This window comes from Pseudomonas sp. LBUM1670 (genome assembly GCF_059695695.1).
Window position 1 is genome coordinate 4,056,654 of record NZ_CP166783.1, and the last position, 230,060, is coordinate 4,286,713.

Genomic DNA, 230,060 nt, shown 5'->3' on the forward strand with positions numbered 1-230,060 from the left:
TCAGGCCGGGATCGACTGCGTGCGCGCCGCCGCTTCGGTGAACTCCTTGAGCCAGCGCAATACATCGACCGCTTCCCAGCGCCCCGGATCATAAATTGCGTACAACAACCCCTGATAGCCCACGACATCCAGCTGCCGGTGATATCCCGCACGCTGGAAGAGTGCTTCGATTTCGGCGAAACAGGTATTGAAATGCAGCTTGTTGAACGGGGTTTTCCCTTCCGTGACCAGGCCGTCCAGACGCAATTCGATAACGGCGTCACGCACTACGTCCACCGACATCCGGTTCACGCTGCTCTTCAATTGTTCGACATTGACCACGACTCACCCCTCTTACGCTCGGCGTGCCCCTATCCGGATAACAGAAAGTGCAGGGGCAGGCTTTTTGAATAACTGTATGCGCATACAGTACCCGAACACGAAGACTTAAGCCAAGGGATCAGTCGTAAAGCTCGACCGTCGGGAAGATTGTCACAAAACCCGATCAGCGAGGAAATCCACCACCTGATCGGCACTGAACGGCCAACCCAGTTCAGCGCCGGTATCGACTCGCCTTAATACCGGAATACGCAGGCTGTAGGCTTCGAACCATGTTTCGTCGTCAGCGATATCTACCAGCTCCACCAGCAGACCGCGTTCGACGAACTCCATCAGCATGGCTTCCGCCACTTCACAGAGGTGGCACCCAAGGGTGCCGAACAGCTGACATTCAGGAAGCATGAGCGCTCAACCGAAAAATTAAGTGATTATTCTAGGCTTGCCCCGAAAAGCCGTCGAGCCATTGAATCGTCGGCTGGAGCATGATCGGAGCGGTTGCGGTAAAACCCTGACGCACATCAGTCGCCCGGAATGTCTTTTACGCGATGCTCACGGCTTTTTTGCCTCTACGCTTGAGTAGCCAGCGCTTGTCATCGGAGTTTTCGTGTTCGCCAACCTGCTGATCATTCTCGCCTCCTCCCTGGTGGTGATTGCATTGTTCCAGCGCCTGCGCCTGCCACCGGTGCTGGGCTACCTGTGCGTGGGGCTGATGATCGGCCCGACGGCATTCAACTGGATCAATGAAAGTGAAGAGTTGCCCGACCTCGCCGAACTCGGGGTGGTGTTCCTGCTGTTCTCCCTCGGGCTCGAATTTTCCCTGTCGAAAATGCTCGCATTGCGCAAAGTGGTGTTCAGGCTCGGCGGCCAGCAAGTGCTGGTCACCACGCTACTGCTGGGCAGTTTGCTGATGCTGTTCGGTATGCCGGTTACGCCCGCGCTGCTGCTTGGAGCCGGTCTGTCGCTGTCTTCCACTGCCATTGTCAGCAAGGAACTGGGCAGCCTCGGCGAGATTTTCAGCAGCCACGGCCAGAATGCCATCGCCGTATTGCTGTTCCAGGACGTCGTGGCTGTGTTGTTGTTAACCCTGGTGCCCGTGTTCGCCGGCAGCAGCGATCAGGCCTGGTATTGGGCACTGCCCGTGACACTGGGCAAGACCGTTGTGCTCTTTGTCGGCCTGCTGATGGCCAGTCGATGGTTGCTGCCACGGCTGTTCCATGAAGTGGCGGCGGCCCGTTCCGCGGAACTGTTTGTACTGTTGGCGCTGGTGATTGTTTTGCTGACGGCCTGGCTCACTCACCTGCTCGGACTCTCCCCTGCCCTGGGTGCCTTTCTCGCCGGCATGTTGTTGGGAGAAAGCCATTATCGACATCAGATCGAAGCCGACATCCGCCCGTTCCGCGACATTCTGCTCGGGGTGTTCTTCGTCAGCATTGGCATGCTCATCGACTTGCAGCTGTTCGTCAGCCACGGCTTGCTGATTTTCGGTCTGACCCTGGGGTTGCTGCTGATCAAGGGGTGCGTGGTCGCGCTGCTGGTCAAATGGCGCGGCAGTGATGTTGAAACTGCCTGGCGCAGCGGTCTGGCACTGGCTCAGGGCGGCGAGTTCTGCTTCGCGCTGATGGCGCTGATGCAACAGAACAAACTGATGCCCGCCGACCTCGGCGGGCTGCTGCTGGCCGCGACCTTCTGCTCGATGCTGCTAACGCCGTTGCTGCTGCGTGCTGCGCCCCGCATCGCAACTCGTCTGCACCGCAAGCCCAACGAAGAAGCCAAGCTCGAGGAAATAAGCGCGCTTAACGCCGGATTGCACAGCCATGTGGTGATCTGTGGCTACGGTCGCGTGGGTCAGTCGATCGGGCGAGCGCTGCGCAATGCGCTGCAGCCCTATATCGCGCTGGACACCGATCCGGTGCGTGTCCAGGAAGCCGCCGTGGGTGAAACCTGTGTGCACTATGGCGACTCACGGCGCGGTGAACTGCTGCTGGCGGTAGGGCTGGCGCGCGCCAGGCTGCTGGTGATTGCCGTGGACCAGGCCGATATCGCGTTACTGATTCTCAAGGAGGCGCGCCGATTAAACTCGACTGTTCCAATCCTGGTACGCACTCGGGACGACAACCAACTGGCCGAGTTGAAAGCCGCCGGCGCCAGCGAAGTCGTGCCCGAATTACTGGAGTCGAGCCTGATGCTCGCCTCCCACGCGTTGATCATGCTGGGTTTACCCGCGCATCAGGTCCAGGAGCGGGCCGACCAGATACGGCGTGACCGCTATCGCCTGCTGCACGGCTTTTATCCCGGCGCCAACGATGAAGAGAACTGACTCAATCCTGGCTCACAGCGCCGATCTTGTGCACCGAGAGGTCTGCGCCGTAATACTCTTCTTCCTGGCTCAGGCGCAGGCCATGAAGCGCCTTGATCACGCCATACACCGCGAAGCCACCGGCCAGCGCCACGACCACTCCCAGCGTGGTCCCGATCAACTGGCTGATCAGGCTCACGCCGCCCAGACCACCCAATGCACTCTGGCCGAAGATGCCGCACGCGACTCCGCCCCAGACACCGCACAGGCCATGCAACGGCCAGACACCCAATACATCATCGATGTGCCATTTGCCTTGGGCAGCGGTAAAGCACCAGACAAACAGCGCCCCGGCGATGGCGCCCGTCACCAGTGCTCCTACCGGGTGCATCAGATCGGAACCGGCGCAGATCGCCACCAGCCCGGCGAGCGGGCCGTTATGCAGAAAGCCCGGGTCATTGCGCCCGACGATCAGCGCCGCCACGGTGCCACCGACCATGGCCATCAACGAATTCACCGCCACCAGCCCGCTGACCCCTTGCAAGGTTTGCGCGCTCATCACGTTGAAGCCAAACCAGCCAACGATCAGGATCCACGACCCCAACGCCAGAAACGGAATGCTCGAAGGAGCGAAAGCCACCAGTTTTCCTTCGCGATAGCGACCTTGTCTTGGCCCGAGCAACAACACCGCCGCCAGTGCCAGCCAGCCGCCCATGGCGTGAACCACCACCGAGCCTGCGAAATCATGGAAACTGGCACCAAAGCGCGCCAGCAACCAGGCTTGCAGGCCAAAGTTGCCGTTCCAGATCATGCCCTCGAAAAACGGATAGATGAACGCGACGATCAACGCTGTCGCACACAACTGCGGTACGAACCGGGCGCGCTCGGCGATGCCCCCGGAAATGATCGCGGGTATCGCTGCCGCGAACGTCAGCAGAAAGAAAAACTTCACCAGGCCATAACCATGATCGGCATTGATCACCGCCGCCGGTTGCAGAAAGGTCACCCCATATGAAATCCAATAGCCTATAAAGAAGTAGGCCAGAGTCGAAATGGCGAAGTCGCTGAGGATCTTCGACAAGGCGTTGACCTGGTTCTTTTGTCGAACCGTACCGACTTCAAGAAAGGCAAAACCGGCGTGCATGGCCAAAACCATGACAGCGCCAGTCAAGATGAACAACGTGTTGGAGCTATGGACCAGACTGTCCACAGCGCTTTGCAGATTTTCCATAAAGTTGGCAGACCTGAAGGCTAAAAAGCACCAAAGCAGTTCGCGCAGACAATTCATGCACCAAGTTACAACCTGTCCGGATCAACACATTGACCCTGATGAGCCGCTTTGGCGCACAAGGCGAGGAACCTTTGCGCGGGTTTTCATTATTTGAGATAAGGTTTTGCTTGTTTCCTGCACAGCAACAGCGCAATCACGCGGGCTGGCGCACCACGACATAGCAAAAGTTGTACCAGTGATTTGTACTGAACCTTCACGCAACGCTCATACTCGAACGCAACAGAAGCCACTTACGGAGATCACCAATGGCCAGCATCAAGGCAAAGACTGCTCAAGAAATTCTGATGAACGATTTTCAGACACTGGTCAGCGACACTGAACGGTTGCTGGAACACACTGCAACATTGGCTGGCGATCAGGCTGATGAGTTGCGTGAGCAAATCCACGACAGTCTGCTGCGTGCACGCGAAACCTTGAAACTGACCGAAGACTCCCTGCGCGAACGTGGGAAAGCCGCCGTTACCGCCACCGAAGACTATGTACAGGCCAACCCATGGCAATCGGTCGGGATCGCGGCCGGTGTGGGTTTCCTGATCGGTCTACTGGCAACCCGGCGCTGATTATGGCGATCGGCGAATCCGGCTCGTCCGCGACGGGCCCAAGCTCCTCACCCCGGCGCATGGGTGCCGCATTTCTTGGATTGCTGCACAGCCATGTCGAACTGTTCGGCATCGAATTGCAGGAACAAAAAGCCCGCACCGTCAGCCTGTTGTTGTTCGCAGGCCTGGCGCTGGTGTTTGCCTTGCTGTTGCTGGTGGGGTTGTCGACGCTGGTGCTGATCCTGTTTTGGGACACCTATCGCCTGCCCGCCATCATCAGTCTCTGCGTGTTCTACACCCTTGCCTGTATCTTCTGCGGGATGCGTTTGAGGGCGGCGATTTTCGATGAATCCTCACCCTTCCATGGCACCCTGGAAGAATTGGCCAATGATCGGGAGCGCCTGCTGCCATGAGCCTTCCTGAACTGCCTAACAACAGCTCGCGCACGGAAATGCGCAAGGCGTTGATTCGCCTGCGCATGGAAATGTATCGCCAGGAAATTCGCCACGAATCCGCTCACCTGCTGCAACCCTTGCAGCGGGTGCGCGGGATGACGCAAAACCTGCAAGACGGTTTTGGCATCAAGCACGCGCCACTCTGGGGCATGGCGGCGGTCACCTTACTGGGCTTTTTGACCGCCAAGGGCGCCAAGAGCGGCGGCGTGAGCAGCCTGACTCGACTGGTACACCTGGGCACCACCCTGGGGCCCTTGATCAAGTTGGTCATGCAAGGCTCTTCGCCTAAACACTAAAGCCACTATCTGGCTGCATTCTTGCAACATCACCGGTATGAACCTCTTTTGGAGAGGTTCATACCTGCGTGCCTTGCCGGCCATCAGGTTTCATCCAAAAAACAAGATCCACCAAGGAGGCCTCGTGATCGACGGGCAACCGCTCGCCTGCTTTCAACCGTTCATCGATACCGCCACCGGTCGTATCGCCGGCGTCGAAGCATTGGGTCGACTGCGCCAGGGCGACGGTCAACTGGCCTCTGTGGGACCGCTGTTTGCCGACCCGCGAACCCCTGCCGTCGCCCTCCGTCGTCTGGATCGCCAGATCCGTGATAACGCCCTGAGCCGTTTGAACGCGGCGCCCGCCGACTGGTTTCTCAGCCTGAACATATCGCCGCGCTGGATCAGTCGCTTGCGCCCGGACCAGGCGCTGCCGAGCCTCAAGCAATTGGACCGGCACGGTGTCGACCCACGGCGAATCGTTTTCGAAATCACCGAACTTGGCGGCAACATCCAGCGCCTGGCAGACGTGGTAGCGCGATACCGGCAAGCAGGTGCACGGATCGCCATCGATGATTTCGGCGCCGGTTACTCACAGCTCGATCGCGTGCTCGCCCTGCAACCGGACATCCTGAAGCTGGATATGCGGCTGTTCCAGGCCGCTGCGTTGGGCGGGCCGAGCAGCGATGTGGTCAAGGCACTCGCGCAAATGGCGGAAAAAACCGGGTGCTGGATCATAGCCGAAGGGGTGGAAACCGAAGCGCAACTGAATTTTGCCCTGGAGTGTGGCTCGCGCTACGTGCAGGGTTTTCTGTTCGCCCGCGCGCAAGTGGACTTCTTTGCCACCGACGCTTTTGTCGAGCGCTTCGCCGAACTGCGTCAGCGCTATGTCCAACAAAAACTGGCTGAACGCGGCCGGCTGATGATCCTGCGTCAGCAACTCGCCGAGCTGATGGCGATCCTGCAAGCCTGGGCCCAGGCTCATGCGCCGCTCAGCGCCTTGCCACAGCTGGACGCCTTTCCCTGGCTGTTGCGCTTCTATCAATGCGACCGCCACGGCACGCAATTGACGCCGAACCTGGAATGGCGCAACAACGGCTGGGAAGCCGATGATCGCTACCTGGGACACAACTGGTCATGGCGTCCGTACTTCTATCATTTGTTGGCAGAGGGTTGGGACGAGCGTCGGCTGACGCTTTCCAATACTTACCGTGATGCCACCAGCAACCAGTACTGCCTCACTGCCGGACAGTTTTTCAACAACGGCGAGCGACTGCTGCTCATCGATATCGACGCCGCCGGGCTGTAGTTCCGCTTGCAGGCACCGTTGCGAAACGGGAAGCTAGGCGCTCAGTCACCTGACGGAGAGAACCAGCCTTGGATTGGCAAACCCTGCTCACCCGCGAACGCCTCGGAAAGCCGCTGCACAGCCCGGAAGAACTCGGCCGCAGCCCTTTCCACAAAGACCACGACCGCATTATTTTCTCCGGAGCCTTTCGCCGCCTCGGGCGCAAGACCCAAGTCCATCCCGTCACTAGCAACGATCACATCCACACGCGCCTGACCCACTCACTGGAAGTCAGTTGCGTCGGCCGTTCGCTGGGTATGCGCGTCGGCGAAACCATCCGCAGCGCCCTGCCTGACTGGTGCGAACCCAGCGACCTGGGCATGGTGGTGCAATCGGCTTGCCTGGCCCACGACATTGGCAACCCGCCTTTCGGTCACTCCGGCGAAGACGCGATCCGTCACTGGTTCCAGCAAGCTGCCGGCCGTGGCTGGCTGGAAGCAATGAGTGAAGTCGAACGCAATGACTTCCTCAATTTCGAAGGCAATGCCCAGGGCTTCCGGGTGCTCACCCAGCTGGAATATCACCAGTTCGATGGCGGCACCCGGCTGACCTACGCCACGCTGGGTACGTATCTGAAATACCCGTGGACGGCCAAGCACGCCGATTCACTGGGTTACAAGAAGCACAAGTTCGGCTGCTATCAGAGTGAACTGCCGCTGCTGGAGCAGATCGCTCATAAACTCGGCCTGCCGCAACTTGAGGAACAGCGCTGGGCACGCCATCCGCTGGTGTATTTGATGGAGGCCGCGGACGACATCTGCTACGCGCTGATCGACCTCGAAGATGGCCTGGAAATGGAGTTGCTGGAGTACGCCGAAGTCGAGTCCCTGTTGCTGGACCTGGTGGGCGACGATCTGCCGGAAACCTTTCGTCAGCTCGGCCCGAAAGATTCGCGTCGGCGCAAACTGGCAATCCTGCGGGGCAAAGCCATCGAGCACCTGACCAACGCCGCAGCCCGTGCCTTTGTCGAGCAACAGAACGCGTTGCTGGCCGGCACGCTGCCTGGAGACCTGGTGGAACACATGCACGGTCCCGCCAAACGCTGCGTCCTGAATGCCAAAGACATGGCGCGCAAAAAGATCTTCCAGGACAAACGCAAGACCCTGCACGAGATCGGCGCCTATACCACGCTGGAAATCCTCCTCAACGCCTTCTGCGGCGCAGCGCTGGAACAGCACAACGGTCGGACGCCGTCCTTCAAGAGCCGTCGCATCCTTGATCTGTTGGGCAACAACGCGCCCGACCCTTATGGTCCGTTACACACTTCGTTCCTGCGCATGATTGATTTCATCGCCGGCATGACCGACAGCTATGCCAGCGAAATGGCCCTGGAGATGACCGGCCGTTCCAGCCACTGACAAAACCCGGCTGATCAGCCATTACGCCATCAGGAATGGCTGATCAGTCCCTGAAAGCCCAAGTGCGTTCAGCATTCGCCGAATTCCCCTACACCTCGCGCCGAGCAAACTGATCGATTGCTCGCCATTCTCGCGAAATAATGACAGGCCCCTCTGTATGAGAGATTAACAGTGAGTAATCCAACGTTCGAAGACGATTTGCGCATCCTGCTGGTGGAAGATCATCCCTTTCAACTAAGGGCGACTCAGTACCTGCTTGAAAGTTACGGTTTCACTCAACTGACGACCTCCGACAGTGCCCAAGGTGCCTTGCAACAAATGCTGGCGGCGGTGCAACCGTTTGACATTCTGTTGTGCGATCAATGTTTGCCCGATCTTCCCGGGCTGGACCTGGTCAAATTCGCCAGTCATCGAGGAATGATCAGACAGGCAATACTATTAAGCAGTCTGACGTGTACAGAACTTGACGGGCTTGAGAAAACCGCGAATGCACATGGTCTGCCTTTACTTGGCTACTTGATAAAACCATTGAAACAATTCGAATTCAGAAAATTATTGAGTTCAATCCATTTATAAAATGAATTTCCATACACCCCACCCAGACATTACTTGAAACTTGTGAAATTAAATTTTAAAACACCGACTAACCTTCAACAACTGCCCGTCCTCATTCAAAACCTAGTTGATTCGTAGCCCCATTCCTTTTCGCTTGTAGGACTATTCCTATATTGCTGCTTGAGGTTCGTCAGTTCATGCGTCCCATCAACTATCTGAGCTAAGGTGCGCGCTTTATTTGAGCTCGCATGGGATTTGATTATGAACTCCGTTTTTATTGTCGACGATCACCCTGTCATCCGCCTTGCCGTCCGAATGCTACTGGAGCATGAAGGTTACAAAGTTGTCGGCGAATCCGATAATGGGGTCGATGCCATGCAGATGGTGCGTGAATGCATGCCTGACCTGGTCATTCTCGATATCAGCATTCCAAAACTGGATGGCCTCGAAGTTCTCGCGCGCTTCAACGCAATGAGTACACCGCTGAAAACACTGGTATTGACTGCGCAGTGCCCGACACTGTTCGGTATCCGCTGTATGCAATCTGGCGCGTCAGGTTATGTCTGCAAACAGGAAGACCTCAGTGAGCTGGTCAGTACCATAAAAGCAGTATTGTCAGGTTACAACTACTTCCCGAGTCAGGCCTTGAATCCAGTCCGTGGTGATGACGTGCGTTGCGCCGAGCTGGAACTGTTCAAGTCAGTCAACGACAGGGAACTGATGGTATTGCAACTTTTTGCACAAGGCCGTACCAACAAGGAAATTGCCAAAGGCATGTTTCTAAGTAACAAGACCGTCAGCACCTATAAAAAACGACTTATGCAAAAACTCAAAGCCAAATCCCTGGTTGAACTCATCGAGATGGCAAAACGTAACGCATTAGTGTGAGATACAGGATGCCCCTTCGTATAAAGGATTGTCTGATTCTCGTGGCCGCAGGTTTATGCCTGAGCACTTCAGTGCCTGCTTCGCAGACCGCCAGCGAACACTTCAGCCTGCTCAGTCGCTCGACAGTCAAGCATCTGGACGTCCAACTGGACCCATCACAACAACAATGGGTAACGAGCAAGCGCGGACTGATCCTGGGCACCTCGGCCCCGGACTATCCTCCTTTCGACCTGACCGTCAGCGGCAAGGACTACGAAGGTTTCACCGCCGATTACGCGGGCATCCTCGGCAAGACCCTCGGTTTGCCGGTCAAGGTCCAGCGCTTTGCGTCCCGCGGGGCTGCCATCAAGGCACTTGAAAAAGGCGAGGTCGATCTGCTCGGCACTGCCAATGGATTTGAAGCTCACAATGCCGATATCGTGCTTTCCACGCCCTACGCCGTGGACCAGCCGGTGCTGGTCACACGGGAAGGAGAAACCCGATCCCTGACCGATGGCCTTGCCGGCTTGCGGCTGAGCATGGTGTATCACTACTTGCCACTGGAGGAAGTCAGGGCCCTGTACCCCAAAGCGACCATTACGTCCTATCCGTCCTACCAGAATGCGATCAATGCAGTGGCCTTTGATCAGGCCGACGTCTTCCTGGGCGACACCATCTCGACCCATTACATGATCAACAAGGGTTACCTGAACAACATCCGCATGGCCAACTTCGGCAAACACGAAGCCCACGGGTTCAGCTTCGCCGTGCACAGGCACAACCCGGAATTGCTCGGGATCATCAATGCCATGCTCATGGCCATCCCTGCTAGCGAACGGCAGAACATCGCCGAGCGCTGGAGTGCCGGCAGTGACATTCTTCTCACCGACCAGAAGTTACAACTCACCGACCTTGAGGAACAGTGGCTGGCGCGACATCCGGTTGTGCGCGTGGTGGTCAATGAGGCCCTTGCACCGTTATCGTTTTTCGACAGCAATGGCAATTTTCGCGGTGCAACCGCCGACCTGCTGGAACTGATCAGATTGCGTACCGGCCTGCGTTTCGACATCCGTCGCAGCCGAAGCGATGACGAGATGATCGAGCAGATCAAGAACAATAAAGCCGACGTGATCGCCGCCCTGCTCCCCAGCGTCGAACGTGACACAGAGCTGAACTTCACCCGTCCCTATCTGCAAAACTCCTTTGTCCTGTTGACTCGCAAAGCCGCCGACAGCCCGGCAAACCTTGAGCAGTTGGCGGGCAAACGCCTGACCATCGCCCAGGGCAACCCACTGGTGGATTACCTGCGCCGCGAGTTCCCGCGGATCAAGTTGATTGAAACACCGGACACGTTCAGCGCCGTGGAGTTGCTCGCCGAAGGCAAGGCAGAAGGTGCGGTGAATTCACTGGTCATCGCCAACTACTTCATTTCATCTAGATTGTTCGAGCACACCCTTCAGATCCGGACCACCATCGGCACCCGGCAGGCCGCGTTTTCCCTGGCGACCGGGCGAGATGCCAAAGAGCTGAACGCCATCCTCAACAAGGCACTCCTGAGCATCGCACCGGAAGAACTGGGCATCATCAACAGCCGCTGGCGTGGCTATTCGGCGTCCTCGCAAAGCACCTGGCGCAACTACCAGCGATTGTTCTATCAGATTGTTATCGGGGCCGGCGTGCTGCTGCTGCTTTCCGCTGTCTGGAACGCTTACATGCGTCGCCAGATCAAACAGCGTCAAGCGGCCGAGCGCGCACTGAACAATCAATTGACTGAGCGGCGCCAACTGTTCGAGGAGCTGCGCTGTGCGAAGGAGCGCGCCGATGAAGCCAACCGCGCGAAAAGCACCTTTCTGGCGACCATGAGCCATGAGATCCGCACGCCGATGAATGCGGTCATCGGCATGCTCGAACTGACGCTGAAGCGCATCGAGAGCAACCATCCAGATCGTCCGGCCATTGACGTGGCCTACAACTCGGCCAAAGACTTGCTGGAACTGATCGGCGACATTCTCGACATTGCACGAATCGAATCCGGGCGTATGAGCCTGAGCCCGGAACGGGTGAATCCGAGTGAAATCGTGGGGTCTGTCGTGCGGATTTTCGAGGGACTGGCTCGTCAGAAAAACCTTGAACTGCTGCTGGAACCCAACCCGGCCAACCCGGCGATCGATGTCCTGCTGGACCCGATGCGTTTCAAACAGGTGCTGTCGAACCTGGTCAGCAACGCCATCAAATTCACGGAACAGGGCCAGGTCAGGATCACCGTCGAGTTGCTTGCGACGGCAGAACCCGAGCAAGTCCTAATGCTGTTGCAGGTTGAGGACAGCGGCATCGGGATCAGCGAACAGGATCAACGACGACTGTTCGAACCTTTCGCCCAGGCCGATGATACAGGGCAGTCCGGTAGAGGCGGCGCGGGCCTGGGTCTGGTGATCAGCCGAAGCCTGTGCGAAATGATGGGCGGCAGCCTGCAATTGGGCAGCCAGCCGGGAGTCGGCACGCAGGTCCAGGTTTCGCTGCTTCTGCCCACCCTGCCAGTCGAGCAGGTGCCGCCAACCACCGAAACGCCGATTCACACGTCCACTGTGGCCTTGAACATTCTGGTGGTCGACGATCACCCGGCCAATCGCTTGCTGATGTGTCAGCAGCTGGAGTTTCTGGGCCATCGGTTCAGCATTGCCGAGGAGGGCCAGGCAGGCTTGGAGGCGTGGAAAATCGAGCCGTTCGATCTGGTGATTGTCGACTGCAACATGCCGGTCATGAATGGATACGAACTCGCTCGCGCGATCCGCGACCATGAACAGCAATCCGATCGTACCCCCTGCACCGTTCTCGGCTTTACCGCCAACGCACAACCGGAAGAACGACAGCGCTGCAAACAAGCCGGGATGGACGACTGCCTGTTCAAGCCGCTGACGCTGACCGCCTTGAGTCAATGGGTGGCAGGCATCGTACCGGTCAACCGCGTTCCCGCCTTCAGCCTGAAAGGGCTGCACCTGTTGACGGGGGGCAACCCGGCATTGGACCTGCGATTGTTGACCGAACTGCTCACCAGCAACCGTCTGGACCGACAGGCGCTGCAAGCGTTATCCCGGTCAAACGACCCGCAGTTGTTTCTCGATATTGCCCATAAAATCAAGGGCGCAGCGCGGATCGTCCAGGCCACCCGTTTGATCGATAGCTGCGAGGCGCTCGAACAGGCTTGCCATCACGTTTTTCAGCATGACGAAGTCGCCGAATGCAGGATGGCCGTAGAACGCGCAATGCTCGAACTGGAGCAGGCATTGCAGCAACAAATTGCTCAAAACGACAAAAGCAGAATGGTGGAGCCTTAACTATGCTTGGTCGCTGAGCAGTGTGTTAACCATCATGGAGCGACCCCGCAATGCCCAGCCCATTGCGCCCGGATCAACGGCGGTTTCCCCTGCACGTGCACATCAGTGTGATGTTTACCCTGCTGTTGCTGCTGACCGGCGTGGTGCTGGGCATTTTCAACTATCGGCAAACCACGCGGATCATTCTTTCCAGCAGTGAAAAACTCTTCGAGCGCATCGAGCAGGACGTCCGGCTGGACCTGCACGCCACCTATGAACCCATCCGTCACCTGTTGAGCCTGCTGGTGTACAACCCGGCGGCGCAGGCTCCCGACCTGGAACAACGCCTGGCGTTGCTCGGCCCCTTCAGCCAGTCGCTCAAGGACAACCCTGACCTGGCCTCGCTGTACCTGGGCTACGACAACGGTGATTTCTTCATGGTTCGCCCTTTGCGAACCGCCGCCCTGAAAACCTTGCTCAAAGCACCGGACGTCGCGGCTTATCAGGTGTGGAGCATCGAGAGAAACAGCAGCGACCAGGTACTTTCCCAATCATTGTTTTTCGATCGAGACCTGAACCCGGTCAGCCGTCAGGACAACCCCGACGACACCTACGATCCGCGAACACGTGCCTGGTTTTCCAGTGCCCACCGCGACAGCGATCAGATCACCACCGAACCCTACCTCTTTTTCTCCACCCACGACGTCGGCACCACCCTGGCCCGCCGTAGCGGTGTGCATGCAGTCATGGGCGCCGACCTGACCCTGGCCGAACTGTCCGCGACCCTGGCCGAACATGTCGTCACCCCCAGTACCGAAATCGTGCTGTTCGATGGCGAAGGCAATGCCATCGCTTACCCCGACAGCAACAAACTGATCGTCGACGACCAGACCGCCCGCCTGAGCAAGGCCGCCGACCTGAGCCCGGGCCTTGGCGCCTTGCTGAACAATCCGCCAACGGGCAACCGGCTGAACGCCGCTGGTCGCCAATGGATCGTTGCCCGCCGCCGCATACAGGAAGGTGGTCCCCAGGGACTGCAACTGGCGCTGCTGGTGCCGGAAGACGAATTACTCGCCGATGCCTACCGCCTGCGCTGGCAAGGTGCGTTGATTACGTTGGCCACGTTGCTGTTGTGCCTGCCGCTGGGCTGGCTGACCTCGAGAATTCTGGTCAAACCCCTGCGCGCACTGGTGCAGGAAGCCGATGCCATCCGCAGTTTCAATTTCCACTTCCCGGTTTCCCGCCGCTCACTGGTGCTCGAAGTCGACCAACTGAGCGTGTCGATGACCCGCATGAAAGATACCCTGGCGAGTTTTTTCCAGATCACCGACAGCCTGAGCGCCGAGACCCGGTTCGCGCCCTTGCTGGAGCGGGTATTGTTCGAAACCGTGAAAATCGGCCAGGCCCAGGCCGGTCTGATCTACCTGCGGGAAAATGACGGCGATCGCATGGAGCCTCACGGTCTGGTCATCGACGACATTTCACAGGCATTGCCAGCGTTCGACATTCGCGGCCACGAACTTCAGGACCCACAAAGCCCCGCATGGCTACTGGAACTGTCGAATGCCGACAATGTGGTGACCAGTCTCGGTTTCGAACAGGCGGGGGATTTGCAGAAAGTGTTGCTGGCGATGAAGTGTCCGCGGGTACATCTGATCGGTATCCGCCTGCACAATCGTCATAACGAAACCGTGGGCCTGCTGATCCTGTTGCTGGAGGACAGCGGCGACCAAAGCGATCTCGAGAAGCTTCGTCCGGACCGCATTGCGTTCCTTCAGGCCGTGTCCGGTGCGGCCGCCGTGAGTATCGAAAGTCAACGTCTGCAAGCCAAACAGAAACAGTTGCTCGACGCTTTCATTCAACTGCTGGCCGGCGCGATTGATGCCAAAAGCCCCTACACCGGCGGTCACTGCCAGCGAGTCCCGGCGCTGACCTTGATGCTCGCCCAGGCTGCCGCGGCCAGTCAGGACCCTGCCTTCAGCGGTTATCAACCCACCGAAGACGAGTGGGAGGCGCTGCACGTCGCTGCGTGGCTGCATGACTGCGGCAAGGTCACGACGCCGGAATACGTCGTCGATAAAGCCACGAAGCTGGAAACCCTGAACGACCGCATTCACGAAATCCGCACCCGTTTCGAAGTGCTCAAGCGTGATGCCTGGATCAGCTACTGGCAGGCTGTCGCCCTGGGCGGCGACGAGCAGCAGCTGGCTGAACTGCGCAATGCCACTCTGGCAGGGCTCGACGATGATTTCGCATTTGTTGCCCGTTGCAATCTGGGTGGCGAGGCAATGGCCGATGCCGATCAGCAACGCCTGCGCAGCCTGGCCCAACGCACCTGGACCCGAACCCTGGACGACCGATTGGGCGTTTCCTGGGAAGAGAACCGGCGCCAGGCGCGAACACCGGCGCCAACCCTGCCGGTCAGCGAGCCGCTGCTGGCGGACAAACCCGAGCACCTGTTCGAACGCGCCGAGGGCGAACTGATTCCGGAAGACAATCCCTGGGGTTTCAAACTCGACGTGCCGCACTACAAGTACAACCGGGGCGAGCTTTACAACCTGAGCATTGCCCGGGGCACATTGACTCGCGAGGAGCGTTACATCATCAACCACCACATGGTGCAGACGATCCTGATGCTCACCCACCTGCCCTTCCCCGGCCACCTCAACAACGTCGCGGAAATTGCCGGCGGCCACCACGAAAAAATGGACGGCACCGGTTATCCCAAACGGTTGAAGCGCGAAGAAATGAGCTTGCCGGCGCGGATGATGGCGATTGCCGATATTTTCGAAGCGCTGACCGCCGCTGATCGCCCTTACAAGAAAGCCAAATCCTTGAGCGAAGCGCTGGGCATCATGGCCACCATGTGCCGTGACGCCCACATCGACCCGGAACTGTTCGGGCTGTTCATCAACGCCGAAATCTACCGGCAGTACGCCGATCGATTCCTTGATCCACAGCAGATCGACGCGGTGGATCCGTCAGGCCTGTTGGTCAAGGCAGGCCTCAAGGCATAATCAGCAATCGGTCAGGCGCAGGAAAATGGCCGCCAGTTTTTCAATGCCGGCCTGATCGTCAGCGGTAAACCGCGCGAGCTTCGGGCTGTCGAGGTCCAGCACGCCAATCAGGCGGCCGTCCTTGACCAGTGGCACGACCAGCTCGCTGTTTGACGCACTGTCGCAGGCGATATGCCCGGGAAAGGCGTGCACGTCTTCGACCAACTGCGTCTGCAACGTCGCCGCCGCCGTGCCGCACACGCCGCGACCGAAGGGGATTCGCACGCAGGCGATTTGCCCCTGGAACGGGCCGAGCACCAGTTCTTCATTACGATTGAGGTAGAAACCGGCCCAGTTCAGGTCATCGAGCTGGTTGTACAGAAACGCGGAAAACTGCGCGGCGTTGGCGATGAAATCCCGCTCGTCCGCCAGCAAGGATTCCAGCTGTGCGTGCAGCATGCCGTAGCCTTCGAGGCCCTGGCCGCTTTGTTGTAAATCGATCATGCCTTGTGCTCCAACAGCTTCAGCCCGACCCAGTAGCGGGCAAATTGATAGGCGCAACGTCCGTTGCGATTGCCCCGGCCGGTGGCCCAGCGCACCGCGAGGATGTCCAGTTCTTCGTCACGCTGCCATTGCAGACCGGCCTTGTCGGCCAACTGACCGATCCAGTGCTCGACCACATTGAGGAAGTGTTCTTGGGTAAACGGATAGAACGACAACCACAGGCCGAAACGGTCCGACAGCGCGATCTTGTCTTCCACTGCCTCGCTGGGATGCAGTTCGCCGTCGACCCGTTTCCAGTTTTCGTTATCGCTTTCCTTTTCCGGCACCAGATGGCGACGGTTGGAAGTGGCGTACAGCAAAACGTTATCCGGCGCCTGTTCAAGGGAACCGTCGAGCACGCTCTTGAGCACGCGGTAGTCGCCTTCTCCCGACTCGAACGACAGGTCATCGCAGAACAGCACGAAACGCTGGGGCAGTTTGGCGATCTGTTCGACCACCCGCGGCAAGTCCGCCAGGTGATCGCGCTCGATTTCGATCAACCGCAGGCCGGCCTTGGCGTGTTCGGCCAGCAACGCGCGCACCAGCGACGATTTACCGGTACCACGCGAGCCCCAGAGCAACGCATGGTTGGCCGGCATGCCGTCGATGAATTGCTGAGTATTGCGCCCCAGTTGCTCCAGTTGCCGATCGACACCGATCAGGTCGGACAGGCGCATGTCGAGGCTGACTTCCAGTGGCAACAGAAAACCGCTGCGCCCCTCGCGCTGCCAGCGTGCGGCCAGGCATTGCGTCCAGTCGATGGCTTGCCGAGGTGCGGGCAGTAGTGGTTCGATACGGGCCAGAACGGCATCGGCGCGTTCAAGAAAAGCATTCAATCGGGAATCCACGTCTTCTCCTCGGGCACGTTCACAGTAATGATGGCGCTACAGCGACGAAACACGGCGTTCGATGCCCGGGGTATTCCCTGTTGCACAAGGGCTCGCGAGAACATCGGTATTTATGCATGATCGACTATGCTTGAGCAGCGAAGGGAAACGGAAGTGGTTCAACACCCTATGGATATCAAGTTCACCCACCGGCTGTCCTATAAGCAAGCCCGGCTTACCGTGCTGGTCGGTTTCATTCTGGGCACGCTGCTCAGCCTGCTGCAAATAGGCATCGATTATGCCAGTGAAGACGCCTCCATCAACCGGGAAATACTGTCTTTGCTGGAAATCAGCCACAACCCCGCCTCACGCATTGCCTACAACATCGACGCCGAACTCGCCCAGGAACTGACACTGGGCTTGCTGCGCTCACCGGCGATCATCGGCGCGCAATTGATCGACAACAACGGTTCGGTGCTGGCCAGCGTCAAGCGCCCCGGCGTACAGAATGGCTATCGGCTGATCAGTGACTTCCTGTTCGGTGCCGAACGTGCGTTCGAAGACCGTCTGTATCTGGATCACTTGCCGAGCGAATCCCTTGGCACGTTGCGTCTGGACGTCGACACCTATTCCTTCGGCAACCGGTTCCTGCGCCGGGCCGAAATCACCCTGCTCAATGGATTCGCCCGCAGCCTGCTCCTGACCGGCATCCTGCTGGCGTTGTTCTACGTAATGCTGACCAAACCGCTGGTGCGAGTCATCCGCGAACTCAGCAGCCGCGATCCGCGCAGCGTCGAACCCACCTGGCTGGAGTATCCGACGGGCCATGAAAACGATGAGATCGGTGTGCTGGTACAGGTTGCAAACCAGCAGTTTGAAAACATCGCCACTGAAATCCAGCAGCGACGCAACGCCGAAAACCGTCTGACCGATTACCTCGGGCAACTGGAAAACATCGTGTCGGCGCGCACCGCAGAGCTCAAGGCGATCAACACCCGGCTCAGCCAGTCCAATCAGGAACTGGAAGTCGCGCGCAGAACGGCCCTGGACATGGCCGAAGCGCGCTCGGCGTTCCTCGCCAACATGAGCCACGAGATCCGCACGCCCCTCAATGGCTTGCTGGGGATGATCGCACTTTCTCTGGACGGCCCGCTGAATGCCGAGCAACAGCAGCAACTGTCCATCGCCCATGACTCAGGCAAAGTGCTGGTGGAATTGCTCAACGATATTCTCGACCTGTCGAAATTCGATGCCGGCCAGCTCGAACTCGAACACATTCCGTTCGACCTCGGCTCGCTGATCGAGGACACCGCCAACCTGCTGTCGCAGAACGCAGCCCCCAGCGTCGAACTGACGTGCATGATCGACCCGGCATTTCCGGCGCTGGTGCTCGGAGACCCGACCCGCGTGCGGCAGATTGTCAGCAACCTCTTGTCCAACGCACTCAAGTTCACCCGATTCGGTCGGGTCGATGTGCGCCTGTCGACATTCGAGGAAGGCGTCAGAATCGAAGTCTGCGACACCGGCATCGGTATCGCCCAGGACGCCCAGGTCAAGATCTTCCAGCCTTTTACCCAGGCCGGTGCCGGCATTACCCGACAATTCGGCGGCACCGGACTGGGGCTGGCGCTGACCTACAACCTCTGCGAAGCCATGCAGGGGCGCCTCACCATCAGCTCGGAAGTGGGTTTCGGCAGCCAGTTCTGCGCCGATCTGCCGCTGCCCTGCCACACCCGCGCCCTGCCACCGGCGACGTTGCGTGGCAAGGTCATCGCGATTACCGCTGCCAGCAGCGGGCTGGCTGAGCTGTTAAAGAGTCTGTTGCCAGGTTGGGGCCTCGATTACCAGCAGCGTTCCATCGATGACTCAATGATTGGTCTGAAGCCCGACATGGTGATCACCGATTGCCCGGAATGCCTGTTTGGTCTGCGCCCCAACTGTGCTGCGCCAATTTTGCTGGTGACCGCTTACGGCAGTTTCATGCCCAGCGAACAAGCCAGCGCCCTGGCGCCTCTGCAACAACAGGCGCGCCCGCTGGCGCGCAATGCGCTGTACCAGACACTGCGGCGAATCCTGCAGCCGGAACTCAATATCCTCAACGATGCCCGACTGGAAGCCCTCTCACCCCAACGACGTGGACGGGTGCTGCTGGTGGAGGACAATCCGGTGAATCAGTTGGTGGCCAAGGGCATGCTGGGAAAACTCGGCTGCGAGGTGATTGTCGCGGCCCACGGCGGTGAAGCGCTGGATCAGCTGGAACACAGTGAGTTCGATCTGGTGCTGATGGACTGCAACATGCCGGTGATGGACGGCTACGAAGCCAGTCGGCAAATCCGTCGCAGCGGACGCTGGCCGCAGTTGCCCATCGTTGCGCTGACCGCCAACGCCATGTCCGAAGAACGGGAACGCTGCCGTGCGGCGGGCATGAGCGATTACCTGGCCAAACCGTTCCGACGGGAAGAACTGGCCGCAGTGCTGGATTTATGGATGCCGACTACGACAGTGATCTGATCTGCCCCAACAGGTGATCGAGGCCATCGCGCAAGTCGTTGAGCCGATCCAGATCGACGCCGCTGTCGCACAACAGACGGGCCTTGAGCGGCCCGACCTGATCACGCAACGCCTTGCCGGTTGGCGACAGGCTCAGATGCACCTCACGCTCATCCCGCGCCGAACGTTGACGCTGAACCAGGTGCAATTGCTCAAGTCGCTTGAGCAGCGGCGTCAACGTGCCGGAGTCCAACGCCAGGCGCTCGCCCAGTGCCTTGACCGTAGGCTGCTCCGGCGCTGCATCCTGCCATTCCCACAACACCAGCATCGCCAGGTACTGCGGATAGGTCAGGCCGAGCTGGTCAAGCATCGGCTTGTAAGCGCGGATCACCGCCCGCGAGGCGGCGTACAGCTTGAAGCAGAGCTGGCTGTCGAGCTTCAGGGAATCGACGGACAAGGTGTTCATTTGAGCAGGGCTTCGATCTCGCGGCTCAGGTCCTGAGGTTTGGTCGCCGGAGCAAAACGCTTGACCAACTGGCCGTCCTTGCCGATCAGGAACTTGGTGAAGTTCCACTTGATGCCTTGGGAACCCAGCACACCCGGCGCACGTTTTTTCAATTGCACGAACAGCGGATGAGCGCCGGTGCCGTTGACGTCGATCTTTTTGAACAGCGGGAAACTGACGCCGTAGTTCAGCTCGCAGAACTCGGAAATCGCCCCTTCGTTACCCGGCTCTTGCTTGCCGAACTGGTTGCAGGGAAAACCGAGCACCACCAACCCCTGGTCCTTGTAGGTCTGCCACAGTTCCTCAAGGCCTTTGTATTGCGGAGTAAAGCCGCATTTGCTTGCGGTGTTGACCACCAGCACGGCTTTGCCGGCGAAATCAGCCAGGGTCTTTTGCTCGCCCTTGATGGTGGTGCACGGGATGCTCAGCAGTTTGTCGCTCATGATGTGCGCTCTAACGTGGAGGAAGATGAGGCCAACATAGCGAGCAATTGAATTGTGTGCAATTTAATTAATCGATCACCTCGCGACTGTAGGAGCGAACTTGCTCGCGAAAAACGTCAACGATTACGCGTGTATCCAGGATAAACGCAGCGTCTTCAAGTTCTTCGCGAGCAAGCTTCGCTCCTACAGGCCTCGACTATTCGCGTGGTACCAGGTCCAGGCACACCGAGTTGATGCAATACCGCAGGCCTGTCGGCGGCGGACCGTCCGGGAACACGTGCCCCAGGTGCGCATCGCATTTGGCGCAGACCACTTCGGTGCGGATCATGCCGTGGCTGACGTCACGGATTTCGACCATGGCGCTGGCGCCGATCGGCGCATAGAAGCTCGGCCAGCCGCAGCCGGAATCGAATTTGGTTTTTGAGTCGAACAGCGGCTCATTGCAGCAGATGCAGTGGTAAACACCGTCGACCTTGCTGTCGTTGTATTTGCCGGAGAACGGGCGTTCGGTGCCCTTGAGGCGGCAAACGTTGTACTGCTCCGGATCGAGCATCGCCCGCCATTCTTCCAGGGTTTTTTCCAACTTTTCCATCATCACACCTCGGCAGCTGAAAAAGCCCGATCTGTACCTTTTCCACGGATCGGGCGGCACGTATGATTGCGCCTCGTCAAACGCCAGTCTGGCAGCCAGACCACGCGCATTCAAACGGATTCATGGGTGCTGCCTCTCAAGGCGTCAGCCTGTGTGAATACGCAGGATTCCCAGTACGGTTGTTCAACCGCCGCCTGGATCGTTCATTTTCGGGAACACATCGCCATGCAGGTCAGCAAATCGAACAAGCTCGCCAACGTCTGCTACGACATTCGCGGCCCGGTGCTCAAGCACGCCAAACGCCTGGAAGAGGAAGGCCATCGCATCCTCAAGCTGAACATCGGCAACCCGGCGCCCTTTGGTTTCGAAGCGCCGGACGAAATTCTCCAGGACGTGATCCGCAACCTGCCGACGGCCCAGGGCTACAGCGACTCCAAGGGCCTGTTCAGTGCGCGTAAAGCTGTCATGCAGTACTACCAGCAGAAGCAGGTAGAAGGCGTCGGCATTGAAGACATTTACCTGGGCAATGGCGTTTCCGAACTGATCGTCATGTCGATGCAGGCCCTGCTCAACAACGGCGACGAAGTGCTGGTGCCGGCTCCCGACTACCCGCTGTGGACTGCAGCCGTGAGCCTGTCGGGCGGCAACCCGGTGCATTACCTGTGCGACGAGCAGGCCAACTGGTGGCCGGACCTGGCTGACATCAAGGCCAAGATCACGCCGAATACCAAGGCGCTGGTGATCATCAACCCGAACAACCCGACCGGCGCGGTGTATTCCAAAGAAGTCCTGCTGGGCATGCTGGAACTGGCCCGTCAGCACAATCTGGTGGTGTTCTCCGATGAGATCTACGACAAGATTCTGTACGACGATGCCGTGCACATCTGCACCGCCTCGCTGGCGCCGGACCTGCTGTGCCTGACCTTCAACGGCCTGTCCAAGTCCTACCGCGTCGCCGGTTTCCGTTCCGGCTGGATCGCCATTTCCGGCCCGAAACATCACGCACAAAGCTACATCGAAGGCATCGACATGCTGGCCAACATGCGCCTGTGTGCCAACGTGCCGAGCCAGCACGCGATCCAGACCGCCCTCGGGGGTTATCAGAGCATCAATGACCTGGTGCTGCCGCAAGGGCGCCTGCTGGAACAGCGCAACCGAACCTGGGAATTGCTCAACGACATTCCCGGCGTGAGCTGCGTGAAGCCGATGGGCGCGCTGTATGCATTCCCGCGCATTGACCCGAAAGTCTGCCCGATCCACAACGACGAAAAGTTCGTGCTCGACCTGCTGCTGTCGGAAAAGCTGCTGGTGGTGCAAGGCACCGCCTTCAACTGGCCATGGCCGGACCACTTCCGCGTCGTGACCCTGCCTCGCGTCGATGACCTGGACATGGCCATCGGACGGATCGGCAATTTCCTCAAGTCCTACCGCCAGTAATTGGCCTGGCCTCGTGCGACTTTTTCACGAAAGTCGCACGAGGATGAATTCAGCAACATATCTTTATCCCTCGCCGGGCATCCCGACTTCAATCGTCGACCGGACTCTCTGTTTCGTGACCGCGTCCAACAATGACGGGGCTTGCGATGCGAATCGGCTGACAATCGCTTCCCGTATCCACGTCGGAAATGCCCTTCAAGCGGCTAGACTCTTGCTGTAGGACACAGTTTGAAATAGTCACCCGGTTGAATAGCCCGGTGCAGCACCTTATATACCCCGCAGTACGCTACATCTTTAGCAAAAGGAGATTTCTACAACCATGATGCGCATCCTGCTGTTTTTGGCCACTAACCTGGCGGTCGTGCTGATTGCCAGCATCACCCTGAGCCTTTTCGGCTTCAACGGGTTCATGGCGGCCAATGGGGTTGATCTCAACCTCAATCAGCTGCTGATTTTCTGTGCGGTCTTTGGTTTCGCCGGTTCCCTGTTCTCGCTGTTCATCTCCAAGTGGATGGCGAAAATGAGCACCAGCACCCAGATCATTACCCAGCCGCGCACACGTCATGAGCAATGGCTACTGCAAACGGTCGAGCAACTGTCCCGCGAAGCCGGGATCAAGATGCCGGAAGTCGGGATTTTCCCGGCCTACGAGGCAAACGCCTTCGCCACTGGCTGGAACAAGAACGACGCACTGGTCGCGGTCAGCCAGGGCCTGCTCGAACGATTCTCGCCGGATGAAGTGAAAGCCGTTCTGGCCCACGAAATCGGCCACGTGGCCAATGGTGACATGGTCACCCTGGCGCTGATCCAGGGCGTGGTGAACACCTTCGTCATGTTCTTCGCACGGATCATCGGTAACTTTGTCGACAAGGTGATCTTCAAGAATGAAGAAGGCCAGGGCATTGCCTACTACGTGGCGACCATCTTCGCCGAACTGGTCCTGGGCATTCTGGCCAGCGCCATCGTCATGTGGTTCTCGCGTAAACGCGAATTCCGCGCCGACGAAGCCGGTGCACGCCTCGCGGGCACCAACGCGATGATCGGCGCCCTGCAACGCCTGCGTGCAGAACAAGGCCTGCCGGTGCACATGCCGGACACCCTGAATGCGTTCGGCATCAACGGTGGCATCAAACAAGGGTTCGCCCGCATGTTCATGAGCCACCCGCCGCTGGAAGAGCGTATCGACGCACTGCGTCGTCGGGGCTGACAGGCTCGGCACCCATAGAAAAGGCCCGCAGTGATGCGGGCCTTTTTTTGTTTGCTTGATTGTTGCGGCGCCCAATCCGGCCCCTTCGCGAGCAAGCCCGCTCCCACATTAGACAGCGTCCGCCTGAGCGACCCGGTCAAATGTGGGAGCGGGCTTGCTCGCGAAGGCGTCAGCAAACTCAATGCACTTTAATGGCTGGAAACCCGATACACCCGCTCCTCAAGCCGCGTCACGCCGCTCTCGATAAACTTCCAGCTCTCACCCAGAACATCCTGGTCTTCCAGAATCTTCAACGACCACACAGCCCCGAACAACCGTTGCACTTCATCATCAAGCACGGCAAACGGCGGTCCGTCCTTTTGCGCCTGGTCGTAATCCAGCGTGATCAAAAGCCCCATCGAATCCTTTGGCAGAATCCGGTTCAAATGAGTCGCGTATTGCTCGCGCATGGTCGGCGGCAGGGCAATCAGTGCGGCGCGGTCGTACAGAGCGGCGCAATCGGCAACATCTCCGGCCGTCAACTCGAAGAAATCACCACACCACAATTCAATCGAACCCGCACGGTAGACCTTGAACGGCCCTTGTTCACTGACGTGCGGATCAAATTGGTGCTCGTCGAAGAAATCCTCAACGGCCTTTTCCGACAGTTCGATCCCCAGGACTTCATGACCCTGGTGCGCCAGCCACAACAAATCCAGACTTTTCCCACACAACGGCACCAGGACGCGCGCGCCCTCCTCCAGACCCAATTGCGGCCAGAAACGCTGCAGATATGGATTCACTTCCGGCAGGTGGAAGCCGATCTGATTCGACTGCCACCGCTTGTGCCAAAACTCCGGCTGCATAAATATCTCCGAAAATTCGATCAAAACACCCTAAAACTTATATTAGATTTAGATCAATGATCTGACTGAAGATGACGCCATCTTAACTCTCAGGAGCTCCTTCATGTTGCCCAGCCTGTACATATCCCATGGCTCACCCATGCTGGCCCTGGAGCCCGGCGCCAGCGGGCCGGCCCTCGCGTGCATTGCCGCCGAATTGCCGAAACCCAGGGCCATCGTGATTGTTTCCGCACACTGGGAAAGCAATGAGCTGCTGGTCAGTGGCAATCCGCAACCTGAAACCTGGCATGACTTCGGCGGCTTCCCCAAAGCGTTGTTCGAGGTGCAATACCCGGCGCCCGGTGATCCACAACTGGCGGCAGAGGTTGTCGAGCTGCTGAATACTGCCGACCTGCCTGCACGCATCGACGCCAAACGGCCCTTCGACCATGGCGTTTGGGTGCCTTTGTCGTTGATGTATCCGCAGGCCGATATCCCGGTGGTGCAAGTCTCGCTGCCTACACGCGGCGGCCCTGCCCTGCAGACCCGTGTCGGGCACGCACTGAGCAGCCTGCGCGAACAGGGCGTTCTGTTGATTGGCTCCGGCAGCATCACCCACAACCTGCGCGAACTGGACTGGCATGCCGGCCCGGAAAGCGTCGAGCCGTGGGCCAGGGTATTCCGCGACTGGATGATCGAAAAACTTCAGGACAACGACGAAGCCGCGCTGCACGACTATCGTCAGCTGGCACCGAACGCCGTGCGCAACCATCCAAGCGATGAACATTTGCTGCCGTTGTACTTTGCGCGCGGTGCCGGCGGTACATTCAGCGTGAGCCACCAGGGATTCACCATGGGCGCCCTGGGCATGGACATTTACCGCTTTGGATAATGAAAGAACCTGCGGCGGCCAGGCTCAGACCACGTCAACGCCGACATGAATCGCATCGTGCCGCCAAAACTCCAGGTCACAATCGATCAGCCGCTCATGCTGGTCGTAATTGACTCGGGCAATGCGCAATCCCGGGCTCCCGACCGACACCCGTAACGCCGCCGCGGCATCCACCGACAGTGCCGTCGGCACGATCTCGAAACGCACACGCCCGTAATGCAAATCGTAATGCCGCGCGTACAGCTCGGTAATCGACTGATTCAAATCAAACGCCAGGATCCCTGGAAAATACTGCGGATTGAGGTAGTGCTCCACGTACAGCACCAGCCGCTCATCAATTCGCCGCGCCCGGCAGACCTGAATCACGCTCGATAACGCCGGCAACTGCAGCCAGGCACAGACCGCTGCCGACGCCGGCTGCAGCCGCGCCGAAATCACTTCGGTGGACGGCACCCGACCCTGAGCGCTGACCATCGCGTGAAAGTGACTACGCTGCATCAGGTTGTAAGCCAGGCGCGGCGGCGACACGAACCAGCCGCGACGCTCCTCGCGATAAATCTGCCCTTGGGCCTCCAACTGCAGCAATGCTTCGCGCACGGTAATACGTGTAGTACCGAACAACTCACTGAGCTTGCGCTCCGCCGGTAACTTGCTGCCCGGCGCCAACAGCCCGTGATCGAGCTGTTCCTGAAGAACCTGCCCGATGGCTGTCACCGCTTTGGTTGTCTCGATGCGCATCAACGTTACCTATCTGGACTAGTCCAGCATTGTTTCCGGGCGAAGCCGTCATTTGAAACAACTCCGTCAACTTCCAGCAAGCCTAGGCACTGCACATGACTGACAGATGACAAAGGTGCTGAACGGTTCAACAAGAAGACTGCAATTTCGCGTCCAAGTCCTTTCATATCAGCTCTTTAACCATGGTCTACGCTTACTCCGAAGCCTGAGCGTTGATCGGCGAGAAATATAGACGGACCGCTGGTCGACATCAAAATGTCATCAGCGGCGCCTAGCTTGGCTCAGGTATTGCTGACCTAGACCAACACCACCGCAATCGCAGCGTTGAAAACGCCCAAAGGAGCTTCGGATGAAAAAGCTTTTCCTGGCATCACTGTTAGGTTCGACCATTGCCATGTGCACTGCCGCCATGGCTGCTGATGATTTGAAAACCCTCGAAGCCGCTGCGAAAGCGGAAGGTGTGGTGAACAGCGTCGGCATGCCCGATGACTGGGCCAACTGGAAAGGCACCTGGGAAGACCTGGCCAGGAACTACGGCCTGAAACACATCGACACCGACATGAGCTCGGCCCAGGAAATCGCCAAGTTCGCCGCTGAAAAAGACAACGCCACCGCCGACATCGGCGACGTCGGCGCAGCGTTCGGTCCGATTGCGGTCAAGCAAGGCGTGGTCCAACCGTACAAGCCAAGCACCTGGGACCAGATCCCGAGCTGGGCGAAGGATAAGGACGGCAACTGGGCACTGGCCTACACCGGCACCATCGCGTTCATCGTTAACAAAAAGCTGCTGCACGGCTCGGACGCACCGACCAAATGGGCTGACCTGAAAAACGGCAAATACAAAGTCTCCATCGGTGACGTGAGTACCGCCGCGCAAGCCGCCAACGGCGTACTGGCTGCTGCCCTTGCCAACGGTGGCGATGAGAAGAACCTTCAGCCTGCGCTGTTGCTGTTCGCCGACATTGCCAAACAAGGCCGCCTGTCCATGGCCAACCCGACGATTGCCACCATGGAAAAGGGTGAAATCGAAGTCGGTGTGGTCTGGGACTTCAACGGTCTGAGTTACAAGGCCAAGATGGCCAATCCGGATGACTACACCGTACTGATTCCATCCGATGGCTCGGTGATTTCCGGTTACACCACCATCATCAACAAGTACGCAAAAAACCCGAACGCCGCCAAGTTGGCCCGCGAATACATATTCAGTGATGCCGGCCAGATCAACCTGGCCAAGGGTAACGCCCGTCCGATCCGTGCCGAGCACCTGACCCTGCCAGCCGATGTCCAGGCCAAGCTGCTGCCGAACGAGCAGTACAAAAAAGTAACGCCGATCAAGGACGCGGATGCGTGGGAGAAGACCTCCAAGGCCCTTCCTCAGAAGTGGAACGAAGAAGTCATCGTCGAGATGAAATAAAGCTGTAGATCCCCTTCGGAATCTGATGAAGATCCAATGTGGGAGCGGGCTTGCTCGCGAAGACGGCAGCACATTCAACAGCAATGTGACTGACAGTCCGCCTTCGCGAGCAAGCCCGCTCCCACAGGGGGAATTGGTTGCGTACTTGACTCATCTGTTTCGCGGAGTTCCGCCCCTATGAAGCACAACGTCATCCTTGTCGTGCTCGACGGCCTCAATTACGAGGTTGCGCGCCACGCCATGGGGCACCTGCAGGCTTACGTTGGCGCAGGACGCGCGGCGCTCTACACACTGGAGTGCGAACTGCCGGCCCTGTCCCGTCCACTGTATGAATGCATCCTGACCGGCGTCACACCGATCGACAGCGGCATCGTCCACAACAACGTCTCGCGCCTGTCCAACCAGCGCAGCATCTATCACTACGCTACTGACGCCGGACTGAAAACCGCCGCCGCGGCCTATCACTGGGTCAGCGAGCTGTATAACCGATCGCCGTTCGTGCCCGCCCGTGACCGTCACACCGACAACCTCGCATTGCCGATTCAGCACGGACATTTCTACTGGAGCGACCATTACCCGGATTCGCACCTGTTCGCCGACGCGGAAAACCTGCGCCTGCGCCATGCACCGAATTTTCTGCTGGTGCACCCCATGAATATCGACGACGCCGGGCACAAGCACGGCCTCGACACCCCGCAATACCGCAACAGCGCCCGTTCGGCGGACATCATCCTCGCCGACTACCTGCAAGGCTGGCTCGACGCCGGTTACCAGGTGCTGGTGACCGCCGACCACGGCATGAACAACGACCGCTCCCACAACGGCCTGCTGCCGGAAGAACGCGAAGTGCCGCTGTTCGTGCTCGGTGACGCCTTCAGCTTCAACGCCAACGCCACACCGAAACAAACCGAGATCTGCGGTACCGTTTGCGAACTGCTGGGCGTGCCCCACGACAAACCCGTGTGCCGGGAGCTGCTCAAGTGAATGCCATGACTCGCGGAAAATGGCTGGCGGCCCTATGCCTGGTGCCCTTCACCCTGTTCTTTATCGTCTTCGAAATCGCCCCGCTCGTCTGGGTGATGATCAACAGCCTGCAATCGGAAGAGTTCGGCTGGGGCCTGGCCAACTTCACCAAGATCTTCAATTCGAAGTTCTATCGGCAGGCGATCCAGTACAGCCTCGAAATCAGTTTCTGGTCCAGTGTGTTCGGGATCATCATCGCCGTACTCGGCGCCTACTCCCTGCGCCGGGTCGACTCGAAGCTGCGCAACTTCGTCAACGCCTTCGCCAACATGACCAGTAACTTCTCCGGCGTCCCCCTGGCTTTCGCGTTCATCATCCTGCTGGGTTTCAACGGCAGCATCACCATCATGCTCAAGCAGGCCGGGATCATTGAGGACTTCAACCTGTACTCGAAAACCGGGCTGATCATTCTCTATACCTACTTCCAGATTCCCTTGGGCGTGCTGCTGCTCTACCCGGCTTTCGACGCTCTGCGCGAAGACTGGCGCGAGTCCGCCGAACTGCTCGGCGCCAACGGCTGGCAATTCTGGCGCCACATCGGTCTGCCGGTGTTGACGCCTGCGCTGCTTGGCACCTTCGTGATCCTGCTGGCCAACGCCCTCGGCGCCTACGCCACGGTGTACGCCCTGACCACCGGCAACTTCAACGTGCTGACGATCCGTATTGCGGCGATGGTCTCCGGCGACATTTCCCTGGACCCGAACCTGGCCAGTGCCCTGGCCGTGGTGCTGGTGGCGTTGATGACCCTGGTGACCGTCGTGCACCAGTTGCTGCTGAAGAGGAGCTACCATGTCTCGCGCTGAATTGGGCCCCGTCGGTGTCTATCACCGCGTCGTGGTGTACCTGCTGTTTGCCATTCTGTTGCTGCCGCTGGTCGGCACCTTTATCTACTCGATTTCCAGCAGTTGGTCGGCAACCATTCTACCCAGCGGTTTCAGCATCAAATGGTACGTGCAGCTGTGGAGCGATCCGCGCTTCTTGAGTGCTTTCGGCCAATCCCTGCTGGTCTGCGTCGGCTCGCTGATCCTGGCGGTGGTGCTGATTCTGCCGCTGCTGTTCGTGGTGCATTACCACTTCCCGAAACTCGACGCGTGGATGAACATCCTGATCCTGCTGCCCTTCGCGGTGCCGCCGGTGGTGTCGTCGGTGGGGTTGTTGCAGCTCTACGGGTCGGGGCCGTTCGCGATGGTCGGCACACCTTGGATTCTGATCGGCTGCTATTTCACTGTGGCGCTGCCGTTCATGTACCGGGCAATCACCAACAACCTGCAAGCCATCAACCTGCACGACCTGATGGACGCCGCTCAACTGCTCGGTGCCAGCACCTGGCAAGCCGCATTCCTGGTTGTACTGCCGAACCTGCGCAAGGGTTTGATGGTGGCGCTGCTGCTGTCGTTCTCGTTCCTGTTCGGTGAGTTCGTGTTCGCCAATATCCTCGTCGGCACCCGCTACGAAACCCTGCAGGTCTACCTCAACAACATGCGTAACAGCAGCGGCCACTTCACCAGTGCGGTGGTGATTTCCTACTTCTTCTTTGTGCTGGTTCTGACCTGGGTGGCCAACATCTTGAACAAGGACAAAAGCGAATGAGCTATGTCAGCGTCCAACACCTACAGAAAAACTACGCGGGCACCACGGTGTTCAGCGACATCAACTGCGAAATCCAGAAGGGCGAATTCGTTACCCTCCTCGGCCCGTCTGGTTGCGGCAAATCCACGCTGCTGCGTTGCATCGCCGGGCTGACCTCGGTAGATGGCGGCAAGATTTTGCTGGATGGTCTCGATATCGTGCCGTTAAGTCCGCAGAAGCGCGGAATTGGCATGGTGTTCCAGAGCTACGCCTTGTTCCCGAACATGACCGTTGAGCAAAACGTTGCTTTTGGTTTGCGCATGCAGAAGGTCAACAGCGACGACAGCCAGAAGCGCGTTGCCGAAGTGTTGAAACTGGTGGAGCTGAACGACTTTGCCGCACGTTATCCGCATCAGTTGTCAGGTGGTCAATGCCAGCGTGTCGCACTCGCGCGCTCGCTGGTGACCCGGCCGCGTTTGTTGTTGCTCGATGAACCGCTGTCTGCACTGGATGCGCGCATTCGCAAGCACTTGCGCGAACAGATCCGTCAGATCCAGCGCGAACTCGGCCTGACCACGATCTTCGTCACACACGATCAGGAAGAAGCGCTGACCATGTCTGACCGGATTTTCCTGATGAATCAGGGAAAGATCGTACAGAGCGGCGACGCAGAAACCCTGTACACCGCGCCGGTGGATGTGTTCGCTGCCGGGTTCATCGGCAACTACAACCTGCTCGATGCCGACAACGCATCGAAATTGCTGCAACGACCGATTACTCATCGCATCGCGATTCGCCCGGAAGCCATCGAACTGAGCCTGAATGGCGAACTCGATGCACAAGTGCGCAGCCACAGTCTGCTGGGCAACGTGATTCGCTACCGGGTCGAGGCCCGGGGTGTGGAACTGGTGGTGGATGTGCTCAACCGCTCGGCAGCCGATTTGCATCCCGACGGTCAGCGTCTGGCGCTTTCCATCGATCCGACGGCCCTGTGTGAGGTAGCCTGATGCCTTTGCTGATGTTGAAGAGAGAACTGCACTGATGGCCCTGGCAATTTTTGATCTGGACGAAACCCTGATCCACGGCGACTGCGCCACCCTCTGGAGCGAACAGATGGGCCGCCTGGGCTGGGTCGATCCCGAGTCGTTCATGCGGCAGAACAACGAATTGATGGACGCTTACAGCCACGGCAAGCTGCGCATGGAGGATTACATGACCTTCAGCCTCGAGCCGATGATCGGCCGCACGCCCGAAGAGGTCGACCATTTGGTAGGGCCGTGGGTGGAAGACTTCATCGAGCCGATCATCTTCAGCGACGCAACCAAAGCCATCGCCGCCCATCGCAAGGCCGGTGACCGGATTCTGGTGATCTCGGCGTCGGGCACGCACCTGGTCAGGCCGATTGCCGATCGCTTGGGCATCGACGAGATTCTCGGCATCGAGCTGGAAGTGCTGCATGGGGTTTATAGCGGCCACACCGTCGGCACGCTGACCTACCGCGAAGGCAAGATCACGCGCTTGCTGGAATGGCTGGATGCGGAAGAGGAAAACCTGGAAGGCGCAAGTTTCTATTCCGACTCACGCAACGATTTGCCGTTGTTGCTGAAGGTTGATTTCCCACACGTGGTAAACCCTGATCCGGTATTGCTCGAGCACGCCGAAAAAGCCGGCTGGCCAATCCACACCTGGAAGTAACCGCGCCCCCCTGTAGGAGCGAGCTTGCTCGCGATGGACGTGAACGATGACGCTTGCTGCCAGGTAAAACGCGTCGCCTTCAAATTCATCGCGAGCAAGCTCGCTCCTACAAGATCAGGTCAGGCTTTCGTCGATCACCAACACCAACTTCCCCGCCACCTTATTGGTCGCCAACTCGGCAAACGCCGCTTCCGCATCCTTGATCGGAAAAGTCTTCGCCAACTGCGAACTCAACCGCCCTTCAGCAAACAGCGGCCAGACATGCTGGCTCAAATCACTGAACAAATCCGCCTTGAACTGATCGTCGCGACTGCGCAAAGTCGAACCCAGCAGCTGCACACGCTTGGTCAGCACCTGCGCCAGATCCAGCTTCGCTTCACGGCCGCCCATCAAGCCGATCAGCACCCAACGGCCATCGCGAGCCAGCAGTTTCAGGTTCAGTGCGGCGTAGTTGCCGCCAACCGGGTCGAGAATCACGTCGAACGGACCCAGGTCGCTCAGACTTTCAAGACCGTCGGTGCGTACCACGCCACCCTGAGCACCCAGCGCTTCGCAGTAAGCCAGCCGCTCGGCAGAACCGACGCTGACCCAGCACGGGTTGCCGAATGCCTTGCACAGCTGAATGGCAGCTGAACCGATTCCACTTGCTCCGGCGTGCAGAAGAACTTTCTCACCCGGTTTGAGCGCGGCCAATTGAAACAAATTCAGCCAAACGGTCGCATAGACTTCGGGTAGCGCTGCCGCCTCGGCCAGAGACAATCCTTCTGGCACCGCCAGCACATGCCGTCCGTCGACAACCACCTCTTCGGCCATCCCACCCCCGGCCAGCAAGGCGCAGACCCGATCACCGATCTGCCACGACGAACCCGGGCCGACTTCGCTGATCACCCCGGAACACTCTAGACCCAGTACCTGACTGGCCCCCGGCGGTGGCGGATAAAGACCTGCCTTCTGTAATAAATCGGCGCGATTGAGGCCCGCTGCCGCCACACGAATGCGAACTTGCCCTACATCACATGTAGGACTGGGCTCTTCAAGCCACTCCACTTGACCTTCCACGCCTTGCAATGCCTTCACAGTGCCTCCATAGTGAGTCTGGACTGAGCCCGAAGCTGTATCGCCGGGCTTTTTGCATTATGCGACCGGCCCTTGTGGTACCGGCGACTTCAAAGACGGCCTAATATGCGTTATCAATTGTCCCCGCGTCGAATCAGCATGAAGCATTTGTTCCCCAGCACCGCCCTCGCCCTATTCATTGGTATCGGCCTGATGCCGATGTCGAGCAATACGTTTGCAGCCAATAGCTGGGACAAGCTTCAGCCTGATCGTGACGAAGTGATCGCCAGCCTGAATGTCGTCGAGTTGCTCAAGCGTCACCACTACAGTAAGCCGCCGCTTGATGACGCGCGCTCCGTGATCATCTACGACAGCTACCTCAAGCTGCTGGATCCGTCGCGCAGCTACTTCATGGCCAGCGACATTGCCGAATTCGACAAGTGGAAAACCCAGTTCGACGACTTCCTTAAAAGCGGCGACCTCAACGCCGGTTTCACCATCTACAAGCGCTATCTGGACCGCGTAAAAGCGCGTCTGGACTTTGCCCTTGCCGAGCTGAACAAGGGCGTCGACAAGATCGACTTCACCGCCAAGGAAACCTTGCTGATCGACCGCAAGGACGCGCCTTGGCTCAAGTCCACCGCAGAGCTCGACGACCTGTGGCGCAAACGCGTCAAGGACGAAGTGCTGCGGATGAAAATTGCCGGCAAGGATTCCAAGCAGATTCAGGAAACCCTGACCAAGCGTTACAAGAATCAGCTTGCGCGTCTGGACCAGACCCGTCCGGAAGACATCTTCCAGGCCTACATCAACACCTTCGCCATGTCCTACGACCCGCACACCAATTATCTGTCGCCGGATAACGCGGAGAACTTCGACATCAACATGAGCCTGTCCCTCGAAGGCATCGGCGCCGTGTTGCAGAGCGATAACGACCAGGTGAAAGTCGTGCGTCTGGTGCCTGCCGGCCCGGCCGACAAGACCAAGCAGGTTGCACCGGCCGACAAGATCATCGGCGTTGCCCAGGGCAACAAAGAGATGGTCGACGTGGTCGGCTGGCGTCTGGACGAAGTGGTCAAGCTGATCCGTGGCCCGAAAGGCACCGTGGTGCGCCTGGAAGTCATCCCGGCCAGCAATGCGCCGAACGACCAGACCACCAAGATCGTGCCGATCACCCGCGAAGCGGTGAAGCTTGAAGACCAGGCGGTGAAAAAGTCGGTCCTCAACCTGAAACAGGATGGCAAGGACTACAAGCTCGGCGTCATCGAGATCCCCGCCTTCTATCTGGACTTCAAGGCTTTCCGTGCCGGTGATCCGGACTACAAGAGCACCACGCGCGACGTCAAGAAACTGCTGACCGAGTTGCAGAAAGACAAAGTCGACGGCGTGGTCATCGACCTGCGCAACAACGGTGGCGGCTCCCTGCAGGAAGCCACCGAGCTGACCAGTCTGTTCATCGACAAAGGTCCGACCGTTCTCGTGCGTAACGCCGATGGCCGCGTCGATGTGCTGGAAGATGAAAACCCGGGCGCGTTCTACAAAGGCCCGATGGCGTTGCTGGTCAACCGCTTGTCCGCCTCGGCTTCGGAGATTTTTGCCGGCGCCATGCAGGACTACCACCGCGCACTGATCATCGGCGGCCAGACCTTCGGCAAAGGCACTGTGCAGACCATTCAGCCGCTGAACCATGGCGAACTGAAACTGACCCTGGCCAAGTTCTACCGGGTTTCCGGCCAGAGCACCCAGCATCAAGGCGTTCTGCCGGACATCGATTACCCGTCGATCATCGACACCAAGGAAATCGGTGAAAGCGCCCTGCCGGAAGCCATGCCGTGGGACACCATCCGCGCGGCGATCAAGCCGGCGACCGATCCGTTCAAACCGTACATCACCCAACTCAAGTCCGAGCATGATGTGCGCTCGGCCAAGGATGCGGAGTTCGTGTTCATTCGCGACAAACTGGCCTTGGCACAGAAACTGATGGCGGAAAAAACCGTCAGCCTCAATGAAGTCGATCGTCGTGCACAACACGCCGATATCGAAGCCAGGCAGCTTGCCATGGAGAATATCCGTCGCAAGGCCAAAGGCGAAGAGCCGCTCAAAGAGCTGAAGAAAGAAGACGAAGACGCCCTCGCGGCCGAGCCGGACAAGACCAAACCAGAAGACGATGCCTACCTGAGCGAGACCGGTCGGATTCTGTTGGACTATCTGAAGCTCAACACCGCGGTGGCCAAGCACTAATTTGTTACCAGCACGATGATGGCAATTTAAGGCTGACGCACCCCGTAGCGTCATCAAACAGTCATCATTCTGTCGTGAAATAAAGGACTGGGAGCACCTCTTTATCCAAGAGTGCTCCCTTTCCTTTTTTTATCGCCAGAGATCGCCATGACCACTACCGAACAGCTGAGTGCGTTGAGTTCAATACTGACTCAAAGCGGTTTGCACAGCCTGTTCCAGCCGATCATTTCCCTCTCTGAACGACGGATTATCGGCTACGAAGCGCTCAGCCGCGGCCCCTCCAACAGCCCACTGCACTCGCCCATCGCGTTATTCGCCGTCGCCCGCCAGGCCGGCCGTTTGAACGAGCTGGAAATTGCCTGCCGTGAGAGCGCTTGCCGGCGCTTCAATGAACAGCAACTGCCGGGCAAACTCTTTCTCAACGTGTCACCGGAATCCCTGCTCGAAGCGGCCCACCAACCGGGTCGCACCCTGCAACTGTTGCAGGATTTCGGCATACCGCCCAGTCAGGTGATCATCGAACTCACTGAACACACCCCGACCGACGATTTCCAGCTGCTGCAAAACGCGCTGCATCACTATCGGGCGATGGGCTTTTCCATTGCACTGGATGATTTGGGAGCCGGTTATTCAAGTTTGCGCCTGTGGTCCGAGCTGCGGCCTGATTATGTGAAGATCGACCGGCACTTCATCGACGGCATTCATCAGGATGCCCTCAAACGTGAATTCGTCGGCTCCATCATGCAAATCGCCAAAGCCTCTCGGGCTCAAGTGATTGCTGAAGGTATCGAACTGCCGGAAGAACTCGCGGTGTTGACCGATATGGGCGTCGATCTGGTCCAGGGTTACTTGCTGTGCCGGCCCCAGGAACATCCGCCAAGGGATGCTCGCAGCCTGATGCCCAAGCAGGACAACTCCGCCGTAGCGTTGAACGACGAAGGCAGCGACCTCAGCGCCCTTTTGAACGATCAGCCAGCGGTCGCGCGCGATACGCCTACTGCGACGGTGCTGGAGGCCTTTCGCCGCCAGGCCAACCTGAACTCGCTGGCGGTGCTCGATGAACACGGCCATCCCTGCGGCATCGTTCACAGGCATTCGCTCTCGGACGCGCTGCTCAAGCCCTTTGCCACCGACCTGTTCGCCCGCAAGCCGATCAGTCGGCTGATGAGTGACGACTTCCTCGCCGTCGAAATGAGCCAGTCGCTGCAACAGGTCAGCCGCCTGATTACCAGCCGCGCCCGACAACGCATTGAAGAAGACTTCATCATCACCCTGAACGGCGTGTATCTGGGGTTGGGCCGGGTGATCGACGTACTGAAGCTGATTACCGAACTGAAGATTCAGCAAGCCCGCTACGCCAACCCGCTAACCCTGCTGCCGGGCAACGTGCCGATCCAGCAATGCCTGACGCGCCTGCTGCAACAGCAGCGCGAGTCGGTGATCTGCTACGTGGACATCGACAGTTTCAAACCTTTCAACGACATCTACGGCTACGGTCGCGGGGATGAAGTCCTGCTGTGCCTCGCGCAATGTCTGAATGACCGCGTCGACCCTTCCCGCGACTTTGTCGGCCATATCGGCGGTGACGATTTCCTGCTGGTGCTCGGGCCGGAAGACTGGCGCAAACGTTTGAACCAGTTGCTCGATGATTTCCAGAGCCAGTGCCGGCGCTTCTACCGCAGCGAGCACCTGGAGGCCGGCTGCTTCATCGCGCCGAACCGCCAGGGTGTGCGGCAGGAATTTCCGCTGCTGTCACTGTCGATTGGCGTGGTGCATTTACATCCACAGGCCTGTGGACAACTCGATGCGAGCCAGTTGGCGGAGATGGCTTCGCAGGCCAAGCATCACGCGAAGAATGTGCCGGGGTATAGCCTGCATGTGATTGACAGTCTTGAGGTGCCCGGGCGAGAGGATGAATTGCTGATGGGGTAGCGGTGATTAGGCGGACGCCTTCGCGGGCAAGCCCGCTCCCACAGGGTTATGTGTCGTTCACAACATTCACGTTCGACACAAAACCTGTGGGAGCGGGCTCGCCCGCGAAGGCGTCAGACCGGCCGACTCAGATCAAAGAGGTTCACCCTGAATCACGAGAGGCCAACTCTTTCAGTTTCATCTCAGCCAACGGATGCCCGGCCTTTGCAGCCATTTCCCAAAACCGAGCCGCTTCAACGGGATCCGGCGCCTTGCTCGCCGTCCCCGCCAGGCTGATCACGCCCACCTGATACGCCGCCTTGCCGTCGCCCGCCAACGCCGCCAGGCGCAACAATCGGACACCTTCCTCACGAGCCCCGAGCCCAACGCCGCGAAAGGTCAGAATGTGGCCATAGAAGCTTTGAGCACCGACGTCACCCAAGTTGGCCATGCGTGCGAACTGGCCTTCGAGCCAGCTCCAGCCACGGGGCTGGTGGACGAACCATGACCAATGAAACAACCTGCGGGCCAACCAGTAACCGGCCCGCGCCTTGAGTCGCAAAAACACTCAGGCCTCGGCCGACTCGGGGTACTCGTACTCGAACACTCGCACCACTTCCGAGGCATGCCAGGACGCAGCAGCGACACCATCGGACGGCCCTGAGAAACGCCCCAGACGCTCGACGCATTCAAAAAACCCGGTGCGCGGCAGGCGACTGGCGCCCTGGCTGATCACCAGCGAACTGCGCAAGGGCTGTTCGGCCCTGGCGTCCAGCGCGGCCAGATGTTCAAGGGCTGCAGTCAAGGTTTGCATGGCCGGCGTCGGGAGTTGCAGACGCTCCAGCAATGCGCGATAAGTCAACAGATGTCGCTGGCGGCGCGCCTGATCCAGCTCGCCCAGCAACCCGTCCCAATGTTGACGACTGATGCGTACGCTCACGATTCATCCCTCCACCCTGGCACCGTCAATTCCCAGGCCAGACTGCGGCGAATCGCAGCGTCGGGTTGACGCTCGCCACTTTCGATCAAGGCCAGATAAGACGGGCTGATGCCTACCGTGCGGGCCAGCGCCTCGATGGCGATGCCCTTCCCTTCGCGCAAACTGCGGAGTTGATCCAGACCCGGAAGAATCGGGTCTGGTGTTGCCGCTTGACGCACTGTCGCCTCGCGCGGCGGTTGCTCATTGATGCCTGCTGCTTTTAGTAGAGCCTGATACTGAGCCCACGGCAGAACCGCATACTCGGGCTCGCCTTCGCGTGTGATTATCTGAATATCCATGACTTCCCCGTAGGACAACGACACTTAGCGAGTCGGCGCTTTTTCCTAGAAGTGTAATCCTAACAGCGGCCAAGGTCGCGGGGCCATGAATATAGGGATGATCCTGAATCGGCTCAGTTTTTTTTCGGCCCCTGAAGCTGAAGTTGCTCCAGGGTATCGGGCAGTCGCTCGACCACCGCGAGCTTCTCCGGCACCTGCCGTTTGCGCCAGGCGCGAAACGCATTGAGTTCATCATCGAGGACTTTCATCAGCCAGGCGAGCACGGCGATGTCATCAAGCATGCCAAACACTGGAATGAAATCCGGAATCGCATCCACCGGACTCAGGAAGTACATCAGGCCCGCCACCACCGAGATCAGCGCTTTCGGACTGATGGCCCGGTATTCGCCACGCCAGTACGCCAGGCACAAAGCCTGCAACAGGCGCAGGTCATCTTTGAGCTTGCCCAAACGGTTGCCCTGGCTCGCGCCTTTGCTGGCCACCGCGAATAACAGCGTTGGCAATCGTCCACGGGCGAGCAGGCGTCCGGCCAATGGCAGGAAATGAGCGAAATTCCAAGGTGCCTTCATTATTCCTCCCGCTGAAATGTTATCCACACAAATTGTGGATAACCTTGTGAACAGAGCTGCATTTCACGGCTGAAAGCCCCGTTTCATAAGGGCTTTGCTCAGATCGGGCGTTTTTTACTCACATAAAAAAACCCAAGATTTCATTGACTTGGCGCTCTGGCGCGGTTAGCGCAGGCGTCCTCAATGGGTATGACTCCAGCCTGCCGCATCCGTTCGCTTTGTTTACCCTCACCCACCGCCAGATGCAACAACGCCCCGCATAAGCGAGGCGTTGTTGTCAGAGCGGACGCTGATTACTTCGCGGCGTCGTCTTGCTTGGATGGATCCTTGATCGCCAGCAGCTCGAGGTCGAATACCAGCACCGAGTTGGCTGGAATCGCCGGGCTTGGGCTTTGGGCGCCGTAAGCCAGTTCGCTAGGGATGTACAGTTTGTACTTCTCGCCAACGTGCATCAGTTGCAGGCCTTCGACCCAACCCGGGATCACACCGCTGACCGGCAGATCGATCGGGCTGCCGCGCTCGACGGAGCTGTCGAAGACGGTGCCGTTGGTCAGGGTGCCGGTGTAGTGAACAGTGACTACGTCAGTCGGCTTTGGCTGCGCGCCGTCGGCTTTCTTGACCACTTCATATTGCAGGCCCGAAGCAGTGCTGGTGACACCGGCTTTCTTGGCGTTGTCTTCGAGGAATTTCTTGCCGGCGGCTGCCGACTCTTCGCTCATTTTGGCCATGCGTTCTTCAGCACGCTTTTGCAGCGCGGCGAAAGCTTCGACCAGTTCTTCGTCCTTCAGCTTCTGTTCTTTCTTGCCGACGGCATCTTCGATGCCCTGGGCTACGGCTTTGGAGTCCAGATCATCCATGCCTTCCTGAGCCAGGCTCTTGCCCATGTTCAGGCCAATCCCGTAGGAAGCTTTTTGCGCCGGGGTTTTCAGCTCTACGCTGGTCTGCGAGTCACAACCCGCGAGTACCAGGCTAACCAGGGCCACCGCCGCCGCCAACCGATGCTGTTTCATGCTATTTCCTTGTTCATGCGCCTAAAGGGCAATCGAATAAAGTCGCGAGCTTATCAGGCGGCCACGACCAATGGCTACCGGCATGAGAGCAGGAAACTTCTGATAAGTTCAGGTGTTTTAACGCATTTCCGGAATCGGAGGATGAAGCTTCTGTCATCTTCGCCTCACAGACACAACTGACCAGTCCCGCAATATCTTGCGTAATGGCCACTTGCCGCACGTCTGCAGCTGAGGCATAAGAGAGCGACAAATCGACAAGGATGTTTATCTTGCGCCTCTTTTATCGCTTACTGGTTCTGATCGTTGCGTTGCTGGGCATGTGCCTGGCCGTGATTCTGTATTACGTCGCCAATCCGAAACTGCCGACCTTGACGCCTGCGCAGCAGGTGCATTACCTGGAGCAGTGGAGCGCGACCGACCGCCAGACCTACTACTTCACGCCTCAGGGCACTCAAGTCAAAGGCTTGCGCTACGACTGGTTCAACGCGCTCGAACTGCCTTTTTCGCAACAGCGATTTGCCGCTCCGGAGTACCTCGCACGCTTCGGTTTTCTGGTCGACCCCGGACAGAAAGCCACGCCGAACAACCCCGGTAACCTGCCCGTGGGCTTTGCCCGTCATCAAAACCCCGGCAACCCGGAACAGTTTCTGGACATCACCTGTGCCGCCTGCCACACCGGCGAATTGCGCTTCAACGGCCATGCCATCCGCATCGATGGCGGTTCGGCGCAGCATGTCTTGCCGTCCAGCGTTCCTACACTGCGCGGTGGCAGTTTCGGACAGGCATTGGTCGCCAGTCTTGCTTCAACTTACTACAACCCATGGAAATTCGAACGTTTCGCTCGCAACGTGCTGGGCCAGGACTACGACGCCCGGCATCAACAACTGCGTAAAGACTTCAAGACCTCTCTCGACACCTTCCTGAAAGTCGCCTGGAACGACACCCACCGAGGGCTCTACCCGACTGAGGAAGGCCCTGGCCGTACCGACGCGTTCGGGCGTATTGCCAACGCCAGTTTCGGTGACGCGATTTCACCTGCCAATTACCGAGTGGCCAACGCGCCGGTCGATTACCCGCAGCTGTGGGACATGTGGACCTTCGACTGGGTGCAGTGGAACGGTTCGGCGCAGCAGCCAATGGCCCGCAATATCGGTGAGGCCCTGGGTGTAGGCGCCACGCTGAACTTCTTCGACAGTAACGGGCAGCCACTCAAGGGCGACGATCGCTATCCGTCCAGCGTCCGGGTGCGCGATTTACACCAGATCGAAGAAACCCTGCAGCGACTCAAACCGCCAGCCTGGCCGGAAGACCTGCTGGGTGCCATCGACAAACCGCTGGCGGCCAAGGGACGTGCGCTGTTTGCCGAAAACTGCGCAGGCTGCCATGTCCCGCGGACGACCCAGGAAGGTGAGCGCTGGGTCCAGCATTTGCACATGCTGTCCGTCGACGTCATCGGCACCGATCCGACGGCGGCGAACAACATCGCCAACCACCGTTTCGATCTGACCGCCCTGCAATGGGATCCGGCGGAGCTTGCGCAGATGGACGTGAAGTTGCACCCCGCACCCAAGGAACCGCTGGACTTGAGCCAACTGTCAGTGGCCAAGGGCCTGGCTTACGTCACTGCATTCGTCGAGAACCGCGCTTACCGCGAGGCCAAAGTCACGGCGGAAGAAAAGCCAAAGCTCGACGGTTTCAGCCTGCCGATCGGTGTTCGTGAAAAAGTGGCCTACAAGGCTCGACCATTGGCGGGGGTATGGGCGACGGCGCCGTTTCTGCACAACGGTTCGGTGCCGAGCATTTATCAACTGCTCTCGCCCCAGGATGAACGCGCGACCACCTTCTACAAAGGCACGTTCGACTACGACCCGCGGCACCTGGGCTATCGCACCGAAGCCTTCACCAACGGTTTCCTGTTCGATACGCACATTACCGGCAACCACAACAGCGGCCATGAATTCCGCGCCGGTGAGCGCGGCAACGGGGTGATCGGCCGGTTGTTGCAACCCGGGGAGCGCTGGGCGCTGCTGGAGTACCTGAAAGTGCTGGGCGGCCCGCTGGAGGCGCAACTGCCATGATCATGTCCCCCTTCAAAAAGGATTTGCCGATGCTCGCCCGGTTCTGGTTGTGGCTGGGTCGCCTGCTCGGCAAAACCCTGCTGATTTTGCTGTGCATCGGCCTGCTTGGTTGGGTGCTGACCACCGTCTGGTATGCCTGGCAGCACCGAGGCCCGGTCTCGGCACTGGAGCAGATTCCGGACGGCGAAGCAGCCATGACCCAGGCTGTGATTCAGACCGCCGTGCGCATTGTCGATCAACACCGTGAAAGCACCCGTTACCTGCGCGATGCCCATGCCAAGGCCCATGGCTGCGTGAAAGCCGAGGTGCAGGTGGTGCCGGAACTGGCGCAGGAGCTGCGCCGCGGTGTCTTCAGCGAACCGGGCAAGCGCTGGCAGGCGACCATGCGCCTGTCCAACGGCAACGCTTATCCGCAGTTCGACAGCATTCGGGATGCCCGGGGCATGGCGATCAAACTATTGGATGTGCCGGGCAAGCCGCTACTCGGCGACCGGCAAGGGCGCCACGAGCAGGACTTTGTCATGTTCAGCCATCCGAACTTCTTTGTCAGCGATGTCGCCGAGTACCATCAGAATATCGCGGCTCAGGCTGACGGAAAAAAGGTCATGGCGTTTTTTCCTGGCTGGGATCCGCGCACCTGGCAGGTCCGTCATTTGTTCATCGCCCTGGCGACGCTGTCCCCGCCGCCGGAAAGCCCGACACGTACCACCTACTTTTCGGTATCGCCGTATAAATTCGGTGAGGCCAATGCCAAGTTCCGGGTGATACCGGATTCGGACAACTGCCCGGCCTACACCTTGCCCAAGCAGAACCAGGATCTGCCGAACTTCCTGCGTAACGCCCTGACCCAACAGTTGTCCACGGATCGGGTGCCGGCCTGCTTTGTATTGCAGATCCAGCGCCAGGATGCGAACAGGTTCATGCCGATTGAAGACACCAGCATCGAGTGGCGCGAGCAGGATGCGCCGTTCGAAACCGTGGCCCAAATCACCCTGCCCCCTCAGGACTTCGACACCCCGGCGCAGAATCTGCAATGCGACAACCTGTCGTTCAACCCGTGGTTCGGTCTGGAGGATCATCGCCCGATTGGCGGTATCAACCGGCTGCGCAAAGCCGTGTACGAAGCGATCAGCGACTACCGGCACAGTCGAAACGCTGAACTGTAGGAGCGAGCTTGCTCGCGAAAAACGCACAGGCAACGCGTTGATCCAGACTGCACGCGTTATCGTTGACGTCCATCGCGAGCAAGCTCGCTCCTACAGGTTTCGCGCATTTGGCCAAACCCCAGACAGCAAAAAGCCCGCATTAAGCGGGCTTTTTCCGTGGTGACCTGGCGTTCAGTGTTCCAGGTTACCGAATATGGCGCAGCGGACGGGACTCGAACCCGCGACCCCCGGCGTGACAGGCCGGTATTCTAACCGACTGAACTACCGCTGCGCGTAGCGTTGAAAGTAAATGGTGGGTGATGACGGGATCGAACCGCCGACATTCTGCTTGTAAGGCAGACGCTCTCCCAGCTGAGCTAATCACCCTTTACCTTCGTTGCGGGGCGCATTGTGCCACAGATTTTCATAAAGTGTTGATTTAATTGATAAATAATTCAAAAAAATCTGAAAACCGGTGAAACGATGCATCCTGCAGGAACTTCAGACAGAAAAAAACCCGCGTTAGCGGGTTTTTCCGTGGTGACCTGGCGTTCAGCGTTCCAGGTTACCGAATATGGCGCAGCGGACGGGACTCGAACCCGCGACCCCCGGCGTGACAGGCCGGTATTCTAACCGACTGAACTACCGCTGCGCGTAACACTTGAAGCGAATGGTGGGTGATGACGGGATCGAACCGCCGACATTCTGCTTGTAAGGCAGACGCTCTCCCAGCTGAGCTAATCACCCTTCACTTTCGGTGTGGCGCGCATTCTACGGAGCGCCCTCACCTCTGGCAAGCACTTTTTTAAATAATTTTTTCAGGCCTTCCAAAGGCTTAGAGAAGGGTTGGCCTATGGCGCCGCGAAGAGAATAATGCCCCACTTTGTATAAAGGAGAGACTCGCCCCATGTGGTTCAAAAACCTGCTTATCTATCGCCTGACCCAAGATCTGCCTTTTGATGCCGAGGCGTTGGAAACTGCACTGGCCACCAAACTGGCGCGTCCCTGTGCAAGCCAGGAGTTGACCACCTACGGTTTCGTCGCGCCATTCGGCAAAGGCGAAGATGCACCCCTGGTGCACGTCAGCGGCGACTTCCTGCTGATTTCCGCGCGTAAAGAAGAACGCATCCTGCCGGGCAGCGTCGTGCGTGACGCGGTGAAGGAAAAGGTCGAAGAGATCGAAGCCGAACAAATGCGCAAGGTCTACAAAAAGGAACGCGACCAGATCAAGGATGAAATCATCCAGGCCTTCCTGCCTCGCGCCTTTATCCGTCGTTCGTCGACCTTCGCAGCGATCGCGCCGAAACAAGGCCTGATTCTGGTCAACTCGGCCAGCCCGAAACGTGCCGAGGACTTGTTGTCTACCCTGCGTGAAGTGATCGGCACGCTGCCGGTGCGTCCGCTGACCGTGAAAATGTCGCCGACCGCCACCATGACTGACTGGGTCACCACCCAGAAAGCCGCGGACGATTTCTTCGTGCTGGACGAGTGCGAACTGCGCGACACCCACGAAGACGGCGGCATCGTGCGCTGCAAGCGTCAGGACCTGACCAGCGAAGAAATCCAGCTGCACCTGAGCACTGGCAAAGTGGTCACTCAGCTGTCGCTGGCGTGGCAAGACAAACTGTCTTTCGTCCTCGACGACAAGATGGTGGTCAAGCGCCTGAAGTTCGAGGATCTGCTGCAGGATCAGGCGGAACAGGACGGTGGCGAAGAGGCCCTCGGCCAGCTGGATGCCAGCTTTACCCTGATGATGCTGACTTTCGGCGACTTCCTACCGTCGATGGTTGAAGCGTTGGGTGGCGAAGAGACTCCGCAAGGCATTTAAAGCCTTGTGATCTCCAATGTGGGAGCGGGCTTGCTCGCGAAAGCGGTTTTACATTCAACACATGTGTTGGATGAAACACCGCTTTCGCGAGCAAGCCCGCTCCCACATTCGTTTTGTGGTGCTAGATAAAAACAAGGATCAGGCCATGCGTGCACTGGTAGAAAGAAGATCGGAAAACGGCGGCTCGGCAAGTGACTGAATAGGCGGCAAACTTGATCCCCCGATTAATGATGGGCACCATACTGCGCAATGCGAGGACGACCTCGCGGCTCGATCGAGTCATTAATCTGGGGACGACCCCGTCAATCGATGGAGGTCTCTCATGTCCTGGATCATTCTGTTTTTCGCCGGCCTGTTCGAAGTAGGCTGGGCTGTCGGCCTGAAATACACCGATGGTTTCAGCCGCCCTCTTCCCACCGCACTGACCATTGCCGCCATGGCCATCAGCCTTGGTCTGCTCGGCCTTGCCATGAAGGAATTGCCACTGGGCACCGCCTATGCAATCTGGACAGGCGTGGGTGCGGTCGGCACGGTCATCGCCGGGATCATTCTGTTTGGTGAATCCATGGCGTTGTTCAGGCTCGCCAGTGTGGCGTTGATCATTGCCGGGCTGATTGGACTGAAAGTCAGCACCTAGCCATTGCCGGTCCATACGAAAAAGCCCGCCCCCCTGGCGATACCGGGGGAGCGGGCTTTTTTTCAATGGAAAGAAAACGAATCAGCTTTCAGCCAGCGCCATGCGCCCACGCGCGACCGGAGCCTTCTCCACATGTTCAAGCTGCATGCAGCGTTCCAGGAACAGGAACATGTAGTCGTAGCTTTTGCACACCGCCTGACGCAACTCCGCCTGCAAGGACTGGCTCGGATTCAACCCCGCCAGCGTGCAGATGATTTCCAGCGCTTCCCACGGATGGGCGTCGTCGTACTGGGCGTGCATCTTCAGCCACTTCATGGCCCGCTTGCGATCTTCCTCGGGGAACGCTGCCGCATAGACACCATTGGAGCAGACCAGCGCCGACCATTCACCTGTCGCGCCTTCAATGGCGTAGTTGGTGGCGGCAATGGCCACGATCAGCGAATCCGCCGAACTGGTGTGCCAGCACCAGTGGCTCAAGGCATGAAGTTCAGGGGCAACCTGTTGCGCCTGCAGATCCTCCAGGCTCACACCGTGAGCGCGGCTCCAGTGCACCCAGTAATCGGCGTGGTTCAATTCCACCCGGATGTTGCGCATCAACCAGCGGCGCGCCATGTCCTCCCCCGGATGGCGGGCAAAACGGGTCTTGGTCAGGTTCTGGGCCATATACAACGCGAACTGTTCAACCACCGGCCAACCACCAATAAGGTAGTGACGCATGGTCCTGGCGCTGAGCTTGTTGTCTCGCATGCGCCGGTACAGTTCGTGTTCGACAACCCGGCGTTTACTCTCGCTGCAATCCTGGATCAGTTGCTGAGCCCAGGCGGGATAACTTGCAGCTTCCATGAGGGGTCCGGTTCTGTTGAAAGTATCGATCACTGTCGTGTTCCTTTTGATTGTGATTGTAAGGATCGGCAGGAGATTTCAACGGAACGTGCCAGGCGCCTTGAATAACAAGGGTTGTGGCCTGGCAGGACGACTTTGCAGACTATCGCAGGTAAACAGATGCGGGCGCTCAATCACATACCCTTGAGCGTAATCCACCCCGATCTCCAGCAATGCCTGCTCGATCTGGGGTGTTTCAACAAACTCGGCAATCGTACGCTTACCCATGACATGACCGATGTGATTGATCACCTCGACCATGGCGCGGTTAATCGGGTCGTCCAGCATATCCTTTACGAAACTCCCGTCGATCTTCAAGAAGTCTACAGGCAAATGTTTCAAGTACGCGAATGAGGACATTCCGGCACAAAAGTCGTCCAGCGAAAAATGGCAGCCTAACCCTTTGAGCTCATTGATAAATCTGATTGCACTGCCAAGATTGGAAATTGCACTGGTTTCAGTGATTTCAAAACAAATCATTTCAGGCGGTACAGAGTAAGCAATGAACTGTTGACGCAGGAAGTCCAGGAACGCCTCATCTCCGATAGTTGTGCCTGACAGATTAATCGCACACATCGCCAATGGACCTTTGCGCTCTTCGGCCATGCCTTGGGCAATGATCTTGAACACGTTCTGCACGACCCAGCGATCAAGGGACGTCATCAGGCCATAACGTTCCGCGGCCGGAATAAAACTGTCGGGCAGAATCATGCGCCCGGCTTCGTCATGCAGGCGCAGCAGGATTTCAATATGCCCGCCGCCCTCTTCAACATGACCCAGAGGCGCAATTTCCTGGGCGTACAGACAGAAACGGTTTTCCTCCAGCGCCATGTGCAAGCGCTGTACCCAGGCCATCTCGCCAAAGCGCAGTGACAACTCCGAGTCGTCGGCGTGATAGACCTGAACCCGGTTCCGGCCCTTTTCCTTGGCCATGTAACAGGCCATATCGGCGGAGAGCAGCGATGTTTCGAGGGTGATCGGGTGCTGGGTGACATGCACCAGCCCGATGCTCACGGTGGTCACGAACGGCCGGCCCTTCCAGACGAAGTGCAGGTTCTGCACGGTCTGGCGCAGGCCCTCGGCGATTTTCTCCGCCGCTTCCGGCGAACAGTTCTCCAGCAGGATGCCAAACTCGTCGCCGCCCAGCCGGGCCAGGGCATCGCCTTCGCGCAAACCCGATTGCAACAGCGCGCAGATATGCCGCAGCAACTCGTCTCCCGCGGCGTGGCCGCAGGTATCGTTGACCAGTTTGAACTGGTCCAGATCGAGGAACATCAGGGCATGTCGCCCCGGCTGCCGTGTCAGGTTGTGCAGCACCTGTTCCAGGCGATACTCGAATTCGCGGCGGTTGGCGAGGCCGGTCAAGGCGTCATGGGTCGCCTGCCAGGACAGATTGGCAATGTATTGCCGCTCCTGGGTCATGTCGTGCAGGACCAGCACGGTGCCGCTGACTTTGCCGGCGTTGCGGATTGGCGCACCGACCAGCGTGACCGACACCGTGCTGCCGTCCAGGCGTTGAATCAGCTTGGAATGTTCGCCGCCGCTGAGTTGACCGCTCAGGATGTGCTCAATCAGCGTAAAGCCGTCGGCCTGAGCGTTTTCGTCCAGCAGATTGAACAGCGCTGCCAGGGGTAAACCTGTCGCCTGCTCGGCTTTCCAGTGGGTCAACGCCTCGGCGGCCGGGTTCATGTAGGCAATTGCGCCTTCGACATTCGTGGTGATCACGCCATCGCCGATCGATTGCAAGGTGATCTGCGCCCGTTCTTTTTCCAACTGCAGGGCGTCGGCAAATGCATGGCGCTGCTTGAGCAATTTGTGAGTGCGCATCAGGGCCAGGACTATCAAGCCCAACGCCGTGGCAAGGTTGGTCACCAGCAGCAGGCGAAGGATGACCCGCGAGCCTTCGCCCAAGGCATCGCTAAAGGCCTTCGCCGCCGGCGTCACATCATCGTTGATGACGAAAATCTGATCCTTCCAGCGTTTGATATCGCTTTCCGAGGCCTGATTGGCGGTGATGCGCTGGTGCATGTCCCGCGCGACGTCATCGAGCTTGACCAGATGCGCGTCACCCACCATCCAGAGGTCGATGGCTTTTTCGAGGTAGGTGAAGTGGCGGAAGTTGAGATACAGCCAGATCAGGCTGGAAGCGTCATCCGGATGGTTGCCACCCTTGATGATCGACGCACGTGCCATCTCGATATTCGGCGGTTCATGATCCAGCGCTACACGCAGGTCGTGGCTACCCAGGGGCACGGCAATGGCATTCTGATATTTAAGAAAAATCGCTTCGTCGCCGCTTTCGGCGTAGAGAGTGAGGTAATAGATTGCGTCTTTCTGGCTCTTGGACCACAGGCTTTCACCGGCAACGTAACCACGGACCGCCGAAAGAACATAAAGGCTGACGCCGCACAGCAAGGCCTGAAACAGCACGACGGCAATAAATGGCCAGACGATGCCCAACAACCGTGGCGTTCCGAGAGTCCGCGTTCGATTCATGAGGTCCCTTGTTTTAGCACTGCCGGATCAGCATCCAAACTGAACGCTACAGGTAGACTAGGGTGCGTTTTCGATCCCGGCAAGCGGGAAGCCCTTTCTACGGGCCATTGCAGGTAAATAACTATTCCAGTGAGATGGCGGCACATACAGAGAGGGACAGTTCCTGTGAAAATGTCCCTGTAAATCGCGCTGGCCCACCGTTTTTTTCCTGAAACCGTACGCGGGCGCCTTGTCCATGGGCGATGCGCAGATCAGTGCTGCTGCAAATGCCCATAAAGCTTGGCGTACAAACCACCCTCGGCAATCAACTGCTGATGGTCGCCATCCTCGGCAATTTGCCCGCCATCGAACACCAGCACCCGGTCGGCCTGCTTCACGGCCGACAATCGGTGCGCAATGATCAGCGTGGTGCGGTGGCTCAGAAACCGCGCCAGCGCCTGATGCAGGTTGTACTCGGTGGCCGCGTCCAGCGCCGAGGTGGCTTCGTCGAGGATCACCACTTTCGGTTCGGCCAGCACCATTCGGGCGATTGCCAGACGTTGGCGCTGACCGCCGGACAAGCGCACGCCGGAACGCCCGACGATACTGTCCAGACCATTGGGCAGGTCTCGAACGGTCTGATGCAATTGCGCGATTTCCAGCGCTTGCCAGCAGGCCTCGTCACTGCGCTCACGGCCCATGGTCAGGTTGGCCCGTACAGTGTCATTGAACAGCGCCGGATGTTGCAGGACCACGGCGACGTTTTCGCGTACGGTTTCCAGACCAATCTCTTGCTGGGTCGAACCGCCGAAGCGAATCGTCCCGGCCAGCGGCGTGTACAAACCCAGCAGCAACTGCACCAACGTACTTTTACCGCCACCGCTGGCGCCGACAATCGCGACCTTTTCACCCGGCGCGATCGACAGGTTCATCTGGTTCAACACCAGCTCGTCGCCGTAACCGAAACTCAAACCCTGGACTTCGATGCCGACGGTATCGCGCCCGTTGAACGGGTCTACACCGCCCGGGTATTCAGGTTCATCGGCCCTGGCCAGCAACTCATTGATCCGGGACAGCGCGCCACCGGCGGCGTAATAGGCGTATTGCAGGTTAAGCAGTTGTTCCACCGGACCGATCATGAACCACAGGTAGCTGAACACCGCGAGCATCTGGCCGATGGACAAGTCGGAGAACAACACCGTGAGCATGGCGGCGGCGCGGAAAATATCGATGCCGAACTGGAACAGCAAACCGCTGGCACGGTTCGAGGCATCGGTTTTCCACTGCGAAGTCACCGCGTAATCGCGCACCTCGCGCGCCCGCTGACCGAGACGCCCGAGGAAAAAACCCTGACGGTTGCCGGCGCGCACTTCCTGGATGGAATCGAGGGTTTCGGTCAACGCTTGAGTGAAGCGCGAGGTGCTGTCGTTCTCGAGTTTCTTCAGGTGTTTGACCCGCTTGCCCAGCAGCACCGTGGCGTAGATCACCAACGGGTTGAACAGCATGATCAGCAGCGCCAGCTTCCAGTGCATCCAGATCAGGATGCTCGCCGTACCGACCAGCGTCAGCATGGCCACGAGGAAACGGCTGAGGGTTTCGCCGACGAATTTGTCCAGCGTATCGAGGTCGGTCACCAGGTGCGTGGTGACCGTGCCGCTGCCCAGGCTTTCGTATTCGCCCAGCGAGATGCGCTTGAGCCGCTCGATCAGCCGTGTGCGAATGCGGTACACGATGTCTTTGGCCAGTGCCGCGAACAACTTTGCCTGCACCACGTTGAATAACAGGGCACCGCAGCGCAGCAACAAGGTCACCAGCAGCATCAGGCCGATGTACCCCGCCGCTTTCTGCCAGCCTTCGGGCAGCGCGTGGTTCATGACCTTCAGCGCGGAGTCGCCATGGCCCAGCAGCACTTCGTCCACCAGTAACGGCAAGAGCAAGGGGATCGGCACGCTGCACAACGTTGCCAGCACGGCCACGCCGTTGGCGATCCACAGGGATTTCTTGTGTTGCAAGGCCAGGCGACGGATTTCCGCCCAGCTCAGACGGTCGACACGTGTAGCGGTTGCGGCGTCGTCAGGCAGGTCATGCACAGGCAGCGCGCTCCAGCCAGCGGCCGAGCAGCGGTGACAGGACACTGAGAGGCTGATAGCCATTGGTCAACAACGCCAATTGACCATCACGCTCAGCCAGCAAGGTGGGGAAACCGGCGATGCCGAGGTCCTGCACCCAAGTGAAATCGGCCGCTGTCGCGGCATGTTGATCAGCGCGGTCGAACGCCGCGGCGAACTCGATGCGCGGCACACCGGCCCGCTCCGCCAGTTCCACCAGCACACTGGCGTGGGTGACGTCGCGGCCCTCTGCGTAAAACGCATGCTGAATCAGACCGAGCAGTTTCCACGCGCAATCCGGCGCCAGGCTGCGCGCCGTCACCAACGCCCGACAGGCGGGCTCTGTGTCGTACACAAAGCCTTCGGGCAACGCACCTTCGATCTTGAACGGCTGGCCAGTGGCCTCGGTGACCGCTTGCCAATGCTCAAGAATGTAGCGCCGGGTGGTCGGCTCCAGCGCCGAACCACTGCCGGTGCGCAAACCGCCCACCACCAGATGCAGCTCCACCCCCGCCGCCTGCGCCTGTTCGACCAGCGCATTGGCCACCGGCGCAAAGCCCCAGCACCAGGAACACATCGGGTCCATCACATAGAGCAGGCGGCGAGCAGACATGGTTCAAGCCTCGGAAGGGGTTTGCTTGTAGTTGTAGCCGATCGGGTGAGGCATGTTCCGTGCCTTGGCCAGTTCGATCTGCTTCTGCCGATCGATGGCACTGCGGCGGGTCTTCTCGCTCAGCTTATCCCAGCAATGCGGGCAGCTGATGCCGGCCACATAGTGCTCGGACGCGCGGTCTTCGACGCTCACCGGTGTACGACAGGCATGACACTGATCGTAGTCGCCTTCGCTGAGGTCGTGACGCACGGTCACGCGGTTGTCGAACACGAAGCAGTCGCCCTGCCACTTGGTTTCTTCCTGCGGCACCTCTTCGAGGTACTTCAGAATGCCGCCCTTGAGGTGATAGACCTCGTCGAAACCCTGGCTGAGCATGTAGCTCGAAGCCTTTTCGCAACGAATGCCGCCGGTGCAGAACATCGCGACTTTCTTGTGCACGGCCGGGTCGAAGTTGGCTTTGATGTAATCGGGGAATTCGCGAAAACTGGTGGTCTTCGGATCGATGGCGCCTTCGAAGGTGCCGATCGAGACTTCGTAGTCGTTGCGCGTGTCGATCAGCAACACTTCCGGATCGCTGATCAGCGCGTTCCAGTTCTCTGGATCAACGTAGGTGCCGACCTTTTTGTTCGGGTCCACGCCTTCGACGCCCAGGGTGACGATTTCTTTCTTGAGTTTGACTTTGGTGCGATAGAACGGCTGCTCGTCGCAGTACGACTCTTTGTGGTCGATGTCGTCCATGCGCGGGTCGTTCTTGAGCCAGGCCATCAGCCCGTCAATGCCTTCGCGGCTGCCGGACACGGTGCCGTTGATGCCTTCTTCGGCGATCAGCAGCGTGCCTTTGATGCCGTTGTCGACCATCGCCTGCAGCAGGGGCTCGCGCAGGTCGACGTAGTTTTCCAGGGTGACGAACTTATACAGTGCCGCCACGACAATCTGTTGTGTCATGGGTGATTCTCCAGGTGGCGACCCTCGTAAGGGGTGAACCGGATTCAAAAAAAACGCGCCGGGTAAGCGGCGCGTTGCGGATTCTAGCAAAAACGGTGTGGTTTTAGGACTGCGTTCTACAGGCTTGGCACAAACCACTGTGGCGAGGGGATTTATCCCCGTTGGGCTGCGAAGCAGTCCTGAATCCTGTGATCACAACAATTCCGGTACACCGCATGCAGTGATCTTGCGACTGCTTCGCAGCCCAACGGGGATAAATCCCGTCGCCACAACAGCCCTCATCCATCACATCAATGCTTGCTGCCGCCAGCGCAGGTCGGCGAGGCCGGGGCCGCGTCGATCTGTGCCCATTCCTGTGGCGTGTAGGTATGCAGCGCCAACGCATGGAACTCGCCCATCAGCTCGCCGAGCGTGCCGTAGACCTTTTGGTGACGCTTGACGCGATTGAGCCCTTCGAACTGCTGGCTGACCACCACGGCTTTGTAATGGGTTTGCAACCCACGACTGTGCATATGGCTTTCATCCAGCACTTGCAGGTGCTCGGGCTGTAACAAACCCAGCGTCGATTCGATGCGTTGTTGCATGGTCATACCCGGCTCCGCTTAAGGCTTTTTCTTGGCGGCTGGAGCCGCGGCGCCGGCTTTAGGATCCAGCTCGTTGGTCATGTCAGCCAACAGCTTGTTGACCACTGGCACAGCGCTTTCGAGCTTGGCCTGGGTCATCTGGGCCGATTGCTGGGTCAGCTGCGGCATTTTTTCCAGGACTTTCTTGCCCAGTGGCGACTGGTAGAACGCGACCAGGTCCTTGAGCTCGGATTCGCTGAAGTTGGTGGTGTACAGCTTGACCATGTCCGGCTTCAGCTTGTTCCAGCCAATGGCTGCGTCCAGAGCGGCGTTGGCCTTGGCCTGGTAGGTTTCCAGCAAGGCTTTTTTCGATTCAGGGGCTTTGGTCTGTTCAAAGCGCTGAGCGAACATTTGCTGCACTTGCATGTACACCGGAGTGCCCAATTTGTCAGCGTGCGCCAGGGTCAGGAAAGCTTCGGCACTGGCGTTGTGGCTGGCGGTATCGGCAAAAACAGGGCCGCTGGCGCAAACCAGTGCAACCGCGGTACAGATGGCACGAAGACGAGTCATCGAGTTTCCTTTTCTAGCAGGCGAGGTCAAACCCCAAGGGCGTCCATTCTGCGCCTAAAAAACTGTGTCACTCAACCCCAAGCCTTGTCGGGCCTGATTTAGAGGGGTTGAATGGTCAAAATGCAGACCGATGGAACCACGGCCGGCGGTCACGGCCTAAACTGCGCTATCAGACTGACAGGAGTGTGCATGATGAGCCGTATCGAAACCGACAGCCTTGGCCAGGTGGAAGTGCCGGATGGGGCCTACTGGGGCGCTCAGACGCAACGCTCGCTGATTAACTTCGCCATCGGCAACGAGCGTATGCCGCTGGCGGTGCTGCACGCGCTGGCGCTGATCAAGAAAGCCGCGGCGCGGGTCAATGACCGCAACGGAGACCTGCCCGCCGACATCGCCCGGCTGATCGAACAGGCCGCCGACGAAGTGCTCGACGGCAACCACGATGACCAGTTCCCGCTGGTGGTCTGGCAGACCGGCAGCGGCACCCAGAGCAACATGAACGTCAACGAAGTGATCGCCGGGCGCGCCAACGAACTGGCCGGCAACCCGCGCGGCGGCAAGTCGCCGGTGCACCCCAACGATCACGTCAACCGCTCCCAGAGCTCCAACGACTGCTTCCCCACCGCGATGCACATCGCCGCCGCGCAGGCGGTGCAGCAACATTTGCTGCCGGCGATCAACGAACTGTCCGGTGGTTTGGCGGAGTTGTCCGCACGGCACATGAAGCTGGTCAAGACCGGTCGCACCCACATGATGGACGCCACGCCGATTACGTTCGGGCAGGAACTCTCGGCGTTCATCGCGCAACTGGACTACGCCGAACGGGCGATCCGCAGCGCCCTGCCGGCCGTGTGTGAACTGGCTCAGGGCGGCACCGCCGTCGGCACCGGGCTGAATTCACCGCACGGTTTTGGCGAAGCCATTGCCTCCGAGCTGGCCGCGCTTTCCGGCCTGCCGTTTGTCACCGCACCCAACAAGTTCGCCGCGCTGGCGGGCCATGAGCCGCTGACCACGTTGTCCGGCGCGCTGAAAACCCTTGCCGTGACCCTGATGAAAATCGCCAACGACCTGCGCCTGCTGGGCTCCGGACCGCGTGCCGGTTTTGCCGAAGTGAAATTGCCGGCCAACGAGCCGGGCAGTTCGATCATGCCGGGCAAGGTCAACCCGACCCAGTGCGAAGCGCTGTCGATGCTGGCGTGTCAGGTACTGGGCAACGACGTTGCCATCGGTTTCGCCGCCAGTCAGGGGCACTTGCAGCTGAACGTGTTCAAACCGGTGATTATCCATAACCTGCTGCAATCGATCCGTTTGCTGGGCGATGGCTGCAGCAACTTCCATCAGCATTGCATCGCCGGCCTGGAGCCGGATGCCGAGAAAATGGCAGAACATCTGGAACGTGGGTTAATGCTGGTGACGGCGCTGAACCCGCATATCGGGTATGACAAGTCGGCGGAGATTGCCAAGAAGGCTTATGCCGAAGGGCTGACGTTGCGAGAGGCGGCGTTGCAGTTGGGGTATCTGACGGATGAACAGTTTGATGAGTGGGTGAGGCCGGAGAATATGCTTGAGGCTGGGGCCAAGGGCTGAGTTTTGTAGCGCCTGAAAGTCAGCCTTCGCGAGCAAGCCGGCTCCCACATTTGACCGAGGTCTCACAGAGGAATGCGGTCGAATGTGGGAGCGGGCTTGCTCGCGAAGAACGATAACGCGGTCTAACTGGCCGCCATCCGCACCTTCCGGGCCTTGAGCCCCGCAATCAACGACGGCCCCAACGCCACCAGCGCCGACCCCAGCACCACCAACACCGCCCCGCCATACCCCAGACCATTGATCGTCTCGGCATGCACATACTCCGGCCACAACCAGGCCGCCATGGCCACCGCCGCAAACGTCACCAACGGCGTGATCGCCAGCGTCGCACTCACCCGCGAGGCTTCCCAGTGCGCCAGCGCTTCGGCAAACGCGCCATACGCAATCAGTGTGTTCATGCAGCACGCCAGCAATAGCCAGCCCTGCAGCGGCGTCAGTTGCAGCGCTTCCAGCGGATGCACCCACGGCGTCAGCAACAGCCCGCAGAACAGATAGATCACCATCATCACCTGCAACGAATTCCACACCGTCAGCAATTGTTTCTGCCCCAGGGCGTAGAAGGTCCAGACCGTGGACGCCAACAACACCAGCAGCACGCCCGCCGTGTAGTCAGTCAACGAGGTGAGCAACTCGGCCAGGCGCTGGTTGAAAAACAGTCCGAAACCAATCAACAACACCAGCAGACCAATCCCCTGCCCCACGCTGAAGCGCTCCTTGAACACAAACAGGCTGGCGATCAGCAGCATGATCGGGCCCATCTGCACCACCAGTTGCGCGGTGCCGGGGCTGAGCAGGTTCAAGCCCATCAAATACAACACGTAGTTGCCCACCAGACCGAGCACCGCCATCAGCACCAGCCAGCCACCGCGCGGCCCGAGCACTTTGCGACTCGGCAGGCGTCTGGTCGCCGCCAGGTAAATGAACAGGCACCCGCCGGACACCATCAGCCGAAACCAGGTCACCGTGACCGGGTCCATCACCAGCAGCACTTGCTTGAGTTTGATCGGCAGGATTCCCCACAACAACGCGGTCAACAAGGCCAGGAACAGGCCGTATACCCAGCGACCGGATGAAATGTGCATGTGTACCCCAAAGCCAGATGGCAAGAATCGTCATTTTAGGGGCAGCGGCACCTGGCACACAGGGACAGTTTGTAAGCGGACGCAAATGAAACTGTGCAAGTCGCAGCAAAAAATTGACGGAATGCCGTCGATCGGATCGCCAGGCACTGTAAGCGGTTCATGCATAAGCTCATTGGATCCCCCACCTTCAGGAGACCGCCATGTATGGCATGCGCGCCCAGGACAACGCCCCCGCCACGCACTTTCGCAGCGACCGGATGTGTCGGGTAAACGGTGAGTTGTATTTCAGCACCCGGGAAAACACGCTGGAGGGGCCGTTTGAAAACCCGGAGGCGGCTTCGCGGGAGATTGAGGCTTACATCGCGCGGATGCAGCTTTTGAGCGCCAGTCGATAGACCGAGGCGCTGCCTTCGCGGGCAAGCCCGCTCCCACAGTGGGGATCTATGTCGCACACTAGATCCCTGTGGGAGCGGGCTTGCTCGCGAAAGCTATCTGACAATCAATACATATCTTAAGGCTTACCGCACCGCCTCAAACAACCCGGTCGCACCCATCCCGCCGCCCACGCACATGGTGACAATGCCGTACCGCAAATCCCGTCGCTGCAACTCCCGCACAAGATGCCCGACCTGACGCGACCCGGTCATGCCGAACGGGTGGCCAATGGAAATCGAGCCGCCATTGACGTTGTACTTCTCGTTATCGATCCCCAGCCGATTGCGGCTGTACAGGCATTGTGAAGCGAACGCTTCGTTGAGTTCCCACAGGTCAATGTCGGCAACCTGCAAACCCTTGGCCTTGAGCAACTTCGGCACCGAGAACACCGGGCCGATGCCCATTTCATCCGGTTCGCAACCTGCCACGGTGAAGCCGCGGAAGAACGCCTTCGGCTTCAACCCCAGTTCCAGCGCCTTTTCCAGGCTCATCACCAGCGTCATCGAAGCACCATCGGACAGCTGCGACGAGTTGCCCGCCGTGACCGAACCGTCTTCGGCAAACACCGGTTTCAACCCCGCCAGACTTTCCAGCGTGGTGTCCGGGCGATTGCAATCGTCGCGATCGACGACACCGTCAAGGATCTGCACTTGCCCGGTGGCCTTGTCTTCAACGCGATACTTCACCGTCATCGGCACGATTTCGTCGTCGAACAGACCGGAGGCCTGCGCCTGAGCGGTACGCTGCTGACTTTGCAACGCGTACAGGTCCTGTTCTTCACGGCTGACGTTGTAACGACGGGCGACGATTTCGGCGGTCTGGCCCATGGGAAAGTAGATGCCCGGCACCTGCTCTTTCAGCAGCGGGTTGATCAGGTTGTCGGTGTTGACGCTTTTCATGGTCAGGCTGATGGACTCGACGCCACCGGCGACGATGATGTCGCTGCAACCCGAAGCAATCTGGTTGGCGGCAATGGCAATCGCCTGCAAGCCCGACGAGCAGAACCGGTTGAGGGTCATGCCGGCGGTGCCGGTGCCCAGGCGTGACAGCACCGCGACGTTGCGACCGATGTTGTAGCCTTGGGCGCCTTCGTTGGAGCCGGCGCCGACGATGCAATCCTCGACAGTGGCCGGGTCGATGCCCGAGCGCGTCAGCAGTGCATTGACGCAGTGAGCCGCCATGTCGTCCGGACGGGTCTGGTTGAACTTGCCGCGAAAGGACTTGGCCAGGCCGGTCCGCACACTGTCGACGATCACCACTTCACGCATGGCATACCTCATTATTGTTGTTGGTTGAGAGTGGACCGAGCATAAGTCCAGCCATTACCGACCGCGACAATCATTCATCCCGCGTATGCGTCACCATCGGTTCACACCTTCAGTTTTTTCTGTTTTTTCTCGTGCTTGTCGGACTTTTCGAACGCTTCTTCCAGCGCCTGATTAAGCGTGCGCAACACCTTGACCCGAGCCCAGCGCTTGTCGTTGGCTTCCACCAGTGTCCAGGGCGAAATTTCGGTACTGGTGCGATCGACCATGTCGCCGACTGCGGCCCGGTAGGCATCCCACTTTTCCCGATTGCGCCAGTCGTCCTCGGTGATCTTGAAGCGTTTAAAGGGGATCTGTGCGCGCTCTTCGAAGCGCTCCATTTGCGTTTCTTTGTCGATAGCCAGCCAGAACTTGACCACAATCACCCCGGCATCGGCGATCTGCTCTTCGAAGTCGTTGATTTCACTGTAGGCGCGTAGCCAATCGGCCGGGCTGCAAAAGCCTTCGATACGCTCCACCAGCACCCGGCCATACCAGGAGCGGTCAAACACGGTGAACTTTCCTCGCGCCGGAATATGTCGCCAGAAACGCCACATGTACGGGTGTGCCCGCTCCTCCTCGGTGGGTGCAGCAATCGGCACGATGCTGTACTGGCGCGGGTCAAGCGCTGCCGCAACCCGCCGGATCGCCCCGCCCTTGCCTGCCGCGTCGTTGCCTTCGAATACCGCGATCAAGGCGTGGCGGCGCATGCGTTTATCGCGCATCAACCCCGAGAACCGTGCTTGCTCGGTGATCAGTTGCTCTTCGTAATCGTCCTTGTCCAGATGCAGGGTCAGGTCGAGGCTGTCGAGCAGGTTGACCTGATCGACGCTGCTGCCCAAGGGCGCGGCGCTGACTTTAACCGGGTGAATCTTCGATCGTTTCAAGGCGCCTTGCAGGCCTTCGAGCAGAATCTTGCCGACCGCCAGGCTCCGATAGCGCGGGTCCAACCCGGCGATCACATGCCACGGTGCGTAGTCGCGGCTGGTGCGGCGCAAAATGCGTTCGCCGTATTTCACGAACTTGTCGTAAGTCTGCGATTGCTGCCAGTCCAGCGGGCTGATGCGCCAGCTGTGCAGCGGGTCGTCGGCCAGCGCCTTGAGGCGCGCCTTCATTTGTTTCTTGGAGAGGTGGAACCAGAACTTGAAGATCAGCGCGCCTTCGTCGCACAACATTTTCTCCAGGCGCTCGGCCGCATTGATGCCCTGATCGAGCCGCGGGTCCTTGAACACACCATGCACCCGGGCCTGCAACATCTGGCTGTACCAGTTACCGAAGAAAATCCCCATGCGGCCCTTGGCCGGGAGCATCCGCCAATAACGCCAGGCCGGTGGCCGCGCCAGTTCTTCGTCGGTCTGCTGATCGAAGGTGCGGACCTCGATCAGCCGCGGGTCCATCCATTCGTTGAGCAGTTTCACCGTCTCGCCCTTGCCGGCGCCTTCGATGCCGTTGATCAAAACGATCACCGGAAAACGCTTTTGCTGCTGAAGTTCGAACTGCGCCTCGAGCAGCGCTTCGCGCAACGCCGGCACTTCGGCTTCATAGGTTTCTTTGTCGATGACGTGACCGATTTCGGCAGATTCGAACATGGAGAGCTCCCTTTCCAGATTGAGCAAGACTAGCGGAAGTTCAAGGCTTGCGGTGTCGCGTAGCAGGCCAAAAGATCGCAGCCTTCGGCAGCTCCTACGGGTGAACGCCGTTCCCGGTAGGAGCTGCCGAAGGCTGCGGTCTTTTGCTCTACCGCAATTTTGCGGCAAGTAGTCCATCCCGCGCCTTGCCATGGATCAAGCACCTCGGCGGCGATCGGCTAGAATGGCCGCCTTGCCGTTGCCGAGCCTGCCATGAAACCTGTATTGCCCCACGCCCAGCTTGACTGGGACGACCAAGGCCTCCCGCGTTCGCGGGTGTTTGATGATGTGTATTTTTCCGACCTGTCCGGGCTGGACGAAACCCGCTACGTCTTCCTTGAACAGAACGCGCTGCGTGAACGTTTTACTGCGTTGCCGGTGGGCGGGCGGCTGGTGATTGGCGAGACCGGTTTCGGCACCGGGCTGAATTTTTTGTGCGCCTGGCAGTTGTTCGAACAACACGCAGTGGCCGGTGCGCGCTTGCACTTTGTCAGTGTCGAAAAGTACCCGCTGAGTGCGCCTGATCTGCAACGGGCGCTGGCGTTATGGCCAGAGCTCAAGCAGTTTGCCGATCAGTTGCTCGCGCAGTACGTGGCGATCCATCAAGGGTTCCAGCGGCTGGTACTGGATAACGGTCGCGTGACGTTGACCCTGTTGATCGGCGATGCGCTGGAGCAGTTGCCGCAACTGGACGGCCAGATCGATGCCTGGTTTCTCGACGGTTTCGCCCCGGCGAAAAACCCCGACATGTGGACCGCCGAACTGTTTGCCGAACTCGCCAGGCTGGCGGCGCCCGGTTCGACCATCAGTACGTTCACCAGCACCGGTTGGGTGCGCCGTTTGCTGAACGCGGCGGGCTTCAAGATGAAGCGCACGCCCGGCATCGGCCACAAATGGGAAATCCTGCGCGGCACGTTCCTCGGCTGGCCTGAAGCAGTGCCAGCACCCGTCGCGGCCAAACCATGGTTTGCGCGCCCGACGCCGCTGACCGGCGAACGTCGGGCACTGGTGATCGGCGCCGGCCTGGCCGGTTGCGCCACGGCCGCCAGCCTCGCGGCGCGCGGTTGGCAAGTCAGTCTGCTGGAGCGTCACGATGCGCTGGCGCAGGAAGCTTCGGGCAATCCTCAGGGCGTGCTTTACCTCAAACTGTCGGCCCACGGCACGGCGTTGTCGCAGTTGATTGTCAGCGGTTTCGGTCACACCCGGCGGTTGCTTGAGCAGTTGCAGCGGGGCGTCGACTGGGACGATTGCGGTGTGCTGCAACTGGCGTTCAATGCCAAGGAAGCCGAGCGACAAGCGCAATTGGCGCAGGCGTTTCCCGATGACTTGCTGCACGCACTCGATAGAGAACAGGCCGAGGCGCGTGCCGGCATCGGCCTGCAATGGGGCGGGCTGTTTTACCCCGAAGGCGGATGGGTGCATCCGCCGGCATTGTGCCAACGGCAAGCAACCCATCCGGACATTCAGATCATGACCCATCACGATGTGGTGGAACTGCGCCGTGCAGAGGGTCAATGGCAAGCCTGGGACGGCGAAACCTTGTTGGCCGCGGCACCGGTCGTGGTATTGGCCGGCGCTGCCGAGATCAAGCGTTTCCCCTACAGCAGTGAGTTGCCGCTCAAACGCATACGCGGACAAATCACTCGCCTGCCACAAACACCGGACAGTCAGACGCTGAGCACCGTGGTCTGCGCCGAAGGTTATGTCGCCCCGGCACGATTGGGTGAACATACGCTGGGCGCCAGTTTTGATTTCAACAATGACGACCTGACACCGACAACGGCCGAGCATGCAGGCAACTTGCAGATGCTCGAAGAAATCTCGCCGGATCTGGTCGCCCGTCTCGGCGCGGATAACCTGCAACCCGATGCACTTGAGGGTCGCGCGGCGTTTCGCTGCACCAGCCCGGATTACCTGCCGATTGTAGGACCACTGGCCGACTCCCCGGCCTTCGCCGAGGCCTACAGCGTATTGAGCAAGGATGCCCGGCAAACTCCGGACATCCCTTGCCCCTGGCTGGATGGCTTGTACGTCAACAGCGGCCATGGGTCGCGAGGCTTGATCACCGCGCCGTTGTCAGGCGAATTGCTGGCTGCGTGGCTCGATAACGAACCGCTGCCACTGCCCAGAGCCGTGGCCGAGGCGTGTCATCCGAACCGCTTTGCCTTGCGCCGACTGATTCGAGGCAAGCCCTGATTGGCTCAATCGATATCGCAGAAGTGCTCAAGACGCTGCCATGCCCGCAGCGATACCTGTCCCGGTGATTTCCTGGATTGAATCCGCGGACGTTCAAGCAACACGCTAATGCGGCGTAGCACTACTCACCACCCACCGATGGTTTTTTTCTGTGCCTGTCTCGAAAACACTGTAGGAGCGAGCTTGCTCCGGGCGGCGTTCCGACGATGGTCGTGAACGATAATGCGTAAAACCAGATGACCCGTGGCGACCTTGGGTTTTTCGCGAGCAAGCTCGCTCCTACAAAATGGAATGCGGGGTAAACCTATTTCGGGACTAGACAGCCAGCCATTCGTCCGTGACCCTCGCTTATAACCGAACGATATAAAACTCCTGAAATCCGAGGGGGTCAGTTTCCGAGTACCCGCCGTTTTGGCCGGGTATCGCTTGACCCTCCCCAACGGAAAAACCGGTAAGGACTTTATGTGCGGATTAGCTGGCGAGTTACGCTTTGATCATCAACCTGCGGACCTCGCAGCCGTTGAACGGATCACCCATCATCTGGCACCACGCGGACCTGACGCGTGGGGCTTTCACAGTCAGGGGCCGATTGCCCTGGGCCATCGTCGCCTGAAAATCATGGACCTGTCGGACGGCTCGGCGCAGCCGATGGTCGACAACCAACTGGGCCTGTCCCTGGCCTTCAATGGCTCGATCTATAACTTCCCGGAACTGCGCACCGAGCTGGAAAGCCTCGGTTATGCCTTCTATTCCGGCGGCGACACCGAAGTGCTGCTCAAGGGTTATCACGCCTGGGGCGAAGCGCTGCTGCCAAAACTCAATGGCATGTTCGCTTTCGCCATTTGGGAGCGTGACGCCAAGCGCCTGTTCATCGCCCGCGACCGCCTCGGCGTGAAGCCGCTGTACCTGTCGCGCACCGGCCAGCGCCTGCGCTTTGCTTCTGCTCTACCGGCGCTGCTGAAGGGTGGTGACATTAATCCGATCCTCGATCCGGTGGCGCTCAATCACTACCTGAATTTCCACGCCGTCGTCCCGGCGCCACGCACCTTGCTGGCCGGCATCGAAAAACTGCCGCCCGCGACCTGGATGCGCATCGAAGCGGACGGCACCACCCAGCAGAAAACCTGGTGGACCCTGCCCTACGGCCCAAATGCCGACGAGATGAATCTGACGCTCGAAGACTGGCGCGATCGCGTACTCGACAGCACCCGTGACGCCGTGGCGATCCGTCAACGGGCGGCGGTGGATGTCGGCGTGCTGCTTTCGGGCGGTGTCGATTCGAGCATGCTGGTCGGGCTGTTGCGCGAAGTCGGCGTGGAAAACCTGTCGACCTTCTCCATCGGTTTCCAGGATGCCGGCGGCGAGCGCGGCGACGAGTTCCAGTATTCGGACCTGATCGCCAGGCATTACGGCACGCAGCATCACCAATTGCGCATCGACGAAAAAGAGATCATCGAGCAACTGCCGGCGGCGTTCCGCGCCATGAGCGAGCCGATGGTCAGTCATGACTGCATCGCTTTCTATCTGTTGTCCCGCGAAGTGGCCAAGCATTGCAAAGTGGTGCAAAGCGGCCAGGGCGCTGACGAGCTGTTCGCCGGTTATCACTGGTATCCGCAGGTCGATGGCGCGGCCGATCCCTACGTGGCCTATCGCGAGGCGTTCTTCGACCGCAGCTACGAGGACTATGCCGCCACCGTGCAGCCGAAATGGCTGACCGCGAATGACGCTGCCGGCGACTTCGTGAAGGAACATTTCGCACAGCCCGGCGCCAATGCGGCAGTGGACAAGGCCTTGCGTCTGGACAGCACGGTGATGCTGGTGGACGACCCGGTGAAACGCGTCGACAACATGACCATGGCCTGGGGCCTGGAAGCGCGGACGCCGTTCCTCGACTATCGCCTGGTGGAACTATCGGCCCGCGTGCCAGGCAAATTCAAACTGCCGGACGGTGGCAAGCAAGTGTTGAAAGAAGCGGCGCGGCTGGTGATTCCGAGCGAAGTCATCGACCGCAAGAAAGGTTACTTCCCGGTGCCGGGTCTCAAGCATTTGCAAGGCGATACGCTGAACTGGGTGCGCGAACTGCTGCTGGATCCGAGTCAGGATCGCGGCCTGTTCAACCCGGCGATGCTCGACCGTCTGCTGACCGATCCACAAGGCCAGTTGACCCCGTTGCGCGGCTCCAAGCTGTGGCAATTGGCGGCCCTGAACCTGTGGCTCAGCGAACAAGGAATCTGACCGATGAAACCTCACGCCACGGCATATAGCCAACGCCTGTTGCGCGGTCAGGCGCCCTCTTACGAACGCTTGCAGGCGCGACTGGCCGAAGACGGCAGCGAACTGGGCACCGCGCCGATTGCCGTGCATTGCGGCTGGGGCCGGCTGCTGATCGGCCATACATTCCCCGATCCGGCGAGCCTCGCCCAGGAGTTGCTCAATGAGCAGCCAGGCGAACGCGACATTGCCCTGTACGTCGCCGCGCCCCAGCAAGTATTGGGGTTGGAGCCCGCGCAGCTGTTTCTCGATCCGTCTGACACCTTGCGCTTGTGGTTCAGCGATTACCGACAGGCGACCCGCGTATTTCGCGGCTTTCGCATTCGTCGCGCGCAAAGCGATGCGGACTGGCAGGCGATCAATCAGCTGTATCAGGCGCGTGGCATGTTGCCGATCGACGCCAGTCTGCTGACCCCGCGTCATCTCGGCGGTCCGGTGTATTGGCTGGCCGAAGACGAGGACAGCGGCGCGATCATCGGCAGCGTCATGGGCCTCAATCATCACAAGGCGTTCAACGATCCGGAAAACGGCAGCAGCCTCTGGTGCCTGGCCGTCGACCCGCATTGTTCGCGCCCCGGCGTCGGCGAAGTGCTGGTGCGGCACTTGATCGAGCACTTCATGAGCCGTGGGCTGAGTTACCTCGATCTGTCAGTGCTGCACGACAATCGCCAGGCGAAAAGCCTTTACGCCAAACTCGGCTTTCGCAACCTGTCGACCTTTGCTATCAAGCGCAAGAACGGAATCAATCAGCCGCTGTTTCTCGGTCCTGGTCCCGAAGCCGAGTTCAATCCGTATGCGCGGATCATCGTGGATGAAGCCCATCGGCGTGGCATCGAAGTACAGGTCGATGATGCTGAAGCGGGCCTGTTCACCCTGATCCATGGCAGTCGCCGGGTTCGTTGCCGTGAGTCACTGAGCGATCTGACCAGTGCCATCAGCATGACGTTGTGTCAGGACAAGAGCCTGACCCACAAGGTCCTGAAAAATGCCGGTCTGAACCTGCCCGCGCAACAGCTTGCGGGGAGTGCCGACGATAATCTGGCCTTTCTCGACGAGCACGAGCGGGTGGTGGTCAAACCGCTGGATGGCGAACAGGGCCAAGGGGTGGCGGTGGATTTGCGGACGATTGAAGAGGTGCAGCAAGCCATCGAATCCGCCCGCCCGTTCGACAGTCGCGTGCTGCTGGAAAGTTTCCACGAAGGCCTCGATCTACGGATTCTGGTCATCGGTTTTGAAGTGGTCGCCGCGGCAATTCGCCGGCCGGCGGAAGTGGTGGGTGATGGTCAGCATTCCATCGGCGCGCTGATCGAGGCCCAGAGTCGGCGACGGCAAGCGGCCACCAGCGGTGAAAGCAAGATCCCGCTGGACTCTGAAACCCAACGCACCTTGCAGGCGGCGGGTTACGACTACAGCAGCATTCTTCCGGCGGGCGAGCATCTGTTCGTACGGCGCACGGCGAATCTTCATACCGGCGGCGTGCTTGAAGATGTCACGGCGATCCTGCATCCGACCCTGGTGGATGCCGCCGTGCGCGCGGCGCGGGCGCTGGACATTCCGATGGTCGGGCTCGACCTGATGGTGCGAGCGGCGGATCAGCCGGAATACGTGTTTATCGAAGCCAATGAACGCGCCGGGCTCGCCAACCACGAGCCGCAGCCGACGGCGGAGCGGTTTTTGGATTTGTTGTTTGCGCATAGTCAGGCGGCGGCCTCATAAAGTTGTGTCGCCTGCACCGACGCCTTCGCGAGCAAGCCCGCTCCCACAGTTGACCGCGTCCCCCTGTGGGAGCGGGCTTGCTCGCGAAGGCGTCAGTTCAGGCGATACAAATCCTTCCCCTCATCGAAACCATCGATGCCCTCAACTCATCAGGAGTTTCCATGACCAGCAAAATCCCCGAACCAGACCTCAACTACCTGCAAAAAGTCCTGCTGGAAATGCTCGCCATTCCCAGCCCGACCGGTTTCACCGACACCATCGTGCGCTATGTCGCCGAACGCCTTGAAGAATTGGGCATTCCGTTCGAGATGACCCGGCGCGGTACGATTCGCGCCACGCTCAAGGGCAAGAAAAACAGCCCGGACCGCGCCGTCTCCGCTCACCTCGACACCATCGGCGCAGCCGTTCGCGCCGTCAAAGACAATGGCCGCCTGACGCTGGCGCCGGTCGGCTGCTGGTCGAGCCGTTTTGCCGAAGGCAGCCGCGTCAGCCTGTTTACCGATAACGGCGTCATCAGGGGCAGTGTGTTACCGCTGATGGCCTCCGGGCACGCGTTCAATACCGCGGTGGATGAAATGCCGATCAGCTGGGATCACGTCGAACTGCGCCTGGACGCCTATTGCGCCACCCGCGCCGATTGCGATTCCCTGGGGATCAGCGTCGGTGACTTCGTGGCCTTCGACCCCTTGCCGGAGTTCACCGAAAGCGGCCACATCAGCGCCCGTCACCTCGACGACAAGGCCGGCGTTGCCGCATTGCTGGCGGCGCTGAAAGCCATCGTCGACAGCGGCGAAGAACTGATGATCGACTGCCATCCGCTGTTCACCATCACCGAAGAAACCGGCAGCGGCGCGGCGGCGGCGCTACCCTGGGACGTGAGCGAATTCGTCGGCATCGACATCGCGCCGGTTGCGCCCGGCCAGCATTCCAGCGAACACGCGGTCAGCGTGGCGATGCAGGATTCCGGCGGGCCTTATGACTATCACTTGTCCCGGCATTTGCTGCGGCTGGCCAGCGACAACGAGTTGCCGGTGCGTCGCGACCTGTTCCGCTACTACTTCAGCGATGCGCATTCGGCGGTCACCGCCGGCCATGACATCCGCACCGCCCTGCTCGCCTTTGGCTGCGACGCAACTCACGGCTATGAGCGCACGCACCTCGACAGCCTTGCCGCCCTTAGCCGTCTGCTCGGCGCCTACATGCTCAGCCCGCCGGTATTCGCCAGCGATGCACAGCCTGCGAAGGGGTCGCTGGACCGGTTCAGTCATCAGATCGAACATGACACGCAGATGGAGAGCGATACGCGAGTGCCGTCGGTGGATAGTCTGGTGGGGCAGCGGTCCGAGAGCTGATCCCGACCATCGCCTGAGAGATCGCCTTCGCGAGCAAGCCCGCTCCCACAGGTTTTGCGTCGATCACAATATCCCGGATCGACATTTACCCTGTGGGAGCGGGCTTGCTCGCGAAGGCGCCAGATCACGCAACACATCATCCGGAAGCTAGCCGCAACCGCCCATTCGCCGTAGCATCGCGCCCATTGTTTACCCGAGGTACCTATGCTGATCCCCCACGACCAACTTGAAGTCGACACCCTGACCCGCCTGATCGAAGATTTCGTGACCCGTGACGGCACGGACAACGGCGATGACACACCGCTGGAAACCCGCGTATTGCGGGTTCGCCAGGCGTTGACCAAAGGCCAGGCGCTGATTGTCTTCGATCCGGAAAGCGAGCAGTGCCAGTTGATGCTCAAACACGATGTGCCCAAGCACCTGTTTGACTGACGCCTTCAACGTGCCTTGGTTTTCGCCAGTTTGACCTGGATGCGCTCGTAGACTTCGGCCCGGTGCACGTTGACGCTCCGCGGCGCTTCGACGCCGAAGCGCACCGTGTTGCCGTTGACGGCCACAACACGCACCGAAATGTCGTCGCCGATGGAAATCATTTCCCCCACTACGCGGCTGAGTACAAGCATGGCATTCGTCCTTCAGGGTTATCGAACCCTGAAGATGCACGGCGCGCGGCTAGCGTTCAATGCGATCAAAGCAAATCAGTCCCGCCCTACAGCCCAGGACGAACGCCTCTTTCGGAAACGTCCGACAAACTCTGAGATTGCTTCAGGAAGCCGAAAAACGCGGACCGAACAGGATGACGCTCGCACCGATCACGCACAGCGCCACGCCGATCCAGTCCGAACCCAGCGGCCGAATCCGTTCGACTACCGCCAGCCAGCCAATCGACGCAATGATGTAGATGCCACCGTAGGCGGCATAGGCGCGCCCGGCGTAGGTCGCCTCGACACGGGTCAGCAACAGCGCGAACAACGTCAGGCTGAGCAGTGCCGGCACAACCCACCAGACGCTTTTGCCCTGGCGCAACCACATCCAGAAGGCAAAGCAGCCGGCGATTTCAAGCAGCGCGGCAAGAAAGAACCACAGGTAATTGAGCATGCAAACGTCTCGCGAGGATGACCGATGGCGGTCACCCTAACGACGGCGTTGCCCACGGGCAAGTTCAGCCGGCGGTCTGTCTGGCTTTGGCGCGCATTTTATCGGCCATGACGGTCATCTCGTCGTAGAGCAATTGCGGGTTTTTCTGCTTGAGCGCCCACGCCATGCGGCCCTGTTCGTGGGGCAGGATCATGAATTCGCCGGCGGCAATTTGCTGATAGATGTAGTCGGCAATGTCGGTCGCAGTGATCGGCGAGCTTTCCAGCAGTTTGCCGACCTGGGCTTTCATCGCCGGCGTCGGACCACGGAAGGAGTCCAGCAGGTTGGTCTGGAAGAATGACGGACACACCACGTGCACGCCGATTTCCTGATGCGCCAGTTCGATCAGCAGGCTTTCGGACAACGCCACCACGCCGGCCTTCGCCACGTTGTAGTTGCTCATGGCCGGGCCTTGCATCAACGCGGCCATCGACGCGATGTTGATGATCTTGCCTTTGCTTTTTTCCAGCAGCGGCAGGAACGCCTTGCAGCCTTTGACCACCCCCATCAGGTTGATCGCGATCTGCCAGTCCCAGTCCTCCAGGGACAGTTCGCTGAAGAACCCGCCCGAGGCGACGCCGGCGTTGTTGACGATGACATCGATGCCGCCGAGTTTCACTTCACAGGCCTGGGCGAAAGCGGTGAGCTGACTGTAATCGCGCACATCACAGCGCTGGATAAAACCATCGCCGCCGGCTTCGCGAACCCGCTTCAAGGTTTCCTGCAGACCGGGCTCGCTGACATCCGACAAGGCCAGCTGCCAGCCTTCACGCGCCCAGCGCAGCGCGATTTCGCGACCCAGGCCCGAGCCCGCGCCAGTGATCATCATGCGATTTTGCATAGCAAACAGCCTTGTTGTTCCGGGGAAGTTGCGCCGAGTGTAGCGAAGGACATCGCCCAACCCACGCTCCATCAGATTGCTGAATGGTCCGAGCAAACCGCGCCAGCGTGCGGATCAACTTCTCCCCTCTAAAAGAAATAAGCCTGTCTTCGAAAAACATTAAAAAAACTTGGAATTTTCTCTCATGTACGACAGTCGGACTTTGTAAGCAGCTTGGGTTTATTGCATTCCAGCTGAACGTTAAACGCCAGGTAATTCCAGAACACTTCCGACAAGGAAATAGACATGGGCACAATTTTAATCATTATTCTGATCCTCCTGCTAATAGGCGGCCTGCCGGTCTTCCCACACTCCAGAAGTTGGGGTTATGGCCCGTCGGGTATCATCGGTGTGGTGTTGGTGGTGCTGTTGATCCTGCTGTTACTCGGCAAGATTTAACAAGTTAACAGGCAAAAAAAAAGAGGCCCTTCAAGGGCCTCTTTTTTATTGCGCCGAAACCTAGTCCGGCTTGCCGTCAACCACACCGGCGGTGTTGTCGATCAGGCTTTTGGTTGCCGTCTGGATGAACGACTCGAGTTTCTCCTTGAGTGCGGCTTCGTCAGCCGACGCCGGGATCACTTCACCTTTCGGATTGGCGCCCAGTTCGTACTGATACAGCTTCGGCGGCATCTCTTTGGGCAGTACCAACACGCGGTCGGCAGTCAGCAACGCTACGGTCTGATCGCTACCCGACGGTTTGATCACGCCGAAACCTTTGTCGCCTTCCGGCAGGTTCAGCAAGTCCCGGCCCCAGCACTGGTGAATCACGTCGCCACCGATGCGGCCCATGATGGTCGGCACGATGTCGATCTGGGTGCCGACGGTGTGGTCGACCTGGCCGAACTTGTCCTGGACGCCCGGCCCGATCAGCAACATCGGAACGTTGAAACGGCCCAGGTCCATTTCAGTGATCTGCTGTTCATTACCGAAACCGTGGTCGCCGACGATCACGAACAGGGTTTCCTTGAAGTAAGGCTCCTTGCGCGCCTTCTCGAAGAACTGACCCAGCGCCCAGTCGGAGTAACGCATGGCGGTCATATGTTCGTTGAGGCTGCCACGGTCGGTCACGCGCTCGACCGGCAACGGTGTCGGCAAAGCGTATGGCGTGTGGTTGGACAAGGTTTGCAGCAAGGCATAGAACGGTTTTTTGTCCTTGCCGTCGCGGGCCTTCAACTCTTCCAGACCCCGGTTGAACATGTCCTGGTCGGACACGCCCCAGGTCGGGTCGGAGAACACCGGGTTAACGAAGTCGTTACGCCCGATGAAGTTGGTCATGCCCTGGTTGCTGAAGAAGCCCGACTGGTTGTCCCAGGCGAAGTCGCCGTTGTAGACATACACGTCGTCGTAGTCGCGGGCGCTGAGCAATTGCGGCAGGCCAGACAGTTTGTGGCTGCCTTCCGGCGTCTGCATCAGGTATTCGAAACCCGGCAGGTTCGGGAAGCAGGCCATGGTGGCGAACATACCCTGGTGAGTGTGTGTGCCGTTGGAGAAGAAACGATCGAACAACAGGCCTTCTTTCGACAGGTTGTCGAAGTATGGCGTGATGTTGCCCGGACGTCCCAGCGCGCCCACCGAGTGACCGGCGAAGCTTTCCAACAGGATCACGACAACGTTCTTGATCGGCAGGGTCTTGTCGGCATTCGGGGTGTAGTTGCGGCGAACAGCGGCCGTTTCAGGATCGACCAGTTTGTCGCTCGGCGTCAGCAGCAGGTCACGCACGGTCTGCTGGGCCAGCGGCTGCTCCACTGTGGCTTTCCAGATGTTGTCGCGATCTTCGGACATCCGGCTCTTCGCCGCCGCGATCAGCGACAGGGTGCCGTTGAGGCCCAATTGGTTGGCGAAGTTCGAGTCGGTGGTGTAGACGTCACCCCAGCGCAGTGGCGGACCTTGGCGCAGGGTGCCGCGGGCCGCAACCACGCAGACCAGCAAACACACCACAAACACTGCGATGCGCGAATACCAAGGGGCGATCTGGCGAGTGCCGATGCTGCCGCCGCTGAACGGACCGCGAGGACGGGTTGCACGGTCGGCGCCCTTGAACGCCAGGGTCAGGATCAAGGTGCCCCCGACCCAGGCCAGCAGGTAGCGAACCACCGGGAAACCGTACCAGAGCATGCTCATCACGGTTTTCGGGTCTTCCTTCACGTACTGGAAGACCAGGCCGTTGAGGCGCTGGTGGAATTCGCGGTAGAAGTCCATCTCCATCAGGCCGAGGAACAACGCGATGCTGGAAGCGATGGTCAACCAGAAACGGAAGAACCCGCGGGCAGCCATCGCCCGGGCGCTGAACAGGGCCAGCAGCAGCGGAATGCTGAGGTAGACCACCAGGCGCAGGTCGAAACGCAAACCGTTGGCGAACGCTTCGAAAAAGGTCGAGGCCGGGGTGTCGAGGATCATCTCGCGGTTGTAGACCAGCAGCGCCACGCGCAGCAGGCTGAACATGACCATCATGACCAGGGCACACAGCAGCGTGTAGGCCAGATGCGATTTGACGGTCGGTTGCAGCAGGCGACTAGAAGCTCGCTGCTGACTCAGGGCGTCCGGGATTGCCATGTCGTTTTAGGACCCTTGGAAGTTGAAGTTTCAAAAATACAGCTGCGCCCTGCCCTCTGTCGGCCAGTTCTCGGCCCCGGGGTTTGCGCGGTGCGCAAATGTTGCACGATCAATCGCGGCATTGCCATTGATTACTGACCTGCACGGCTGGCGCGGGCGAATTGTCTTGGAGGCTTTGTGAAAATTTTGTGCAACGTATATTCGGAAACACAATAAAGTTTCTTGGAGACTTGATTGGGGGCATATCCGTTTCTGCGATAACGGCGGCTGGTGGTTTCCCCCTTACGGCGAGTCACTTTCGAAAAGCGCGAAAGTAACCAAAGCGCTTCTGCCCCTTTCGTTCGGTGCCTCGCTAGTGCTCGGCATGCCCTCGCTCCGGTCCTGCTCCGTGGGCCCGCCGCGATCGGCCATCCATGGCCGGGGGCGGCTAACCCGGCATCCATGCCGGGTTGCCCACTGCACAGAACCTGCACTCGGCCTCTCGAGGGGGCGTGCACCGCAACAGCAAAACGAGGCAGCCTCTGAGCCGACCTGGGCATCAAGCGGGCGCGCTTCGCTGATTTGGCCGTTCGCACACTCTGAATTTGCAATGATGTCCTGTGGGAGCGGGCTTGCTCGCGAAGGCGTCGTGTCAGTCGACATCAATGTTGACTGACACGACGCCTTCGCGAGCAAGCCCGCTCCCACAGTTAGATTTTTGTGGGGGCATAGGATTAGTGTTCGCCGTTCACCGCCGATCACCTGGCCGGACTAAACGTCAGGTCGGCTCTCAGGCCGCCTCGCTTTGCCTGTTGCGGTACACGCCCCCTCGAGAGGCCGCTTGGTTACTTGGCGCTTTTCCAAGTAACCCGCTGCAAGAGCGGAACCATTAGCCGCCGTTACCGCAGCAACAGATATGCCCACCAATCACAAGTAGCCGTCTCGAAGCGATTACTTCTCAGCACGTTCCTTCAGCGCCTTCAAAGTATTGAACGGCGCATCAACCACAAACTTGTTGGCAACCATCGAAGGCACACTACCACCCGGCTCGGTATGAACCTGATAAGTCACTTCGACCTGGTCACCCTTGGGCACAAGCTTCCAGAAACCGTCGACCTTGGTGACCCGCACGAAACCCTTTTCTTCAGGAATGTACTTCGGCACGCCTTCCAGTTTGCGCGTCAGACTACCGTCGGCACCTTCGGTGGTCGTCACGTGCAGCACCGAATCACGCGCAGTCACCGGCCATGGAGTATTGAACTGGGTGTAGGTCCAGCTCTGGTTGCCTTCGTGCTTGAGCAGCTTCTGCATTTTGCACTCGTGAATCCAGGTGCAGGCGCCAGCCACGTCGTCCTGGAGTGCGCGCAGTTTGGCCACGGTGGTCTTCATCAAGGTCACGCCCTGATAAGCCTTGTAGTCAGAGCCGGCCACTTCACTCAAGGACACCTTGATGCCGTCTTCATTCTTGGCCACCTTCCAGTCTTCGGCCTGGGCGGCGGAAGTCGCCAACACAACCGTCAAACCACACAGCACAGCCATACGATGCAGCGAACCCATAGTCTTATTCCTTGTTGTTGAAGTTCCGTTCGTTGAAACCATCACGCAGCCGTCATTTGCTCCCACCAACCCAGCAATCTGATCGCCTCGTCACTGCTGCTTCCGCAGACTTCGACGTCGGCTTCGAACGCCGAACACACAGCAGGACGTTCCGGTTGGCCGAAAATACTGCACAGATTTTCGACAGAGAGTTGCACGCAACGTTCTCCGGCGGCTTTACCGTTGGGCATGCCGGGAATCGGCGAACTGATGGAAGGGGCAATGCAACAGGCGCCACAGCCTTCACGGCATTTCATGACGACGAGCTCCTCGCGAAGGGCGATGTATTAAAGGACGGGGCACAGAGTAACCGCTAAAACAGTTGTTTTAAATTACCGGAGGCCGGGTTTTTACACTTGACCGAACGTGACTGAGCAGTCTCCGACAAAGCGTCTGGCGAACGGGTCACAGAGAGGAAGGCATTATCGCTTGAACTCGAATTCCAGCGCGGCGCCTTCAACGTCGCGGCGCTCTTCGTTACGCAGTTGCAACTTCATTTCGTTGCTGATCAGTCGCCCGTTGAGCTGAAAGGGAGAGCTGCCGGCCTTTTCACCGAACATTTGCGGCAACACGGCGTCGTGCCGGGGCAACGGAACTGTACCGATCGGTTTTAACTCTTCGGCCATCTCCTCGGGCAGACTCAAATCCAGGTCAACCGAAGGCAGTTGGGTTTTCACGACCTCGCTGGCGGCTTTGGACTTTGAGGCAATCGGTGGACGTTTCTTCACCTTGGCCACGTTCTTTTTGGCCGGGGCGGCTTTCTTGACCGTAGCGGGTTTTTTCGAGGCCGGGCTCGCGGCGGTTTTTTCCGGAACGGAAGCCGCCATGATGCTTTCCGCCTGGAAGGTCACCAACAGGCAGATCGACAGCCAGACGGCGGAAAAAATCGGTTTCATGGACCCAACGGAGTAACGGCACTAACGGCGGAGGGGCATATGCTCGCTTGTTGGACGCGACATGACAAGCTCGGGCGGGAATTACCCGCCCGCCCCGTCAAATGCCGCCGGCCATCTCCTGGCAAAGTTGCGTGGCCAGCATGCCCAGAGTCATCAAGGCGCGCTCGGCTTCACGGTTCCAGGGCGTGCCGCAATTGAGCCGGATGCAGTGATTGAACTGCTCGGTGTTACTGAAAATCAGCCCCGGCGCAATGCTGATGCCTTGTTGCAATGCACGCACGTGCAGTTCTTGTGTATTGACCCTACCTGGCAAACTCACCCACAGAATGAAACCGCCGGTCGGCCGGGTCATCTGCGTGCCTTCCGGAAAATACTGCTGCACCGCGAGTTGGAAGGCGCTGAGGTTCTTGCGGTATTCCTGACGGATGTAGCGCAGATGCCGGTCGTAACCGCCATTTTCCAGATAAGCCGCAATGCCCATCTGCGTGACGCTGCAGGCGGAATGCGTACTGAAGGTTTGCAGGCGCTGGATTTCCTGCTGGTACTTGCCCGCGATCATCCAGCCGATTCGCACGCCAGGCGACAGGGTCTTGGAGAAGCTTGAGCAATAAATCACCCGATCCAGGCGGTCGTAGGCCTTGAGTGACTTGGTGCGGCCCTGCTCGAACATCAGTTCGCCGTAGATATCGTCCTCGACCACCTGGATATCGAAATCCGAGGCCAGGCGCAGCAGTTGTTTCTGCCGCTCTTCGGGCATGGTGCCGCCCAGTGGATTGCTCAGGCGCGTGGTCAGCACCAGCGCCTTGATCGACCATTGATTGGCCGCCAGTTGCAGGGCTTCAAGGCTCATGCCGGTGGCCGGATCACTGGGGATCTCGATGACTTTGAGGCCCAACAGGTCCGCCAGTTGCAACAAACCGTAGTAGGTCGGCGATTCGGCGGCGATCAAGTCACCCGGCCGGGTCAGCACGCGCAGGGACATCTGCAAGGCATCGACGCAGCCGTGGGTGATCACCACTTCGGACGGATCGACCACCACGCCGGCATCGCGCATGCGAATCGCCACCTGGCGGCGCAGCGGCTCGAAACCGGGGCTGAACATGTAGCTGAAGGCGCGCGGGCTATGAAAACGGGTGACCTTGGCCAGTTGCTGATGCAGCGCCCGAACCGGCAGGTAATCGACACTCGGCACCGCCGCGCCCAAGGGGAATACGCCCTCGCGGCGGGATTCCACCAACACTTGTTGAATGATGCTGCTGCGGGTGACCAGGCCGGGACGCTCGACCCGGGCGATGTCCGGGGTCGGCGCAGTCAGGGCCGGCGTCTGGTGCACGTAATAACCCGACTGCGGCCGGGCACGGATCAGCCCCTGATCTTCGAGATTGGCGTAGGCCTGCAACACCGTGGCATGGCTGACGTTGAGCTGCGAGCTCATCTTGCGCACCGAAGGCACGCGCTCCCCCGGTTGATAGACACCACGGCGGATGTCTTCGGCCAGTTGCTGAGCAATACGTTGGTAGAGCAGGAGATTGGTCATGACGCAGCACTCGATTTCACGGGCATTTTATTCTTGTGTGAAACAATACCGGAACAGTTTAGAAGTGTACTGGGACAGTTGCCACAATAGTCGACCGTACAGTGCAGTGTCAGCAAAAACTGTACTGTTTTTTGAAGGGCGTGTCGCAGCAGGCAGGCGCAAAAAAACCCGGCGCTGACGGGCAGGCCGGGTGTGTAGGAGCTGTCGAGTGAAACGAGGCTGCGATCTTTCCCGGCGCACTTGAGTATCAAGAGCAAGATCACAAGATCGCAGCCTCGTTTCACTCGACAACGCCTACACAGCTCCTACAGGATTTCCGATGTCGCGATGAAGCAACCGTTAGCGGGCGGCGCCGAGCTGGCCTTTTTCGTCGGAGAACACAATTTCTACCCGCCGGTTCTGCGCACGACCCCGTTCGGAGGCGTTCGCGTCCACCGGGTATTCGTCGCCATACCCTTCGACCTGAATGCGTTTATCGTCGATGCCCAGGTCCATCAGCACATTGGCCACCGATTGCGCACGGTCTCGGGACAGCTTGAGGTTTTCCTGCTTGCCGCCGGTGCTGTCGGCGTAGCCTTCAATGCGTACGACGCGTTTGGGGTTGAGCTGCAGGAACTGCACGATCTTCAGCACCACGCGGTTCGCCGAGTTTTTCAACTCCGCTTCGCCGGTGTCGAACAGCACATCGCCCAGGGTCATCACCAGACCGCGGTCGGTCTGGGTGGTGGCGAGCGCGACAATCTGTTCTTCAAGCCACTTGCCCTGCTGCTGCACGCTGAGCAACTTGGACTCGCGCAAGGCCAGTTGCAGGCGCTGACGCTCCAGTTCGAGCTTCGCCGCACGCTCTTCGTTGAGCACCTGATTGGTGTGCTCCCGGGCGATTTCGCTGTAGCGCTGGCTCAGGTAGGCGTAATGCACCACGTCCGAGCCGCTGCCCCAGTAGCTGGACAGGCGATCGGCGCGGGCCAGGGATTCACCGGCGCGAATCACGTCTTTCGGCGCAATACGCAGCACGTTGGAATCTTCCTTGACCTTCTGGAAGTTGGCACTGGCGTCTTGCAACGCACTCTCGCTGTGCTGGCCGGCGCAGCCATACAGGCTGGCGCAACCTGCCAGGATCAATCCGCCGATGGCGCTGGACTTGAGGCTCATTGGGCATCTCCCACTTGCTTGCGCAGACGAGTGATGCGGGTATTGAGCACGTTCAACTGCTCCTCGCTTTTAAGGGTCAGCACCTTGGCTTCGGCCAGACGTGCGTCCAGTTCGGCCTGTTCAGCGCGCATCCGTGCGTGCTTGTAGGATTGATCGGTCATGTCGCCCTGGGCACGGCTGAACTTGTCTTCGGCCAGTTTCAGTTCCGGCACCTCGTCGGTGGTGGCGCCCACGGCTTTGGCTTGTATCAGTGCCTGTTCGGTCAGGCGTATTTGTTCATTCGGCGCCGGATCGGCTGCACAACCCGCCAGAGCCAGAACGGCCAGGGCAGCGAAAAGAGGTCGAATACTCACTAAAAATCCCTACTGTTTTGGGGTACTGACGGGTTGTTGCTGTTGCTGTTGCTGCGCTTTCCAACGCTCGATGTTGCGCTGCAGCACAGCTTCCGTCAGTCCGGACGCGGGCAATTCTGTCATCTTTTTGGCCAGCTGTCCGCGCAACCACGGATCGTTGCAGGCGGAGTTATGGGAAACCGCGAGGAACAGGCCCGGTTTGTCTACCGGCTGTGAACGTGCCACCAGATCGTTGGCCATGCTCAGTGCCTGCGCGGCCGCCATGCCTGAGTAACGTCCCGCGAGAACGAATTCCACCTCGCCCAGCAGCAGTTTCTGAAAGGCCTGGGTCAGGTTTGGTGTACGCACAAGGGACAATTGCTGTTCGGCGAACGTACCAAATGCCTGGGTCATTCGAGACTTTTCCGACAACGCGCCGGGATGACCGTGAAGGTCTTGTGCTTCGTTGTAGACCAGAGACGAATCTTTTCGGGTCCAGACCAGGTAATCGTTTTCCAGCAACGGCGGATGGATGTAATCCAGGGTTTACAGCTCGCTGACCGTCAACGGCGCGTCCGCCAGCATGTCCATGCGCCCGCTGCGCACTTCATCGAGGGCCTGGGAGCGTTTGCCGGCGTACAGCAAGTCGACCTTGATCCCCAACTCCCCCGCCACTTGCTGCAACAGATCGGCACTGGCGCCGATCAGATGTTTGGGATTTTGCGGGTCTTGCCACAGGTACGGCGGTGCATCCGGACTGCCGGTGACCACCAGGCGTTCGCACTTGCCCGCGGCAACGGACAGTGTCGGTAATACCGTCAGGCCCAGCAGCAATGACCAACCGAATACTCGGCGCAAATCCATGGCGATACACTCCACTCAAACCTGGTTATCTCCTGTAGGAGCAGCCGGTCGACGCTTGATCGCTCGCGATGGACTCAGATGCGCCGCGCTTACTCAGAACGGGCGCGTCATCGTTAACGTCCATCGCGAGCAAGCTCGCTCCTACAGAACAAAAAAAAAGCCCGACCAAAAGGTCGGGCTCTTTATAGGTCAAGCCGCTGGATTAGACCAGCTTCTCGAACTCAGGGATGGCTTCGAACAGGTCCGCCACCAGGCCGTAATCGGCCACCTGGAAGATCGGCGCTTCTTCGTCCTTGTTGATCGCAACGATCACTTTGGAGTCTTTCATGCCGGCCAGGTGCTGGATCGCGCCGGAGATACCGACGGCGATATACAGCTGTGGAGCAACGATCTTGCCGGTCTGACCGACCTGCATGTCGTTGGGTACGAAACCTGCGTCGACTGCGGCGCGGGAAGCACCAACAGCTGCGCCCAGCTTGTCGGCCAGGGCGTACAGGTGTTTGAAGTTGTCGCCGTTCTGCATGCCGCGACCGCCGGAAACGACGATTTTGGCAGCGGTCAGTTCCGGACGATCGGACTTGGCCAGTTCTTCGCCAACGAAGCTGGAAGTACCAGCGTCGTGAGCAGCAGCAACCGCTTCAACGGCAGCCGAACCACCTTCAGCAGCAACCGGGTCGAAACCGGTGGCACGCACGGTGATCACCTTGACCGCTGCGTTCGATTGAACGGTAGCGATGGCGTTACCGGCGTAGATCGGGCGCTTGAAGGTGTCAGCGCTTTCAACCGAGATGATCTCGGAGATCTGGTCAACGTCCAGCTGAGCGGCAACGCGCGGCAGGATGTTTTTGCCGTTGGAGGTCGCGGCAGCGAGGATGTGGCTGTAGGCAGCGCCCAGTTCGGCGACCAGCGGTGCTACGTTTTCCGGCAACTGGTGAGCGTAGGCGGCGTTGTCGGCCACCAGCACTTTAGCCACGCCAGCGATTTTCGCAGCGGCTTCAGCCACGGCGCCAGCGCCCTGACCTGCAACCAGCACGTGGATGTCGCCGCCGATTTTGGCAGCAGCGGCCACGGTGTTCAGCGTGGCCGGGGCCAGCACTTTGTTGTCGTGTTCAGCAATAACCAAGATAGTCATTTAGATTACCTTCGCTTCGTTTTTCAGTTTCTCGACCAGTTCAGCCACCGACTTGACCTTGATACCCGCGCTGCGTGCAGCCGGCGCTTCGACTTTCAAGGTCTTGTTGGTGGAGGCGGTGGAAACGCCCAAAGCGTCCGGAGTCAGCACTTCGAGAGGCTTCTTCTTGGCTTTCATGATGTTTGGCAGGGACGCATAACGCGGCTCGTTCAAACGCAGGTCGGTGGTGACGATGGCCGGCAGTTTCAGGGAAACCGTCTGCGCGCCGCCGTCGATTTCGCGGGTCACGGCAACGCTGTCGCCGGACACTTCGACTTTCGAAGCGAAGGTGCCCTGACCGTAACCGCTCAATGCAGCGAGCATCTGGCCAGTCTGGTTGTTGTCGCTGTCGATGGCTTGTTTGCCAAGGATCACCAGCTGAGGCTGTTCCTTGTCGACAACCGCTTTCAACAGTTTGGCAACGGCCAGGGAAGTCAGATCTTCAGCGGATTCGACGAGGATGGCGCGGTCGGCACCCAGAGCCAGCGCGGTGCGCAGTTGCTCTTGAGCGGTGGACGGGCCGATGGAGACGACGACGATTTCAGTCGCAACACCTTTCTCTTTCAGGCGTACGGCTTCTTCCACTGCGATTTCGCAGAACGGGTTCATCGACATCTTGACGTTGGCGAGGTCTACGCCGGAATTGTCCGCCTTGACGCGAACCTTGACGTTGTAATCCACAACGCGTTTGACAGCTACAAGAACCTTCATGGATTCCTCGTTACTCTCCGGTGAAAAGAAAGTCGCCTAGGCGAACCTGGCGATTGATGCTCATCGGGCGCAAGGGCACCTCTAAAAACGCCGGCATACGTGCCAAGTGACCATCGCTCATATGTTGATGACCGTTCGTCAGTGGTGACCAACAAGTCATTCAATATCGTCGCGTGTAAACTGCGCGCCAAACCTGCGCAGCACATCACCTGCTCCTGCCATCGCCCTGTCTTTAGAGGTGCTCTTGAAACCAACAGTCAGCCTACGGCGAGCGCAAAACCGCCCGTATCTTGACCGGAACACCTATTCCGGTCAATACGGCAAAATAGCCGTTCATAAGCCGCGTGACTTTGATTTCTCTGGCTTTGAGCCAATTCAAACAAACGTTTGTATTGGACGCTGAGAGTGGTGTAGATATAATGCGCCACCCAGAGAGAAAGGTGGTCCATCGATTGTCCTCTTCCTGCATTGCGCAGGATTTCATGGATGCGACACCAAACCTCCAATTAGAAAAAAAACTGTTGAGCCTTGAGTAGGAGATAACCTGTGGAACGCGAATACATGGAATTCGACGTGGTCATCGTCGGTGCCGGCCCCGCTGGTCTTTCCGCCGCCTGCCGCTTGAAGCAGAAGGCTGCTGAAGCCGGTAAGGAAATCAGCGTCTGCGTGGTCGAAAAAGGCTCCGAAGTCGGTGCTCACATCCTGTCCGGTGCCGTGTTCGAACCACGCGCCCTGAACGAACTGTTCCCGGACTGGAAAGAACTCGGCGCGCCGCTGAACACGCCGGTGACTCGCGACGACATCTTCGTTCTCAAGAACGCCGACAGCGCGCAAAAAATTCCTGACCTCTTTGTGCCCAAGACCATGCACAACGAAGGCAACTACATCATCTCCCTGGGCAACCTGTGCCGCTGGCTGGCTCAGCAGGCCGAAAACCTGGGCGTAGAAATCTACCCGGGCTTCGCCGCTCAGGAAGCGCTGATCGACGAGAACGGCGTGGTTCGCGGGATCATCACCGGTGATCTGGGCGTTGACCGCGAAGGTCACCCGAAAGAAGGCCTGTACACCCCGGGCATGGAACTGCGTGGCAAATACACGCTGTTCGCCGAAGGTTGCCGCGGCCACATCGGTAAGCAATTGATCAAACGCTTCAACCTTGACAGCGAAGCCGACGCCCAGCACTACGGCATTGGCCTGAAGGAAATCTGGGAAATCGACCCGGCCAAGCATCAACCAGGCCTGGTGGTTCACACCGCCGGCTGGCCGCTGGACATCATCGGCACCGAGAACACTGGCGGTTCGTTCCTCTATCACCTGGAAAACAACCAGGTGGTGGTCGGTCTGATCGTCGATCTTTCCTACAGCAACACCTACCTGTCGCCGTTCGACGAGTTCCAGCGCCTCAAGCATCACCCGGTGCTCAAGCAGTACCTGGAAGGCGGCAAGCGCATTAGCTACGGCGCCCGCGCCATCTGCAAGGGCGGCCTGAACTCGCTGCCGAAAATGGTCTTCAAGGGCGGCGCGCTGATCGGTTGCGACCTCGGCACCCTGAACTTCGCCAAGATCAAAGGCAGCCACACTGCGATGAAGTCCGGCATGCTCGCCGCTGAATCCGTGGCCGAGGCGCTGTTCGCCGAGAAGGACGGCACCGAAGAGCTGACCACTTACGTCGACGCGTTCAAGAAGAGCTGGCTTTATGACGAACTGTTTGCCAGCCGCAACTTCGGCCCGGCGATCCACAAGTTCGGCGCCATCGTCGGCGGTGGTTTCAACTGGCTGGACCAGAACATCTTCGGCGGCAAACTGCCGTTCACCTTGCACGACACCAAGCCGGATTACGCTTGCCTGAAGCTGGCGGCCGACTGCAAGAAGATCGACTACCCGAAACCGGACGGCAAGATCAGCTTCGACAAACTCAGCTCGGTGTTTATCTCTGGTACCAACCATGAAGAAGAGCAGCCTTGCCATCTGAAGCTGACCGACCCGAGCATCCCGATCGCCAAGAACCTGCCGATGTACGATGAACCTGCCCAGCGCTACTGCCCGGCCGGCGTGTACGAAGTGGTGACCAAGGAAGACGGCGAGAAGCGCTTCCAGATCAACGCCCAGAACTGCGTTCACTGCAAGACCTGCGACATCAAGGATCCTGCACAGAACATCACCTGGGTGGCACCGGAAGGTGCTGGCGGCCCGACTTACCCGAACATGTAAGTTGAATCGCTGAACAACAAGGCTCCCGAAATGGGGGCCTTTTTGTTGCCTGCAATTTATGCCACAACACAAATCCCCTGTGGGAGCGGGCTTGCTCGCGAATGCGGTGTATCAGCCAGCATCTATATGACTGACACACTGCATTCGCGAGCAAGCCCGCTCCCACAAGGGATCACCGGTGTATCAGGCAGCGCGCTCATCTCCGGGATTACGCTCGAAGTAGCGCTTGTACTCCCGACTGAACTGCGACGTGCTCTGATACCCCACCCGATGCGCGACCTGCGCCACGCCCAACCCTTCCGCCACCAGCAACGTCTGCGCCTTGAGCAACCGCAGGCGCTTCAAATACTGCACCGGCGACAACAACGTGCTGCGCTTGAAATGCTCATGAAAAGTCGACGCACTCATGTTCGCGCAACTGGCCAGGGTTTCGACGTTCAATGGCTCGGTGTAATGCGCATGCAGATGACTGAGCGATGCCGCGATCCGGGCGAACTGTCCTTGTTGTTCCACCAGCGCCCGCAGTACATCGGCTTGCGGCCCACGCAAGGCGACGAACAATAACTCACGCAACCGCGCCTGCCCCATGATCTGGCATTCCAGCGGATCGTGCAGGCAACGCAACAGTCGCTCGACACAACCACGCATGGCATCGTCGAGCACCGCCGAAGTCATGGACTCGGGTGTTTGTGCCGGAATATTACGTCCCGGCGCCAGTCCCATGGCCAATACCAACTCACCGAGGACCGCCCGGTCGATGGCGATGGAAACCCCCAGCATCGGCCCATTCGGTGCCGCAAACGTTTCGCATTCGAACGGCACCGGCAATGCCTGAATCAAATAATGCCCGGCGCCGTATTCCAGCGTACGCGGGCCCAGGTACGCCAACTTGCTGCCCTGGGCAATGATGACCAGGCTCGGTTCGTAGATCTGCGGGCCGCGAGCCACATCACAACTGGCCCGTAAAGCCTGCACACCCGGCAACGCCGTGGGCGCGAAACCATCGCGATGAGTCAAAGGCTGAATCAGCGAAACCAGCGTGGCATTGGCATCGAGATGACGGGTCAACAACATGAGAGCTCTTCACAAAAAAACGCGGAAAAAAGGGATGAAAGCATCATCGCAGGTCTGATGGCCAATGCGACCCATTGAAGGCTGATGCCGGAGGAATAGGCATGACACCCGGAGGAATCGCCATGGCCGGCGACCGGCGCGGCGCCCAGAATGCACCGCCTCACCTGTCACTGCTTTTGCGAGGTTCACCATGTACACCGCCATCGGATACGCCGCCCAGTCTGCCACCACTCCCCTCGCCCCCATGAAATTCGAACGCCGTAGCCCAAGGGCCGACGACGTGGCGATCGACATTCTCTACTGCGGCGTCTGCCATTCCGACATCCATCAGGCCCGCAACGAGTGGGGCATTGCCGTTTATCCGCTGATGCCCGGCCACGAGATCGTAGGCAAAGTCACCGCCATCGGTGCGAATGTCACCCGGCACAAGGTCGGCGATCTGGTCGGCGTCGGCTGCATGGTCGATTCCTGCCGTAGTTGCGAAGCCTGCCAGGCCAACCTCGAGCAATATTGCCTCGAAGGTCCGACCATGACTTACGCCACACCAGACCGCGTGGATGGCAGCAACACCATGGGCGGTTACTCCGACAGCATCGTCGTCAGCGAACACTTCGTCGTGCGCATCCCGGAAAAACTCGACCTGGCCAGCGCCGCACCGATCCTCTGTGCCGGCATCACCACCTACTCGCCGCTCAAGCACTACGGCGTGAAAGCGGGTGACAAGGTCGGGATTCTCGGCATGGGCGGCCTCGGCCACATGGGCATCAAGTTTGCCAAGGCGATGGGCGCGGAAGTGACGCTGTTCACCCGCTCGGCAAGCAAGGCTGAAGAAGGTCGTCGTCAGGGCGCGGACCACGTGATCGTGTCCACCGATGCCGAGCAGATGAAAGCGGCAGCGGGTCATTTCGACTTTCTGCTGGACACCATTCCGGTGCAGCACGACCTCAATCCCTACCTCGATACCCTGCGGTTCGACGGCGTGCACATTCTCGTGGGTTTGATTGAACCGATTGATCCACCGGTCCACGCAGCCAAACTGGTGTTGGGCCGCCGCGTGCTGGCCGGTTCGCTGATCGGCGGCATCGCCGAAACCCAGGAAGTGCTGGATTTCTGCGCCGAGCATAACATCACCTGCGACATCGAAATGCTCGACATCCGCCAGATCAACGAAGCTTACGCCCGCATGATCGCCGGTGACGTGAAGTACCGCTTTGTCATCGATATGGCGACGCTGAAGGTCTAAACCCTGGCGCCAAGTTCTGCCGAGAGCCGGGCCGTGACTCCTTTGATCAGGGGAATCAGCTCGGCCATTCGCAGCCTTCGGCAGCTCCTACATTGGGTGGCGTACACCCTGTAGGAGCTGCCGAAGGCTGCGATCCTTTAAAGATTCAATTGCCCGCCGCAAAATCCCTCAACACCGCCCCATCCATCCGATACCGCACCCACTCTTCCTGCGGCTGCGCACCCAACGATTGATAGAACTCGATCGCTGGCTTGTTCCAGTCCAGCACGCTCCATTCAAACCGTCCGCAATCATTGGCACAGGCGATTTTCGCCAAGTGGCGCAGCAGGGTTTTCCCCGCGCCGCCACCGCGCTGTTCGGGGGTGATGTAGAGGTCTTCCAGATACAGGCAGTTGCTGCCGAGCCAGGTGGAATAGCTGAAGAAAAACACCGCAAAGCCAATCGGCAAACCGTCCCGCAGGCAGAGCAAGCCGTGGGCGGTGGCGCCTTCGCTGAACAGGCTGCGCTCGATGTCGGCAACGCTGGCGATGACTTCGTGGCGGGCACGTTCGTAATCGGCCAGTTCAGTGATGAACCCGAGGATTTGCGGTGCATCGCTGGGGGTCGCCGGGCGGATTTCGATCGTCATGGACGTGCCTTCGTCAAAAGTGGAAAACACCATACTAAGTCGACTCGCAATCTGTGGCGAGGGAGCTCGCTCCCGCTGGGTTGCGCAGCAGCCCCAAAACAAGCGACGCGGTCTTTCAGGTAAACAGAGTCGATCTGTGAAAGGGACTGCTTCGCAGTCCAGCGGGAGCAAGCTCCCTCGCCACAAAGGCTCTTCAGTCGCAAAAGGGGGTCATATAAAGTCATTACTCCGCCCACCACCAACCCTGAAATCGATAACCTCGGACCTTATCACCGTGGGCCGTTTACTCTGCGCCGCTCATGATCAAGACGCTGCAGCAGGCCTGAACCGTTCGTCGTTCATCAGGCACCAAACCAAATCGGGGGCGGACCAACATCAGGTAAGGACTCTGATTAAATGGAGACGACACCATGATCATGCCCCGACTGACTGCCCTCGCTCTCGCTACCCTGCTGTCCTCTGCTGCCTTCGCCGCCACCCCCGCCTCCGGTGCCGGCCCGACCGCCCGGTCGAAAAACCCAAATCCCCCGCCATCCAAAGCGCACCCGGCATCAACACCAATGGCACAGGCGTCGACAGCAGTCTGCCTCCGTCCACGGGCACCGACCCGCGGATCCAGGGAAACGACGCGGGCCGTCAAGGTGGAATGAACATGCCCGACACCCAGACACCCGATAACGCCGGCACCGGCATCGGCTCGAAAACCACCACCGGTGGCTCGGGTTCCGAAGGCGGCGCCAGCCAATAAATCGCCCACGCGAGCTGTACCTATCCACATCCATGAAGAGGTAACCATGAACGTCGATAAAAACCTTGAGAAAGAAGTCCTGACCCGTCTGCTGCACGCCCACCCGAGTGGACTGGGCAAGGAGGTCCTGGACAATTACCGGGGGGAGAAAGTCGTGGCCAGCACCCTCGCCACGCTGCAGGATCGCGGGTTGATCCAGCATGGGCATGTGACCTGCAACGAGGCCGGTGAGCACTCGTTGAACTTGCCGATCAAGCTCAGCGCGGCCGGCGTTGAGGCGGCGCGCAAGTTGGATATCTAAACGGCTGAGGGCCCTTTCGCGAGCAAGCCCGCTCCCACATTTTGATCGAATTCCTCCAGTTGAAATGCAATCAAATGTGGGAGCGGGCTTGCTCGCGAAGGCGGCAGATCAGGCACCCAATGTTTTACTGATTAACGCATCCACTTCAGCCACCCCAGGCGAAGTCGCCGGCCCCCACCGAGTCACTGCGAGAGCCGCCGCCGCATTCGCCCGCCGCGCAGCCTCATCCGCCGGCAACCCTTGCGCCAACCCGGCCACAAACACTCCGGCATGGGCATCCCCGGCGCCGTTACTGTCCACCGCGTCTACCTCGAAGCCCGGCACATGCTGACGCTCGCCACGTTGACTGATCCAGCACCCTTGCGGTCCATCGCGAACGACCATCAACACATCGGCGGGCAGATGCTCGGCCAATCGATCCAGCGCCTCGGCAATGTCCGCCGCCCCGGTAAACCGCAATGCCTCGACGCTGTTGCTGGTCCACAAATCAATGCGCGGCAACAAGGCCTGAATCAACGGCGCATCCGGTGACTCCACCAACGGGCCCGGGTCGAACACCACGTTAATCCCCACAGGCAATGCCAGCACCCAATCCACCAGCGCCTGAGCCTTGCCGACATGCAGCAGGCTGTAGCCGCTGACGTAGACATAGTCGCCCGCCTCGGCTGGCACACTGGCCAGATCCTCGGCAGTCACTTCGCCTTCGGCACCCATGCAGGAAACGAAACTACGCTCAGCCGAGGCGTCCGTGATCGCTACGCACAATCCGGTATCGCGCTCGGCGCTGTGTGCAATGCCGATACGAATGCCTTCAGCCTTCATCGCCTCCCGCGCCAGATCGCCAAAACGACCGGTGCCATGACGGCCAAGGTAAACCACCGGCAAACCATTACGCTGCGCCGCGGCCATCACATTGAACCCGCCGCCGGCTTCGAAACTGGCGAACTGCGCCAGCACGTCGCCGCCGGATTGCGGCAGTTTATCCACGGCCATGACCAGATCGATGATCACCTGGCCGGTGTGCAGCATTTTGGTGCCCTGCCTCACAAATACGTTCCTCTTTTGGCGAGTGATTGTTGTCGCCAGGCAAGGCGCCGCGACGAGCCATAGCTCGCTATGGCGAGGAGCGGCAACGCAGCATGGCGACAACAAACGCCGCCAAAAAGGAACAGTATTTGTGAGGCAGGGTACCTATGCATGAGCATTCTCGAACGACGCGGCACGGCGATCCTTCGCCCCACCGAGTACGAAGTAAATCCCGCCAGCCACCAGGAACGTCACGATCCAGCCGAGGCCGTTATGACCCAGCCACGAGTCGGACAGGAACCCGCGGAACCAGACGGTTTGTTCGGTGGTGCCGATGGTGGTGAAGCTGAAGCCCAACACAATCGCCAGCGCCCACGCACCGAACGCGCGCCACTCGACGCCGCCGCGATACCAGTAGGCACTGCTCGGGCTGACGTCCAGCAGGTCTTTGGGGCTGTAGTAATGACGGTGAATCAGGTCGACGACGAAGATCCCGACCCACGCCGTGATCGGCACTGCCAGCAAGGAAATGAAGGTAATGAACGGGCCGTAGAAACTGTCGGCGATCAGCATGAAGTAGATCGAACCGGCGAAGATCGCAACAATGTCGACCACCACGGCGTAGACGCGCTTGACCTTGAGGCCGAGGGTCAACGTGGTCAACCCGGCGGAGTACACCGACAGATTGTTCGACAGCAGCAAGCCGCCGAATGCGGTGATCAGGTACGGCACGGCCATCCAGGTCGGCAGCATGTCGCGGATCGCGATAATCGGGTCAGTGGCCGACGCCAGATCGTTGTTGCCCACCGACAGGAGGCCGCCGAGGGTGATCAGTAACACCAGCGGAATCCCTGCGCCGAATGCGGCCGAGGCCACCAGGCGCGCAGCCTTGACGCTGCGGTGCTGATAGCGCGACATGTCCGCGCCGGCGTTGGCCCAACCGATCCCGGTGCCGGCGGCCATGGTGCCGACGCCGATGATCATTGCGCTAAGCGGCGCCGGCGTGGCGCTGAACACGGCGCTCCAGTCGATGGTGGCGCAGAGAAAACCGCCGACCAGAATATTCAGCGCGCCGAATACATAAGTCGCCCACTTCTGAATCACCAGCAACGTCGCGTGACCGAGGCCGGACACCGACAAGGTCAGCAGCACGAAAAACGCGATGAAGATCAGGGTCAATACGGGCGCACTTTTCGCTTCCACCGGCGAGCCAAACAGGATCGAGCACAGAGACAACAACACGAACGCGGCGGTGGTGGTGTTGACGGTTTCCCAACCCAGCCGCGACATCAGCGAAACCAGCGTCGGGCCAATGTTGCCGCGCACACCGAAGATCGCCCGCGACAGCGTCAGGCTCGGTGCGCGACCACGGCGACCGGCGATGGAGATGATCCCGACCACCGCGAAGGAACCGGCGGCACCGAGGATCGCGACGATGATCGCCTGCCAGATCGCCAAGCCGCGAAACGCCACCAGCGTGGCGCCCAGCGGCAGACCGAGGATGGAAATGTTGGCGGCGAACCAGACCCAGAACAGCTGCAGCGGATGACCGTTGCACTCCGCTTCCGGCACCGGCTCGATACCACGGGTTTCCAGTTGCCCGGCGCTCTGCCCGGAGTTCGATGAACTCATGTGAATTGCTCCTGTTGCCTTTGTTGTGGTTATGGGCAATGACGGAAGACGAAAACAACATCCCGGCTGTCCTGGCCAAGTCAGTGCGATCCATTGCGGGTGAAAAATTCAAATTGGCGGCGCGCCCTTCGCGAGCAAGCCCGCTCCCACAGGGTTCGTGCACACAGTAACTGTGGGAGCGGGCTTGCTCGCGAAGAGGCCAGTCCAGTCAACGCAAAGCTAAAAGCCCCTGCACCAACGGTTCCAGCTCCAACGAGTTAACGGCTTTGACCTTGTCGATCATCGCCACCGGCCAACTCTCAAGCCCCAGACAGGCCCCAAGCATGGCCCCCAGAATCGCCGCGATGGTGTCAGTGTCACCGCCCAGACTGGCGGCCATGCACACCGCTTCGAACGCATCCATCTCGCCAATGGCCACTTGTTGCGCCAACGCAAACGCGACCACCACCGACTCTTGCGAAGCTACCGAAGTGCCGATCACGTCGTACATCAAGTCCGCCAGCAACGCCTTGTCACTGTCCACGCTGATCGTCCGCGCCCAACTGATGCGCGAAGCGATGCGTCCGCCCGCGACCCAATGGCCATGGCTTTCAGCCTCCTTAGCGATTTGCTGACCGAGGTTCAACGCCTCGCCCAGGTCCATGCCGTTGATCCCGGCCGAAATCACCGCCGCCACCGCCGCTGCGCTGGAGATACCCAACGTGGTGTTGTGAGTGACCTGGCAGGCCTGCACCACGGCGTTGATGAAACGCTCGGGATCGCTGACATCCGCCGAAATACCCACCGGGGTGATGCGCATCGCCGCGCCGTTGGTGGTGCCGTAGCGCCCTGATTCTTCCGGCGAATGGCCGGCGAGAATCATCTCGATCGCACGTTTGGTCGACGGACCGAGCAAATCCTGCGAGTCCTTGGCCTGCATCGCGGCTTCCCATTCGATCAGGCGCTGGGCCAGCACCGAAGGTTCGATCTTGCCTTCGCCGTCGATCAATAACTGACCGACCAGAATCGCCTGTTCGGTGTCGTCGGTGATCGAACCTTTGGGCATGTTGGCAGCGATGGGCTGATCGGGGCCGGCGTCTTGCAGATCGGTGATCTCGCCGAAGCGCGCCTTGATTTCAGCGCGGCTCAGGGATTGGGTCGGCATGCCCAGCGCATCGCCCAAGGCCAGTCCGTAGAACGCGCCCAAGGCACGATTGAGCGCGGTCATTGCGGGTTTCCAAATTGCAGGTGCAGGCGAAAGTGCACGGGATCGAGCAGGCTTTCGACTTGCTCCATGAAACGGTTTTTCCGGTCATACGTGGTGCGCAAGGCTTTGAGGAACACCGTGCCGACCGGGCGACCGAGCAGCTCGGCGTCTTCGGCGTTCAAGGGTTCCGCGCCGATCCATTGATCGCCGCGCTCGCCGATGTAGCCGTAGGCGGCCAGGGTGATCGTGAGGGAATGGTCGATCAGCCCGACACGCGGCAGGCTTTCCAGGCCTCCGGTGGCGGGCATCAATGAGCGTTCGAGGGAAACCAGCTTGCCGTCGGTGGAACGACGGCGGCGGTCGAGGGTGATGAACTGGTCGGTGCCGAAACGCGGCAGCAGGTCGGGACGGGTCACCGCCTCCAGCCGCAGCACTTCGGTGTTGATCAGCGCCCCGCTGTCGGCCAGGGCCTGGGCCCAGCCGCTACGTTGATCGAGCACCACACCGTCGAAGGTGACGATGGAACCGACACCGCTTTGCGTCGCGATGTAGTTGCGCCGTTTCAATTCTGCCAGGGCTTCACGCAGCGTGCCGCGGCTGACTTTGAATTCTTGAGCCAACTGATGCTCGCCTGGCAACAGTAAGCCGTCCTCCATGAGGCCGCTTTCGATGCGCCGGATGAGTTCGTCGACCACCCGTTGTTTCTTATCAAATCGTACCTGTCTAATCATGTACAACGTGATAGCCGAAACAGGACGGAGCGGGCAAGGAATATTTCTGGGAGGTGACGGGAGGATGCGGTTGTTCGCGATAGCGGGGTGATCAGATACACCGCCTTCGCGGGCAAGCCCCGCTCCCACAGGTTACATGTCAGTCGCGTGATCCGTTCACGACACAGACCATGTGGGAGCGGGCTTGCTCGCGAAGGGGCCATAACATTCAACATCAATGCTGACTGTTCTGCCGCCTTCGCGAGCAAGCCCGCTCCCACATGGTTTGTGTTACGGCTCGAGTCCGATGGGGAAGAATAGGCCACCACTCCACACGCCGAGCCAACGCTGCCCGTCGATCTCGCGGGTCACCGCCAGCTCTACCAATTGGTAGAACACATTGCGGTGAATCAGCGCTTCAAGGTTGGTGCGCACATGCACGTAAGGCGCAGGCTCTTGTGTCACCGGATCGATCACCACGCGGATCGCATGTTCGGTACCGGCTTCGGCGGTTTCATCAACGTTGGTGGTGAAGCGCAAGATCTGTGCTTCGCCCTCGCCTTCGACATCCACAGCAATTGCCACAAACGGTGCATCGTCGACTTTGATGCCGACTTTCTCGACCGGGGTAATCAGGAAATAGTCATCGCCGTCGCGGCGAATGATGGTGGAGAACAGTTTGACCATCGGCTTGCGCCCGATCGGCGTGCCCAGGTAATACCAGGTGCCGTCGCGGGCGATGCGCATGTCGATGTCGCCGCAGAAGTCGGGGTTCCACAAGTGGACCGGTGGCAAGCCTTTGGTCTTGGGGATTTGCCCCAACAGGTCGTTGGCTTTTTGCGGGCCACTCATGGCGTTCTCCTTGGGATTACTGGTCGCTGAGCCCCAACAGGCTACGCGCGTATTGCTCCAGCGGCGGGCCCATCAGGTCTTCTGGCTTTTTGTCGTGGAACGTCAGTAAACCGCCACGACTCTTGATTCGCGCAGTATCAATCAAATACTGGGTGCTGGTCTCGATCAACATGATCTGAATCACGCCGGTGTCGATACCGAGGCGATCCACGGCTTCCTGATCGAGCCATTCGTCGGAGTTGCCGATGCGGTCATCCGACTTGGCGAAACGGGTATAGAGCAGGTAATGCGCACCGGCCGCACGGGCTTCGCCCATGGCCTGGTCGAGACCTTCTGGCGCACGTGCGCGGCGGACCATCGGAAAGTATTCGATAAAGCCGTCGAAGGCGACTTCGGCAATCACGTTAGGCCGCGGGTAAACCGCGCTGCCCGGCGGCGCAAAGGCGCCCTGGGCGATATAGACGAACGAGTCCGGCTGAATGCGCAGGTTGTTTACCCGGCGACTATCGCTGTGGTCGAGCAGGCCCGCGTCGCTCATGTGGTAGCGAGTCCCTTCAGCCAGATCGCTGACATTCATGCAGCCGCCAAGCACCAAAACGGCCAGCAGCAAAACCAGGCTACGCATCCTACCCTCCAGAGGCCGGTGACGGAAAACCGGCGAATGGCCATGGGATGCAGCTTCCGCGCCAGTCTTCAGGAGTGCGAACATTTGTGGCGAGGGGATTTATCCCCGTTGGGCTGCGCAGCGGCCCCAAACATGGGACTGCTGCGCAGTCCAACGGGGATAAATCCCCTCGCCACAGTCCGATCAGCCACCAATAATCTTCATGACTGTCGCACCACCAGAAAACGCCACTTCCTGCTTGTCACCCAACGCCTTCACCAAAAGTCTCTGCAAGGCCGGCAACGCCTGATGGCGAGGTTTATCCAACAGATCACCGACATAGTGACGGTTGCTCGACGACAGGCAGCCATGCAGCCAGCCAGTCGACGACAAGCGCAGTCGCGAGCAGGTGCGGCAGAACGGAACGCTTTCGTTGGCGATCACACCGAAGTAGCCCTGCCCCGGAATTTCATAGCGCACCGCGGTGGCATCGACGGGCGCATCGGCCTGAAGGTATTCATAGCGATCACCGATCAGGCTCAACAGTTGTTGCAGACTGACAAACTGCTGCAGGAAAGCGTTGGAGTCGCTGGCCAGGTGACCCATGCGCATCAGCTCGATGAAGCGCAGCTCATAGCCACGCTCCAGGCAGTAATCGAGCAGCGGCATCACCTGATCGAGGTTCTGCCCGCGCAACGGCACCATGTTGACCTTGATCTTTATACCGGCGGCGCTGGCCTGGTCCATGCCGTCGAGCACCGTCGCCAGATCACCGCCACGGGCAATGCTGCGGAATGCACCGGCATCCAGGGTATCGAGGGAAACGTTGATGCGGCGGATGCCGGCGTCGACCAGAATGGGGAGTTTTTTCGCCAGCAGTTGACCATTGGTGGTCAGGCTGATGTCTTGCAGGCCCATCTGCCCGACGGCGGTCATGAAGGCTTCGAGTTTGGGGCTGACCAGCGGCTCACCGCCGGTAATGCGCAGTCGCTCGATGCCGGCGGCTTCGATCAGATACGCCACACCGCGTGCCATGGCTTCTGCCGACAGTTCATCCTGCGCAGCGACCAGCCGTTTGCCGTTGGGCACGCAATAGGTACACGCGTAGTTGCAGGCGGAGGTCAGGCTGATGCGCAGATTGCGGAAACGCCTGCCTTGACGGTCAACGATCATGGTCACTCCGGCACAAGGAATTCGGACGGCGTAAAACTTGACTTACAAATCAAGTTTTAGCAAGTCCCATGCCTGAGTATATTCCTGACGCATTGCGCCATGGTGTGAATATCATGGCGCAATAAGGCAGCTGAATGACTTAGCTGCTCGGGGTGTCGCTGTCGCGCTTGCGCTTGTTGCCCATCCGCACGCCGATGTCCATCAGGAACTGGAAGAAACCTTCCTGATCTTCCAGCACATTGCTCCAGAACGGCGAGTGATACAGCGCCACGGCGCCATGCACCAGCGCCCAGGACGCACAGTAATGGTAGTAAGGCGGCACGTCTTCGAGTTTTCCTTCGCTGATCCGGCCCTTGATCAGCAGGGTCAGGCGTTCGAAGTTCGAGGCGCGGATCTTGTGCAACTCCTCGACCAACTCCGGCACCTGGTTGCCCTTGACCACCTTTTCTTCAAGGCGATCGAACAAGCGGTAGCGTTGCGGATCGCGCATGCGGAATTCGAAGTAGGCCCGGGACAGGGCTTCCTTGTCCTTGTCGACGTCTGCCGAATGCAACAGCTCGTTCAAATCGCGCTCGTAATCGAGCATCAGGCGCAGATAGATTTCCGCCTTGGATTTGAAGTGCTTGTAAATCGTGCCTTTGCCGATACCGACGGCATCAGCAATCATCTCGACGGTGACACTGTCTTCACCTTGGTCGAGGAACAGCTTGAGCGCGGTATCGAGAATTTCTTGCTCGCGGCGACGAAATTCACGGACCTTACGAGGTTCTTTATGCATAAGAAAAGGTCTGTTGGGGTCAAAATTCGAAGCCGCGTATTATGCCTAACTTGCGCCAAATTGCACGGATCATCCGACCATATCTGTGTTTCTTGATGAATTCTGGCTGGACCGCCATTTAATGAGAACGCTTCCGAAGCGCACGTATTCCAAAATTGTTTAAAAACCTCGGCCGGTAAACTGGACTCGGCGCAATACTGATCAATACTTCAACTGTCGGCGGGACATCTCCCCCAAGTGCCGCGCCGATATTGGTACCAACGGACCGCGTACCATTGTTTTACTCCTAATGGTCTTAACCCGGATTCACCCCCCAGAACCCGGGTTTTTTTTGCCTGCGATTCAGCGGCCAAAGCCCCGTAGGAGCTGCCGAAGGCTGCGATCTTTTGTCCCAACGTTACGCCGACTTCCTGACGTGCGCCAACGGAAATAGCCGCTTGAAATTCTCAGTGGTCTGCTCGGCAAACCGCTCATAGGACTCACCGCGCAACATCGCCAGAAACTCTGCCACTTCCCGCACATACTGTGGCAGGTTCGGCTTGCCGCGATAGGGGATCGGCGCCAGGTACGGCGAGTCGGTTTCCACCAGCAAGCGGTCAGCGGGCACCTTGCTGGCCACGTCACGCAGCGCATCGGCATTGCGAAAGGTGACAATGCCAGACAAGGAGATGTAATAACCCATGTCCAGTGCCGCTTTGGCCATGTCCCAGTCTTCGGTGAAGCAGTGCAGGACGCCGGCCTGAGGCAGCGCGGCCTCACGCAACAGGCTTAAGGTGTCGGCCCGGGCGCCACGGGTGTGAATGATCACTGGCTTACCGGTCTGCTGCGCGGCTTGCAGGTGCAGGCGAAACGATTCCTGCTGCAACTCCGCTGCTTCGGGCTCGTAGTGATAATCCAGGCCGGTTTCACCGATCGCAACCACACGCGGGTGGTTGAGCTCCTGCAACAGCCAATCCAGCGCCGGTGCAGCACCCGGTTGTACGTCCAGCGGATGCACGCCGACCGAACAATCGACATCGTCGTAACGGTCGGCCAGGGCTTTGACGTCAGCCGCGTTGTCGACGCTGACGCCGATGCACAGAAAATGCCCTACCCCGCGCTGTCGGGCCGCATCGAGTGCGGCATCCAGGGAACCGTCGTGGGCGGTGAGGTCGAGGCGATCAAGGTGGCAATGGGAATCTACGAGCATAAAAAGGACTGCAACTTACATCGTATGGGTGGGACGGTCGGACTTCATGGCTCCGGCCAGATGGGTTTCGATTCGACTGCGTGCGGTGTCGTCGCCGTCGTTGAACTGCACGCCGACGCCTGCGGCGCGGTTGCCTTGAGCGCCTTTGGGCGTGATCCAGGTGACCTTGCCGGCTACCGGGATTTTTTCCGGCTCGTCCATCAGGTTCAGCAGCATGAATACCTCATCGCCCAACTTGTAGCTTTTGTTGGTCGGAATAAACAGGCCGCCGTTCTTGATGAACGGCATGTAGGCCGCGAAAAGCACGGACTTGTCCTTGATGGTCAGGGACAAAATGCCATTGCGTGGCCCCGGATTGACGGCTTCATTCATGCTGACCTCCACTGCTGATGTTCAGAGTCTAGTCATTTTTGGCCAGGCAAAGACGCCCATTGCACCAGCAACGCTTCAAGCAACAGCACCCGATTGAGGTTGGCTTTGCTCATGACCTTCTGGCGTTGGGCCAGAATCCAGTCCTGAATGTTCAGGACTTTGTCCTGTGCGCTTTTCTGTGCCAGGTACTGAATAACCTTACGCATATCGGCCAGTCCCAGCCCTGCTTCGTCCTGCGTCAGCTGATAACGCAGGATCAGGCTCGACCAATCGCAGAACCAGTCGAACAGCAACAACAGCGGAATCGCGTTCCAGCCTTCGGCCAGTTGCGTCGGCGACTGTTGCTGCTTGAGCAACTTCTTGACGCCATCGACCACCAGCGCTCGCTGCTCGCGCACACCCTGGGCCTGCAAGTTGACGGCCGCCAGCGGCGAACCGGCGGCAAGGGTCAGCAGTTCGATGCGTTCTTCTTCGGAACAGTCCGGCAGCGCCTTGGCCAGCCACGCCAGACTCATGGCCTCGCTCGGCAGCGGGCAGGCCTGCTGCACGCAACGGCTCTTGATGGTCGGCAACAGACGACTGGTCTGATGGCTAACCAGCAGCAGCACCGTATCGCCGGACGGCTCTTCAAGGCTTTTGAGCAAGGCGTTGGCAGCGTTGATGTTCATCGACTCGACCGGCTCGATCAACACCACTTTGCGGCCGCCCATCTGCGAGGTTTGCACCACGAAGCTGACCAGATCACGTACCTGATCGACCTTGATCGCCTTGTCAGCTTCTTCCGGCTCCAGGATGTAGTTGTCGGGGTGACTGCCCGCCTTCAGCAACAGGCAGGATTTGCATTCGCCGCAAGCATCCTGCGCCGTCGGGCGCTGGCACAGCAGGCTGGCCATCAAACGCTCGGCCAGCGCACGCTTGCCGATCCCGGCCGGGCCGTGCAGCAGATAGGCATGAGCATGTTGCTTGCGACCGGCCAATTGCTGCCAGAGACCGTCCTGCCACGGATAGGCTTCAGCCACGGGTCAACTCCAGCAAACGCGGCAGGAACGCATCCAGCGACTGTTGAACCTGCGCCAGCGGTTGAGCGGCATCGACCAGCACATAACGCGCCGGATCGGCTTCAGCGCGCTTGAGGAACGCACTGCGCACGGCGTCGAAAAACGTCCGGCCTTCCAGCTCGAAGCGATCCAGGCGACCGCGAGCACTGGCGCGGGCCAGACCCACTTCTACCGGCAGATCGAAAATCAGTGTCAGGTCCGGACGCAGATCGCCCTGGACGAACGTTTCCAGCGTCGCGATGCGCTCCAGTGACAAACCGCGACCGCCCCCCTGATAGGCATAGGTCGAATCGGTGAAGCGATCACACAACACCACCGCACCACGGGCCAGTGCCGGACGAATCACGCCGGCCAGATGCTGGGCGCGCGCGGCAAACACCAGCAACAACTCGGTGTCCGGGTCCATGACTTCGTCGACCGGCGCCAACAGCACCTCGCGGATCTTCTCGGCCAAAGGCGTGCCGCCCGGCTCGCGGGTCAGCACCACTTCGATACCGGCGGCGCGCAGGCGCTCGGCCAGGTATTCACGGTTGGTGCTCTTGCCAGCGCCTTCGGGGCCTTCCAGGGTAATAAACAAGCCAGTCACGGGCAGTCCTTAGTCAGAATCATTGCGGGCTTTGCGGCGCGGTTGCATCAGGTTCGGGCACAGGCGCAGCAGCGGGCTCTTGGGCAGGTTCTTGAGCCGGTTCTTGAGTCGGTTCTTGAGCCGGTTCCTGGGTTGCCTCTGGAGCCGGTGGCTGAACCGGCTCCTGCGGCGTCACCGGTGGCAAAGTCTCAGGAGCCGTGTCGGGCGAGGCCGCGGGAATCGGCGCTTGTTGATCTGTCGCCTCTGGCGCGGTAACAGGCGCCGGGCTGGAGCGATAATCGGCGCGGCGCTTGAGCTGGAATTCGCGCACCGCGTTGTTATGGGCGTCCAGATCATCGGAGAACACGTGGCTGCCATCGCCGCGCGCGACAAAATAAAGACTGTTGCCCGCCACCGGATTCAACGCTGCGTGGATCGCTTCACGGCCGACCATCGCAATCGGCGTCGGCGGCAGGCCGGAGATCACGTAGGTATTGTAAGGGGTCGCTTCCTTGAGATGCGCGCGGGTCAACTTGCCGTTGTAACGATCACCCAGGCCGTAGATCACGGTCGGATCAGTCTGCAACAGCATGCCCATTTCCATGCGCCGCACGAACACGCCGGCGATCTGCCCACGCTCTTGCGGTACGCCGGTTTCCTTTTCCACCAGCGAAGCCATGATCAGCGCCTGGTAGGGCTCAGTGTACGGCACGTCCGGCGCGCGCTGTCCCCACTCCTTGGCGAGGACTTCATCGAGACGGTCGTAGGCTTTTTTCAGCAGCTCGACGTCAGTCATGCCCCGCACGAACCGGTAAGTGTCCGGGAAGAATCGCCCTTCCGGAAAGATCCCGGGGTGACCGAGCTTGTCCATCACTTCGCTATCGCTCAAACCGTTCAACGTCTGCTCGAGCTTTTCATCCTTGGCCAGGGCCAAACGGACCTGATGGAAATTCCAGCCTTCGACCAGCGTCAGGCTGTACTGAACCATTTCTCCGCGCTTCCACAGGTCGATCAGGCTTTCAACAGTCATGCCGGGCTGCATGCGGTACTCACCTTTGTGCAGCGGTTGCCCGGCCAGGTTGAAGCGCCAGTACACACGCAACCAGAAAGCGTCCTTGATGACGCCATTGGCTTCGAGTCGATAGAAAGTGCGGGTGGGTGTCGTGCCTTTGGGCACTTCCAGCAGTTGTTCCTGGGTAATGTTCAGCGGCTGTTCCAGCGCCGAATGGATTTTCCAGGCCGAAGCGCCCAGACACAGCCCTGCCAGAACCAGGCCGGTTTCCAGCAGCAGCAAGAATTTACGTCTCACGTATCAAGCATCCAGTAGCGCGCGGGCAATGGTTTGGAGTTTACGGGTGAGCGGCCCAACCGACCAGCTCAGTGCTGCATAGGCGCGCACCGGCCAAACGCCATACACGCTGTTGCAGACAAAGACTTCATCAGCCCATTGCAGTTGTTCGAGGGTGATGTCAGTGATTTGCGTGGGGATTCCCAACGACTTGGCTTGAAACAATAATTCCGCACGCATCACGCCAGCGACACCGCAGCGTTTGAGATCGGCGGTGATCAACACGCCATCGCGCACCAGGAACAGATTACTGAACACGCCTTCGACCACGCGCCCGGCGTAATCGAGCATCAAGCCTTCGGCATGCTCGGTGTCTTGCCATTCGGAGCGGGCGATGACTTGCTCAAGACGGTTCAGATGTTTGAGTCCGGCGAGCAAGGGTTGTCTGGACAGTCGTGTGGTACAGGGAAAGAGGCGAACGCCCTGCTCTCCATGAACCGCTGGATAAGCAGCAGGAGGACCGCCTTGCAGAATGCGTCGGGCCTGGGCCGCAGGATCAGGGGCGTAACCGCGCAAGCTGTCGCCGCGAGTGAGGATGAGTTTAAGCACACCCTCACCCAGCCCAGCGGCGTAGGTCAGCAGTTCGCTACGGATCAGCGCGTGATCGGCAGTGATCGCCAGGCGCGAACAGCCATCGGCCAGACGCGACAAATGCCGGTCCAGCAACAGCGGCTGCCCGCCGCGCACGGCGATGGTCTCGAACAGACCATCGCCGTAGGCCAGGCCGCGATCCTTCAGCGACAGAGCGTCAGCCGGCTGACCGTCGACCCAGCTGTCCATCAGCCAGCAAACCGGCGGAACACCAGCGAGCCGTTGGTACCACCAAAACCGAAGGAGTTGGACAGCACCACGTCGATATCCATATTGCGCGCGGTGTGCGGCACGAAATCGAGGTCGCAGCCTTCGTCCGGCTCATCGAGGTTGATGGTCGGCGGCGCTACCTGGCTGTTGATTGCCAGCACACTGAAGATCGCTTCGACCGCGCCCGCCGCACCCAGCAGGTGACCGGTCATGGACTTGGTCGAACTGACCGCCAGCTTGTAGGCGTGATCGCCGAACACCGATTTGATCGCGCAGGCTTCCGCGAGGTCGCCGGCCGAAGTCGACGTGCCGTGGGCGTTGATGTACTGGACTTGATCGCTATTGATCTTCGCATCGCGCAGGGCGTTGGTAATGCAACGTGCAGCGCCTGCACCGTCCGCCGGCGGCGAAGTCATGTGGTAGGCGTCGCCACTGGTGCCGAAGCCGATCAGCTCGGCGTAGATGGTCGCGCCACGAGCCTTGGCGTGTTCCAGCTCTTCCAGCACCAGCGCACCGGCACCGTCGGACAGGACGAAGCCATCACGGCCCTTGTCCCATGGACGGCTGGCGCGGGTCGGCTCGTCGTTGCGGGTCGACAGCGCGCGGGAGGCACCGAAGCCGCCCATGCCCAGCCCGCAAGCGGCCATCTCGGCGCCGCCGGCAATCATCACGTCGGCTTCGTCGTACATGATGTTGCGTGCCGCCATGCCGATGCAGTGCGTACCCGTGGTACACGCCGTGGCGATGGCATAGTTGGGTCCCTGTGCACCCAGGTGGATCGACAGGAAACCGGAAATCATATTGATGATCGAGCCAGGCACGAAAAACGGAGAGATCCGTCGTGGGCCGGAATCATGCAGCGTGCGGCTGGTTTCTTCGATATTGGTCAGACCGCCAATACCCGAACCCATGGCCACGCCGATGCGTTCACGGTTGGCGTCGGTGACTTCAAGACCTGCGTTACGCACAGCCTGGAAACCGGCTGCCAGACCGTACTGAATGAACAGGTCGAGCTTGCGAGCTTCCTTGACCGACAGGTATTCCTCGACATTGAAGCCCTTTACCGAGCCGCCAAAACGGGTGGAATAGGCAGAAAGGTCGGTGTGTTCGATCAGACCAATGCCACTACGGCCCGCCAGAATGCCCTGCCAACTGCTCGGCACATCCGTGCCCAGTGGCGACAACATACCCATACCGGTGACTACGACGCGTCTACGCGACACAGCACTCTCCTTATTCAAATGACGACTTTGCATCAGGCCTAAAGAAAAAACCGCACGCCATGATGGCAGTGCGGTTTTTCCATGACAGCAAGCAACGATTACAAACTATTACGCCTGGTGGCTAGTAACGTAGTCGATTGCAGCTTGTACAGTAGTGATCTTCTCAGCTTCTTCGTCAGGGATTTCGGTCTCGAATTCCTCTTCCAGAGCCATCACCAGCTCAACGGTGTCAAGGGAGTCGGCACCCAGGTCTTCAACGAAGGAAGCAGTGTTGACCACTTCTTCTTCTTTAACGCCCAGTTGCTCAGCAACGATTTTCTTGACGCGCTCTTCGATGGTGCTCATACCTTGTTTTCACTCCTAATGGACAAATTCAGGCAGCTGGCCAGTGGGTAAGTGTATAGAAAGACTTTTCAGTTTTTCAACTGAAAGCTTCACTCCTCAAACCCGGCGGCCCTCTGCCTATAAATAGATTGCAGCTTTATAACGGATTTTAGACAGCTCGTATGACATTTTTTTGAAGCAGTCCGTCACATTTAACTCATGTACATCCCGCCGTTCACCGGGATTGTAGCCCCAGTAACGTAAGCCGCACCGTCGGATGCAAGAAAAGCGACCACAGACGCGATCTCTTGTGCTTGCCCCAGACGCCCCAGCGGAATCTGCGTCTGCAAGGCTTCACGCTGTGCCTCGGGCAGTTCGCGGGTCATATCGGTGTCGATGAACCCAGGGGCCACCGAGTTTACCGTAATCGAACGCGAACCGACTTCACGCGCCAGTGCGCGGCTGAAACCTTCCAGACCGGCCTTGGCGGCAGCGTAGTTTACTTGGCCTGCGTTGCCCATGGCACCCACAACCGAGCCAATACTGATAATTCGTCCCCAACGGGCTTTGGTCATGCCGCGCAAAACGCCCTTGGACAGGCGGAACAGACTGTTCAGGTTGGTATCGACAACATCATGCCATTCGTCATCTTTCATGCGCATCATCAGGTTATCGCGGGTGATACCGGCATTATTGACCAGGATCGCCGGCGCACCGAACTGCTCCTGGATGCTCGCCAGCACCGCCGCAACGGATTCGTCGCTGGTGACATTGAGTTCCAGGCCAGTGCCTTGAATACCGTTTTCCTTCAGGGTTGCGGCGATGCGTTCGGCACCCGAAGCGGATGTCGCGGTGCCCACAACGATGGCACCCTGACGACCCAGTTCCAGGGCGATAGCCTGGCCGATACCGCGGCTCGCACCGGTGACCAGTGCAACTTTACCTTGCAGACTCATGCAAGCTTCTCCTGATTTCAGGCCAGTGCTGCACGGGCGGCAGCAAAGGCGTCTGGGGTATTGAGGTTGGATGTCGACACGCCTTCGGCGCAGCGTTTGTTCAGGCCGGCCAGCACTTTGCCAGGACCGCATTCGACCAGTTGGGTCGCGCCCTTGGCAGCCAATGCCTGGACAGATTCGACCCAGCGCACAGGCTTGTAGAGCTGTTCAAGCAAATCGCGCTTGAGGGTTTCGAGATCGGCCGGCACGTTCGCGCTGACGTTTTGTACCACAGGAATCTGTGGTTCCTGCCAGTCGATCGCAGCGATCGACTCGGCGAAACGTTCTGCCGCTGGACGCATCAGCCCGCAATGGGACGGCACGCTGACCGGCAACGGCATGGCGCGCTTGGCACCACGGGCCTTGCAGCCTTCGATGGCGCGTTCGACCGCAGCCTTGGCGCCGGCGATGACGACTTGACCCGGGGAGTTGAAGTTGACCGCGCTGACCACTTCGCCTTGTGCCGCTTCGGCACAGGCTGCCAGTACGTCAGCATCGTCCAGACCGAGGATGGCAGCCATGCCGCCCTGCCCGGCCGGAACGGCTTCCTGCATCAGCTGGCCACGACGCTCTACCAGCTCCACCGCGTCGCCCAGACTCAGGCTGCCCGCAGCGACCAGTGCGCTGTATTCGCCCAGGCTATGCCCGGCAACATAAGCCGGACGCGCGCCGCCTTCAGCCAGCCACAGACGCCACAGGGCGATCGAGGCGGTCAGAATCGCCGGCTGGGTTTTATCGGTTTGATTGAGTTGCTCTTCCGGCCCTTGTTGGGTCAGTGCCCACAGGTCGTAACCGAGAGCGTCGGATGCTTCTTTGAATGTTTCGAGAACCACCGGATGTTGCGCGCCCAACTCGGCCAGCATGCCGAGGGACTGCGAACCCTGTCCTGGAAAGACGAATGCGAGGGAAGCAGACATGTAACAAGCCCCTAATGATCTTGTCGTCGGAGAATTGACGTCCCGTTTTGGGGACGCAAGAAACTGACAGTTGGATGGCAAATTGAACTGAGCGGTCACATTTAAGCATTGTCCGACGAAAACGCCTAAAGCAACAAATCCTCCAGACGCCCGTGAATCCGTTCCGGCAGGTTTTCCTGAATCTCGATCAAGGCACGCTGAATCGCACTCTGCAAGCCCTGAACCCCTGCCGAACCGTGGCTTTTCACCACAATCCCCTGCAAGCCCAGGAAGCTTGCACCGTTATGCCGCGCAGGCGCCAGATCCGCTTGCAGGCGCTTCATCAGAGGCAGCGCCAATGCGCCGACTATTTTTGATGCAAAGTTTTTTTTGAACAGGGCTTCGATGCGACCGGAGATCATGGTCGCCAACCCTTCGCTGGACTTGAGCAGGATATTGCCGACGAAGCCGTCACACACCACCACATCTGCCTCGCCCCGGTACAAACCATCACCTTCGACAAAACCGATGTAGTTGATGCCGCGAGCACTCTGCAACAAAGTCGCCGCCAGCTTGACCTGCTGATTGCCTTTGATGTCTTCGGTGCCGATGTTCAGCAACGCGACCCGCGGGCGAACGATGCCGAGGGTTTCCGCCGCGACCGAACCCATCACCGCAAACTGCAGCAGATGCTCGGCACTGCAATCGACGTTGGCGCCCAGATCGAGCAACTGGCAATAACCCTTCTGCGTCGGAATCGCCGCGACCATGGCCGGCCGATCAATGCCCGGCAAGGTTTTCAGCACGAACCGCGACAATGCCATCAGCGCGCCGGTGTTGCCGGCGCTGACGCAGGCCTGAACCTTGCCATCACGCAACAACTCGAGCGCCACACGCATCGACGAATCCGGCTTGCCGCGCAAGGCCTGGGCAGGTTTTTCGTCCATGGTGATCACTTCGGATGCCGGAGCAATCGACAGGCGCGAGCGATCCACAGCCGATTGGCCAGCGATCATTTCTTCAAGAAGGGAGGGTTGACCGACGAGGGTCAGGTGCAGCGAGGGCGTAGCATTCAGACAAGCGAGGCTGGCCTGAACAATGCTGCGGGGACCGAAGTCCCCGCCCATTGCGTCAATCGCGATGACTTGAGCGGACAAGTGATTACTCGTCAGCGCCCTTGTCGATCACTTTACGGCCACGGTATACGCCTTCTGGCGATACGTGGTGACGCAGGTGAACTTCACCGGTGGTTTTTTCTACAGACAGGGTGCTAGCCTCGAGAGCGTCGTGCGAACGACGCATGTCACGGGCGGAGCGGGATTTTTTGTTCTGCTGAACAGCCATAATTGATTAACTCCTAAACGTTTGGGTCACGCTTTAACTGCGCCAATACACTGAACGGGTTGGACCGCGTTACCTCGTCCTCGCTCGGTTCGGGCTCATCGAGACCCGCCGGCTGCTGGCATTCTTCCGGATGATGAGCAGGCACAATGGGCAAGGCGAGCAGAAGCTCCTCCTCGATCAGTGACTGCAGATCCAAAGGATCTTCGCCCAGTTCCAGCACGTCATAACCTTTCGGCAACGACTGGGTATTCGCACCCTCCTTCACCACAGCATAACTGCATTCGCTGTGGATCGGCAGGGTGACCAGCTCAAGACAACGCTGGCAAACCATTTTGACTTCGGTGTCGATAAAGCTGTGGATTACCACAGACTTACGTTCATCTCGTTCAAAAACGAATTTAGCCTGCACCGTACCGACAGTATCGGAAAGCGGGTCGCAGAGTCTCTCCAAATCGGCCAGCAGCAGTTCACCTTGAAGGGTGGTGCCACGGTCAGCCAATTTGCGCGGGTCAACGTGAGGTGGAATCGGGTCATTCAACATAGGCGCAGCATTATAGGGATGCCCCCGGCCATGTCAAAGGAAATTCAGCCCTGTCCGTCACCTGGAAGCCTCGCTAGAATTCGCGCCTGTCTTCTGGAGATGCGCATGCTGCCTTTATTACTCGCTTCAAGCTCGGTGTATCGCCGGGAATTGCTGGCCCGCTTGCAGCTGCCATTCACCTGCAGCTCGCCGGATATCGATGAAAGTCATCGACCGGGAGAGCCCGCCGTCGAGCTGGTAAAACGCCTCGCCAAAGAAAAAGCCCAGGCCCTTGCCGGCAGCCACGCCGCTCATCTGATCATCGGCTCCGATCAAGTCGCAGTGCTCGGCGACAGGATAATCGGCAAGCCCCACACCTTCGAAAAGGCCCGCGAACAGTTGCAGGCTTCAAGCGGCGCCAGTGTGACCTTCCTGACCGGCCTCGCCCTGCTCAACAGCCAGACCGGACACTGCCAGGTCGACTGCGTGCCATTCACCGTACACTTGCGCACACTCGACACCGCACGCATCGAACGCTACCTGCGCGCCGAACAGCCCTACGATTGCGCTGGCAGCTTCAAGGCCGAAGGATTGGGGGTGAGCCTGTTTCAAAGCACGGAAGGCCCTGACGCTACCAGCCTGATCGGCCTGCCGCTGATTCGCCTGATCGATATGCTGCTGGTCGAAGGCGTGCAAATCCCCTGAAAAGCAAAAGATCGCAGCCTTCGGCAGCTCCTACATGGATTCACGTCCACCTGTAGGAGCTGCCGAAGGCTGCGATCTTTTACGCGAGCGGACAGCTAGCGCAGCGACGGACCGTGAAAGCCCATCCACATCGCCAACTGCTCAGCCACGCTGGCGCCCAGTTTTTTCGAGAAACGATCGAACGGTGATTCCTGAACGGTGAAGTCCACCAGTTCTTTCTCGCCGATGACATCACGCGCCACCGAACTGGCATTACCCAGCCCATCGATCAGCCCCAGCGGCAGCGCCTGCTCACCGGACCAGACCAGCCCGGAGAACAACTCCGGATGCTCCTTATCCTTGAGGCGATCGCCACGACCCTTCTTGACGCTGCTGATGAACTGCTGGTGCGTTGTATCGAGCACGCCCTGCCAGAACCGGGTTTCCTCAGGCTTCTGCGGCTGGAACGGATCAAGGAACGACTTGTGCTCGCCTGACGTGTAGGTCCGACGCTCGACACCCAGCTTCTCCATGGTGCCGACAAACCCGTAGCCCGCCGCCGTCACACCAATGGAACCCACCAGACTCGCCTTGTCGGCGTAAATCTGATCCGCCGCACTGGCGATGTAATAAGCACCGGAAGCGCCCAGGTCGGAGATCACCGCGTAAACCTTGGTGTCCGGGTGCAAGCCGCGCAACCGGCGAATCTCGTCATAAACGTAGCCGGATTGCACCGGACTGCCGCCCGGACTGTTGATGCGCAGGATGACACCTTTGACCTTCTCATCTTCGAAGGCCGCACGCAGACTACCGACGATGTTGTCAGCGCTGGCGGGCTCCTTGTCGGCGATCATGCCGGTCACGTCGATCAGCGCGGTGTAATTGGCGCTGCGGGTGGCGGCTTTTTCCATGTCCATCAGCGGCGTGAACAGAATCAGCGCGCCAAACAGATACACAAAGGTCAGCAGCTTGAAGAAGATGCCCCAACGCCGTGAGCGGCGCTGCTCCTGCACACTGGCCAGCAGCGTCTTCTCCAGCAGCTTCCAGCTCTTCTCGTCACCGCTCTCCGCGCTCGCCTTGGCGGGCGCTTTCCATTCGTCGGTCATGACATCTACCCCAGCAAAAATCTATTAGGCCCGCTGACTCAGCCAGGCATGCAATTCTGAAAAACGATCGATGGCCAGTGCCGGATCGAACAGCCTCAGCGCCTCAATCGACTGCGCGCCGTAGCTGACCGCCACCGAATCCATCCCGGCATTGCGCGCCATCTGCAGGTCGAAGGACGAATCGCCGACCATCAACGCCTGCTCCGGGCGAACCTCGCAATGGGCGAGAATCTGCTCAAGCATCAACGGATGGGGTTTGCTGGCGGTTTCGTCGGCCGCGCGGGTGATGTCGAAATAATCTTCCCAACCGTGCGACTTCAGCACGCGATCCAGTCCGCGACGCGCCTTGCCGGTGGCGACCGCCAAGTGATAACCCTCGTCGCGAAACGCAGCCATCGACTCGACCACACCTTCGAACAGCGGCGAAGGCACAGCCTCCGAGGCAATGTAGTGATCCGCGTAGTGCTGACGAAAAGCCACCAGCTCGTTGTCGCCGATTTCCGGATACAACGTACGAATGGCCTCCGGAAGGCCCAGCCCGATGATGCCTTTCACAGCAAAATCATCGCGCAACTGGAAGCCGGAACGTTCGGACGCTACGTGCATCGCCTCGACAATCCGACCAATGGAGTCGGCGAGAGTGCCGTCCCAATCAAAAATCAGCAGTTTGTAATCAGAGGGGTGCACTCAGGCGCTCCACGGTCTTGGCCCACATCTCGTCGACAGGCGCCTGCAACTTCAGCTCGCCGCCATCGGGTAACGGCACGGTCAGCATGTAGGCGTGGAGGAATAGGCGCTTGCCGCCCAAATCCCGAATCTCTTTGCTGAAATCGTCATCGCCGTACTTGGTGTCGCCAGCAATGCAGTGCCCGGCGTGCAAGGTATGCACGCGGATCTGGTGGGTCCGGCCGGTGATCGGCTTGGCTTCGATCAGGGTGGCAAAGTCGCCAAAACGGCGCAGGACCTTGAACACGGTCACAGACTCCTTGCCCTCTTCCTCGTCGACCTCGACCATACGCTCGCCGGAACGCAGATTGCTCTTGCCCAGCGACGCACGGACTTGCTTGATCGACGCCGCCCAGTTACCGCGAACCAGCGCCATGTAGCGCTTATCCACGCCATCACCGCGCAATGCCGTGTGCAAGTGACGCAGCATGCTGCGCTTCTTGGCGATCATCAACAGACCAGAGGTGTCACGGTCGAGACGGTGAACCAGTTCGAGCTCCTTGCAATCCGGACGCAGCTGACGAAAGGCTTCGATCACCCCGTAAGTCAGGCCGCTGCCGCCATGAACCGCGATGCCGCAAGGCTTGTTGATCACGATCAGTGCCTTGTCTTCGAAGACAATCGAGGCCTCGAGCCGTTGCAGCAGGCCCTGTGCCAGTGGCACCGGTTCATCGCGCTCAGGCACGCGAACCGGCGGCACGCGCACGATATCGCCCGCCTGCAGCTTGTATTCGGGCTTGATCCGACCTTTGTTCACTCGCACTTCGCCCTTGCGCAAAATGCGGTAAATCAAAGTCTTGGGCACGCCTTTGAGCCGAGCGAGAAGGAAGTTATCAATACGTTGGCCGGCATATTCCGGCGAGACCTCAAGCAGTTGTACGCCTGGGGTCGAGGGGGCAGTAGTCGTCATGGCGCGGATGATATCAATTTTTTATGGAATTGAAGCACTTAATCATTACTGCTATAGTCGCGAACGCCGCCAAAAGCGGCCTGGACAGCGGACCAACGGTCAAAAACCGGCCCTGACCAATGCAGTTCACCAGGACGCGAGGCCGTCCTACGGGGCTTTCGCTACGTAACGGTGGAGTTTGCAGGTGTAACGAGCGCAGGTGACATGAGGCCTGAATCACGCCGCAAAGCAGAGTTTTGACTCGCTACGCGAGCCAATATTCACGGCCAGTTCACAAAGTGCAGTCAGCTGCGAATGACCCCGAGCGAACGCTTCGGAAACAACGCCTAAATTAGCCATGATGCGTGACCTCCCCTTTCGGAGCTCACGGTAAATGCCAACCCGCTGCGGATTCTGCGCGCGGCAGCACCCGAATTATCAGGGATACGTGTAGGGTGGAGATGCACAACCGCTGGACTGTGTAGCAATAGGCTTTATCAAGACGCTTCATCTCGTCCACAGCCGCTGGTTGATTCCTCCTCCTGACTGAGTGCTTAAGTAGCCACAGCAAGCAGGACGCGTACGTCGCGACGAAGGCCCACATTGGCCGGACATCGCTGGACACGGGAATGGCCAACCACTCCCGACGCACCTGACACCGACCATGAGAAGTCGTGTGTGCCGAACGCCGTTTCCGGCAGCCCGGAAACCGACGGTACTACATGAAAAGAATGCTGATTAACGCAACTCAACCCGAAGAGTTGCGTGTTGCACTGGTAGATGGCCAACGCCTCTACGACCTGGACATCGAATCCGGTGCACGCGAGCAAAAGAAGGCCAACATCTATAAAGGCCGGATTACTCGCATCGAACCAAGCCTTGAGGCTGCCTTTGTCGATTTCGGCTCCGAGCGCCACGGCTTCCTGCCCCTCAAAGAAATCTCCCGCGAATACTTCAAGAAAGCGCCTGAAGGCCGCGTCAACATCAAGGACGTCCTGAGCGAAGGCCAGGAAGTCATCGTTCAGGTCGAAAAAGAAGAACGTGGCAACAAGGGCGCCGCCCTGACCACCTTCATCAGCCTGGCCGGTCGTTACCTGGTACTGATGCCGAACAACCCGCGTGCCGGCGGTATCTCCCGTCGCATCGAAGGTGAAGAGCGCAACGAACTGCGTGAAGCCCTGAACGGTCTGGTTGCCCCGGCCGACATGGGTCTGATCGTGCGCACTGCCGGCCTCGGCCGCAGCAGCGAAGAAATGCAGTGGGACCTCGATTACCTGCTGCAACTCTGGACCGCCATCAAAGAAGCCTCGCTGGATCGCTCCGCGCCATTCCTGATCTACCAGGAAAGCAACGTGATCATCCGCGCCATCCGCGATTACCTGCGCCAGGACATCGGCGAAGTGCTGATCGACAGCGTTGAAGCCCAGGACGAAGCCCTGACCTTCATTCGCCAGGTGATGCCGCAGTACGCCAGCAAGATCAAGCTGTACGAAGACAGCGTCCCGCTGTTCAACCGTTTCCAGATCGAAAGCCAGATCGAGACCGCTTTCCAGCGCGTCGTTGAACTGCCTTCCGGCGGCTCCATCGTCATCGATCCGACCGAAGCCCTGGTGTCCATCGACATCAACTCGGCGCGCGCCACCAAAGGCAGCGACATCGAAGAAACCGCCCTGCAGACCAACCTTGAAGCCGCCGAAGAAATCGCCCGTCAGTTGCGTCTGCGCGACATCGGCGGCCTGATCGTCATCGACTTCATCGACATGACTCCTGCCAAGAACCAGCGCGCCGTGGAAGAGAAAGTCCGCGAATGCCTGGAAGCCGACCGCGCTCGCGTGCAAGTCGGTCGCATCTCGCGCTTCGGCCTGCTGGAAATGTCCCGTCAGCGCCTGCGTCCATCGCTCGGCGAAAGCAGCGGCATCGTTTGCCCGCGTTGCAACGGCACCGGCATCATCCGTGACGTTGAATCGCTGTCGCTGGCGATCCTGCGCCTGATCGAAGAAGAAGCCCTGAAAGACCGCACCGCCGAAGTTCGCGCTCAAGTGCCGATTCCGGTTGCAGCCTTCCTGCTCAACGAAAAACGCAACTCGATCACCAAGATCGAACTGCGCACCCGTGCCCGCATCGTCATTCTGCCGAACGATCACCTCGAAACGCCGCACTTCGAAGTTCAGCGTCTGCGTGATGACAGCCCGGAAGCCAGCATCAATCAGTCCAGCTATGAAATCGCTGCTGCCGCTGCCGAAGTCGAAGAAGTCCAGCCAGCCGCTGCGACCCGCACCCTGGTTCGCCAGGAAGCCGCGGTCAAGACCGCTCCGGCCCGCGCCAACGCTCCGGTTCCGACCGAAGTCGTCGCCGCACCGGTTGCTGCGCCGGCCGTCGCACCAGAGCCAAGCCTGTTCAAAGGCCTGGTGAAGTCGCTGGTCAGCCTGTTCGCTACCAAAGAAGAGCCTGCCGCTCCGGTTGTGGTTGAAAAACCAGCGACCACCGAACGCCCTGCTCGTAACGAAGAGCGTCGCAACGGTCGTCAGCAGAGCCGCAACCGTAACGGTCGCCGCGATGAAGAACGCAAGCCTCGCGAGGAACGTGCACCGCGTGAAGAACGCGCACCACGTGAGCCACGCGAAGCACGCGAAGAAACCCCGGCAGTCGCTCGCGAAGAACGCGCTCCACGTGAAGAGCGCGCACCACGCGCCCCTCGCGAAGAACGTGCACCGCGCGCACCTCGCGAAGATCGCAAGCCACGTGGCGAGCGTGAAGAACGCGTGCGTGAACTGCGTGAGCCGCTCGACGCCACCGCACCGGCTGCCGCCGCTACCGCTACTGCTGAAGAGCGTCCAGCTCGTCAGCCACGTGAAGAACGTGCGCCACGCCCACCGCGTGAAGAACGTCAACCGCGTGCCGAGCAAGCGGCTGCCGCCGTTGCTGAAGAAGAGCTGACTGGCAACGAAGAGCAACTGCCGGAAGACGGTCAGGATGGCGCCGAAGGCGATCGTCCACGCCGCCGCTCCCGTGGTCAGCGTCGCCGCAGCAACCGTCGCGAGCGTCAACGCGATGCCAACGGCAACGTGATCGAAGGTTCGGAAGAATCGGAATCCGCCGAAGGTAACGAAGCTGGCGAAAGCCGCGAAGCACCAAGCGCTGCCGATCTGGCCGCCGGCCTGGCTGTAACCGCAGCCGTTGCCAGCTCCGTGATCAGCGCTCCGGCCGAAGCACAGGCCAACGAGCAAGCCGAACGCGCCACTGCCGCCACACTGGAAACTGCTCCGGTAGAAGCGCCAGTCGTTGAAGCGACTACGCCTGTAGAAGTAACTGCCGCTCCGGAAATCGAAGTGGCCCCGGTTCGTGAAGCGCAGCCTGAAGTTGAAGCTGCCGCTGAGCCAACCGTCGTTGCTGAAGCGCAGGCAGTGTTTGCAGAACCGGTTGTCGAAACCGTTGCTGAAACCGTGACCGAAACGGTTCGTGAAGTTCGCGAAGAGCAAACCGCGTTCAACTGGGTTGCCGAGCCAACTGTTGCCGAAGCACCAGCACCAGAAGCTGAAGCCATGGTTTCCGAGCCAGTAGTGGCTGCTGCCGAACCCGCTCCAGTGGTTGAAGCGCCGGTTGTAGCTGAAGTGGCTGCGCCAGTGGTTGAAGCCGCCCCGGTCAGCGCCCTGACGCCAAGTGGCCGCGCGCCGAACGACCCGCGTGAAGTGCGTCGTCGCAAGCGTGAAGAAGAGCGCCTGCAGAAGGAAGCCGAACTGGCTGCCGCTGCTGCTCCTGCCGCTGTCGAAGTGGCACCGGTTGTGGCTGAAGTCGTCGAGGCTGCTGAAGTTGCTGCCGAGCCAGCTGACTCCGTGATCGACGAAGCACCGCGTTCCGTTCAGGAAGCGGTAGAGCAACACGAGCAAGCCCTGGAAAAAGAGCACGAGCCTAAACCTCTCGTCTGATTCCATCGGCCACTAAAAAGCCCCGCCTAGTGATCCAGGCGGGGCTTTTTTTATGTCAAATTCAACATCACCACGATCCAGTGTGGGAGCGGGCTTGCTCGCGAATGCGGTTTAGCATTCAACATTGATGCAAGCTGATCCACCGCTTTCGCGAGCAAGCCCGCTCCCACATTGGATCAACGTCTAGTTGAAGACCAGGGCAGCAGGCACATCCACATCCCACAAAGCCCCTGGATCGTCCACCGCGACCTCGACCACCCTCGCCGTCGCAAACAACGGCTTGGCTCCGAGATCACCCGACAATGCCATCAATCCCGGTCCAAACGAACGCCCGAAACCCACCGGATGTCCGTACTCGCCATTGATAACCGGAACACTGATCCCGTCATCAGTAATCCCCGCCACCACCCGCTCAATACTGGAAGGCAAAATAAACGGCATATCCCCCAACACAATCAACCAGCCATCAAGCTGCGCGCACGCCGCCACCCCAGCCGCAATGCTGTCGCCCATCCCGGTCGATTCGATCAGCACAACCTCGAAACCATACGCCTGCGCCATACGAGCCACTTGCGGTCGATCTTCAGTCGTCACCAGCACGCGCTTCGCCAGTGTGGTCGGCAAACTCACCAGCACCTGCTCGATCACTGAGCGAACGGCACCATCGCGCCCGGTACAGTCGGCCAACAACTTATCCTTATCGGCACCCGCCACCTGTCGGAACCGACTGCCCTGCCCCGCCGCCAACACGATGGCGCCGATTGGCCTACTCATACCTCCTCCTGCAACGGCTTTTTCTGCTTCATCTCAACGCCGTTCTTGATCACCACAATTTCGGCCAGCAGCGACAAGGCGATTTCCGCCAGGGAATGGCTGCCGATATGCAGACCGATCGGGTCGTGCAAGCGCTCGATGGCCTCTTGTGACAAGCCTAGCTGAGCCAGGTTATTCCGACGTTTCAGGCTGCTGACCCGTGAACCCATTCGGCGACTCATGCGGGGTCACCGACGCGTTCGAACGGCAACGTCTGCATCGGGCCTTTGGTAGAACAAATGCTTGATCGTCAGTTGGCTAAGCTAACCCGGCATCAACAAAAAAGCCCTGCACAGTTAATGCTGTGCAGGGCTTTGAAATCAGTCCTTGAAGCGTAGCTTCAATACTGATTCGGCTCCATTTCCAGGTCGACATGGAAACGTTCGGAAATGTCTTTTTGGATGCGTTGCGCCAGGTTCAGCAACTGCAGGCCCGTCGCGGCCCCGTAGTTGACCAGCACCAGCGCCTGCAACTTATGCACGCCGGCGTCGGCCTCGCGGAAACCTTTCCAGCCTGCCCGCTCGATCAGCCAGCCCGCGGCCAGTTTCATCTGCCCGTCGGGTTGCGCGTAGGCCACCAGATCCGGGTATTCACCCTTGAGCTGCGCCACGAGCGCGGCTGACACCAACGGATTCTTGAAGAAGCTGCCGGCATTACCGAGCACCGCCGGGTCCGGGAGTTTTTCGTTGCGGATGCTGCAAATCGCCTGGCTGACGTCGGTGGCGGTCGGGTGATCGATGCCTTGCTCGGTCAGGCGCTGACGCACCGGACCGTACTCCAGATGCAGGTGCGCGGCGCGATCCAGGGCGAACCGAACCCGCAGGATCAACCAGCGCCCCGGCTCCTGTTTGAACAGGCTGTCGCGGTAAGCGAAGTTGCACTCGGCCAGCGTGAAATCGCGTAAATCGCCGGTCCGGCGATCCAGAGCGGTCAGGCCGGCGAACACGTCCTTGATCTCCACGCCATAGGCACCGATGTTCTGCATCGGTGCCGCGCCGACGGTGCCGGGGATCAGACTGAGGTTTTCCAGCCCCGACAAACCCTGCGCCAGCGTGTGTTGCACGAACGGATGCCAGGGCTCGCCGGCCTCGGCTTCGATCACGACTTTGCTGCCGTCGTCACTCAGGATACGAATCCCCCGTGTCGCCATGCGCAGCACCAGCGACTGGATGTCAGCGGTCAGCAGCAGATTGCTGCCACCGCCAATCACCAGCAGCGGCACGTCATGCTCCGCCGCATAGGCCAGTGCCTCACGCACATCGGCATCGCTATGGGCTTCGGCAAACAACCGCGCTTGAACGTCCACGCCAAAGGTATTGAACGGTTTGAGCGAAACCCAAGGTTGAACCTGCAAACTCATAACCGGCCCTTCAATTCGATCACCAGCAAGTCGGTCGCGCGCTCGATCAGGTCCAGCACGTACTCGAAGCCTTGGTCACCGTCGTGGTACGGATCCGGCACTTCATTGACTTCCGACTGGTAACGACGCAGAAACAGGTCCAGCTCAGCCTTGCCCCTGGCCGGTTGCAGGGCCTTGAGGTTGCGCAGATTGCTGTTGTCCATCGCCAGAATCAGGTCGTAGGTGGCGAAATCGGCGCGGGTCACTTGCTGGGCGCGCTGGGCAGACAGGTCGTAACCGCGCAGCCTGGCCGCAGCCTGGCTGCGTTTGTCCGGCGCCCTGCCGACGTGCCAGTCACCGGTGCCGGCGGAGGCCACTTCGACCTGATCGGCCAGCCCCGCTTCACGCAATTTATGCCGCAACACGCCTTCGGCCGTCGGTGAACGGCAGATGTTGCCCAGACAGACGAACAAAACCCGCATCAGGCCTCCAGCAGGCGACGAACGCGCTCGAGGTCTTCGACGGTGTCGACGCCGGTGGGCGGTGCGATCAATGCGTCGGCAACGTGAATCCGCACGCCGTGCCACAGGGCACGCAGTTGCTCCAGGGACTCGGTGTTTTCCAGCCAGCACGGGCCCCAGCTGACGAAGTCATGCAGGAAGCCGGCGCGGTAGGCATAGATGCCGATGTGGCGGCGATACGGCACGCCTTCCGGCAGCGCATCGCGACTTTTCGCGAACGCGTCCCGCGCCCACGGCAACGTTGCGCGACTGAACGTCAGCGCCAGGCCATTGAGGTCGCTGACCACCTTGACCACGTTAGGGTTGAACAGGGTTTCAAGATCTTCGATCGGCTCGGCCAATGTGGCCATGCGCGCTTCGGTGTGGGCCGCGAGGTTGGCGGCCACCTGATCGATCACGCTCGGCGGGATCAGCGGTTCGTCACCTTGAACGTTGACCACGATGGCGTCAGGCGCCAGACCGAGTTTTACGGCGACTTCAGCCAGGCGGTCCGTGCCGGAGTTGTGATCTTCGCGGGTCAGCACCACTTCAGCGCCAAACGCGTTGCACGCCTCGACAATGCGCGCATCGTCCGTGGCCACCACGACCCGTTCGGCACTGCTTTTGCTCGCCTGTTCCCAGACGTGCTGGATCATCGGCTTGCCGGCGATCAGCAGCAGCGGTTTTCCCGGCAAGCGGGTGGAGGCGTATCGCGATGGAATGACAACGGTAAAGGCTGTGGTCATTTATCCAGACGCTCGTCAGTGGTCAGGGTGCGGGCTTCGGTTTCGAGCATCACCGGGATGCCGTCGCGAATCGGGTACGCCAGGCCGGCGCCCTTGCTGATCAGCTCGGTTTTGTCGGCGCTGAGCTTGAGCGGGCCTTTGCAGACCGGGCAAGCGAGGATGTCGAGCAATTTGGTGTCCATGAGCATTCCCTGGATAAAAACGGTTTAAGGCAAAAGACGAGCCGGCAACAGGCGCATCAGCTGCGTATCGAACCAGGCCACGAAGGCCGGCGATGGCGCAGCATCGACCGCCAGGTACCACCAATCGGCGGCGGCGAAGGCACGGCACTTCACCGCGTCCTTTTCGGTCATCACCAACGGCAATGACGGTGTGAAATTCAAGGCCTGCACGCTGTACTCGGCGTGGTCGGCAAAGGCATGCGGAACTGGCTGCCAGTGTAGCGTTTCGAGGGTCGTGAAGAAACGCTGCGGATTGCCGATCCCGGCCACGGCATGCAGCGCCTGGCCCGCGGGAAAATGATCGAGGGGACGGCGTTCGCTGCTGTGCAGATTAACCAGTTCGGTGGGTTGCAGTTGGAAGGCAAAACCGTCCGGGCGGTCATCGGCGGCGCCGTTGTACAGCACCGCGTCAACACTTTGCAGACGCTCGACCGGTTCACGCAACGGTCCGGCAGGCAGGCAACGTTTATTACCCAGGCCACGGACCGCGTCGATCAACACCAGTTCAAGGTCCCGCGCCAACCGGTAATGCTGCATGCCATCATCAGACAGGATCAGGTCCAGCGGCTCGCTCGCCAGCAGCGCTTTGACGGCGCGGCTGCGGTCGGGGTCGATCATCAACGGAACGCCGGTACGCTGGACGATCAACAGCGGTTCATCGCCCGCCACATCGGCGCTTTGCTCGGCCTCGACGCGCCACGGCAGTTGCGGCGGTTTGGCGCCATAGCCGCGGCTTACCACGCCGACCCGCAAGCCGCTGCGCTGACAATGCTGGATCATCCACAGAATCAGCGGTGTCTTGCCCGTACCGCCCACGGTGATGTTGCCGACGACGATCAGCGGCACCGGCGGCTGATAAATCTCGCCCTCACCCGCCAGAAAGCGCTGGCGCTTGTTCGTGACCACGCGCCGATACAGCCACTCCAGCGGCTGCAACAGCTTCAGGGCCGGATGACCTTCGTACCACGCGGCGAGCAAGCGATCGGACATGGCCATCAGGGCGCGGGCGGCGCCGCCTCGACTGTGGTCATGCGCAGGTGACTGAAACCGAGTTTACCAGCGGCGTCCATAGCGGTGATGACGGACTGATGTGGAGTCTTGCCGTCAGCGCTGATGGACAACGGCAGGTTAGTGTCGCCGCTGGATTCTTTCTGCAACGCTTCCATGAGCGTGGTCAGGTCGTTCTTCTGCAAGACCTGATTGTTCACCGAAAACACGCCTTCGGCACTGATGGCGACGTCCAGGTGTTTGACCTGCTGGTCTTCGGCAGGCGAACCACTGACCGCTTCCGGCAGATCGACGCGCAACTGGGTTTCACGGGTGAAGGTGGTGGTCACAACGAAAAACAGTAGGAGGATAAACACCACGTCGATCAGCGACGCGAGGTTGATGTCGACCGTTTCCCGCGGTTTGCGGCGGAATTTCACGCTTTTTTGCCCTCGGTCAAGTCCACGTCACGATCCCCCTGTACCACCTCAACCAGCTTGATCGCTTCCTGCTCCATGCCCACCACCAGCTCATCAATGCGGCGTTGCAGGAAACGATGGAAGAATACTGCCGGAATACCGACCATCAGGCCCGCCGCCGTGGTGATCAGCGCCTTGGAAATACCACCGGCCAGCACCGCAGCATTGGTGCCCATGCCCGTGCCCATGAACGCGCTGAAAATATCGATCATGCCCAGCACCGTGCCGAGCAGGCCCAGCAACGGGGCCATGGCGGCGATGGTGCCCAGCGCATTGATGTAGCGTTCCAGTTCGTGAATCACCCGCGCGGCGGCTTCTTCAATGCACTCTTTCATGATCTCGCGACCATGTTTGGAGTTGGCCAGGCCCGCCGCCAGAATCTCGCCCAACGGCGAATTGGCACGCAGTTCCTTGAGTTTTTCTTTATTGAGTTGCTTGTCCTTGATCCACACCCAGACCTGTCCGAGCAGATGCTCCGGGGTCACACGGCTGGCACGCAGGGTCCACAGACGCTCAGCGACGATCGCCATGGCCGCGATGGAACTCAGAATGATCGGCAGCATCATCCAGCCGCCGGATTTGACCAATTCCCACACAGTGACAATCCCCTCGAAAAAGTGCGCCACTCTAACATAGGGGGTCGGCGCACCGAAGACCGTGATGTCGCATCCGGTCGGGCTTTAATAAGACACGGTTATGGCGCGGCGTGCCAGAAACGCCGTTCCTGACGCATCGTCCACGGTGGCTTGAAGCGTCCGAGGTGCAGACGAATGGCGCCCTGCTCGGCGCTGTCATGGATCGCCATGCCGCGTTTTGCATAGCGGGCCACCACCGTGGGATGCGGATGACCGAAGGAATTGCCGTTACCGCGCGAGATCAGCACGGCTTTGGGCTGCAACGCGGCGAGCAGCGCCATCGACGACGAACTGCGGCTGCCGTGGTGCGGCGCCTGCAGCCAGTCGGTGGGCACGGCCAGCGGACTGTCGAGCAGGACTCGCTCGGTCGTTGTGTCGATATCACCGGTCAGCAACAGGCGTTCGCCATTGGCTTCGATTTGCAGGACACAGGACTTTTGATTGCTGTCCGAAGCCAAAGGCCATTGCCAGAGCTGAAACCTGACATTGTCCCAAGTCCATTGCCGACCACTCTCGCAGGCCTCGGCGTGGAGTTCGGCGGGTAGCGCCTCGGGGTCGCCGCTGAGCACTCGCGTCACCGGCAAGCCATGGGTAACCGCTCGCGCACCGCCCGCGTGATCGGCGTCGGCATGGCTGATCAACATCAGGTCGAGCCCAGCCACACCCAGTTTGCGCAAGGTGGGCAGCACCACTCGCTCGCCGAGGTCGAAGTCGCCGAAGCGCGGGCCGGTGTCATACAACAGCGTGTGATGGCGGGTTCGCACCAGGATCGCCAACCCCTGGCCGACATCCAGTTGCCAGACTTCGGCGATCCCCTCTGGCAACAGAGGCCGAGGTGGAAAAACCAGCAACAGTAACAACGGCCAACCTAACGGACGCAGCGGTACGCCGCGCGGCATCAACAGCAGAAACGCGCCGAGGGTGCCCAGCGCCCATATCCACAATGGAATCGCCACGGGCACCCACGCGGGCAATTGACCGGCCATCAACCCAAGGCCCTTGAACAGGCAGTCGATCAGCCCACCCGCCAGCCACAACAACCCCTCGCCCACATAAGGCAGCGGCAACAACAGGGTTCCCAGCAAGGCCGGCGGCAATACCAGCAAACTGATCCAGGGCACCGCCAGCAGATTGGCGACCGGCCCGCTGAGACTGATCGGCAATCCCAGCACCAGCAGCAACGGACCCAGGCCGATCGCGATCAACCATTGAGCGCGGGTCCAGGTTTGCCACCATCGCCAAGGGCCGAGGCGACCGCCGAAGGTGAAGATCAACACTGCCACGGCGGCGAAGGACAACCAGAAACCCGGTTGCAGACTCGCCAGCGGTTCCAGCAACAACACCGCGTTGAGCGCCAGCAACAATGGCCACCAGGCGCCGAGATGGCGAAAGCGCAGGCGCCAAAACAGCACCAGACCGATCATCACGCAGGCTCGCCGCACCGGCACTTCGAATCCCGCCAGCAGTCCGTAGCCGAAGGCAGCGGCGAATGCCAGTCCGCACGCCCATGGCAGCCACGGCAAGCGATTCGGCCACATACCGTAGCGAGCCAGCCCGGCGATCAGTAGATACACCACGCCGGCCAGCAACCCGACGTGCTGCCCGGATATCACCAGCAAATGCACGGTGCCGGTGTCCTGCAACACCTGCCAGTCCTCGCGACTGAGCCCGGCGCCGTCCCCCAGTACCAGCGCCGTCAGTGCATCGGTTCGCCCCTGAGCGTCCACGGTTTGCAAACGCTGGCGGATGCCGTCGCGCCAGGCCCATCGGGCTTCGGCAAGGCGCTGACCATCCTTGACGGTACCGGTTGCACCGATGCGTTGCGCCAGCAGCCAGGCGTCGTAATCGAAGGCATGGGGATTGAGCAGCCCTGCGGGACGCTTCAATTTTACTGCCAGCCGCCAGCGTTCGCCGCTGTTGACCGGCGGTCCGTCATACCAGGCCAGACGTATCAGTGACGGCACCTGCGTCTGCCGTGAACGGGCGTCCGCCAATTCGAAACGCACAACCCCTTCATTATTCTGGGGCAAACCGGTCACCCGGCCTTCGACCCAACGGGTTTCGCCATCAAGATTCGCCGGCAAACGATCATCCAGCGCCCACTGCGCATTCGCCCCGGCCCAACTGAAGCCGAACAGGAAGAACGCCAATGGATAAGTCCTGAACGGCAGCAACATCAGACCCACGAGTGGCAACAGCATCCATAACCAGACCGGTGGTAACACCGGCAAAAAACGCAGGGCCAGCAGACCCAACGCCAGCGCCATCATCCCTGTGCGCATAAGCCCGTCCTTGAGAGTCCCTTCACTAGGCATAGCCGGCTCACGGCACGTGTATCGTTATTAATTGTCACAAAGTCTGAATGGGCGGCTCATAGAATCCAGACATACTTGCCGCCTTAACCGACCGAGAAGCCTTATGCCCCGGCGCTTATTCAAACGTTACATGCCAGATCCGACCAGCATCAGGGAACACAAATCCTTACGCTTTCTCGGCACCCTGCTGCATGACCCGAACCTCTGGCACCTCAACCGTCACTCCGTCGCACGGGCTATGGCGGTGGGCATGTTCGCGGCATTCCTGCCGATTCCGTTGCAGATGTTGGTGGCGGCCATCCTCGCCATCGTCGTTCGCGGCAACATGCCGATTGCCGTGAGTCTGGTCTGGTTGACCAATCCGATCACCATGCCTGCGGTGTTCTTTTGTACCTATCAGACCGGGGCGTGGCTGATGGACGTGCCCGCCCGGCACTTGCCGGACGAGCTGACCTGGGAGTGGATCAGCGGTGAACTGTCTACGTTGTGGCAGCCGTTTTTGCTGGGGTCGGTTGTCGTGGGGCTGGTATTGGGTGTGCTCGCCTATTGTTTGGTGATGATGTATTGGCGGTGGTGGGTGAGTCGGCAGTGGGCTCGGCGGAAGAAAAAGCGGATGGAGTGAAGGGGGTTGATTGGGGTACATGTCCGTTGCTGCGGTAACGGCGGCTATTGGTTCCGCTCTTACAGCGGGTCACTTGGAGAAGCGCCAAGTAACCAAGCGCTCTTGCCCCTTTCGTTAGGTGCCTCGCTAGGGCTCGGCATGCCCTCGCTCCGGTCCTGCTCCGTGGGCCCGCCGCCATCGGCCATCCATGGCCGTGCGCGGCCTATCGAGGGGGGGTGTACCGCAACAGCCAAAGCGAGGCGGCCTGACAGCCGACCTGAGCATCAAGCGGGCGCGCTTCGCTGATTTGGCCGTTCGCACACTCTGAATTTGCAATGATGTCCTGTGGGAGCGGGCTTGCTCGCGAAGGCGTCGTGTCAGTCGACATCAATGTTGACTGACTGTCCGCCTTCGCGAGCAAGCCCGCTCCCACAGTTAGATTTTTGTGGGGGCATGGGATTAGTGTTCGCCGTTCACCGTCGATGACATGACCGGACTAAACTGCAGGTCGGCTATCAGGCCGCCTCGCCCTTGCTTTTGATCTGGCTTTTGAGGTGCACGCCCCCTCGAGAGGCCGAGCGCAGGTTCTGCGCAGTGGGCAACCCGGCATGGATGCCGGGTTAGCCGCGCACGGCCATGGATGGCCGATCGCGGCGGGCCCACGGAGCAGGACCGGAGCGAGGGCATGCCGAGCCTAGGCGAGGCACCGAACGAAAGGGGCAAGAGCGCTTGGTTACTTGGCGCTTCTCCAAGTGACTCGCCGTAAGGGCGAAACCAATAGCCGCCGTGACCGCAGCAACGGATATGTACTCCACCCCAAACCGCACAAAGGTTAAGTACGCATCCCCCGCCCACTCACCAGCAACCGCGCACACCCTACATACAACACAACCGTCGCCACCAGCATGAACGTAATCGCCACACTGATCCGGATATCCGAAACCCCAAGAATCCCGTACCGAAACGCATTGACCATATGCAAAACAGGGTTCGCCAACGACACAGTCTGCCAAAACGGCGGCAGCAACGAGATCGAATAAAATACCCCGCCCAGATAAGTCAGAGGCGTCAGCACAAACGTCGGAATAATCGAAATATCATCAAAATTGCGCGCAAACACCGCATTGATGAATCCCAACAACGAGAAAATGGTAGCCGTCAGCACCACCACCAGAATGGTCACGCCCAGGTGATGCACCTGCAACTGGGTGAAGAACAGCGACAGCAGCGTCACGATGAGTCCGACCATCAACCCGCGCAGCACGCCGCCCAGGGTATAGCCGATCAGAATCGTATGCGGCGACACCGGCGACACCATCAACTCCTCAATGGAACGCTGAAATTTGCTGCCGAAGAAACTCGACACCACGTTGCCATAGGAGTTGGTGATCACCGACATCATGATCAGCCCCGGCACAATGTATTCCATATAGGTGAAACCACCCATGTCACCGATCTGCCGGCCGATCAGATTGCCGAAAATCACGAAATACAAAACCATCGTGATCGCCGGCGGCAGCAGCGTCTGCGGCCAGATCCGGGTGAAGCGCTTGACCTCACGGTAAACGATGGTATTGAGGGCGACGAGGTTGGGTTGCAGCTCGGAACTCATACCGCCACCTTCGACAGATTTTTCTCCACCAGGGACACGAACAACTCCTCGAGGCGATTGGTTTTGTTACGCAGGCTCAATACTTCGATGTTCTGCTGCGCCAGTTGGGTGAACAGCGCGGTGATGCCCATGGACTTGTCGACCTGGACCTCAAGGGTATGACCGTCGAGCAACCGGGTCGGGTAACCCAGCAACTGCGGCGCAACGCTCAGCGTGTTTTTCGTGTCGAGCAGGAATGTTTCCACATGCAACTGGCCGAGCAGCTGTTTCATGCTGGTGTTCTCGACGATGGTGCCGTGATCGATGATGCCGATGTTGCGGCACAACTGCTCAGCCTCTTCCAGATAGTGCGTGGTGAGGATGATGGTGATGCCTTTCTGGTTCAGCTCGGTGAGGAAGGTCCACATCGAACGACGCAGTTCGATATCCACTCCCGCCGTCGGTTCATCGAGGATCAGCAGGCGCGGTTCGTGAACCAGCGCGCGGGCGATCATCAGTCGACGCTTCATGCCACCGGACAGCGAACGCGACGGCACATCGCGCTTGTCCCAAAGGCCCAACTGGGTCAGGTATTGCTCGGCGCGTTCCTTGGCGATTTTCGGCGGAATGCCGTAGTACCCGGCCTGGGTCACGACGATGTCGAAGGTTTTTTCGAACTGGTTGAAGTTGAATTCCTGCGGCACCACGCCGATGGAGCGCTTGAGCGCCGCAGGGTTCTTGTCCAGGTCGTGACCGAAGATATTCACCGTGCCGCTCGTCTTGTTCACCAGGGTCGAGAGAATGCCGATGGTCGTGGATTTGCCGGCGCCGTTCGGGCCGAGCAAGGCGAAGAAGTCACCTTCGGCGACGTCCAGATCGATACCACTCAGGGCCTGGAAACCGTTGCCGTAGGTTTTGGTTAGCTGCCGGATGGACAGAGCGGAACTCATATCGGATTTACGCACCAAGAAGGGAAGGAAGGAATCAATAAGGGCGGGCGGCGGACTATGCAACCGCGGCGCATGAGCGCAATGGTGCTTGTCGCCGCCACACAAGTACAGTCAAGTGTGTCGATAGTGAGTATTAAGTCAACGCGGTCATCACGGCTTTCCTGTACGCCGGACGCTGTTGCAGTCGCGCATACCAGGCTTGCAGATGAGGCTGCGGTGCACGCTCGATCGGCATCTCGAACCAGGCATAAATGAAACTGCCGAGGGGAATGTCGCCCATGCCGATTTCATCGCCGGACAAATACGGTTTGGCCGCCAGCGCCTGATCGGCCATCGACAGCAGACCATCGCACTCTTTGATTGCGGCGTTGATGGCGGGCCAGTCCTGCTGGTCTTCCGGCGTGCGCAAGACGCCCCAGAACACGGTGCGGAACGGGCCGGCAAAACTTGAAGTGGTCCAGTCCATCCATTTGTCGGCAGCGGCGCGGGCCTTCAGATCCGCTGGATACCAGGCGGTGTCGCTGGCGTGAAGGGCCATCAGGTAACGCACGATGGCGTTGGATTCCCACAGCACGAAGCCGTCGTCCTCGATGACCGGCACACGGCCATTGGGGTTCATCGCGCGGTACTCCGGAGTGTCGACGACACCAAAGGCGCCGCCCGCATCGATGGCTTCATAGGCCAGGCCCAGTTCCTCGGCGGCCCACAAAGGCTTTCTGACATTCGACGAATTTTTCCGACCCCAGATCTTCAGCATGACCGCCTCTTTATGGATGAATGCGCAGGCAGCATACGCCGGATCAGGCGCGACTCAAATCGCTCTGCATGTCACCCAACAGCGACGGCAACTGCTCGCTGAACAGATGCGGGTAGCACTTTTTCAAGTGCTCGAAAAAGAACGTTTCCGGCACGTCAGTGAACTGGCCATGATCGATCAGGTACTCCATCAATTGCTCGCCGTCGCGATTGAAAGGATGGAAAACACTGTCGTTCATCCCGTCGAACTCCAGCGGCGCAACGTTGAACAGTTCGCAGAGTTTCTGGTTGAACGCCGGCGTCGCTTTGACCCAGCGATCGTTCAGGTACAGCTCTGTATAACCATGCATGGCGAACACGTCACTCTTGAGCAATTCCAGCAAACGCGGGGTCGACAAATGATTGCGCACATCCGCCAGGCCGATCCGCGCGGGAATCCCGCAATGCCGGGCCGCACCTGCCAGCAGCGTGGCTTTGGGCACGCAATAACTTTCCCCGGCCGCCAGCGCGTAACTGCCACGCAAGGTGTCTGGATCGCGGCTGAACGTGTAGGGGTTGTAACGCACGGCCTCGCGCACCGCGTAATAGAGATTGATGGCCTGCTCGAGCGGGTCGCGACTGTCGCCACGGTGTTTTTCGGCGAACTCCACCACCGACGGGTGGTCACTATCGATGAAGCGGCCGGGACGCAGATACTCGTGCATGAGAAAAATCTCCTGGGGAAGCCACGAGTCTAGCGACAGGTTCAGCACAGAGATAACGACGTTTCGGCCAAACATGGACGCTTAGCCGCCCGCCCAACGAAACGATGTGACCCGGTGCAAACCGGTCCTACAAAACTCATCGAAGGTTTCCCACGATTTCAATCACATCGCTCTGACGACCCTGTTTTGCGGATGCCGTCTAAGCTCTGAAGGTTGTTTTTGCCCTTGTTTCACGGAGGATTAAATATGCTGCTGTTGTGGATACTGGTTCTGGTTGTCGGGATTGCGTATTTAGCCCACCGCCGTATCGCCCCGCTGCCGGCCCTTAGCATCGTCGCCGTCTACGTGGTGGCGATGGGCGCCTTCAGCCGCGCGCCAGGCTGGTTGCTGCTGGTGCTGTGGGTGCTGATCGCAGCTGTCGCGGTGCCCTTGCTGCTGCCCGACCTGCGCCGTAAATACTTCAGCGCGCCGCTGTTCAACTGGTTCCAGAAAACCCTGCCGCCGATGTCGGAAACCGAACGCGATGCGATCGACGCCGGCACGGTGTGGTGGGACGGCGAACTGTTCAGCGGCCGCCCGGACTGGGACAAACTGCTGTCCTACCCAAAAGCTCAATTGACTGAAGAGGAACAGGCCTTCATCGATGGCCCGACCGACGAACTCTGCGCGATGGTCAGCGACTGGCAGATCGGGCAAGACATGGACCTGCCTGCCGAAGCCTGGGCACACATCAAGGAAAACGGTTTCTTCGCCCTGATCATTCCCAAGGAGTACGGCGGCAAGGGTTTTTCTGCCTACGCCCACTCCCAGGTGGCGATGAAACTGGCGACCCGCAGCGGCGACCTCGCGTCCACCGTGATGGTCCCCAACTCCCTCGGCCCGGCCGAGTTGCTGCTGCATTACGGCACCGACGAACAACGCAACCATTACCTGCCACGTCTGGCACGTGGCGATGACATTCCGTGTTTCGCATTGACCGGCCCACTGGCCGGCTCCGATGCCGGCGCGATGCCCGACACCGGGGTGATCTGCAAAGGCGAATGGGAAGGCAAGGAAACCCTCGGTCTGCGCCTGAACTGGGAAAAGCGTTACATCACGCTCGGGCCGGTCGCCACCCTCCTCGGCCTGGCGTTCAAGGCGTATGACCCGGATCACTTGCTGGGCGATGAAGAAGATTTAGGCATCAGCCTCGCGCTGATCCCGACTGACACCGCCGGTGTTGAAATCGGCCGTCGTCACTTGCCACTGGGCGCAGCCTTCATGAACGGTCCTAACTCCGGCAAGGACGTGTTCATTCCGCTGGACTTCCTCATCGGCGGCCAGGAGATGCTCGGCAAAGGCTGGATGATGTTGATGAACTGCCTGTCGGTCGGGCGTTCGATTTCGTTACCTGCCGTCGGCACCGGCGCAGCGAAGTTCACCAGCCTGGTGACCGGTCAGTACGCGCAGATTCGTGAGCAGTTCAACGTGCCGCTGTCGGCGTTCGAGGGCATTCAGGAAGCCATGGCGCGCATCGGCGGCAATGCCTGGATGATGGACGCGGCGCGGATGCTAACCGCCAACGCGGTGGACTTGGGCGAGAAACCGTCCGTACTGTCGGCGATTCTCAAGTACCACCTCACCGAACGCGGCCGCGAGTGCATCAGCCACGCCATGGATGTTCATGGTGGCAAGGCGATCATCATGGGGCCGAAAAATTATTTGGGTCGCAGCTGGAATGGCGCGCCGATTTTCATCACCGTGGAAGGCGCGAACATCCTCTCGCGCAACCTGATGATCTTCGGCCAAGGGGCGATTCGCTGCCATCCATTCGTCCTGAAAGAAATGGCCCTCGCCGGACGTGAAGACAAGGATCAGGCCCTCACCGAGTTCGATGGCCTGCTGCTCAAGCACATCGGTTTTGCCGTGAGCAATGCTGCCAGCACGCTGGTGCTGAACCTTGGGTTCGGTCACTTCGAACATGCACCGGGAGACAAGCTCAGCCAGGGTTACTTCCGTGCGCTCAACCGTCAGGCGGCTGCGTTCGCCCTGCTCGCCGACTTGAGCATGATGCTGCTCGGCGGTGAGCTCAAACGTCGCGAACGCCTGTCGGCGCGTCTGGGGGATGTGCTCAGCAACCTGTACCTCGCTTCCGCCGCGCTCAAGCGTTATCACGACCTTGATTCTCCCGGGCACATGGCGCCGCTGTTCACCTGGGCCATGGAAGAAAGCCTTGGCCAGTCGGAACGTGCGCTGGATGAATTGCTGACCAACTTCCCGAACAAGGTATTGGGTTGCCTGTTGCGGGTCATCGTGTTCCCGTTTGGACGTCGTCACAAAGGGCCGTCGGACAAACTCGGTGCCGAAGTGGCCGCGGTGATTGGCCGGGCCAAGGGCGATCCAACCCTCGAAGAATTGCTTGGCGGTTGCTTCCGTCCGCAATCGGCCGATGACGCCGTCGGTGCCCTGCAACATGCTTGCGACTTGTTGACCGCGGTGCAGCCGGTGCAGAAAAAACTGCATGTGGCACTCAAAAGCGGTCAGGTCAAACCGGTTGCCGGGGAAAACGTCATCGATGCCGCGCTGGAGGCTGGCGTGTTGCAGCCGGCGGAAGCGCAAAAACTGCGGGATGCCGAAGTGGCGCGGCGCAAGGTGATCGATGTCGATGATTTCGACAAAGAGGAGCTGGCGCTGGCGGCAGGAAAAGTCCGCTGATCCAGCCAGCCATGTAAAAAGGTCCGCGGGAGCTTTATACTCCCGCGCCCGTTTTGCTCTTGAGGACTTATCTCGTGTCCAACGTCGTTGCCGATCATCTCGTCTTGCTTGACCACTTGCGCAGCATCCTGGTCGCCGTGGGTGAGGCCGAACAGGTTCCCGAAGAAAGCCATGCCTTGTTCCTGGAGCGCTTCGACGAACTGCGTGCGTTGCTGCCGGTCGACCCGATCGAAAGCCAATACCTGGGCCAGGACATCCTGTGCCAGGTCATCACCCGTTATCCGCAAATCGCCCACCTGGTCCCGCGCGACCTGTTGTGGTACTTCGCCGGTGACTGCCTGCATTACATGCCCGATGATGAAATCGACTTGTATCAGGCGCTGGAAGAACGTCGCTTCGAAGCTGAACAGAACGATGAACCGTTCGACTGGAATCAGGAAAAACAGCTGCTGGCGATGTCGAACGATGACAGCAAGCACTGATTGCTGATCAGAAATGCAGAAGGCCCGCATGGTTGAACATGCGGGCCTTTTTTTGTTTTCGAGGACGCCTTCGCGGGCAAGCCTCGCTCCTACAAAGTTAGCGCAAGACCTGTAGGAGCGAGGCTTGCCCGCGAAGAGGCCCGTCAGAACAACCCATCACTCTCGGGCAACTCATACTCCGCCGCAACCTTGCCCGACGCTCCAGGCTTCCCCGGCTTGCTCAGCGTCGGCTCCTTCTCCAGACACTCCACCAGATAATCGATCAACACCCGCAGCTTCGGCGGCATGTAACGGGTCGGCGAGTGCAGCAGCCACGCACCGCCGTGGTACGACGCCAGAAACGTCCAGTCCGGCAACACCTGCACAATCAAGCCCTGCTCCAGCGCATAACGCGCCGTGAAGTACGGCAAACTGCCAATCCCGATGTGCTGCAATACCGCCCCGAGTCTTACACCGGTGTGATTGGCGGCATAACGCCCGCGCACACCGACGGTGACAGCCTTGGTGCCTTTCTTGAATTTCCAGCGCGCATCACTCGGCGTTTCGCCCAAGTAGATGCAGCTGTGGTTGAGCAAGTCGTGGGGATGCGTCGGCGTGCCATGCTCTGCCAGATACTGCGGCGTTGCGCAGAGCAAATGGTCGATGGTCAACAATTGCCGCCCCACCAGCCCGGCCGGTGGACGGTCGGTAATTCGAATCGCCAGATCGACATTGTCATCGATCAAATCCACCTGACGGTCTTTGAGTAACAGCTCCACATCCACTTTGGGATAACGCCGCAGAAATTCCGGCATATGCGGATGAATCACGAATCGCCCTACGGCTTTGGGTACGCTGACTCGCACCAGTCCTTCCGCTTCATGGGTGAACTGACCACTGATTTCCATCACCGACTTGGCGGCGCTGACCATCTCCTGGCAGCGCTTGAATACCTCCTCGCCGCCGTCGCTCAGCCGCAACTTGCGCGTAGTGCGTTGCAGCAAACGGGTGGCGAGCGCCTTCTCCAGACGCGAAATGCTGCGACTGACCGCCGACGGTGAAGAACCCAACTGGCGCGCCGCTTCGGAGAAACTTCCGGTCTCGACAACCTTGACGAAAATCGCCATTTCTCCCAGCAACGGTAGGGGAAGATTTATGCTCACGGCGCAACAGTCCTTTGATGTTTGAACGGATTATCACGCAATTCCACGCTTCATATAATAAAAAACAAAATCTTTAATGAGGGCATGGAATATGACGCTACGCCTCTTTTTCCATAGTGATGACCTCAAGGCCAATGTGGAAGTACTGGAATGCACGCCTTACGAGAACGAGTTCGCCGTGGAGCTGCGCGCAACACTGTTTCACCCTCAGGGCGGCGGACAGCCGTTTGACACCGGCTGGATCGGCGAAAGCCAGGTGCTGCGTGTGGTGCAGGATCCTGGCCGGATCGTTCATTTCGTCGACCGCCCATTGAATCTCGGCATGACCCCGATTCGCGTCGATGAGTCACGTCGTCAGTTCAATACGCGGATGCATTCCGCCGGCCATCTGATCGGCCATTTCGTACAAGCCATGGGCTGGATGCCAATCAAGGCGCATCACTGGCCGGGCGAAGGACGTGTGCAGTTCAAACCGACGGATTCCGCACAGGAGGTTGATGCCGGGTCCGTCGAGTTCGGCATTGAACAGTGGATCGCTCATGATCTGCCGCGCCTGACATCGCTGCGCGAAGGCGCCCGGGAAATCGGTTTCGGTGAACTGCCCGCCTACGGCTGTGGCGGCACCCATGTACGGAGCCTGAAGGATTTGGGCACCGTCACGATCGCGTCTGTTTCACAGAAGAAAGGAACGCTGTCGGTCCACTACAGCGTGGATTGAGCAAGTGGGCGATACCGAACCCGGCATCGCCTGGCGCCGGGGAGCCTGCATTCGCGGGTTCCGTTGATTACCCGATAGATGGACCTGAACCATGATGCTTGACGTCGAGCGTCTCGATGAGACGTGCATAAAAAAACTGGCCAACGAAGAGATCCTCGCCATCCGGGTCAAAGGCTTCCTGGCCCCGTCGCTGGCGATTCAGATCGGCGACAAGATTCTCGCGCCCGGCTTCGAAGGCTATATCAACGCACCGAGCATCGGTCGTATCGGCATGGCGTTTTACGAAGCGGAAAATCAGCCACTGCTGATCGAGGATTATTTCGAACGCGCCACGCGCAACATCGCGGAATTGCGCAATCGTTGCGCACCCTATTCGTCCCCGGTCGACACCCTGCGCTGCATGCTCGACGAGTCCTGGCCGGCGGGTGCGCATCTGGAGAACCTCTACGGTCGCAAGATGTACGTCGGGCTGTCCCGGGTGGTGAAACCCGGCGTGTGTTTTCTGGCCCACCACGACATTTTCGCCAAGGACGCTCCTGACAGTTTTCAGGCCAAAAGCCTCGAAGCTCAGTTCGCCTGCAATGTTTACCTGAACATGCCCACCGAGGGCGGCGCGCTGCAGATGTGGGACCACGACATTTCCCCGGACCAGTTCGACGACATGCGCGGCGACAGCTACGGCATCGATCCGGCGCTGCTCGGCACGCCAGCCCTGGAAGTCTGTCCCGAGCCTGGTGATTTCATCATGTTCAATTCGCGCTGCATGCACTCGGTCACACCGGGTGTGGCCGATCCGCGCTTGAGTCTTTCATTCTTTGTCGGCTATCGCGGCAATGCTTCACCCCTTACGTTCTGGAGTTGAGATGCAGTATTCGAATTACCTGGGCGAGTTTCTGGCGCTGGCGACTATCCACTTTCTGGCCGTGGTCGCACCCGGGCCGGACTTCGCAGTCACCATCCGCCAGAGCGTGCGTTTCGGTCGAGGGGTGGGAATCTGTACGGCGCTCGGCATCGGTGCGGGCATTTCCGTGCATGTGCTTTACACCCTGCTCGGCGTCGGCGCATTGATGCACACCACGCCCTGGTTATTGACGGTGGCCAAGGTCGTGGGCGGCGCCTACATCCTGTACCTCGGCGTCAGTCTGTTGCGCAGCCAACCCAAATCGGTGCTGGAGGGCGAAAAAGATGCAGACGAACCCATGGTCGAGCAAACGCTGTTGAAAGCGTTCACCACCGGGTTTCTGACCAATGCTACCAACCCCAAGGCCACGCTGTTTTTCCTGGCGATCTTCACCACCCTCATCAGCGCCACGACACCGCTCAGCATTCAGGCGCTTTATGGCGTGTGGATGTGTTTCGTCAATGCGTTGTGGTTTGTCATTGTCGCGCAGTTCTTCTCCAGCTCCCGGGTGCGTGTGCTGTTCATGCGCATGGGGCATTGGTTCGAACGCACCATGGGAGTGATTCTGATTTTGTTCGCGGGGCGCATGATCCTGTCGATGTAAAAACACCGCCCATGCAAAAGGCCCGCTCAGTCTGACTGGCGGGCCGTTTTTGTCTCGGATACAAATTACGCACAAACAAAAACGCCGCTCATTGCTGAGCGGCGTTTTCGTTAAATATGGAGCGGGAAACGAGACTCGAACTCGCGACCCCGACCTTGGCAAGGTCGTGCTCTACCAACTGAGCTATTCCCGCAAATGGCGTCCCCTAGGGGACTCGAACCCCTGTTACCGCCGTGAAAGGGCGGTGTCCTAGGCCACTAGACGAAGGGGACACGCTGCCCGGAACACATGGTGTGTGTTTCGGTGCCCAGACCCGCATCCGAAGACTTGGTTCTGGTTTCACTCAGCCCTGCCCGAAAGCAACGCTGTTTAAAATTGGAGCGGGAAACGAGACTCGAACTCGCGACCCCGACCTTGGCAAGGTCGTGCTCTACCAACTGAGCTATTCCCGCATATTGGCGTCCCCTAGGGGACTCGAACCCCTGTTACCGCCGTGAAAGGGCGGTGTCCTAGGCCACTAGACGAAGGGGACACACGTACAACATTCACTCCCTACCGCGTTTCGCTGTGTGCTTTACGCTGTAAGTGGCGCGCATTCTATGGATGGATTGAGGGGTCGTCAACCCCCAGATATAAATTTATTTAAATCAATGACTTCGCCCTGCTTTGGGCGGTGAATACAGCTTTTTGGCTGCCCGGGGTTTGACGCCTATATTCTGACACCCGCCAAGACGTTATAGTCCACGCAACAGATGATGGCAATGTGCACCTCACACGCTATTACTTATATAAGCAGCGTTGCGGTCGATACAGATTGAAGAGTGTACGATCCAACCCGTCGAGCGGCCCTATGCGCTCCCATGCCAAGCCACTACACTCGCCAGCGAATCCCATAAAGAGGTCTTAACGTTGACACCACTCATGATCACCCTGCTAGTCCTAGCCGGGATCGCACTATTGATCGCCATTGGGTACATGAACCATGTGGTGGAAAACAACAAACTGGAAAAGACCCGTACCAAGGTTGAGCTCAACGACCGCCTGCGTCGCTGCGGCGAACTTACCGAGACCTTTCCTGGCCAACTGATGACACCGGCTCTCAAGCTGCTGTTGACCCGCCTGGAGCTGAACGTCTGCCAGCGCCTGTTGAACCTCGAAAAATCCAGCGCCAACCTCAAGGTGCGAATCAGTGAACTGAACACCCTGGTTGCCCAGGGTGAATCGATCCCGGTCAACAACCCGCCGGCACCGATCCAGACCGAAGCCAAAGCCAAGGACGTACGTTTCCTGCTCGAAGCCCTGCACGGCCAGATCACCCGCGCGGCACAGGACGGCTTCCTGCAGCCCAACGAAGCCAAACGCTGGATTCGCGAAGTTCGCCACATCCTGGTCCTGCTGCACATCGAATTCTTCAATAACCTCGGCCAGCATTTCCTGCAACAAAACCAGCCTGGCCAGGCTCGCCTGGCATTCGAACGCGGCGTGCAGTACCTGCGCAAACAGCAGGAACCTCAGGTCTACGCCGAACAGCTCGAATACCTGGAAAAGCTCCTGGCCCGCGCCAACGCACAAGTCATGGACAACATTGCGCCGGTTGAAGGCGAAGTGAACCAACTGACCGAAGGCCTCAAAGACGTAGAGGCGGATGCGGACTGGAAGAAGAAAGTGATTTACGACTGATCAGAAAATGCAGAAAAGAAGCCACCTGAAGAGGTGGTTTTTTTTGTGTTGAGTTTTATCGGCGAATACATCCCGGAAAGATTGGTCGGCTGTCAGGTCGTCATCGCAGGCAAGCCAGCTCCCACAGGGTTCCGGGTACATCCACAAGAACAGGTCGGCTGTCAGGCCGCCTTCGCAGGCAAGCCAGCTCCCACAGGGTTCCGGGTACATCCACAAGAACAGGTCGGCTGTCAGGCCGCCTTCGCAGGCAAGCCAGCTCCCACAGGGTTCCGGGTACATCCACAAGAACAGGTCGGCTGTCAGGCCGCCTTCGCAGGCAAGCCAGCTCCCACAGGGTTCCGGGTACATCCGTGAGAACAGGTTGGTTGTCAGGCCGTATTCGCCGGCAAGCCGGTCTCGCTCCCACAATGGATCGGCGTACACCCACCAAACCACGAGGTCGAGCGTTAGCTCGCCTTGCGTTTTTGATCTTGCTTTTGATCTGCCCGCCCCTTCGGGAGGCTGAGTGGAGGTTCTGCGCAGTGGGCAACCCGGCATGGATGCCGGGTTAGCCGCCCCCGGCCATGGATGGCCGATGGCGGCGGGGCGAGGGGCCGGACGCCGGGGCGAAGCCTTTTGCTTACTTTTCGGCGTTTGGAAAAGTGAGTCGCCGTAAGGGCGAAACCCTAAGTGGCCGTTACCGCAGGAATGGATATGTACTCGGTCAACAAGAGACACCCAACCCTGCTCAAAGCCTGAAATGCCCGACCATCCCCTTCAACTCAACCCCCAACTGCGCCAGCTCGATACTCGAAGCCGCATTCCCCTGCATCGCCAACGAAGACTGATCCGCACTGGCGCGAATACTGGTCACACTGCGGTTGATCTCCTCAGCCACCGAACTCTGCTCCTCCGCAGCCGCCGCGATCTGCTGGTTCATCTGCTGAATCAACGACACCGCCGCCGCAATACTGCCCAGCGCGCTCTCGGTCTGTAGCGCATCACTGACCGCCAGCTTCACCAACTCGCCACTGCTCTGAATCTGCTGCACCGACGAATGCGCCGCCGACCGCAAGGCGCTGACCAGTCGCTCGATTTCCTCGGTCGATTGCTGGGTCCGCCTGGCAAGAGCCCGCACCTCATCGGCAACCACCGCAAACCCCCTGCCCTGCTCGCCGGCCCGTGCCGCCTCGATAGCCGCGTTGAGCGCCAACAGGTTAGTCTGCTCGGCCACACTCTTGATGACGCCAAGCACCGTACCGATATTCTGGATTTCCGCACTAAGACTTTCAATGCTCGAACTGGCGGATGACGCCGAGTCCGCCAGTTGCTCGATCCGCGCCATGCTCTGGCGCACCACCGCCTGGCCACTTTCGACCTTGCCGTCCGCCGTCTGTGCAGCCTGGGCGGCCTCTTCCGCGTTACGCGCAACGTCGTGCACGGTAGCCGTCATCTGATTCATGGCCGTAGCGACCTGCTCGGTTTCTTCCTTCTGACTGCTGACTTCAAGATTGGTCTGCTCAGTCACTGCCGACAGCGACTGAGCCGAACTGGCCAACTGTTCGATGCCCGCCTGCAAACCGCTGACAATACTGCTGAGCCCCGCGCCCATCTGCTGCATGGCCTGCATCAATTGGCCGATCTCATCACGACGGGTCACTTCAACCGTCGCACTCAAATCGCCCGCGGCGATCTGCTGAGCGACACGAATCACACTGCGCAGCGGTCCGACGATCAATCGGGTAATCACCCACGCCGCGATCAACCCGACCAGCAAAGCCAGGGCCGACGAGCCGATAATCAGCAACGAGTTCTTCTTCAGCTCGGTCTGCATCGACTGGTCTTCGGCGACATAGGCCTGGTCCACCCGCTCCACGACCTGCGCGGCACGCTGATGCAACTGCTCGTAGACGGTTTTTTCCTGAGCCAGCAGGCCAGTGTATTCAGTCAGTTTTTCGCTGAAACCACCGATATGCCCGACCACTTCATTGAGGACAGTCAGGTAGCCCTCATCCTTGACTGTGGTTTTCAGTTGCTCGGCCTGAGTCAGCGCCTGATCAGCCTGCTCGATCTTGCCTTGCCCGGCACTGTCGTCGCCCTTGCGGCTCTGGTCGAGCCGCACGCGTGCTTCGTTCATGGCTTGCAGCATCAGCCGCGACACCTGGCTGACCTGGTTGGCCTGCTCGATGAACTGGGAACCGTCCTTGCCTTCGGATTCCTTCAAGGTATAGGCGCCATCATCGGCGAGCCCGGCCTGCAGCACGTCGAGATTATTGGCCACGCTGGAGACCGACCAACTGGCCATCTCCAATGCCAGGTCCTTGGCCTGGCTCAGCGAGACGAATTCGTCAAAGGCTTTGCGGTAAGCCCCCAACGACTGCTCGACATCGCTCATCACGGCAACGTTGGCCGGCGATTGTGCCTTCAGCTGATTCGCCAGGACGACCAGGCCATCGACCCCTTCGTGCAAGGCCGTGACAATTTTCGGGTTGCCGTGCAAGGCGTACTCCTGCTCGAGCAGGCGCACCTTGAGCAAGCCACTGTTGAGCGACGACATCTGTTTGAGCCCGTCGAAGCGATGACTGATGGTTTGCAGGGACCACACGCCGATGGCCGCCACCAGGGCTGTCAACAGCAGCACCAGCACAAACCCGACACCCAGTTTTTTTGCCATACCGAGGTTGGCAAAACGTCCTTGCACGGCCGAAATCATTGCACTTAGTCCCCTGACATAGTCTGTTGACGCAGATTCGCAACGGGCCTGTGTCAACACAAGTCTCTGGCATCGGAATAATGGCAAAAAGCTACGCCAACGTCGCTTTCAGAACGCTTGAGGTCGATCCGGAGCGGTGGCCTGAAAAAACGCCCGGGCTCGCGGATCACAGGCGCAGGCCACATTGATACGCTGCCAGTCACTGGCCTCACTGGCGGGACTGAATGCCGTCGCGGAAGACAGCAGGACACCGAAGCGCCGTGCCTGTGTCCGCACGTGATCGTAGTCGGACTTGCGCGACCGCGCCCAGATGAACAAACCGCCGACGGGCTTGCCGAACACCTCCCACTCGGCATCTTCCAGCACCTGCAGTGCGGCCTCCCGGTCATGCCTCAGACGCTGTCGCAGCCGCAGCACCAACTTACGATAAGCACCGCTGGCCAGCAGGCAGGCCAGCACCGACTCGCAAAACCCTGAAGCGCCCAGACTGCTGATCCTCTTGACCTCCGCCAGTCGCGAAACAACGTCGGCACCGGCCACTACAAAACCGACCCGCAACGAACTGCTGAGGGTTTTGGAGAAGCTGCCGACGTAGATGACGTTGTTATCGGTATCCAGCGCGGCGAGCCGCGTACCCGGGCCACTGTGCAAATCCGCGTAGACGTCGTCTTCAATCACCAGCACGCCATGGTTTTTGGCCAGATGCAGAATCCGCTGCGCCACCACCGGCGTCAGGTTGCTGCCTGTCGGGTTGTGATAGAAGCTGTTGATGAACAAAGCTCGGGGCTTTTTCTCAAGCAGCAAAGCCTCGAGCACCTCGATGTCAGGTCCACGCGGCGTACGCGGCACTTCAATCATCGAGACACCGTGCAGCCTGAGCAGCTCGAACAGCAGGGAATAACCGGGACTTTCGACCACGACGCAATCACCCGGTTTGAGCAAGGTACGCACGATCAGGTCGAGCCCCTGACTGGCCCCTGCTGTCGTCATGATCCGGTTTTCGTCTGCGTCGATATCAAGCAGGCTCAAGCGCTTGATGATGTGTTGACGCAACGCAAGCAGACCCAGCGGCGCGCTGTAGTTGAACAGGCCAGCCATGTCGGTACGGCTGACCTCCCGGATCGCGTAAGTCAGGTCATCCGTCTCGCGCCAGCTTTCGGGAAGCCCGCCACATCCCAGTTTCAGCTCACCCGCGGCGTAGACTGGCTGCAACTCCGCGCCCTCGAACCAGGGTGAATCCGCGGCGGCCAACGTTGGGGCTGCGACAATGAATCCGGCACCATGACGCGACGCCAGCACTCCTTGAGCCACCAGCCGATCGCACGCTTCAACGACGCTGGACTGGCTGAGTAAATTGGTCCGCGCGATTTGCCGTGCAGAAGGCAAACGCGTCCCCGGTACTATGTCGCTCTGACGCAGCCAGCACGCTAGCGCGTCGACGACTTGCTGTACGACCGGCACCAAGGCCTGTCGATCGATTCTCAATTCCATGAGCAAGCAAACTCCTGTTCGTTTGACGGAATCAGTTAATCACAGGCGCGCTCGATGGGTTGTGCGACAACGCCGCCAAAACTTGCGGTTCTAACCATTTGAAACACATTGCTGGGCCTTTTACGAAGCAAGAAAAAATCTGCGCAATGCGTGATGCTGTTTACTTAAAAATGGATGGCGGCCTGATGGTCGACCGTAGTTTTTTACATTTGGTCTGCGGTAGCGGCGGTTGGGGTTGGGTTGGGTTGGGTTGGGTTGGGTTGGGTTGGGTTGGGTTGGGTTGGGTTGGGTTGGGTTGGGGTACATATCCGTTGCTGCGGTAACGGCGGCTATTGGTTTCGCCCTTACGGCGAGTCACTTGGAGAAGCGCCAAGTAACCAAGCGCTCTTGCCCCTTTCGTTCGGTGCCTCGCCTAGGCTCGGCATGCCCTCGCTCCGGTCCTGCTCCGTGGGCCCGCCGCGATCGGCCATCCATGGCCGTGCGCGGCTAACCCGGCATCCATGCCGGGTTGCCCACTGCGCAGAACCTGCGCTCGGCCTCTCGAGGGGGCGTACACCCGCAACAGCAAAGGCGAGGCGGCCTGACAGCCGACCTGAGCATCAAGCGGGCGCGCTTCGCTGACTTGATCGTTCACATAATCTGTATTGGCAATGAGTACCTGTGGGAGCGGGCTTGCTCGCGAAGAGGCCGTGTCAGTCAACTTCAATGCTGACTGCCTGTCCGCCTTCGCGAGCAAGCCCGCTCCCACATTGGATATCTGTTGGGCATGGCGTTGGTGTTCACCGCCGATGACCTGGCCGGACTACCCGCAACAGCAAAAGCGAGGCGGCCTGAGCATCAAGCGGGCGCGCTTCGCTGACTTGATCGTTCACATAATCTGAATTGGCAATGAGTATCTGTGGGAGCGGGCTTGCTCGCGAAGAGGCCGTGTCAGTCAACATCAATGCTGACTGCCTGTCCGTTCGCGAGCAAGCCCGCTCCCACATTGGATATCTGTTGGGCATGGCGTTGGTGTTCACCGCTGATGACCTGGCCGGACTAGACGTCAGGTCGGCTATCAGGCCGCCTCGCCTTGGCTTTTGATTTGGCTTTTGAGGTATACGCCCCCTCGAGGGCATGCCGAGCCTTAGCGAGCCACCGAACGAAAGGGGCAAAAGCCCTTGGTTACTTGGGGCTCTTCCAAGTGACCCGCTGTAAGAGCGGAACCCGCAAAAACGGATATGTACACAATCAACCAAAGACACGATTCAAAACGCCGTGACGCCACCATCTACCGCCAGCGAATGCCCCGTGGTGAACGCAGCACCATCGCTGCACAGGTACAACACGGCACTGGCGATTTCTTCAACCTTGCCGATACGACCCACCGGGTGCATGGCGTTGGCGAACTCGCCTTTCTTCGGGTCCGCTTCATAGGCGCGGCGGAACATGTCGGTGTCGATGACCGCCGGGCACACCGCATTCACGCGAATTTTTTTCTTGGCGTATTCGATGGCCGCCGATTTGGTCAGGCCGATCACCGCGTGTTTCGACGCTGCATAAATGCTCATCTTCGGCGCAGCGCCGAGGCCGGCGACCGAAGCGGTGTTGACGATCGCGCCACCGCCCTGGGCCAGCAACAACGGCAACTGGTACTTCATGCACAGCCAGACGCCTTTGACGTTAACGCCCATGATCGCGTCGAACTCGTCGACCGTGCCTTCGGCCAGTTTGCCTTTCTCGATCTCGATGCCCGCATTGTTGAAGGCGTAGTCGAGACGGCCGTAGGTATTCACCACCTCGTCCATCAGATTTTTCACATCGCTTTCCAGGGTGACATTGCAGCGCACGAAGGTCGCTTCGCCGCCCGCCGTGCGAATCAGCGCCACGGTGCCCTCGCCACCGGCCGTGTCCATGTCGGCCACCACCACTTTCAACCCTTCGGCGGCGAACGCCTGGGCGGTCGCGCGGCCGATACCGTTGGCGGCGCCCGTTACGACAGCAACCTGGCCGGAAAACGTCATGCTCATTGTTATGTCCTCGAAGAGAAGAATGCGTGGGTTCGCGTGCGCCCAGTCTAGCCACAGGCGTTACCGCCACGGCAGCACTATCAGAAGGCCGGTTGGGCGCCCATGAGTTGCAGTGATAGAACGGCCAGCGTGACTATCACTGCACTGGATCAGCCTGCATTCGCCGCATCAGCCAAACTTGCGGCGGCGGCAATGAAGGTCTATCAACAAGGCTTCATTCATCTTGAGTGCCTGTCATGACTACCCAGACCAATCGCCAATTCCTGCTCGCCAAACGTCCGGTGGGCGCGGCTACCCGCGAGACTTTCACCTATCAGGAAGTACCGGTCGGCGAACCGGCCGCGGGTCAGATCCTGGTCAAAAACGAATACTTGTCCCTGGACCCGGCCATGCGCGGCTGGATGAACGAGGGCAAGTCCTACATCCCGCCCGTCGGTATCGGCGAGGTCATGCGCGCATTGGGTGTAGGCAAAGTCGTGGCTTCGAACAATCCAGGCTTTGCGGTCGGTGACTACGTCAATGGCGCCCTGGGGGTGCAGGATTACTTCCTTGGCGAGCCTCGTGGTTTCTACAAGGTCGATCCGAAACTGGCACCGCTGCCACGTTATCTGTCCGCGCTGGGCATGACCGGAATGACCGCCTACTTCGCCCTGCTCGATGTCGGTGCGCCGAAAGAAGGTGACACCGTGGTGCTATCCGGCGCGGCCGGGGCGGTGGGCAGCATTGCCGGGCAGATTGCCAAGATCAAAGGCTGCCGTGTGATCGGCATCGCGGGCGGCGCGGACAAATGCAAGTTCCTGATCGACGAACTGGGGTTTGACGGCGCCATCGATTACAAGAGCGAAGACGTCGTCGCCGGCCTCAAGCGCGAATGCCCGAAAGGCGTCGACGTTTATTTTGATAACGTCGGCGGCGATATCCTCGACGCGGTGCTGAGCCGCCTGAACATGAAGGCACGGGTGGTGATTTGCGGCGCCATCAGCCAGTACAACAACAAGGAAGCGGTCAAAGGTCCGGCCAACTACCTGTCGCTGCTGGTAAACCGCGCGCGGATGGAAGGCTTTGTAGTGATGGACTACGCCGCGCAGTTCGCCGCTGCCGGGCAGGAAATGGCCGGCTGGATGGCCAAGGGGCAGCTCAAGAGCAAGGAAGACATTGTTGAAGGACTGGAGACATTCCCGGAGACGCTGATGAAGTTGTTCAGCGGCGAGAATTTCGGGAAGTTGGTTCTGAAGGTTTAACGCAATATCTGAAATGCCTACAAACTAATGTGGGAGCGGGCTTGCTCGCGAAGGCGATTTTACATTCAACGATAATGTTGACTGTTACTCCGCTTTCGCGAGCATGCCCGCTCCCACATGGATCTACTGTGTCTGGTTAGGCGATTTCGGCTACCACGGCCGCCAGCGCCTTGGCCGGATCCGCCGCCTGGCTGATCGGACGGCCGATCACCAGATAATCGGAACCGGCATCCAGCGCCTGACGCGGAGTCAGGATGCGGCGTTGATCGTCTTGAGCGCTGCCCGCCGGACGAATCCCCGGGGTCACCAGTTGCAACGACGGATGAGCCGATTTCAAGGCCTGGGCTTCCAGTGCCGAGCACACCAGACCGTCCATCCCGGCTTTTTCCGCCAGTGCCGCCAGGCGCAGGACCTGCTCCTGCGGTTCGATGTCCAGGCCGATGCCCGCCAGGTCTTCACGCTCCATGCTGGTCAACACGGTCACGCCGATCAGCAGCGGTTTCGGGCCGCTGCGCTGGTCCAGCACTTCACGGCAAGCAGCCATCATGCGCAGACCGCCGGAGCAATGGACGTTGACCATCCACACGCCCATTTCCGCCGCGGCTTTTACCGCCATGGCGGTGGTGTTCGGAATGTCGTGAAACTTGAGGTCGAGGAACACTTCGAAACCCTTGTCACGCAGGGTGCCGACGATTTCAGATGCGCAGCTGGTGAACAGTTCCTTGCCGACTTTGACCCGGCACAGTTTCGGGTCCAACTGGTCGGCCAGCTTCAGTGCGGCGTCACGGGTGGGGAAATCCAGGGCGACGATGATAGGAGTCTGGCAGACGGACATGTGCGGGCTCTCAGGCAGGACGAAATCGGCGCGCATTGTAGCGGAACCAGCGCGGCTGCGGGACCCGATGATCGGTAAATCGTCGTCGGCGCTCAGCCAAGACTAGCCCCTTCGCCAATTGTGTCGAGCATCGACAAAAAAACCTCAAGGCCGGCGATCTTCCACACGCGCCTGGCTCTTGCTCCAGTCGTTCAACAAGCTATACGCCACGGCCAACAACGTCGGCCCGATAAACAGGCCGATGAAACCAAAAGCGAGCAACCCGCCAAACACCCCCAACAGCACGATCACCAACGGCAAATTCCCACCGCGACTGATCAGGTAAGGCTTGAGCACGTTGTCGACCCCGCTGATGATGAACGTGCCCCAAATCCCGAGGAACACCGCCATCCCATACTCGCCCTTCCAGGCCAGCCAGGCGGTCGCCGGTATCCACACCAGCGGCGGCCCCATGGGAATCAGGCTGAGCAGGAAGGTGACGATGCCGAGCACGAGTGCGCCAGGCACTCCGGCAATCAGGAACCCGATCAACGCCAGCACCGCTTGAGCAGCCGCCGTCCCGATCACACCGTTCACCACCCGTTGCACCGTGCCCGCCACCAGTTCGATGTAATACCCGGCGCGATCACCGATCAACCGTTGCAGCAGCCCATGGACAAACGTCGCCAGGCGCGGACCGTCCCGGTAGAAAAAGAACACGAACACAATGCTCAGCGTCAGCTCGAGAATGCCGCCGCCAATCTGTGCACTGCGCGCCAACAGCCAGTTACCGACCTGCCCCAGATAAGGTCTGAGCGACACCATCATCGCCGCGCCTTGCTGGTCGATGCTGTTCCAGATCACCACCAGACGCCCGCCCACCAAAGGAACGCTGCCCAACCAGGTCGGTGCCTCGGGCAAGCCATCCATCTGCACATCCTTGATGAACGCCGTGGCGTCGCGCACATGGTCCGCCAGGTTGAAACCCAGCCACACCAGCGGCACCGCCACCAGCAACATCCAGCCCAGGGTCAGCAATGCCGCCGCCAGGGATTCGCGACCCTTGAGCCAACGCGTCAGCAAACGCATCAGCGGCCAACTGGCAAACGCCAGCACCGCGCCCCAGAACAACGCCGACCAGAACGGCGCCATCACCCAGAAGCTCGCGCCAAACAGCACCAGGAGCAGGATTTGCACCAACAGCCGATCGTTATTGATCATCCGAATCTCGAAAAAAGTCAGTCCGCAAAAGAGTAGGCGAACGCGGCCGACGCGTCCGCCTGATACAGCTTATCGCAACAGTTCGATGTGCAGACCAGAGCCTTCGACGCTGCCCGTCTCCATCCGCGCCGACCGTACGCCCTGACTCATTAATGCCTGACGCCAGACTTCGGCATTCGGCCCGGAAACGCTCACCCGCAAGGTCGTGTCCAGGTTCAGGCCGCGCGAGAGCAAGCGCAGCCAAGTCTCGTCGGGCGCATTTGTCAGTTTCGGGAAGTCGAGCTCGCCGGTGCTTTTGAGCTCTCGCAACAAGGTAGCGGAGGTGGGCAGCAGATCACCCAGCGGTGCGGCAGCGTCGAACTGTTCGACGTGCAGATAGGCTTTGCGATTGCCGCGAGTGATGCTGTACAGCGCCACCAGGGTGTTGTCCTTTGGCGCCGCCAGCCGCAACAGCAAATACGCTTGCTGATCGTCAGCGCCATAGAGCTTGGCATTGCCGAAGACTTCATTGGCCCACAGGCTGCTTTCACCGCAATCACGGGCCTGGCACCAGAACAGCAATTCGGCGTCCTGCTTCTGCAAGGCTTCGCGAGCGGCTGTAAACGCCTCGATCGACGAATGCTCCGATGGCAGCTCGTAGGTCACCGACGTGGTTTGTCCACGGGCGCTGACCTGACCGTCGAAGCGCAACTGGCCGCTGATCTTGCGTATGGAACCCAGCGGGTAGATCCGTTCGAGCTCGACCGCCGGGCGATAGTCAACGATCTGCGAATCGGCCACGCGCGGCACGATAGGCAGGTCCTGACTGCCCGGCACATCGGCGGCAAACAACAGAGGACTGAAACAACACAGTGCCAGCAGACTGATTGAACGCATGGATGAGCTCATCGGATCAGCATGGCCTGGGCACCCTTGACGACGCTGGCGTCGTCGATGCGTTCGGGAACCAGCAACCCACGCTGCACCGCCGGACGCGCTTCCATACTTGCCATCCAGCGTTGCAAGGCCGTCAAGCCGTCCACGGCGACACCTGACCACTCGTGGCCACGCACCCACGGATAGGTGGCGATATCGGCAATGCTGTAATCGCCGGCCAGAAACTCCACGTCTTGCAGGCGCGTGTCGAGCACTTCATAGAGCCGAAGGGTTTCATGCTGATAGCGGTCGATGGCGCCCTGGAGTTTTTCTGGAAAGTATCGGAAAAACACATTGGCCTGACCCTGCATCGGGCCAATTCCGCCCATCTGGAACATCAGCCACTGCAAAACTACCGAACGCCCTTTGGGATCCCTGGGCAGCAGTTTGCCGGTCATTTCAGCGAGGTAAATCAGGATGGCGCCGGATTCGAACACGGCAAAATCGCCGTTGGCGCGGTCGACAATCGCCGGGATCCGGCCATTGGGGTTGATCTTGAGGAAGTCCGCGGACTTCTGTTCCTTCTTGTCGAAACTCAAGGCGTGCACCGTGTAGGGCAGGCCGAGTTCCTCGAGCACGATAGAAACCTTGTGGCCATTCGGGGTCGCAGCGGTGTAGAGATCTATCATGGTTGTCTCCCATTTCAACCCGCCCAGCCTCGACAGTTGCCCGGCGCAAGTCAAGGAACGGCGAAAAACCGATTGAAACAGTCTGCGACAAGGTCGGCACCGCGCTCGTCATTCAAGTGCAAATGATGGCCGCCAGGCAGCTGTTCACGGCTAAAGGGTAGACGCTCCAGCAACTCAGGATGTTTGGCGAGCATGCCGTCGGCCGCGACGACCAGCAGCGCAGGACAGCTGACCCGCTGGACGAAGGCCATGGCCTGTTCGGTGGTCAGACGCAGCGGCGACGGCAGCGTCAGGCGGTTGTCGGTACGCCAGGTGTAGCCGCCCGGCACCGGCATCAAGCCACGCTGGGCCAGCAGTTCTGCGGCTTCGCGGCTGACGGCCACCAGACCTTTCATGCGCGCTTCGATGGCGCGGTCGAGGGTGTTGTAGACCGGTTTGCTTTTCTCCCGCAGATCCAGCTGCGCTTGCAGCGCCATGCCCATGCGCTCGGCAGCATTTTCGCCTTTGTCTGTAGGAGGAATGATGCCGTCGATCAAGGCCAGATGGGTGACACGTTCCGGCAACGACCCGGCAATGATCAACGAAGCGATCGCGCCCATGGAGTGCCCCATCAGCGCAAAACGCTTCAAGCCAAGCTGTTCGGCGACTTGCAGCACGTCATGGGCGTAGTCCCACATCGCGTAACCGGCACCCATCGGACGATGCCCGGAATGACCGTGACCGGCCATGTCCAGCGCAATGATGCGCAGCCCTTTGAGCTTCGGCGCCAACCGGGCAAAGCTGTTGGCGTTGTCCAGCCAGCCGTGCAAGGCGATCACCGGCAAACCGTCTTCGGGACCGAACAGGTGCGCTGCCAGCTCGATGTGCGGCAGGCTCAGGCGGACTTCTTCGACGACATGGCTCATGCACAATCCTGCTGATGACGACCGTCCCAGCGGCTGAACAGATTTTTCAGCAGCACGGCCGTGTCCTGGGGACGTTCGAGGGGAAACATGTGCCCGCCAGGCATGGTCAGGGATTCGCCCAACGGCAGGCGACCGACAGAACTGGCGTGATGACGCATCACCACGCGGCTCTTGTGTCCGCGCACCACTGCCAACGGCACCTTCAACTGCCGAGCGCTGCCGGGGCTGGTGTGGGGCACGCCGCGGTAGATGCTGATTTCCGTGGCCGGGTCGAATCGCAGCCGCAGTTTGTCGCCGACCTTGTGCAAACCGTGTTGCAGGTAGGCGTCGAAACATTCCGGATCGAAGCTGCGAAACAGGGTTTTGCCGGCGAAATAGCGTCGCGCGCTTTCGAGGTCGGCGAACTCTTCCCGACGTCCCAGCGTACGACCCGCCGGAGTCAGGCGGTCGATAAAACCGAAGCGTTTGGCTGCGCGGATCACCCATTGATCGGCGCGGGTCAGCACCGGCGAATCGAGCATCACCACGCCGCGGTACAACTCGGGACAGCGCAACGCGGCGTGCAGGTGCAGCACGCCGCCGAAGGAATGGCCGACGCCCCACACCGGTTCCGCCTGCTGTTTGAGGTGATGAATCAGCTCGTCCACCAGGTTGTGCCAGTTGTCGTCCGCGGGAAAGCGCGGGTCGTGGGCGTGCTGCTCCAGATGCGTCACCTGATACTCGGGCGCCAGCGCCGCGAACAACTTGGCATAGGTCCCCGAAGGAAAACCATTGGCGTGGGCGAAAAATATCAGCTGCGACATACCGGTCGATCCATCAACGAAAAACAGAACCCGATTGTCCGCAAGCCCACCGCGTTCCGCAATGACCGTAACTGCCAGGGAAGATGACAGTCCGGTCAGGGGCATGGGCTATTCAGAAATCGGGACCTTGTGGCGAGCGAGCTTGCTCGCGCTCGGCTGCGCAGCAGCCGCAAAACCGGTGAGCGCCGTGTGACGGGAGAACGGGATTCCGGCAGGGGGCTGCTTCGCAGCCCCGCGGGAGCGAGCTCCCTCGCCACGGAAAATCCTTGGCCCGAAAAGTGTCGGTCACTCTACAATCAACGGGCCGGCGGATTCTCTCCCAACGGCACCACTGCCATGGTCAACCGCGACACACAACTGGCCTTGCCCTCATCGCTGGTCAGCCGTATATCCCAGACATGGGTCGTACGCCCGATGTGAATCGGCTTGGCCACTGCTGTCACTCGCCCACTGCGCAACCCGCGCAAATGGTTGGCGTTGATTTCCAGGCCCACGCAGTAAAACTTGCTCGCATCGATGCACAAATAACTGGCCATGGAGCCGACGGTTTCCGCCAGTACCACTGAAGCGCCGCCATGCAGCAGACCATAAGGCTGGTGCGTGCGGTGGTCGATGACCATGCTCGCGGTCAGCGACTCTTCGTCAACGGCCTCGAAGCGGATATCCAGCACTTCGCCGATGGTGTTTTTCTGGAATGCGTTCAACTGCTCGATGCTGGGAGTGGTACGCCACAAACTCATTGCAGACATCCTTTGTTGGTTTTGTTTGTGACTCAATCCTGCCACAGCACCACTTCGCTGCGCTCGCTCCATTCTTCGAACCGGGCACCGTAAGCCGCTTCGATTACGTTGCGCTTGATCTTCAGGGTCGGAGTCAGAAAACCGTTTTCCACCGCCCAGCTGTCTTTGACCACCACGAGGCGGCGCAGGCGCTCATGTTTATCAAGGGCGTCGTTGACCTCCTCCAGCAGTTTTTCCAGGCTTGAATGCAAGCTGGCGCGCGCGGTTCCGCCCGCGTCCTGCTGTCCGACCGCGGAGAGCACACACAATCCCAGCGGCGCGCTCAAACCGTCGCCGACCACGCACACCTGTTCGATCCGCGAATGCACTGCAAGGCGGTTTTCGATCGGTGCAGGGGCCACGTATTTGCCTTTGCTGGTCTTGAAAATCTCCTTCAGCCGTCCGGTCAGGCGCAGGTTGCCTTCGGCGTCTTGCTCGCCCTTGTCACCGGTGCGCAGGAAGCCGTCCTCGGTAATCGTGTCGGCGGTTTTTTCCGGCTCCTTGAAATACCCGAGCATGGTCGCGCCGCTGCGCACCATGACCTCGCCCGATTCGGCGATCCGCACTTCAACCTCCGGGCAAGGCTTGCCGATCCAGCCGGGCTTGTTCTCGCCGGACCGGCCGATGTGGGAATAACCGCAGCTTTCGGTCATGCCGTACACCTCCAGCACGTCCAGCCCGAGCTTTCGATACCACAGCAGCAAGGTCTGCGGCACCGGCGCCGCGCCGGACAGCGCGACGCGCAAGGCGTCCAGCCCAAGCCCGGCAAGCACTTTGTGCCCTACCCGCTTGCCGATGAAGGGCAATCCGAGCAGGAAGTCGAGACGTTTCGCCGGGATCTTGCTGTACACGCCCATCTGGAACTTGGTCCAGATGCGCGGCACGCCGAACAGTGCAGTCGGCCGCGCACGCCGCAAATCGGCAAGAAAAGTATCGAGGCTCTCGGCAAAGAACACGGTTTGCCCGGTATAAATCGACGCCAGTTCAACGAACATTCGTTCGGCAACATGGCACAGCGGTAGATAGGACAGCAGCCGATCCGACTCATTGAGGCCGAACAATTGCGTGCCGTGGGTGGTGGCGAACCCCAGCGTGCCAAAGCTGTGCATCACGCCTTTGGGCATGCCGGTGGTGCCGGAGGTGTAAATGATGGTCGCCAGTTGGTCGGCGGCAGGTTTGGGGTCGTCCTGGATCGGTGAACACGCTTGCAGGTCAACCCAGCTGAAATCGAAGCGGCCCGGCGGATGCAGTGGCAGGCTGATGGTCGGCAGGTCGGGGCTGACCCCGCGGGACATGCCGGGCCAGTCATCGAGCTTGCCGATGAACGCCAGCGCCGCTTCGGAGTGTTCGAGTACTTGCGCGACGGTTTCGGCGGTGAGGTTCGGGTACAACGGCACCGAAACGTGCCCGGCCATCCAGATCGCCAGGTCGGCGATGATCCAGTGCGCACAGTTTTTCGAGATCAGGGCGATGTGGCTGCCTTGCGGCAATTCCTGCGCCCGCAGCCAGTGCGCGGCGCAACGGGCCTGATGGCCGACGTCTTCCCAGGTCAGGGTTTCGACCTGACCGCCGCCCACCGGTTGAACCAGAAAGCGCTGACGGGGATGACGGGCCTCACGCTCGTAAAAGACGTCCAGCGGCAAACGAAAAGCAGCAGACATGCGACTCGCTCCTTTGTTTTTGTTCTGGAGCAAGCGTAGTCAACCAAGCGGTTGCTTGGTTGACTATTTCATTACAAAAAATCAGCAACGCCGGCGCCCCTTGTGGGAGCGGGCTTGCTCGCGAATGCGGTGTGTCAGGCGCCATCAACTTCGACTGATACACCGCCTTCGCGAGCAAGCCCGCTCCCACATTGGACCGAGCGCATCAGATGCTATGGGTGTTTGATGCTGTTGAGCTTCATCGCCCCCGCCAGTGGCAAATCCCCTTCGAGTTCCGCAAGACCGGCGGTGGCCACCCTTTCCGGGTCCTGTACATGGCCATGCTGCAGATATCCCAGCAAATTGCCCACCAGCGGGTTATGACTGACCAGCAATGCGCGATCCACGGACACCAATTGCTCAGAGACCACTTGTGGGCTGTAGTCCGGGGTCAACCATTCGACGGTGCGAATCTCCGGCGCGAACCCCAGCGTCTCGCGCACCAGTTGCGCGGTCTCCTGCGCACGGCGATAGGGACTGGCATAAATGGCGGTCAGCTTTTTGTCCATCAGTTCGGCAGCCGTGCGCAACACTTCTTCACGACCGTGGTCTGTCAATGCCCGCTCGGAATCAGGACGTTTGCCGTGTGGCTCGGCTTCACCATGACGCAATACCCAGAGTTTCATAGCTTGGGTTCCTCATCTCGGGCCGGATGCGGCGCAGGCGCCACGACGTGTGGCGCTTCACCTTCCGGCGTACGCGGCGTCGGCCAGTCGGCGAACGGCCAGGGCTTCTGGTCGCTGTGGAACGTGCCGAAACGACCGATCTGCGCCAGGAACTGGCTCAGGCTGTCGCCGAAATTCATCAGGCTGGCGCTCGGGGCGCCATAGATCAAACGATAGACCAGTTGCACCAGCACCACGGCGCCGAGGATGAATTGCGCCACCTGCCAGACCAGCAGGAAGACGATCATCCACAACACCCGTAGCAGGATGGATTCGTACTTGGCTTCTACTTTCGGATCGTTCATGTGCAATTCCCTGCCTGTTTTAAAAGCGTGCTCAGTTGAAACCACTGGTGGAAATAAAGTCGACGTCGGTTTTCGGTTCGCCGCGCATCAACAATTCAATCACCTGATTCAGCGTGCGCCCTTCGAACAGAATCGCGTGCAGCCCGGCGACCAGCGGCATGTACACGCCCACTTCCTGGGCCTTGGCCTTGAGCACTTTCAGGGTGTTCACGCCTTCCGCGACTTCGCCCAGCCGCGTCACCGCGTCTTCCAGGCTCAAGCCTTGGCCGAGGGCGAATCCGACCTGATAGTTACGGCTTTTCGGCGACGAACAGGTCACGATCAAATCACCCACACCCGCGAGCCCCAGGAAAGTCATCGGGTTGGCGCCCTGATTCACGGCAAAGCGGGTCATTTCCGCCAACGCCCGGGTAATCAGCATGCTCTTGGTGTTTTCGCCCATGCCCAGCGCCACCGCCATGCCGGCGATGATCGCGTAGACGTTTTTCAGCGCCCCGCCCAACTCCACGCCGAAGCGGTCGGCGCTGGCGTACACGCGAAAGGTGCGGCCGTGCAGCGCTTCCTGCACCCGTTGACAGAGTTCTTCGTCTTCGCTGGCGACCACGGTGGCGGTCAGTGCGTGTTCGGCGATCTCACGGGCCAGGTTCGGCCCGGACAGCACGCCAATACGCGCTTGCGGGGCGATCTCTTCGAGGATCTCGCTCATCAGTTTGAAGGTGTGGGCTTCGATACCTTTGGTCAGGCTGACCAGCAGTTTGCCGCTCAATCGTTCGGCGTGCGGGACCAGCACCGAACGCAGTGCGCTGGACGGCAGCGCAACGAAGCATAGGTCGCAAGCCTCCAGTGTGGCTTGCAGGTCAGTGACCGCATCCACTCCCGGGAGAATCTTGATGCCTTTGAGGTAACGCGGGTTCTCGCGATTGACCCGAATGGCTTCTGCCTGTTCAGGGTCACGCATCCACTGCCGGACCTGAAGCCCGTTCTCGGCCAGCAGGTTAGCCACAGCGGTACCAAAACTTCCGCCTCCCAGGACCGCAATCGGGCGCTGCTCAGTCATATGCAATCCGTTAATCCATACCAGTGGCGATGTCGGCATTATACGGAGCGGCCCACTGGCGGCCAGCCCCCGCGTCAATTACCGGCACTTGTCTGAAGAAGACCAATAAATCCGAGGAAAATGCGGTCATCTTGACTGGAAAAGTCGACCGGCTCGGTTAACATGCGCCCCAGTAAAAGCGCTATCAAGGATGTGTTGTGTCGTTTTACTCTTCTTCACCCCACTCGCCGCTGGCTCTGGCGCTGATCTTCAGCCCGCCGTTGCTGGCCGACGACCTTTTTCTCGACAGCGAACCGCTGCCGCACGTGCTGACGGCTACCCGCCTGAAACAGTCGCCGGCCGCGGTGCCGGGGAGCATGACGGTGATCGACAGCGAATTGATCAACGCCAGCGGCGCCCGGGACATCAGCGAGTTGCTGCGGCTGGTGCCGGGAATGATGGTCGGCAACGTCACCGGCAATCAGGCCGCAGTGAATTACCACGGCACCAACGCCAGCGAAGCACGGCGCATGCAAGTGCTGATCGACGGCCGTTCGGTATACCGCGCCGGCCTGGCCACGGTGGACTGGAGTGACATTCCGGTGGCCATGGAGGACATCGAGCGCATCGAAGTCTTCCGCGGCCCGAATACTGTCAGCTATGGCGCCAATGCGCTGATGGCGGTGGTCAACATCATCACCCGCAATCCGGCCGACAGCCAAGGCACGCGGATGAAGGTCACCCGCGGCCAGCGCGGCATCGACGATTTTTACGCCAGTCAGGGCGTGAATTGGGACGATGGCGACTTGCGCCTGTCGCTGTCCGGCCTGCAGGACGATGGCTTCGACTCAGACCGCAAGGGCGCCGACTATCGTGACAGCCGCCGCCTGAACCGCCTCAACCTCGCTGTCAGCCAGACGCTCAACGAACAGCAAAGCCTCGACTGGCAATTAAATGCCAAGGACGGAAGCAATCAGCGGCCTTATACCTACCGTCCGGTGTTCTCGGGGATTACCACCGCCGGGAACAATTCCGACGTCGTCGCCAAAGACTACGCCGGCTCCTTGCGCTGGAACCTCGACCTCAATCCCGACCACAGCCTTTACATTCAAGGCTCGGCCCAGCACTGGGATCGTCAGCAGACCTGGCGAGCCTGCGACGCCGAGGTCTCGTTCAGCCCTGAACTGACCGCGCTCTGGCAGCTCAACCCGAATTACACCGAACGCCTGGCGCGCAACATCGAGCGCTACGTCGGCCTTGGCGCACCGGCCGGCACGGCGGCGGAGCAAGCCCTGGCCAATCAAGTGCTGGACCAGTGGGGAAACGGCGCCCGGCAAACCCTGTGCGGTGACGTTGACCAGAGCACCCGTGAATCACGCTACGACCTCGAATTGCAGGACACCCTCAGCCTGTCCGACAGTCTGCGACTGGTCAGTGGCCTGAACTATCGTTACGACCGGGCGGATTCCGAGACCTATTTCAACGGCACGCTCGATGACACTACGTGGCGGGCGTTCGGCCAACTCGAGTGGCGAGCGACCGAACACTGGTTGTTGCAGGGCGGTGCGATGTTCGAAGACACACAATTGACCGGCAATTCGCTGACCCCGCGGGTGGCGGTCAACTATCTGATCAATCCGCGCCATGGATTGCGCGCGGTATATTCGGAAGCTATCCGTTCTCCGGACATGTTCGAGAACAACGTCAACTGGAGTTACCAGGTGACCAACCTGCAACCCGCTGCCTTCGGCCAGAGCAGCGCCCGTTATTTCGTCAAGACCCGCGGCCCCGGCAACCTCGAGCAGGAACACATGCGTTCAAGGGAACTGGGCTACAACGGCTTCTTCGCCGAGTGGGGCCTGGCGGTGGACGTGAAGGTGTTCCACGACGAGATCACCGGCATGATCAGCGAGCCGTTGCGCAACAATCAGTACATCGCCAGCAACGCCAATAGCTCGCGCTTTACCGGGGCGGAAACCCAGCTCGACTGGCGCCTTGGCAGTGCCGACCGACTGCGCCTGACCTATGCCTACGTCGATGCCCAGGCGAGCAATCCGCTGGATGCGCGACAGACCGCGCGCAACAGCGGCTCCGCCGGTTGGCTGCGCAACTGGGGCCAAGGCTGGAACAGCGCACTCTTCTATTATGGTAACGACGCGCTCAACGGTTATCGCTTCGAACGGATCGACACACGCATCGCCAAACGCATCGGCCTGGGCAAGGCCAGCCTGGAACTGGCCGGCGTGCTCCAGCAACGTCTCGACAATCAACCCACCACTTTCGTTGATAACAACTACGACGAGCGCCGAGTGATGTACTTCAGCGCGGAGCTGGCGTTCTAGATGCTGCGGTGTCCGTCGCGCAAGACGCCAATCCTTGGCCGCCTGCTGGCCGGGTTGTGCCTGGTGTTTGCCGGTTGGCTGGTGAGCCTGTCGGCCAGCGCCGCGGACATTCTGCTGACCGGTGCCGATGACAGCCCCGGCATGCAGGCGTTTGCGACGGCCCTTGGCGAATTGCGCCCCGGCGACACGGTGCGTTTCCAGCCTTTGGCCAGTCTGCCGGCACCGGGCAAGTTGCCCGCCAGCCTGCGTTTGATCCTGCTGGATCTGCCCAGCCTCGACTGGCGCCTGCAAGATACCCAAGGCCCGGTAACGTTGGTATTGCGCCTCAGTCGCCTGCAAGCCCGTCAGCGCCTGGGCGTCACCCTGCCCGCGCGTTTGAGCCTGCTCTGGAGCGATCCGCCGCCTGATCGGCAATTACGCCTGGCACAAATACTGCTTCCTCAGGCCAAACGAATCGGCGTGCTGTACGACAACCATAGCGAGTTCCTCTTGAATGAATTGCGCCAGGCCGCCCAACCGCTTGGTCTTGAGATCGTCACCGAACGATGGGACAACACCAATGACAGTCGACCGTTGCAGACGCTGCTGAGAAACAGCGACGTGCTGCTGGGCCTCGATGATCCCGACCTGTACAACCCCAAGACCGCGAAAAACCTGCTGCTCAGCAGCTACGCGCGGCAAACCGCGCTGATCGGACCCAACGCCGGGTTCGTCAAGGCCGGAAGCCTGACTAGCACCTACAGCGACCAGAGCGACTGGCTGGCGATTCTCGACGAACTGCTCGACCAACCACCGACCACCTGGCCACGTACGCATTACGCCAATCGCTTCAAAGTCTTGAGTAACCCACAAGTGGCTCGTTCATTAGGCATTGAACAGATCAATGAAGCGTTTGTCGCAACTCAGTTGGCTGAAGGAGAAAGCCGTCCATGACTTTCCGTCGTCGTTGGGACATCAATACCCGCACCCAGATCATCAGCCTGGGCCCTGCCCTGCTGCTGACCTTGCTGCTGATCAGCTTCTTCACCTTCGTGCGGATCCAGGACCTGCGTCAGGAGCTCAATCACACCGGTCAACTGATTGCCAACCAACTGGCGCCGGCCGCCGAATACGGGGTGATTTCGGGCAACAACGAGGTGCTCGAAAGCCTGCTCAAGGCCACCCTGGCCACGCCCAGCGTGCGCTTTCTGGAAGTGCAGGACAGCGCCAACCGTATTCTGGTGTATGTCGAGCACCCGTCGGAAACCTACACCCGCTCGAAACAGGTCGAAGTGTTCCAGGCGCCGGTGCGCTTGCAACGAATCGCGCTGCACAATGAGTTTTTCCAGGGCAGCAAAGTCGTCAGCACCGCCCCCGCCGAGGATTACCTGGGCCGGGTGATCGTCGGTCTGTCGAATGACGCCTTCAGCAAACGCCAACAGGAAATCCTGTTCAAGGCCGGCGTCCTGGCGCTGTTCGCTCTGCTGTTTACCTTCCTGATCGCCCGGCGCCTGGCCGGCAGTCTGTCGCAGCCGATCCGCGATATCGGCAATGCGGTCAAGGCGATCCAGAGCGGCGACTACAAAACGCCGCTGCCGATTGTCGACGACACTGAACTGGGCGCGCTGTCGCAGCACATCAACAATCTCGCCAGCGGCCTCGAACAGGCCAGCCGTGAACAGCATCAGGCCATGGCGCAGTTGATCCAGACGCGCGAAGAAGCGGAAAAGGCCAACAACGCCAAATCCGATTTCCTGGCGATGATGAGCCACGAACTGCGCACGCCGATGAATGGCGTGCTCGGCATGCTGCAACTGTTGGAAACCACCGAGATGACCGAGGAGCAGGTCGAGTACGCGGCGTTGGCCTCGGAATCAACCGAACACTTGCTCAAAGTGATCAACGATATTCTCGACTTCTCGCGCATCGAGCGCTCGGAACTGGAGCTTGAACACATTCCGTTCAATCTGGCGGACCTGATCGGCAGTTGCGCCCAATCGTTCCAGCACAGCGCGTTGCAACGCGGGCTCGATCTGGCACTGATGATCCCCGAAGACATGCGTGCATTGCAGGTTCAGGGCGACCCGACGCGGATCCGGCAGATTCTGGTGAACCTGGTGGGCAATGCGCTGAAGTTCACCGAGCAGGGCCGCGTCACCATCGAACCGCAGTGGCAGTCGCTGGATCACGAATTGTTGTGGTTTACCTGCACCGTGCGCGACAGCGGGATTGGTATCCCGGCCGAAAGCCTGGAGTTGATGTTCAACGCGTTCCAGCAGGCCGACAGTTCTATTTCAAGGCGTTACGGCGGCACCGGGCTGGGACTGCCGATTGCCCGCACCCTGGCGGAACGCATGGGTGGCACCTTGCGCGCCCAGAGTGAGGAAGGTCGCGGCTCGGTATTCACCCTGGAAATCCCGCTGGCACTGTCTAAACAGATGCTGCCGGTGCTGACGCCGCGTGCACCGACAGGCAGTGGTGATGGCGAAGGCCGCAATGTGCTGCTGGTCGAGGACAACCCGGTCAATCAGACCGTCATCGAAGCAATGTTGCGCAGCCTGGGCTTTACTGTCAGCGTCGCCACCGACGGCGCTCAGGCGGTACGCAGCGCCGAAAGCCTGATTTTCGAAGCCATTCTGATGGACTGCCGACTGCCAATCATCGATGGCTACGAAGCCACCCGACAGATTCGCCAACTGCCCGGTTGCACCGACCTGCCGATCATTGCGTTGACTGCCAACGCCTTGCAGGGCGACCGTGAAGCCTGTCTATCGGCGGGAATGAACGATTACCTGGCCAAGCCGTTCAAACGCACTGATTTGCAGCAAATTCTGCAGCGATGGGTGCAGTAGTGCAGGCCTTTCGACCATCTGCGACTGGCGTGAAAGGCGAAAGTGCGGCAGTCTTAGGCACCCGAACAGGCCCGAAAAGGGGCTTGAATAAAAATTTCAGTGCACAAGTGTACATTCATGTCCTTGGTGCTGTGACTTTCACCACAACGCAATAGTCTATGAGTAGGCTGCTGATTCGAGGCATGAACGCTTCGATCGGCCGGGAAGATTTGCCCCACCTGCCGCATGGGACTATTGAGGAGCTCGCATGACCAAACAAAACGCCTTTACTCGGGAAGACCTGCTGCGCTGCAGTCGCGGTGAGCTGTTCGGCCCGGGTAACGCGCAACTGCCCGCCCCGAACATGCTGATGGTGGACCGCATCACCCTGATCAGTGAAGAAGGCGGCAAGTACGGCAAGGGTGAATTGGTCGCCGAGCTGGATATCACTCCGGATCTGTGGTTTTTCGCCTGTCACTTCGAAGGTGACCCGGTGATGCCAGGCTGCCTGGGCCTCGACGCCATGTGGCAACTGGTCGGCTTCTTCCTCGGCTGGCAAGGCCTGCCGGGCCGCGGCCGCGCCCTGGGTTCGGGCGAAGTGAAGTTCTTTGGTCAGGTTCTGCCGACCGCGAAGAAAGTGACCTATAACATTCATATCAAGCGCGTCCTCAAAGGCAAGCTGAACCTGGCCATCGCCGATGGTTCGGTGACTGTCGACGGTCGCGAGATCTACACCGCCGAAGGCCTTCGGGTCGGCGTTTTCACCTCCACTGACAACTTCTAAGGGTTATCCGCATGCGCCGCGTCGTTATCACTGGTCTGGGCATCGTTTCGTGCCTGGGCAATGACAAAGAGACCGTCTCCGCTAACCTGCGTGCAAGCCGCCCTGGCATCCGGTTCAACCCGGAATATGCCGAAATGGGTCTGCGTAGCCAGGTTTCCGGCTCCATTGACCTTCCCCTCGAAGAGCTGATCGATCGCAAGATCTATCGCTTCGTCGGCCACGCGGCGGCTTACGCCTACCTGGCCATGAAAGACGCCATCACTGACTCCGGTCTGACCGATGAGCAAGTCTCCAACCCGCGTACGGGCCTGATCGCCGGTTCCGGTGGCGCCTCCACGCTGAACCAGATGGAAGCGCTGGACATCCTGCGCGAGAAAGGCGTGAAACGCGTTGGCCCGTACCGCGTCACGCGGACCATGAGCAGCACCGTTTCCGCTTGTCTGGCCACCCCGTTCAAGATCAAAGGCCTGAACTACTCCATCGCTTCTGCCTGCGCCACCAGTGCTCACTGCATCGGTACGGCCATGGAACAGATCCAGATGGGCAAGCAGGACATCGTGTTCGCCGGCGGCGGTGAAGAAGAGCATTGGAGCCAGTCGTTCCTGTTCGACGCCATGGGCGCACTGTCCAGCCAGTACAACGAAACCCCGGAAAAAGCTTCCCGTGCCTACGACGCCAAGCGTGACGGTTTCGTCATCGCCGGCGGTGGCGGCATGGTCGTGGTCGAAGAGCTGGAACACGCTCTGGCCCGCGGCGCGAAGATCTACGCGGAAATCGTTGGCTACGGCGCGACCTCCGACGGCTACGACATGGTCGCCCCAAGCGGCGAAGGCGCCATCCGCTGCATGCAGATGGCCATGTCCACCGTTGACGCACCGATCGACTACCTGAACACCCACGGCACTTCGACTCCGGTCGGCGACGTCGCGGAAATGAAAGGTGTGCGTGAAGTGTTCGGCGACAAGGCTCCGGCCATCAGCTCCACCAAGAGCCTGTCCGGTCACTCCCTGGGCGCCGCCGGCGTTCACGAAGCGATCTACTGCATGCTGATGATGGAAGGCAACTTCATGGCGGGTTCCGCCAACATCGACGAACTGGACCCGGAAGTGGCAGACATGCCGATCCTGACCAAGACTCGTGAAGACGTCGCCTTCAACACCGTGATGAGCAACAGCTTCGGCTTCGGTGGCACCAACGCTACGCTGGTACTGCAGCGCTGGCAGGGTAAGTAAGACCCCGCCGCTACGCTGCACATAAAAACGCCCCGACTGGTTCGGGGCGTTTTTTTTGTGCCTGAAATAAATGGCCCAGGCAAGGCATAAAACCTGTGGGAGCGGGCTTGCTCGCGAAAGCGGTGTATCAGGCGACATCAGCATTGACCGTGCCGCCGCTTTCGCGAGCAAGCCCGCTCCCACAAGGATTGTGACGAATCTAAAGCCGTTGTTTTTTCAGTTCGAACATGAAGCTTTTGTCATGAAACTCAGCGCCCTGCGACCGAAGGTCGCGTATTACGCGGGCTACAGGACTTTTGCCGATTCTGTAAAAATGGGTTGCCGAATTCTGCCATTTACTTAGCCAGCTAACAAAATATATAACAAAGGCCTGCACACGCCTTGCTGCAGATATCACAGAGATTGGAGCTAGCAGATGACTGTAAAAGTAACTGAACGCGACGATTCACATAAATCCCATGAAGGCGTAGCCGCCGGTATCCGGATCTGGGACGTGCACCAACAAGGCATGTTGGTCGGGATGTTCCACTCCGAAACCGACGCCCACAGCTACAAGGCCGAACTGGAAGTGCAGGAACATAAGCGAGAGTCCGCGAACGGCTGAATCGAATCCAGATACTGATTACAGCCTGCTTCAGCCACTGCGAACAGGTTGTAGTCGGATCGCCCCGCTTTACACGACATTGATGGAAACCAGGTAAAGGTTGGTGTCGATCACCTCCGAAGGAACTGCATCGACGATCTCACCATCCTCTAGCCTCACGAACTCGCACTCTCCGCTGCCCATGCCATCGTTCCTGATCGCAAACTGGATCGAGGACGGGTGACGCTTGAAGTAATTGAACGGCATGCCGCACGCAATCAGAAAATCAATCTTCGCATCTATGATTTCAATTTCGCTGTCGCGCTCACCTTCTTTCTGTACCACATAATCGAGGCATAAATTAATGCCGAACGGACAACCTGGGACGAGACTGTTTACAAACGTTTCCCCGTAACCGCCAAAATAACTATGCTCTGCCTGCACACTGCTGAGCTCTTTAACTTTCACCAAAACCTCATCAAACAACTTAAAAACCCAATAGCCGTTCTCAAAGGCAACATGATCTCCAAAATCGATACCGGACACGTACCGTTTTGGCCACATCGACATGAGTGGAGTATCGACTTCATATTCTTTATTGGTCATCGCCAGTAAATAATTTATAACATCATAGTAGCTACCTTCACCCTCGCCGACCTTGATCAACGCTGCGCAACTGCCTGCGAGCAAAACTATCTTCCCATACTCTTCAACAGGCAAATCTGCCATTAAGGATTTTATGCACGTCGGAACTTTGTCCAGATACGCGGTTGTCAGTTCATGAAGCTCCTCTTCACTGTCGACTTCGCGCCAGGGAATATTCCAGAAAAACTCGGGCAGGGTGAAGAATAGACAGGCCGCCCCCGGAAATCTCCCTCGTGCTGCAAGCGCCGCGATTTCAAGTTTCCGGCGCACATAGGAAACTCGTGCATTCAGTTCAATGGTTACATAATCAGTGATGGACTGCCGAGGGGCGCGCAAACTTGAATACATTGGCGTAAACGTCGGCTGACGCAAAGAAGCAATATTTATCAACATTGTTACTATCCTTGTAAATTATTTATTAATTGCCAATCCTCCTCAAATAAAAAACACTGATCCTGAATAGCACGCAACCGACATATCGGCAGAGCAGGTCTATCGAGACCACACAATAAGCGTTATTAGTTTTGAATAAAGAAAGCCCGAAAGATCGTATCGACACGCTCTTTCGGGCTCAACATATAAATCACGTAAACACTAGTTAATATGTTACAACAAAACTACCACATTAAATCATCAGGGATCTGATACGCCGCGTACGGATCGTCTTCAGCAGCTGCTTCTTCAGTCTGCACGTTCAGCTGAACAATGCGCTGTGGATCGCGCTCCTGAATCTTCAGGGCCGCTTCACGGGGAATCACTTCGTAACCGCCGGCATGGTGCACGATCGCCAGCGAACCGTTACTGAGCTTGTTGCGCATCAACGTGTTGACGGAGAGGCGCTTGACCTTCTTGTCGTCGACGAAGTTGTAGTAATCCTCGGTGGCCAGCTTCGGCAGACGCGAGACTTCGATCAATTGCTTGACCTGCGCGGCGCGGGCCTTGGCCTCGGCCTTCTCTTGCTGCTGACGGTTCAGCTCCTGGTCGCGCTTGACCTTTTCGGCCATGGCTTCCTGAGCGGCACGCTGCTGGGAGTCATCGAGTTCGATCTGGCCTTTATGGGCCAGACGCTGCTGTTTCTGCTTCTCTTTGCCGACCTGTTTGGCCTGCTTTTGGTTGACCAGCCCTGCCTTTAGCAACTGATCGCGAAGGGAAATGCTCATGGTGCTTATTTCTCACTTAGGCCACTGCTCAACCGCAGCTGGGCAAATTCTTTTCCTGACGTTTGGCTTCGCCCCACAAGGCGTCCAACTCTTCGAGGGTGCAATCTTCCATGGGACGGTGGGTGTCGCGCAATGCCTGTTCGATAAAACGGAAGCGTCTTTCGAATTTGCTGTTGGCGCCACGCAGTGCGGTTTCCGGATCAACTTTCAAATGCCGCGCCAGATTGACCACGGAAAACAGCAGGTCGCCAACTTCATCGGCAATCGCTACCGAGTCATTGTCGGCCATGGCTTCGAGCACTTCATCGAGTTCTTCGCGGACCTTGTCCAGCACCGGCAAGGCGTCCGGCCAGTCGAAACCGACCTGCCCTGCGCGCTTCTGCAACTTGGCTGAACGGGATAACGCAGGCAGCGCGGCGGGCACATCATCGAGCAAGGACAGTTGTTCCGGCGCCGTAGATTTCTCGGCGCGCTCCTCAGCCTTGATCTCTTCCCAGCGTTGCTTGACCTGCTCCTCACTCAGACGCGGAACATCCAGCGGCGCGTACAGATCGCCGGTGGGGAACACGTGGGGGTGACGACGGATCAGCTTGCGGGTGATGCTGTCGATGACGCCGGCGAATTCGAAGCGCCCTTCTTCCCGGGCCAGTTGGCTGTAATAAACCACCTGGAACAACAAATCACCCAGCTCACCCTGCAAGTGATCGAAGTCCCCGCGCTCGATGGCGTCGGCGACTTCGTAGGCTTCCTCGAGGGTATGCGGGACGATGGTGGCGTAGGTTTGCTTGATGTCCCACGGGCAACCGAACTGCGGGTCGCGCAGACAGTTCATCAGGTGCAATAAGTCTTCAAGGCTGTACATCAATTTCTCTCACACCAAAAAACATTGTAGGAGCGAGGCTTGCCCGCGAAGGCGTTGTGTCAGGTTTACCGCCTTCGCGGGCAAGCCTCGCTCATACAGGGGGGCAGTGTCACGGCGTACGGTTACGCCGGGTTTCGATGATGTTCGGCAACTGGGAGATCCGCCCCAGCAAACGTCCCAATGCATCCAGCCCCGGAATCTCGATGGTCAGGGACATCAACGCGGTGTTGTCCTCCTTGTTCGAGCGGGTGTTGACCGCCAGCACGTTGATCCGCTCGTTGAGCAGCACTTGCGAGACGTCACGCAGCAAACCGGAACGGTCGTAGGCGCGAATGATGATGTCCACCGGGTAAGTGAGCACCGGCACCGGACCCCAACTGACCTGGATGATCCGCTCCGGCTCGCGCCCGCCCAATTGCAGCACCGAGGCGCAGTCCTGACGGTGAATGCTCACGCCACGGCCCTGGGTGATGTAACCGACGATGGCATCGCCCGGCAATGGCTGGCAGCAGCCCGCCATCTGGGTCATGAGGTTGCCGACACCCTGGATCTGAATATCGCCGCGCTTGCCCGGTTTGTAGCCGGTGGCCTTGCGCGGAATCAGTTCCAGCTGTTCGTTGCCGCGCTCCGGCTCGACCAGTTGCTGCGCCAGGTTCACCAGTTGTGCCAGGCGCAAATCGCCTGCGCCCAACGCGGCGTACATGTCCTCGGCGGTTTTCATGTTGGCCTTGTCGGCCAGCTTGTCGAAATCCACCGCCGGCAAGCCAAGGCGACTGAGCTCGCGTTCGAGCAAGGTTTTACCGGCCGCGACGTTCTGATCGCGGGCCTGCAATTTGAACCAGTGAACGATCTTCGCCCGCGCCCGTGAGGTGGTGATGTAACCCAGGTTCGGGTTCAGCCAGTCGCGGCTCGGGGTGCCGTGCTTGCTGGTGATGATCTCGACCTGCTCACCGGTTTGCAGGCTGTAGTTGAGCGGTACGATGCGCCCGTTGATCTTCGCGCCACGGCAGTTGTGACCGATTTCGGTGTGCACGCGGTAGGCGAAATCCAGCGGCGTCGCGCCTTTCGGCAAGTCGATGGCGTGACCGTCCGGCGTGAAGATGTACACCCGGTCCGGTTCGATATCGACCCGCAGCTGTTCCGCCAGACCGCCGATATCACCCAGCTCTTCGTGCCACTCGAGCACCTGACGCAGCCAGGAGATTTTCTCTTCGTAGTGATTGGAGCCGGATTTGACGTCGGTGCCTTTGTAGCGCCAGTGCGCGCAAACGCCCAGCTCGGCTTCTTCGTGCATGGCGTGGGTGCGGATCTGCACTTCCAGCACCTTGCCTTCAGGCCCGATCACTGCAGTGTGCAACGAGCGGTAGCCGTTCTCTTTCGGGTTGGCGATGTAGTCGTCGAATTCTTTCGGGATGTGCCGCCACAAGGTGTGGACGATGCCGAGCGCGGTGTAGCAGTCGCGCATTTCCGGCACCAGCACGCGCACGGCGCGCACGTCGTAGATCTGGCTGAACTCCAGACCCTTGCGCTGCATTTTGCGCCAGATCGAATAGATGTGTTTGGCCCGGCCGCTGATGTCGGCCTCGACGCCAGTGGCCTGCAATTCATTCTTCAGCTGGCTCATCACATCGCTGATGAAGCGCTCGCGATCCAGACGCCGTTCGTGGAGCAACTTGGCGATCTGCTTGTACTGATCGGGCTCGAGGTAACGGAAGGACAAATCCTCCAGTTCCCACTTGATGTGACCGATACCGAGACGGTGGGCGAGCGGCGCGTAGATGTCGAAGACTTCACGGGCGACACGGTTGCGCTTCTCGTCGTCTGCCGTTTTGACCGCACGGATCGCGCAGGTGCGTTCGGCCAGTTTGATCAGTGCGACGCGCACGTCGTCGACCATGGCCACGAGCATTTTGCGCAGGTTTTCCACCTGGCCCTGAGTGCCCAGCACCAGGGATTGACGGGGGCTCAGGCTGGCGCTGATCGCCGCCATGCGCAACACGCCGTCGATGAGTTTGGCGACCACCGGACCGAAGCGCTGGCTGACTGCCGGCAGTTCGATCTGGCCTTCGCGCACGCCGCGGTACAGGACCGCGGCGACCAACGAATCCTGATCGAGTTTGAGGTCGGCGAGAATTTCGGCGATCTCAAGGCCCGTACGGAAACTCGAGGTCCCTTCGGACCACAGGTTTTTCGCCGCATTGGCCTGCTGTTCAGACGCACGAGCGAACTCGCACGCTTCCTTCAAGGCTTCGCGATCCAGTGCCAGATCGACACTGACCGCATGATCGAGCCAAGCCTCGAGGTTGATACTGCCGTCGGTGTTGATCGGCTGGTGTGCTCTCACCTGTACCATCTTGCTTACCTTCCCTACGACGCAGATTCAATGCGTCAAATCGCTGACCTTCATTGCCGGGGATGCACTCGCGGGGCCAGGACGAGTGCTGCACGGGCGGCTAAGTCGGACCAGACGAGCTGTCCTAGCTCGCTTCAAATAACGCCATGGCCTCGACATGTGCCGTCTGAGGAAACATATCGAGAATCCCGGCACGTTTTAACCGGTAGCCCTGCTTGATCAATTCCACCGTGTCGCGCGCCAGCGTTGCAGGGTTGCACGACACATACACCAATCGTTCGGCGCCCAAGGCCTTGAGCTTGCGCACCACCTCGAAAGCACCGTCACGCGGTGGGTCCAAGAGTACCGCACAAAAGCCTTCGCGCGCCCATTCGGCATCGGTCAAAGGCTGGGACAAATCGGCCTGAAAAAACGTCGCATTATGCAGATTGTTGCTAGCGGCGTTCGCGGCGGCCCGCTCGACCATCGCTTGCACACCTTCGACCGCCACCACCTCACGAACAGCTTTGGCCAGCGGCAAGGCAAAGTTACCCAAACCACAGAATAGATCGAGAACGCGCTCATCCGCTTTCGGCTTCAGCCAGTCCAGCGCCTGGGCGACCATCGCTTCGTTGACCGCCGCATTGACCTGAATGAAATCTCCCGGCCGGTACGCCAGGTTCAAATCCCACTGTTCAAGGCGATAGCCCAACGACTGATCGGCCTCGACCGGTTGCGGTTCGCCCTCTCCATGCAGCCACAATTGAGCTTCATGAAACGAGCAGAAATCCTTGAGGATCGTCATATCGGCGTCGGACAACGGCGCCATGTGCCGCAACAAAACCGCCAACGACGAACCACTGAACAGTTCCACATGCCCCAACGCCTGAGGTTTGCTCAAGCGCCGCAACATCTCCGGCAAGTGGGTCATGATCGATTGCAAGGGCTGTACCAACACCGGGCATTCGTTGATCGCAACGATGTCCTGACTGCCTGCCGCGCGGAAACCGACTTCGAGTTTTTTCGCCTTCATGTCCCAGCGCACCGCCACCCGGGCACGGCGGCGATAAGCGAACTCCGGCCCGCTCAACGGCGCTGCCCATTCTTCGGGCTCGACACCGGCGACCTTGGACAATTGCTCGGCGAGCATGCGCTGTTTCAGGGCGAGTTGTTCACTATGAGGCAGGTGCTGAACACTGCAGCCACCACAGCGACCGGCATGCGGACACGGCGCCGGGCGACGCAATTCGCTGGCCTGGAACACACGCTCGGTACGCGCCTCGACCACTTTGCCGTGGGCACCGAGTACGCGCGCCTCGACTTCTTCCCCGGCCAATGCGCCGAGGACAAACCAGGTACGACCTTCGAAAAACGCGATGCCACGGCCGTCATTGGCCAGGCGCTCGATGGTCAGGCGCTGCTTTTTGCCAGTCGGAATTTGCGGGGCCTTGCTGCCGCCGGTGGGTTGGAAGCGCAGGCCTCTCTCGTGCTTGGCCATCAGTTGGGCGCGTCGAAAATGCCGGTCGACAGGTAACGGTCGCCACGGTCACAGATGATCGCGACGATCACCGCGTTTTCAACTTCCTCGGACAGGCGCAGCATCGCTGCCACGGCCCCGCCCGAGGACACGCCGCAGAAGATGCCTTCTTCGCGGGCCAGACGACGGGTCACGTCCTCGGCTTCGCTTTGCGCCATGTCGACGATGCGGTCCACGCGATCGGCCTGATAAATCTTCGGCAGGTATTCCTGCGGCCAGCGACGGATGCCCGGAATCGCCGAGCCTTCCATCGGTTGCAGGCCGATGATCTGCACGCTGTCGCGCTGCTCTTTCAAGTAGCGCGACACGCCCATGATGGTGCCGGTGGTGCCCATCGAGCTGACGAAATGAGTGATGGTGCCCTCGGTCTGGCGCCAGATTTCCGGGCCGGTGGTGGTGTAGTGCGCTTCCGGGTTGTCGCCGTTGGCGAACTGGTCCAGCACCTTGCCACGACCTTCGGCTTCCATTCGTTGGGCGAGGTCGCGGGCGCCTTCCATGCCTTCTTCCTGGGTGACCAGAATCAGCTCGGCGCCATAAGCCGTCATCGCGGCTTTGCGCTCGGCGCTGGAGTTGTCCGGCATGATCAGGATCATCTTGTAACCCTTGATCGCGGCGGCCATGGCCAGGGCGATCCCGGTGTTGCCCGAGGTCGCTTCGATCAGCGTATCGCCGACGTGGATCTGCCCGCGCAATTCGGCGCGGGTGATCATCGACAACGCCGGACGGTCCTTGACCGAACCCGCCGGGTTGTTCCCTTCGAGCTTGAGCAAAAGGGTGTTGCTGGTGGCGCCGGGCAGGCGCTGCAAACGGACCAGCGGAGTGTTGCCGACGCAATCGGCGATGGTTGGGTACTGCAAGGTCATGGCGTATTCGCAATCCAGACTGCGGGGGCGCCTATCATACCGGCAAACGTTCGCAGGCCATATCACGCAAAGTGCGGTGCTTATGGCTTATGGGAATAAGTGGCACCCTTTGAGCAATCGCTGATTGCACGCTTCCCCTTACAGACAAGGGCATTAGATAGGTAGGAAAAACTCTTTTTCACAAAAGTATCGGCCTTTAAGAGCGCTTTCGTCGGACGTTTTACTCGAGGCTTGGTGGTTGGCGTGAACTGGTGGGCAAGGGGCTTCATCGATAATCTTTTTATGCGGAATATCTTCTGAATCCCGACCGCATAACCAACCAACTTTTACGATGAGCGTATATATGAGAATCCTTATAGCGTTTTCTCTCGCAGGGCTGATCCTTGTGAGTCAGGCTTCTGTAGCATGCATCAGCATTCGGGACACTTACAGCGGCACCGTACCCGCCAACTCCGATGTCATTGCACACGGGCCTTTTACTATTACGGGTGCAAACGGATGTCGCCAAGCCAACATCTCTTCCACTATTACTGCCGTAGGCGCGGGTTCGCCCCCGGATTTGTATATTGAAAGATTAACTGGATCAACCTGGAGCGAGGTCGCCGGCGGCACCGGCAATACCGCTTCAGTGCTTGGCCCGGTAGGAACTTACAGAATCCGCCACGCCAACACACTAACTGTCGACAGACAATATTCTGGAACTACCCGCTACAGCCGATAGACAACAGAGTGACCGGCGCCTAAAAAATTTTCGGGCGCCGGGTGACTCAGGCCTGAATGCTGATGGACAGATCATTTCTAGTTGAACGGGAAAAATAGGAGAGCGCATTTATGAGTTGATTTGCGCCCAGCAAAGCTCTCGTCACCTCCTTGAATGTCGCTTGGTGAGCGTACATGGGCCAATTGCTAGCGTATGCCTTGTTATCACCCAGCTTTTCATTGAACAACGCAATCGCATTATATCTGACGTCCCTTTCCGTCTGACGACCATACTGATCAAAAGCCACATTTCCGGATATAAAGTGACTTGCCACATGCCCATCTATCAGATCAATCTCATAGAGTCTAGATCCGATTTTCGCAAGTTCATTAGTGCTTATCGATGTAAAATCATATCCTTTAATTAAATCTTTTAACTCGTCAACCAAAGTATCGCTTGTCAGGTTTAATACCCCAGCAGCGTCCTTGGCATCGGTTATCGTGTGCGCATTGTTTATCTCGTGTGGATTTTTAATAAAGTAGGCATCAGCTTGCTTCGACAAGGCGGACGTTCTTATTATTACGTTCATTGGTTATCCTTCTTGAATTACAACCACAAGTTAAATACCCCCAAACAATGATTGTTACGTCAAACCGGCGACATTCAAGGCATAGAACTCATGCAACTTGGCCTGCAGCAATTGTTTGTCGGGAAGCTGGACCTGGTATTCAGCGATCAGCGCTGGCGACAAGCTGTGGTTAAGGGCGTACTCGACCACTTCGTCTTCCTTGCTGGCACAGAGCAGTACACCAATGGCAGGGTTTTCGTGGGGTTTGCGCTCACCACGATCCAGCGCTTCCAGATAGAAATTCAGCTTGCCGAGGTACTCCGGGTCAAAACGACCGACCTTGAGCTCGATGGCCACCAGGCAGTTGAGCCCACGGTGAAAGAACAACAGGTCCAGAGCGAAATCCCGGCCGCCAACCTGCAATGGGTATTGTGAGCCGACAAAGCAGAAATCGCGGCCAAGCTCGATCAGAAACTCCTTGAGCCGTGCCAGCAAACCCTGATGCAGATCGGTCTCAGTATGGGTTCCGGGCAGGTCGAGAAACTCGACCATGTAGGCGTCGCGGAATATCTCCAGTGCTGAGGGGTGGGTTTGTTTCAGTACGGCGGAGACTTTTGCCGGTTGGGTCACGCTGCGTTCGAACAGTGCAGCCTTTAACTGGCGCTCCAACTCGCGCTTCGACCACTTTTCCTGAACGGCCATACGCACGTAGAACTCACGCTCTTCCGGTCGTTTACACTGGCTGAAAATGATCAGGTTGTGTGACCAAGACATTTGTCGCACCACTGGTGCGACTTTTTCTTCAGTACGATAGGTCTCATAGAATTGCCGCATGCGGAACAAATTCGATCGAGTAAACCCACGCAATCCTGGCTGGGTTTGAGCCAGATGCTCAGCCAATTGACTGACGACGGAGTCCCCCCATTCCGCCAGTTCGATCTTGCGACTGATGTAACCACCCACCTGCCAATACAGCTCGATCAGACGGGTGTTCACCGCCTGCATGGCCTGCTGCCGGGCACCGTGAATCAACGCAAGCACTTCATTGAAACGGTCGTCGGTTGTGTTGCCGGGAACGTGGGGTGCAGTCATGCCTGACTCCTTGAACATGAGTTAAAGCGTGAGCTTAAACCGTCAAGGAAGCTTGAAATGACCGGTGATACCCTTTGGGAAATGTCGTACAGAATTCCCGGAACGCTCCGGCAAAATCAAAGCGGTGGTGGATGAGAGGGCCTCTTCGCGAGCAAGCCCGCTCCCACAGTGGATCCGGGGTGATCACACCATTTTCGGCCGACATAAATCCAATGTGGGAGCGGGCTTGCTCGCGAAGGCGTTATCACTGACACCATCGGCATCCGCCACCAACCACATATTCAGCCGCAACCCTGAGCCGGTGTTCTCCGCCCAAAGCCTCCCGCCCTGCCGCTGCACCGCATTCCTCGCAATGCTCAATCCCAACCCGAACCCGCCATTCCCGGGCCGCGAACCATCAAGACGAGTAAAGGGCGAGAAAATCCGCTCCAGATCCTCTTCAGCTACCCCGCCCCCCTCATCTTCGATCCACAAGTGCCAATAACCACCGTCGCGTCGCCCACCCAGGTGCACAACACCGCCCTTGGGTGAATGACGAATGGCATTGCGCAGAATGTTTTCCAGCGCCTGTGCCAGGGTATTGAGATTGCCGCGCACCCAGCACGATGAATCCACCGCACACTGCAACTGGCCCACCGGGCAGCAGCTTTCATAGCAGGCGTTTTCCGTAAGCATTTCCCACAGCGCCTGAATCTGGATCGCTTCGTCCGGCAAGGGTGAGCGCTCGGTGTCGAGCCAGGCCAGTTGCAGCGTGTCTTCGACCAAGCGCTGCATGCCATCGACTTCACGACCGATGCGATCACGCAGTTGCGTCAGACTTTGCTCGCCCTCGCTGGCCACGCGCAAACGGCTCAATGGCGTGCGCAATTCATGGGACAGGTCACGCAGCAGTTGTTGTTGCAGGGCCACCGTGCTTTGCAGGCGCTCGGACATGTGATCGAAAGCGCGGCCCAGCTCACCCAATTCATCGGAACGGTTGGTGGTTCGGCGCGACAGACGCACGCCCAGTTGGTCGGCACGCCAGGCGTTGGCCTGCTCGCGCAGTTGATTGAGGGGAACCACGAGCAGTCGATACAGCCCGACGCACAGCAGCAAGGTAAACAGTCCGGGAATGACGCCATTGGTGATCACGCGCCAGAACACCCGATAGCGCCCGGGCATGAAACGCTGGGGCAGTTCGATCACCAGGCTGCCGGCCGACGAGTCGTCGGGAAATGGTACGCGCAACCAAGGCAAACGTTTTTTGTGAATAGGCCAATCGAGGCCGCGCAGGAATGTCAGGCGCTGGATTTCCGGGTCCGTCAGCGGCTGGCTGCTCAATGACTGTAAATCACCGCCGATGACACCCGCCCAACCCGCTTCACGCTGGCGCATTTCCTGTAGCCAGGCATCAACGCCCTCACTCTGGCGCTGCAGCCAAGCCTGTTCGGCTTCGGCGGCATAGCGCGTCAGAGTGCCGCGGGCCTCATCCGACAGAAACTGGTTACGCTCTTCCATGTAGCGGCCCCAGGACCAGCTCAGCCAGATCATCAGCAGACAGAACGCCACCAGCAAGCAGGCGAGTTTCCAGAACAGCGAATGCCTGCCCGGCAGCTCAGCCCACTTCATGGTCGGCACCCAAGACATAACCCTTGCCCCAGACGGTGCGTACTTCCCGCTCGGTGTAGCCGATGGCTTTGAGCTTGCGACGGATCTGGCTGATGTGCATGTCGAGGCTGCGGTCGTGGGCCGCGTATCCCCGTTGCAGCACGTGTTGATAAAGGAAGGCCTTGCTCAGCACTTCGTCGCTGTTGCGATTGAGCGTGTCCAGCAACCGGTATTCGCTACGGGTCAAGCCGGCGGCGTGCGCGCCATAGAAAACCTCAAACAGCTCATCGTCAAAGCGCAGACTGTCCGCCGCCATGGCAACCGTTTCGACCGCCGGGCGACGGTCGAGAGCCACCCGCCGCAGGATCGCTTCGATGCGCACGCGCAGTTCCGCCATGCTGAAAGGCTTCGGCAAATAGTCATCGGCACCGAGGCGGAAACCGCTGATGCGATCCGCTTCGGCCCCCAGCGCCGACATCAGCACCACCGGAGTGGAATGACTCTGGCGCAACTGGGTCAGCACGTTCAGACCGTTCATGCCCGGGAGCAAAATGTCCATCAGCACCACATCGAAGGCTTGTTCCCGGGCAATCGCCAGGCCTTCCTGACCGTTCTGACACCAGGTCACCTGGAAACCGCTGCGGCCCAGTTGCTCGTGAACATAGGCACCGAGCACCAGGTCGTCTTCGATGGCAAGGATGCGGGGATGGCCGACAGAAATGGGAGTCATGAGTATCTGCAAATAATTCTCAGTTGGCGATTATTCAAGATTGCCTCGCCGGGGGCAACCCAAGGTTTGCCCGTGACGCCAAAGCGATCAATGACCCGACGAATGACGACATCAATTTTACGAAGATTGCCCGCATGCAAATCGCTACACTGCGCAAGTGGCGCGTGCCGGATGTACGCGCAGGTTCCTAAATGGCTGGATGCAGGAGAGAGGCGTGCTCAAGAAACTGGGAATTAAAGGCCGCGTGCTGTTGCTGACCTTGCTTCCGACCAGCCTGATGGCTCTGGTGCTGGGCGGCTATTTTACCTGGATGCAGCAATCCGACCTGCAGACCCAACTCATGCAGCGCGGCGAAATGATCGCCGAACAGCTCGCGCCCCTCGTAGCCCCGGCCATGGGTCACAAGGACGCCGAACTGCTAGAACGCATCGCCACCCAATCCCTGGAAACGGCCGACGTGCGCGCGGTGACCTTCCTCGCCCCGAACCGCACGCTGCTCGCCCACGCCGGCCCGACCATGCTCAATCAAGCGCCAGTGGGCAATGGCTCGCAGATGCTGCGCCGCAGCGGCAACGATGCGACGCGTTACTTGCTGCCGGTGTTCGGCAAGCACCGCAATCTGGCCGGCGACCTGATTCCCGAAGAAGCCGACCGCCTGCTGGGCTGGGTCGAACTCGAACTGTCCCACAACGGCATGCTGCTGCGCGGTTATCGCAGCCTGTTCGCCAGCCTGTTGTTGATCGGCGCGGGCCTCGCCGGTGCGGCGCTGCTGGCGTTGCGCATGGGCCGCACCATCAACCGGCCGCTGAGCCAGATCAAGCAAGCGGTGGCGCAACTCAAGGACGGTCATCTGGAAACCCGCCTGCCGCCCCTCGGCAGTCAGGAACTGGATGAGCTCGCGTCCGGCATCAACCGCATGGCCGGCACCCTGCAAAACGCCCAGGAAGAACTGCAGCACAGCATCGACCAGGCCACCGAAGACGTGCGCCAGAACCTGGAAACCATCGAAATCCAGAACATCGAGCTGGACCTCGCGCGAAAAGAGGCGCTGGAAGCGAGCCGGATCAAATCCGAGTTCCTGGCCAACATGAGCCATGAAATCCGCACGCCGCTCAACGGCATTCTCGGTTTCACCCACCTGCTGCAAAAAAGCGAACTGACCCCGCGCCAGCTCGATTATCTGGGCACCATCGAGAAATCCGCCGACAGCCTGCTGGGGATCATCAACGAGATCCTCGACTTCTCGAAAATCGAGGCCGGCAAACTGGTACTCGACCATATTCCGTTCAACCTGCGCGATCTGCTCCAGGACACCCTGACCATCCTCGCCCCCGCCGCCCACGCCAAACAGCTGGAGCTGGTGAGCCTGGTGTATCGCGACACGCCGCTGTCGCTGGTCGGCGATCCGCTGCGCCTCAAGCAGATCCTCACCAACCTGGTGAGCAACGCGATCAAGTTCACCCGCGAAGGCACCATCGTCGCCCGCGCCATGCTCGAAGAAGAACACGAAGACAGCGTGCAGCTGCGCATCAGCATTCAGGACACCGGCATCGGTCTGTCGAACGAGGATGTGCGGGCGCTGTTCCAGGCTTTCAGCCAGGCTGACAACTCGCTGTCCCGGCAACCCGGCGGCACCGGTTTGGGACTGGTGATATCCAAGCGCTTGATCGAACAGATGGGCGGCGAGATCGGCGTCGACAGCACGCCGGGCGAAGGCTCGGAATTCTGGATCAGCCTGAGCCTGCCGAAAACCCGCGACGACGCTGAAGACCTGCCCGGTCCGCCGCTGCTCGGGCGTCGCGTCGCCGTGCTGGAAAACCACGAACTGGCCCGTCAGGCGTTGCAGCATCAGCTGGAAGATTGCGGCCTGGAAGTGACACCGTTCAACACCCTGGAAAGCCTGACCAATGGCGTGACCGGCGCGCACCAGACCGATCAGGCGATCGATCTCGCCGTGCTCGGCATCACCAGCAACGACATGCCGCCGGAACGCCTGAACCAGCACATCTGGGACCTTGAACACCTCGGCTGCAAAGTGCTGGTGCTGTGCCCGACCACCGAGCAGACGCTGTTTCACCTCTCGGTGCCCAACCCGCACAGTCAGCTTCAGGCCAAACCGGCCTGCACCCGCAAGCTGCGCCGGGCCTTGTCCGATCTGGTCAATCCGCGCCAGCAACGCAGCGACCCCGGCGAACCGGTGTCCAGCCGTGCGCCGAAGGTGCTCTGCGTTGACGATAACCCGGCCAATCTGCTGCTGGTGCAAACCCTGCTTGAAGACCTGGGCGCCAAGGTGCTCGCGGTGGAAAGCGGTTACGCCGCGGTCAAAGCGGTGCAGAACGAGACCTTCGATCTGGTGCTGATGGACGTGCAGATGCCCGGCATGGATGGACGCCAGAGCACCGAAACCATTCGCCAGTGGGAAAGCGAACGGCATTGCACGCCCCTGCCGATCGTGGCCCTCACCGCCCACGCCATGGCCAACGAAAAACGCGCGCTGCTGCAAAGCGGCATGGACGATTACCTGACCAAGCCGATCAGCGAACGGCAACTGGCCCAGGTAGTGTTGAAGTGGACCGGCCTGGCGCTGCGTAATCAAGGGCCGGACCGTTCCAGCGACAGTCATGGCGGCAGCCACGAGTTGCAGGTGCTGGATCACGAAGAAGGATTGCGCCTGGCCGCCGGCAAGGCAGATCTGGCAGCGGACATGCTGGCGATGTTGCTGGCGTCCCTGGAAGCCGACCGCGAAGCGATCCGCGTGGCCCGGGAAACCAACGACCACAATGCCTTGATCGAACGGGTACATCGCCTGCATGGCGCGACCCGTTATTGCGGCGTGCCGCAACTGCGCGCGGCCTGCCAACGCAGCGAAACCCTGCTCAAGCAAGAAGATCCGAAAGCGCCCGGCGCGCTGGAAGACCTCGACCGCGCCATCAATCGCCTGGCGGCCCACGCTCGTATAAATGCTTGATGCGACACTACTGCGCCAGGCTCTCCGCAAATCCCTGTAGGAGCGAGCTTGCTCGCGAAAAACGTCCATGCAACGCGTTCATTCAGACAGCCCGTGTAATCGTTGACGTCCATCGCGAGCAAGCTCGCTCCTACAGGAAATCGGGGCAAGGAGAAAATCATGCGCACGATTCTTTTCAGCAGCCAGACCTACGACCGTGACAGCTTTCTCGGCGCCGACCTCCCCGCCGGCATCGACCTGCACTTTCAATCAGCACGACTGAGCCTCGATACCGCGGCGCTGGCGGAACACCACGAAGTCGTCTGCGCCTTCATCAATGATGACCTCAGCGCCCCGGTGCTCGAACGTCTCGCCGCTGGCGGCACACGCCTGATCGCCCTGCGTTCGGCCGGGTACAACCATGTTGACCTGGCCGTGGCGAAACGTCTGGGGTTGTCGGTCGTGCGGGTTCCAGCGTACTCGCCGCACGCGGTGGCCGAGCATGCGGTGGCGTTGATCCTGGCGCTCAACCGGCGCCTGCATCGTGCTTACAACCGCACCCGCGAAGGGGATTTCAGCCTGCATGGGCTGACCGGATTTGACCTGGTGGGCAAGACGGTCGGTGTGGTCGGCACGGGGCAGATCGGTGCGACCTTCGCGAAAATCATGAACGGTTTCGGCTGTCAGCTACTGGCCTACGATCCTTACCCCAATCCGCAAGTCGAAGCCCTCGGCGCGCGTTATCTGAGTTTGCCGCAGCTGCTGGCCGAGTCACAGATCATCAGCCTGCATTGCCCGCTCAACGAACAGAGCAAACACCTGATCAACCGCGAGTCACTGGCGCACATGCAACCCGGCGCCATGTTGATCAACACCGGGCGTGGCGGTCTGGTGGACACGCCGGCGCTGATCGACGCGCTGAAGGATGGCCAACTGGGTTATCTGGGCCTGGATGTGTATGAGGAGGAAGCGCAGCTGTTCTTCGAGGACCGATCCGATTTGCCGCTGCAGGACGATGTGCTGGCGCGGCTGCTGACCTTCCCGAACGTGATCGTCACCGCGCACCAGGCCTTCCTGACCCATGAAGCCCTGGGCGCGATTGCCGCGACAACGTTGCAGAACATTGCAGCCTGGGCGGCGGGCAATCTGCAAAATCAGGTCGATGCTGGCTGAACCGGATCGAAGGTCATTTCCCCGCGCAGTGCAGCGTCGATGTCCGTGCTAGCATGCCGCGCATATTTGGAGGACCCATGGTCGAACACGATTTCCGCTATAGCCTGATGAACCCGCAACACACCCTCACCGAATGCCGCGCCCTGGTGCCGGGGCGTTATCAAGTCACCGGCAACGGCGGCTCGATTCGCAATAACGACGTGCTGGTCGTGACCCTCAAAGGTGCCAAGGACTTGTCCATGCGCCTGACCGTCGAAACGGTTCGCCACCTGATCAACCCGCCCGGCCAATGGGTCGCGGTAGCCAGTGGCCCGGTGTTCGGCGAACTGGCGATCCACACCTGGAAAGTCAACTGCGACAGCTGCGCCAAAGAGCTGAGTTTCGAGTTCGCGGTCGACGCCAAGCTGGGCAACAAGGCCGAAAAGCCTGCCGCTACTGCGCGGATTGCCGAGTTGGGCTGGAAGTCGGTCGGCGAGAAGCACCTGTGCCCGAAATGCCAGGAGCCTGCGTGATGAAACGCCTTGCTCTGACCGCGATGGTCGGCGCCAGCCTGCTGGGCTGCGCCGCTACGCCTGCGCAATTGCAACAAAACCGCAGCTACATTCTGGAATGGATCGGCGAACGCCCGCTGATGGATTACAGCCACCTGACCATCACCCTCGGTGAAGATGGCCGGGCTTATGGCAATGGCGGCTGCAACCACTGGTTCGCGCCGTACACGCTCGACGGCGACAAGCTGAGCTTCGGCAAGGTCGGCAGCACGCGCAAACTGTGCGCACCGGCGATCATGGAACAGGAAAAGCGCTTCCTCCAGGCCCTGGAAAACGTGCAGCGCTGGGATGTTTCGCCGATCGACCAGATGCGCTTCTGGCCGGCCGAAGGCAAGCCGCTGCGTTGGTGGCTTGAAGAGGGTTGATAACCCTCTGCTGAACCCTCTTGTGGTGAGGGGGATTTGTGGCGAGGGGATTTATCCCCGTTGGGTCGCGAAGCGGCTCCAAAAAAGGGACTGCTGCGCAGTCCAACGGGGATAAATCCCCTCGCCACAAAAGCCCCTGCGCAATCAGTTTTTAGCCTGCAACGCCTCTAGCTTCGCCATCACCCCCGCCGCTGTCTGCTCGCCCATCAGCTGTTCGCGCACCTTGCCCTTGTTATCGATGATGTACGTCACCGGCAACGCCTCACTGCGCGGCAATTCAAAAAGCTCTGCCGGGTCAGAAGCCAATACGGTGAACCTGATCCCCAGTTTCTCACTGGCACTTTTCAGCTCTTCGCCCTGCACATTGTCGAAGTTGACCCCGAACACACCGATCTTCCTGTCCTTCAACTGATCGGCCAGCCCGTTCAACTCCGGGATCTCGGTCCGGCACGGACCACACCATTCGGCCCAGTAATTGAGCACCAGCCATTGTTTGTCCAGACGTTCGGCGGCGACTTTATGGCCGTTCTGATCGATGCCATAGTCGTTGCCGCAGCCCCCCAGCATCAACGTCCCGAAGATCGCCAGTGCCGCTGCCAGTCGCCTTGTCATATCGTGATCCTTGTTCAAAATTAAATGCGCCTGCGACCCATCGCCTCCCAAGGTTCTGGATTACGCGCTGCACAGTTAGAATAGCCGCCACCTTACGCAAGATGCGACCCGCACATGACCGATCTGACGCTTTATCACAACCCGCGCTGCTCGAAATCCCGCGGTGCGCTCGAACTGCTCGAAGCCCGTGGCCTGACGCCGACCGTGGTCCGCTACCTCGAAACCCCGTTGGATGCCGCGCAACTGCAGAGCCTGCTGAAAAAGCTCGGCCTCAGCGCACGGCAACTGCTGCGCACCGGTGAGGATGAGTACAAAACCCTCAACCTCGCCGACGCCAGCCTGAGCGAGGCGCAATTGATCGCCGCCATCGCCGCGCACCCGAAACTGATGGAGCGGCCAATTCTCGAAGTCGGCGACAAAGCCATCATCGGCCGTCCGCCGGAGAACGTGCTGGAGTTGCTGCCGTGAGCGCGCCGTACATTCTGGTTCTGTATTACAGCCGCAGCGGCTCGACCAATGAAATGGCCCGGCAGATCGCCCGTGGTGTCGAGCAGTCCGGGATGGAAGCGCGCCTGCGCACCGTGCCGGCGATCTCCACTGAGTGCGAAGCGGTGTCGCCGGACATTCCGGACGAAGGCGCGCTGTACGCCAGCCTCGATGACCTGAAGAACTGCGCGGGCCTGGCCCTCGGCAGTCCGACGCGCTTCGGCAACATGGCGGCACCGCTCAAGTATTTCCTCGACGGCACCAGCAACCTGTGGCTGACCGGCGCACTGGTAGGCAAACCGGCCGGTGTGTTCACCTCCACCGCGAGCCTGCACGGCGGTCAGGAAACCACGCTGTTGTCGATGATGCTGCCGTTGCTGCACCACGGCATGCTGATCACCGGCCTGCCTTACAGCGAATCCGCGTTGCTGGAAACCCGTGGCGGCGGCACGCCATACGGCGCCAGTCATCACGCCGGCGCCGACGGAAAACTCGGTTTGAATGAACATGAAGTGGCGCTGTGCCGAGCCTTGGGTCTGCGGCTGGCGAAGACCGCGCAAAAGTTGGTGAGCTGACATGGCCAAAAAGCCGAAGGTACTGCCTTCCATTGAATGGCTCGAACCGCGGGTTCGGGCGATGCGCGTCATCAGCCTGCTGTGCTACTTCGGTCTGGTGGGGTTGCTCTGCGCTTATTACCTGGTGGTCGCCGACTTGCATGGCGCGCGACCGTGGGTGATTCTGTTGATCGAACTGGTGCCGTTGCTGTTGCTGGCGCCGGGGATGATCCTCGGCAGCGCGCGCGGGCATTCGTGGATGTGTTTTGTGGTGAACCTGTATTTCATCAAGGGCGCGCTGGCGGCGTATGACCCGAACCGGCAGGTGTTCGGGTTGCTGGAGATGGGCGCGAGTCTGGCGGTGTTCTGTTCGGCGCTGTTGTATGTGCGGTGGCGGTTTCAGTTGAGCCGCAGGTTGGCTGGCGAGGGCGAGATCTCCGTCGCCTGAGCTGACGCCTTCGCGAGCAAGCCCGCTCCCACATTGGAACGTATTCGACATGAGAACGCGGTCAAATGTGGGAGCGGGCTTGCTCGCGAAGGGGGCGACTCGGTGTCAATGATTGACGGTGTACGCCAGCATCATCGAAATCTGACTCATCGGCCGCCCACCACTCTCTTCATGCCACTGGTTGAACACGCCCTGCACCGTCGCCAGATCCCGCAGACTGGTCGGCACTTTGTCGACGATCTTCTGCGCATTCAACGCCGCCACCACGTCGTAGCTCGGCACAAACGTGTCCTTGCCGACCATCCGCAAGAACCGCGGCGCTGACAACCCGCCCAGTTGATGACCGCGTTTTTTCAGACAGGTCCACAACCCGACAATATCGGTCACCGGCCAATCGGCGATCAACGCGCCAAAGCTGCCCTGCTCATGCGCCACGTCCAGCACGAACTGCGCATTGCGCGGCACGCTCTTGAGCTTGCCCAGGTGGCGGATGATCCGCGCGTCCTGCATCAGGCGTTCAAGGTGTTCGGCGCTCATCAGCACGACTTTTTCCGGGTCGAACTTGAAGAACACTTCTTCGAAAGCCGGCCACTTCGCGTCCACCAGGCTGTGTTTGAGCCCGGCGCGGAACACGCGCAACGCCATGGTCGAGAGGTAGCGGTCATCGCTGATCTTGCGCAATTGCGCCGGGGTCTTGGGAACGGGCAGATGGGCTTCCAGTTCAGCCGCTGAACCGAATCGGTTCAGACAGTATTCGTGCAGCCACTTGTAATCGCGCATGCCCTCTCCTGAGGTTAACGAAAAACCTGTGGGAGCGGGCTTGCTCGCGAAGGCGGTGTGTCAGCCAACATAAATGCTGAATGACACACCGCCTTCGCGAGCAAGCCCGCTCCCACACAATTTGTGTCAGAGGTTGATGACATTGACGAACCGCGAAGCTGCGGTTTCGTCGATCTTCAAACTGGTGAAGTCAAACAGGTTACGGTCCGCCAGTTGCGACGGCTGCACATTCTGCAAGCTGCGGAAAATGCTTTCGGTGCGACCCGGTGTCTTGCGCTCCCAGTCCTGCAGCATGTCCTTGACCACCTGACGCTGCAGGTTTTCCTGCGAGCCGCAGAGGTTGCACGGGATGATCGGGAATTGCTTGAGGTCCGAGTAGGCCTGAATGTCTTTTTCGTTGCAGTAGGCCAGCGGCCGGATCACCACGTTGCGGCCATCGTCGGCGCGCAACTTCGGCGGCATGGCCTTGAGCGAGCCGTTGAAGAACATATTGAGGAAGAACGTCTCGACGATGTCGTCGCGGTGATGACCGAGGGCCATTTTGGTCGCACCGATTTCATCGGCGAAGGTGTAGAGCGTGCCACGACGCAGGCGCGAACACAGCGAGCAGGTGGTCTTGCCTTCCGGGATCAGCTCCTTGACCACCGAGTAGGTGTCTTTCTCGACGATGTGGTACTCGATGCCCAGGGTTTTGAGGTACGCCGGCAGCACGTCTTCAGGGAAACCCGGCTGCTTCTGGTCCATGTTCACGGCCACGATCTCGAATTTGATCGGGGCGACTTTCTGCAAATGCATCAGCACATCGAGCATGGTGTAGCTGTCCTTGCCACCGGACAGGCAGACCATGACCTTGTCGCCGTCTTCAATCATGTTGAAATCGGCAACAGCCTCACCGGCCTGTCGGCGAAGGCGCTTTTGCAGTTTGTTCTGGTTGACCGTGAGAGTGCCCATGACGCGAAATCCGTGAGGTGTGACGAAAGGCCGGCATTTTACGCAAAAACGCCTCGGTGGCGAAGAGCCTACTATCCCCTGTGGGAGCGGGCTTGCTCGCGAAAGCGGTGTGTCAGTCGACATCAATACAATCTGACACACCGCCTTCGCGAGCAAGCCCGCTCCCACAGGGATTGTTGCTGACAGTCCCAACGGCGATTAGCAGAAGGCTTTACAGCGCGATTTGCTCTAAGCCCTATCACCTGTGGGGTTAAGTCCTTTCTATACTGCGAATTGAGGTCGCACACATATCCAGACCTTTCTTACGTGGCCACTTTGGCCTGTAGGCGCTCCACCGGGGGGCGACGGTAAAACAAGAGGAGTGACTGGCATGATCCATCACGTAGTGGGGCTATTCACCCACCCCGACCAGGAATGGAAAGAAATCCGTGGCGACCAAGAGGAAAGCATCAGCCACATGTACCTGACCCACACGCTGATTCTGGCGGCGATCCCCGCCGTGTCGGCGTTTATCGGCACCACACAGGTCGGCTGGGTCATTGGCAGCCGAGCGCCGGTGATGCTGACGACAGAGAGTGCGCTATGGATGACGATCATGTCGTACCTGGCGATGCTCGGCGGCGTTGCAGTGATGGGCGCGTTCATCCACTGGATGGCGCGCACCTATGACGCTAATCCGAGCCTGGCCCGTTGCGTTGCGTTTGCGACCTATACCGCGACCCCGCTGTTCATTGGCGGCCTCGCGGCGCTGTACCCCCACATGTGGCTGGGGATGATCGTCGGGACGGCGGCCATCTGCTATACGGTGTATCTGTTGTATGTGGGACTACCCACTTTCATGAACATTCCATCAGACGAGGGATTCCTGTTTTCAAGTTCGGTGCTCGCCGTAGGCCTGGTGGTGCTGGTGGCCATTATGGCGTTCACGGTGATTGTCTGGGGACTCGGCGTGGGGCCGGTCTATACAAATTAGCAACACACCACCCAAAAACAAGATCTGCCAATACAGGCCGCCGCAGGGCGGCCTTCTAATGTGAGGGTAACAACCACTCGGCGCCTCGGCGATTCGCAAGCCCCCAGGGTTGCGGCATACTCAACGTCTCTGGAGATCCATCAAGCATGCCCGAGCAACTCAATATCCGCGTCGAAGACTGTTTCCAACAAGCCGAATCCTTTTTCAAACGAACCTTTCAACGCCCCGTGGTGAGCCTCAAGCTGCGCGGGCAAAAAGCCGGTGTCGCGCATCTGCACGAGAATCTGCTGCGCTTCAATCCGCAGTTGTACGGTGAAAACACCGAAGACTTCCTCAAACAGACCGTGGCCCACGAAGTGGCGCACCTGATCGCTCATCAGCTGTTTGGCGATCGCATTCAGCCCCACGGCGAAGAGTGGCAATTGATCATGCGCGGCGTGTACGGACTGCCGCCCAATCGTTGCCACACCTATGACGTCAAGCGTCGCAGCGTGACCCGCTATATCTACAAGTGCCCGTGCGTCGATAGCGATTTCCCGTTTTCGCCGCAGCGCCATGGTCTGGTGCGGCAAGGACGGCGGTATTTGTGCCGACGTTGTCGTAGCACGTTGGTGTTCAGTGGGGAGATGCGGGTCGAGTGAATCAGCTTTGTGGTGTTTGGGCCGGCCTCTTCGCGGGCAAGCCCGCTCCCACAGTGATCGGCGTCGGTCACAAATGTTGAGCACAAAACCAATACCTGTGGGAGCGGGCTTGCCCGCGAAGAGGCCGGGTCAGGCGCTAGAGAACCACCTTGGCTCGCCGCAACTCGGCAATCCGCTCGGCACTAAACCCCAACTCCTCCAACACCTGATCCGTATGCTCACCTAGTGCCGCACCGATATGCCGCGGCTTTGGCAACCCGTCCGAGAACTTCAAAGGACACGCCATCTGCGCCTGGCTCGTCCCGTCCCCCCTCGGCACGTCGGTCACTACCTCCCGAGCCTGCAACTGCGGATGCCGAACCGCCTCACTCAATGTCAACACCGGCTCGACACACGCATCAAGCTCGGCAAACAGCGCACACAATTCGGTAAAGTCGTGTTTCTCGAATTCGGTCTGCAGCGCGTCCTTGAGCTTCTTTTGCCGGGCGGGTTGAGGCGACAAGCCCAGGGCCGCCAGCTCCTCCAGCCCCAGCGCCGTGCACAGTTGCTTCATGAAGGCCGGCTCCAGACTGCCCACCGATAACCAACGGCCATCCCGCGAACGGTAATAGTCATAGAAACTGCCGCCATTGAGCATCTGGTCCTCCCTGCCCGCTTCCTCGCCGCAGGCCAGATACCCGGCACCGGCCATGGCGTTCAGGCTGAACGCGCAGTCGGTCATGCTCACATCCAGATGCTGCCCCAACCCGGTTTGCTGCCGGGCAATCACCGCTGCCAGCAGGCCTATAACCCCATGCAACGAGCCACCGGCGACATCCGCCACTTGCATGCCCAAAGGCAATGGCCCGCTCTCGGCGCGGCCGGTGTAGCTCGCCAGCCCCGCCAGCGCCAGGTAATTGATGTCGTGGCCGGCGCGGTCCTTGTAGGGGCCGGTCTGACCGTAACCGGTGATCGACACGTAGATCAGCTTCGGGTTGATCGCCTTCAACGCTTCATACCCCAGGCCCAGACGTTCCATTACGCCGGGACGGAATTGTTCCAGGACAATGTCGTAGTCCTGCAACAATTGCTTGATCACCTCCAGCGCCTCGGGCTGCTTGAGGTCCAGCGCGAGGCTGCGCTTGTTGCGGTTGAGGTAGGCGTGGCTGGCCGAGACGCCCTGGTCATGGGGCGGCAGCACGCGCAGCAGGTCCATGCGGTTCGGCGATTCGATGCGCAACACCTCGGCGCCCATGTCCGCCAGTAATAGCGAGGCAAACGGCCCCGGGAGCAGTGTCGAGAAATCCAGAACCTTGAGTGATGCCAGTGGACCGAGCATGAGCGATCTCCGTAAACAATGCTTCCAGCCTAGGCAGGCAACGCGATTGCAGCAATCACCTGATGTGTCAGCAACTGTGACCGTTACGCTCAAATCGCAGGCATGAAAAAACCCGCCGAAGCGGGCTTTTCCTTTACTGCCAGTGTTACTTGACGTTGCTTGGGGTTGGGCCTTCGGCCACACCCAGGTCGTCTTCTTCACGCTCGTCGGCAATGCCGCGACCGCCAGAAGCCAACTCGGATTGCAGCACATCGGTATCCAGTTCCTTGACCCACTTCGCCACAACGATGGTGGCAACGGCGTTGCCGACCAGGTTGGTCAATGCACGGGCTTCGGACATGAAGCGGTCGATACCGAGGATCAGCGCCAGGCCGGCAACCGGCAGGTGGCCGACAGCGGACAGAGTGGCGGCCAGTACGATGAAGCCCGAACCCGTCACACCTGCGGCGCCTTTGGAGGACAGCAGCAACACCACCAGCAACGTGATCTGGTGAGTGATGTCCATGTGCGTGTCGGTTGCCTGGGCAATGAACACCGCCGCCATGGTCAGGTAGATCGCAGTACCGTCGAGGTTGAATGAGTAACCGGTCGGGATCACCAGACCCACGACGGATTTCTTCGCGCCCAGACGCTCCATCTTGATCAGCATGCGTGGCAGTACCGATTCCGAGGAGGAAGTACCCAGTACGATCAACAGTTCTTCACGGATGTAGCGAATCATTTTCAGGACGCTGAAGCCGTGGGCGCGAGCGATACCGCCCAGCACGATCAGGATGAACAGCAGGCAAGTGATGTAGAAGCAGGCCATCAACTGACCCAGTTGCACCAGCGAACCGACACCGTAGGCACCGATGGTGAACGCCATGGCGCCGAAGGCACCGATGGGCGCGAGCTTCATGATCATGTTGATGATGTTGAACATCACGTGGGCGAAGCGATCGATGAAGTCCAGGATCGGCCTGCCGTAGGCACCCAGGCGATGCAGGGCGAAACCGAAGATCACCGAGAACATCAACACTTGCAGGATGTCGCCCGTGGCGAACGCGCCAAAGATCGTGTTCGGGATCACGTTCAGCAGGAAGCCAACGACGCTTTGATCAGCACCGGCCGCCACGTATTGGGCCACTTTCGAGGCATCCAGAGTGGTCACGTCGATGTGCATGCCGTTGCCCGGCTGGACAATGTTGACTACCAACAGGCCGACCAGCAAGGCGATGGTCGAAACGATTTCGAAGTAGAGCAGCGCGTAACCACCGGTCTTGCCGACCGACTTCATGTTCTGCATGCCGGCGATACCGCTGACGACGGTGCAGAAAATGATTGGCGCGATAATCATTTTGATCAGTTTGATGAACCCGTCACCCAGCGGCTTGAGGGCCACACCGGTCTGCGGGTAGAAGTGACCAAGCAGGATGCCGATGGCGATGGCAACGATCACCTGGAAATACAGGGATTTGTACAGTGGCTGACGAGTCGTCATTGCAAAGATCCTCAAGAGCGTCCCGCGACAACATCCATCTGTTGTCAACGACACCTCATTTGCGAACCCTCCTGCACTGGAGGGATTTGTTTTGTCGAGCTGCGCAACGGCAGGCATCTGCTCGTTGTATCGCAAGTGGCGTGCCACCTTTGCCAAACCCCCTGCATGCCTTTTGTCATCAGTGGTTACAGGTATAACGTGCCACTCGCTCACCACAAATCAGTGGCGGATTTCCGCCCATCCGCCAGACCTCGTCCTGCAATTTGGCGGATATCCGCCTTGTTCATTCGCAGGCAGCATGACTACCATCCGTCGTTCAATGACGGATCTGCCTGTTATGCGCGAACGCACCATCGCCAGTCATTTCGCCCGTGCCGCCCTCGGTGGCGCGCGCCGCCTCGGCCACGACTGTTCAGAGCTGTTGCAACAACTCGGCATCAGCCCGGAGTTGCTTGATGAGCCGCGTGCGCGAATCGCGCCTGAACAGTTCACCCGACTAATCCAGGGTTTGTGGTTGGTACTCGACGACGAATACCTCGGTTTCGGACCGGTCCCGAGCAAAACCGGCAGCTTCGCGATGATGTGCCACGCCGTGATTCACTGCCGCAATCTCGATAAGGCGCTGCATCGCGGCATATTGTTTTATAGCCTGTTCCCCGAGGGTCCGCGGCTGACCCTGGCGCGCGAAGACGAAATGATCCGCCTGAGCCTCGACGACTCGCAGTTCCGCGACCCGGACCATTTCCTCACCGAGAGCCAGCTGATGGTCTGGCATCGACTCGGCAGCTGGCTGATCGGCCAGCGCATGCGGCTGGAGCAGGCGACGTTCAGTTACCCGAGGCCCGCGCACGGCGCCGAATATGACTTGCTGTTCCCCTGCCCGATGGAGTTTTCCGCGCCGCAGAGCAGCCTGCTGTTTCACAGTCGCTACTTGAACATGCCGTTGTTGCAAGACGAACGAACCCTCAAGCATTTTCTCGAACGCTCGCCCGCCGACCTGTTGTCGCGCCCGGACGACGGCGACAGTCTGAGCAGCCAGTTGCGCCGCTTGCTCAGCCGCGACAGTGCACGCTGGCCGGACCTGGAAGCGGTGGCCGCGCACCTGCACATCAGCCCGCAGACGTTGCGTCGGCACTTGCGTGAAGAGGGCTCGAGTTTTCAGGAGTTGAAGGATCAGTTGCGCCGGGACATTGCGATTTATCACCTGGGGCGCGCGGATTTGTCGTTGCAACAGATTGCCGAGCAGCTGGGATTTTCCGAGCCTTCGGCGTTTCATCGGGCGTTCAAGAAGTGGACGGGGTTGACGCCCGGCGCCTACCGCGCCCAGGAGAATTGAGGCCATTTGTTCAGTTTTTGTATTGAATGAGCCGGCCTCTTCGCGAGCAAGCCCGCTCCCACAGGGGATCTTCGGTGTAGATCCATTGTGGGAGCGGGCTTGCTCGCGAAGAGGCCCGATGAAGCCCCCCCTAAAACTCCCGGTCACACCACCGGAAAATGAATCCGGAACGCCGCGCCGCCCATGGGTGAATCACCGAGGGTCAGCTTCGCGCTGTAGCTCTCGATGATGTCCTTGACCACCGCCAACCCGATCCCCTGCCCCGGATGCTGACGGTCCAGCCGTTCGCCGCGCTGCAGAATCCGCGCCCTCTGATCCGGCGGCACACCGGGCCCGTCGTCCTCGACGCACAACTCGATCCCGCTCAGGGTTTCGCGCACACTGATGCGCACTTCGCCGAGGCACAGGCGATAGGCGTTCTCCAGCAAATTGCCCATCATCTCCAGCAAGGCGCCCTGCTCGATCGGCACATAACAGTGTTCCGGCAGATCAAAAGCCACCCGCACGCGCTTGTCGCGGTAGACCTTGTCCAGCGTATCGCAGAGGCTTTGCAGCACCGGCCGCAGCCGCACCTGATGGCGCACCAGACCGCTTTTGCGCAGGCTGGCGCGCTGCAACTGATAGCTGATTTGCTGGCTCATGCGCTCGATCTGGGTTTGCAGCACCCAGGCCTGATCACGATCTTCCGGCCGCTGGGCCATGTCCTCGCTGACCCCTTGCAACACGGTCAACGGGGTTTTCAGGCTGTGGGCCAGGTCGTCGAGGGAATCGCGATAACGGCTGCGTTGTTCGCGCTCGCTGTGCAGCAACCGGTTGAGGGAGCCGGTCAGGCGCAGCAGCTCGCGCGGGTGCTGTTCGCTGAGGCTTTCGCGGGTGCCGCTTTCGATTTCGTCGAGTTCCTGACTGAGCCGGCGCAACGCCTGCAAGCCCCAGGTCAGGCCGATCCACAGCAACGCGAGCAGCACCAGCAGCGCGGCGCCGAAGCCCAGGTAAAGGTTTTCCCGCAGGCCTTCGAGGGTGACTTCGTATTCGCGCACCGGTTGCAGGGCGACGATGCTGAACGCCGCGCTTTTGCCGCCGAGCAGTTTGACTTCGACGTCATAGATGAAGAACTCCTGACCGTTGGCTTCGCTGATCCTGGCGAACTCGTTACCGCGCCCGTCGTAACGCGGTTTGTAATTGATGTTCTCTTCCCGAGTGCCTTTCGAGCGCCACACCAGGTGGCCTTCGCGGTCATAGATGTAGCCGAGCAAACGGCTGTCGGTGAGGTTGAAGCGCTCGTCGGGCAACTGCGCCGGCATCTGCAAGCGGTTGCCGTCGACCCGGGCGGCGGAAATCAGCGTGGTGACGTCCGACGCCAGGCGTTGCTCGATGGAATCCTGCAACGCGAGGCTGAACGCGCCCTGCATCGCCGGCAGCAACGCCAGCATGAACAACACCGCCAACAGGGTGGCGGCCAGCATCAAGCGGACACGAAGCGAACGAATCAAGTGCAGCGCTCATTGAACAGGTAGCCGAGGCCGCGCACGGTGTCGATCGGCTTGAACCCGGCCGGCCCCTCAAGTTTGCGGCGCAGACGGCCTACCAGCACTTCGATCACGTTCGGATCGCGCTCGTCGTCATCCGGGTAGAGCTGCTCCATCAAGCGGTCCTTCGCCACCACTTGCTGGTGATGACGCATCAGGTACTCGAGAATCCGGTACTCATACGCGGTCAGCGCCAGCGGCTGTTCGTCGAGGGACGCCTGTTTGCGATTGAGGTCGAGCAGCAGCGGCCCGGCGACGATAGTCGACTGGGTGAAGCCGCTGGAGCGGCGCAGCAAGGCGTTCAGGCGCGCATCCAGCTCTTCGAACTGGAACGGCTTGACCACGTAATCGTCGGCACCGGCGGCGAGGCCTTCAACTTTGTCCTGCCAGTTGCCGCGCGCGGTAAGGATCAGGATCGGAAAGGTCTTGCCCCGGGAGCGCAACTGGCGGATCAGGTCGAGCCCGCCCATGCCCGGCAACCCGAGATCGATCACCGCCAGGTCATGGTTGAACTGCTCGGTCTGGTACAACGCCTCTTCGGCGTTGGCCACGGACTCGACCACGTGGCCGCTGTCCGTCAGGCGGGTTTGCAGGTGATGGCGCAACAGTGCTTCATCTTCGACGACCAGCAGTTTCATGACGCGCTCCCGGGCAAACGACTTTTCCAGCGGCACAACACGGTATTTTCAAGACAGATCATAGCGGCCCGAAAGGTCCTCTGGACGGAGTTTAATGCCATTGTGCGACACCGACACGCTGGCGTAAGTGGCGGAGTAATCGGCCGGGTTGTTCTGTTGGCCCAAATGCGCCCCCCAGGCACTGCCCTGACTGACCACGTCGATGGCGCTGAAGCTTTTCAGGCTGAGGGATTTCTTGTCCTTCTCGGCGCTCTTGCGAAGCACCTGGTTGGCGAGACTGTCGTCGGAAGCGAACGCCGCAGTGCTCGCGCTTAAAACGGTGAAGGCCAGCAGCAGGTTTTTAAAGCCAGTCATTAGGGAAATCCTCATGCGCAGGTGCTTTGGGTACGGCACTACATTACGCACCGGCCCCTGAACTCCCCCTGAACGCAGGCTGAACCTGAGCTGAATCAAATCGACTAGGCTGTATTGATGACTCTTTGCAGGAGATCCGACCATGCGCGTATTCCTCGCTTTGCTTTTGCTGGCCTTGAGCGGGCTCAGTCAGGCGGCCATCAAGACTCAGGAAATCCCTTATCAGAGCCCCGACGGCACGAAACTGATCGGTTATTACGCCTACGACGACGCAATAAAGGGCCCGCGCCCGGGCGTGGTGGTGGTGCATGAATGGTGGGGGCTCAACGACTACACCAAGCGTCGCGCCCGCGATCTGGCCGGTCTGGGCTATAGCGCGTTAGCCATCGATATGTATGGTGACGGCAAGAACACCGAGCACCCCAAGGACGCCATGACCTTCATGCAGGCCGCATTGAAAGACAGCGCTGCGTCCAGCGCTCGATTCCAGGCCGGGCTCGATCTGTTGAAGAAACAGGCGCAAACCGACCCGAACAAGGTGGCTGCCATTGGTTATTGCTTTGGCGGCGCGGTGGTACTGAATGCGGCACGCCAGGGCTTGCCGCTGCTGGGCGTGGTGAGCTTTCACGGGGCGCTGGCGACGAAAGCGCCTGCGACGCCGGGCAGCGTGAAGGCGAAAATCCTGGTCGAGCATGGCGCTCTGGACAGCATGGTGACGGCGGATAATGTGGCGGCGTTCAAGAGCGAGATGGACAAGGCCGGGGCCGATTATCAATTCGTCAGCCTTGAGGGTGCCAAGCATGGGTTCAGTAACCCGGATGCGGATCGCCTGGGCCATGGCGATCATGGTGGGCCGGATATCGGTTACAGCAAGGCGGCGGATGAAAAGTCGTGGGCGGACATGCAGGCGTTCTTCAAGAAGATTTTTGGTTGATCAGGTAGACCGCGGCGCGGCCATTCGCGAGCAAGCCCGCTCCCACAGTTGACCGCGCACTCATGTTGGATAGGGTCGAATGTGGGAGCGGGCTTGCTCGCGAATGGCCACGCCTCGGTCTAACGTCAGGGCTACCCAGCTTCAAGGCAACCCGGCAAAATGCCCGACATGAATTCCCTCCCCGCCCTGCCCGCTTGCTGCACTCCGCTCGATGCCCATTGGCCGCTGCCGTTGGTGCTGCCCGATACGGTGCTGCTGAGCACCCAATTCGACACCTCGCAACTGGCCATCGATGATTTCCAGCGCAGCGCCATCGAGCCACCCGCGACTATCCAGCGCTCAGTCGCCAAGCGTCAGGCAGAATTTCTGGCCGGGCGGATTTGCGCGCGGGCCGCACTGCAACAGCTGGAAGGGCTGAATGTCGTGCCGGCCATTGGTGAAGACCGAGCGCCGGTCTGGCCGGCGCACATCAGCGGCTCGATCACCCACACCACCGGCCGGGCGGCGGCGATTGTCGCGCAGAAAACCCACTGGCGCGGCTTGGGCATGGACCTGGAAAACCTGCTCAACCCTGAACGGGCGGAACGCCTGGCCGGGGAGATTCTTACGCCCGCGGAGTTGCAACGCATGGCCGCCGGGCCTCGCGATCAACTGGCGATGCTGGTGACGCTGACGTTTTCGGTAAAGGAAAGTCTGTTCAAGGCGCTCTACCCGATCGTTCAGCAACGCTTTTATTTTGAACATGCCGAAGTGCTGGAGTGGAGCGAGGCTGGTGAGGTGCGGTTGCGGTTGCTGACCGATCTGTCCAGTGAATGGCAAAAGGGTACGGAGCTGGATGCGCAGTTTGGGGTGATGGATGGGCAGTTGTTGAGTCTGGTCAGTATCAAGGCCTGAGGATTTTCGGTGCCTTCCACGGCCTCTTCGCGGGCAAGCCTCGCTCCTACATAAACAACGCATTCCTGTAGGAGCGAGGCTTGCCCGCGAAGGCGATAGACCAGACAACGAAGATCTCAGCGCTTCTCCTGATTCCTCGGCCAACTCAGGCTAAAGCAAGCCCCGCCCAAACTCTTGCTCTTGCTGATCAACGCCCTTCCGTCGTGCCAATGGATGATCCGCCGCACGATCGACAAGCCCAACCCATGCCCGCCCGACGCGCGGGTTCTGCTGTCATCCAGTCGCAGGAACGGCGTAAAGATTTTCTCCCACGCCGATTCGGGAACGCCCGGCCCGTCGTCTTCTATATCCACCCGACACCGCTGCTGCCCCACCTGATAACTCACGGTCACCCGCGATTGCGCATGACGCATGGCGTTGCTCACCAGGTTCTGAATCGCCCGGTGTAAATAGCGCGGTTCGGCTTCGACCCAGGCGTCGTCACAATCGGCCGCCGACAGGCACAACCCGCGCTGCACCGTGACGTCGGCGCGCAGAGGCGCCAACTCTTCGATCACCTGATTGACCAGCGCATCCAGATCGATGCGCTGGAAATTCAGCGCCGGCGAACCCTGTTCCAGCCGCGCGTAGGTGAGCATCTCGTCCACCAGCCGGTCGAGATCCTCGATGTCGTGGTCCATGCCTTCGCAATATTTCTCCAGGGCCTGAGGCGTGGTGGCCGAGCCGATCATCTCCAGGCCAAAACGCAGGCGTGCCACCGGCGTGCGCAACTCGTGGGAGACCGCACGCACCAGCTCGCGCTGGATCGCCAGCAACTGCTGCAAGTGTTCGGCCATGCCGTTGAACGCCGACGCCAGGCGCCCGACCGAGTCCGCGCCGCGTGCCGGCACGCGGGTTTCCAGGCTGCCTTTGGCGATGCGCGTGGCCGCTGCTTCGAGGCCACGCAAACGGCGCTCCAGTTGCCGCACCAGCAAATAGACGATCAAGCCGATCAGGCTCAAACCGAGGGCCGCGATCAGCACCAACCATTCCGGCGGATAAGGATTCATCTGGTACAGCGGACCGATTTCCAGTACCCACGGCGTACCGACCATGCCGGCAAACACCCGGATCGAATCGCCCCCCTTGCCCAGCGCCATCACCGTGTCGCCTTCGGCCACGCGGCGGCTCTGGTCTTCATCCATGTCCGCCTCATTGATCGTGACCAGCCGCAGATTGAAACCGAAGCCCTTTTCCTCCTTTATCTGCGCCAGACGCTTGGGTTGCTCGGCCACCGGGACGCGCACCAGTTCGTCGGCGAGCAGGTAAATCGTCGCTCGGGCCAGTTGCTCGCTGATCTGCTGCACCTCGCCGGTCAGCATCAACTGTTCCTTGTCGCTGACCAGTCGATACACCTTCGCCGCATGGGGGCCGGTTTGTTCCACCAGTGCCTGGCCGCGCAGCACGCGGGTGCGCTGGGTCATATCGAGGTCGGTCTGGGCGAAGGTTTTCAGCGCCAGCGGAATCCCGAGCAGTCGCTCCCACACCAGCAAGGCGCGGTGACGCTGGGTTTCGTTCATGGGTTGCAGATTGTCGGCCATCAGCGAAAACGTGCCATGGGCCAGGCGCTCACGGTATTGCTCGCTGCGCACCTGGTTGAGCATGTGCAACGCCAGCACGCCGAGCACCGCTACCAGAATCAGCGCCGCGCACATGCCGCCATAGATGCGCAGGAAGATAGAATTCACAGCGACGAGTCTTCGCAGGCTTCGGGCACGAACAGGTAGCCTTTGCTGCGGATGGTCTTGATCAGACGCGGATGGTCCGGGTCGTCGCCGATCTTCGGCCGGATGCGCGAAATGCGCACGTCGATGGAGCGGTCCTGACCGTCATAACCGATGCCGCGCAGCGCGGTGAAAATCTCTTCCCGGGACAGTATTCGTCCGGCGTTGGCCACCAGCAGCCACAGCAGATCGAACTCGGCACTGGTCAGCTCAATGCCGTTGTCATTCAACCAGGCTTCACGCAAGGCGTTGTCGACCACCAGCGGACCGAACTGCAGACGCCGTTGTTTTTCCGGGACCGCCTCAGGTGCTTCACTGCGTCGCAACAGCGCCTGAATGCGCGCCAGCAGCAAGCGCGGGCGCACCGGCTTGCACACGTAGTCGTCGGCGCCCAGGTCGAGGCCGAGGATCTGATCGGTGTCGTCGGTGCGGGCGGTGAGCATCAGGATCGGGCCGTCGAACTTGTCGCGGACCTTGCGACAAATGCTCAGGCCATCTTCGCCCGGCAGCATCAGGTCAAGGATCACCAGGTCCGGTTTTTCATTGATGATGCGGGCTGCGGCCAAGGCGCCATTGCCCTCGATCGACACCCGCAGGCCATTGGCTTCCAGGTAATCGCGGGTCAGTTCGGCCAGACGCTGGTCGTCCTCCACAATCAATACCTGCCAGGCTTCTTGCTCCACGGTGACCTCTGCTTGCCAACAACACTTATAAGGAAGGATCCACCCGTCTTTTTGTAATGATTGGGGAGGATAAGAATGCGTATGCACCGGCCGATTGTATAAACGCCACTCGTCCAGAACACAAGCCGGCAAATGCGTTCGGACAGGCCGGTTTTTTGTGATAGGGTTCGCGCCCTTAAAAATCCGAATGGCTGTTTTCGATCGCTGAAAATCAGTGAACAACGGTCCGCTCCAGCTAGGTCGCGGCCTGCACGCCCGTTCCACCTTTCACACACAATTTACGCACAGGTTTATCCACAGGTAGTACGTTGCAACACCCCCCAAAACGCATTATCTTGTAGCACAGCGCTAAAAAAACCCTACATGTAGGGTTTTTGCTCAAAAGCCCAACCACATTTAAGACCAGAAACTCAAGCGCTTTATCGCCTGTTTATGGTTGAACCCAGCGTGATTTTACAAGCCCAAACCGCTCCTGCGGATGGCACCGTTTTTTCAGGTCGGTACGGCCAGAACGGTACGGGTGTTGCAGTCATTACTGTCACCCGGAATGGAATCCGGTTACGAGCCCAGGCCCGCGACCAAAGACTTCGGCAAGGACGCGGCATCATTAGCCTTTTTCCTACTGTCCCGAAGTTGTTATGCCCGACCCCCGTCGGCTGTAGTGCTTCAGGACAGAACGGTGGGCACCGTGACGGTGCCCAAACAAACATAGAGAATGTGGAGACAACCCCTAATGCAAACCGACACAACTCGCGAGAACCCGCAGGGCACCTTGCCGCAGGCCGCTGATTCGACTTCGGATCTGTCCGCCACCGCGCCTGGCCAACTGCGCGTGATCAAGCGTAACGGCACTGTCGTTCCTTACACCGATGACAAGATCACCGTCGCGATCACCAAAGCGTTTCTCGCAGTTGAGGGCGGCACCGCTGCCGCTTCGTCGCGAATCCATGACACCGTTGCGCGCCTGACCGAACAGGTCACCGCGACCTTCAAGCGTCGCATGCCGTCGGGCGGCACCATCCACATCGAAGAAATCCAGGACCAGGTTGAACTGGCCCTGATGCGTGCCGGCGAGCAGAAAGTGGCTCGCGACTACGTGATCTACCGCGACGGTCGTTCGAAACAACGCGCTGCCCACGCCCCGGCAGAAGAAGCGGTCAACGCTCACCCGTCGATCCGCATCACCCGCGCCGATGGCACCTTTGCGCCTCTGGACATGGGTCGCCTGAACACCATCGTCACCGAAGCGTGCGAAGGCCTGGCAGAAGTCGACGGCGACCTGATCCAGCGCGAAACCCTGAAAAACCTGTACGACGGCGTGGCACTGACCGACGTCAACACCGCCCTGGTAATGACCGCCCGTACTCTGGTCGAGCGTGAGCCGAACTACTCGTTCGTGACCGCCCGCCTGCTGATGGACACCCTGCGTGCCGAAGGCCTGGGCTTCCTTGGCGTCGCCGACAGCGCGACCCACCACGAAATGGTCGACCTGTACGCCAAGGCGCTGCCTGCGTACATCGCCAAAGGTATCGAATTCGAATTGCTGAACCCGGTCCTGGCCACCTTCGACCTGGAAAAACTCGGCAAGGCGATCAACCACGAGCGCGATCAGCAGTTCACGTACCTGGGCCTGCAAACCCTGTACGACCGTTACTTCATCCACAAGGACGGTATCCGCTTCGAACTGCCGCAGATCTTCTTCATGCGCGTGGCCATGGGCCTGGCGATCGAAGAGAAGCAGAAAGAAGACCGTGCGATCGAGTTCTACAACCTGTTGTCGTCCTTCGACTACATGTCCTCGACCCCGACCCTGTTCAACGCCGGCACCTTGCGTCCACAGCTGTCGAGCTGCTACCTGACCACCGTGCCGGATGACCTGTCGGGCATTTACCACGCGATCCACGACAACGCCATGTTGTCGAAATTCGCTGGCGGCCTGGGCAACGACTGGACCCCGGTTCGTGCGCTGGGTTCGTACATCAAGGGCACCAACGGCAAATCCCAGGGCGTCGTGCCGTTCCTGAAAGTGGTGAACGACACCGCCGTCGCCGTCAACCAGGGTGGCAAGCGCAAGGGCGCTGTCTGTGCCTACCTGGAAACCTGGCACATGGACATCGAAGAGTTCATCGAGCTGCGCAAGAACACCGGCGATGATCGTCGTCGTACCCACGACATGAACACCGCCAACTGGATCCCTGACCTGTTCATGAAGCGCGTCTTCGATGACGGCAAGTGGACCCTGTTCTCGCCATCCGAAGTACCGGATCTGCACGACCTGACCGGCAAGGCCTTCGAAGAGCGTTACGAGTACTACGAAGCCCTGTCCGAGTACCCGGGCAAGATCAAGCTGTTCAAGACCATCCAGGCCAAAGACCTGTGGCGCAAGATGCTGTCCATGCTGTTTGAAACCGGCCACCCATGGCTGACCTTCAAAGACCCGTGCAACCTGCGCAGCCCGCAGCAGCACGTCGGCGTGGTCCACAGCTCGAACCTGTGCACCGAGATCACCTTGAACACCAACAAGGACGAGATCGCCGTTTGCAACCTGGGCTCGATCAACCTGCCGAACCACATCGTCAACGGCAAGCTGGACACCGCCAAGCTGGAACGCACCGTGAACACCGCCGTGCGCATGCTCGATAACGTGATCGACATCAACTACTACTCGGTGCCGCAAGCGAAGAACTCCAACTTCAAGCACCGTCCGGTCGGTCTGGGCATCATGGGCTTCCAGGACGCTCTGTACCTGCAGCACATTCCTTACGGTTCCGACGCTGCCGTCGAGTTCGCCGACAAGTCGATGGAAGCGGTCAGCTACTACGCGATCCAGGCGTCCTGCGACCTGGCCGACGAGCGCGGCGCTTACGAGACATTCCAGGGTTCGCTGTGGTCCAAGGGCATCCTGCCGCTGGATTCGCAACAGATCCTGATCGAACAGCGTGGCCAGAAGTACATCGACGTTGACCTGAACGAATCCCTGGACTGGGCACCGGTTCGCGCCCGTGTACAGAAAGGCATTCGTAACTCCAACATCATGGCCATCGCACCGACCGCGACCATCGCCAACATCACCGGTGTCTCGCAGTCGATCGAACCGACCTACCAGAACCTCTATGTGAAATCGAACCTGTCGGGCGAATTCACCGTGATCAACCCGTACCTGGTTCGCGACCTGAAGGCTCGCGGTCTGTGGGACGCGGTCATGATCAACGACCTGAAGTACTACGACGGTTCGGTGCAGCAGATCGAGCGCATCCCGCAAGAACTCAAAGAGCTCTACGCGACCGCGTTCGAAGTGGACACCAAGTGGATCGTCGACGCGGCCAGCCGTCGCCAGAAGTGGATCGACCAGGCTCAGTCGCTGAACCTGTACATCGCCGGCGCATCGGGCAAGAAGCTGGACGTGACCTACCGCATGGCCTGGTACCGTGGTTTGAAAACCACTTACTACCTCCGCGCCCTGGCCGCGACCAGCACCGAGAAGTCGACCATCAACACCGGCAAGCTGAACGCTGTTTCCAGCGGCGGCAACCACGGTGAAGATTCGGTCCTGGCGGCTCCTGCCGGTCCAGCTCCAGTGCCGAAGGCTTGCGCCATCGACGAGCCGGATTGCGAAGCTTGCCAATAAGCTGAGCCGGTAGGCGCTGCGAAGCGCTTACTCGACAACCCCCGATCGGTCCTCTGGATTGGTCGGGGGTTTTCTTTTGCCCTGAGGAATGTGGTGACCGGTCTGGCCCCTTCGCGGGCAAGCCTCGCTCCTACAAGTTCGATGTTGTTCGCAAAAACGATTGAACGACATTAAACCTGTAGGAGCGAGGCTTGCCCGCGAAGGGGTCATCACAGACAACCAAGGAACTCAGCTCCCGATAAAAATCCCGGCCATAAAAAAACCCCTCTTGCGAGGGGTTCTTTGTGCAGCAATCAGCCAACCAACATCAGGTCATCTGAATGATGGTCTGCATGATGGTGCTCTGGGTCGAGATGGTCTTGGCGTTCGCCTGGTAGTTGCTCTGCGCCTTGATCAGGTCGACCAGTTCGCTGGTCAGGTTGACGTTGGACTCTTCCAGAGAGTTGGAGTGGATCTCGCCCAAGGTACCGGTGTTCGGCGCATCGTAGCCCGGGATACCCGACGCGTAGGTTTCTTTCCAACTGGTGCCGCCTACAGGCTGCAAACCTTGTTCGTTGGTGAAACTGGCGAGCGAGATCTGGCCGATGGCCTTGGTCTGGCTGTTGCTGAAGTTGGCCAGCATGATACCGCTGGTGTCGATGGTCAGGTTGGTGATCTGGCCCGTGGCGTAACCGTTCTGCGTAGGAATCGAACGCGCGGTGTCAGCGTTGAACTGCGTGGTATTGGTCATGGAGACGGTCACACCGGCCGGGTCGGAGGCAGCGCCGTTGGCTTTCCACACGCCATTGGTCACGGTACCTGGAATCCAGCCAGTGACCTTCAGATCAGGACTGACGATCGGCGCCGGGACGGCTGGAGTGGTCACCGAAACCAGCTTGCCCGAGGTGTCGAACACCATGGTCGAAGCGACCGGCGGGGAAGCGGCAAGAGTCGGGTCGCTGCCATTGGGGTTGCGACCATCGATCAAGGTGTAGGTTTGCCAAGTGTTCGCGCCAGTCTTGACCATGTATTGATCCATGGTGTGCTGGTTACCCTGAGTGTCGTAAATCGGGGTGCTGAACTGCTTGGTGAAAGTTTCCGACTTCGCCGGGTCGAACTTGTTGGCGGGAAGAGTCTGGTCGATGATCGGCGCCGTGGAGTTCAGGTTGATCGTCGACGAAACCATGGTGGTGGTTTTCGGTGCCAGGTTCGAGGTGTCGATGCGCAGGTCGGTCAACACACCGTTGACGATCTTGCCATTGGCATCCACACCGTAACCCTGCAGACGCGCAGAGCCATCGGTGTTGGTGACGTAACCGTCCTTGTCGACCTTGAACGTACCGGCACGGGAGTAGGACATCGAACCGTTGCTGTTCAGCACGAAGAAGCCGGAACCGTTGATGCCCATGTCCAGCACGTTGCCGGTGTTGTTGATGTCGCCCTGGGTGAACTGCTGGGAAACGCTGGCCAGGCGCACGCCGTTACCGACGGTCTTGCTGCCCGAACCCAGTTTGGTGGCCGAGTAAACGTCTTCGAATTCCGTACGGGACGATTTGAAACCGGTGGTCGCGACGTTGGCGATGTTGTTGCCGGTCACGTCCAGTTGTTTGTTGGCTGCATAGAGACCGCTAAGGCCGATATTGAAAGACATATTCCACTCCTTTGTGCCGTGTTAGTCGGCTCTACATACCAATGGTTTGTACTTTGGACAGGGCGACGCTGCCCAGCCCGGCGAGGTTGAGCATCAACTCGCCGCCGGTCTGGCTGATGGTCACGCTGTTGACGGTCGCCGGCAGGTTCGTCACCAGCGCGGTTGCCTTGCCGTCGTAGGTTGCGCTGGCACCGAAGGCGTACGTACCCGCCTTGGCCACTTCGCCGGCATCGTTCTTGCCGTCCCAGATGAAGCTGGCGTTGCCGGCTTTCTGGCTGCCCAGGTCGATGGTGCGGATGAGCTTGCCATCGGCATCAGTGATCTTGAGCTTGACCGGGTCGGCCGACGCGGGTACGGCGATCGTCCCGTTGAAGCTCTTGGCGGTATCGACCACGGCCTTGTCGCCCGGGGCGATGACCGAACGCCCCACCAGCGACGAAGCCTGCAAGGCCTGAGACGAGTTGTAGTTGCTGGCCAGGCCACTCACGGTGGTGTTGAGCGTGGTGATGCCTTCCAGGCTGCTGAACTGCGCCAACTGAGCAACGAACGCGCTGTTGTCCTGCGGTTCCAGCGGGTTCTGGTTCTTCAGCTGTGTCACCAGCAGTTGCATGAACGCGTCCTTGCCCAGGGACTTTTTGCCGGTGGCGCTGTTCGTCGCGGACGTCAGGCCGTCGGCACTGGCGCTGGTCTTGACCGAAGAGTTGGCCAGGATGTCTTTGAGGCTAATTCCGCTGGTGGTATCGGTAACACTCATCTGAGTCGCCCCTTATCACTGACCGAGGGTCAGGACCTTCTGCATCATGGTTTTGGCGGTGTTCATCATTTCGGCGTTGGTCTGGAACGAACGGCTCGCGGAAATCATGTCGGCCATTTCTTCCACCACGTTGACGTTCGGGTAGTAGACGTAACCCTTGGCGTCAGCCGCCGGATGGTTCGGTTCGTAGCGGGCTTCCAGGTTGCTCTGGTCTTCGACCACACCCAGCACCTGCACGCCCTGGCCTGCAGCGTCCTGGTTCTGGAACAGCGAATCGCTGCCGCCGCTCTGGCCACCCTGGAACATGGTGGCGAACACCGGGTGACGGGCGCGGTAGGTCTGGTCGATGCTCGACGAAACGGTTTCGGCGTTGGCGATGTTACTGGCGACGGTGTTCAGGCGAGTGGTCTGGGCACTCATGCCGCTACCGGCGATATTGAAAACACTGGCTAGAGACATGACTTACTCTCCACGCAGGGCGGATATCAGCCCTTTGAATTTGCTGTTGAGCAGGGTGAAGCTGGCCTGGAAGTTCACCGCGTTTTCCGCGTAGTTCGACTGTTCCAGCTGAGCGTCCACGGTGTTCTGGTCGATCGACGGTTGCATCGGCGTGCGATACAGCAGCGACTCGTCGCCATTGCCCAGGCCTTCCGCTTCGATATGACGGTTGTTGGTCATGTTCAAGGCGAAAGAGCCGTTCTTGGTTTTCTCGCTCTGCTCGGCGAGCACTTTCGAGAAATCCAGATCCCGAGCCTTGTAGTTCGGGGTGTCGGCGTTGGCGATGTTGTTGGCCAGGACTTCGGCACGCTGAGCGCGGAAGCCCAAGGCTTGTTCGTGGATACCGAGCGCTTTATCGAAGCTGATGCTCATGTCGGGAAACCTTCGGGTGACCTGATTTTTCGTACGATGAACTTAGCAAGCGGCGTGCCAATTCAGAAAAGCCCATAAACCGGGGCTTTGCGGGCAGGGGCAATGCGGCAATGACAGAAAAGCGGCAACGGGTTTCCGCCGCCTGCCGCTTTTCTGCCGCTTTCGGTTTGGGGCTCTGGGGCTCTGGGGCTGTTGGGTTGTGGGCATATCCGTTTCTGCGGTAACGGCTGACATTGGTTTCGCCCTTACGGCGAGTCACTTTCGAAAAGCGCGAAAGTAACCAAAGCGCTTTTGCCCCTTTCGTTCGGTGCCTCGCTAAGGCTCGGCATGCCCTCGCTCCGGTCCTGCTCCGTGGGCCCGCCGCCATCGGCCATCCATGGCCGGGGGCGGCTAACCCGGCATCCATTGCAGTGGTCTAATTTCCCCAGACACCCCGATAGGTGGAAAATACATCTACCGAGGAGTTTTTAATGACCGACAAACGTAGAAATTTTGACGATAGCTTCAAGCTTGAAGTCGTAAGAATGATCAAGGACAAAGGCCTGACCGTTCCGCAGGTCTGCCTGGATCTCAATCTTGGTGAGACGGCGGTTCGCCGATGGGTGCGTCAGTACGATGCTGAGATTCTTGGTGAATCCGGAATTGGCAAACCACTGACCGCTGAACAACAGCGGATTCGCCAGTTGGAGCACGAAAACCGCCAGCTCAAGATGGACAATGACATCCTAAAAAAGGCTACCGCCTTCTTTGCCCGCGAGCTGAAGTGACTTATCGGCTGGTCAGACAGTTGCAACAGAAGGCTTACTCAGTAGCGCAGGTCTGTCGTGTACTCAATGTCAGTCGATCCGGTTTCTATGAGGCCGGTAAGCGTGCTGCTGCGCCGGTGTCGATTTGTCCGGTCACGGTTCAGCTCAGGGCCTCGTTTAAGGAAAGTGAAGGCTGTTCCGGCAGCCGCCCGTTGCGCAATGCATTGCGTGGCAAGGGCATGGCGATAGGTCTTTATAAAATCCGCCGTTTGATGCGTGCCAACGGTTTGCGTTCGGCCTGGAAACCCAAGTTTGTCCATATCACCGACAGCAACCATGACCTGCCCATTGCCGAAAATGTGCTGAATCGTCAGTTCAATCCCGTGGCGCCGAACAAGGCTTGGGTGGCTGACATTACCTACATCCGAACCCGTAGCGGCTGGTTGTACCTGGCGGTGGTGCTGGATTTGTACTCCCGCAAAATCGTTGGTTGGTCCATGGCTCCGAACATGCCGGCGGAACTGGTGTGCAGCGCGATGCAACTGGCGATTGCTCAGCGTCAACCGCCACCGGGCCTGATCGCTCACTCTGACCGTGGCAGCCAATACGCCAGCGCGAGCTACAGAGCGCTGCTGGCACGAAATGACAGGCAGCAAAGCATGAGCCGTAAAGGTAACTGCTGGGATAACGCAGTGATGGAGCGCTTCTTCCTGAGCTTGAAAATGGAACGCGTGTGGCGACGTGATTACGCCAACCAAGGCGAAGCAATCCGCGATATCACTGAGTACATCGTTGGGTTTTACAACAACAAACGGCTGCACTCGAAACTAGGCTATTTGCCGCCGACCGTTTACGAACGGGTGATGGCATCAAAACCACCTATCGAGGTGTCCGGAATTAGTTGACCACTGCACATGCCGGGTTGCCCACTGCGCAGTACCTCCACTCGGCCTCTCGAGGGGGCGCCTACCGCAACAGCACCGCGAGGCGGCCTACGAGCCGACCTGGCTCTTCAGATGCACGCATTTCCCCTGTGGGAGCGGGCTTGCTCGCGAAGGACGCCAACGATAACGCGCGCTGTCTGAATGAACGCGGTGTCCGCTTTTCGCGAGCAAGCCCGCTCCCACAGTGGATCGGCGTACGCTTTTGCTTTTCACCACTCATCAGGCCGAGCGTTAGCTCGCCTTCAGCTTTTGATCTGGCTTTTGATCTTCTTGCCCTCTCGAGAGGCCGAGCGCAGGTCCTGTGCAGTGGGCAACCCGGCATGGATGCCGGGTTAGCCGCGCACGGCCATGGATGGCCGATCGCGGCGGGCCCACGGAGCAGGACCGGAGCGAGGGCATGCCGAGCCACAGCGAGGCACCGAACGAAAGGGGCAAGAGCCTGGGCAAGAGCCCTTGGTTACTTGGGGCTCTTCCAAGTGACCCGCCGTAAGGGCGAAACCAATAGCCGCCGTTACCGCAGAAACGGATATGTCCACTAAACACAAGAACCAAAGCGGCAGGCATAAAAAAGGGAGCCCTGATGGACTCCCGTTTTTTTATGCCTGCCGCTTTTGCATCACTTCGCCTGGTAGATAATCCCCGGACTGCACTGGACCATCTGGTAATGATCCGGCAAACCGTTCAGCGCTTCCGATGCGCCAAGGAACAGATAACCGCCCGGCTTCAGCGTGCTGTGGATGCGCAACAGGATGTCCTTCTTCACCTCGGCGGAGAAGTAGATCAGTACGTTGCGGCAGAACACGATGTCGAACTTGCCGAGGCTCGCGTAGCTGTCCAGCAGGTTGAACGAGCGAAACTCCACCCGGCTCTTGATCGGTGCCTTGATGGCCCAGCGCCCCGGCCCTTTCGGGTCGAAGTAACGCTGAAGACGCTCGGGCGACAGACCGCGGCCGATGGCCAGGCTGTCGTACTCGCCGGTCTTGCAGTTGGTCAGCATGGTGCCGGACAAATCAGTGGCGACGATCTGCACGCCCATCTTCAACTGGCCCATGTTGACCCGTTCGAACTCGTCGATGGACATCGACAGCGAATACGGTTCCTGCCCCGACGAGCAGGCCGCCGACCAGATCCGCAGACGCTGGCCGGGAGCTGCCTTGATGGCTTCGGGCAGCACCTTGTTCTTCAAGACTTCAAACGGATAGGTGTCACGAAACCACAGGGTTTCGTTGGTCGTCATGGCATCCACCACCATCTCGCGCAAACCGCTGCGCGGCTGGGTCTGGATGCGCTGGACCAGCTCACCCAGGGACTTGATGCCTTGCTGTTCCATCAGTTTGTTGAGACGGCTCGAGACCAGGTACTGCTTGTTTTCACCGAGCAAAATGCCACAGGCTTTTTCCAGGAAGACCCGGAACTGTTCGAAATCCAAATTACCCGTAGACAAAGATGCCGCCTCTTAAATCGTGTTAACCGCCAGGGGCAGAAGGCCCCTGGCTGATGTCTGCTGCTTTGATCCGGTCGACTACCCGGGATGCCAGGTCATCAGGACGGAATTTGGCCAGGAAGTCATCGGCACCGACTTTCTTGACCATCGCCTGATTGAACACACCCGACAACGAAGTATGCAGGATGATATGAAGCTTTTGCATGCGAGGGTCGTTGCGGATCTCGGCCGTCAGGGTGTACCCGTCCATTTCCGGCATCTCGATGTCGGAAATCATCATCAGGAACTCTTCTTCCGGCTTCTTGCCCTCGTCGGCCAGCTTGCGCAGGTAATCCAGCGCTTGCCGTCCGTCGTTCAACGCCACCACTTCAACACCGACCGTCTGCAGGCAACGCGTGACCTGCTTACGCGCCACCGACGAGTCATCGACCGTCAGCACCCGCAGCGACAGCGCCTTGTGCTGGGTCTCGACATCGACCACGCCAACGGAAATCGCTTCCGGCGTCGGCGCCACTTCCGCCAGGACCTTCTCGACGTCGATGATTTCGACTAACTGATTGTCGACCCGAGTCACAGCCGTCAGGTAATGATCGCGTCCGGTGCCCTTGGGAGGCGGATGAATCTCCTCCCAGTTCATGTTGACGATGCGTTCCACCGAGCGCACCAGGAAACCCTGGGTCTTGGTGTTGTACTCCGTGATGATCACGAAGGGATTGCTTTGATCTTTAAGCGCCCCGGAACCGGTCGCCATTGCCAGATCAAGGATCGGAATGGTCGCCCCCCGGATATTTGCCACACCGCACACGACAGGACTGGACTTTGGCATCAGGGTCAGCTTGGGGCATTGCAGCACCTCACGAACCTTGAACACGTTGATCCCATACAGCTGCTGGCCGTCGAGACGGAACAACAACAGCTCCAGGCGATTCTGCCCTACCAGTTGCGTGCGCTGGTTTACCGAATCCATTACACCCGCCATGCCCAGACTCCTACACCAACGCTAAGTGTGTTGCGACGCACATTCATCACTAAACGGCACGGCGCTTGCTTTTTAACTCTTATGAACACAGAACCGACATTTTTCCGACGCCTGACATCACCCTTCCGCAGATTGCTCTGTGCGATGTCGGCCGTTTGCCTGTTCAACGCTGGCAGCCCTGCCCTTGCTGACGCGGTTACCTTGCCTGACATGCTTATCGGCGTCACCCAGGGCTTTCTTGAATTCACCGTTGAAGACTATTTGGCGACCAGTCAAACGGAAGGTCGCTACGAAATCCAGGTCAACCAGCTCGATCCGCGACTGCGCATGCCCATGTGCGACAAGGAATTGACAGCCAGCCTCGAGAGCCCGGCCAAGCCGCTGGGCCGGGTCACGGTCAAGGTTCGCTGTGAGGGAAGCTCCCCCTGGACGGTCTTCGTCCCCGCTCAAGTCCGCCTGTTTCGCGACGTCGTGACCACCACCCGGCCCCTGCGCCGCGCCGACATTGTCGAGCCCGCTGATGTGCTCTTGCGCGAACGCGATATCAGCCTGATCAACCAGGGTTACCTGACGACCCTCGATCAGGCGATCGGCCAGCGACTTACCCGACCAATGGTCGCCGATCAGGTGATTACCCTCGTCCACCTTGAGCAGGCGGAAGTCATTCGCAAAGGCGATCAGGTCGTGATTACCGCACGCAGTGGTACGCTCAGCGTGCGAATGCCCGGCGAAGCGCTGTCCAACGGCGGCATGAGCGAGCAGATCCGCGTGAAAAACCTCAATTCCAGGCGGGTCATCAAGGCGCAAGTCACCGCGCCGGGCCAGGTGGAAGTGTCTATGTGAGATCCCTGTTCTGAAGAAGTGGCGTTGCCCGAGGCTGTTCCCTAAACTGTGCCGCATGCAGGTGAAGTGCTGGCGCATGCAGGCTCATTGATAAATGGGTCTAAAGTTTTCACAGGGATAGCCGAAAACATGGCAAGCGTCCAAATACTCAGAGGTTTTTACCATGGTCATCGATTTCAGCCGTTTGAACAGCTCCTCGTCACTTACGGGCAGTACACGTACCAGCGTTGCCAAGGAAAATGCCGAGGCCGGCAAATCCGCGCCGCTGAATACCCCGGCCGAACAGGCCAGTACCGTCAAAAGCGGGGAATCGGTACACCTCAGCCATGAGGCTCAACAGTTGCAACAGGTCACTGACAAGCTGCGCGATCAGCCTGCCGTCGACAAAGCCCGCGTGGCCGAGTTGAAAGCAGCGATTGCCGATGGCAGCTACAAAGTCGACAGCAACCGTGTAGCCAGCAAACTGCTCAACTTCGAAGCCCAGCGCTAGGCCACGGCCCGCGCCAGGCTTTTGGACGCTTAAAACCCAAGGCCAGCCATGCACGACACCAATTTACTGCAACTGATCACCGACGACTTTGCTCCAGCGCAACACTTGCTGGAGTTACTGCAAACCGAGTCCCTCGCCTTGCACGGTCGTGACATGCCCCTGCTGGAAGACATTCTGGCGCAGAAACAGGCATTGATCATTCAGCTCGAACAGCATGGCCGCAAGCGCAGTGAAATCCTCGCCAGCCTCAATCTGCCAGTCAATCGCAACGGTCTGGAGCAACTGGCCAGCCATTCGAGCATCGGCGAAGAGTTGCTGGCGCAGAGCGATGTACTGACCGATCTTCTGGCTCAATGCCAAGCGGCGAACGGCAATAATGGCCAGTCGATCCTGGTCCAGCAGGCCGCCACGGCCAATCAGCTGAAAATCCTCACCGGCGGCGAACCGCCAGCACTTTATGATGCCCGCGGATCAACCGCCAAGCTTGCGAAGCCACGCCCGCTCAGTCAGGCTTGAGCCTGCAAATGACCACGCCCTATCAAGACTCGCAACATGCTGGCAATATGCTAGCCAGCCGTAGTCATATTTTGTCTGGAGATTGATGAACCGTGTCCAATGCCTTAAACGCGGAAGATGCCCCGCAGCCACCCAAGGTGCTTACCACGCCTTTGGAGATCTCCGGCAACCTGCGCCAGTTGCAAGACAGCCATGACCCGCTGATCATCACGTTCCATGAGCGCACTCAGCGCTTCCAGAGCTACCTGGTGGACGTGGATCGTGAAAGCCGCACCATCGCGCTGGACGAAATGATCCCGCGTGACGGCGAACGCTTCCTGCTGGCCGGCGAACCGTTCAAGGTCGAAGGCTTTCACGAAGGCGTGCGCATTGCCTGGGAAAGCAACGGTCAATTGACCATCGATGAATCCGGTGACAGTCGCTGCTATCGCGGCCCGCTGCCGGATGAAGTGGTCTACCACCAGCGCCGCAATGCCTTCCGCGCAGCCTTGAAGCTGGCGCAACTGGTCAACGTCGAACTGGACGGTGAAAAGCTCAAGGCACCGATCAGCGGCAAGTTGCTGGATATTTCCGCCACCGGCTGCAAGTTGCGCTTCGACGGCGACATTACCGGCAGCCTGCAACTGGGTCAGGTCTACGACCGCTTCGCCGCCGCCCTGCCCTTCGGCAAAATGACGGCACCGGTCGAACTGCGCTACCTGCACTTCGAAGAAAAAATCTCCACCACCTTCGCCGGCATACGCTTTCATAACATGAGCGGCCTGGTGCAGCGTCAGGTCGAGCGGTTCGTCTATCAGCTTCAGCGTGAAGCACGGCGCTTCGACAAAGACGACATGTAATACGAGCGTCAATAAAAAACGGGCAGTCCCTTGCGGTGACTGCCCGTTTTTTTATGCCCCCGGTTTTAAGGCCTGGCCTCGGTGAAGCTTTGCTCGCGCCCCGTGTCAGGATCGTCTGGAGGCGAAGTGTTTTCTGTCTCCGCCTCCGGTTCAGGACTTGGCTCAGGGTTGATCGGGTTGTGCATCTGATCCTGCACCACTTGCTCATCGACCCGTGGATCAAGGCAAGCCACCAGCGGCGAACTCGACATGCTGTCCGGCATGGCAACGTGATGCAGCGGCGCGTCGTCCACCTGATGCAGGTTGGTCACCGCTTTCGGGCGGATTCGCCACACCAGCACCAACGCGAAGAAACTGAAGAAGGCATAGAGCATCTGGCTGCCGAACATCTTCATCAGCACCCCAGCAACCAACGGCCCGATACTGGCGCCGACGCCGTAGGTCACCAGCAACATGGCCGTCAGTGACACCCGCCGATCAGCCTCGACGTGGTCATTGGAAAACGCGACCGCCAGTGGATACAGGCAGAATTTCACCAGCGAGCAGATAAAACCGGTGATGAACAACACCTGCAGCGGCGCCTGCTGCATGATCGCCAGCGGCAATGCGGCAACCGCCAGCACCAGTGCAAAACAGCGGATCAGCAGTGCCCGGTCATAACGGTCGGACAACCAGCCCAACGGCCACTGCACCAGCAAGCCGGCAAAAATACAGCTACCCATGAACAGACCGACCTGCTCCGTGGACAACCCTTGCTGTGAGGCATACAGCGGTGCCAGACCGTAGAACGAACCGATGATCAGTCCCGCCCCCAGCACCGTACTCAACGACTGCGGTACGCGTTTGATGAAGAATCGCGGCTCCATCGGCGCGGGGTGGAGCGCCGCCGGGTGAATCCGCCGGGTCAGGGCCACCGGCACCAGGCACAGGGCAAAGCACAGGGCGACCAGCATCAACAGCTCCAGACCGAGCGCCGGGTGCATGACCAGAATCAGTTGACCCAGCACCAGCCCCAGATAGGACGCGATCATGTAACCGCTGAACACCGTCCCGCGTTGCGAGGCTTCGGCCTGCTCATTGAGCCAGCTTTCGATGACCATGTACTGGCACATCATGCCGAGGCCGACGATGACCCGCAGGAATATCCAGGCAGGCAACCAATCCACCAGACCATGGCCCAGCACCGCCGCGCCGACAATCCCGGCGCAGGCCGAATAGGCCCGGATATGCCCGACCCGGGCAATCAACCGGTGACCGATCTTGCCGCCCAGCACCAGGCCGAAATAGTTGGCCGCCATCAACGCACCGACCCACAGACTGTCGACATGGTCGGCCGCCAGGCGCAAGCCCAGGTAAGTACTCAGCAAGCCAGAGCCGATCAACATCATCAGCGAGGCAAAATACAGCGCTCGAAAGGGTTTCCAGATTTGGCGCATCGGCGTTCCGAGCGGCTCCTTGCGGTGAGAAACGGGCTACCCGAAAAGATAGCCCGAAGACGAAGGTTCGTCAGGCCTGGGCGGCTAAAACACGGCGTTCCCAGGGCGTAATTTCATCAAAGAAGCTGGTCAACTCCATGGTCTTCGAAGCGACGTAGCCTTCGATGAACTCCTTGCCGAACAGTTCCTTCGCCAATTGGCTACGTTTCAGACGTTCGAGAGCGGCATGCAAGGTACACGGCAACGAAAGATTATCCGGCACCTCGAATTCACCCTGGATCGCTACGCTCGGCTCCAGCTCGTTTTCAATCCCGTACAGCCCCGCTGCCAGGCTCGCGGCAATCGCCAGATACGGGTTGGCATCCGCCCCCGGCAAGCGGTTCTCGACCCGACGAGCGGCCGGCGAACTGGCCGGAATACGCAAACCGGCCGCACGATTGTCGTGGGACCAGCAGGCATTATTCGGTGACGCGAACGGATGGCACAAGCGCTGATAAGAGTTCACGTTCGGCGCAAACAACGCAGTGAAATCTGCCATCCCGGCCTGCTGGCCACCGATAAAGTGACGGAAGGTCGCTGTCGGCTCACCGGCCGCGTCGCTGAACACGTTACGCCCGCTGCCGATCTCGACGATGCTCTGATGAATGTGCATCGAACTGCCCGGCGTGTGCGCCAGCGGCTTGGCCATGCAGACCACGGTGAGGCCGTGTTTGAGCGCGACCTCCTTGAGCAGATGCTTGAACAGGAACGTCTGGTCGGCCAGCAGCAGCGGATCGCCATGCAGAAGATTGATCTCGAACTGGCTGACGCCCATCTCGTGCATGAACGTATCGCGAGGCAGGCCCAGTGCCGCCATGCATTCGTAGACTTCGCTGAAGAACGGTCGCAGGCCGTTGTTGGAGCTGACGCTGAATGCCGAATGGCCGTCCTCGCGCCGACCGTCCAGGCCCATCGGCGGCTGGAAGGGTTGCGTCGGGTCGGTATTGGGTGCGAAGACAAAGAATTCCAGTTCGGTCGCTACCACAGGCGCCAGGCCGAGTGCCGCGTAACGCGCGATCACAGCCTTGAGCTGGCCGCGGGTCGACAGACGGGAGCTTTCGCCGGTCAGTTCGTCGGCATCGCAAATGGCGAAGGCTCGTGGTTGCTGACTCCAGGGCAAACGGTGAATCTGCGCAGGGTCGGGCACCAGCGCCAGGTCGCCGTCATCGCTGCCGTAAAAACGCGCTGGCGGATATCCGCCCATGATGCATTGCAGCAGCACACCCCGCGCCATCTGCAAACGCCGCCCCTCGAGAAACCCCTCGGCCGTCATGACCTTGCCACGGGGCACGCCGTTCAGGTCCGGCGTAACACATTCAATCTCATCCATGCCCGTCAGTCGCTGTGCGAGTGAGCGCTGGCCATCGGTAGTCATGACGCAATCCTTTGTTGTTGTGCAAGCCGCGAACGGCGGCCGTACAAAATAGGCTCCGCCTGTTCGGAATATCAAGCACCGACTTGCAAATACATCCTCACGGATCACGCCCATTCCCTGTAGGAGCGAGGCTTGCCCGCGAAGGCGTTGTACCAGCCAATACATGAATCGACTGACACATCGCACTCGCGGGCAAGTCGGATCGCCGCACCGCTCGCTCATACAGGGGGATGCGGCGTGTTTCAGGGGAGATAGAGGCTGAACACACCACCGCCCAAGGGGCCGCCATTGCTGATTTCGGTGCGTCCACCGATGCCGTTGCGCTGATGCAACGCGGCAATCCGCCCGGCGAAATACAGACCCAGGCCAGTGCTGCCGCTGCTGTGGTTGATACCTTGCACATAATCGGCCTGACGCTCGATCATCTGTGCTGGATAGCCGTCGCCATCGTCATTGATCGTCAGCACCAGTTGTCCGGCCTCATCGCTGACGCTGATCAACACCGCGTGGCGGGCGTAACGGATGGCGTTGTTGATGCAATTGCCCAGCACCGAGGCAATCAACTCCCGGTCGAAGAAACCCAGCGGGCTCAGTGGGTCCACTTCATAAGTCGCCATGATGCCGCGGCTGGCGAACACGTCTTGATGGCAGGCCAACTGCGCTTCGATGAAGTCATCCAGTTCGTGGTAGGCCGGTTGCAAGGGCATCTGATTGACACCGAGTTTGTACAGCCCCAGCAACTGCACGAGCATGCCGTTGAGGTGGGCAAACTCGAATTCGATCACGCCCTGCTCCGGGGTATGCCGCGCCGGGTCGGGCAAGCGCGCCAGCCATTGGCTGTGGGCCTGCATCAACATCGCCAGCGAGTTCTTCATGTCGTGCACGGTGGAAGCAATCACCGTGGAGAATTCCAGTGCCGGGTCATCTTGGGTCATGCGCCGAACGCCTTGATTTTCAGTTTCTGATAACGCGCATTCCGCGCGTCGGTGTCGGGCATCAGGCCGACCGTTTTCAGGCAGGCCCGACATTCTTCAAGTTCCGCCGACGGCACGCTGGTGTCGGTGCCGTGCAGCAGCGACTGCGCCATGTTCAGCGCGATACTGATGTTTTTCGGTTGCAACGCCAGGGCTTTGCGGAACACCGCCCGCGCCTCCACCAGATTCCCGGTCTTGTACACCCGCACGCCTTGACGGTTGAGCTCCGCCGCATCGTTGCCGGAATTCAGGATGGTCGGGTCGTCGGTCAGCTTGGCGATGCCCTTCATCACCGTCGGATCGTCGCCGTAGATTTCTGCGCAGTTTTTCAGCATCGAAGCACCGGCATCGGCCTGCCCGAGCATTTGCAGCTGCTTGGCCACCAACAGCGCCGCTTCGGCACTCATGAACTGCTCCATGCCATCGAGGCGCAACATGGCTTGCTCGGTGAGTTTTTCCGCGGTTTCGGCATCGTTGAGCAGCAGGCTGGTGGCCTTCATCAGCCGCGCACGAATCTGCAGACCCGGGTCAGACGGGTTTTCCTTGGCCACGGCACTCAGCGTGGTGTTAATCTCCAGCCGCGTGCGGGTATCCAGGCCTTTTTCGCTGCCCTTGCTGATCAAGGCATGGGCCAGACCGAGATTACTTTCCGCGTCCTTGAAGCGTGACTGGGCGCCTTGGCTGACCGCCTGTCGATAAGCCTTGGACGCCGTGTCGAAATCTTCGTTGGCCATCGCCAACTTGCCCAGCAGCGCTTGCCGGCGCACGGCCAGCGGCGACAGACGAATGGCCTCTTCCAACACCTGCTGCGCGGCCTTGGTGTCGCCTTCTGCGACCAGCACATCCGCCATGCCGTCGTACAGCGCCGGCATCATCGGGAACACCTTCAGGGCTTTTTCGTAGACGCCTTTGGCCTGACTGACCTGACCGCGCTTGAACAGCAACTTGCCCAACCCGGCAAACGCCCACGGCAAAGGCCGATCGGCAATGATGCCGTCGTAGAGTCTCTCCAGCGCCTCATTCTGATTCAAGTCACGCAAGGCATCGGCGCGGTAGCGCAGGCACAGCGGCGAATAGCGGATGTCCTGTTTGCACAGCGCGATGCAGGCATTCAGCACTTCAACCGGTTTGCCGCGATCGAGGGCCTGCAGGATCGGCTTGAGCAACGTCTTGCGCTGCTCCAGACGCTCAAGGCGCTGGGCCAGGCCCGAGCGGTTGAACGGTTTGGTCAGGTATGCATCGGGCTCGTGTTCCAGGGCGCTTAGTACCATCGCCTGACTGGTTTCGGCGGTCACCATAACAAACACGGCTTCATGGCTGATCAGCTTCTCGACCATCAGGTCTTCGAGGACCTGTTGACCATTCTTCTTGCCGTCGCCCAGATGGAAATCCTGCAGGATGAAATCGTAGGACTTCTGCGAACACATGCGCAGCGCCTGCTCGCCGGTGTCGGCGGTGTCCACGTCCTTGACGCCCAGCTCACGCAGCATGGAACGGACCGAACTGCGAAAATCGGAGAAATCATCGACGATCAGAAAACGCTTTTGGTGATACGACAGCATCGAAGATTCCAGGCAATGTTAAGAAGAAGGTCATGACTGTCCGGGTTATCGGCCAGCAGGGCCATTCACTTGAAGAAATGGGCATGCATTTGCGCAGTTGGACGCTGGGCAGCGCTGTCGCGCTACCTCGATGATGAGGGCAGTACCCATTGATAATAATTGGGCAGAGAACCAGATACGGCCATGGGGTTTGGGACGCAAGAACTGGCTCTTTGCAGGGTCGCTACGCAGCGGAAAACGGGCGGCGGCGATCATGAGTTTGATCCAGTGTGCGCGGCTCAACGGCCATGACCCGTACGGGTATCTCAAGGATGTTCTCACACGCCTGCCGACGCAGCGGGCGAGTGAAATCCATCAGTTGCTGCCGCATCAGTGGATGCTTGCCTAAACTAGGCAAAGTGACCTCGGCGGACAGTCCAGCTGCATTGGTGATTCAGTTAGTTTGAAGTCGAACGGGGCTCGCTAGTTGCGCACGTTGCACGTCATAGGAATTGCGATGGATCTAGCTCCTTAAAGGTCTAAAGAATGCCCTGATTTCTTCAGCAAGGATTTCGGGCTGCTCCAGCGCTGCGAAATGACCGCCACGCGCCATATGCTCCCAACGGTGGACATTAAATACGCGCTCGACCCAGCTGCGTGGTGGCATGGGCAGCTCTTTCGGAAATAACGCCACACCCAACGGAGTCTCCACTCGCTCGTTGGCTTCGAAAACGAGCGGATTAAGTCGATTTTCTTTGTATAGCCTCAAGGTTGCTTGGATGCTCCCGCTGAACCAATAAAGCGCTATGTCGCTGAGGAGAGAGTCAAACGGCACCACTTGTTCAAGATCGTTGGGATGATCTACCCATGAGTGGAATTTTTCGACAATCCACGCAGCAAGACCCGCTGGCGAGTCCGCAAGTGCGAAAGCCAGGGTTTGAGGTTTCGTACCGTGCAAAGCAGCGTAAGCACCTTCGGTCGCCGCGAATTGGCTGCTTCGATTCAGAAAATCCTGTTCCTCTTCGCTCAAGGCGTCTTGGCCCCCCTCTAGAGATGGCCTGAAACTACCCGGGATATAATTGAGATGGGCACCTATCAAATTGGGGCCGCAGTTACGAGCGAGCCACATTGATACACCAGCACCGATATCTCCTCCCTGAGCGCCAAATCGATCGTAGCCCAGTTCTCCCATCAACGATGCCCATAGTCCTGCGATTTGCTTGGAGCTGATACCCGCTTTGGTCGGCGCAGGAGAGCAACCGTAGCCTGGTAGAGATGGCACGATTACATCAAAGGCATCTGAGGCATGCCCCCCGTATTTCGCAGGATCAGTTAGAAGCGGAAGCAACCGTTCCATCTCCAAGAAAGAGCCCGGCCAGCCGTGGGTAATTATCAGTGGCATAGTCTTGGGCCCAATCCCCCGCTGGTGCAGAAAATGAATCTCCTCGCCGTCAATTTCCGCCAGGAACTGTGGCAACTGATTTATTCGCTGCTCATGAATGCGCCAATCAAATTGGTTGCTCCAATAATCCAGGAGGCGCGCAAGAAAATTCGCCTCAGTACCGTCTTCCCAACTATCCGCTGCCAAGGTGTCTGGCAAGCGTGAAGTGCGCAGGCGTCGATCAAGGTCGTCTAGCTGCTCAGTGGTAATGGCAAGCGTAAAAGGGCGGATAGACATGACGAGTCTCTATGCGATGGGATGGGTACGGCACGGTTTTGCGATCCCGCAACCTTAGACCTGTGTCGAAGGCAGCGTGGCCAATTGAAAGCGTAAGGAGGGCATGTTTGCCAGACGCTTAACCTTAAGGCTGGCGTTCGGAAGGTGATTTCCCCAGATGCTTACCGTCGGCAAGCTCCTTCGGCACCCTATCTTCTGGCAGGATGCTAAAGAAGGTATTTGATCACAACTGCGGTGATCGTCCCCACCGTAACTACGAAGCAGAACGCCACTGCTATCGTCTGCCAGAAATGCACATGCGGCACGAAGGTACGTGCGCAGATAGTCTTGCTGGTTTGATCACTGAGACGCATCGACTCAGCCCTCAATCGCGCGATCTGAGTATGAATTTCTTCGAGTTCAGCGGGAGTGAAGAGTGAGCGCGACATGACTACCACCATCCAGCGGAGTTAGGGCTTGGCCGCATTATATCGCTGAGCCGCACAGAGTTGAGGGGAGTCATTACCCTGTTTTTTTTACGTCACTTTCCTGCGGGCAAAACAAAACCCCTACCTGCATACGCAGATAGGGGTTTCGGAATTTAATCTTGACGATGACCTACTCTCACATGGGGAAACCCCACACTACCATCGGCGATGCATCGTTTCACTGCTGAGTTCGGGATGGGATCAGGTGGTTCCAATGCTCTATGGTCGTCAAGAAATTCGGGTACCGAACCGTCTTTCGACGCTTCAGCAAATTGGGTATGCGATAGATTTGTGTGTTGCTCTCGAACTTTCGGTTCATTGCGTCTTCACACACCGCAATCTGATGCTCTCTCGAGTAGTCAAATTGCTTGGGTGTTATATGGTCAAGCCTCACGGGCAATTAGTATTGGTTAGCTCAACGCCTCACAGCGCTTACACACCCAACCTATCAACGTCGTAGTCTTCGACGGCCCTTCAGGGGACTCAAGGTCCCAGTGAGATCTCATCTTGAGGCTAGTTTCCCGCTTAGATGCTTTCAGCGGTTATCTATTCCGAACATAGCTACCCGGCAATGCCACTGGCGTGACAACCGGAACACCAGAGGTTCGTCCACTCCGGTCCTCTCGTACTAGGAGCAGCCCCTCTCAAATCTCAAACGTCCACGGCAGATAGGGACCGAACTGTCTCACGACGTTCTAAACCCAGCTCGCGTACCACTTTAAATGGCGAACAGCCATACCCTTGGGACCGGCTTCAGCCCCAGGATGTGATGAGCCGACATCGAGGTGCCAAACACCGCCGTCGATATGAACTCTTGGGCGGTATCAGCCTGTTATCCCCGGAGTACCTTTTATCCGTTGAGCGATGGCCCTTCCATACAGAACCACCGGATCACTAAGACCTACTTTCGTACCTGCTCGACGTGTCTGTCTCGCAGTCAAGCGCGCTTTTGCCTTTATACTCTACGACCGATTTCCGACCGGTCTGAGCGCACCTTCGTACTCCTCCGTTACTCTTTAGGAGGAGACCGCCCCAGTCAAACTACCCACCATACACTGTCCTCGATCCGGATAACGGACCTGAGTTAGAACCTCAAAGTTGCCAGGGTGGTATTTCAAGGTTGGCTCCACGCGAACTGGCGTCCACGCTTCAAAGCCTCCCACCTATCCTACACAAGCAAATTCAAAGTCCAGTGCAAAGCTATAGTAAAGGTTCACGGGGTCTTTCCGTCTAGCCGCGGATACACTGCATCTTCACAGCGATTTCAATTTCACTGAGTCTCGGGTGGAGACAGCGCCGCCATCGTTACGCCATTCGTGCAGGTCGGAACTTACCCGACAAGGAATTTCGCTACCTTAGGACCGTTATAGTTACGGCCGCCGTTTACCGGGGCTTCGATCAAGAGCTTCGCGTTAGCTAACCCCATCAATTAACCTTCCGGCACCGGGCAGGCGTCACACCCTATACGTCCACTTTCGTGTTTGCAGAGTGCTGTGTTTTTAATAAACAGTCGCAGCGGCCTGGTATCTTCGACCGGCATGGGCTTACGGAGCAAGTCCTTCACCCTCACCGGCGCACCTTCTCCCGAAGTTACGGTGCCATTTTGCCTAGTTCCTTCACCCGAGTTCTCTCAAGCGCCTTGGTATTCTCTACCCAACCACCTGTGTCGGTTTGGGGTACGGTTCCTGGTTACCTGAAGCTTAGAAGCTTTTCTTGGAAGCATGGCATCAACCACTTCGTGTTCTAAAAGAACACTCGTCATCAGCTCTCGGCCTTGGAATCCCGGATTTACCTAAGATTCCAGCCTACCACCTTAAACTTGGACAACCAACGCCAAGCTGGCCTAGCCTTCTCCGTCCCTCCATCGCAATAACCAGAAGTACAGGAATATTAACCTGTTTTCCATCGACTACGCTTTTCAGCCTCGCCTTAGGGACCGACTAACCCTGCGTCGATTAACGTTGCGCAGGAAACCTTGGTCTTTCGGCGTGGGTGTTTTTCACACCCATTGTCGTTACTCATGTCAGCATTCGCACTTCTGATACCTCCAGCAAGCTTCTCAACTCACCTTCACAGGCTTACAGAACGCTCCTCTACCGCATCACCTAAGTGATACCCGTAGCTTCGGTGTATGGTTTGAGCCCCGTTACATCTTCCGCGCAGGCCGACTCGACTAGTGAGCTATTACGCTTTCTTTAAAGGGTGGCTGCTTCTAAGCCAACCTCCTAGCTGTCTAAGCCTTCCCACATCGTTTCCCACTTAACCATAACTTTGGGACCTTAGCTGACGGTCTGGGTTGTTTCCCTTTTCACGACGGACGTTAGCACCCGCCGTGTGTCTCCCATGCTCGGCACTTGTAGGTATTCGGAGTTTGCATCGGTTTGGTAAGTCGGGATGACCCCCTAGCCGAAACAGTGCTCTACCCCCTACAGTGATACATGAGGCGCTACCTAAATAGCTTTCGAGGAGAACCAGCTATCTCCGAGCTTGATTAGCCTTTCACTCCGATCCACAGGTCATCCGCTAACTTTTCAACGGTAGTCGGTTCGGTCCTCCAGTTAGTGTTACCCAACCTTCAACCTGCCCATGGATAGATCGCCCGGTTTCGGGTCTATTCCCAGCGACTAGACGCCCTATTAAGACTCGCTTTCGCTACGCCTCCCCTATTCGGTTAAGCTCGCCACTGAAAATAAGTCGCTGACCCATTATACAAAAGGTACGCAGTCACCCAACAAAGTGGGCTCCCACTGCTTGTACGCATACGGTTTCAGGATCTATTTCACTCCCCTCTCCGGGGTTCTTTTCGCCTTTCCCTCACGGTACTAGTTCACTATCGGTCAGTCAGTAGTATTTAGCCTTGGAGGATGGTCCCCCCATATTCAGACAAAGTTTCTCGTGCTCCGTCCTACTCGATTTCATGACCAAGAGATTTTCGCGTACAGGGCTATCACCCACTATGGCCGCACTTTCCAGAGCGTTCCGCTAATCTCAAAGCCACTTAAGGGCTAGTCCCCGTTCGCTCGCCACTACTAAGGGAATCTCGGTTGATTTCTTTTCCTCAGGGTACTTAGATGTTTCAGTTCCCCTGGTTCGCTTCTTAAGCCTATGTATTCAGCTTAAGATACCTAACTTATGTTAGGTGGGTTCCCCCATTCAGACATCTCCGGATCACAGTCTGTTTGCCGACTCCCCGAAGCTTTTCGCAGGCTACCACGTCTTTCATCGCCTCTGACTGCCAAGGCATCCACCGTATGCGCTTCTTCACTTGACCATATAACCCCAAGCAATCTGGTTATACTGTGAAGACGACATTCGCCGAAAATTCGCGATTAAACTCACAAATTTTACCTTAGCCTGATCCGTTACCAGTGAAAGTAACGTTCAGTCTATCTTTCTATCACATACCCAAATTTTTAAAGAACGATCTAGCCAAAGACTAGAAATCAACATTCACCATGATCACCATGGAATGCTCATTTCTAAGCTTTCAACAAACAGAAGCAGTAGTGGTGGAGCCAAACGGGATCGAACCGTTGACCTCCTGCGTGCAAGGCAGGCGCTCTCCCAGCTGAGCTATGGCCCCGTATTGCTACAGGTTCCCACACAAAAATTGGTGGGTCTGGGCAGATTCGAACTGCCGACCTCACCCTTATCAGGGGTGCGCTCTAACCAACTGAGCTACAGACCCAATTTCGGGCTGCTTCTTATCGTCTTCTTCAATGAATCAAGCAATTCGTGTGGGAACTTATGGAGCAGCTGATGTCGTCGATTAAGGAGGTGATCCAGCCGCAGGTTCCCCTACGGCTACCTTGTTACGACTTCACCCCAGTCATGAATCACACCGTGGTAACCGTCCTCCCGAAGGTTAGACTAGCTACTTCTGGTGCAACCCACTCCCATGGTGTGACGGGCGGTGTGTACAAGGCCCGGGAACGTATTCACCGCGACATTCTGATTCGCGATTACTAGCGATTCCGACTTCACGCAGTCGAGTTGCAGACTGCGATCCGGACTACGATCGGTTTTGTGGGATTAGCTCCACCTCGCGGCTTGGCAACCCTCTGTACCGACCATTGTAGCACGTGTGTAGCCCAGGCCGTAAGGGCCATGATGACTTGACGTCATCCCCACCTTCCTCCGGTTTGTCACCGGCAGTCTCCTTAGAGTGCCCACCATTACGTGCTGGTAACTAAGGACAAGGGTTGCGCTCGTTACGGGACTTAACCCAACATCTCACGACACGAGCTGACGACAGCCATGCAGCACCTGTCTCAATGTTCCCGAAGGCACCAATCCATCTCTGGAAAGTTCATTGGATGTCAAGGCCTGGTAAGGTTCTTCGCGTTGCTTCGAATTAAACCACATGCTCCACCGCTTGTGCGGGCCCCCGTCAATTCATTTGAGTTTTAACCTTGCGGCCGTACTCCCCAGGCGGTCAACTTAATGCGTTAGCTGCGCCACTAAGAGCTCAAGGCTCCCAACGGCTAGTTGACATCGTTTACGGCGTGGACTACCAGGGTATCTAATCCTGTTTGCTCCCCACGCTTTCGCACCTCAGTGTCAGTATCAGTCCAGGTGGTCGCCTTCGCCACTGGTGTTCCTTCCTATATCTACGCATTTCACCGCTACACAGGAAATTCCACCACCCTCTACCATACTCTAGCTTGTCAGTTTTGAATGCAGTTCCCAGGTTGAGCCCGGGGCTTTCACATCCAACTTAACAAACCACCTACGCGCGCTTTACGCCCAGTAATTCCGATTAACGCTTGCACCCTCTGTATTACCGCGGCTGCTGGCACAGAGTTAGCCGGTGCTTATTCTGTCGGTAACGTCAAAACAGCAAAGTATTAATTTACTGCCCTTCCTCCCAACTTAAAGTGCTTTACAATCCGAAGACCTTCTTCACACACGCGGCATGGCTGGATCAGGCTTTCGCCCATTGTCCAATATTCCCCACTGCTGCCTCCCGTAGGAGTCTGGACCGTGTCTCAGTTCCAGTGTGACTGATCATCCTCTCAGACCAGTTACGGATCGTCGCCTTGGTGAGCCATTACCTCACCAACTAGCTAATCCGACCTAGGCTCATCTGATAGCGCAAGGCCCGAAGGTCCCCTGCTTTCTCCCGTAGGACGTATGCGGTATTAGCGTCCGTTTCCGAGCGTTATCCCCCACTACCAGGCAGATTCCTAGGCATTACTCACCCGTCCGCCGCTCTCAAGAGAAGCAAGCTTCTCTCTACCGCTCGACTTGCATGTGTTAGGCCTGCCGCCAGCGTTCAATCTGAGCCATGATCAAACTCTTCAGTTCAAACATCTTTGGGTTTTTAAGAAACCCTAAACTTGGCTCAGCAATCGTTGGTTACATCTTTGATTTCTCGCGGAGTAACTTGTGATGCTGATAATCTTGTTGACTATCAGTCTGACTCCACAAGCACCCACACGAATTGCTTGATTCAGTTGTTAAAGAGCGGTTGGTTAAGATCTTTCGTCTCAACCGAGGCGCGCATTCTACAGCGTCCTCTGTATCTGTCAAGCGGTTATTTTCCGAAGTTTTCAAAGTTTCCTTTGCAACTTCAACCACTTGCGCTTCCGATCTCTCGTTAGCGGGAGGCGAATTCTACAGCGTTACTCGCTGCTGTCAACACCTCCTTTGCGACCGGTTACGGCTACGCAACACCCTGCTAACCGTGAACCCGACTAATAAAATGCAAATGACGCATTCCGCCCAGCACTGGCTTTAGCCCGCCCGGCGAGAATTGCTTTCAGCAGATCTGCTCCGTAAAGAGATCCATGCTTCTCGCATTGCTCAAGAGCTACAAGCGCCCGGATCTGAATCGAGATCAATGAGCAAGCCTATCCACATACGTTAAAGCCTCTGGGTGGAAGCTAAGCCATCAACTCGCTATTTAGACTGAAGCATTGAGCAACGCCCATACCGAAGCAATCCGGTCCTGCTCAAGAGAAAATCAGGGCAATGTGAGCACAACGCGAAGTCGTGACAAAAGCAGTGACTAACTTTGAGATCGGCTAGCAGTTAAGAAGGGGGAGAACGACAAAATATGGTGTCCCAGGGCAGGTTCGAACTGCCAACCTTCCCCTTAGGAGGGTCAATTTAACAGCTGGCCCGCTTGGTCATACCCCGTAGCTGCGGGGCTTTTCGTCCGGTTGTGTCCGTGAAAACGGCGTCGTATAGTTCTTTTTGCTGCCACGGTGCTGTCACGGAGCTGTATCGCTTGAAAACGAAGATCACCCAGAAGCTCATCAACAGCTTGCCTACCGAGCTGAAGGCGTACCGGGTGCATGACACCGTGCAGCCGGGCCTGTTCATCCGCGTGCTGACGAGCGGGCACAAGTCCTACATGGTCACGTGGGGCCGTAACAAGAATGCCACCCTCGGCCGCGTTGGGGTAGTGACACTCGATCAGGCTCGCACCGAGGCTGCTCAGTACCTGGCCGATGCGCACGCTCACGGGGAACCGCTGGCCATAACCCAGGGACGAAAAGGCGCCGCGCTCCCCACCCTGCGCCAGTTCATCGACGACACCTATATGCCATGGTTCGAGACCCACCATAAAGGGCATGAGAAAACTCTGCACACCCTCGACAACAACTTCGACGCGATCATGTCTCAACGCCTCGACTCAATCACCGGCCGCGACCTGGACCAGATCCGCACCAGATGGATGCAATCGGGCAACAAGCCGTCGACGGTCAACCGCAAAATGGGCTCGATCAGCGGAGTATTTAGTCGAGCTATTGAATGGGAGTACATCAGTGATCATCCGATGGCGAAACTCAAAGCCCTCAAGATCGACTCCATGGGAACGGTTCGTTATCTAGATACCGAAGAGACCAGGCGCCTACGAGAGGCTCTGGACGCGCGCCAAGACGAAGCGCGGGCCGAGCGCGAGACTGCGAATAAGTGGCGAGCAGACAGAGGTAAAGAGCTAATGCCGAGCATGCTGCATCTGCCCTTCACCGACCACCTGAAGCCTATGGTACTGGTATCGCTAAACACCGGCATGAGACGCGGTGAGCTGTTCGACCTGAAATGGTCGGCCGTGAACTTCCAAACGAAGACAATCACCGCCGCCGGCGCCACCACCAAAACGAGTGACACGCGTCATATCCCGATGAACAAAGAAACCCTCGGCGTGCTTGAGAAATGGAAGAAGCTGGCAGGGAATTCTCGGTACGTTTTCCCTAGTCAGGCTGGTGGCCGTCTGGGGGACGTTAAAAGCGCCTGGCTCAACCTTCTTGAGCGAGCCAAGATCAAGGACTTCCGCTGGCACGATATGCGTCATGACTTCGCATCACGCCTGGTAATGGCCGGTGTACCGCTCAACACAGTGCGGGACCTGCTTGGGCACGCAGATATCAAGATGACGCTTAGATATGCTCACTTGGCACCAGGCACGAAGGCCGCAGCGGTGGAGTTGATTTAGTACGTAGGCTTGAAAGGAATAATTGTTCTGCTGTCTCTGTTTTCTTCAACATGCTCTAGAAGAAAGTCCCAGTATTTCCTAATTGCCTCTCTATCAAGAGCGCCTACACCCTCGATGTCCCAATCAGTAGACAAAGATGTAGTAGCGCTATGCAAAAAGACAGCGGATGACTTTATCGTCTCCCAGATGCGCTGCTCCTCATAAGTCAGCAGGGTCGGAAAGCGATAGCACATATTGATGAACCACTCGCTTTCGTCGGTCGACCAAACGTCTGAAAAAATAGTTCCAAGCGCATGGTTGTTCATCCTACCGTCGTCGTAATAGGGCGCCTCAGTATCGTAGGCGACTTGTTCAATTGCAGCCTCGACAACCCCAGTAATCGACTGGCGACGTATCCGCGAAATCAGCTCGATCATAATTTTAATCTTTGGGTCTAGACGCAAAGTCAAAGTCTCGGTCTTCCGAGAACCCTGCCCAGGCTTGTTCTTTGCCATTTCGTTACCACCAGGTTCGATTTTATAACCAAATCCTACCTTTTGCGTCCAACGAAGTCCATGAATGCATAATAGTTCACTGATTGCAGTTGACGTGCATTATTTGGAGCAATAGGATCTCCGCCGCATCACTTTCGATGGGCATTTGGAGAAACCTATGGACCAAGCACACCAGGTCGCCTCTCTCTCGGTAGGCGTTGAAGAAGCGGGCCGGATTCTCGGAATCTCTCGTTCGGCAACCTACGAGTTCATTGCAAAGGGCGAAATTAAGACGTTCAAGATCGGTCGCCGCCGCCTGCTGCTCATGTCCGAGCTAAAGGCGTTTATCGAGCGCACCGCGAAGGAGAACGCCCGGTGATTGACGCCCTGAAGGAAGGACCGGCGTCATCAATCGCGGCCGTGCATGGCCTGAGTATTGCCCACTTCCCGTCCATGAATCCTCATTTGAGGCGGCCTGTGTGGTGGGCCTGGCGAGAGACCACACCACGCTGGGCTTTATGTCCTTACACATGGTCTTCCTATTCACTCTGGAGTATTGCCGTGACCGTGCCTGATCCTGTACTTCAGTTCCGCGGTGAATTGGCCGAATCATTTGGCCCGCTAGATTGGCTGCCGATCCCAAACGGGAAAATTCATCGCTTCCATGTGTCCGGCGACCGCGCAGGCTCCCGCAATGGCTGGTACGTCCTCCGCCTGGACGGCATCGCCTGCGGTGTTTTCGGAAGCTGGAAGGTACGCGGCTCACGTATTTGGAGCAGCCGTCAGCCCGTCGATCAGCACGAAGCCCAGCAAATTCGCCTAAATATCAAACAGGCCCGTCGCCAGCGCGACGCTGAGCAGCACCTGCGTCAGCAAGCTGCCGCCGAATATGCGCGCCGGCTGTGGTGTGAAGCCCACCCTGCCGATCCTAAACACCCTTACCTGCTCGCCAAGCGCGTGAGTCCGTACAACCTGCGCCAGCGGGGTGACGTGTTGCTGGTGCCGCTGCTCCATAACGGCCTGCTGATGAACCTACAACGCATTTACCCGGATGGCTCCAAGCGCTTTCTGTCCGGCGGCATGGTCAAGGGCTGCTACTCACTCATCGGCACAATCACCCCCGGCCAGCCGCTGTGCATCTGCGAAGGCTGGGCGACCGGCGCAACTATTCATGCCGACACCGGCGCCGCCGTGGCGTGTGCCATGAATGCCGGAAATTTGCTTGAAGTTGGCCAGCGACTGAAACGTCAGCACCCCGAGATTGCCGCTGATCGTTGCCGGTGATGATGACCGGAAAACTGAAGGCAATCCTGGGCGCACCGCTGCCAACAAGACTGCCGCCGCGCTTGGCGCTGGGGTGGTTATGCCCCCTTGGTCGGGCGCTGAACCCTTGGATCTGTCCGACTTTAACGACCTGGCCAACTGGAGGGCGGAGCAATGAGTGAGTTTGGTACAAACTCCGCCCTTGTACCCGCTGTTTCTGCCCCGATGATTGCACCAGAACGTCCGTGCTGGGGCGTGTATGAGTATTGGGTGATCAATGAAAAAAGCCGCATGCTGCGGCCCGGCGTTTACTGGCACGGCTTCAAACGCACCGCTGCCGACGATGACAGTGATGTCGACAAGTTAGATCGCCCCATCACGGATGAATGGATCGCTTCGCCCGTAATCGTTACCGCTCGCACCATTAACAGTGACGACGGCAGCGAGGGTCGCTTCCTGCGTCTGGTGACCGAGGGCGGCATCAAGGAGTGGATTATCCCAATGGAAGTATTCGGCGGTAGCGGCGAGGACGCCAGGCGCCAGCTCTTCAGTATGGGCGTAATCATTGCACTCAAGAAGCGTAACTCGTTCCTGGAGTATCTGCTGGATCAGCGCCCCGCCGAGGTGTTCGCCACCACGAGCCGGCCGGGCTGGCATGAGTCAGGCGCCTTTGTCCTACCAGGTCGCACCATCGGCAGGGACAAGGTGCGTTTTCAGGCAAGCGGAAAAGGTCAAAACCTTTTCAGCATGTGCGGCGACCTAGAGGGCTGGAAAACCGAAGTCGCGGCAAAATGCGAAGGTAACCCCGTATTGACGCTGTCAATTGGCTGCGCCTTGGCGGGCCCACTGCTGAGTCTGGTTGGGGTACTGGGTGGCGGCGTTCATCTGGTGGGCGACAGCTCTAGCGGCAAGTCGTTGGCGCAATTGATCGGCTCGTCGGTCTGGGGCGATCCAGGGATCTTTGCCGCGTCCTGGGACATGACCAAGGGCGGTTTGGAAATCGAGGCATCGAGTCGCAACGACACCATGCTGCCCCTGAACGAAATCAAGCGGGCCGACCCGAAGCGCGTACAGGAAATGGCGTACTCGCTCGCCAACGGTCAGGGTAAGGGCACCATGACCCGCGAGCGTGAAGGTCGGCCCAAACTGTCGTGGCGACTGCTGGCGCTTTCAAGTGGTGAACGCTCCCTGTCCGAGCACGCCGCTATCGGCGGTAATGCGGCTCATGCCGGCGCTGAATTGCGCATGGTCGACGTGAACGCAGGGACTCGAACTTACAAGGCGTTTGACGAGCTGTACGGCATGACGGGGGCCGACTTCCACCGCCAGCTGACTGTTGCCGTCGGGGCCCACCATGGACATATCGGGCCAGCCTTCGTGGAACAGCTGCTTGCCAGCGATTACCGCACTGGCCTGTTGGACGACTTTGCCGGTATTCGCGCCCATTTCATCGAGGACAACGCCCAAGCTGGGCGGGTTGCAGATCGCTTCGCAATCATTGCGTTGGCGGGGGAAATGGCGATCGCCTATGGCCTGCTGCCCTGGACGCCTGGTAGCGCCTTGGCCGACTGCCGGTTGCTGTATGGCGAGTGGCTGAGCCGGTCGGGCAATGGCAATGCTGAGGATCGTCAGATTTTGGCCGGCATCCTGGACTTCATCGACAAACACGGTAGCAGCCGCTTTTCAGACGTGGATGCGTCAGAGGTAGACGTCAAGGTGATCAACCGCGCGGGCTACTGGGAAATGGTGACCGGTAAGCGCCTCTACTTGTTCAATAAGTCGGCGTTGACTGAAGCAGCCCACGGGTACGGGCTGGCGCGAGTAGTGAAGGCCCTAGAGGGCGCTGGTGCCATCGCCAAGCGCGATACCGACCGAGACAGCCGCAAGACGAAGAATTACCGAATCGGAGGGAGCTCGGCTCGCCTGTATGTGATCGACCCCGACGCCATGGATGGTGAAGATGCCAGCGTATGACCACCAACACGACCAATTACCAATGCCGACCTCATAGGAACCTATGAATATGGGGAACGGGGGAACGGGGGAACGGCCAGACAATCCGCGGGCTGTAGCCATTCCCCCTAATTGAAGTGTGGGGAACAGAGGGGAACACAGACATGTCTTTTAATATAAAGGTGCACCCCGTTCCTCATATTTGCTTATCACTGTTCCCCAGGTTTTTGCATGGGGAACACTTTTCACCTTTTGAGATCGCGGAAACACTAGCTGTTCCCCCCGTTTCCCTGCTCCCCCAGTTTTTTGTCACAGAAACATGTGGGAGTTATGTTGATTTGGGAGAGGAGCAATGAGTCTCCTTTCCGGCCTGCTCAATAACCTACTGCCGACCTTGCCTCGCGCCAGCATACCGAGCATGCCTAAACGCACCACGGATCATCAGCACATGAAGCTGGTGGAGAGCACCACACAACTCGGGACAAGCCTCTACACCAACGCCGCCAATGCAACGCCCGAATGGCGCCAAGCTCGTGACCAATACATAAACCATGTCATGGCCTGTCGCTCCTGCCATGCACCCTTGGCACGCTACTGCACAATGGGGGCAGGTTTGCATGAGAAGTACGACCAGACTCCCATGGAGCATCCAGTATGAATCACCGCCGCAAAAGCGGGATTCAGTCCAATGAACGGTCCTATCGAATCTGACAGCGTTAGCACGAACCGTCGGTTAGCTAACTTACCAAGGTCAGGCGGCGTAACTTTTACGCCATAGGCCTATGCCAACTACACGGCAACCTGTCTACCGACGGAAGGGCAAACCAGCCCCTGTGAAATTGATAAAAGTTGATATTGAAGAGAGTGGAGAAACTGCATGAGCAAAAACCGCCAATTCGGCAGCAAGCCGAAAACTCGACTGATTGTGTCAGTTGAAACTGAAACCGTGGCTGTGATTGATCGGCTGATCCGATACCCCAGCGCCAACCGTTCAGAATTCGTGCGTCAGGCTATTGAGGAGAAACTGGAGCGTGACGTGGTTCGATTGCAGAACCGCTAATGTGTTTTCAGCAATCCCCAAAAAAGACATTGATGATTTCTAAAGCACCTAAGGGGCGAAAGGTTTTGATGATTTCTTTACCAGTACGCGCGCGGAACTTACCAGGCGCCCCGTCTATGACGTTGCTCATAGACGGGGCGCTTGTTTATCACCAAATTGGATTGGTGTTGACCACTGTTTATACCCGGCTTGAGCACTACATGCCGAAGACGTGACCGACAGAGGACGACCAGAACCGAACGCTGCCAAGTGCCTGCTTGATCAGAGGCATTCACCCCCCCCCTGTATCACTTTGCCTACCTAGGACTTACTGCAACAAAAAAGCCTACCTCGATTCGCTAGAACCCAATGATTCCAGTCCCGTTGAATTCGTTTGCATGTAGCACCTTAGGTGCACCTAAAAAACAACACTGCGATGGGGATATGACAACGCCCCTGATAGGGTCGCCCCAATGAGTGAATCACCCAAAATTTCCCAGCGCGACAATAAAAAAACATCGCAATCGGGAGCCCGCATAAAACTAACCCCCCAGAGCCGAATACTCCCGTGCTGATCGCTTTCAAAAAGAAACTAAAGCAAACGTGGTCCCAATCCAGAACCATTGAGCTGTTTCAGCAATCGTCACAAAGCGATTGGTGATTTCTCGCCCCCCTGAGGGACGTGAACACTCATACTTTCTTAACCAGTACGAGCGTGGACCTTCGCCAGGCGGCCAAGTGAACGGGCCAGTCTATTAGCAAAAATTGGCTTGGTACTGACCATCGTTTACACCTGGCTTGACCAATACGGGGCAGTTTGTGCGAGACGTACAACCACACTGAACTCCCCTTAAGCATCCTGTATGACTTCTCGCTTCCATCGAGGAGAAACAGGACTTGAAGTGGTTCGATTTCAGAACCAATGAAGTGATTCAGCAGTCGCGCCAAAAGGAAATTGATGACCTCTGAAAGCCTTAGGCAAGAGTTTTGATGATTTTCGGACCAGTACGCGCGCGGCGCGCGCGTAGATCACCACCAGGTAGTTTGTCCACTGAAAAGCCAACCGTGGCCGTCCTATTTGGGTCGAATAAAGCACTGCCGATTTAACCCTTCGTGAGAGGCAGCAACCGGCCGATTCTGTTGAAAAAGTCCATCCGGCCATGCCGCTCGTGCATTGCTCGGTGAAAACGCCTTTTTTACACGCTGCTACTTGAAATCTGAGCCCGGAAGCCTCTGCCAAAAGTAAAGATTTCAATCTCGGACGCGTACTTTTCTGCTGCGTAAACCATGGCCGACTTTTTCAACAGAATCGGCCAAAAGCAGGCATTAGACGCGTCTACGAACCCAGCGGCTATTCACTGCTCTAAATCCCGCTGTCTGCCGAAGACGTTCACGGCGCCGACGCCCTATTGCATCGGTCTCGCTGATCCCGTCTCGCACCACCCCGAAAGCATCTGAGGTCAGGGTGCGGGGGCTGCCGGTGTTGATTCCGTACGTCGCACTATCCGGCTATCGACGTCCAGGCCTTCCCAAGGGCTGCCTTGCCTACAAGTAAACTCGAGGCGTAAAAAAGCCCGCATTGAACGGGCATCGGAAATCATCCGAACTAATTCAGGCACCTGATTCAGGGTCACTCGCAGGCATACCGCGAGCTTCCTTATCGTTTTCGTCCTGATCGTCCATCTGTGGGTCGGCGTCAGGGTTATCGACTCGACCGCTCTGTCCAGCTTCTGGATGCTCACTCGACACCGAGTTATTTGCATCCACGTCAGACATGTCTTCGTCGACAGGAGCCTCGTCGTCTGGAGGCAGCGGAACTTCGGGCTCGTCCCTCTTGGGGTCATGGCCGGTTTCGTTGTCCGTCGTGCGCGTTTCAGGTTGCTGTGATTTGTTGCCAGGTGCGTTCTCGTCAATGTCCATGCTGAACCTCCGTACTGATGCGCGGGATGTCCGTGCTTGAACATAAGAAACGGCAAAGCGTTACAAGTGCAGCGCAGTGGACGAACGGAGAAGAAAAACCGGGCTCACTGGCCGGGCTTTCTCTCCTATCTCCTATCGTCTGAAAGCGGTGTCTGTTCATCCGCCTCTGGGGTAGTCCTCTCACCAGGATCCTTCCAGTCTTCTGGACGATCATCGCTTGGATTTTTCAACGGATCGTATTTGTTTGGATCATCTGGATCTAGCGTCGGCTCATCTGAACCTGGCTCAGGCTTGGATGGAACAGAACCTTGTGTTTGGTTTTGAAAACTCGAATCGGTAGACATACCCACCTCACCAATGAGGTCCAGCTTTTCTGGGCCGTAATAGTTTGAATTTGGCAGGTGAAAAGTGTGCGACTGAGCAGATGAGCGGGCAGTAAAAAGCCCAGCGGGCGGCTGGGCTTTTGGAGTTGCACGGACTTGCTCCCATCTGCATCACAACTAACCAGTCATTTGCAGCCGACTGGACCAGCGCACGTGGGAATGACGACCGGCAGAGAACGGCCGATTCTGTTGAAAAAGTCGGCCATGGTTTACGCAGCAGAAAAGTACGCGTCCGAGATTGAAATCTTTACTTTTGGCAGAGGCTTCCGGGCTCAGATTTCAAGTAGCAGCGTGCAAAAAAGGCGTTTTCACCGAGCAATGCACGAGCGGCATGGCCGGATGGACTTTTTCAACAGAATCGGCCAGAAGCAGCCATTCAACGATAACCAAGCTGATGTGGGATGAAACGCTTGAAAACGCTCGGAGAATTTAGGTCAATTCACCTGCTGCGCGAACATCTTGCGAAATGCCGCTGGCGAGGAGCCGATACGCTGCTGGAATAAACGGCGAAACGAGTTGCTGTCTTCATAGCCAACCTTGGCGGTGATACTTTCCAGGCTTAGTTGAGTCGTTTCAAGCAGGTGCTTGGCTCTTTCCAGGCGCAATGCTTGCAGATAGGCCAGCGGGGTGTATCCCGTTGCCTCGCGGAAACGCCGCTTAAAGTTGCGTACACCAAAACCAAATCGCTTAGCAATCTCGTCGATCACAATGGGATGATCGAAACATTCTTCCATCCAGCTCTGTACCCGCAGGATTGCCTCGTCGCCATGGTGTTTGGGCATCGACCAGAGCACATAGACTGACTGTTCACTACGCACGTTATCGATGAGCAGATAGCGACGGCATTGCTGGGCCAATTCGAGGGAGGCGAAGCGTCGGACCAGGTGCAGCAAAAGATCTATCGCTGCACTGGCTCCACCGCAGCTGATCAAGCGCTCGCTCTCGCAGAGGATACGGCGCTCATCAAGCAGAACCCGCGGGTATCGGCGTCGGAAAAAGTCTGCGAAAGCCCAGTGGGTGGTTGCCGGCACACCATCGAGCAAGCCGGCCTCTGCAACCATGAAGCTGGCCGTACACATCGCAGCGATAAAAGCGCCTTGGGCATGCTGCTGCCTCAGCCAAGGGGCGAACTGACTCAGCGTGGGCAAGGCATCACGAAGGCTGAAGAGAAAACCTGGAATCACCACCAGATCGCTTCGCTCGATATCGGCAAGTGATGTATCAACCTGCAAAATTTGCCCAACCGGACTCGCAACGGGCAGACCATCGGCAGAGGCAACTACTACCCTGAATGGTTGCTGGCCGCCTTCGGCAAAGTGATTGGCGGCATCAAGTATCTCAAGCGCAAGGCTGGCACTGGCGAGCGAGCATTGGTCGGCAAGTAGAAGCGTCACATGCATATACGGCTCCAATGCACTTATCGCATGAAATAAGTCATTTCTGCATCTACTATACCGCAAGGATGCTTACTAGAGTGCGTCATCACTCACTCAAACAGGTGTCGCTACATGAATCTCTGGTTTCGCCTTTTATGGATGCTGCTGCGCCGCCCCTGGCGCAATCCTATGCCTGGCCTTGCTACCACGATCATTCGGTTACGCGTGTGGCCGCTGGATCTCGACTTCAATCGGCATGTCACCAATGGACGCTACTTCACTCTGGCGGATGTTGGGCGCATGGAGTACGTGTTGCGTAGCGGAGCCTATAGGGTTGCTCTACGCCACCGGGCGTTCCCCATCGTTGGCGATGTATGGGGTAAGTTCCGCTGTGAGCTAAAGCTGTTTGAAGCCTTCGAAATTCATACCCGCATGCTTGGCTGGGACGACAAATGGAGCTTCGTCGAGCACTCCTTCGTCAAGGAGGGGCGAGTGCTCGGCATGGTCATTATGCGTGGGCTGTTCCGTGGCCCTAAGGGCAACGTGTCCCCCGCGGAGTTCGCCTTAGAGTTGGGTCTGGCGGAGCAGTCGCCGATACTACCAGCATGGCTGACAAGCTGGTCAGCGAGCTGCGACAAATTGAGCGGTCAACTGCGTGGCGAAGAGCAACAGGCATCCTGATGGTTCTTCCTTCTTCTTGACGGCGTTAATGTAAGAGGGGCTGAATCGCTGCCCGCTTTTGGACAGCACCATGCGTCCGTATTTTGGCCGACTCTGTTGAATAAGTCAGATTTTCAGCGGTACGACCATCACCGGAGATCCTACTCACCACCTGAGAGGTTTCTCGTCCTTCGTTGACCTTTGCTGCTCTGTTATTGGGTTCGTTTTCGGTTTGTTTTCTACGGCAAACCAAAGCATCGCTGATCTATCGCAGGACGAAGAACTTGAGAGCAGTCCAACTTCTGCTTGGTCATATGAAGCTTGAAAGCACCGTCAGATACTTGGGATTGAAGTCTACGATGCTTTAGAAATGGCAGAGCAGACGGAGGTGTAATTCCCCAGCGACGGTCGCAACTAAACCGTCGCTATCGGCCAAAAGCAGCCGGTCGACTCCAGCGATTTTGGTCTTCACCGAGGATCAAGATTGTCCCCCATCGCCAGTCATACTAAAAACTCTCAAAAGCTCTTACTGGCCCTTTCCCCCCTGGGCAACCCGGAGAAGCAATCGAAAATGAGCGTAAATTGGGCTGAGCTAATACCTACCACTGGTCACGCCATCGTCTTTGAAGACGAACCGGTGGTCCGGATGCTTTTGGAGGAAACGTTGGCTGAGATTGGTTTTTCATCAGCGACTTTAGACAATGCTGCCTCAGCTCTGAGCCACCTTATAAGTATCAAGGGTGATTGCACCCTGATCATCGCAGATCAGGGACTTCCAAGAGGAATCCAGGGATCTGAATTCATCCGCCTAGCAAATGAACAATGGCC

The 230,060-nt window shown here is 59.0% G+C and carries 208 protein-coding genes, 10 tRNA genes, 3 rRNA genes and 6 pseudogenes (1 of these 227 only partly in view); 82 read left to right on the forward strand and 145 right to left on the reverse strand.

Going from position 1 to position 230,060, the window contains the following annotated elements:
* Entirely contained in the window at positions 1-321 is a 321-nt protein-coding gene (locus tag ACA073_RS18360) for a transcriptional regulator (protein WP_497398409.1), read from the reverse strand.
* A 150-nt stretch (positions 322-471) separates the two neighbouring features.
* The gene (locus ACA073_RS18365; protein ID WP_497398411.1) at positions 472-720 is read right to left on the reverse strand and encodes a glutaredoxin family protein; all 249 of its coding nucleotides are present in this window, start codon (positions 718-720) and stop codon (positions 472-474) included.
* 202 nt (positions 721-922) lie between these two features.
* On the opposite strand from ACA073_RS18365, the gene ACA073_RS18370 reads away from it, so the two are divergent.
* Positions 923-2,635 carry a cation:proton antiporter gene (locus tag ACA073_RS18370; RefSeq protein WP_497398413.1) on the forward strand — a complete coding sequence of 571 codons (1,713 nt, stop codon included), beginning with the start codon at positions 923-925 and terminating at the stop codon, positions 2,633-2,635.
* Between the two features lies 1 nt (position 2,636).
* Here the strand turns inward: ACA073_RS18370 and ACA073_RS18375 are convergent, their stop codons facing one another.
* On the reverse strand, positions 2,637-3,845 hold the full coding sequence (locus ACA073_RS18375) for an ammonium transporter (RefSeq protein ID WP_497398415.1): 1,209 nt from the start codon (positions 3,843-3,845) through the stop codon (positions 2,637-2,639).
* 305 nt (positions 3,846-4,150) lie between these two features.
* Between ACA073_RS18375 and ACA073_RS18380 the strand changes: the two genes are divergently transcribed.
* From ACA073_RS18380 to ACA073_RS18420, 9 genes are all read left to right on the forward strand, one after another.
* A complete protein-coding gene (locus ACA073_RS18380; protein ID WP_008030332.1) occupies positions 4,151-4,465 on the forward strand; it encodes an ElaB/YgaM/YqjD family protein in 315 nt (104 codons plus the stop codon).
* A gap of 2 nt (positions 4,466-4,467) precedes the next feature.
* The gene (locus ACA073_RS18385) at positions 4,468-4,857 is read left to right on the forward strand and encodes a phage holin family protein (RefSeq protein WP_497398418.1); all 390 of its coding nucleotides are present in this window, start codon (positions 4,468-4,470) and stop codon (positions 4,855-4,857) included.
* Positions 4,854-5,195 carry a hypothetical protein gene (locus ACA073_RS18390; protein WP_497398420.1) on the forward strand — a complete coding sequence of 114 codons (342 nt, stop codon included), beginning with the start codon at positions 4,854-4,856 and terminating at the stop codon, positions 5,193-5,195. The genes ACA073_RS18385 and ACA073_RS18390 overlap by 4 nt, the downstream gene beginning before the upstream one ends.
* A gap of 124 nt (positions 5,196-5,319) precedes the next feature.
* A complete protein-coding gene (locus ACA073_RS18395; protein WP_497398422.1) occupies positions 5,320-6,483 on the forward strand; it encodes an EAL domain-containing protein in 1,164 nt (387 codons plus the stop codon).
* Between the two features lie 68 nt (positions 6,484-6,551).
* Entirely contained in the window at positions 6,552-7,880 is a 1,329-nt protein-coding gene (locus ACA073_RS18400) for a deoxyguanosinetriphosphate triphosphohydrolase (protein ID WP_497398424.1), read from the forward strand.
* A 171-nt stretch (positions 7,881-8,051) separates the two neighbouring features.
* Positions 8,052-8,456 (forward strand): response regulator, encoded by a 405-nt coding sequence (locus tag ACA073_RS18405; RefSeq protein WP_497398426.1) that lies wholly within the window; start codon positions 8,052-8,054, stop codon positions 8,454-8,456.
* A gap of 240 nt (positions 8,457-8,696) precedes the next feature.
* Complete coding sequence (locus ACA073_RS18410; RefSeq protein ID WP_497398428.1) at positions 8,697-9,323, forward strand: response regulator; 627 nt, start codon at positions 8,697-8,699, stop codon at positions 9,321-9,323.
* An 8-nt stretch (positions 9,324-9,331) separates the two neighbouring features.
* Positions 9,332-12,637 (forward strand): transporter substrate-binding domain-containing protein, encoded by a 3,306-nt coding sequence (locus ACA073_RS18415; protein WP_497398430.1) that lies wholly within the window; start codon positions 9,332-9,334, stop codon positions 12,635-12,637.
* Positions 12,638-12,687: 50 nt separating this feature from the next.
* Positions 12,688-15,633, forward strand: a complete 2,946-nt coding sequence (locus ACA073_RS18420) for an HD domain-containing phosphohydrolase (protein ID WP_497398432.1) — start codon at positions 12,688-12,690, stop codon at positions 15,631-15,633.
* Here ACA073_RS18420 and ACA073_RS18425 read toward each other — a convergent pair whose 3' ends face one another.
* Together ACA073_RS18425 and ACA073_RS18430 are read right to left on the reverse strand one after the other, a co-directional pair.
* Positions 15,634-16,116, reverse strand: a complete 483-nt coding sequence (locus ACA073_RS18425; RefSeq protein ID WP_017337388.1) for a GAF domain-containing protein — start codon at positions 16,114-16,116, stop codon at positions 15,634-15,636.
* A complete protein-coding gene (locus tag ACA073_RS18430) occupies positions 16,113-17,003 on the reverse strand; it encodes an ATP-binding protein (protein WP_497398435.1) in 891 nt (296 codons plus the stop codon). Before ACA073_RS18430 ends, ACA073_RS18425 begins: the two co-directional genes overlap by 4 nt.
* Positions 17,004-17,171: 168 nt before the next feature.
* Here ACA073_RS18430 and ACA073_RS18435 point away from each other — a divergent pair, with 168 nt between their 5' ends.
* Positions 17,172-19,493, forward strand: coding sequence for a hybrid sensor histidine kinase/response regulator (locus ACA073_RS18435; protein WP_497404143.1), 2,322 nt, complete (start codon positions 17,172-17,174; stop codon positions 19,491-19,493).
* Here the strand turns inward: ACA073_RS18435 and ACA073_RS18440 are convergent.
* From ACA073_RS18440 to msrB, 3 genes are all read right to left on the reverse strand, one after another.
* Positions 19,477-19,938, reverse strand: a complete 462-nt coding sequence (locus ACA073_RS18440; RefSeq protein WP_497398437.1) for a MarR family winged helix-turn-helix transcriptional regulator — start codon at positions 19,936-19,938, stop codon at positions 19,477-19,479. The genes ACA073_RS18435 and ACA073_RS18440 overlap by 17 nt on opposite strands.
* Positions 19,935-20,420 (reverse strand): glutathione peroxidase, encoded by a 486-nt coding sequence (locus ACA073_RS18445; RefSeq protein WP_497398439.1) that lies wholly within the window; start codon positions 20,418-20,420, stop codon positions 19,935-19,937. Before ACA073_RS18445 ends, ACA073_RS18440 begins: the two co-directional genes overlap by 4 nt.
* Before the next feature lie 196 nt (positions 20,421-20,616).
* Positions 20,617-21,012 carry a peptide-methionine (R)-S-oxide reductase MsrB gene (gene msrB / locus ACA073_RS18450; protein ID WP_497398441.1) on the reverse strand — a complete coding sequence of 132 codons (396 nt, stop codon included), beginning with the start codon at positions 21,010-21,012 and terminating at the stop codon, positions 20,617-20,619.
* A 225-nt stretch (positions 21,013-21,237) separates the two neighbouring features.
* Between msrB and ACA073_RS18455 the strand changes: the two genes are divergently transcribed.
* Both ACA073_RS18455 and htpX read left to right on the forward strand, forming a co-directional pair.
* The gene (locus ACA073_RS18455; RefSeq protein WP_008030363.1) at positions 21,238-22,449 is read left to right on the forward strand and encodes a pyridoxal phosphate-dependent aminotransferase; all 1,212 of its coding nucleotides are present in this window, start codon (positions 21,238-21,240) and stop codon (positions 22,447-22,449) included.
* 319 nt (positions 22,450-22,768) lie between these two features.
* A complete protein-coding gene (htpX, locus tag ACA073_RS18460; protein WP_084321112.1) occupies positions 22,769-23,656 on the forward strand; it encodes a protease HtpX in 888 nt (295 codons plus the stop codon).
* A gap of 188 nt (positions 23,657-23,844) precedes the next feature.
* On the opposite strand, the gene ACA073_RS18465 is transcribed toward htpX, so the two are convergent.
* Positions 23,845-24,501 (reverse strand): thiopurine S-methyltransferase, encoded by a 657-nt coding sequence (locus tag ACA073_RS18465; protein ID WP_497398443.1) that lies wholly within the window; start codon positions 24,499-24,501, stop codon positions 23,845-23,847.
* 103 nt (positions 24,502-24,604) lie between these two features.
* Here ACA073_RS18465 and ACA073_RS18470 point away from each other — a divergent pair, with 103 nt between their 5' ends.
* A complete protein-coding gene (locus ACA073_RS18470; protein WP_497398445.1) occupies positions 24,605-25,372 on the forward strand; it encodes a DODA-type extradiol aromatic ring-opening family dioxygenase in 768 nt (255 codons plus the stop codon).
* A gap of 24 nt (positions 25,373-25,396) precedes the next feature.
* Here the strand turns inward: ACA073_RS18470 and ACA073_RS18475 are convergent, their stop codons facing one another.
* On the reverse strand, positions 25,397-26,110 hold the full coding sequence (locus ACA073_RS18475; protein ID WP_497398447.1) for a UTRA domain-containing protein: 714 nt from the start codon (positions 26,108-26,110) through the stop codon (positions 25,397-25,399).
* 349 nt (positions 26,111-26,459) lie between these two features.
* On the opposite strand from ACA073_RS18475, the gene ACA073_RS18480 reads away from it, so the two are divergent.
* From ACA073_RS18480 to ACA073_RS18505, 6 genes are all read left to right on the forward strand, one after another.
* Positions 26,460-27,524 (forward strand): ABC transporter substrate-binding protein, encoded by a 1,065-nt coding sequence (locus ACA073_RS18480; RefSeq protein WP_497398449.1) that lies wholly within the window; start codon positions 26,460-26,462, stop codon positions 27,522-27,524.
* Between the two features lie 177 nt (positions 27,525-27,701).
* Entirely contained in the window at positions 27,702-28,508 is an 807-nt protein-coding gene (locus ACA073_RS18485; RefSeq protein ID WP_497398451.1) for an alkaline phosphatase family protein, read from the forward strand.
* A 5-nt stretch (positions 28,509-28,513) separates the two neighbouring features.
* Positions 28,514-29,350: an ABC transporter permease gene (locus ACA073_RS18490; protein ID WP_497404144.1), complete on the forward strand. Its 837-nt coding sequence runs from the start codon at positions 28,514-28,516 to the stop codon at positions 29,348-29,350.
* Positions 29,337-30,137 (forward strand): ABC transporter permease, encoded by an 801-nt coding sequence (locus ACA073_RS18495; RefSeq protein WP_497398453.1) that lies wholly within the window; start codon positions 29,337-29,339, stop codon positions 30,135-30,137. The genes ACA073_RS18490 and ACA073_RS18495 overlap by 14 nt, the downstream gene beginning before the upstream one ends.
* Complete coding sequence (locus ACA073_RS18500) at positions 30,134-31,123, forward strand: ABC transporter ATP-binding protein (protein WP_497398455.1); 990 nt, start codon at positions 30,134-30,136, stop codon at positions 31,121-31,123. Before ACA073_RS18495 ends, ACA073_RS18500 begins: the two co-directional genes overlap by 4 nt.
* 34 nt (positions 31,124-31,157) lie before the next feature.
* Positions 31,158-31,811: an HAD family hydrolase gene (locus ACA073_RS18505; RefSeq protein WP_497398457.1), complete on the forward strand. Its 654-nt coding sequence runs from the start codon at positions 31,158-31,160 to the stop codon at positions 31,809-31,811.
* A gap of 114 nt (positions 31,812-31,925) precedes the next feature.
* Here the strand turns inward: ACA073_RS18505 and ACA073_RS18510 are convergent, their stop codons facing one another.
* Positions 31,926-32,888, reverse strand: a complete 963-nt coding sequence (locus ACA073_RS18510; protein ID WP_497398459.1) for a zinc-binding dehydrogenase — start codon at positions 32,886-32,888, stop codon at positions 31,926-31,928.
* Between the two features lie 138 nt (positions 32,889-33,026).
* Between ACA073_RS18510 and ACA073_RS18515 the strand changes: the two genes are divergently transcribed.
* Positions 33,027-35,108 carry a carboxy terminal-processing peptidase gene (locus tag ACA073_RS18515; protein WP_497398461.1) on the forward strand — a complete coding sequence of 694 codons (2,082 nt, stop codon included), beginning with the start codon at positions 33,027-33,029 and terminating at the stop codon, positions 35,106-35,108.
* Between the two features lie 147 nt (positions 35,109-35,255).
* Positions 35,256-37,040, forward strand: a complete 1,785-nt coding sequence (locus ACA073_RS18520) for a bifunctional diguanylate cyclase/phosphodiesterase (protein ID WP_497398463.1) — start codon at positions 35,256-35,258, stop codon at positions 37,038-37,040.
* Between the two features lie 142 nt (positions 37,041-37,182).
* On the opposite strand, the gene ACA073_RS18525 is transcribed toward ACA073_RS18520, so the two are convergent.
* The 5 genes from ACA073_RS18525 to bamJ all read right to left on the reverse strand — a co-directional run bounded on the left by ACA073_RS18525 (position 37,183) and on the right by bamJ (position 39,876).
* The gene (locus ACA073_RS18525) at positions 37,183-37,587 is read right to left on the reverse strand and encodes an SEL1-like repeat protein (protein WP_497398465.1); all 405 of its coding nucleotides are present in this window, start codon (positions 37,585-37,587) and stop codon (positions 37,183-37,185) included.
* Positions 37,588-37,959, reverse strand: coding sequence for a hypothetical protein (locus tag ACA073_RS18530; RefSeq protein ID WP_007898892.1), 372 nt, complete (start codon positions 37,957-37,959; stop codon positions 37,588-37,590). It abuts the gene before it with no gap.
* The gene (locus ACA073_RS18535) at positions 37,956-38,297 is read right to left on the reverse strand and encodes a helix-turn-helix domain-containing protein (RefSeq protein WP_497398467.1); all 342 of its coding nucleotides are present in this window, start codon (positions 38,295-38,297) and stop codon (positions 37,956-37,958) included. The genes ACA073_RS18530 and ACA073_RS18535 overlap by 4 nt, the downstream gene beginning before the upstream one ends.
* Positions 38,298-38,410: 113 nt before the next feature.
* Complete coding sequence (locus ACA073_RS18540) at positions 38,411-38,866, reverse strand: YkvA family protein (RefSeq protein ID WP_497398469.1); 456 nt, start codon at positions 38,864-38,866, stop codon at positions 38,411-38,413.
* Between the two features lie 293 nt (positions 38,867-39,159).
* Complete coding sequence (gene bamJ, locus ACA073_RS18545) at positions 39,160-39,876, reverse strand: BamJ family beta-barrel-assembly machinery protein (RefSeq protein ID WP_497398471.1); 717 nt, start codon at positions 39,874-39,876, stop codon at positions 39,160-39,162.
* 269 nt (positions 39,877-40,145) lie between these two features.
* Here bamJ and ACA073_RS18550 point away from each other — a divergent pair, with 269 nt between their 5' ends.
* Complete coding sequence (locus tag ACA073_RS18550; protein WP_497398473.1) at positions 40,146-41,954, forward strand: di-heme-cytochrome C peroxidase; 1,809 nt, start codon at positions 40,146-40,148, stop codon at positions 41,952-41,954.
* A gap of 29 nt (positions 41,955-41,983) precedes the next feature.
* Positions 41,984-43,120 (forward strand): catalase family protein, encoded by a 1,137-nt coding sequence (locus tag ACA073_RS18555; RefSeq protein ID WP_497404146.1) that lies wholly within the window; start codon positions 41,984-41,986, stop codon positions 43,118-43,120.
* Between the two features lie 194 nt (positions 43,121-43,314).
* On the opposite strand, the gene ACA073_RS18560 is transcribed toward ACA073_RS18555, so the two are convergent.
* The 4 genes from ACA073_RS18560 to ACA073_RS18575 all read right to left on the reverse strand — a co-directional run bounded on the left by ACA073_RS18560 (position 43,315) and on the right by ACA073_RS18575 (position 43,846).
* Positions 43,315-43,391: transfer RNA gene (locus ACA073_RS18560), tRNA-Asp, on the reverse strand.
* Positions 43,392-43,410: 19 nt separating this feature from the next.
* Positions 43,411-43,486 (reverse strand) — tRNA-Val (locus ACA073_RS18565).
* A 188-nt stretch (positions 43,487-43,674) separates the two neighbouring features.
* A tRNA-Asp gene (locus tag ACA073_RS18570) sits at positions 43,675-43,751 on the reverse strand.
* A 19-nt stretch (positions 43,752-43,770) separates the two neighbouring features.
* Positions 43,771-43,846: transfer RNA gene (locus ACA073_RS18575), tRNA-Val, on the reverse strand.
* Between the two features lie 160 nt (positions 43,847-44,006).
* On the opposite strand from ACA073_RS18575, the gene rdgC reads away from it, so the two are divergent.
* Both rdgC and sugE read left to right on the forward strand, forming a co-directional pair.
* Entirely contained in the window at positions 44,007-44,927 is a 921-nt protein-coding gene (gene rdgC / locus ACA073_RS18580) for a recombination-associated protein RdgC (protein WP_497398475.1), read from the forward strand.
* 322 nt (positions 44,928-45,249) lie between these two features.
* Positions 45,250-45,564: a quaternary ammonium compound efflux SMR transporter SugE gene (gene sugE / locus ACA073_RS18585; RefSeq protein WP_497398477.1), complete on the forward strand. Its 315-nt coding sequence runs from the start codon at positions 45,250-45,252 to the stop codon at positions 45,562-45,564.
* An 81-nt stretch (positions 45,565-45,645) separates the two neighbouring features.
* On the opposite strand, the gene ACA073_RS18590 is transcribed toward sugE, so the two are convergent.
* The 7 genes from ACA073_RS18590 to ACA073_RS18620 all read right to left on the reverse strand — a co-directional run bounded on the left by ACA073_RS18590 (position 45,646) and on the right by ACA073_RS18620 (position 53,720).
* On the reverse strand, positions 45,646-46,407 hold the full coding sequence (locus tag ACA073_RS18590) for an iron-containing redox enzyme family protein (protein ID WP_497398479.1): 762 nt from the start codon (positions 46,405-46,407) through the stop codon (positions 45,646-45,648).
* A gap of 78 nt (positions 46,408-46,485) precedes the next feature.
* Complete coding sequence (locus ACA073_RS18595) at positions 46,486-48,942, reverse strand: EAL domain-containing protein (protein ID WP_497398481.1); 2,457 nt, start codon at positions 48,940-48,942, stop codon at positions 46,486-46,488.
* Between the two features lie 251 nt (positions 48,943-49,193).
* On the reverse strand, positions 49,194-51,011 hold the full coding sequence (locus ACA073_RS18600) for an ABC transporter ATP-binding protein (protein WP_497398483.1): 1,818 nt from the start codon (positions 51,009-51,011) through the stop codon (positions 49,194-49,196).
* On the reverse strand, positions 51,004-51,642 hold the full coding sequence (locus tag ACA073_RS18605) for a DsbA family protein (protein ID WP_497398485.1): 639 nt from the start codon (positions 51,640-51,642) through the stop codon (positions 51,004-51,006). The genes ACA073_RS18600 and ACA073_RS18605 overlap by 8 nt, the downstream gene beginning before the upstream one ends.
* 3 nt (positions 51,643-51,645) lie before the next feature.
* The gene (gene trhO, locus ACA073_RS18610) at positions 51,646-52,587 is read right to left on the reverse strand and encodes an oxygen-dependent tRNA uridine(34) hydroxylase TrhO (RefSeq protein ID WP_017340054.1); all 942 of its coding nucleotides are present in this window, start codon (positions 52,585-52,587) and stop codon (positions 51,646-51,648) included.
* 290 nt (positions 52,588-52,877) lie between these two features.
* Entirely contained in the window at positions 52,878-53,177 is a 300-nt protein-coding gene (locus ACA073_RS18615; protein WP_497398487.1) for a BolA family protein, read from the reverse strand.
* Between the two features lie 12 nt (positions 53,178-53,189).
* Positions 53,190-53,720, reverse strand: coding sequence for a DUF2059 domain-containing protein (locus ACA073_RS18620; protein WP_214377600.1), 531 nt, complete (start codon positions 53,718-53,720; stop codon positions 53,190-53,192).
* Between the two features lie 192 nt (positions 53,721-53,912).
* Between ACA073_RS18620 and ACA073_RS18625 the strand changes: the two genes are divergently transcribed.
* Positions 53,913-55,307: a class II fumarate hydratase gene (locus ACA073_RS18625; protein ID WP_497398489.1), complete on the forward strand. Its 1,395-nt coding sequence runs from the start codon at positions 53,913-53,915 to the stop codon at positions 55,305-55,307.
* Positions 55,308-55,429: 122 nt separating this feature from the next.
* Here the strand turns inward: ACA073_RS18625 and ACA073_RS18630 are convergent, their stop codons facing one another.
* The gene (locus tag ACA073_RS18630; RefSeq protein ID WP_497398491.1) at positions 55,430-56,389 is read right to left on the reverse strand and encodes a DMT family transporter; all 960 of its coding nucleotides are present in this window, start codon (positions 56,387-56,389) and stop codon (positions 55,430-55,432) included.
* Between the two features lie 200 nt (positions 56,390-56,589).
* Between ACA073_RS18630 and ACA073_RS18635 the strand changes: the two genes are divergently transcribed.
* A complete protein-coding gene (locus ACA073_RS18635) occupies positions 56,590-56,784 on the forward strand; it encodes a DUF6316 family protein (RefSeq protein WP_497398493.1) in 195 nt (64 codons plus the stop codon).
* 123 nt (positions 56,785-56,907) lie between these two features.
* Here ACA073_RS18635 and ACA073_RS18640 read toward each other — a convergent pair whose 3' ends face one another.
* The gene (locus ACA073_RS18640) at positions 56,908-58,092 is read right to left on the reverse strand and encodes a thiolase family protein (protein ID WP_497398495.1); all 1,185 of its coding nucleotides are present in this window, start codon (positions 58,090-58,092) and stop codon (positions 56,908-56,910) included.
* A 101-nt stretch (positions 58,093-58,193) separates the two neighbouring features.
* The gene (pap, locus tag ACA073_RS18645; RefSeq protein ID WP_497398497.1) at positions 58,194-59,717 is read right to left on the reverse strand and encodes a polyphosphate:AMP phosphotransferase; all 1,524 of its coding nucleotides are present in this window, start codon (positions 59,715-59,717) and stop codon (positions 58,194-58,196) included.
* 252 nt (positions 59,718-59,969) lie between these two features.
* Here pap and mnmC point away from each other — a divergent pair, with 252 nt between their 5' ends.
* The 5 genes from mnmC (at position 59,970) to ACA073_RS18670 (ending at position 67,723) form a co-directional block, all read left to right on the forward strand.
* A complete protein-coding gene (gene mnmC / locus ACA073_RS18650; RefSeq protein ID WP_497398499.1) occupies positions 59,970-61,952 on the forward strand; it encodes a bifunctional tRNA (5-methylaminomethyl-2-thiouridine)(34)-methyltransferase MnmC2/FAD-dependent 5-carboxymethylaminomethyl-2-thiouridine(34) oxidoreductase MnmC1 in 1,983 nt (660 codons plus the stop codon).
* Positions 61,953-62,414: 462 nt separating this feature from the next.
* Positions 62,415-64,187: an N-acetylglutaminylglutamine amidotransferase gene (locus ACA073_RS18655; protein ID WP_497398501.1), complete on the forward strand. Its 1,773-nt coding sequence runs from the start codon at positions 62,415-62,417 to the stop codon at positions 64,185-64,187.
* 3 nt (positions 64,188-64,190) lie between these two features.
* Positions 64,191-65,939, forward strand: a complete 1,749-nt coding sequence (gene ngg / locus ACA073_RS18660) for an N-acetylglutaminylglutamine synthetase (protein ID WP_497398503.1) — start codon at positions 64,191-64,193, stop codon at positions 65,937-65,939.
* Positions 65,940-66,100: 161 nt separating this feature from the next.
* Positions 66,101-67,291 carry an osmoprotectant NAGGN system M42 family peptidase gene (locus ACA073_RS18665; RefSeq protein WP_497398505.1) on the forward strand — a complete coding sequence of 397 codons (1,191 nt, stop codon included), beginning with the start codon at positions 66,101-66,103 and terminating at the stop codon, positions 67,289-67,291.
* A gap of 204 nt (positions 67,292-67,495) precedes the next feature.
* Complete coding sequence (locus ACA073_RS18670) at positions 67,496-67,723, forward strand: YheU family protein (RefSeq protein ID WP_003199186.1); 228 nt, start codon at positions 67,496-67,498, stop codon at positions 67,721-67,723.
* Between the two features lie 5 nt (positions 67,724-67,728).
* Here ACA073_RS18670 and csrA read toward each other — a convergent pair whose 3' ends face one another.
* The 3 genes from csrA to ACA073_RS18685 form a co-directional block, all read right to left on the reverse strand.
* Complete coding sequence (gene csrA, locus ACA073_RS18675) at positions 67,729-67,914, reverse strand: carbon storage regulator CsrA (protein ID WP_497398507.1); 186 nt, start codon at positions 67,912-67,914, stop codon at positions 67,729-67,731.
* Positions 67,915-68,056: 142 nt separating this feature from the next.
* The gene (locus ACA073_RS18680; protein WP_084323730.1) at positions 68,057-68,389 is read right to left on the reverse strand and encodes a YnfA family protein; all 333 of its coding nucleotides are present in this window, start codon (positions 68,387-68,389) and stop codon (positions 68,057-68,059) included.
* A gap of 64 nt (positions 68,390-68,453) precedes the next feature.
* Positions 68,454-69,269 carry an SDR family oxidoreductase gene (locus tag ACA073_RS18685; protein ID WP_497398509.1) on the reverse strand — a complete coding sequence of 272 codons (816 nt, stop codon included), beginning with the start codon at positions 69,267-69,269 and terminating at the stop codon, positions 68,454-68,456.
* A gap of 279 nt (positions 69,270-69,548) precedes the next feature.
* Between ACA073_RS18685 and ACA073_RS18690 the strand changes: the two genes are divergently transcribed.
* Entirely contained in the window at positions 69,549-69,707 is a 159-nt protein-coding gene (locus ACA073_RS18690; RefSeq protein WP_173860449.1) for a DUF3309 family protein, read from the forward strand.
* Positions 69,708-69,767: 60 nt separating this feature from the next.
* Here the strand turns inward: ACA073_RS18690 and ACA073_RS18695 are convergent, their stop codons facing one another.
* The 10 genes and pseudogenes from ACA073_RS18695 to ACA073_RS18740 all read right to left on the reverse strand — a co-directional run bounded on the left by ACA073_RS18695 (position 69,768) and on the right by ACA073_RS18740 (position 80,099).
* Positions 69,768-71,861, reverse strand: a complete 2,094-nt coding sequence (locus tag ACA073_RS18695) for an LTA synthase family protein (RefSeq protein ID WP_497398511.1) — start codon at positions 71,859-71,861, stop codon at positions 69,768-69,770.
* Between the two features lie 930 nt (positions 71,862-72,791).
* Positions 72,792-73,397 carry an START domain-containing protein gene (locus tag ACA073_RS18700; RefSeq protein ID WP_497398513.1) on the reverse strand — a complete coding sequence of 202 codons (606 nt, stop codon included), beginning with the start codon at positions 73,395-73,397 and terminating at the stop codon, positions 72,792-72,794.
* A 41-nt stretch (positions 73,398-73,438) separates the two neighbouring features.
* Positions 73,439-73,693, reverse strand: coding sequence for a YkgJ family cysteine cluster protein (locus ACA073_RS18705; RefSeq protein WP_017340073.1), 255 nt, complete (start codon positions 73,691-73,693; stop codon positions 73,439-73,441).
* Positions 73,694-73,858: 165 nt separating this feature from the next.
* Positions 73,859-74,332, reverse strand: a complete 474-nt coding sequence (locus ACA073_RS18710) for a translation initiation factor 2 (protein WP_497398515.1) — start codon at positions 74,330-74,332, stop codon at positions 73,859-73,861.
* A gap of 97 nt (positions 74,333-74,429) precedes the next feature.
* Positions 74,430-75,869 (reverse strand): aminotransferase-like domain-containing protein, encoded by a 1,440-nt coding sequence (locus tag ACA073_RS18715; protein ID WP_017340075.1) that lies wholly within the window; start codon positions 75,867-75,869, stop codon positions 74,430-74,432.
* A gap of 339 nt (positions 75,870-76,208) precedes the next feature.
* Complete coding sequence (locus tag ACA073_RS18720; RefSeq protein ID WP_497398517.1) at positions 76,209-77,021, reverse strand: OmpA family protein; 813 nt, start codon at positions 77,019-77,021, stop codon at positions 76,209-76,211.
* Positions 77,018-77,374, reverse strand: a complete 357-nt coding sequence (locus ACA073_RS18725) for a DUF4398 domain-containing protein (RefSeq protein ID WP_497398519.1) — start codon at positions 77,372-77,374, stop codon at positions 77,018-77,020. Before ACA073_RS18725 ends, ACA073_RS18720 begins: the two co-directional genes overlap by 4 nt.
* A gap of 9 nt (positions 77,375-77,383) precedes the next feature.
* Positions 77,384-78,217: pseudogene (locus ACA073_RS18730) on the reverse strand (substrate-binding periplasmic protein).
* Between the two features lie 202 nt (positions 78,218-78,419).
* Entirely contained in the window at positions 78,420-79,349 is a 930-nt protein-coding gene (locus ACA073_RS18735; protein ID WP_497398521.1) for an electron transfer flavoprotein subunit alpha/FixB family protein, read from the reverse strand.
* Entirely contained in the window at positions 79,350-80,099 is a 750-nt protein-coding gene (locus ACA073_RS18740; RefSeq protein WP_003226982.1) for an electron transfer flavoprotein subunit beta/FixA family protein, read from the reverse strand.
* 546 nt (positions 80,100-80,645) lie between these two features.
* Here ACA073_RS18740 and ACA073_RS18745 point away from each other — a divergent pair.
* Complete coding sequence (locus ACA073_RS18745; RefSeq protein ID WP_497398523.1) at positions 80,646-82,310, forward strand: electron transfer flavoprotein-ubiquinone oxidoreductase; 1,665 nt, start codon at positions 80,646-80,648, stop codon at positions 82,308-82,310.
* Between the two features lie 183 nt (positions 82,311-82,493).
* Here ACA073_RS18745 and ACA073_RS18750 read toward each other — a convergent pair whose 3' ends face one another.
* Complete coding sequence (locus ACA073_RS18750) at positions 82,494-83,384, reverse strand: AraC family transcriptional regulator (RefSeq protein WP_497398525.1); 891 nt, start codon at positions 83,382-83,384, stop codon at positions 82,494-82,496.
* 190 nt (positions 83,385-83,574) lie between these two features.
* Here ACA073_RS18750 and ACA073_RS18755 point away from each other — a divergent pair, with 190 nt between their 5' ends.
* On the forward strand, positions 83,575-84,627 hold the full coding sequence (locus ACA073_RS18755; protein WP_497398527.1) for an NAD(P)-dependent alcohol dehydrogenase: 1,053 nt from the start codon (positions 83,575-83,577) through the stop codon (positions 84,625-84,627).
* 145 nt (positions 84,628-84,772) lie between these two features.
* Here ACA073_RS18755 and ACA073_RS18760 read toward each other — a convergent pair whose 3' ends face one another.
* Positions 84,773-85,255: a GNAT family N-acetyltransferase gene (locus ACA073_RS18760; RefSeq protein WP_497398529.1), complete on the reverse strand. Its 483-nt coding sequence runs from the start codon at positions 85,253-85,255 to the stop codon at positions 84,773-84,775.
* Positions 85,256-85,665: 410 nt separating this feature from the next.
* Between ACA073_RS18760 and ACA073_RS18765 the strand changes: the two are divergent.
* Both ACA073_RS18765 and ACA073_RS18770 read left to right on the forward strand, forming a co-directional pair.
* A pseudogene (locus ACA073_RS18765) lies at positions 85,666-86,003 on the forward strand (hypothetical protein).
* Positions 86,004-86,049: 46 nt separating this feature from the next.
* Positions 86,050-86,304, forward strand: coding sequence for a hypothetical protein (locus ACA073_RS18770; RefSeq protein ID WP_497398531.1), 255 nt, complete (start codon positions 86,050-86,052; stop codon positions 86,302-86,304).
* Positions 86,305-86,412: 108 nt separating this feature from the next.
* Here ACA073_RS18770 and ACA073_RS18775 read toward each other — a convergent pair whose 3' ends face one another.
* The 21 genes from ACA073_RS18775 to ACA073_RS18875 all read right to left on the reverse strand — a co-directional run bounded on the left by ACA073_RS18775 (position 86,413) and on the right by ACA073_RS18875 (position 104,921).
* Complete coding sequence (locus tag ACA073_RS18775) at positions 86,413-87,333, reverse strand: PfkB family carbohydrate kinase (RefSeq protein WP_497404147.1); 921 nt, start codon at positions 87,331-87,333, stop codon at positions 86,413-86,415.
* Positions 87,334-87,495: 162 nt separating this feature from the next.
* Positions 87,496-88,962 carry a purine-cytosine permease family protein gene (locus ACA073_RS18780; RefSeq protein ID WP_497398533.1) on the reverse strand — a complete coding sequence of 489 codons (1,467 nt, stop codon included), beginning with the start codon at positions 88,960-88,962 and terminating at the stop codon, positions 87,496-87,498.
* Positions 88,963-89,170: 208 nt separating this feature from the next.
* Complete coding sequence (locus ACA073_RS18785; RefSeq protein ID WP_497398535.1) at positions 89,171-90,169, reverse strand: ADP-ribosylglycohydrolase family protein; 999 nt, start codon at positions 90,167-90,169, stop codon at positions 89,171-89,173.
* Positions 90,166-90,879, reverse strand: coding sequence for a GntR family transcriptional regulator (locus ACA073_RS18790; protein WP_497398537.1), 714 nt, complete (start codon positions 90,877-90,879; stop codon positions 90,166-90,168). The genes ACA073_RS18785 and ACA073_RS18790 overlap by 4 nt, the downstream gene beginning before the upstream one ends.
* A gap of 270 nt (positions 90,880-91,149) precedes the next feature.
* A complete protein-coding gene (locus ACA073_RS18795; RefSeq protein WP_497398539.1) occupies positions 91,150-91,710 on the reverse strand; it encodes a DUF1285 domain-containing protein in 561 nt (186 codons plus the stop codon).
* A 16-nt stretch (positions 91,711-91,726) separates the two neighbouring features.
* Positions 91,727-92,335 carry a DUF4823 domain-containing protein gene (locus ACA073_RS18800; RefSeq protein WP_497398541.1) on the reverse strand — a complete coding sequence of 203 codons (609 nt, stop codon included), beginning with the start codon at positions 92,333-92,335 and terminating at the stop codon, positions 91,727-91,729.
* A 183-nt stretch (positions 92,336-92,518) separates the two neighbouring features.
* Positions 92,519-93,487, reverse strand: a complete 969-nt coding sequence (locus tag ACA073_RS18805) for a GTP 3',8-cyclase MoaA (RefSeq protein WP_497398543.1) — start codon at positions 93,485-93,487, stop codon at positions 92,519-92,521.
* Between the two features lie 139 nt (positions 93,488-93,626).
* Positions 93,627-94,265, reverse strand: coding sequence for a TetR/AcrR family transcriptional regulator (locus tag ACA073_RS18810; RefSeq protein WP_461953762.1), 639 nt, complete (start codon positions 94,263-94,265; stop codon positions 93,627-93,629).
* A gap of 397 nt (positions 94,266-94,662) precedes the next feature.
* Positions 94,663-95,454 (reverse strand): TatD family hydrolase, encoded by a 792-nt coding sequence (locus ACA073_RS18815; protein ID WP_497398545.1) that lies wholly within the window; start codon positions 95,452-95,454, stop codon positions 94,663-94,665.
* 15 nt (positions 95,455-95,469) lie between these two features.
* Positions 95,470-95,826 (reverse strand): PilZ domain-containing protein, encoded by a 357-nt coding sequence (locus tag ACA073_RS18820; RefSeq protein ID WP_497398547.1) that lies wholly within the window; start codon positions 95,824-95,826, stop codon positions 95,470-95,472.
* 32 nt (positions 95,827-95,858) lie between these two features.
* Positions 95,859-96,845 (reverse strand): DNA polymerase III subunit delta', encoded by a 987-nt coding sequence (locus tag ACA073_RS18825; RefSeq protein WP_497398549.1) that lies wholly within the window; start codon positions 96,843-96,845, stop codon positions 95,859-95,861.
* Positions 96,838-97,470, reverse strand: a complete 633-nt coding sequence (tmk, locus tag ACA073_RS18830; protein ID WP_497398551.1) for a dTMP kinase — start codon at positions 97,468-97,470, stop codon at positions 96,838-96,840. Before tmk ends, ACA073_RS18825 begins: the two co-directional genes overlap by 8 nt.
* A gap of 19 nt (positions 97,471-97,489) precedes the next feature.
* The gene (gene mltG, locus ACA073_RS18835; protein WP_497398553.1) at positions 97,490-98,758 is read right to left on the reverse strand and encodes an endolytic transglycosylase MltG; all 1,269 of its coding nucleotides are present in this window, start codon (positions 98,756-98,758) and stop codon (positions 97,490-97,492) included.
* A gap of 3 nt (positions 98,759-98,761) precedes the next feature.
* Entirely contained in the window at positions 98,762-99,577 is an 816-nt protein-coding gene (gene pabC / locus ACA073_RS18840; RefSeq protein ID WP_497398555.1) for an aminodeoxychorismate lyase, read from the reverse strand.
* Positions 99,577-100,821, reverse strand: coding sequence for a beta-ketoacyl-ACP synthase II (gene fabF, locus ACA073_RS18845; RefSeq protein WP_461953756.1), 1,245 nt, complete (start codon positions 100,819-100,821; stop codon positions 99,577-99,579). Before fabF ends, pabC begins: the two co-directional genes overlap by 1 nt.
* A 108-nt stretch (positions 100,822-100,929) precedes the next feature.
* Positions 100,930-101,166: an acyl carrier protein gene (gene acpP, locus ACA073_RS18850; RefSeq protein WP_003175607.1), complete on the reverse strand. Its 237-nt coding sequence runs from the start codon at positions 101,164-101,166 to the stop codon at positions 100,930-100,932.
* Positions 101,167-101,357: 191 nt separating this feature from the next.
* A complete protein-coding gene (gene fabG, locus ACA073_RS18855) occupies positions 101,358-102,101 on the reverse strand; it encodes a 3-oxoacyl-ACP reductase FabG (protein ID WP_007942004.1) in 744 nt (247 codons plus the stop codon).
* Between the two features lie 17 nt (positions 102,102-102,118).
* Entirely contained in the window at positions 102,119-103,057 is a 939-nt protein-coding gene (fabD, locus tag ACA073_RS18860; RefSeq protein ID WP_497398557.1) for an ACP S-malonyltransferase, read from the reverse strand.
* Positions 103,058-103,182: 125 nt separating this feature from the next.
* Entirely contained in the window at positions 103,183-104,193 is a 1,011-nt protein-coding gene (gene plsX / locus ACA073_RS18865) for a phosphate acyltransferase PlsX (RefSeq protein WP_497398559.1), read from the reverse strand.
* Positions 104,194-104,197: 4 nt separating this feature from the next.
* Positions 104,198-104,380, reverse strand: coding sequence for a 50S ribosomal protein L32 (rpmF, locus tag ACA073_RS18870; protein WP_003179396.1), 183 nt, complete (start codon positions 104,378-104,380; stop codon positions 104,198-104,200).
* A gap of 13 nt (positions 104,381-104,393) precedes the next feature.
* On the reverse strand, positions 104,394-104,921 hold the full coding sequence (locus ACA073_RS18875; protein ID WP_004371317.1) for a YceD family protein: 528 nt from the start codon (positions 104,919-104,921) through the stop codon (positions 104,394-104,396).
* Between the two features lie 105 nt (positions 104,922-105,026).
* Here ACA073_RS18875 and ACA073_RS18880 point away from each other — a divergent pair, with 105 nt between their 5' ends.
* A complete protein-coding gene (locus ACA073_RS18880) occupies positions 105,027-105,605 on the forward strand; it encodes a Maf family protein (RefSeq protein WP_497398561.1) in 579 nt (192 codons plus the stop codon).
* A 95-nt stretch (positions 105,606-105,700) separates the two neighbouring features.
* Here ACA073_RS18880 and sppA read toward each other — a convergent pair whose 3' ends face one another.
* The 3 genes from sppA to rluC are packed head-to-tail and all read right to left on the reverse strand — an operon-like array spanning position 105,701 to position 108,326.
* Positions 105,701-106,690: a signal peptide peptidase SppA gene (gene sppA / locus ACA073_RS18885; protein ID WP_461953752.1), complete on the reverse strand. Its 990-nt coding sequence runs from the start codon at positions 106,688-106,690 to the stop codon at positions 105,701-105,703.
* Positions 106,691-106,714: 24 nt separating this feature from the next.
* On the reverse strand, positions 106,715-107,377 hold the full coding sequence (locus tag ACA073_RS18890) for an HAD-IA family hydrolase (protein WP_497398564.1): 663 nt from the start codon (positions 107,375-107,377) through the stop codon (positions 106,715-106,717).
* Positions 107,364-108,326, reverse strand: coding sequence for a 23S rRNA pseudouridine(955/2504/2580) synthase RluC (gene rluC, locus ACA073_RS18895; protein WP_497398566.1), 963 nt, complete (start codon positions 108,324-108,326; stop codon positions 107,364-107,366). Before rluC ends, ACA073_RS18890 begins: the two co-directional genes overlap by 14 nt.
* Before the next feature lie 701 nt (positions 108,327-109,027).
* Between rluC and rne the strand changes: the two genes are divergently transcribed.
* Complete coding sequence (gene rne, locus ACA073_RS18900; RefSeq protein WP_497398568.1) at positions 109,028-112,231, forward strand: ribonuclease E; 3,204 nt, start codon at positions 109,028-109,030, stop codon at positions 112,229-112,231.
* Between the two features lie 183 nt (positions 112,232-112,414).
* On the opposite strand, the gene ACA073_RS18905 is transcribed toward rne, so the two are convergent.
* The 10 genes and pseudogenes from ACA073_RS18905 to ACA073_RS18950 all read right to left on the reverse strand — a co-directional run bounded on the left by ACA073_RS18905 (position 112,415) and on the right by ACA073_RS18950 (position 120,233).
* Positions 112,415-113,005: a nucleotidyltransferase family protein gene (locus ACA073_RS18905; protein WP_497398570.1), complete on the reverse strand. Its 591-nt coding sequence runs from the start codon at positions 113,003-113,005 to the stop codon at positions 112,415-112,417.
* Positions 113,002-113,214 (reverse strand): annotated as a pseudogene (locus ACA073_RS18910) (XdhC family protein); the annotation flags it as partial. The pseudogene ACA073_RS18910 and the gene ACA073_RS18905, both read right to left, overlap by 4 nt.
* Positions 113,215-113,384: 170 nt before the next feature.
* Entirely contained in the window at positions 113,385-114,404 is a 1,020-nt protein-coding gene (murB, locus tag ACA073_RS18915; protein ID WP_497398572.1) for a UDP-N-acetylmuramate dehydrogenase, read from the reverse strand.
* Positions 114,401-114,865: a low molecular weight protein-tyrosine-phosphatase gene (locus tag ACA073_RS18920; protein ID WP_497398574.1), complete on the reverse strand. Its 465-nt coding sequence runs from the start codon at positions 114,863-114,865 to the stop codon at positions 114,401-114,403. Before ACA073_RS18920 ends, murB begins: the two co-directional genes overlap by 4 nt.
* Positions 114,865-115,629: a 3-deoxy-manno-octulosonate cytidylyltransferase gene (gene kdsB, locus ACA073_RS18925; protein ID WP_497398576.1), complete on the reverse strand. Its 765-nt coding sequence runs from the start codon at positions 115,627-115,629 to the stop codon at positions 114,865-114,867. Before kdsB ends, ACA073_RS18920 begins: the two co-directional genes overlap by 1 nt.
* Positions 115,626-115,811, reverse strand: coding sequence for a Trm112 family protein (locus ACA073_RS18930; protein WP_007945752.1), 186 nt, complete (start codon positions 115,809-115,811; stop codon positions 115,626-115,628). The genes kdsB and ACA073_RS18930 overlap by 4 nt, the downstream gene beginning before the upstream one ends.
* A gap of 24 nt (positions 115,812-115,835) precedes the next feature.
* The gene (lpxK, locus tag ACA073_RS18935; RefSeq protein WP_497398578.1) at positions 115,836-116,846 is read right to left on the reverse strand and encodes a tetraacyldisaccharide 4'-kinase; all 1,011 of its coding nucleotides are present in this window, start codon (positions 116,844-116,846) and stop codon (positions 115,836-115,838) included.
* Entirely contained in the window at positions 116,846-117,277 is a 432-nt protein-coding gene (pocB, locus tag ACA073_RS18940) for a flagellar polar localization protein PocB (RefSeq protein WP_497398580.1), read from the reverse strand. The genes lpxK and pocB overlap by 1 nt, the downstream gene beginning before the upstream one ends.
* Positions 117,274-117,912 (reverse strand): flagellar polar localization protein PocA, encoded by a 639-nt coding sequence (gene pocA / locus ACA073_RS18945; protein WP_192420264.1) that lies wholly within the window; start codon positions 117,910-117,912, stop codon positions 117,274-117,276. Before pocA ends, pocB begins: the two co-directional genes overlap by 4 nt.
* A 98-nt stretch (positions 117,913-118,010) precedes the next feature.
* Positions 118,011-120,233 (reverse strand): DNA internalization-related competence protein ComEC/Rec2, encoded by a 2,223-nt coding sequence (locus tag ACA073_RS18950; RefSeq protein ID WP_497398583.1) that lies wholly within the window; start codon positions 120,231-120,233, stop codon positions 118,011-118,013.
* Between the two features lie 136 nt (positions 120,234-120,369).
* Here ACA073_RS18950 and ACA073_RS18955 point away from each other — a divergent pair, with 136 nt between their 5' ends.
* Entirely contained in the window at positions 120,370-120,888 is a 519-nt protein-coding gene (locus ACA073_RS18955; protein WP_497398585.1) for a DUF2062 domain-containing protein, read from the forward strand.
* Between the two features lie 811 nt (positions 120,889-121,699).
* Here the strand turns inward: ACA073_RS18955 and ACA073_RS18960 are convergent.
* The 4 genes from ACA073_RS18960 to ACA073_RS18975 form a co-directional block, all read right to left on the reverse strand.
* Positions 121,700-122,479 (reverse strand): ABC transporter permease, encoded by a 780-nt coding sequence (locus ACA073_RS18960; RefSeq protein ID WP_214377864.1) that lies wholly within the window; start codon positions 122,477-122,479, stop codon positions 121,700-121,702.
* The gene (locus ACA073_RS18965; RefSeq protein ID WP_461953740.1) at positions 122,476-123,408 is read right to left on the reverse strand and encodes an ABC transporter ATP-binding protein; all 933 of its coding nucleotides are present in this window, start codon (positions 123,406-123,408) and stop codon (positions 122,476-122,478) included. The genes ACA073_RS18960 and ACA073_RS18965 overlap by 4 nt, the downstream gene beginning before the upstream one ends.
* A 133-nt stretch (positions 123,409-123,541) precedes the next feature.
* A complete protein-coding gene (locus ACA073_RS18970) occupies positions 123,542-124,165 on the reverse strand; it encodes a glutathione S-transferase family protein (protein WP_497398588.1) in 624 nt (207 codons plus the stop codon).
* A 43-nt stretch (positions 124,166-124,208) separates the two neighbouring features.
* Positions 124,209-124,868: a transglutaminase-like domain-containing protein gene (locus ACA073_RS18975; RefSeq protein WP_497398590.1), complete on the reverse strand. Its 660-nt coding sequence runs from the start codon at positions 124,866-124,868 to the stop codon at positions 124,209-124,211.
* Positions 124,869-125,114: 246 nt separating this feature from the next.
* Here ACA073_RS18975 and ACA073_RS18980 point away from each other — a divergent pair, with 246 nt between their 5' ends.
* Positions 125,115-127,562, forward strand: coding sequence for an acyl-CoA dehydrogenase (locus ACA073_RS18980; RefSeq protein WP_497398592.1), 2,448 nt, complete (start codon positions 125,115-125,117; stop codon positions 127,560-127,562).
* Between the two features lie 74 nt (positions 127,563-127,636).
* Positions 127,637-128,044 (forward strand): PA2817 family protein, encoded by a 408-nt coding sequence (locus ACA073_RS18985; RefSeq protein WP_027924016.1) that lies wholly within the window; start codon positions 127,637-127,639, stop codon positions 128,042-128,044.
* Positions 128,045-128,187: 143 nt separating this feature from the next.
* Here the strand turns inward: ACA073_RS18985 and ACA073_RS18990 are convergent, their stop codons facing one another.
* The gene (locus tag ACA073_RS18990) at positions 128,188-129,186 is read right to left on the reverse strand and encodes a LysR family transcriptional regulator (RefSeq protein WP_497398594.1); all 999 of its coding nucleotides are present in this window, start codon (positions 129,184-129,186) and stop codon (positions 128,188-128,190) included.
* Between the two features lie 91 nt (positions 129,187-129,277).
* Here ACA073_RS18990 and ACA073_RS18995 point away from each other — a divergent pair, with 91 nt between their 5' ends.
* From ACA073_RS18995 to ACA073_RS19005, 3 genes are all read left to right on the forward strand, one after another.
* Positions 129,278-129,904, forward strand: a complete 627-nt coding sequence (locus tag ACA073_RS18995; RefSeq protein ID WP_497398596.1) for an alanyl-tRNA editing protein — start codon at positions 129,278-129,280, stop codon at positions 129,902-129,904.
* A 91-nt stretch (positions 129,905-129,995) separates the two neighbouring features.
* Positions 129,996-130,766: a 2OG-Fe(II) oxygenase gene (locus ACA073_RS19000; protein ID WP_497398598.1), complete on the forward strand. Its 771-nt coding sequence runs from the start codon at positions 129,996-129,998 to the stop codon at positions 130,764-130,766.
* 1 nt (position 130,767) lies between these two features.
* Positions 130,768-131,409 carry a LysE family translocator gene (locus ACA073_RS19005; RefSeq protein WP_497398600.1) on the forward strand — a complete coding sequence of 214 codons (642 nt, stop codon included), beginning with the start codon at positions 130,768-130,770 and terminating at the stop codon, positions 131,407-131,409.
* 117 nt (positions 131,410-131,526) lie between these two features.
* On the opposite strand, the gene ACA073_RS19010 is transcribed toward ACA073_RS19005, so the two are convergent.
* The 4 genes from ACA073_RS19010 to ACA073_RS19025 form a co-directional block, all read right to left on the reverse strand.
* Positions 131,527-131,602 (reverse strand) — tRNA-Gly (locus ACA073_RS19010).
* A 3-nt stretch (positions 131,603-131,605) separates the two neighbouring features.
* Positions 131,606-131,681 (reverse strand) — tRNA-Glu (locus ACA073_RS19015).
* Positions 131,682-131,785: 104 nt separating this feature from the next.
* Positions 131,786-131,861 (reverse strand) — tRNA-Gly (locus ACA073_RS19020).
* 4 nt (positions 131,862-131,865) lie between these two features.
* A tRNA-Glu gene (locus tag ACA073_RS19025) sits at positions 131,866-131,941 on the reverse strand.
* Positions 131,942-132,330: 389 nt separating this feature from the next.
* Here ACA073_RS19025 and ACA073_RS19030 point away from each other — a divergent pair.
* Positions 132,331-133,089, forward strand: coding sequence for a hypothetical protein (locus ACA073_RS19030; protein WP_497398602.1), 759 nt, complete (start codon positions 132,331-132,333; stop codon positions 133,087-133,089).
* A 727-nt stretch (positions 133,090-133,816) separates the two neighbouring features.
* Here ACA073_RS19030 and ACA073_RS19035 read toward each other — a convergent pair.
* The 4 genes and pseudogenes from ACA073_RS19035 to ACA073_RS19050 all read right to left on the reverse strand — a co-directional run bounded on the left by ACA073_RS19035 (position 133,817) and on the right by ACA073_RS19050 (position 139,281).
* A complete protein-coding gene (locus ACA073_RS19035) occupies positions 133,817-134,698 on the reverse strand; it encodes a methyl-accepting chemotaxis protein (protein WP_497404149.1) in 882 nt (293 codons plus the stop codon).
* Positions 134,678-135,781: pseudogene (locus ACA073_RS19040) on the reverse strand (HAMP domain-containing protein); the annotation flags it as partial. The pseudogene ACA073_RS19040 and the gene ACA073_RS19035, both read right to left, overlap by 21 nt.
* A 108-nt stretch (positions 135,782-135,889) precedes the next feature.
* Complete coding sequence (locus ACA073_RS19045; RefSeq protein ID WP_497398604.1) at positions 135,890-137,272, reverse strand: aminotransferase-like domain-containing protein; 1,383 nt, start codon at positions 137,270-137,272, stop codon at positions 135,890-135,892.
* A 1,247-nt stretch (positions 137,273-138,519) separates the two neighbouring features.
* Positions 138,520-139,281 (reverse strand): SDR family oxidoreductase, encoded by a 762-nt coding sequence (locus tag ACA073_RS19050; RefSeq protein ID WP_150631761.1) that lies wholly within the window; start codon positions 139,279-139,281, stop codon positions 138,520-138,522.
* Between the two features lie 236 nt (positions 139,282-139,517).
* Here ACA073_RS19050 and ACA073_RS19055 point away from each other — a divergent pair, with 236 nt between their 5' ends.
* Positions 139,518-140,522, forward strand: coding sequence for an NADP-dependent oxidoreductase (locus tag ACA073_RS19055; protein ID WP_497398606.1), 1,005 nt, complete (start codon positions 139,518-139,520; stop codon positions 140,520-140,522).
* Positions 140,523-140,658: 136 nt separating this feature from the next.
* Here ACA073_RS19055 and pyrF read toward each other — a convergent pair whose 3' ends face one another.
* The 11 genes from pyrF to ACA073_RS19110 all read right to left on the reverse strand — a co-directional run bounded on the left by pyrF (position 140,659) and on the right by ACA073_RS19110 (position 150,315).
* A complete protein-coding gene (pyrF, locus tag ACA073_RS19060) occupies positions 140,659-141,357 on the reverse strand; it encodes an orotidine-5'-phosphate decarboxylase (protein ID WP_462010175.1) in 699 nt (232 codons plus the stop codon).
* A gap of 144 nt (positions 141,358-141,501) precedes the next feature.
* Positions 141,502-142,557 (reverse strand): AI-2E family transporter, encoded by a 1,056-nt coding sequence (locus ACA073_RS19065; RefSeq protein ID WP_497398608.1) that lies wholly within the window; start codon positions 142,555-142,557, stop codon positions 141,502-141,504.
* 69 nt (positions 142,558-142,626) lie between these two features.
* Positions 142,627-143,433, reverse strand: coding sequence for a DUF4892 domain-containing protein (locus ACA073_RS19070; RefSeq protein ID WP_497398610.1), 807 nt, complete (start codon positions 143,431-143,433; stop codon positions 142,627-142,629).
* An 8-nt stretch (positions 143,434-143,441) separates the two neighbouring features.
* The gene (locus ACA073_RS19075; RefSeq protein WP_497398612.1) at positions 143,442-144,101 is read right to left on the reverse strand and encodes a glutathione S-transferase family protein; all 660 of its coding nucleotides are present in this window, start codon (positions 144,099-144,101) and stop codon (positions 143,442-143,444) included.
* Between the two features lie 50 nt (positions 144,102-144,151).
* Positions 144,152-145,006, reverse strand: coding sequence for an alpha/beta hydrolase (locus ACA073_RS19080; protein WP_497398614.1), 855 nt, complete (start codon positions 145,004-145,006; stop codon positions 144,152-144,154).
* Positions 145,003-145,809, reverse strand: coding sequence for an alpha/beta fold hydrolase (locus tag ACA073_RS19085; protein ID WP_497398616.1), 807 nt, complete (start codon positions 145,807-145,809; stop codon positions 145,003-145,005). Before ACA073_RS19085 ends, ACA073_RS19080 begins: the two co-directional genes overlap by 4 nt.
* A 296-nt stretch (positions 145,810-146,105) precedes the next feature.
* Positions 146,106-146,549 carry a hotdog fold thioesterase gene (locus ACA073_RS19090; RefSeq protein WP_497398618.1) on the reverse strand — a complete coding sequence of 148 codons (444 nt, stop codon included), beginning with the start codon at positions 146,547-146,549 and terminating at the stop codon, positions 146,106-146,108.
* 32 nt (positions 146,550-146,581) lie between these two features.
* On the reverse strand, positions 146,582-148,249 hold the full coding sequence (locus tag ACA073_RS19095) for an AMP-binding protein (protein WP_497398620.1): 1,668 nt from the start codon (positions 148,247-148,249) through the stop codon (positions 146,582-146,584).
* 212 nt (positions 148,250-148,461) lie between these two features.
* Complete coding sequence (gene sixA, locus ACA073_RS19100; RefSeq protein ID WP_497398622.1) at positions 148,462-148,914, reverse strand: phosphohistidine phosphatase SixA; 453 nt, start codon at positions 148,912-148,914, stop codon at positions 148,462-148,464.
* Complete coding sequence (locus ACA073_RS19105) at positions 148,911-149,258, reverse strand: DUF4389 domain-containing protein (protein ID WP_223450364.1); 348 nt, start codon at positions 149,256-149,258, stop codon at positions 148,911-148,913. The genes sixA and ACA073_RS19105 overlap by 4 nt, the downstream gene beginning before the upstream one ends.
* 31 nt (positions 149,259-149,289) lie before the next feature.
* Positions 149,290-150,315: an NAD(P)H-dependent glycerol-3-phosphate dehydrogenase gene (locus tag ACA073_RS19110; RefSeq protein WP_497398624.1), complete on the reverse strand. Its 1,026-nt coding sequence runs from the start codon at positions 150,313-150,315 to the stop codon at positions 149,290-149,292.
* Positions 150,316-150,512: 197 nt separating this feature from the next.
* On the opposite strand from ACA073_RS19110, the gene ACA073_RS19115 reads away from it, so the two are divergent.
* From ACA073_RS19115 to ACA073_RS19140, 6 genes are all read left to right on the forward strand, one after another.
* Positions 150,513-152,636, forward strand: coding sequence for a TonB-dependent receptor plug domain-containing protein (locus tag ACA073_RS19115; RefSeq protein ID WP_497398626.1), 2,124 nt, complete (start codon positions 150,513-150,515; stop codon positions 152,634-152,636).
* Positions 152,637-153,569, forward strand: a complete 933-nt coding sequence (locus tag ACA073_RS19120; RefSeq protein ID WP_497398628.1) for an ABC transporter substrate-binding protein — start codon at positions 152,637-152,639, stop codon at positions 153,567-153,569. It abuts the gene before it with no gap.
* Positions 153,566-155,467 (forward strand): ATP-binding protein, encoded by a 1,902-nt coding sequence (locus tag ACA073_RS19125; RefSeq protein ID WP_497398630.1) that lies wholly within the window; start codon positions 153,566-153,568, stop codon positions 155,465-155,467. Before ACA073_RS19120 ends, ACA073_RS19125 begins: the two co-directional genes overlap by 4 nt.
* Before the next feature lie 247 nt (positions 155,468-155,714).
* Positions 155,715-156,230, forward strand: coding sequence for a 3-hydroxyacyl-[acyl-carrier-protein] dehydratase FabA (gene fabA / locus ACA073_RS19130; RefSeq protein ID WP_003179264.1), 516 nt, complete (start codon positions 155,715-155,717; stop codon positions 156,228-156,230).
* Between the two features lie 11 nt (positions 156,231-156,241).
* Complete coding sequence (fabB, locus tag ACA073_RS19135) at positions 156,242-157,462, forward strand: beta-ketoacyl-ACP synthase I (protein ID WP_497398632.1); 1,221 nt, start codon at positions 156,242-156,244, stop codon at positions 157,460-157,462.
* 415 nt (positions 157,463-157,877) lie between these two features.
* Positions 157,878-158,066, forward strand: coding sequence for a hypothetical protein (locus ACA073_RS19140; RefSeq protein ID WP_497398634.1), 189 nt, complete (start codon positions 157,878-157,880; stop codon positions 158,064-158,066).
* Positions 158,067-158,135: 69 nt separating this feature from the next.
* On the opposite strand, the gene ACA073_RS19145 is transcribed toward ACA073_RS19140, so the two are convergent.
* From ACA073_RS19145 to ACA073_RS19190, 10 genes are all read right to left on the reverse strand, one after another.
* Positions 158,136-159,083: a hypothetical protein gene (locus ACA073_RS19145; RefSeq protein ID WP_497398636.1), complete on the reverse strand. Its 948-nt coding sequence runs from the start codon at positions 159,081-159,083 to the stop codon at positions 158,136-158,138.
* Between the two features lie 224 nt (positions 159,084-159,307).
* Positions 159,308-159,850, reverse strand: coding sequence for a DUF2058 domain-containing protein (locus tag ACA073_RS19150; protein WP_497398638.1), 543 nt, complete (start codon positions 159,848-159,850; stop codon positions 159,308-159,310).
* Positions 159,851-159,878: 28 nt separating this feature from the next.
* A complete protein-coding gene (gene mazG / locus ACA073_RS19155; protein WP_497398640.1) occupies positions 159,879-160,712 on the reverse strand; it encodes a nucleoside triphosphate pyrophosphohydrolase in 834 nt (277 codons plus the stop codon).
* Positions 160,713-160,821: 109 nt separating this feature from the next.
* Entirely contained in the window at positions 160,822-163,065 is a 2,244-nt protein-coding gene (gene relA, locus ACA073_RS19160; protein ID WP_497398642.1) for a GTP diphosphokinase, read from the reverse strand.
* Positions 163,066-163,189: 124 nt separating this feature from the next.
* Complete coding sequence (rlmD, locus tag ACA073_RS19165) at positions 163,190-164,542, reverse strand: 23S rRNA (uracil(1939)-C(5))-methyltransferase RlmD (RefSeq protein WP_497398644.1); 1,353 nt, start codon at positions 164,540-164,542, stop codon at positions 163,190-163,192.
* The gene (cysM, locus tag ACA073_RS19170; protein WP_497398646.1) at positions 164,542-165,444 is read right to left on the reverse strand and encodes a cysteine synthase CysM; all 903 of its coding nucleotides are present in this window, start codon (positions 165,442-165,444) and stop codon (positions 164,542-164,544) included. Before cysM ends, rlmD begins: the two co-directional genes overlap by 1 nt.
* Before the next feature lie 767 nt (positions 165,445-166,211).
* A complete protein-coding gene (locus tag ACA073_RS19175) occupies positions 166,212-166,733 on the reverse strand; it encodes a hypothetical protein (RefSeq protein WP_497398648.1) in 522 nt (173 codons plus the stop codon).
* Between the two features lie 54 nt (positions 166,734-166,787).
* Complete coding sequence (locus tag ACA073_RS19180; RefSeq protein WP_497398650.1) at positions 166,788-167,804, reverse strand: PDDEXK nuclease domain-containing protein; 1,017 nt, start codon at positions 167,802-167,804, stop codon at positions 166,788-166,790.
* Between the two features lie 183 nt (positions 167,805-167,987).
* A complete protein-coding gene (locus ACA073_RS19185) occupies positions 167,988-169,412 on the reverse strand; it encodes a sensor histidine kinase (RefSeq protein ID WP_497398652.1) in 1,425 nt (474 codons plus the stop codon).
* On the reverse strand, positions 169,399-170,121 hold the full coding sequence (locus ACA073_RS19190) for a response regulator transcription factor (protein ID WP_497398654.1): 723 nt from the start codon (positions 170,119-170,121) through the stop codon (positions 169,399-169,401). Before ACA073_RS19190 ends, ACA073_RS19185 begins: the two co-directional genes overlap by 14 nt.
* Positions 170,122-170,335: 214 nt before the next feature.
* Here ACA073_RS19190 and ACA073_RS19195 point away from each other — a divergent pair, with 214 nt between their 5' ends.
* The 4 genes from ACA073_RS19195 (at position 170,336) to ACA073_RS19210 (ending at position 175,157) form a co-directional block, all read left to right on the forward strand.
* Positions 170,336-173,089 carry a response regulator gene (locus ACA073_RS19195; protein ID WP_497398656.1) on the forward strand — a complete coding sequence of 918 codons (2,754 nt, stop codon included), beginning with the start codon at positions 170,336-170,338 and terminating at the stop codon, positions 173,087-173,089.
* Positions 173,090-173,248: 159 nt separating this feature from the next.
* Positions 173,249-174,241: a 2-hydroxyacid dehydrogenase gene (locus tag ACA073_RS19200; protein ID WP_497398658.1), complete on the forward strand. Its 993-nt coding sequence runs from the start codon at positions 173,249-173,251 to the stop codon at positions 174,239-174,241.
* A gap of 77 nt (positions 174,242-174,318) precedes the next feature.
* Complete coding sequence (locus ACA073_RS19205; RefSeq protein WP_017340176.1) at positions 174,319-174,753, forward strand: hypothetical protein; 435 nt, start codon at positions 174,319-174,321, stop codon at positions 174,751-174,753.
* Positions 174,753-175,157, forward strand: a complete 405-nt coding sequence (locus ACA073_RS19210) for an META domain-containing protein (protein ID WP_497398660.1) — start codon at positions 174,753-174,755, stop codon at positions 175,155-175,157. Before ACA073_RS19205 ends, ACA073_RS19210 begins: the two co-directional genes overlap by 1 nt.
* A gap of 144 nt (positions 175,158-175,301) precedes the next feature.
* Here the strand turns inward: ACA073_RS19210 and ACA073_RS19215 are convergent, their stop codons facing one another.
* Positions 175,302-175,769: a TlpA disulfide reductase family protein gene (locus tag ACA073_RS19215; RefSeq protein ID WP_497398662.1), complete on the reverse strand. Its 468-nt coding sequence runs from the start codon at positions 175,767-175,769 to the stop codon at positions 175,302-175,304.
* A 114-nt stretch (positions 175,770-175,883) separates the two neighbouring features.
* Between ACA073_RS19215 and arsC the strand changes: the two genes are divergently transcribed.
* Genes arsC through ACA073_RS19230 form a run of 3 tightly spaced genes read left to right on the forward strand, consistent with a single transcriptional unit; the run spans position 175,884 to position 177,257 of the window.
* Entirely contained in the window at positions 175,884-176,237 is a 354-nt protein-coding gene (gene arsC / locus ACA073_RS19220; RefSeq protein ID WP_461953698.1) for an arsenate reductase (glutaredoxin), read from the forward strand.
* A complete protein-coding gene (gene wrbA, locus ACA073_RS19225; RefSeq protein ID WP_150634163.1) occupies positions 176,234-176,830 on the forward strand; it encodes an NAD(P)H:quinone oxidoreductase in 597 nt (198 codons plus the stop codon). The genes arsC and wrbA overlap by 4 nt, the downstream gene beginning before the upstream one ends.
* Before the next feature lies 1 nt (position 176,831).
* A complete protein-coding gene (locus ACA073_RS19230; protein WP_497398665.1) occupies positions 176,832-177,257 on the forward strand; it encodes a DUF2069 domain-containing protein in 426 nt (141 codons plus the stop codon).
* A 105-nt stretch (positions 177,258-177,362) separates the two neighbouring features.
* On the opposite strand, the gene ACA073_RS19235 is transcribed toward ACA073_RS19230, so the two are convergent.
* Both ACA073_RS19235 and ttcA read right to left on the reverse strand, forming a co-directional pair.
* On the reverse strand, positions 177,363-178,037 hold the full coding sequence (locus tag ACA073_RS19235) for a DNA-3-methyladenine glycosylase I (RefSeq protein ID WP_497398667.1): 675 nt from the start codon (positions 178,035-178,037) through the stop codon (positions 177,363-177,365).
* Positions 178,038-178,163: 126 nt separating this feature from the next.
* Positions 178,164-178,988 carry a tRNA 2-thiocytidine(32) synthetase TtcA gene (gene ttcA / locus ACA073_RS19240; RefSeq protein WP_497398669.1) on the reverse strand — a complete coding sequence of 275 codons (825 nt, stop codon included), beginning with the start codon at positions 178,986-178,988 and terminating at the stop codon, positions 178,164-178,166.
* Between the two features lie 370 nt (positions 178,989-179,358).
* Here ttcA and ACA073_RS19245 point away from each other — a divergent pair, with 370 nt between their 5' ends.
* Together ACA073_RS19245 and ACA073_RS19250 are read left to right on the forward strand one after the other, a co-directional pair.
* Positions 179,359-179,961: a Yip1 family protein gene (locus tag ACA073_RS19245; protein WP_007899096.1), complete on the forward strand. Its 603-nt coding sequence runs from the start codon at positions 179,359-179,361 to the stop codon at positions 179,959-179,961.
* Positions 179,962-180,107: 146 nt separating this feature from the next.
* Entirely contained in the window at positions 180,108-180,602 is a 495-nt protein-coding gene (locus tag ACA073_RS19250) for a SprT family zinc-dependent metalloprotease (protein WP_497398671.1), read from the forward strand.
* A gap of 136 nt (positions 180,603-180,738) precedes the next feature.
* Here ACA073_RS19250 and ACA073_RS19255 read toward each other — a convergent pair whose 3' ends face one another.
* A complete protein-coding gene (locus tag ACA073_RS19255) occupies positions 180,739-181,920 on the reverse strand; it encodes a CaiB/BaiF CoA transferase family protein (protein ID WP_497398673.1) in 1,182 nt (393 codons plus the stop codon).
* 145 nt (positions 181,921-182,065) lie between these two features.
* A complete protein-coding gene (locus tag ACA073_RS19260; protein WP_497398675.1) occupies positions 182,066-183,400 on the reverse strand; it encodes a dicarboxylate/amino acid:cation symporter in 1,335 nt (444 codons plus the stop codon).
* 337 nt (positions 183,401-183,737) lie between these two features.
* On the opposite strand from ACA073_RS19260, the gene ACA073_RS19265 reads away from it, so the two are divergent.
* Entirely contained in the window at positions 183,738-184,736 is a 999-nt protein-coding gene (locus tag ACA073_RS19265; RefSeq protein ID WP_497398677.1) for an AraC family transcriptional regulator, read from the forward strand.
* A 143-nt stretch (positions 184,737-184,879) separates the two neighbouring features.
* Here the strand turns inward: ACA073_RS19265 and ACA073_RS19270 are convergent, their stop codons facing one another.
* Genes ACA073_RS19270 through ACA073_RS19280 form a run of 3 tightly spaced genes read right to left on the reverse strand, consistent with a single transcriptional unit; the run spans position 184,880 to position 187,254 of the window.
* A complete protein-coding gene (locus tag ACA073_RS19270; RefSeq protein WP_497398679.1) occupies positions 184,880-186,226 on the reverse strand; it encodes an ATP-binding protein in 1,347 nt (448 codons plus the stop codon).
* Positions 186,223-186,900: a response regulator gene (locus ACA073_RS19275; RefSeq protein ID WP_008029360.1), complete on the reverse strand. Its 678-nt coding sequence runs from the start codon at positions 186,898-186,900 to the stop codon at positions 186,223-186,225. Before ACA073_RS19275 ends, ACA073_RS19270 begins: the two co-directional genes overlap by 4 nt.
* Positions 186,901-186,948: 48 nt before the next feature.
* Entirely contained in the window at positions 186,949-187,254 is a 306-nt protein-coding gene (locus ACA073_RS19280; protein WP_497398682.1) for a hypothetical protein, read from the reverse strand.
* Positions 187,255-187,396: 142 nt separating this feature from the next.
* Here ACA073_RS19280 and ACA073_RS19285 point away from each other — a divergent pair, with 142 nt between their 5' ends.
* Positions 187,397-188,188, forward strand: coding sequence for a dienelactone hydrolase family protein (locus ACA073_RS19285; protein WP_497398684.1), 792 nt, complete (start codon positions 187,397-187,399; stop codon positions 188,186-188,188).
* Positions 188,189-188,356: 168 nt separating this feature from the next.
* On the forward strand, positions 188,357-189,082 hold the full coding sequence (locus tag ACA073_RS19290) for a 4'-phosphopantetheinyl transferase family protein (protein WP_497398686.1): 726 nt from the start codon (positions 188,357-188,359) through the stop codon (positions 189,080-189,082).
* Positions 189,083-189,198: 116 nt separating this feature from the next.
* On the opposite strand, the gene ACA073_RS19295 is transcribed toward ACA073_RS19290, so the two are convergent.
* Positions 189,199-190,809, reverse strand: a complete 1,611-nt coding sequence (locus ACA073_RS19295; RefSeq protein ID WP_497398688.1) for an ATP-binding protein — start codon at positions 190,807-190,809, stop codon at positions 189,199-189,201.
* On the reverse strand, positions 190,806-191,528 hold the full coding sequence (locus ACA073_RS19300; RefSeq protein ID WP_497398690.1) for a response regulator: 723 nt from the start codon (positions 191,526-191,528) through the stop codon (positions 190,806-190,808). Before ACA073_RS19300 ends, ACA073_RS19295 begins: the two co-directional genes overlap by 4 nt.
* Before the next feature lie 733 nt (positions 191,529-192,261).
* Here ACA073_RS19300 and ACA073_RS19305 point away from each other — a divergent pair.
* Positions 192,262-195,156: a ribonucleoside-diphosphate reductase subunit alpha gene (locus ACA073_RS19305; protein ID WP_497398692.1), complete on the forward strand. Its 2,895-nt coding sequence runs from the start codon at positions 192,262-192,264 to the stop codon at positions 195,154-195,156.
* 307 nt (positions 195,157-195,463) lie between these two features.
* Here ACA073_RS19305 and flgE read toward each other — a convergent pair whose 3' ends face one another.
* The 4 genes from flgE to flgB are packed head-to-tail and all read right to left on the reverse strand — an operon-like array spanning position 195,464 to position 198,410.
* Positions 195,464-196,786, reverse strand: a complete 1,323-nt coding sequence (flgE, locus tag ACA073_RS19310; protein ID WP_497398694.1) for a flagellar hook protein FlgE — start codon at positions 196,784-196,786, stop codon at positions 195,464-195,466.
* A 31-nt stretch (positions 196,787-196,817) separates the two neighbouring features.
* A complete protein-coding gene (gene flgD / locus ACA073_RS19315) occupies positions 196,818-197,540 on the reverse strand; it encodes a flagellar hook assembly protein FlgD (protein ID WP_497398696.1) in 723 nt (240 codons plus the stop codon).
* Positions 197,541-197,555: 15 nt separating this feature from the next.
* Positions 197,556-197,999, reverse strand: a complete 444-nt coding sequence (flgC, locus tag ACA073_RS19320; RefSeq protein WP_046046514.1) for a flagellar basal body rod protein FlgC — start codon at positions 197,997-197,999, stop codon at positions 197,556-197,558.
* Between the two features lie 3 nt (positions 198,000-198,002).
* Positions 198,003-198,410, reverse strand: coding sequence for a flagellar basal body rod protein FlgB (gene flgB, locus ACA073_RS19325; RefSeq protein WP_497398698.1), 408 nt, complete (start codon positions 198,408-198,410; stop codon positions 198,003-198,005).
* Between the two features lie 470 nt (positions 198,411-198,880).
* On the opposite strand from flgB, the gene ACA073_RS19330 reads away from it, so the two are divergent.
* Positions 198,881-200,061, forward strand: a protein-coding gene (locus ACA073_RS19330) for an IS3 family transposase (protein WP_497398700.1) whose coding sequence is annotated in 2 segments (ribosomal slippage) — positions 198,881-199,145 and positions 199,145-200,061 — 1,182 coding nt in all. Because the reading frame shifts where the segments join, the coding sequence is not laid out codon by codon here.
* Between the two features lie 655 nt (positions 200,062-200,716).
* On the opposite strand, the gene cheR is transcribed toward ACA073_RS19330, so the two are convergent.
* On the reverse strand, positions 200,717-201,544 hold the full coding sequence (gene cheR, locus ACA073_RS19335) for a protein-glutamate O-methyltransferase CheR (RefSeq protein WP_150633335.1): 828 nt from the start codon (positions 201,542-201,544) through the stop codon (positions 200,717-200,719).
* A gap of 22 nt (positions 201,545-201,566) precedes the next feature.
* Positions 201,567-202,523: a chemotaxis protein CheV gene (locus ACA073_RS19340; RefSeq protein WP_497398702.1), complete on the reverse strand. Its 957-nt coding sequence runs from the start codon at positions 202,521-202,523 to the stop codon at positions 201,567-201,569.
* Positions 202,524-202,604: 81 nt separating this feature from the next.
* On the opposite strand from ACA073_RS19340, the gene flgA reads away from it, so the two are divergent.
* From flgA to ACA073_RS19360, 4 genes are all read left to right on the forward strand, one after another.
* Positions 202,605-203,366 (forward strand): flagellar basal body P-ring formation chaperone FlgA, encoded by a 762-nt coding sequence (gene flgA / locus ACA073_RS19345; protein WP_497398704.1) that lies wholly within the window; start codon positions 202,605-202,607, stop codon positions 203,364-203,366.
* Positions 203,367-203,529: 163 nt separating this feature from the next.
* Positions 203,530-203,856 carry a flagellar biosynthesis anti-sigma factor FlgM gene (flgM, locus tag ACA073_RS19350; RefSeq protein WP_497398706.1) on the forward strand — a complete coding sequence of 109 codons (327 nt, stop codon included), beginning with the start codon at positions 203,530-203,532 and terminating at the stop codon, positions 203,854-203,856.
* 48 nt (positions 203,857-203,904) lie between these two features.
* Complete coding sequence (locus ACA073_RS19355) at positions 203,905-204,372, forward strand: flagella synthesis protein FlgN (protein ID WP_497398708.1); 468 nt, start codon at positions 203,905-203,907, stop codon at positions 204,370-204,372.
* A 92-nt stretch (positions 204,373-204,464) separates the two neighbouring features.
* Entirely contained in the window at positions 204,465-205,211 is a 747-nt protein-coding gene (locus tag ACA073_RS19360; RefSeq protein WP_497398710.1) for a flagellar brake protein, read from the forward strand.
* Between the two features lie 65 nt (positions 205,212-205,276).
* Here ACA073_RS19360 and ACA073_RS19365 read toward each other — a convergent pair whose 3' ends face one another.
* The 4 genes from ACA073_RS19365 to ACA073_RS19380 form a co-directional block, all read right to left on the reverse strand.
* Entirely contained in the window at positions 205,277-206,647 is a 1,371-nt protein-coding gene (locus tag ACA073_RS19365; RefSeq protein WP_497398712.1) for an MFS transporter, read from the reverse strand.
* A 70-nt stretch (positions 206,648-206,717) separates the two neighbouring features.
* Entirely contained in the window at positions 206,718-207,959 is a 1,242-nt protein-coding gene (locus ACA073_RS19370; RefSeq protein WP_497404151.1) for a glutamine synthetase family protein, read from the reverse strand.
* Positions 207,960-208,303: 344 nt separating this feature from the next.
* Entirely contained in the window at positions 208,304-208,996 is a 693-nt protein-coding gene (locus ACA073_RS19375) for a sensor histidine kinase (RefSeq protein WP_497398714.1), read from the reverse strand.
* Positions 208,993-210,597 carry a response regulator gene (locus ACA073_RS19380; protein WP_497398716.1) on the reverse strand — a complete coding sequence of 535 codons (1,605 nt, stop codon included), beginning with the start codon at positions 210,595-210,597 and terminating at the stop codon, positions 208,993-208,995. Before ACA073_RS19380 ends, ACA073_RS19375 begins: the two co-directional genes overlap by 4 nt.
* A gap of 102 nt (positions 210,598-210,699) precedes the next feature.
* Here ACA073_RS19380 and ACA073_RS19385 point away from each other — a divergent pair.
* A pseudogene (locus ACA073_RS19385) lies at positions 210,700-210,985 on the forward strand (transposase domain-containing protein); the annotation flags it as partial.
* A gap of 114 nt (positions 210,986-211,099) precedes the next feature.
* Here ACA073_RS19385 and ACA073_RS19390 read toward each other — a convergent pair.
* The 7 genes from ACA073_RS19390 to ACA073_RS19420 all read right to left on the reverse strand — a co-directional run bounded on the left by ACA073_RS19390 (position 211,100) and on the right by ACA073_RS19420 (position 218,028).
* On the reverse strand, positions 211,100-212,254 hold the full coding sequence (locus ACA073_RS19390) for an epoxide hydrolase family protein (RefSeq protein WP_497398718.1): 1,155 nt from the start codon (positions 212,252-212,254) through the stop codon (positions 211,100-211,102).
* Between the two features lie 206 nt (positions 212,255-212,460).
* Complete coding sequence (locus ACA073_RS19395) at positions 212,461-212,682, reverse strand: hypothetical protein (RefSeq protein ID WP_497398720.1); 222 nt, start codon at positions 212,680-212,682, stop codon at positions 212,461-212,463.
* Positions 212,683-212,838: 156 nt separating this feature from the next.
* Positions 212,839-212,954: ribosomal RNA gene (gene rrf / locus ACA073_RS19400) — 5S ribosomal RNA — on the reverse strand.
* Positions 212,955-213,100: 146 nt separating this feature from the next.
* Positions 213,101-215,992, reverse strand: a 23S ribosomal RNA gene (locus tag ACA073_RS19405).
* A 236-nt stretch (positions 215,993-216,228) separates the two neighbouring features.
* Positions 216,229-216,304: transfer RNA gene (locus ACA073_RS19410), tRNA-Ala, on the reverse strand.
* Positions 216,305-216,332: 28 nt separating this feature from the next.
* Positions 216,333-216,409, reverse strand: a tRNA-Ile gene (locus tag ACA073_RS19415).
* Between the two features lie 82 nt (positions 216,410-216,491).
* Positions 216,492-218,028, reverse strand: a 16S ribosomal RNA gene (locus tag ACA073_RS19420).
* Together the 16S, 23S and 5S rRNA genes with 2 tRNA genes alongside form the textbook arrangement of a ribosomal RNA operon.
* Before the next feature lie 925 nt (positions 218,029-218,953).
* Here ACA073_RS19420 and ACA073_RS19425 point away from each other — a divergent pair.
* Positions 218,954-220,165, forward strand: a complete 1,212-nt coding sequence (locus tag ACA073_RS19425) for a site-specific integrase (protein ID WP_497398722.1) — start codon at positions 218,954-218,956, stop codon at positions 220,163-220,165.
* On the opposite strand, the gene ACA073_RS19430 is transcribed toward ACA073_RS19425, so the two are convergent.
* Entirely contained in the window at positions 220,162-220,581 is a 420-nt protein-coding gene (locus ACA073_RS19430) for a hypothetical protein (RefSeq protein ID WP_497398724.1), read from the reverse strand. The two genes, ACA073_RS19425 and ACA073_RS19430, sit on opposite strands and share 4 nt — an antisense overlap.
* Positions 220,582-220,816: 235 nt before the next feature.
* Here ACA073_RS19430 and ACA073_RS19435 point away from each other — a divergent pair, with 235 nt between their 5' ends.
* From ACA073_RS19435 to ACA073_RS19455, 5 genes and pseudogenes are all read left to right on the forward strand, one after another.
* Positions 220,817-221,017 (forward strand): helix-turn-helix domain-containing protein, encoded by a 201-nt coding sequence (locus ACA073_RS19435; protein ID WP_497398726.1) that lies wholly within the window; start codon positions 220,817-220,819, stop codon positions 221,015-221,017.
* A gap of 188 nt (positions 221,018-221,205) precedes the next feature.
* Positions 221,206-222,079, forward strand: a pseudogene (locus ACA073_RS19440) (toprim domain-containing protein).
* Positions 222,076-223,875 carry a DUF927 domain-containing protein gene (locus ACA073_RS19445; RefSeq protein WP_497398728.1) on the forward strand — a complete coding sequence of 600 codons (1,800 nt, stop codon included), beginning with the start codon at positions 222,076-222,078 and terminating at the stop codon, positions 223,873-223,875. Before ACA073_RS19440 ends, ACA073_RS19445 begins: the two are co-directional and overlap by 4 nt.
* A gap of 331 nt (positions 223,876-224,206) precedes the next feature.
* Complete coding sequence (locus ACA073_RS19450; protein WP_497398730.1) at positions 224,207-224,512, forward strand: hypothetical protein; 306 nt, start codon at positions 224,207-224,209, stop codon at positions 224,510-224,512.
* A 219-nt stretch (positions 224,513-224,731) separates the two neighbouring features.
* Entirely contained in the window at positions 224,732-224,914 is a 183-nt protein-coding gene (locus ACA073_RS19455) for a ribbon-helix-helix protein, CopG family (protein WP_497398732.1), read from the forward strand.
* Between the two features lie 7 nt (positions 224,915-224,921).
* Here ACA073_RS19455 and ACA073_RS19460 read toward each other — a convergent pair whose 3' ends face one another.
* From ACA073_RS19460 to ACA073_RS19470, 3 genes are all read right to left on the reverse strand, one after another.
* Positions 224,922-225,044, reverse strand: a complete 123-nt coding sequence (locus ACA073_RS19460; protein WP_497398734.1) for a hypothetical protein — start codon at positions 225,042-225,044, stop codon at positions 224,922-224,924.
* 1,460 nt (positions 225,045-226,504) lie between these two features.
* Positions 226,505-226,813: a hypothetical protein gene (locus ACA073_RS19465; protein WP_497398736.1), complete on the reverse strand. Its 309-nt coding sequence runs from the start codon at positions 226,811-226,813 to the stop codon at positions 226,505-226,507.
* Positions 226,814-226,938: 125 nt separating this feature from the next.
* A complete protein-coding gene (locus ACA073_RS19470; RefSeq protein WP_109636033.1) occupies positions 226,939-227,157 on the reverse strand; it encodes a hypothetical protein in 219 nt (72 codons plus the stop codon).
* Positions 227,158-227,355: 198 nt separating this feature from the next.
* Between ACA073_RS19470 and ACA073_RS19475 the strand changes: the two genes are divergently transcribed.
* Positions 227,356-227,601 (forward strand): hypothetical protein, encoded by a 246-nt coding sequence (locus tag ACA073_RS19475; RefSeq protein WP_497404153.1) that lies wholly within the window; start codon positions 227,356-227,358, stop codon positions 227,599-227,601.
* Positions 227,602-227,630: 29 nt separating this feature from the next.
* Here ACA073_RS19475 and ACA073_RS19480 read toward each other — a convergent pair whose 3' ends face one another.
* On the reverse strand, positions 227,631-228,596 hold the full coding sequence (locus ACA073_RS19480) for a GlxA family transcriptional regulator (protein ID WP_497398738.1): 966 nt from the start codon (positions 228,594-228,596) through the stop codon (positions 227,631-227,633).
* Between the two features lie 108 nt (positions 228,597-228,704).
* Here ACA073_RS19480 and ACA073_RS19485 point away from each other — a divergent pair, with 108 nt between their 5' ends.
* Both ACA073_RS19485 and ACA073_RS19490 read left to right on the forward strand, forming a co-directional pair.
* Positions 228,705-229,253 carry an acyl-CoA thioesterase gene (locus ACA073_RS19485; RefSeq protein WP_497398740.1) on the forward strand — a complete coding sequence of 183 codons (549 nt, stop codon included), beginning with the start codon at positions 228,705-228,707 and terminating at the stop codon, positions 229,251-229,253.
* 463 nt (positions 229,254-229,716) lie between these two features.
* Positions 229,717-230,060: the 5' portion of a response regulator gene (locus ACA073_RS19490; RefSeq protein WP_497398742.1), read on the forward strand. It continues 160 nt past the right edge of the window; only the first 344 of its 504 coding nucleotides appear in the window; its start codon is at positions 229,717-229,719; its stop codon lies beyond the right edge, outside the window.

What these genes read in the sequence shown, in the direction of transcription:
- ACA073_RS18455 (WP_008030363.1), top strand. Translation starts at nt 21,238, where the DNA reads ATGCAGGTCAGCAAATCGAACAAGCTCGCCAACGTCTGCTACGACATT.
- ACA073_RS18780 (WP_497398533.1), bottom strand. Translation starts at nt 88,962, where the DNA reads ATGAGTTCATCGAACTCCGGGCAGAGCGCCGGGCAACTGGAAACCCGT.
- ACA073_RS19075 (WP_497398612.1), bottom strand. Translation starts at nt 144,101, where the DNA reads ATGATAGATCTCTACACCGCTGCGACCCCGAATGGCCACAAGGTTTCT.
- csrA (WP_497398507.1), bottom strand. Translation starts at nt 67,914, where the DNA reads ATGCTTGTACTCAGCCGCGTAGTGGGGGAAATGATTTCCATCGGCGAC.
- acpP (WP_003175607.1), bottom strand. Translation starts at nt 101,166, where the DNA reads ATGAGCACCATCGAAGAGCGCGTCAAGAAAATCGTTGCTGAGCAACTG.
- ACA073_RS19250 (WP_497398671.1), top strand. Translation starts at nt 180,108, where the DNA reads ATGCCCGAGCAACTCAATATCCGCGTCGAAGACTGTTTCCAACAAGCC.
- ACA073_RS18795 (WP_497398539.1), bottom strand. Translation starts at nt 91,710, where the DNA reads ATGAGTGGCCCGCAAAAAGCCAACGACCTGTTGGGGCAAATCCCCAAG.
- ACA073_RS18410 (WP_497398428.1), top strand. Translation starts at nt 8,697, where the DNA reads ATGAACTCCGTTTTTATTGTCGACGATCACCCTGTCATCCGCCTTGCC.
- ACA073_RS19175 (WP_497398648.1), bottom strand. Translation starts at nt 166,733, where the DNA reads ATGAACGTAATAATAAGAACGTCCGCCTTGTCGAAGCAAGCTGATGCC.
- ACA073_RS18995 (WP_497398596.1), top strand. Translation starts at nt 129,278, where the DNA reads ATGACGCTACGCCTCTTTTTCCATAGTGATGACCTCAAGGCCAATGTG.
- ACA073_RS18655 (WP_497398501.1), top strand. Translation starts at nt 62,415, where the DNA reads ATGTGCGGATTAGCTGGCGAGTTACGCTTTGATCATCAACCTGCGGAC.
- ACA073_RS19485 (WP_497398740.1), top strand. Translation starts at nt 228,705, where the DNA reads ATGAATCTCTGGTTTCGCCTTTTATGGATGCTGCTGCGCCGCCCCTGG.
- ACA073_RS19275 (WP_008029360.1), bottom strand. Translation starts at nt 186,900, where the DNA reads ATGAAACTGCTGGTCGTCGAAGATGAAGCACTGTTGCGCCATCACCTG.
- ACA073_RS18505 (WP_497398457.1), top strand. Translation starts at nt 31,158, where the DNA reads ATGGCCCTGGCAATTTTTGATCTGGACGAAACCCTGATCCACGGCGAC.
- ngg (WP_497398503.1), top strand. Translation starts at nt 64,191, where the DNA reads ATGAAACCTCACGCCACGGCATATAGCCAACGCCTGTTGCGCGGTCAG.
- ACA073_RS19145 (WP_497398636.1), bottom strand. Translation starts at nt 159,083, where the DNA reads ATGTTGATAAATATTGCTTCTTTGCGTCAGCCGACGTTTACGCCAATG.
- fabG (WP_007942004.1), bottom strand. Translation starts at nt 102,101, where the DNA reads ATGAGTCTGCAAGGTAAAGTTGCACTGGTCACCGGTGCGAGCCGCGGT.
- lpxK (WP_497398578.1), bottom strand. Translation starts at nt 116,846, where the DNA reads ATGGCCATGTCCGATCGCTTGCTCGCCGCGTGGTACGAAGGTCATCCG.
- ACA073_RS19305 (WP_497398692.1), top strand. Translation starts at nt 192,262, where the DNA reads ATGCAAACCGACACAACTCGCGAGAACCCGCAGGGCACCTTGCCGCAG.
- htpX (WP_084321112.1), top strand. Translation starts at nt 22,769, where the DNA reads ATGATGCGCATCCTGCTGTTTTTGGCCACTAACCTGGCGGTCGTGCTG.
- kdsB (WP_497398576.1), bottom strand. Translation starts at nt 115,629, where the DNA reads ATGACCACAGCCTTTACCGTTGTCATTCCATCGCGATACGCCTCCACC.
- ACA073_RS18680 (WP_084323730.1), bottom strand. Translation starts at nt 68,389, where the DNA reads ATGCTCAATTACCTGTGGTTCTTTCTTGCCGCGCTGCTTGAAATCGCC.
- ACA073_RS19120 (WP_497398628.1), top strand. Translation starts at nt 152,637, where the DNA reads ATGCTGCGGTGTCCGTCGCGCAAGACGCCAATCCTTGGCCGCCTGCTG.
- flgB (WP_497398698.1), bottom strand. Translation starts at nt 198,410, where the DNA reads ATGAGCATCAGCTTCGATAAAGCGCTCGGTATCCACGAACAAGCCTTG.
- sixA (WP_497398622.1), bottom strand. Translation starts at nt 148,914, where the DNA reads ATGAAACTCTGGGTATTGCGTCATGGTGAAGCCGAGCCACACGGCAAA.
- rluC (WP_497398566.1), bottom strand. Translation starts at nt 108,326, where the DNA reads ATGACGACTACTGCCCCCTCGACCCCAGGCGTACAACTGCTTGAGGTC.
- ACA073_RS18740 (WP_003226982.1), bottom strand. Translation starts at nt 80,099, where the DNA reads ATGAAGGTTCTTGTAGCTGTCAAACGCGTTGTGGATTACAACGTCAAG.
- ACA073_RS19080 (WP_497398614.1), bottom strand. Translation starts at nt 145,006, where the DNA reads ATGAGCCATGTCGTCGAAGAAGTCCGCCTGAGCCTGCCGCACATCGAG.
- ACA073_RS18975 (WP_497398590.1), bottom strand. Translation starts at nt 124,868, where the DNA reads ATGCACGAGTATCTGCGTCCCGGCCGCTTCATCGATAGTGACCACCCG.
- ACA073_RS19095 (WP_497398620.1), bottom strand. Translation starts at nt 148,249, where the DNA reads ATGTCTGCTGCTTTTCGTTTGCCGCTGGACGTCTTTTACGAGCGTGAG.
- ACA073_RS19430 (WP_497398724.1), bottom strand. Translation starts at nt 220,581, where the DNA reads ATGATCGAGCTGATTTCGCGGATACGTCGCCAGTCGATTACTGGGGTT.
- flgM (WP_497398706.1), top strand. Translation starts at nt 203,530, where the DNA reads ATGGTCATCGATTTCAGCCGTTTGAACAGCTCCTCGTCACTTACGGGC.
- ACA073_RS19005 (WP_497398600.1), top strand. Translation starts at nt 130,768, where the DNA reads ATGCAGTATTCGAATTACCTGGGCGAGTTTCTGGCGCTGGCGACTATC.
- ACA073_RS19435 (WP_497398726.1), top strand. Translation starts at nt 220,817, where the DNA reads ATGGACCAAGCACACCAGGTCGCCTCTCTCTCGGTAGGCGTTGAAGAA.
- ACA073_RS19280 (WP_497398682.1), bottom strand. Translation starts at nt 187,254, where the DNA reads ATGACTGGCTTTAAAAACCTGCTGCTGGCCTTCACCGTTTTAAGCGCG.
- ACA073_RS19050 (WP_150631761.1), bottom strand. Translation starts at nt 139,281, where the DNA reads ATGAGCATGACGTTTTCCGGCCAGGTTGCTGTCGTAACGGGCGCCGCC.
- ACA073_RS18380 (WP_008030332.1), top strand. Translation starts at nt 4,151, where the DNA reads ATGGCCAGCATCAAGGCAAAGACTGCTCAAGAAATTCTGATGAACGAT.
- ACA073_RS19180 (WP_497398650.1), bottom strand. Translation starts at nt 167,804, where the DNA reads ATGACTGCACCCCACGTTCCCGGCAACACAACCGACGACCGTTTCAAT.
- ACA073_RS19190 (WP_497398654.1), bottom strand. Translation starts at nt 170,121, where the DNA reads ATGACTCCCATTTCTGTCGGCCATCCCCGCATCCTTGCCATCGAAGAC.
- ACA073_RS18665 (WP_497398505.1), top strand. Translation starts at nt 66,101, where the DNA reads ATGACCAGCAAAATCCCCGAACCAGACCTCAACTACCTGCAAAAAGTC.
- ACA073_RS18555 (WP_497404146.1), top strand. Translation starts at nt 41,984, where the DNA reads ATGCTCGCCCGGTTCTGGTTGTGGCTGGGTCGCCTGCTCGGCAAAACC.
- mnmC (WP_497398499.1), top strand. Translation starts at nt 59,970, where the DNA reads ATGAAACCTGTATTGCCCCACGCCCAGCTTGACTGGGACGACCAAGGC.
- ACA073_RS18810 (WP_461953762.1), bottom strand. Translation starts at nt 94,265, where the DNA reads ATGCATAAAGAACCTCGTAAGGTCCGTGAATTTCGTCGCCGCGAGCAA.
- arsC (WP_461953698.1), top strand. Translation starts at nt 175,884, where the DNA reads ATGACCGATCTGACGCTTTATCACAACCCGCGCTGCTCGAAATCCCGC.
- ACA073_RS18670 (WP_003199186.1), top strand. Translation starts at nt 67,496, where the DNA reads ATGCTGATCCCCCACGACCAACTTGAAGTCGACACCCTGACCCGCCTG.
- ttcA (WP_497398669.1), bottom strand. Translation starts at nt 178,988, where the DNA reads ATGGGCACTCTCACGGTCAACCAGAACAAACTGCAAAAGCGCCTTCGC.
- ACA073_RS18930 (WP_007945752.1), bottom strand. Translation starts at nt 115,811, where the DNA reads ATGGACACCAAATTGCTCGACATCCTCGCTTGCCCGGTCTGCAAAGGC.
- ACA073_RS18920 (WP_497398574.1), bottom strand. Translation starts at nt 114,865, where the DNA reads ATGCGGGTTTTGTTCGTCTGTCTGGGCAACATCTGCCGTTCACCGACG.
- ACA073_RS19470 (WP_109636033.1), bottom strand. Translation starts at nt 227,157, where the DNA reads ATGTCTACCGATTCGAGTTTTCAAAACCAAACACAAGGTTCTGTTCCA.
- fabA (WP_003179264.1), top strand. Translation starts at nt 155,715, where the DNA reads ATGACCAAACAAAACGCCTTTACTCGGGAAGACCTGCTGCGCTGCAGT.
- ACA073_RS19070 (WP_497398610.1), bottom strand. Translation starts at nt 143,433, where the DNA reads ATGCGTTCAATCAGTCTGCTGGCACTGTGTTGTTTCAGTCCTCTGTTG.
- ACA073_RS18640 (WP_497398495.1), bottom strand. Translation starts at nt 58,092, where the DNA reads ATGCGTGAAGTGGTGATCGTCGACAGTGTGCGGACCGGCCTGGCCAAG.
- ACA073_RS18965 (WP_461953740.1), bottom strand. Translation starts at nt 123,408, where the DNA reads ATGAGTTCCGCTCTGTCCATCCGGCAGCTAACCAAAACCTACGGCAAC.
- cysM (WP_497398646.1), bottom strand. Translation starts at nt 165,444, where the DNA reads ATGACCTTGCAGTACCCAACCATCGCCGATTGCGTCGGCAACACTCCG.
- ACA073_RS18790 (WP_497398537.1), bottom strand. Translation starts at nt 90,879, where the DNA reads ATGATTAGACAGGTACGATTTGATAAGAAACAACGGGTGGTCGACGAA.
- ACA073_RS19370 (WP_497404151.1), bottom strand. Translation starts at nt 207,959, where the DNA reads ATGACGGCCGAGGGGTTTCTCGAGGGGCGGCGTTTGCAGATGGCGCGG.
- ACA073_RS18375 (WP_497398415.1), bottom strand. Translation starts at nt 3,845, where the DNA reads ATGGAAAATCTGCAAAGCGCTGTGGACAGTCTGGTCCATAGCTCCAAC.
- pyrF (WP_462010175.1), bottom strand. Translation starts at nt 141,357, where the DNA reads ATGTCCGTCTGCCAGACTCCTATCATCGTCGCCCTGGATTTCCCCACC.
- pap (WP_497398497.1), bottom strand. Translation starts at nt 59,717, where the DNA reads ATGTTCGAATCTGCCGAAATCGGTCACGTCATCGACAAAGAAACCTAT.
- ACA073_RS19450 (WP_497398730.1), top strand. Translation starts at nt 224,207, where the DNA reads ATGAGTCTCCTTTCCGGCCTGCTCAATAACCTACTGCCGACCTTGCCT.
- msrB (WP_497398441.1), bottom strand. Translation starts at nt 21,012, where the DNA reads ATGGAAAAGTTGGAAAAAACCCTGGAAGAATGGCGGGCGATGCTCGAT.
- ACA073_RS19260 (WP_497398675.1), bottom strand. Translation starts at nt 183,400, where the DNA reads ATGACGACTCGTCAGCCACTGTACAAATCCCTGTATTTCCAGGTGATC.
- ACA073_RS19230 (WP_497398665.1), top strand. Translation starts at nt 176,832, where the DNA reads ATGGCCAAAAAGCCGAAGGTACTGCCTTCCATTGAATGGCTCGAACCG.
- ACA073_RS18415 (WP_497398430.1), top strand. Translation starts at nt 9,332, where the DNA reads ATGCCCCTTCGTATAAAGGATTGTCTGATTCTCGTGGCCGCAGGTTTA.
- ACA073_RS19390 (WP_497398718.1), bottom strand. Translation starts at nt 212,254, where the DNA reads ATGTCTATCCGCCCTTTTACGCTTGCCATTACCACTGAGCAGCTAGAC.
- ACA073_RS18425 (WP_017337388.1), bottom strand. Translation starts at nt 16,116, where the DNA reads ATGATCGATTTACAACAAAGCGGCCAGGGCCTCGAAGGCTACGGCATG.
- ACA073_RS19460 (WP_497398734.1), bottom strand. Translation starts at nt 225,044, where the DNA reads ATGAGCAACGTCATAGACGGGGCGCCTGGTAAGTTCCGCGCGCGTACT.
- ACA073_RS19125 (WP_497398630.1), top strand. Translation starts at nt 153,566, where the DNA reads ATGACTTTCCGTCGTCGTTGGGACATCAATACCCGCACCCAGATCATC.
- ACA073_RS19285 (WP_497398684.1), top strand. Translation starts at nt 187,397, where the DNA reads ATGCGCGTATTCCTCGCTTTGCTTTTGCTGGCCTTGAGCGGGCTCAGT.
- relA (WP_497398642.1), bottom strand. Translation starts at nt 163,065, where the DNA reads ATGGTACAGGTGAGAGCACACCAGCCGATCAACACCGACGGCAGTATC.
- ACA073_RS18495 (WP_497398453.1), top strand. Translation starts at nt 29,337, where the DNA reads ATGTCTCGCGCTGAATTGGGCCCCGTCGGTGTCTATCACCGCGTCGTG.
- flgE (WP_497398694.1), bottom strand. Translation starts at nt 196,786, where the DNA reads ATGTCTTTCAATATCGGCCTTAGCGGTCTCTATGCAGCCAACAAACAA.
- ACA073_RS18435 (WP_497404143.1), top strand. Translation starts at nt 17,172, where the DNA reads ATGGATATCAAGTTCACCCACCGGCTGTCCTATAAGCAAGCCCGGCTT.
- ACA073_RS19045 (WP_497398604.1), bottom strand. Translation starts at nt 137,272, where the DNA reads ATGGAATTGAGAATCGATCGACAGGCCTTGGTGCCGGTCGTACAGCAA.
- ACA073_RS18970 (WP_497398588.1), bottom strand. Translation starts at nt 124,165, where the DNA reads ATGCTGAAGATCTGGGGTCGGAAAAATTCGTCGAATGTCAGAAAGCCT.
- ACA073_RS19055 (WP_497398606.1), top strand. Translation starts at nt 139,518, where the DNA reads ATGACTACCCAGACCAATCGCCAATTCCTGCTCGCCAAACGTCCGGTG.
- ACA073_RS18535 (WP_497398467.1), bottom strand. Translation starts at nt 38,297, where the DNA reads ATGGATATTCAGATAATCACACGCGAAGGCGAGCCCGAGTATGCGGTT.
- mazG (WP_497398640.1), bottom strand. Translation starts at nt 160,712, where the DNA reads ATGTACAGCCTTGAAGACTTATTGCACCTGATGAACTGTCTGCGCGAC.
- ACA073_RS19445 (WP_497398728.1), top strand. Translation starts at nt 222,076, where the DNA reads ATGAGTGAGTTTGGTACAAACTCCGCCCTTGTACCCGCTGTTTCTGCC.
- ACA073_RS19205 (WP_017340176.1), top strand. Translation starts at nt 174,319, where the DNA reads ATGGTCGAACACGATTTCCGCTATAGCCTGATGAACCCGCAACACACC.
- ACA073_RS18695 (WP_497398511.1), bottom strand. Translation starts at nt 71,861, where the DNA reads ATGGCAATCCCGGACGCCCTGAGTCAGCAGCGAGCTTCTAGTCGCCTG.
- ACA073_RS19465 (WP_497398736.1), bottom strand. Translation starts at nt 226,813, where the DNA reads ATGGACATTGACGAGAACGCACCTGGCAACAAATCACAGCAACCTGAA.
- ACA073_RS19340 (WP_497398702.1), bottom strand. Translation starts at nt 202,523, where the DNA reads ATGGCGGGTGTAATGGATTCGGTAAACCAGCGCACGCAACTGGTAGGG.
- ACA073_RS19150 (WP_497398638.1), bottom strand. Translation starts at nt 159,850, where the DNA reads ATGAGCATTTCCCTTCGCGATCAGTTGCTAAAGGCAGGGCTGGTCAAC.
- flgA (WP_497398704.1), top strand. Translation starts at nt 202,605, where the DNA reads ATGAACACAGAACCGACATTTTTCCGACGCCTGACATCACCCTTCCGC.
- ACA073_RS18490 (WP_497404144.1), top strand. Translation starts at nt 28,514, where the DNA reads ATGACTCGCGGAAAATGGCTGGCGGCCCTATGCCTGGTGCCCTTCACC.
- ACA073_RS18520 (WP_497398463.1), top strand. Translation starts at nt 35,256, where the DNA reads ATGACCACTACCGAACAGCTGAGTGCGTTGAGTTCAATACTGACTCAA.
- ACA073_RS19235 (WP_497398667.1), bottom strand. Translation starts at nt 178,037, where the DNA reads ATGCGCGATTACAAGTGGCTGCACGAATACTGTCTGAACCGATTCGGT.
- ACA073_RS18500 (WP_497398455.1), top strand. Translation starts at nt 30,134, where the DNA reads ATGAGCTATGTCAGCGTCCAACACCTACAGAAAAACTACGCGGGCACC.
- ACA073_RS18625 (WP_497398489.1), top strand. Translation starts at nt 53,913, where the DNA reads ATGAGCCGTATCGAAACCGACAGCCTTGGCCAGGTGGAAGTGCCGGAT.
- ACA073_RS19475 (WP_497404153.1), top strand. Translation starts at nt 227,356, where the DNA reads ATGACGACCGGCAGAGAACGGCCGATTCTGTTGAAAAAGTCGGCCATG.
- ACA073_RS18980 (WP_497398592.1), top strand. Translation starts at nt 125,115, where the DNA reads ATGCTGCTGTTGTGGATACTGGTTCTGGTTGTCGGGATTGCGTATTTA.
- ACA073_RS18685 (WP_497398509.1), bottom strand. Translation starts at nt 69,269, where the DNA reads ATGCAAAATCGCATGATGATCACTGGCGCGGGCTCGGGCCTGGGTCGC.
- ACA073_RS18815 (WP_497398545.1), bottom strand. Translation starts at nt 95,454, where the DNA reads ATGCTCGTAGATTCCCATTGCCACCTTGATCGCCTCGACCTCACCGCC.
- ACA073_RS18445 (WP_497398439.1), bottom strand. Translation starts at nt 20,420, where the DNA reads ATGAGCGACAAACTGCTGAGCATCCCGTGCACCACCATCAAGGGCGAG.
- ACA073_RS19365 (WP_497398712.1), bottom strand. Translation starts at nt 206,647, where the DNA reads ATGCGCCAAATCTGGAAACCCTTTCGAGCGCTGTATTTTGCCTCGCTG.
- ACA073_RS19085 (WP_497398616.1), bottom strand. Translation starts at nt 145,809, where the DNA reads ATGTCGCAGCTGATATTTTTCGCCCACGCCAATGGTTTTCCTTCGGGG.
- ACA073_RS19455 (WP_497398732.1), top strand. Translation starts at nt 224,732, where the DNA reads ATGAGCAAAAACCGCCAATTCGGCAGCAAGCCGAAAACTCGACTGATT.
- sugE (WP_497398477.1), top strand. Translation starts at nt 45,250, where the DNA reads ATGTCCTGGATCATTCTGTTTTTCGCCGGCCTGTTCGAAGTAGGCTGG.
- fabD (WP_497398557.1), bottom strand. Translation starts at nt 103,057, where the DNA reads ATGTCTGCTTCCCTCGCATTCGTCTTTCCAGGACAGGGTTCGCAGTCC.
- ACA073_RS19090 (WP_497398618.1), bottom strand. Translation starts at nt 146,549, where the DNA reads ATGAGTTTGTGGCGTACCACTCCCAGCATCGAGCAGTTGAACGCATTC.
- ACA073_RS18805 (WP_497398543.1), bottom strand. Translation starts at nt 93,487, where the DNA reads ATGATCGTTGACCGTCAAGGCAGGCGTTTCCGCAATCTGCGCATCAGC.
- ACA073_RS19065 (WP_497398608.1), bottom strand. Translation starts at nt 142,557, where the DNA reads ATGATCAATAACGATCGGCTGTTGGTGCAAATCCTGCTCCTGGTGCTG.
- rne (WP_497398568.1), top strand. Translation starts at nt 109,028, where the DNA reads ATGAAAAGAATGCTGATTAACGCAACTCAACCCGAAGAGTTGCGTGTT.
- ACA073_RS18605 (WP_497398485.1), bottom strand. Translation starts at nt 51,642, where the DNA reads ATGTCTGCTCGCCGCCTGCTCTATGTGATGGACCCGATGTGTTCCTGG.
- ACA073_RS18440 (WP_497398437.1), bottom strand. Translation starts at nt 19,938, where the DNA reads ATGAACACCTTGTCCGTCGATTCCCTGAAGCTCGACAGCCAGCTCTGC.
- ACA073_RS19110 (WP_497398624.1), bottom strand. Translation starts at nt 150,315, where the DNA reads ATGACTGAGCAGCGCCCGATTGCGGTCCTGGGAGGCGGAAGTTTTGGT.
- ACA073_RS18620 (WP_214377600.1), bottom strand. Translation starts at nt 53,720, where the DNA reads ATGACTCGTCTTCGTGCCATCTGTACCGCGGTTGCACTGGTTTGCGCC.
- ACA073_RS18470 (WP_497398445.1), top strand. Translation starts at nt 24,605, where the DNA reads ATGTTGCCCAGCCTGTACATATCCCATGGCTCACCCATGCTGGCCCTG.
- ACA073_RS18630 (WP_497398491.1), bottom strand. Translation starts at nt 56,389, where the DNA reads ATGCACATTTCATCCGGTCGCTGGGTATACGGCCTGTTCCTGGCCTTG.
- ACA073_RS18955 (WP_497398585.1), top strand. Translation starts at nt 120,370, where the DNA reads ATGCCCCGGCGCTTATTCAAACGTTACATGCCAGATCCGACCAGCATC.
- ACA073_RS19375 (WP_497398714.1), bottom strand. Translation starts at nt 208,996, where the DNA reads ATGACCCAAGATGACCCGGCACTGGAATTCTCCACGGTGATTGCTTCC.
- sppA (WP_461953752.1), bottom strand. Translation starts at nt 106,690, where the DNA reads ATGACCGACGAATGGAAAGCGCCCGCCAAGGCGAGCGCGGAGAGCGGT.
- ACA073_RS18635 (WP_497398493.1), top strand. Translation starts at nt 56,590, where the DNA reads ATGTATGGCATGCGCGCCCAGGACAACGCCCCCGCCACGCACTTTCGC.
- ACA073_RS18905 (WP_497398570.1), bottom strand. Translation starts at nt 113,005, where the DNA reads ATGAGTAGGCCAATCGGCGCCATCGTGTTGGCGGCGGGGCAGGGCAGT.
- ACA073_RS18480 (WP_497398449.1), top strand. Translation starts at nt 26,460, where the DNA reads ATGAAAAAGCTTTTCCTGGCATCACTGTTAGGTTCGACCATTGCCATG.
- ACA073_RS18785 (WP_497398535.1), bottom strand. Translation starts at nt 90,169, where the DNA reads ATGACCGCGCTCAATCGTGCCTTGGGCGCGTTCTACGGACTGGCCTTG.
- ACA073_RS18880 (WP_497398561.1), top strand. Translation starts at nt 105,027, where the DNA reads ATGCTGCCTTTATTACTCGCTTCAAGCTCGGTGTATCGCCGGGAATTG.
- rpmF (WP_003179396.1), bottom strand. Translation starts at nt 104,380, where the DNA reads ATGGCTGTTCAGCAGAACAAAAAATCCCGCTCCGCCCGTGACATGCGT.
- ACA073_RS19355 (WP_497398708.1), top strand. Translation starts at nt 203,905, where the DNA reads ATGCACGACACCAATTTACTGCAACTGATCACCGACGACTTTGCTCCA.
- ACA073_RS18720 (WP_497398517.1), bottom strand. Translation starts at nt 77,021, where the DNA reads ATGAGCCTCAAGTCCAGCGCCATCGGCGGATTGATCCTGGCAGGTTGC.
- ACA073_RS19290 (WP_497398686.1), top strand. Translation starts at nt 188,357, where the DNA reads ATGAATTCCCTCCCCGCCCTGCCCGCTTGCTGCACTCCGCTCGATGCC.
- ACA073_RS19185 (WP_497398652.1), bottom strand. Translation starts at nt 169,412, where the DNA reads ATGAAGTGGGCTGAGCTGCCGGGCAGGCATTCGCTGTTCTGGAAACTC.
- flgC (WP_046046514.1), bottom strand. Translation starts at nt 197,999, where the DNA reads ATGTCTCTAGCCAGTGTTTTCAATATCGCCGGTAGCGGCATGAGTGCC.
- ACA073_RS18960 (WP_214377864.1), bottom strand. Translation starts at nt 122,479, where the DNA reads ATGAGTTCCGAGCTGCAACCCAACCTCGTCGCCCTCAATACCATCGTT.
- bamJ (WP_497398471.1), bottom strand. Translation starts at nt 39,876, where the DNA reads ATGAAACAGCATCGGTTGGCGGCGGCGGTGGCCCTGGTTAGCCTGGTA.
- ACA073_RS18590 (WP_497398479.1), bottom strand. Translation starts at nt 46,407, where the DNA reads ATGGAAGCTGCAAGTTATCCCGCCTGGGCTCAGCAACTGATCCAGGAT.
- ACA073_RS18775 (WP_497404147.1), bottom strand. Translation starts at nt 87,333, where the DNA reads ATGCTGCACACCGGCCAGGTGATCATCGATCTGGTCATGGCCGTGGAT.
- ACA073_RS18465 (WP_497398443.1), bottom strand. Translation starts at nt 24,501, where the DNA reads ATGCAGCCGGAGTTTTGGCACAAGCGGTGGCAGTCGAATCAGATCGGC.
- ACA073_RS18420 (WP_497398432.1), top strand. Translation starts at nt 12,688, where the DNA reads ATGCCCAGCCCATTGCGCCCGGATCAACGGCGGTTTCCCCTGCACGTG.
- ACA073_RS18540 (WP_497398469.1), bottom strand. Translation starts at nt 38,866, where the DNA reads ATGAAGGCACCTTGGAATTTCGCTCATTTCCTGCCATTGGCCGGACGC.
- ACA073_RS19245 (WP_007899096.1), top strand. Translation starts at nt 179,359, where the DNA reads ATGATCCATCACGTAGTGGGGCTATTCACCCACCCCGACCAGGAATGG.
- ACA073_RS19030 (WP_497398602.1), top strand. Translation starts at nt 132,331, where the DNA reads ATGATCACCCTGCTAGTCCTAGCCGGGATCGCACTATTGATCGCCATT.
- ACA073_RS18735 (WP_497398521.1), bottom strand. Translation starts at nt 79,349, where the DNA reads ATGACTATCTTGGTTATTGCTGAACACGACAACAAAGTGCTGGCCCCG.
- ACA073_RS19210 (WP_497398660.1), top strand. Translation starts at nt 174,753, where the DNA reads ATGAAACGCCTTGCTCTGACCGCGATGGTCGGCGCCAGCCTGCTGGGC.
- ACA073_RS19265 (WP_497398677.1), top strand. Translation starts at nt 183,738, where the DNA reads ATGCGCGAACGCACCATCGCCAGTCATTTCGCCCGTGCCGCCCTCGGT.
- rdgC (WP_497398475.1), top strand. Translation starts at nt 44,007, where the DNA reads ATGTGGTTCAAAAACCTGCTTATCTATCGCCTGACCCAAGATCTGCCT.
- ACA073_RS18770 (WP_497398531.1), top strand. Translation starts at nt 86,050, where the DNA reads ATGAACGTCGATAAAAACCTTGAGAAAGAAGTCCTGACCCGTCTGCTG.
- ACA073_RS18755 (WP_497398527.1), top strand. Translation starts at nt 83,575, where the DNA reads ATGTACACCGCCATCGGATACGCCGCCCAGTCTGCCACCACTCCCCTC.
- ACA073_RS19480 (WP_497398738.1), bottom strand. Translation starts at nt 228,596, where the DNA reads ATGCATGTGACGCTTCTACTTGCCGACCAATGCTCGCTCGCCAGTGCC.
- ACA073_RS18485 (WP_497398451.1), top strand. Translation starts at nt 27,702, where the DNA reads ATGAAGCACAACGTCATCCTTGTCGTGCTCGACGGCCTCAATTACGAG.
- ACA073_RS18705 (WP_017340073.1), bottom strand. Translation starts at nt 73,693, where the DNA reads ATGAAATGCCGTGAAGGCTGTGGCGCCTGTTGCATTGCCCCTTCCATC.
- ACA073_RS18715 (WP_017340075.1), bottom strand. Translation starts at nt 75,869, where the DNA reads ATGACCAATCTCCTGCTCTACCAACGTATTGCTCAGCAACTGGCCGAA.
- ACA073_RS18515 (WP_497398461.1), top strand. Translation starts at nt 33,027, where the DNA reads ATGAAGCATTTGTTCCCCAGCACCGCCCTCGCCCTATTCATTGGTATC.
- ACA073_RS19380 (WP_497398716.1), bottom strand. Translation starts at nt 210,597, where the DNA reads ATGCTGTCGTATCACCAAAAGCGTTTTCTGATCGTCGATGATTTCTCC.
- ACA073_RS19000 (WP_497398598.1), top strand. Translation starts at nt 129,996, where the DNA reads ATGATGCTTGACGTCGAGCGTCTCGATGAGACGTGCATAAAAAAACTG.
- pabC (WP_497398555.1), bottom strand. Translation starts at nt 99,577, where the DNA reads ATGGACAGCTGGGTCGACGGTCAGCCGGCTGACGCTCTGTCGCTGAAG.
- ACA073_RS19255 (WP_497398673.1), bottom strand. Translation starts at nt 181,920, where the DNA reads ATGCTCGGTCCACTGGCATCACTCAAGGTTCTGGATTTCTCGACACTG.
- ACA073_RS18595 (WP_497398481.1), bottom strand. Translation starts at nt 48,942, where the DNA reads ATGAATCGAACGCGGACTCTCGGAACGCCACGGTTGTTGGGCATCGTC.
- trhO (WP_017340054.1), bottom strand. Translation starts at nt 52,587, where the DNA reads ATGACACAACAGATTGTCGTGGCGGCACTGTATAAGTTCGTCACCCTG.
- ACA073_RS18615 (WP_497398487.1), bottom strand. Translation starts at nt 53,177, where the DNA reads ATGACCATGCAACAACGCATCGAATCGACGCTGGGTTTGTTACAGCCC.
- ACA073_RS18710 (WP_497398515.1), bottom strand. Translation starts at nt 74,332, where the DNA reads ATGAAACCGATTTTTTCCGCCGTCTGGCTGTCGATCTGCCTGTTGGTG.
- ACA073_RS18365 (WP_497398411.1), bottom strand. Translation starts at nt 720, where the DNA reads ATGCTTCCTGAATGTCAGCTGTTCGGCACCCTTGGGTGCCACCTCTGT.
- murB (WP_497398572.1), bottom strand. Translation starts at nt 114,404, where the DNA reads ATGAGTTTGCAGGTTCAACCTTGGGTTTCGCTCAAACCGTTCAATACC.
- ACA073_RS18385 (WP_497398418.1), top strand. Translation starts at nt 4,468, where the DNA reads ATGGCGATCGGCGAATCCGGCTCGTCCGCGACGGGCCCAAGCTCCTCA.
- ACA073_RS18950 (WP_497398583.1), bottom strand. Translation starts at nt 120,233, where the DNA reads ATGCGCACAGGGATGATGGCGCTGGCGTTGGGTCTGCTGGCCCTGCGT.
- ACA073_RS18800 (WP_497398541.1), bottom strand. Translation starts at nt 92,335, where the DNA reads ATGCGTAGCCTGGTTTTGCTGCTGGCCGTTTTGGTGCTTGGCGGCTGC.
- rlmD (WP_497398644.1), bottom strand. Translation starts at nt 164,542, where the DNA reads ATGGCCAAGCACGAGAGAGGCCTGCGCTTCCAACCCACCGGCGGCAGC.
- ACA073_RS18760 (WP_497398529.1), bottom strand. Translation starts at nt 85,255, where the DNA reads ATGACGATCGAAATCCGCCCGGCGACCCCCAGCGATGCACCGCAAATC.
- ACA073_RS19140 (WP_497398634.1), top strand. Translation starts at nt 157,878, where the DNA reads ATGACTGTAAAAGTAACTGAACGCGACGATTCACATAAATCCCATGAA.
- ACA073_RS18750 (WP_497398525.1), bottom strand. Translation starts at nt 83,384, where the DNA reads ATGTTGTTGACCCGTCATCTCGATGCCAATGCCACGCTGGTTTCGCTG.
- ACA073_RS18875 (WP_004371317.1), bottom strand. Translation starts at nt 104,921, where the DNA reads ATGTTGAATGACCCGATTCCACCTCACGTTGACCCGCGCAAATTGGCT.
- ACA073_RS19035 (WP_497404149.1), bottom strand. Translation starts at nt 134,698, where the DNA reads ATGCAGGCCATGCAGCAGATGGGCGCGGGGCTCAGCAGTATTGTCAGC.
- ACA073_RS18820 (WP_497398547.1), bottom strand. Translation starts at nt 95,826, where the DNA reads ATGAATGAAGCCGTCAATCCGGGGCCACGCAATGGCATTTTGTCCCTG.
- ACA073_RS19395 (WP_497398720.1), bottom strand. Translation starts at nt 212,682, where the DNA reads ATGTCGCGCTCACTCTTCACTCCCGCTGAACTCGAAGAAATTCATACT.
- ACA073_RS19215 (WP_497398662.1), bottom strand. Translation starts at nt 175,769, where the DNA reads ATGACAAGGCGACTGGCAGCGGCACTGGCGATCTTCGGGACGTTGATG.
- ACA073_RS19200 (WP_497398658.1), top strand. Translation starts at nt 173,249, where the DNA reads ATGCGCACGATTCTTTTCAGCAGCCAGACCTACGACCGTGACAGCTTT.
- ACA073_RS19105 (WP_223450364.1), bottom strand. Translation starts at nt 149,258, where the DNA reads ATGAACGATCCGAAAGTAGAAGCCAAGTACGAATCCATCCTGCTACGG.
- flgD (WP_497398696.1), bottom strand. Translation starts at nt 197,540, where the DNA reads ATGAGTGTTACCGATACCACCAGCGGAATTAGCCTCAAAGACATCCTG.
- ACA073_RS18475 (WP_497398447.1), bottom strand. Translation starts at nt 26,110, where the DNA reads ATGCGCATCGAGACAACCAAAGCGGTGACAGCCATCGGGCAGGTTCTT.
- fabB (WP_497398632.1), top strand. Translation starts at nt 156,242, where the DNA reads ATGCGCCGCGTCGTTATCACTGGTCTGGGCATCGTTTCGTGCCTGGGC.
- ACA073_RS18700 (WP_497398513.1), bottom strand. Translation starts at nt 73,397, where the DNA reads ATGGGTTCGCTGCATCGTATGGCTGTGCTGTGTGGTTTGACGGTTGTG.
- ACA073_RS18390 (WP_497398420.1), top strand. Translation starts at nt 4,854, where the DNA reads ATGAGCCTTCCTGAACTGCCTAACAACAGCTCGCGCACGGAAATGCGC.